This is a genomic window from Amantichitinum ursilacus (assembly GCF_001294205.1).
Classification (GTDB): domain Bacteria; phylum Pseudomonadota; class Gammaproteobacteria; order Burkholderiales; family Chitinibacteraceae; genus Amantichitinum; species Amantichitinum ursilacus.
The window spans coordinates 344,249-539,560 of record NZ_LAQT01000002.1; the positions used below are offsets into that span (position 1 = coordinate 344,249).

A 195,312-nucleotide genomic window follows, 5' to 3' on the forward strand; every position below is an offset into this window, starting at 1 on the left:
TGCTATTGGCCGGACGCTGGCCAATGCGCAAGGCCAGCCAGCTAAAACCCAGCGCGGCCGAATCGGACACCATGTGCGCGGCGTCGGCCAGCAAAGCCAGCGAACCGGACCATAAACCGCCAATCACTTCAATCACCATAAACGCGACGATGATCCAGAACGCCCAGGCAATACGGCGCGCGTCGGTGACACCATGTGCGTGGTTATGCAGGCCGCCGTGGTGATGGTGATCGTGGCCGCCATGGCTATGGCCGGCATGGCTATGCGCTGCGCCCGCATGGTTATGATCATCGTGGGCGTGGTCCGCGTGATCATGCCCCTCAGCATGGTCGTGATCGCAGCCGGGGCCATGATCCTGGGCGACATCTTTGAGAACTGTCCGATAGCGTGGTGGGTTGTTCATAGTGATTCTCACTTACTTTGCAACGGCGGGTGCGCCGCAAAACAGTATGTTAAACCGGTAGCGCAATCCCAGTCGCGCACAGCGCATACCAAAAATAACCATGCAATATATTGCGCCAAGTCAAACTCGGTTTTACAATTTTCAGTAATTACTGAAAGTTCGGGAAATTCAAAATGCAACTTACTCCGTTGGCCGAGCGTTTTGTGCTGCATTTCGGTGAAATGGGCAGCCGCTGGGGCGTTAATCGTACGGTAGGGCAGATCTATGCGCTGCTGTTTATTTCGCCCAATCCGCTTAATGCCGATGAAATTGGCGAGACGCTGGCGTTTTCGCGCTCCAACGTCAGCATGGGTTTGAAAGAACTGCAATCGTGGCGCCTGTGCAAGATGACGCACCAGCCGGGCGATCGGCGTGAGTATTTTGAAGCGCCCAAAGACGTGTGGGAAATCTTCCGCACGCTGGCCGAAGAAAAAAAGAAGCGCGAAATCGACCCCACGCTCAGCATGCTGCGCGACGCGATGCTGGCGTCGCCCGCCAACGCCGACGACAAATACGCGCAAGAGCGCATGCAAGAGATGCACGAGCTGATTGAACTGGCCACCGGCTGGTTTAACGATATCCATCGCCTGAGCCCCGAAACGCTGGAAAACCTGATGCGATTGGGTTCGAAAGTACAAAAAGTGCTGGGCTTTGCCGATCGCCTGCGCGGTGGCGACAAGCCGGACAAGCCCGATGCCGCCTGAATAACCCCCACCCCGCTAAACGCGGAGACGCCGCATAGGGTGGGTCAAGACCCACCACTCAAAGCCATTGATCAGAAGCACGCTCTACGTACTTTTTAATGGCTTTGATGGGTGGGTCTTGACCCACCCTATGAGACACAGCGCCACCGCTGCCGGGATGCAATCCCTTTCCTCTGACTGAACTGGAGATGCGCCATGCGCACGCTCAAGGCCCTCGCTCGTCCGCAAGTTAGCCAATTCCGCTTTGCGCTGGAGCTGACCACCGTCGTCGCCATCAAAGCCGCGCTGCTTTACTGGGCCTGGAGCGCCTGGTTTAGCCACCCGTTGGCGCCGCATATGCGGATGTCGCCCGCGCTGGTGCAACAACAAATCCTCGGTGCGCCCGCAGCAAATTTCGCGTCCGCGCCTTTCGCCGCGTCTGATCTTTCTTCTGGAGAAAACCATGATTCCCGCCGCTGATGTGGTGGAACTGTCACGCCTGCAGTTCGGGCTGACGGCCATGTTTCACTTTCTGTTTGTGCCGCTCACGCTGGGTTTGAGCTGGATTCTGGTGATTTGCGAATCGGTGTATGTAATGACCGGGCAGCAGGTTTACAAAGACATGACCCGTTTCTGGGGCAAGTTGTTCGGCATCAATTTTGCGATGGGCATTACCACCGGCATTACGCTGGAATTCCAGTTCGGCACCAACTGGGCTTATTACTCGCATTACGTGGGCGACATCTTTGGCGTGCCGCTGGCCATCGAAGGGATGATGGCGTTTTTTCTGGAAAGCACCTTTGTCGGGCTGTTTTTCTTTGGCTGGGACAGGCTGTCGCGCAAGCAGCATTTGTTGGTGACGTTTCTGGTGGCGCTGGGCTCCAATCTTTCGGCCTTGTGGATACTGATTGCCAACGGCTGGATGCAGAACCCGGTGGGCGCGGACTTCAATTACGTGACGATGCGCATGGAGCTGACCAGCATCGGCCAGGTGTTCTTTAACCCGGTGGCGCAGGCCAAGTTTGTGCATACGGTGGCCGCCGGTTATGTGGCGGCGTCGATGTTCGTGCTGGGCGTGTCGTCTTGGTATTTGCTCAAGGCACGCGATACCGGCTTTGCCATCCGCTCCTTTGCGGTGGCGGCAGGCTTTGGCCTGGCCTCGGTTTGCTCGGTGATCGTGCTCGGCGATGAGTCGGGCTATACGGCGGGTGAAGTGCAAAAGGTAAAACTGGCCGCCATCGAAGCCGAATGGGATACCGCGCCCGCGCCCGCGCCGTTTACCGCCATCGGCATCCCCAACCAGAAAGAACAGCGCACTGATTACGCGATCAAGATCCCGTATGTGCTGGGCTTGATTTCAACGCGCTCGGTGGACCAGCAAGTGACCGGCATCAAGGATTTGCGCCTGGAACATGAAGCGCGCATCCGTCATGGCATGACTGCCTATGCCGCATTGCTCAAGTTACAAGCGGGGGATACGTCGCCTGCGGTGAAAGCGCAGTTTGAAGCCGCCAAAAAAGACCTCGGCTTTGCACTGCTGCTGAAGAAATACACACCCAATGTGCTGGATGCCAGCGAAACGCAAATCAAGGCGGCGGCAGGCGACACCATTCCGCAGGTGCTGCCGCTGTTCCTGTCGTTCCGGCTAATGGTGGGTCTGGGCTTTTTGTTTCTGTTTATCTTTAGCGCGTCGTTCTACTTTCTGGCGCGGCGCAATCTGGCCCCGCAACGCTGGTTGCTGCGGCTGATTGTGTGGTCGATTCCGCTGCCGTGGGTGGCCATCGAAACCGGTTGGTTTGTGGCCGAATATGGCCGCCAGCCGTGGACCATATCGGGCATCCTGCCCACGCGCCTGTCGGCCTCGGCGTTGGATGCCAGCCAGCTGCACTTCAGCATGTTCGGGCTGCTGGCCATCTATAGCGCGCTGTTTGTGATCGAGATGTTCTTGATGCTCAAGTACATCCGCATTGGCCCGGCTGCGCTGCACACCGGTCGCTATTTTGGCGAAACCACCAACGACACGTCCGCGCTGCCCGCGCAGACCGCCGCCAGCCACTAAGGGAGTCGCAAGCATGCTCGATTACGAAACACTCAAATTAATCTGGTGGGGCCTGGTGGGCGTATTGCTGATCGGCTTTGCGTTGACCGGAGGCTTTGACCTGGGCGTGGGCGCGTTGCTGCCGCTGATGGGTCGCAGCGACGAAGAACGCGGCGCGGTAGTGGAAAGCATTGTGGGCACGTGGGAGGGCAACCAGACCTGGCTGATTACCGCCGGCGGCGCGCTGTTTGCAGCGTGGCCACTGGTGTATGCGGCGGCGTTTTCCACGCTGTATGGCGCGCTGATGCTGATGCTGTTTGCCTTGTTCTTGCGCCCGGTCGGCTTTGATTATCGCGACAAGCTGAAAGACCTGCGTTGGCGTAAAGCGTGGGATATCGGCCTGTGCATCGGTGGCGCAGTTCCGGCGCTGATCATCGGCGTGGCGTTTGGCAATCTGTTTACCGGCGTGGCGTTTGCGCTGGATAACACGGTGCGCGTTAGCTACGGCGGCGTATTTCTGGATTTGCTTAATCCGTTTGCACTGTTCTGCGGCGTGGTCTCGTTGGCGATGTTGTTGATGCATGGTGCGGCGTTTCTGCATCTGCGTACCGAAGGCGCCATCCAGTTGCGCGCACGCCGCGCGGCCATCATCACCGGCGTGACCACCGCCGCGCTGTTTGCTGTGGGCGGCATGTGGCTGGCGCAGCGCAACGGCTTGCAACTGCTGCAGATCGGCGACGTGAACACCGCACTGCGACCGGGTGACAAAACCGTGGGCATGCTGGCGGGTGGCTGGTTGCACAACTACGCGCTGTATCCACGCACGTGGCTATTGCCCTTGCTGGGCATCGCCGCAGCCTTGTTGACCGCGCTGAGCGCATGGCGGCGTTGGGGCTGGGCCACCTTGCTGGCCAGCGGGTCGGCGGTGACGGCGATTATCGTAACCGCCGGATGGTCGTTGTTCCCGTTTGTGCTGCCGTCGTCCATGGACCCAGCCTCCAGCCTGACCTTATGGGACGCGGTTTCCAGCCAGCGCACGCTGGGCATCATGCTGATTGTGGTGATTATCTTTATGCCGCTGATCATGCTGTACACCACATGGGTGTATCGCGTCATGCGCGGGCCGATCCGCGTTAGCCAGCCCGGCGCGGGCTATTAACCTTCAAGGAGCACAACGATGTGGTATTTCACCTGGATTCTGGGATTAGGGCTGGCGCTGGCGTTTGGCATTATCAATGTGATGTGGCTGGAAAGCCATTACGCCTTCGGGACGCGCAATGCCGAGGCCACGCGCGAACGCTTTGAGCGCTACCGCGACCGCAAACGCGACCGCAAACGCGACCACCAGCGCAAAGGGCGTTAAATGCCGACCAGCGTGCGCACCGCCAGCACATAGCGATCAATCTGCTCGGGCGGTTTGCGCGACTGGCGCAGGCTCATGTTCCAGCGGCCAATCACGCGCTTCAGGCTGGCGGCGTCTTTGATGCCTTCGATTTCGAGGATTAACTGGCGCGCCATCAAGCCCAGAAACTGGTTGGCGCTTTCCACCATCAGCACTTGCGCCTGCAGAATCATTTGCGGGTCGATAACGGGTTCGGCCACGGCTTCGGCGACGTCGCGGATTTCAACTTCTTCGATTTCGATCGGGGTGGGCGTGGTGACAGGGGCCGGGGCGGGCGCCGGTACCGCGGTGGCGGGTTGTACTGCGGCAGGGCTGCGGGCGAGGGCGGGTTGGCTGGCGCTGAGCGGCGCCGCAACGGTCGCGGCAGGCTGGGTGGCGCTGGCGCGTTGCTCGATAAAGCCTTGCGCCTGCAGTTCGATCAGCAGGGCGTCGGCATCCAGACCGAGCAGCATGTCGCGCAGGGCCATGGCCGCTTTCTGGCCATCCACCAGGATCAGCGCGCGGCGCAGGCGCGAGGACAGACCAAACGTGCGGTCATTGATCTCTTGCTGGCCCTTGCTTGTTTTGACGAATACGACGTCACCGATATTGACTGACATGTCCACCACCGCGCCCCCCCGGGACTGTGCTTTGCGTGGGAGGCTAGCGGACGCGTGTTACGCCTATATGACTGTATTCTGATAAACCGATACTCGAACAAAAGGCCCTTCCAGAGGGAAGGGCCTTGCTTGACCGGGCGGTCAGTGCTGCAATGCAACACCAAGCCGTGCGGGCGTTCAAATCCGGGGTAAAGCTTAGCCTTCGGCGCGCTTGATACCGGCCAGGATTTCAGCGTGAGCGGCTTCTTTATCCGCCCAGCCTTGCACCTTGACCCATTTGCCTGCTTCCAGATCTTTGTAGTGTTCGAAGAAGTGTTTGATCTGGGCCAGCAGCAGCGCAGGCAGGTCTTCCAGTTTCTGGATGCCCTTGGTCATCTGGCACAGCTTGTCGACCGGTACGGCCACCAGCTTGGCGTCGATGCCCGATTCATCTTCCATCTGCAGCATGCCGATGGCGCGGCAACGCACTACCGACGCCGGCAGCAGCGGGAAAGGGGTGTACACCAGCGCATCCACCGGATCACCATCTTCCGCCAGCGTGTGCGGAATGTAGCCGTAGTTGAGCGGATAGAACATGCAGGTGCCCATAAAACGGTCAACGAACACGGCGCCGGATTCTTTGTCGTGCTCGTATTTGATCGGGGCTGCGTTGGCCGGGATTTCGATGATGACGTTAAAATCGTTCGGCACGTCTTTGCCAACGGCAATCTTGCTGATATCCATGGGGTTAGTCCTGACTGTTCAGTGAAGAATGGCGTGATTATAACGATGCTCACGCCGGTGTCCACGCTGACCACCAGGTGTATAAAGGTGCGTCGCCACGTCAGGGCACGAAATGTGCTTTTCTGTGACGCCGCAAACCGTCGGCATTCCAAGACAAACGCGCACGTGGCCGCATGCCGCATGCAGCAAGGCTCTCATGAAACAACATTATCTGGCCCCGCTGTTCGATCCTGCCTCGATTGCCGTGATCGGTGCGTCTGAGACTGAAGGCTCGGTTGGCAAGACAGTGTTTGGCAATCTGCTGGAAGGCGGTTATGCCGGGCAGTTGTTTGCCGTCAACCTGCGCCACCCCAGCGTGATGGGTCGCCCGGCCGTGCGCCATATCACGCAGATCAGCGCCGCGCTGGACGTCGCCATTATCACCACGCCGTCGCGCACGCTGATCGACGTGGTCACCGAATGTGGCAAGCAGGGCGTAAAGGCCATCGCCGTGATGTCGTGTGATTTTGTCGGCACCGAACAACGCGCAGGCCAGTTGCTGGAGCGGCTGCATGCGCTGTGCAAGCAGTACAACATGCGCTTGCTGGGGCCGACGGTGTTTGGTTTTCAGCGGCCGGTCAGCAAGCTTAATAGCGGCAATTATGTCGGCCCGGTTAAACCCGGCAGCATGGCGCTGATTTCGCAGTCGTCGTCCGTCACCTCAGCCATTCTGGATTGGGCCGAAACCCAGGATATCGGTTTTTCTTCGGTGATTTCGCTGGGCTCGGCGGTCGATGTGGACGTAGGCGAATCGCTGGATTATCTGGTGAGCGATCCCAAAACCCAGAGCATTCTGCTGTATATCGAAGACATTCAGGACGCGCGCATTTTTATGTCCGCCTTGCGCGCGGCCGCACGTTCCAAGCCGGTGATGGTGCTCAAAGTGGGGCGCTACGATGATCCGGTGGCTTTGGCGCGCACGCATTCCGAGCGTTTGATTGGTCGTGACAATGTATTTGACGTGGCCTTGCGCCGCGCCGGGGTTTTGCGCTTGCGCTCGATTAACCAGCTGTTTATCGCCGCGCGCGTGCTGACGGGCAATTACCGCACGCGCGGTCGCCGCCTGGCCGTGATTACCAACGGCATCGGCGCGGGCATGATGGCGGTGGACCGCGCGCGCGATCTGCATATCCAGTTGCCACGGCTGACCGACAGCACCATCGCGCGGCTGGACGCGCTGCTGCCGCCGCAATCCAGCCATGACAATCCGATTGATATTCTCGGCAACGCCAACGCGGGCCGCTTTGCCGATACCACGGCGGCGGTGCTGGCCGATGCCAATGTTGATGGCGTGCTGGTGGTGTTTACCCCGCAAGCAGGCACAGATCATCTGGCGACCGCCGAGGCAATGATTGCGCTGCGCAAGTCCACCGACAAACCGATTTTGCTGGCGTGGATCGGCGGCAAAAAAGTGGAGAGCAGCCGCAAGCTGCTGGCGCGGCACAAGATGGCGCATTTCACCACGCCGGAGCATGCCGTCGAGGTGTTCTATTCGCTGGCCAGTTGGCAGTACGCGCAGCAATTGTTGCTGCAAACCCCGGGGCCGCTGGGGGAATGGGAAGCGCCCGATCTGGAATCGGCCCGCATGATTATCGATAACGCGCTGTCGCATGGCCGCAAGGCGCTGGATGAGCTGGAATCCAAAGCCATCCTGCGCGCGTTCCGGATTCCGGTAACGACCACCGTGCGCGCCACCACGCCTGATGAGGCCGTCAATGCCGCCATGGGCATGGGTTTGCCGGTGGTACTGAAAATCGACGCCGAGGGCGTGACGCACAAGACCGATGTCGATGGCGTAGTGCTGGGGCTAAGTACCTTGATGGCGGTGGCAACGGAGGCCAACCGCATGTTGTCGCGCGCGCGCGAGCGGCTGGGTGACAAGCTGCGTGGCCTGACCGTGCAACCGATGGTGACGCGCAAATACGGGCGCGAGTTGATGGTGGGCGTGGCGCATGACTCGGCGTTTGGCCCGGTCATCAGCTTTGGCGCGGGCGGCATTGCGGTCGAAGTGTTCAACGATCTGGCCGTCGGTTTGCCGCCGTTAAATGAATATCTGGCCGAAAACCTGATCCGCCGCACCCGCGTTAAAAACATGCTGGGCGAATTCCGCAATCAACCGGCGGTGGATATCGAGGCGGTCAAATCGGTGCTGTTGCGCGTGTCCGAAATGGTGTGCGAGCTGCCGCAAATCGAGCAACTGGATATCAACCCGCTGATTGCTGATGAGAATGGCGTGATCGCGCTGGACGCGCGCATTATTCTGGCGCCGCAGCCCGAGAAAGCGGGGCGCTATAGCCATATGGCCATTCACCCGTATCCGGCGCACCTGGTGCAGGAAACGCGGTTGAAGAACGGCATGCCGATGACCATCCGGCCGATACGCCCTGAAGACGCCGAAATGATTACGCAGTTTGTGGAGCGGCTGTCGGAAGAGACGCGTTACAACCGCTATATGAGCACGCTGAAATCGCTGTCGCAGATGCAGCTGGTGCGCTTTACCCAGATTGATTACGCACGCGAAATGGCGCTGGTTTCCACTGTCGTTAGCGGCGCAGGCGAGATCATCGTGGCAGTGGCGCGCTTTGTGGTGAATATCGATTCAGACAGCTGTGAATTTGCCATCGTGATTGATGATCAGTGGCAAGGCAAAGGCCTGGGCGTGCGGCTGATGGAGCGGCTGTTTGCCGCCGCGCGCGATATGGGCTTGTCCGCGGTGGAAGGCGAAGTGCTGGCCAGCAACAGCAATATGCTTGGGTTTATGCGCCGACTGGGCTTCGAAATCAAAACCCACCCCGAAGACGAAGGGCTCAAATGGGGCGTCAAAAAGCTCTGAAGCGCATAGGGTGGGTCTGGACCCACCCCTTAAAGCCGTAGGCCCCAGCGCTGTAGCTCGCTATGCGGTTTTGGAGCGGTACTTAACAACTGAAAAAAGTGGCGTAGCAAAGCGATGCGCCTTGCTATGCCACTTTGAGTGGTGGGTCTAGACCCACCCTATGCCAGTCTCGGCGAGTTCCAGCGTCGTTACTGCAGCGGTTTGCCGGTCAGGTCAAACACCAGCACTTCGGCGTTGTCGCCCGCGCTGACGGTTACTTTGGGTTCGCCAGTCAGCATCGCTGCATCGCCCGCCTGCATTGCTGTGCCGTTGACCGTGACTTTGCCGCGCGCCACGTGGACATAAGCAATCCGGCCCATCTGCAGCGGCAGTTCCGCGGCTTCCGCGCCGTCAAACAAACCGGCATACAAACGCACATCCTGATGCAACTTGACCGAACCTTCCGCGGCGTCGGGGCTGGCTACCAGGCGCAACTTGCCGCGCTTGTCGGCGTCGGTAAACGTCTTTTCCTCATACGAGGCATCGACCGCGGCGTCCGGGATAATCCAGATCTGCAAAAAATGCACCGGGTTGGTCTTTGACGGGTTGTATTCCGAATGGGTGACGCCGTGGCCTGCGCTCATGCGCTGCACGCTGCCTGGCTTGATAATCGAGCCGTTGCCCATGCTGTCTTTGTGTTCCAGTTCGCCTTCCAGCACATAGCTGATGATGTCCATGTGCTGATGCGAATGCTTGCCAAAGCCTTGGCCAGCCGACACGCGATCTTCATTGATCACGCGCAGCGGTCCAAAATGCACGTGCTTCGGGTCGTGGTAATTTGCGAATGAAAAGCTATGCCAGCTATCCAGCCAACCATGGTTGGCGTGACCGCGTTCTGTGGCAGGGCGAATGGTGATCATGCTGCTTCTCCTTCAGTGGATTTCAACGATGAAGCGATTATAGGCTGGCGTTTTGCACGTTGATATTAGAAAATCTGCGTCAAGTCATTCAAAAAAACAGTGGTAGAAAACCGAGAGCAAAATGCTGCGATTAAGCCTGGAAGCGCTGGAAATTCTTGATGCAATCGCCCGTAAGGGCAGCTTTGCCGCAGCGGCCGAAGAGGTACACCGCGTACCGTCGGCGGTGACATACGTGATCAAGAAGATCGAAGACGAGATGGGGGTCAATTTATTTGATCGATCCGGCCATCGCGCAAAACTGACCCCGGCGGGCGAGACCTTGCTGGAAGAAGGCCGCCATTTGCTGCGCGCGGCCGGTGATCTGGAATATCGCGTCAAACGTGTCGCCACCGGCTGGGAGCCCGAACTGCGCATCGCGGTCGACACCATGATTCCGCTAAGCCTGCTGCACCCGTGGATCCATGAATTTGATCAGCTGCAATCGGGCACACGCTTGCGTTTTCTGCACGAGGCGCTGGGCGGCATGTGGGATTCTTTGATCGACCATCGCGCCGATCTGGCCATAGGCGTGCCGATCGAAGGCCCGCACGGTGGCGGGTTTAGTACCGTGCCGCTGGGCGATGTGGACTTTGTGTTTGTGGTGGCACCCAACCATCCGCTGGCCAATGTGCCGGACCCCCTACCCACCTCGCTGATTCAGCAGCATCGCGTGGTGGCGATTGCTGATAGCTCGCGTGCTTCGTTGCCGCGCACTGTGCATATTCTGTATGGCCAGGAAACGCTGACCGTACCCGACGTCAACGCCAAGCTGGCGGCGCAACTGGCTGGCCTCGGTTGTGGCTATATTCCGCGTTGCCTGGCGCGGCCGCATATCGAGGCAGGTTGGCTGGTGGAAAAACAACCGCAAGAGCCACGCAATTCACCACGTTTTTATGCGGCCTGGCGCAATGCCGGTGGCGGCAAGGCGCTGAAGTGGTGGAGTAACAAAGTGGAAAGCGAACGCCGTATTGATGACTGGCTGGCCGGGCGTGTGTTGCTGCCCAGTCGCTAACGCGAGTGGGTTAGAAACAAATCCGGCGCGCCCCGCAGTCTGGGCGAAAAAAAACCCATCCGGAGATGGGTTTTTTATTTGGCAAAGCGCGCAGCAATTATTGCTTGGCGGCTTCAACCGGGATAACCAGATGCACTTCGTCCGAAATCGCCGGGACGAAGGTGGTCATGCCAAAGTCGCTACGCTTGATGGTGCCCGACGCTTCGGCGCCGCACACAAACTTCTTCAGCATCGGGTGGTCGCCGCAACGGAACTGGCTCACCGACAGGGTCAGCGGCTTGGTCACGCCCAGCAGGGTGAAGTTGCCGTCCACCGACGTCAGCTTGTCGCCGTCAAACTTGAACGACGTGGCCTTGAAGGTCATGGTCGGGAATTTTTCGACGTTGAAGAAATCCGGCGACTTCAGATGCTTGTCGCGTGCGGCCCAGTGGGTGTCCAGGCTGTTGGCGTCGATGGTGATGTCGGCGCTGCCGGTTTTCTTGTCGGCGTCGATCACGATGGTGCCGTCCACCTTGGCAAACGTGCCGCGCTGGATGGAGTAACCAAAGTGGCTGACTTCAAAGTACGGTTGCGAGTGAGAGCCATCCACCACCAGCGTGGTCGGGGCAGCAAAAGCGGCGGAGGCGAGGCCAGCCAGCAGGGCGGCAGCAAATTTCAGTTTCATTGATGTTTCTCCTGGAAAAGATATATAGCGCTTATGGGGCGACGCGAACTACGCGGTATCAGCCGGGTTTGCCAGCCAGTACCAGTTTGAACTTGACGGTGACTTCATCAGCCACGGTGCCGGTATCGGCCCAATCGCCGTCACCGATCTTGAATTGCAGACGCTGGATAGGAAAACTGCCTTCCACGTCGGTATTGGCACCATCGGCTTTGGAGGTCAGCGTGGCGGTCACGTCACGCGTAATGCCTTTGATGGTGAGCTTGCCTTTGGCTTCGAACTTGCCGCCGCCCACCGCCTTGACCGAGCTGGCCACAAACGTGGCTTTAGGCGTGGCGCTGGTGTTGAACCAGTCTTTGCCTTGTGTGGTCTTGTTGCCGTCGGCGCTGCCGACGTCAATGCTGGTCAGGTCGACGGTGATGTTGGCCTGGGTTTTTTCGGGCTTGGCCGGGTCGAAATCCACCTTGGCGTCAAAACGCTTGAAGCTGCCTTCCACCGGCACGTTCATTTGCTTGAAGGCAAAGCCGATCTTGCTTTGCGCCGGCACCAGCGTTTGTGCGGCCAGCGCGGGTACTGCGGCGAACATCAGGCCAGCGGTGGCCAGCAGAGCGGCAACATTACGTGTCTTCATAGTCAACTCCAGAGTGAGGCGACGACACGCATTGCGGCGCGTCGGCCTGGATAGCAGAGATTGCGGATTTCAGATAATCAGTGTTTGCCCGGCAGCATGCGGCGCAGGGTTTCATCGCGATCAATCACATGATGTTTAAGCGCGCCCGCCACATGCAGGCCCACCACGGCGGCCAGCACCCAGGCCAGCACCACGTGGGCGGTTTCCAGCGTTTCGCCCAGATCGTGGTTAACCGGCACCCAGTTGGGCAGCGGCAGCACGCCATATAACACCACCGGAATGCCCTTGGCCGAGCTCATCGCCCAACCCACCAGCGGCAGCACAATCATCAACAGATAAAGCGAGTGGTGCACCGCGGCGGCCAGGGCCCGTTGCCAGCGTGGCTGGCTGGCCAGCGGGTCTGGCGTGCCTTTGGCCTTGCGGTAGCCCAGCCGGATACAGGCGAGGATCAGCACGCTGATGCCCAGCCATTTGTGATAGCTGTACAGCTTGAATTTGAGGGGCGACAACGGCAGGTCGTCGAGGTAGAGCGCCAGGATAAATGCAGCGACGATCAGCAAAGCGATCAGCCAATGCAGCGTTTTTTGCATACCGTCGTAACGCAATCGCGCCATCGCAGTATTCCTTGTAATGGGTTGTGTCAATCAGCGAGCACTATAGTCGGCTGTCGGGCAAAGCATCTAGCGAAAAGTTCTGCTTAACTCCTTCAGAAAAATTAAACAAACGCGGCCAAGCCCCGTTTATAAGGCCAAACAGCGCGGTAATCTACTGCCTTATTGCCAAGGCCCACCCCGCATTGCGCTTGCCTTTGCAGCATACGCGACGGTATGTTGCGATTTTTTGCGCAATCTGTAGCGAGTGTTTTGCGACTACTCCGGTACAATCTGCCGCCGTATTCGCGCTGACGCGTTACGTCACTGGACCAGATATCACAGCAAGAACAGGAGATTGCACCTTGGACGAAATGGATAAATTCATCGGCGGTTTTCGTCGTTTCCAGCACAAGTATTTCGGCCGGGAGAGCGACAGCAATCTGTTTGACCAACTCAAGCGCGGCCAAAGCCCCAAGACGCTGGTGATTGGTTGTTCCGATTCGCGGGTTGATCCCGCCATCGTGACCGATTGCGACCCGGGCGATCTGTTTGTAGTGCGCAACGTGGCCAACCTGGTGCCGCCGTATGAAAAAGACGGCACCTTCCACGGTGTGTCTTCGGCCATCGAATTTGCCGTGTGCGACCTCAATGTCGAACAGATTATTGTATTAGGCCATTCCTCCTGTGGCGGCATCGGCGCCTTGATGAAAGGCTATGCACCCAAGACTGACGCCAACTTTGTCGGCCGCTGGATGCGCATTGCCGAAACCGCGCGCGAGAAAGTGCTGGCCGAAATGACCGCCAAGCCGCTGGCGGACCAGTTGCAGGCGGCCGAGATGGGCAGTATTGCGGTGTCGATCGATAACCTGCTGACCTTCCCGTTTATCGAACAAAAAGTGCAATCCGGCGAACTGAAACTGATTGGCTGGTATTTCGATATCGAGAAAGGCGAGCTGCATCAGCTGGACCACGGCAAACGCGAATTCCATTCGTTGGTGGAACCGCTGGAAGAATAAGCCGCCATAAGCGCGCTCAAAAAAACGCTGCAGTGATGCAGCGTTTTTTTTGGCCAACATCTTTGGACGGCGGCCGAGCGGCACGGCGATGCGGTTCATGCCGGGTTGCCGGGCCAGAAATGGCTGTCAGGCAACGCCCGCGCGCCAAAAATGGCCTGGCCGACGCGGACTACGGTCGCGCCTTCTTCCACCGCAATTTCATAATCGCCCGACATGCCCATCGAAAGCTCATCCAGCGACACCGAGGCGGGCACGTGGCGGCGCAACTGGTCGCGCAAGCGGCGCAGCAAGACAAAGCAAGCGCGCACTTGCACGTGATCGGGCGACAACACCGCCAGTGTCATCAAGCCGCGCACGCGCAGCGCGGGGCAACTGTCCAGTTGCTGGATAAACGCGGCGGCATCGTCTGGCGTAACGCCGTATTTGCTGGCCTCGCCCGAGGTATTGACCTGCACAAACACATCGAGCTGGCGGCCCGCCGCTTGTAAATGTCGATCCAGCACCTGCGCCACACGCAAGCTATCCAGTGCCTGAAATTCGGCCGCGTGCTGCGCCACCCAGCGCGCCTTGTTGGTTTGCAGATGGCCGATGATGGACCAGCGCAAATCGGCCAGATCGGCCATCGCAGCCTGTTTGCGCGTGGCCTCTTGCACTTTGTTCTCACCCAGCTCACGACATCCCGCTGCATACGCCATGCGCAGCGCCGCTTCGCTCATGGTTTTGCTGACCGGCAACAAGCGCACGCCGGCGGGATCGCGCCCGACGCGCTGGCAGGCAGCATCAATGCGGGCGCGCACCGCCAACAGGTTGCGCTGGAAATCTTCCACGCTATGCGGATGCGGATAACGCAGATCGAGTTGTGCGGCATGCGGCGTGGGGAGCGGCGAGTCCATGATGTCTTCCTTTGATTGAAAGCAATTGTTTGCCGCGCACAATCAAATTGCGGGCGCGGATGAGTTAGATGTAATATCGTCCCGGTCCAAAGTTTATATTGTCATAGGTCAAAAATGGAACTGACAGGTCGCACCGCCGCCGAAATTTTTGATTGTGTCCGCTTGCAAGCGCAGGCCGGGCAGCTTGCGCCCGGTCAGAGCCTGCCCCCTTTGCGCGAGCTTGCGACGGCGCTCGGGCTGAATCGCAATACGGTGGCTGCGGCGTATCGTCGGTTAACCAGCGCGGGTATTACCGAATCGAATGGCCGGCTGGGCACGGTGATTCGCCCCCAGAACAAGATACGCGAACAAGAGGGCGCGCTGGCGGATACGCCTTTGCTGGATCTGGCCAGCGGCAACCCGGCGCGGCGCTGGTTGCCCAATCTGGCCGAAGTGTTGGCACGGCAAGATGGTCCGCCGCCGCTGTACGGCGCAGCCACCGTGCATGCGGGTCTGGCCGCGACGGCACGGGCGTGGCTGCAGCCTGACTGCCCCAGCGCGCAGCACATTGAAGTCACGCATGGCGCCGTGGACGCGATTGAGCGTTTGCTGGAAGCGCATCTGGTGGCTGATGACAAAGTGGTGGTCGAAGAGCCGTGCTTTATCACCAGCATCAACACCTTGCACGTGGCCGGTTTGCAGGCCGTGGGCGTGCCGGTCGATGCGGAGGGTATGCGCGCCGATGCGCTGGAACAGGCGCTGGCGGCGGGCGCCCGCGCTGTCATCATCACGCCACGTGCGCATAACCCCACCGGCTGCAATCTAAGCCCGAAGCGCGCGCTGGCTTTGCGCCGCGTGCTGGCGCGCTACCCCCATGTGCTGATCATTATCGATGACCATTTTGCGTTGCTGGCGCACGCGCCGTATTACTCCGTGTTGTCCGCCACCTCGGCGCGCTGGGCGCTGGTGCGTTCAGTGTCGAAAGCGCTGGGCCCGGATCTCAGACTGGCCGTGCTGGCGTGTGATGAGCAAACGGCGCAGCGGCTGCAAGCGCGGCTTGCCCCCGGCACGCAGTGGGTTAGCCATTTGCTGCAAGGCATCGCGCACACGTGTCTGGTTGACCCGGCCATCCGTGCGCGGATCGCAGCGGCGGGCGCGGACTATGCGCAGCGGCGCGCCACATTGCTGGCTGCTTTGCGCGCCCAAAAGATCGCCGTGAGCCAGCAGGCCGATGGTCTCAACCTGTGGTTGCCGTTGGCGCAGGACAGCGCGCCGGTGGCCCATGCGCTAGCGCGCTCAGGCTGGCTGGTGCGCAGTGGCGAAGCGTTTTCAGTGCGCCAGTCGATACAAGGTCTACGCATCAGCGTTGCCGATCTGGATGCGGCCGCAGCGCAGAAACTGGCGCTGGACCTGCGCCGTTGCCTGGCCTGATGACGGCCCGCCTGGCGCGCACAACCTGATTCCCGACGCTGGCGCTACCCGCGCCCGTGATCGGACCCCCGAGCGGTCATCGCCGCTCTCATGTTGAAGGAGTAAGTACCATGTCTAGCAAAGCCGTGTTCTATCACGCGGGTTGCCCCGTTTGTGTCGAAGCAGAACAGCAGCTCGCCAGCGCGCTTGATCCAGCGCGCTTTAATGTCGAAATCGTCCATCTGGGCACCCACAAAGAGCGCATCGATGAAGCCGCTAAAGCCGGCGTCAAATCGGTGCCTGCGCTGGTGATCGATGGACTGCCGTTTCATATCAACTATGGCGCGGCGCTGGACGACGTGCGCTAAGCGCGATCGGCTAAACGCCGGATAGCAAAAAGGGCAGCCTTACGGTTGCCCTTTTTTGCGTTGGCGGCCAGAAACTGCTTATTGATCGGCCACGGTCTCAGCCAGCGGCGGCAGTTCAAACAGCTCACGCAGCTTGTGCGCGACTGCGGCTTCTGAATTGCGACCGATGCGCGGTACGTCCGGCAGCGTTTCCATCAAGCGCGGGGCGGCGTTGCCCATCATGAACGGATGGCCTGCGGTCTTCAGCAAGAAGATGTCATTAAGGCCATCGCCAAACGCCACGCAGTCGGCCGCGGGCAATTGCAGCTCGTCCAGCACCACTTGCAGCGCGTGGCCTTTGGATACCGTCGGCGCCATCACTTCCAGGCAATCGGGCATCGAGAAGGTGATGTACAGCGTATCGCCAAATTGTTCGAGCAAACGCGCTTCCAGCTGCAGCAGATGTTCGTGCTCGCCGATGTACAGCACCTTGGCGATGCCTTCGCCGCTATGGTTTTTCAGATCGACCACATCGAAGGTAAAGCCGGAATCCTGATGCAGATCGGCCAGCCAGTCCAGATGGCGGTCGGCCAGCCATTTTTCGTCTTGATACGCGTTAAGGTGGGTGCCTTCGGCAAACTCGGGCTGCATCAGCTGGCGCGCCATGGCCGGGTCGATATCCTCTTTATGCATCAAGCGGTTATCGGGGTCATGCACGCGCGCGCCGTTGGAAGTAACCAACCAGGCGCGCACGCCCAGCACGTCGCGGATGCCCTTCACGTCACAGTAATGGCGGCCAGTGGCCAGCACGATAGGCACGCCGCGCGCTTCCAGCTCGCGCAGGGTGGTGGCGGTGAACTGATCGACGGTGTGATCGGCATCGAGCAGAGTGCCGTCAAGGTCGGACGCGATTACCTGATACATGAAGCCATCCTTCTACGTAAAAGTGGATTCTAAGCCAAACGGGGGCTGCGATCGACCATGACGATTGCCTTGACGGCGTCCAATACGCGACATCGTCGGATAAATATGAGGAAAACGTCATGCTGAGCGACTAGACTGCCCTTTGGGTCTTGTCAGGAACCACCTTGATGCCTTTGTCCAGCGCCGCCGGCGACGTTAACACGCACTATCTGCAGCGCCTGAATGAGGTGGCGGATCAGCGCGAAGTGCGTGCGCGCAATGATATCTACAGTGATTCGGGCATGAAGCTGCTGGCGGCGGGCGCACGCATCGACAGCCGCACCAGCGACCGGCTGCTACTGCACAAACTGCGCGCTCCGCTGGAACAATCGCTGACCATCGGCGATGCAGTCGATGCCTCCACCTTGTCGCGCCTGGCGGATCAGGTGCGCGATGAAACCCCGATGCTGGCGCGCCTGCTGGCCTCTTCCGATCTGGTGGAACGCTTTGCCGCCTTTGGCTTTAGCGACACCGTGCGCGGGGTGTTGACCGTGATGCACGGCACCGATGGCAAGCCATTACAACACGCGATTTTGACGGGGTTGCTCGCCACCGGACTGGCGCAGCGGCTGCAACTGGATAAAGAAACGATTACTGCGCTGGCGTGGGCCGGTTTGCTGCACGATGCCGGCGAATTGTATTTGTCGCCGCAATATCAACAATCAGGCTACGCATTAAAGCTGGCGGATTGGCGCCAGTTATCTGCGCATCCGGTCATTGGCTATCGACTGGCCAAAAGCGTGTGTGGATTTTCCGAAGCGGCCGCGACTGCCATCTTTGTGCATCACGAACGCTTTAACGGCCACGGTTATCCGGGCGGCATTCGCCTGCAAAGCGTGACGGGCGAGGTGCTGGCCGTGGCCGAAGTGATTACCTCGCTCTCTTCGCGCGATCATCCTTTGCAACGCGCCGAAGTGGCGCTGAAGCTGGTGCCCGGCGAATTCAGCCCCGCGCTGATGACCAGCGTGTCGGTGGCGTTGAATGAGGTTAAAGACGATTCGGTGCCGGTGTCGCTGGACCTGACGCTGGCCGATATCGCCACCGTGCAAGCGCGCTTGCGCGAGGCCACTGCGCTGTTCAAAGCCTGCGAGGACGTGCCCGGTCTGCATGCGGGGGATCAAGTGGAAAAGCTGTATGTGCGCAGTCGCTCGCGCTTGCAAAGTCTGGTGCAGGCGATGTCGAGCACGGGCCTGGGCAGCATCGATAGCGACGCGGCCTGGCAAGATACGCCGCCGTGGCTGCGCTTTGAGATGGGGCTGATTCTTAACGAAATCCGCTGGAGATTGCGCGCGCTGGCGAGGGATATCGCCATGCGCGCGCATTTGCTACCCGATCTGGCCGGGGATGCGCTGGCACCCGTGGTGCAAGCGCTGGACCGGCCGTGAACGGGACTGCGTTGTGGCTCGATTACGCGAGTGTGGGGTAGTCGGTGTAACCGTGTTCCGCGCCGCCGTAGAAGGTGGATTGGTCGGGCGTATTCAGCTCGGCGCCCTTGGCAAACCGCTCCACCAGATCCGGGTTGGCGATATACAGACGACCATAACCAATGGCATCGGCCTGGCCGGACTTGATACGCGCATCGCCCTTGGCCGCATCGTAACCACCGGTGGTGATCAACGCGCCGGTAAACGCTTCGCGCAACGCATTGCGGAATTCGTCGGTCATGGCAGTGCCGCCCACCCAGTCCGGTTCGGCGATATGGATAAACGCGACGCCGCGCTTGCTGAATTCACGCGCCAGATACAGCGTGATTTCTTCGGCCTGGCTGTCGACCATATCGTGCGCCGGAAAATTGGGCGACAAACGCACGCCGACCTTGTCTGCGCCAAATACGCCAATTACGCCGTCCACTACTTCCAGCAACAGACGCGCGCGGTTTTCCAGGCTGCCGCCGTAGTTATCGGTGCGCTGATTAACGCCATCGGCCAGGAATTGATGCAGCAGATAGCCGTTGGCCGAGTGCACTTCGAGGAAGTCGAAACCGGCGGCCTTGGCGCGCTGGGCCGCGGCAACATACGACGCCACAATGCCCGGCAGTTCTGCGGTTTCCAGCGCGCGCGGCGGGCTGCACGGGTCATTGCCGGCGCTGCCATCGGGGAACACCACAAAGGTTTGCGACTTGACGGCCTGGATGGCGCTCGGGGCCACCGGCGCGGCACCGTCTTCCTGCAGTAATTTGTTGGAGATACGACCAACGTGCCACATTTGCAGCGCAATTTTGCCGCCTTTGGCATGCACGGCATCGACCACTTTTTTCCAGCCAGCTTGTTGCTCGTCGGTGTAGATACCGGGCGTCCAGGCGTAGCCCTGGCCCTGGCGCGAAATCTGCGTGGCTTCCGAAATAATCAGGCCGGCGCTGGCACGTTGCGCGTAATAGGTGGCGTTGAGCTCGGTGGGGATATCACCGGGTTGGCTGGCGCGCGAGCGGGTCAGCGGGGCCATCACCAAGCGGTTGTTGAGCGTGGTATTGCCGATCTTGAACGGCGTAAGCAGTTTGTCCAGCGACATGCGACATCTCCATCAGGTTGCAAGAATAACGGTTGGATAAGTACTTTTGCTGCGACCGCGCCCGGAGTGCCGAGTGCCATCGCTTGTTAAAAACTGAGCCTGTACGGCTTTGCAAGCCGTTTCAGCAAGATGGGGCGGCACGGGCCAAATACTAGACCAGTCGTCTAATTTTTTCTGGCCTGGCGCGCGTGAGAAGGGCATAAAAGAAAACCGGGCCAGCATATGCAAGGCCCGGTGTGGGGGAGTGCGTTACGGCGTCAGTAGCTGGCGCGTAACGATCATCGCGGTATCCAGCCCTTGCGCATCGCGGCGCAGCTTGGTCATCAGGCTGGCGCCCAGCCAGAATTCGTACAGTGCCAACGCCAGCACGGGCGCGGTTTGCGTGCGGCTGATGGTGCCATCTTGCTGGCCTTGCTCCACCGTGCGGGTGATCGCGCTCACGATGGTTTCCGCGCCACTTTGCAAAGCCGCGCGCATGGTGTCGGACAAGTCGGCCACTTCGGCTGCCAGTTTGACCACCAGACAGGGCACCGATGCCCCGCACGAACGTTGATGCCAGCCGCTGAAAAAGCCGATCACGCGATCATGCGGCGTGCCGTCCACTGCATTTAGCCGCAGCTTCAGTTCTTCGGTGTAATTGGCGAAATACCGCTCAAGCAAAGCCACGCCAAACGCTTCTTTGGAGACAAAGTAGTGATAGAACGAACCCTTGGGCACATCCGCCGCGGCCAGGATTTCAGCGAGGCCAACGGCGGCAAAGCCTTTGCCCAGGATGATCTGTTCGCCGGTGGCCAACAGATGTTCGCGAGTATCTTCAAAGCGCTTTTTAACCATGCGCGGTATGTCCAGTGAGATCCGAAAGACCCTGCGGGCAGGGCGCGTAACGATAGCGGAAACGGCTTGATTATTGCAATTGGCAAATATCCGCCAGCGGGCCGCTAACCGCGCGGCCCGCGCGCGCCCAAGCCCTTATTGTCCGGCCTGCAGCGCTTTGCTGACAATTTCAAAGGTATCGGAAGACAGACCCGGCTCACGCGCGATGCGTTCCAGTTCGGCCTTCATCAACGCGCGGCGGCCCGGTTCCAGGCGCGTCCAGCGGTTAAAGCATGCGGCCATCCGCGCTGCGATTTGCGGGTTCAGCTTGTCCAGTTGCAACACGCGGTCGGCGGCAAAGGCATAGCCATAACCATCGGCGGCGTGGAAGGCCACCAGGTTGGAATGGCAGAACGCACCGATCAACGAACGTACTTTGTTGGGGTTGGTGATGGCGAAGGCCGGATGTTCCATCAGCTTTTGCACACGGCTTAACGTGCCGGGACGGTCGCTCAGCGCTTGCAGCGCAAACCACTTGTCCATCACCAGCGCGTCGTCTTGCCACATGGTGGCGAAGTCGTCCAGCCAGGTTTCAGCGCCGTCGCGCTGGATCAACGCTTTCAGCGCAGCCAGCCGATCAGTCATGTTGTCGGCGCGACGGTACTGATTGCTCAGCAGTTCGGCCATCATCGGCTCGTCCAGCTCGGCCAGATAACTCAGGCACACGTTCTGCAGGCTGCGACGGCCCGCTTCTTCGGCGCTATAACGGTAGGGCACGCCCGTGTGTTGCTTCTGGTATGCGGCAAACAGTTGCGAGCGCAGTTCGCGCGCCAGCGATTGCGTCAGGCCATGGTGCACGGCGTGCAGGCGGGCCGGATCGACATCGTTGATGGCTTCAAACAGATAGTTTTCGCTAGGCAGCTCCAGCATCAGCGCCACCAGCGCGGGGTCGAGCCGGTCTTGCGTCAGCAGGCGGGCAAAGGCGGCCACCAGTTGCTCCGGCGCCTTCGGCGTATCACCGGCGCGATACAACTGCAGCAACAGCCGTACCAGATACGTATTGCCGGCTTCCCAGCGCGCAAACGGATCGGTGTCGTGCGCAATCAGAAACACCAGTTCGTCATCGGTGTACGGGTAATCCAGTTTTACTGGCGCGGAAAAATCACGCAGCAGCGACGGCACGGGCTTGCTGCTGATGCCGGTAAACACAAAAGTTTGCTCGGCTTCGCGCACGTGCAATACGCGGCTGGTTGCGGCCTCGGCGGCGTCTTCGCCTTGCAGCGTCAGCTTGAGCTCGCTGCCGTTCTGGTCCAGCAAGCCCACTGCAAACGGGATGTGATACGGCAGTTTTTCCGGCTGGCCCGGCGTGGCTGGCGCGGATTGGCGCACCGTCAGCGCAAAGGTTTGCGCGGCCTGGTCAAACACGCCTTCCACCGTCAATTGCGGCGTACCGGCCTGGCTATACCAGCGTTTGAACTGGGTCAGATCAAACTGGTTGGCATCCTGCATCGCGTTGGCGAAGTCGTCGCACGTCACGGCCTGGCCATCGTGGCGCTTGAAGTACAGGTCCATGCCTTTGCGAAAGCCTTCGCGGCCCAGCAGCGTCTGGTACATGCGCACCACCTCGGAACCCTTTTCATATACGGTGGCCGTGTAGAAGTTGTTGATTTCGAGGTAAGAATCGGGGCGGATCGGGTGCGCTTGCGGGCCGGCGTCTTCGGGAAACTGGCGTTCACGCAGCACGCGCACATTGGAAATACGTTGCACCGCGCGGCTGCCGATATCGCTGGAGAATTCCTGATCGCGGAATACGGTCAGGCCTTCCTTCAGCGATAACTGGAACCAGTCGCGGCAGGTCACGCGGTTGCCGGTCCAGTTGTGAAAATATTCGTGGCCGACCACGGCTTCGATGCCGTCAAAGTCCACGTCAGTGGCGGTTTCGGGCTTGGCCAACACGTATTTGGTGTTGAAGATGTTCAGGCCCTTGTTCTCCATGGCGCCCATGTTGAAGTCGGAAACGGCCACGATCATGTAGGTATCGAGGTCGTATTCAAGGCCAAAACGTTCTTCGTCCCACTTCATCGCGGCTTTGGCCGAGGCCAGTGCGTGATGGCATTTGTCCTGTTCGCCCGGCTCAACCCAGACTTCGACATTTACGGTTTTGCCGCTGGCCGTGGTGTGGCGATCGGCCAGCACCACCAGCTTGCCCGCCACCAGCGCAAACAGGTACGACGGTTTCTTGAACGGGTCAACCCATTTCACCCAATGGCGGTTCTTGTCCAGATTGCCCTGGCCCACGCGATTGCCGTTGCCCAGCAGCACCGGATAGCGGGTTTTGTCCGCCACGATGGTGGTGGTGAACTTGGCCATTACATCGGGACGATCCAGATAATAAGTAATGCGGCGGAAGCCTTCGGCCTCGCACTGGGTAAAGAAATTGCCGCTGGACACATACAGGCCGCTCAGTGTGGTGTTGCTGAGCGGATTGATGGTGTTGGCAATTTCCAGAATGGCTTCAGCGGGCAGGTTGGGGATGGTGAGCGTCACATCGCCCAGTTCATATTCGCCGGGCGTCAGTTGCCGGCCGTCCACCTTGATGCTTTCCAGCGACAGCTCTTCCCCATTCAGCACCAGCGGTGCGTCGGCGGTGGGGTGCGCCGGATTGCGCTTGAGCACCAGGCGCGACAACACGCGCGTATGCGTTTCTTCAAGCTCGAACGTCAGATCGACGCGATCGATCAGAAAGGCGGGCGGAGTGTAATCAAGGCGCTGAATGGCGGTTCTTTGTTCTGTCATGACATACCTGGATAAGGTTGGGCGCAACGCGGTAGCTGGGCGGGCGGCAAAGCCCGGTCGCACGGGGTAAGTGCTCGTGGCGAATATGTGAGCGGGCCCCCGCAAAATCAAGTCCTTCCCCCTGCTGATGGGGGCGCTGCAGCACGGTCATTTCGCATCCCGGCGGTGCGCGCAATCCTCACGTACAAAACGTACGCTCCGGTTGCTGTGCTCCGGCGGTATGCGAACTGACCGCACTGCAGCGCCCCCGAAACGGCTTTGTTGATGCTGCGAGGCGCTTCGCTGTCGCGGGGCCAGGGCCAGGGCCAGGGCCAGGGCCAGGGCCAGGGCCAGGGCCAGGGCCAGGGCCAAAGCCAAAGCCAAAGCCAAAGCCAAAGCCAAAGCCAAAGCCAAAGCCAAAGCCAAAGCCAAAGCCAAAGCCAAAGCCAAAGCCAAAGCCAAAGCTAGACCACAGGCAGGACCACGGCTGGGGGGGCCGCTGCGTTTGCCGGGGGCGATTTGCGGGGCATTTTACGCGGGGATGGGGGGTAATTGGGTCGGTAATTAACGGGCGGCTAAATCTATTTATCAATTTGATCGATAACGCTTATTTATATTCCAGGCTGCGATTTGATCAGGCTTAAAGAATCTTCAGACATTGATTCGACGCTGGTATCATTCGCGATTACGCAATCATTTGTGGCAGCTGCCTGTATGTACGTTTACGACGACTTTGACCAGAAGATCGTGGATCAGCGCGTAGCGCAGTTCCGTGATCAAACTCGCCGCTATCTGGCCGGTGAACTGACCGAGGACGAATTCCGTCCCTTGCGTTTGCAAAACGGCCTGTATATCCAGCGCTATGCACCGATGCTGCGCGTCGCGGTGCCGTATGGCGAACTCAATAGCAAACAGGTGCGCATGCTGGCGCATATTGCGCGCACTTACGATCGCAATTACGGGCATTTCACAACGCGCCAGAATATCCAGTTTAATTGGCCCGCTTTAGAAAACGTGCCGCAAATCCTGGCGGATTTGTCCACCGTGCAAATGCATGCCATCCAGACTTCGGGCAATTGCATCCGCAATACCACCAGCGATCAATTTGCCGGTGTGGCACACGATGAAATTGTCGATCCGCGGCCGTGGTGCGAAATCATTCGGCAATGGTCTACCTTCCATCCCGAATTTGCGCATTTGCCGCGCAAGTTCAAGATTGCGGTCAATGGCGCCGTCGAAGATCGCGCGGCCATTCGGGTACACGATATTGGTATCAGCATCGTCAAGAACGACGCAGGCGAAACCGGCTTTGCCATTTATGTGGGCGGCGGCCTGGGCCGTACGCCGATTGTGGGTGCGCTGATCAAACCGTGGCTGGAAAAACACCACCTGCTGTCTTATCTCGATGCCGTATTGCGCGTGTATAACCGCTATGGCCGTCGCGATAACAAATACAAAGCGCGGATCAAGATTCTGGTTAAAGCGATGACGCCGGAAGCATTTGGCGCCAAGGTCGAGCAGGAATGGGTGCATCTGAAAGACGGCCCCACCACGCTCACCGACGCAGAAATCGCCCGCGTTTCGAAATTCTTTGTTGATCCGGCCTATGAAACCCTGCCGGGCGACGATGCCGCTTATCTGGCGGCCAAAGCGTCCAATCCCGCATTTGCCCGTTGGGTGCAACGCAATGTGTTTGGCCACAAGCAACCCGGCTATGCCGCGGTGACCTTGTCGCTGAAGAAAACCGGCATTGCGCCGGGCGATGCCACTGACGCGCAACTGGACGCAGTGGCGGATTTGTCCGACCAGTACAGCCTGGGCGAAGTGCGTGTATCGCACGAGCAGAACCTGATTCTGCCGTACGTTAAACAAGCCGATTTGTTTGCCGTCTGGGAAAAAGCCAAAGAAATCGGCTTTGCCACGCCCAATATTGGTTTGCTGACCGACATTGTGTGCTGCCCTGGCGGTGATTTCTGTTCGCTGGCCAATGCCAAATCAATTCCGATTGCCGAAGGCATCCAGCGCAAGTTTGATGATCTCGACTATCTGTTTGACCTGGGCGAACTCGATATCAATATCTCGGGCTGTATGAACTCCTGTGGCCACCACCACGTGGGCCATATCGGCATCCTGGGCGTGGATAAGAATGGCAGCGAGTGGTATCAGATTTCGCTGGGCGGCCGGCAAGGCAAACACGCGGCATTGGCTAAAGTCATTGGTCCGTCGTTTGCGCAAGAAGCGATTCCCGATGTGATCGAGCAGATCATCAACGTGTATGTCGAATCGCGTGAAGACAGCGAGCATTTTGTCGATGTGGTGGATCGGCTGGGCATTGCGCCGTTTAAACAGCGCGTTTATGCCAAGGAGCTGGCCCATGACTGAGATCATCAAACAGCGCCAGATTGTCGAAGACGATGCGCAACTGATCCGTCTTGGTGAAGATGGCAGCTTTGCCGAATTGCCAGCCAGTGGCCGCATTATTGTGCCGTTAAAGCAATGGCAGGCGCAGCGCGATGCCCTGCTGGCGCGCGGTGACTTTGGCGTATGGCTGGCCAGCGATGAAGAGGCGGAAACCATTGCCGCTGATATCGGCCACTTTGCGCTGATCGCACTCGATTTTCCGGCGTTTATAGACGGCCGTAATTATTCGAATGCGCGTTTGCTGCGCGACCGATATGGCTATAAAGGCGAATTGCGCGCGATTGGCGATGTGTTCAAAGACGTGATTTTGCTGATGAAGCGTTGCGGCTTTGACGCCTTTGCGGTGCGCCCGGATAAAGACATTCACGAAGCGCTGAAAGGGCTGGATGACTTTACCGAGTATTACCAGGGCGCCACGGATGAACCCTTGCCGCTATTTCGCCGTCGCGCCTGATTGCTGGCGCGTGTAATCGGCCAAACAAAAACGGGGTAACGCATGATGCGTACCCCGTTTTTTTATCCCGGCAAAGATCAGCGCAAATCATCAGGCCACATCGGCCAAAGCGCTGGCCGCCAGCGCACGCATTACCGTTTGCCAGCCGGCCACCGCTTGTGCGCCCGCAGTATCAAAAACTTCATTCAGCAGCGCATATTGGGGGCCGGATAAAGCCGCTTCCAGTTGCTCGCCCGCGGGCGTAAGCGTCAGGCATTTAACGCGGCGATCTTCTTCATCGGCCATCGATTGCACCAGGCCGGCATCGACCAGGGCTTTGAGCGGGCCATGCACGGCCTGTTTGCTGACGCCCAGTTTTTCCAGCAAACCGTTCACTGAAATGCCGGGGTCGCGATTGATAAAGTGCAATAAACGATGGTGCACGCGATTCCAGCCACGCTCGTCCAGCAAGGCGTCAGGGGCGGCGGTAAACGCGCGATAAGCGTAGAACAACAGTTCTTGCGCTTCATTCAGGTGTTTCGGGTTCATAAATTGAAGGCTCAGTAGCTGATCACGATATAGCCAGCGTGGCGCGGTGCAGATCGTGCGTAAGCGCAAACTGTGCTGCTGAAAAACAAGGGTCAATGATATTGACATCATTCGGCGTAACAAAGAGCATAAGGTCAAATTTATTGACCTTTTTTTGACCCCCGGAGTAAGCCCATGTTTGCCCAGCGCATCGAACGCCTGACGTCCTCGTTGGTCCGCGATATTCTCGCGGCCGCCAGCCGCCCCGGCATGATTTCGTTTGCGGGCGGGCTACCGGCCAGCGAAGCGCTATTCCAGCCCGGCGCCAGCGATTTTGCCGCGCTCAACTGCGCGCAATATGGTCAGACCGAAGGCGAGCCGCAATTACGCGAACTGATCGCCCAGCGTGCCCGCGCCTTGGGCATCGCCTGTACGGCCGGGCAAGTGCTGATCCTGAACGGCTCGCAGCAGGGCATCGATCTGGTCAGCAAGCTGTTTGTGGAAGAGGGCACGCCCCTGGTGGTGGAAGCACCGGCTTATCTGGCCGCGCTGCAATCGTTCAAGTTGTTTGGCGCGCCATTGCGCCCGGTGACGGTGGACGCGCAACAAGGCCCGGTGTGGACTGAGCTGGCCGACGCCTTGCCCGGCGCGCGGCTGTGCTATCTGACGCCGACATTCCAGAATCCGTCTGGCTATTGCTACACCGACGCGGAACGCACCACCACTGCGGAGCTGCTCGACGCCGCCGATGTGCCTTTGTTCGAAGATGACCCCTATCGCGCGCTCAGCTATGACGGCCCCGCACCGGCGCCCATTGTGGGCCGCCTGCACAAGGCACGCTGGGTGTATCAGAGCTCGTTCTCGAAAACGCTGGCGCCCGGTTTACGCCTTGGCTATCTGATTGCGCATCCCGATCTGATCACGCCGCTGACGCGCCTGAAGCAAGCTGCCGATTTGCACAGCAACCGGTTTAGCCAGCATCTGGTGGCCAATCTGCTGGCCAGTAATCGCATCGACCCGCACGTCGCCGCCGCATTGCCGCTGTACCAGAAGCGCCGTGCCGCCATGGATGCCGCTTTGCGCACGCATCTGGCCGACAAGGCCACATGGCAATTGCCGCAGGGCGGGCTGTTTTTCTGGCTCAAGCTCAATCAGCCCACCGACACCTACGCACTGATGCAACAGGCGTTGGAAGCGGGCGTGGCGGTGATGCCCGGTGATGCGTTTTATCAAGGCGTCGCGCCGGGCAGCTATCTGCGGCTTAACTTCAGCCACGCCAACGAAACCGACATTGCCACCGGCGTGGCGCGTCTGGCCGCATTGCTGGGCTGATTGTGACAAAGCCCCGGTGGTCGCCCGCGCACGACGCCGCGTACAATGGCGCGTTTTGCGATCTGCAGAGAACACGTGATGCGCGCTAGCAAGTTTCAGAAAGGCCAGTTGGTATTGCTGGCGGTGGTGATTGTGGTGGGCGTGGGCTCCATGCTGGTGGATGTAACCGGCATCGGTAGCAAGGGCAACAGCGGGGCGCCTCTGGTGGTGGGCGGTCAGGCCATGGCCGCACGCGCCGGTTCATATGCCTGCGCATTTGAGGATACCGCGCGCAAAACGGTGGATCTGATCGCGCAAGGCAATCAGGACAAATTCGAAACGTTTTTTGATAGCAATGAATGCCGTGAGATTGATCGCGACGTGAAGCTGGATGTGGTGGCGCTGGACGGCGGTTTTGCCCAGGTCCGCGGCCCCGGCACCTTCTTTGGCCGCAGCGGCGGCGTGTGGGTGCCGCCCGGTATGCTGCAAGGCATTGCTGCCAAGCCTTGAGCGCGTTCTGCTTGTTGCCGGCCACGCCCTGTGAGCCGTCTCGCACAGCACGCCACTGTAGGAATCCGCTTTCCGCAGGTCGCGCAGCGGCGATGACAGCGCCGCGCCGGGCTGCTCCCTACACTGCAAGCGTCATGAAGGGAACCGGCGAAACAGCCGGAATCGGCCTCGATCGATCCTTCGATCGATCAACAAGGAGAAACAGAATGAAGCGTGCTGCTGTAGTAGCTGGCCTGTTGGCCATGTTGGCATTGAGTGCTTGCAACACGGTTGCTGGCGCAGGGCAAGACGTGCAGTCCGGCGGTCAGAAGCTGGAAAACGCCGCTGACAAGGCCAAGAACAACTAAGCCTTGGGCGTTAACCCGAAAGAACAACGGGCTGGTTGCAGATGCAACCGGCCCGTTTCTATTGGCGCCGCGCCAGAATCGATGCGCTGCGCGCTTAGCGTTGCTGCGCCAGATGCAAAGGCAAGTTGTTTTCCATCAGCCGTTGCACGCTATTGAGCGGTAACAGCGCCCGGGTGAATACGCCTTTACCCGGCGCACTGCGGATTTCCATGCGCCCACCAATGGCAATTACCCGATGGCGCATGCCTTGCAGCCCGTGCGTGCCTTCGGGCAGGGCGGTCATATCCATGCCCACGCCGTTGTCTTCGATTTCCAGCTTTAAATGCTCGGTGTCGACCAGCATGCTCACGCTTACCTGGCTGGCCTGGGCGTATTTGGTGGCGTTGTTCAGCGTCTCTTGCAGAATGCGATAAGCGATCAGGCCCAGCACATCGTCGATGCGCACGCTCTCATCGGGCAGGGTCAGATCCAGCTGCCAGCCGCAGCGTTGCGCTGCGTCCTCCGCCAGCGAGCGCATCGCCGCCACCAGGCCAAACGTGGTCAGCAGCGACGGATGCAGCTCTTGCACCACGCGACGCTTGAACTGGATGCCCTGGTCCAGATTGCTGATGGTTTTTTCCAGCTTGGTGAGGATGCGCGGCGAGCTATCGCCCAACTGGCGCTGCACCCACGAGATATCCATCTTGGTGGCGGTCAGGATCGCGCCCAGTTCATCGTGCAGATCGCGCGCCAGCTTGGAGCGTTCGCGCTCCACATCCACCTGATATTCCAGCGCCAGGCGTTCCAGTAAACCGGTGCGCTCGGCCACGATGCTGTCCAGCTCGGACTGGCGCTGCTGCAAGGCCAGCGCCTCGTCGGTGCGGCTTTCCAGTTCGGCCAGCAAGCGGCGCAGGCTCCAGATCACCAGCGCAATCACCACAATCCAGCCCAGCGCCACCGAGACACGCAGGCCCACCACCATCCAGCGCCGTACATCGCGCTGCGAGGTCAGCGCGCCGGTTTCGGCCGCGACGATATTGTTGATGTGTTCGGTAATCTGCTGGCTGGCCTGCAGGCCGCGGTCGGTGGCGATAATCTCGCGCGCCCGGCCCAGATCGTTTTTGCGGCCGAAGTCGAGCGATAAATCCATCTCGGAAATCTTCTCGCCAATCTGCACGGACAATTGCTGGATTTCGGCGCGATTGCGATCCGGCACGCTCTCGGGCACGTTGCGATAACGCTCGGCCAGATCATCAATCAAACGGCGCGCGCCCTGGATGGCGTCGTTATACGGCGCCAGATATTGCGTGCTGCCGTTAACCAGAAAGCCGCGCTGCGACGATTCAGCCTCCAGCAACTGCGCGCGCAGCCGGAACAGCAACAGGATGCGCTCACGCGTGGCGCCTATGTCGGCGCCTTGTTGTTCGGCAATACGGATCAGGTTTTGCGTGGCCACAATAGCCAGTAACGCGCCAAACGCGCAGGCGGTCAGGGCGAGGGAAACGCGCCAGCCGATGCGGCGTAACGCGGTCTGAAAGCGGACAAACTGGTTCTTCATGTGCGAATACAAATTGGCGATTCTTCTGATTTTGTAGGAATGCGCTTACTTTAGCTTCAGTGCGCATACTCTGTTGACCATTGCCCCGGATGAATACATTAACCGTCAAGCAAGCAGGACGATACAGGGCCAGTAGCGCCTTGATCAAACCGCGTTAAAACGGGCCTGCCGGTGGTCGCATGATGTCGAGCCAGCGACCACTGATATAAATAGCGCAAAAAATGCAATGTAGCCGGTTTTTGTCGTAGAGCGGCAATGACCTTCACTTAGCCACGCTGCCGCGCCGCCTGCGATTGCAGTCTGTACTGACCGCAAAAAACAGCGCCGGTTTCAGGAGCCCAGCCATGAACGCCAACGCCGAATTTACTATGGACGTCGAAGAAATCCGCCGTCGCGCCCGCCAGTCCGTGTTTGATGGCGCACAGACTTCTACTTATGAAGGTGACGTTGAAACCGTCATCAAATTGCTCAACGAAGCACTGGCCACCGAACTGGTCTGTGTGTTGCGCTACAAACTGCATCACTTTGTGGCCACCGGCATTCTGTCTGAACCGATTGCCGCCGAGTTCGCGGTGCATGCTGACGAAGAAATGCAGCATGCCAACAAGATTGCACAACGCATCGTCCAGCTGGGCGGTGCACCGGATTTCAATCCGGAAGGCATGTTGTCACGTTCGCACTCCGATTACGTCGCCGTGGACAAGCTGGATGATATGATCCGCGAAAATCTGGTGGCGGAACGTATCGCCATTGATAGCTATCGCGAGATGATCCGCTATCTGGGCGATAAAGATCCGACCACGCGGCGTATGCTCGAAGAAATTCTGGCAGTAGAAGAAGAACACGCCGACGAGCTGTCTGACTGGCTGGACCGCGGTTGAAAGCAAGCGTTACCCGGGCCGGTGCGAGCAGCGACGTCGCCACTGAACCCGATTTTGATGACCCGGCAATGAAACGGGTCCAGGACATTGAGCGAGGTTAAGCAGCAAATGAAAAAACGCATCTTACTAGTGGATGATCACGGTATTGTCCGCTCGGGTCTGCGCTCGCTGATCGAGCAGGAAGACGACCTGTCGGTGACCGGCGAAGCCGCATCCGGCATGGAAGCGCTGCAGCTGGTGCGCAAGCAGGAATTCGATATCGCGATCTTGGATATCTCGATGCCAGACAAGAATGGCGTGGATACGCTGCGCGATCTGCAGCACATCCGCCCCGAGCTGGCCGTGCTGATCCTGTCAGGCTACGCGCAAGAACAATACGCGCTGAACCTGATCCGCGCCGGTTGCCGTGGTTATCTGTCGAAGGATTCGGCGCCGGAAGAAATCATCAAGGCGATCCGCACCATCTGCAACGGCCGCCGTTATCTGTCGCCCGAACTGGCCGACTTGCTGGCGTCCGAGCTGACTCGCCCGAGTGACAAGCGCATGCACGAAACGCTGTCGGAACGCGAATTCCAGGTGTTCTACAAGCTGGCCAGCGGCAAATCGCCGACCGAAATTGCTTCTGAACTGTTCCTGAGCGTGAAGACGGTCAGCACTTACCGCGCTCGCGTGCTCGAAAAAATGAATCTGCGCACCAATGCCGATCTGACGTATTACGCGATCAAGAACGAACTGATCAGCTAAGCAGGGCAGGCATCACTTGCTCCCGCGCCGCGATAAAAGCGGGGCTGGCGCCAGGACACAAGCAACAACTCGCTACCGGGTGCAACAGTCCGGCAGGCAGGAAAAAAATGGCAGTCAATCTGATTGAAGGGCGCACCGCACGGGCCGACGACGCCACGCCAGAAGGGGTCGTCGATGTCATGCTGGTGGAAGACTCGGCGCTGATCCGCGAAGCGCTGGTTGATGCCTGTGCCGCGTCGGGCAAGGTGGCGTTCTCGGCATTTGCCGCTACTGCGCGCGAAGCCGTGGATATTTTGCGGGACCGTACCTTTCCGCTGATCATCATTGATCTGGAATTGATGGAAGGGACCGGCTTTGATGTGCTGACGTTTCTGGCGCAACCCGAACAAGAGGGCCGCCGCCCGGTGCGCATGGTGCTGACCAACCATGCTTTTGCCTTGTACGAAAAACGCGCCCGCATGTTGGGCGTCGAATACTTTTTTGATAAATCGCTGCACTTCGATGAAGCGGTCTCCACGCTCGAGAAAGAAGCCGCCAGGCTGGCCGCGTTAGGCCGCACCACCCATTAAGCGGCAGCAAGCCGCATCAACGCCGACCCGCCCTGGCGGGTTTTTTTCCGCCTGGCGCCGATCTCATGATCGGGCCATTCCGGTATGCAACTTGCTTTAGTCAAATAAACGCGGCAGCCTGTACATACTCTGCCGCGTACGCAGCCTGCCTGCCAATCCGGCAACGGTTTGCTAGCGCGCTGCGTCTAACAGCGACGGACAATGGCGTCCATATCGATCTTCGCCCCGATGCGAAGGCACCGAGCAGGGAGCGTTCTGATGCAAGCGTATGTCGAGTTTCTCGGTCATTTGCCCCAGTTTCAGTATGACCCTGCCCGCCAGTTGGCCACCCACTTGTTAACCGGCGCCACCATCGCCTGCGTGGATGGCTCGGATGAGCATCATCGGTTGTGCGTGCATTTTCCGGGCGCGTCGCAAGCCGACTGCGAAGTGGATGGCGCCAAGCTCACCTTGTTATATATCCATGAAGCCTCATCCATGGGCATCGCCAGCGCGGCGGAATACTCGGCGACGTTGGTCAATATGCTGCTCAAGGCCAAAGGCAGCGGCGCCGCCAGCACCTGATTCAGCGTCTTTGTGGTGTCCGCGCCGTGTCGCATGATACGGCGCTGCTGTTTTCTGCGCATTTCCGTCTCCGCCCATCCCGCTTGTCCGTCCGCCTGTCTTTTCTGGCCACCTTTCGGTGTTCCCAGGATTCGCCCTGGTGCAATCGAAAACGCTTACGCCCAATCCGATAATGCCTGGCCCAATTCTTATCATTGATGTAATCAATGTTTTGTGTGGCTTTGGTTGACGTGGGCAATCGTGTCAAAAAATACCTAATAAAAACAAAGTTATATATCGATATTTACGCGAGTATTTTTCAGCTTACGCTTAACGGAAATCATTAAACATACGCGATGTGTAATCAAATTTGATGAACTTTGTAATGAAACAGGCACAACTCTTGCGGTGAGGTCAAGGGTTAGTACTTCATGAAATGCTTATTTGGTGGCCTAATTCACTCCGAGCAGCACTGGCATGGGTCCAGTCCACGGTTAAGTCGGCATCGGTGAAGGGGTTTCGAAATGAGCAACGTCAATTACAAAGTTCAGGCAGCGCGCAGCGCATTTGCTTTGGCCATGGTCGCTGCATTGGCAGCGTGCGGTGGTGGCGGCGGCGGTAGCAGCAGCGCCAGCATCAGTAGTGATAATGCCGCCGCAGTCTCCAGCACTTCGGCTAACGCCGCTGCGGTGACCGTCGTGACCGCTGTTACCCCGACCGGCTCGACCAGCTCGACCACCACAGCCAGTGCCACCGCCAGCGCCGCGTTGCCCACCACCAGCACCAGCACTGGCAGCACCGCCACCGTCGGCACCGCAGGCACCACGACTGTTACTACTGTTAACGGCGGCACCATCACCAGCACCGCCCCGGGCAAAACCGTAGCGCCTTCCGTTGCTGGCACGGCCGACGAAACCATCGTGCCAGTAACCCGCCCCGACGCCCAACGCCTGCTGGAACAAGCCGCCTTCGGCCCCACCGAAACCGATATCGCCAGCGTGCAAGCACTGGGCATCCCCGGCTGGATCCGCCAGCAGATGGCCACTTCGACGACCGGTTATCCTGGCTTCTTTTATGTTGATCCGTTCAAAGGCGCCGGATGCTCGACCGAATCGCACATTGTGGCCCAAGCCACCGACGCACTGATGATCAGAAATTGCTCGCGGGATTACTACACGCCCGCGCCGCTGCAACGCAAATTCTTTACCAATGCGCTGAATGCGCCCGACCAGTTGCGCCAGCGCGTGGCCTTTGCGCTGTCGCAAATCTTTGTGACTTCGGGCTACGAAGCGTATGCCCAGGCCGACTATCAAAACATGCTGCTCAACGATGCGTTCGGCAACTTCAAAACCCTGATGACGGATGTCACGCTGCACCCCACCATGGGTGACTGGCTGGATATGGTGGGCAATGACAAACCAAACCCCGCCAAGGGCACTCAGGCCAACGAAAACTACGCGCGTGAATTCATGCAGCTGTTTACCGTCGGCACCAGCATGCTCAACGCCGATGGTTCGCCGCAGCTGGACAGCAACGGCAAGCCGCTGCCGGTTTATACGCAAGCGCAAGTGACCGATCTGGCGCGTGCTTTCACTGGCTGGGCTTATCCGCCTCATGACGGCCAGGCACCGACGTGGAACGCCGGCACCAACCATATGGGCAAGATGGTGGCGTTTGATGTGCACCACGACATGGATGTCAAAACCATTATTGGTGGCGTGGTGCTGCCGGCTGGTCAGACTGCGCAGGCCGATCTGGATGGCGCCATCACCGCGGTGTTCAACCACCCCAATGTGGGCCCGTTTATCAGCAAGCAATTGATCCAGAAACTGGTCACCAGCAACCCGACTCCGGCGTATGTGGCTCGCGTTACCGCAGCGTTTAACGACAACGGCGCAGGTGTGCGTGGCGATATGGCCGCGGTGGTGATGGCCATCCTGACCGACAGCGAAGCGCGTGGCGACGTCAAGACCGACGCCAACTACGGCAAGCTGCGTGAACCGGCTGTGTATATGGCTTCCATCCTGCGCACTCTGGGTGGTAGCACCGATGGCGTCGGCCCGTCGTACTGGTCCACCCAACAAGGCGAACCGCTGTTTATCTCGCCCTCGGTCTTCAACTACTTTTCGCCGGCCTATGTGGCGCCTGGCACCACGCTGTACGGCCCGGAATTTGGTGTGCTTAACACCAGCTCGCAAATCCTGCGCACCAACTTTGTGGCTCAGATGATCTTTTTGGGTGGCGTGTCGGCAGATGCTTCGGTCACTGGTTCGATTGGCACCCACGTCAATATGGCAGGCTTTGGCGCCTTTACCGACCGCGCCGCCGCTGTGGCCAAAATGAACGACGTGCTGCTGCACAACTCGCTCAGCACGGCTGGCACCACCGCCGTAATGCGTTACCTGAACATGCTGACCACCGCGCAAATCGCACCGCGACCCACGCTGCTGACCAACAACAGCGCCTACCTGATGCTGACCGCACCGCAATACGAAATCCAGAAATAACAAGCAGGTAGTCGTAATCCTTGAAACCGGGCGCCGCAAGGCGGCCCGGTTTTTTTTCTGCCCGGCGCAGCGGCTTGCGACGGCGCGGCTTTCATCCGATAGTGCAGGGCATTGCCGTAACCGATCGGACGTCGCCGCACACCATGAGCCACGAACATCCTTTATATCTGGCCGCCGTGCGCAAGCATCTGGCGGGCGATGTCGCCGGGGCCGAGGTCGACTATCGCGCCTTGCTGGCCGAGCAGCCCACGCATGCGCCGGGGCAGCATTATCTGGGTTTTCTGCTGCAACAAGCCGGGCGGCTGGAAGAGGCTGAAGCCTGCCTGCTGCAAGCCCTGCAGCTGGATGCGCGCCACGCCGAATGGCATTTCAACCTGGGCATCGTGCTGGCGCGGCGGCAACGCACCGACGCGGCCATCGATGCGTTCTGCCAGGCGCTGGCGCTGGACCCCGCGCCGTATTTCTACTGGACCAACCTGGGCGCAGCGTTTGAAGCCAACCAGGAATGGCTGCGCGCTGAACAGTGTTATCACAAAGCGGCGCAACTCGACCCCGCTTGCCCCGACGCGTTCTATCTGTTGTCCGCGCTGTTGCTCAAGCTGGAGCGCTATGACGACGCGCGCCATTTCAACCATCGCGGCATTCTGGCCGACCCTGGCAAAGCCGCAGTGCCCATCATGCGCGCGCAAGCCTGGCACGCATTGGGCGATCCGGCCGCCGCCATCGCCGTGCTGCAGCAATGGCAGCGCGACCAACCCGATAACGTCGAAGCCGCGCATTTGCTGGTGGCGTATCAAGGCGAAGCCGCGCCCGAGCAATGCAGCGAGACGTATGTCGAGCACGTGTTTGACGCCTTCGCCGACACCTTCGATTCGATCCTGACCCGGCTGGATTACAGCGGGCCGCGACTGGTGGCCGATTATCTGGGACGCGTGCAGTCGCGTTTTGCCCATGCGCTGGATCTGGGCTGCGGCACTGGCCTGGTGGGGCAAGCCATCCGGCCCTGGGCGGATGAATTGGTGGGCGTGGATTTAAGCCAGCGCATGCTGCAGCACGCGGCGCAACGCGGCATTTATCAAAGCCTGCATCACGCCGAGTTGGGCGCGTTTCTACAGGCCGACACCGCCCCGCACGATTTGATCTGCTGCATGGATACCTTTACGTATATCGGTCAGATCGAGCCCGTGTTGGCGTTGATCCACGCGCGCCTGCAACCGGGCGGATTGTTGTTGTGTAGCACCGAGCGGCTGGATGAAGCGGGCGCGCATTATCGACTGAACACCAGCGGCCGCTATAGCCACAGCCCGGCCTGGATTGCCGCCATCCTGCGCGAGCACGGTTTTGTCATCGCAGAGATTGCCGACACCGTCATCCGCAAAGAAGCGGGCTACCCATTACCCGGCCAGTTTATTGCGGCGCGCCGCCCGGCCTGAACGCGGTCTGCATCAAAATAAAAAACGCCCCGACGATTGCGGGGCGTTTTGCATGGCTTTGCGGCAACGCGGTTTACGGCAGCGTCTTCAAATGCGGCGCCACGGTGTTGGCAAAGTTGTTGTTATTGCTGGCATCCCAGTTGGTCGACCAGTCCATCACACCGCGCAGACCCGGGTATTTGGCAACCGGAATATAGCTGCCGCAATGCGTGCCCTGGGTCAGGCAATCGACGGCGTTGTTGACCACCGACGGATCAACATAACCGCTGCCCGCGCCCGACGGCGAAGCCGGCAAGCCAAGACCTACCTGGCCCGGCTGCAGATACTGCAACACGGTGTCGGCTTGCGCGGTAATAAAGTCCACCGTGCCCTGGTTGTAGTTCTTGCCGTCGCGGCCTGGCATCGAACCCGAGTTGTAGTACTGCGTGTTGACCATGGTGATGATGCTGCCGAGGTCACGCGCCACCTGCAGATAAGCGCCCGCGCCCGGAATGTTGGGCAGCATGTCGATGGTCTGCGGCGCCATGGTGATGATCAGGTTCGGGCCGACCTTGGCGCTGAGCTGACGCAAGGCGCTTTCCAGATTGGCCACGTTGATGGCGTTTTCCAGATCGATATCGATGCCGTCAAAACCATATTGCTGGATCAGGGCATAGGCGCTGTTCACAAAGTTGGTGACGGCCGTGCTGTTGCCCAGGGTGATGCTGCCGTTCTGGCCGCCCACCGACAGGATGACAAAGCGACCCTGGCTGTGCAGCGTTTTGATGTCGTTGGCGAATTGCGCGTTGGTGTAACCGCCAGACACGGCCTTGGACAAGCCTGAATCGATATTGAACAGCAAGCCGCCATCATTGGCCGGATCGGCATCGGCAAAGGCCACTTCGACCACGTTGTAGCTGGTCGGCACTTGCGCCAGCGTTTGCACCGCCGCGCCGTTATCAAAGTTTTGCCAGTAACCCACCAACACATGCTTGGGCAGGCTGCCCGTCGGAGTCGGGGCAGGGGTTGGCGTGGGTGTCGGAGCGGGCGTCGGCGCCGGGGTGGGAGCGGGTGTGGGTGCCGGGGTCGGGGCTGGCGTTGGGGCTGGCGTTGGGGCCGGCGTCGGGGTCGGTGCGGTGCCGCCGCAGGTGCCGACCACGGTCCACGGTTGGCCGCTGCCAACCGGGCCGCTGGCGGTGGACGGATTGTTGCCTTGCGTCCACCAGTTGGCTTTGTAGTTCACGCCGTTGTAGCTCACCGTCGCGCCGCCGTTATAGGCGGTCGTGGCGCTCCACGTGGCATAGCAACCGGCCGACGGGGTCGGTGCGGGCGTCGGCGCCGGCGTGGGCGCAGGCGTTGCAACCGGCGTCGGAGCGGGCGTGGGTTTCGGGGTAGGCGCGGGCGTCGGGGCTGGCGTGGGGGCGGGCGTCGGCGCCGGAGTCGGCGTGGCGCTGGTATCTACGCCCAGATCTTTCCACAGGCTGGGCGTCGCGGCCGGGTTCCAGTTGGCGCCCACATAATCAGTTTGCGTGACCAAGGCCTGGTAATCATGGCCGTTGTAAAACACGACGGTGCCAGCGCTATAGGTGCCGCCGTCTACCCAGGCCGGGTAAGCAAAAGCGGACAGCGCAGCAAAGGCGGCCGGCAAAGCGGCGAGCGCCAGCTTGCCGCGCCCGAACAGGCGAGACTTGGATTTCATGGGTACATCCTCCGGTAGGTTTCTTGTCTTTCTTTAAATGAACTGCGCGCGCGCTCGTGGGCGCGCGTGGGCCGATCATAGTCAACAAGTGGATACACGACTACGCGGCGGCGACCCGTGCCATGGCGTGGTTTCAGCAAACACGCGGGTTGGCGCGGGCTGGCGTGGATACATTGGTTGACCAACGGCGTCAGTATCAAGACAAGCGGATGACGCCTTGAGCGGGCTTGCCCACGCGCGCTTCTGGCAACGCCGTCGGCGCGTACGGTGGCATTTACGCATTCGCTCCCACAGCACATTACGTGCGCGGCATACACCCAAGCCGGGCCGCCTTGCGCACACTGGGCTCACCACGACGATCCCGTCCCCGAGGAGCCCTGCCATGCGCGCCCTGACTTATCACAAAGCCCATCATGTAAGTGTCGATACCCATCCCGATCCCATCCTGCAAGACCCGGACGACATCATCTTGCGCGTCACCGCGACCGCCATTTGCGGTTCGGATCTGCACTTGTTTCGCGGCAAGGTGCCGGGCATGGAGGCAGGCGATATCCTCGGCCATGAATTCATGGGCATCGTCGAGGACGTCGGCCCCGGCGTTACCAAAGTCAAACGCGGCGATCGGGTGGTGGTGCCGTTTACCATTGCCTGCGGCCACTGTTTCTTTTGCGAGAAAGCCATGTACGCCGCCTGCGAAACCACCAACCCGTCGCGTGGCACCATCATGAACAAAAAGTCGATCCGCAGCGGCTCCGGCATGTTTGGCTACACGCATCTGTACGGCGGTTACGCCGGTGGCCAGGCCGAGCTGGTGCGCGTGCCGCGCGCCAATGTGGGCCCGCTGGTGTTGCCGGCCGGGCTGGCCGATGAGCAAGTGCTGTTCTTGTCCGACATCCTGCCCACCGGTTACCAGGCAGTGCTGAATGCCGAAGTGGGGCCGGGCTCGACGGTGGCGATTTTCGGGGCGGGGCCGGTGGGCCTGATGGCGGCAGCCTGCGCGCGCATGCAAGGCGCGGAACGCATCTTCATGATTGACCATCATGCGTACCGGCTAGCTTTTGCCCGCGCTACTTACGGCGTGGAGACCATCAACTTTGATGAGGTAGATGACCCGGCTGCGCTGATGATCGAGGCCACCGATTACCGCGGCGTAGATGCCAGCATCGACGCCATCGGCTTTGAAGCCAAAGGCAGCTTGCTGGAAACCACGCTGACCAACCTGAAGCTGGAAGGCGCCAGCGGCGTGGCATTGCGCCAGGCCATTGCCGCCACGCGCCGCGGCGGCGTAATCAGCGTGCCGGGCGTGTATGCGGGCTTTATCCACGGCTTTATGTTTGGCGATGCGTTCGACAAGGGTTTGACGTTCAAGATGGGCCAGACGCACACGCAGCGTTATATGCCCGAGCTGCTGCAGGCTATTCAGGAAGGCAAGCTGCATCCGGACGTGATCATCTCGCACCGCTTGCCCTTGGCAGAAGCGGCGCGTGGCTATGAGATTTTTAATGAGAAAAAAGAGGATTGCCGCAAGGTGGTGCTGACGCCTTAAGCGTTGACCGAGCGCGCGCGTAAAAAAGGGTGGACCGTGGTCCACCCTTGTCTGGTCAGCGGCTGATCACGTTATGCTTTGACCATCGCGCGGCCGCGGCGCGCCAGCAACCCCACCGCGCCGACGGCCAGCAAGGCCCAGGTTTCCGGCTCGGGCACCGGCCTGACGTCCAGCGCATCCAGCCACACATTGTTGGCAAACTGGCCCTCGCCACGCGAATAGATTTCCAGCGTATCGATCGGCTGATCCGTCACCCCGGCATACCAATGAAACGCAAAGTCGTGCGCGCCGATGGGGACCTCTTGCTGCGCCACGATCACACCATTGCGATACGCCACAAAGCCCACGGCATCCGCCTGCGGCCCGTAACCGCCGGTGACATGTGCGCCGGCAATCTCGGCGCGGTTAAAGATAAAAGGCCCATTGAGGGAACGCAGCACAATGTAGCCCGCCGCATCCAGCCCTTTCAACGCGCGGTTGCCGCTGGGGAAATCCACGGTGTCGCTGTTCTGATCCATGGTGCGCACGGAACCATCGAATTCAAACCCCTGGTACAGCACCGGCACAAAATCGGTGTAGTTAACCGCGGGCGTGCTAAAGGCGTCGAAGGTGATGATATGAGCCATGCTGGTCGCGCTGAGGGCCAGCGTTGCGGCCGGTAACAGAGGGAGGAATTTCATGCTGCGCTCCTTGCCAGATTGCTACGGTTGCGTGCGGCAAAGCGGGCCAGCAGGCCCGCGCCGCCCAGCAACATCAGCCAGACGGTTTCGGGTTCGGGAATGGCAGCGGTGGGGCTCAAGACTGCGGGTGGAATCACCGCCAGTCCAATCTGGTCCAGCAACCAGCGCTGCCCCTGGCCGGCAGAGACAATCACAACGTGATCGAGTGGGCCGGAGTAGGGCGAGGCAAACCAGGTAAAGTGGTCCTCCCACAAATTGACGCTCAACGAGCCCACCTGCACCGTATCGTGATACAGCAGGATGGTCGCAGTGGGGCTGCTGAACCCGGCGCCATAGACGCTGCTAAACGCCGCCATCTCCAGCCCGGTAAAAATAAAATCAGGCTGCGTGAACGTGTCTTGATCAAAGCCCGATTGCACATCGACATACTGGCGCGCATAGGCAAAATTGGTGAGCGCATACGTGCCATGCGCATACACCAGATCACTGCCGTATTGGGCGTCATACGCCTGCTGGCTTACCCGCACGGGCGAGCCATAATCAAGGCCAAACAAAAATTGCGCGGTATTGCCGTTGTCGTCGGCGCCGTACCAGCTATTGATCTGGCCCCAGCCGTTAATAATGCCGTAATCGGCGTCGAAGGTGATGGCGTTTGCCAGGCCGGCTGCCGCCAGCAAGGCAGACCCGGCGAGATAGTTGAATAGTCGTTGCATGGTTACGCTCCAGTGCGGTTGGAAGCGAGCGGGCAACAAGTCATCCGGGCCTGAGGCAGCAACCCTGGACGCGATGGCTATTGTCAGGCATGTAGCCGCACCGGAATGGGGCGACTGCCGAGCGGTGCCGGGCGCGCAGGTTTAGTCCATTGCGCGCCAAAAAAAAACGGCGTTGATCTGCGATTGCTTGAGCAATCCAGCATCAACGCCGTATGTTTATTTCATTTCATCCAGCACAACGACCCTGCAATTTCGCTGCGTAAACGCTGGATATGAAAAAACCCGCCGGAGCGGGTTTTTTCATTAAAACTGTTGGTGCCCAAGAGAAGACTCGAACTTCCACGCCCTTGCGAGCGCTAGGACCTGAACCTAGTGCGTCTACCAATTCCGCCACCTGGGCTTCGCTGGCCGTTGTTGCTTGGCTGCGAGAGAGGCGCATTATGGTCAATGCCCCCGTTAGTGTCAACACTCCACTTCAAATATTTCTTGAAAAGTGGCTAACCCACTGATTTAACGGTCAGCCAATAAAATCACCACGCCCTCATGCGGCTGCAAAGTGAAATCGCCATTGGCTTGTATGCCGATGCGCGGCTTGAGCGTGGACAGCAACACCTGCCCGTGTAGCAAATGGCCGTGCTCCACCGGCTGGGTGTCGGCGCTAAAGTTGAGCAGCACCAGCAAGCGGCGGCCTTCATAGCTACGGGTGTAGCCGAACACTTGTTCCGGCGTGCCAAAGTCATGATAGGAGCCCACCGCCAGCGCCGGTTCCTGGCGGCGCAATGCCAGCAGATGGCGGTAGTAGGTCAGCATCGAATCATCGTTCTGATCTTGCGCGGCCACATTCACCTGCACCGCATCGGGCGGCAGCGGCAACCACGGGCGCGCCGTGCTGAAACCGGCGTTGGTGCTGGCATCCCATTGCATTGGGCTGCGTTCTGGATCGCGGCCCAGGCCCTTGCCGGGTTGTTTTTTCTCGAACGGGTCTTGCACCAGCTCGGGCGGCACCTCGATATCGTGCATGCCGATTTCGTCGCCGTAGTACAACGTCGGCGTGCCGCGCAGCGTCAGCAGCAGCATCGCGGCCACGCGCGCCTGCTCGGCGCCGATGCGTGTTTGCAGACGGTGATTATCGTGATTGCCCAATACCCAATTGGGCCAGCCATGATCGGGCAGGGCGGCTTCATAACTATCGACCGCATTGCGGATAACGCTGGCTTTCCACGGCAAGGTAATCAGCTGGAAATTAAACGGCAAATTAACGCCATCGCCGCCGGTGCCGTAATAGGTGACCAGCTTTTGCACCGGTAGATAAATTTCGCCCACCATCATGCGCTCGTGATATTCATCCAGCAGTTTGCGCATGCGGCCGATTACCTGATGCACCTCGGGTCGATCGGTGGTGTAGGTCGTGAGCAATTTGTTTTGCTCGCCGGTATTGGGGTCGTAATCAGGGTTGGGTGGATTGGCGCGGAAATCTTCGTCCTTGATCAGATGCCAGATCACATCGATGCGGAAACCATCCACCCCGCGATCCAGCCAGAACCGCATCACATCCAGCATGGCATCCTGCACCGCCGGGTTGCGCCAGTTCAGATCGGGCTGTTCTTTTAAAAACGCGTGATAGTAATACTGCTTGCGCACGTCATCGTATTGCCAGCCGCTGCCCCCAAAACTGGATAACCAGTTATTGGGCGGGCCCCCATCGGCCGCCGGGTCTTTCCAGATATACCAGTCGGCTTTGGGATTGGTGCGCGACTGGCGCGATTCTTTAAACCACGCGTGTTCTTCGGACGTGTGGTTGGGCACAAAATCCAGCAACAACTTCATGCCGCGGCCATGGATATCGGCCAGCAAGGCATCGAATTCCGCCAGCGTGCCAAATACCGGGTCGATATCAACGTAATCGGCAATGTCATAGCCAAAGTCTGCCATCGGCGATGGGTAAATCGGCGACAGCCAGATCGCATCCACCCCCAGCGCCTGCAGATAATCCAGTCGCTGCCGAATGCCGTTGAGGTCGCCCACGCCATCGCCATTGCTGTCTTGATAAGAGCGCGGGTAGATCTGGTACACAACGCCTTTTTGCCACCACAGATAAGAATCGGGCATGTCACTTCCTCAATACGGTTTGAATGCAGAAGATGCTGGAATTCGGGGTCGCGTGACCACGCGTCAAGGCCATGCTGCGGCAGTGGCTGCGGCTTGCGTATCCGTGTCTGGCTGACACGCGCCGGACAGCCGTGCGTTATTGGGCGGCAGCGGGCAATGGCTCGCCAGCCGGTTGCCGGATGGGCTGGTCCAGCCGTTGCATCAGCCGCTGCGCGTCAAACGGCGCGCGCACCTTGATGTCATTATCAAAGTAGCAAAAAACTTCGCGTGCGCTGTCGGTTGCGGGCTCGGCCACTCGCGGGCCATCCACGGCTTTATGGCCGGATGTCCACGCCTTGATGCGCGCGGCCCAATCATCGAGCGCCGTGTCGGTGTAGCCGCTGGCGTATAACTTTTCGGCGCCATGCAGTCGCACGTAGACGAAGGGCGCGCTCAGATCTTCCAGGTGCGGCCATTTGCCCGCCGTGTCGGCCACCACCAAAGCCACGTGGTATTTGCGTAATAGCGCGATAAATTCCGGCGTGGCAAAGCTTTGATGGCGGATTTCAATGGCATGCCGCATGCGATGGTTATGCGGCACATCCAGATCGGGCTTGCTGCGTAAATGGCTATCGTGATGTTCGGCGATTGTGCGCGCCGCATTCAGGTCGCGCGGCAATTTGGCCAGAAAGCTTTCAAACAACTCGGCGTCAAACTGAAAAGACGGCGGAAATTGCCATAACAGCGGCCCGAGTTTTTCTTTGAGTTCAAACAAGCCCGAAGCAAAGAAATTGGCCAGAGGCCCATCGATATCGCGCAAGCGGCGAATATGGGTAATAAAGCGCGGCGCTTTTACGCTGAAAATAAAATCGTTGGGTGTGCTGGCATACCAGTCGGCATAGCGATCCGGCGTTTGCAATGCGTAAAACGAACCGTTGATTTCAATGCTGGACAAGGCGCGCGAGGCGTAATGCAATTCATCGGCCTGGCGTAATTCTTCGGGATAAAACACTTTGCGCCATGGTTCATAACGCCAGCCGGAAATACCAATATGCGCGCGCGCCATGGTTACCCTCCGGCCTGGCAGGTGCTGCGATCGAGCGTCTTACCGGCGCGGCCCTGGCCGTCGATGGGCTTGTGCGGCACACAAGCGTATTTCTGCTCGCCGAGGATCAGCGTTGCCGTGCTGCATACGCCATCACTACGCCCACCCACCAGCTTTCGCCCCGCTGCACCGTCCGAAAAAATGAAATGCATTTGCTGCGGCGCCAACGCCTCCGCCACCGTCTTGCCGGGCGCCGCCTTGCCTTGCGCATCCACGCACTGCCACTGATAACGCTGCCCCGCCTGCGCCTGCGCGGCGGCAAGTAAGGCAGCAAGTAATAACCAACGACGTGCCGACATGATCAATCCTGAAAACGGTGACGGTAGTACAGCCTAGAGGGCGCGGCGGGCGGCTGCTGTAGGCGGCTGGCGCGGTGCAAAGGCAGACTATGCATCTACCACGTGCAATCATACCCAAAAAGAGTATGATCATACTCAATATGAGTACGATATCTCTCGGCCTCGGGGCCATTTTATTTAGCGGCGTTCAGCAAAAACTGCTGGCGTTGTGCTTTGGTAATGCGGATCGCAGCTTCTACACCAATGAGCTGATCCGGCTGGCGGGCTGCGGCAATGGACCGGTGCAGCGCGAGCTTAAGCGCATGAGCGCGGCAGGCTTGCTGGTCAGCAAAACCGTGGGCAATCAACGGCACTATCAGGCCAATCGCGACTGCCCGATTTATCCAGAAATGGCTAGCCTGATACGCAAAACTTTCGGAGTTTCGGATATTGTGCGGCAGGCAATTTTGCCTGTAGCGGCACAGATCGAAGTCGCCTTAATCTACGGCTCGATTGCGCGTGGCGAGGAACGCGCGGGCAGTGATATCGATTTGCTGGTGATCTCGGATACGCTGACCTACGCCGACTTGTACACGCTGCTGGAAACCGCCGCCCAGACCTTGGCGCGGCCTGTCAATCCCACCGTTTACAGCAGGGCCGAATGGACACAGCGCATCAGCAGCGGCAACAGTTTTGTCACACGAGTTCTGGCGCAGCCTATGCTGCCGTTGATTGGATCAGAGCATGACGCTCGACAACCTGCTGCGCACGGGCAATCTGAAGGCTGAACCACCGTCGGTGGCCGAGTTTCTCGGTTTGCTGAATTCGGCTGGCCTGCGGCTCAATGATGCGCATAACGCGGGCTTGTCCCTCGAAAGCCGGTTTGATCTGGCGTACAACGCGGCCCATGCATTGTCGCTGGCGGCTTTGCGCTGGCACGGTATGCGCTGTGACAACCGCTATCTGGTGTTTCAATGTCTGCCGCTCACCGTCGGGGCCGAACCTGCGGTCTGGCGAGTGCTTGCGCGCTGCCATCAGCAACGCAATCTAAGCGAATACGAGGGCAGCCTGGATATCGACGCGCGTTTGCTGGCTGATCTATTGGTGGCGGCGGACTGGTTGTTGGCGGCTGTCAAAGCGTTACCGCCCTGCCCGCAACTGCCTTAGCGCCCGATATGCGCCACCAGCGGCAAATGGTCCGAGGCCTGGCGCGCCAGCCGCGTGTTATGCGCCCACACCCGCACCAGTCTTTCGCGCGGGTGTAGCCAGATGCGGTCCAGCGCAAAAACCGGGCGCAAGGACGGGAAGGTGAGCGGGGACGGGGTTTTCTGAAAGCGCGTGGTGAGCCAGCGTAGCGGGCGGCCCCAGACAAACCATTCGTTCAGATCACCCAGCAACACCACCGGCATGGTGTCGGTATCGAAGGTCTCCAGTAGCCGTTTAACCTGGTTGCGCCGTTCGGCCGGGCGCAGGCCCAGATGCGTGGCCACCACCCGCAGCAAATGGCCGTGGCATTCGATGTCGGCATCCAGCGCGCCGCGCGGTTCCGACGAGCCAAACGACAGGTCGACATTGCGCACGGCGCGGATCGGATGGCGCGTTAGCACGGCGTTGCCGTACCTGCGATGTTGATGGTCAATCGTGGGCCCGGCCACGGCCTGGTAGCCGGTCAGGTCGGTGATGGCGCTCAGGATGTCGGGTATGTGTTCGTCACCCATCGGTACTTCTTGCAGCGCCACCACGTCGGCGTCGATCTGGCGTAGCACGGCGGCCACGCGTTGCGCCGAGCGCCGCCGGTCCGAACCCACGGCGCCGTGGATATTGTAGGTGGCGATGGTCAGCGGCCACGGCGAACTGGAGGCGCTGCCTTCTGCCAGATTCATTTCGAGTTGTTCTGCTTTAACGTTCATGCCGGCTCCATGCCGCGATGTTCGCCTGCGCGGCGCAACAGGCGGCTGGCGAAGACCGCCACGCCAATCAACAGGGCGGCAAGCCCGATCAAGGCGCCAAAAGTGCCGGTGCTGGGGTGGCGTACGGCTTCGGCAAAATGGTGCACAAACAATACGGTGATGATGGAGCCGGGCGTCATGCCGATCATGGTGCCGATCATGAAATCGCGCAGGCTGAGATGCGATGCGCCGCAAATCAGATTGACGATGACCACAGGCCCCAGCGGAATCTGCCGTAGCAAAGCCACACTGATAATGCCGCGCCGCGCCAGCTTCATCGAAAGCCGGTTGGCGCGCTGGCCCGCAATGCGGCGCAGTGCGTCGCGCGGCAGCCATGTGCCCATCCAGAAGGTAAACGCAGCCGAGGCGGCGGTGCCGCCAAGCGCGTACGCAATGCCCAATACCGGCCCGAACACGAGCCCGGTGGCGATCACCAGCACCGAATGCGGAAACATCAACACCGTGCCCAACACGTAGGCGAGGATCACGATCAGCGGCGACAGCGGCATATCGCGTATACGTGCAGCCAGTCTGGATAGCGCTTGTGGATCAACGTATTGCGCCAGCGGGGTCCAGCGCCACAGGGCGGCCAGCGCCAGGCAGACCAGCGCGACGCCCGCAATCAGCATCAACCGGCTGCGCAACGGACGTTTGGCCGCATGCGGCACCAGTTGCGACACCAATTGGTCAGTGGGCACGATGCGTTCGGGGTCGAGCACCGACAACGCGGGCACCATGGCTTCGTCTTCGGGCCGCGCTACCGGGTCGAGCGGTTTGAGCGTGCGGCCGTCTTTTTGCAATGCTTCGATGGCTGGAATCAGACGGCCCTGTTCGGCCATCGCCGTTTGCACTTCGTCGGGCTCGCAATCCAGATGTTCGCCCAGCAATTTAGCCCGCACGCGCGCAATGCCGGCGCGGATATCGGCACGGCCGCGCGCTTCGATGGCGATATTGCATTCGGTGTCCATCACCATCGACCGGTTATTGATGTTGGCCGAGCCGATGCTTAAAAAGTCATCGTCGGCGATGACCACTTTGGCGTGCACATTGATGCAGGTTTCATCCAGGTCCGGCATTTCGGGCGAGTACAAACGATAGCGGTTGTGTTGATCGGCCTGCTTCATCAGCGCATGTACGCGGGCGCGCTGCACGCCCATGGTCATGCGTTCCAGCCAGCCGTTGTTGACGCGGCGACTGACCACCACGATATCGGGCGCGGCGTCGGCATTTAAACGCTGCGCCAGTTGTTCGGCGATGGGGCCGGAACTGAAATACTGGTTTTCAAAATACAGGCTGTGCTGGGCCTGTGCGATGACATCATCGTAAAGCTGGCGGATTTCGCGCACGCCAGTGCTTTGGTCGGTGGGCGGCTCGGTGCGCGAGACGGCCAGTTGCACTCGCTCAAAATCGGGTTCGACATCGGCGGGCCATGGGTTGTTGTCCGCCGAGGTTAACGGTGCCGGCCACATCGGTACGCGCACGCCGGTGGCGTTATGCCAACGGTCACGCACCAGTTGTGCGGCAATGCGCGCGGCCGGGCCGTCGAACATCGCTTGCACATCATGGAAAGGTTGATACGGCGAACCATCGGCGTTGCAACGCAGTTCGTGATCGCAATCGTGCGCGGGGGTATCCCACCGGCTGTGGGTCAGATCGATGCCGCCGACAAAAGCCAGCCGATCATCAATGACCACCACTTTTTGATGATGCGAGCCACCCAGTACCGGATGGGCATCCAGCCGGAAATGCAGCCGACGTTGGCCTTGCCAGTTCAGTTTGAGTGAGCTTAGCCATTCGCGGTCCAGCGCAAACAGCAGCGTGTAATCCCAGTTCAGCACATAGATATGCAGCCCACGCTGGCGCGCCAGCACCGCACGCAAAAAATCGCCCAGCGCTTCGGGCAGGCCGTCGTTTGCGCCAGCCGGTTGCAGGCACAGACGGCTATCAATATCCCAGCCGACAATAAACACCGAGTGGCGCGCTTTGGCGATGGCGCTGCGCAGCGCGCTGAAATACGCGTCGCCATCAATCAGGACGGCGACGTGGTCGGCTTGAGCGATCTGCCAGCAATTGCGGCCGGGTTCCAGCAGTGCTTGGGCTTGGTGCGGTTCTTCGGGCTTCATGGCCATTTGTCCGGCCTGACCCGGCGTACCAGGGCGACCAGTTATCCAGTGCGGTTGTCTGGGAGTTGATCATCCGCGTTAGCGCCGCGCTACGGCGTCGGACAGCTGCGGATATGCCTGTGGGAGACGCACGGTTTCTCCGCCGCCGCGCTCGCTGCGCTATACGCCAGCGCAGCGCCGCCGCCATGCCGCACCGGTTCGCTGACCGCCGTAATGCTGCCACCGCCGTTGAACTGCAGCCCATTGGCCGCCCCGATTTCATCAGTGGCCTTCCAGCTGTAGCCATACGCATCCAGCGCTTTTTGCTGCGCGCTGCCGGCAAAGTGCAGCAGCGTTTCCACCTCGGTGACGTCGCCATTGCGCTGGCTAAGTCGCGGCGCAGCCAGCGCATCGGCCAGCGACATCCCCAGATCAAGATGGTTAACGATGGTTTGCAGCACGGTGGTGATAATGGTCGCGCCACCGGGCGAGCCAATCGAAAACGCGGGTTTGCCGTCTTTAAACACCAGTGTCGGGCTCATGCTGGAACGCGGGCGTTTGCCGGCTTCCGGGATGTTGGGCGAGGGGCCGCTAAAGTCGAAATCGGTCATCTCGTTATTCAGCAAAAAACCACGGCCCGGCACCACGATGCCACTGCCGCCCCAGCTTTCGATGGTGAAGGTGTAGGCGACGATATTGCCCTGTGCATCAGCCACCGTCAGATGCGTGGTATGCGCGGGCTCACTCTGGCTGGCGGATGCTGCTACGGGGCGCAATGGATAGGACGCGTCATCCTGAAACGGGTACGGATCGCCTTGCGCCACCTTGCCGTGGTCATGCTGCAGATTGATGGTCGCGGCACGCTGGCGCGCGAAGGCGGGCGACAGCAGTCCGGCTTGCGGCACATCCACATATTCCGGGTCCGCTACATAGGCATTGCGGTCGGCAAAGGCCAGGCGCGAGGCCTGTAGATACAGATGCTCGGCCTGCGCGCGTGGCATATGGGCCAGATCAAACGACTGCAGGATATTGAGCGCCTCGGCAATCGCAATGCCGCCACTGCTGGGCGTGCCCATGCCATAGATGTCGTAGCCGCGATAGCTGGAATGCACCGGCTGGCGCAGACGCGCTTGATAATCCTTAAGGTCGGCCAAGGTCATCTGGCCCGGCGTGACGGTGATGCCGGAGGCAGCGGGCGGGGTGTTCACCGCCTTGATCACATCCTGCGCCAATGCGCCCTGGTAAAACGCGTCGGGGCCGCCGCGCGCCAGCGTGGCATAGGTTTGCGCCAGTGCGGGATTGCGAAACACGCTGCCTTGCGGCAAGGCTTTGCCGTCGCGCAAATACAAACTGGCGCTGCTGCTAAAGCGTGCAAATTTAGCTTCGTTTTCGACGTTGATGCGGTGGAAGTTGGGGCCGATGGTAAAGCCGTTGCGGGCAACCTCTATGGCCGGTTGCAGTACTTGCTTGAAGTTCATCGTGCCATAACGGCGCAAGGCTTCATCCCAACCGCGTACCGTGCCGGGCACGCCGACGGCGATGCCATTGGGCACCGCATCGCTCCATGGCAGCGCTTTGCCGTCACGCATAAAAACCTGCGGGGTAAAGCTGGCGGGGGCGGCTTCGCGATGGTCGATGGAGATTACGCGCCGCTCTTTGGCAGAGTAGATCAGCATAAAGCCGCCGCCACCCACGCCACAGCTAAACGGATCGGTAACGCCCAGCACCGCCGCCGCGGCCACGGCGGCGTCAATGGCGTTGCCGCCACGCTGCAGGATCTGTAGCGCGGCGCGGCTGGCCGGTTGCGAAATCGTCGCCACCGCGCCATGCGTGCCCGTGGCGATGGGCGTCGCCGCACATGCCAATGTGCTGGACAGCAGTGCGTAACAAAGACTGATCAGTTTGAGCGGATGCCAGAAACTCATGGTGCCGTCCTTAGCGAGCCAGTGGAGCAAACGCGTTGATTCTGGCACAGGCCGCGGCGCGCATCGTAGCGGGTGCCAGCCATCTTTTTGCACATGGCCGGGGCCGATGATCAGTGCTGTGGCGTGCTGGCCGGGTGTGCGGTGTTGCGCATGCTGCGCGCGTTGATAGCCACAAACAGCATCAACAAGCCGACACCGCCAAACGCCAGCGGCAACGACGTGGCGCGTGCCGCATAACCCACCAGCGCCGGGCCAGCCAGCATGCCGGTATAGCCCATCATGATGATGGTAGGCAGCGCCGCTGCCGCATCCACGCCGCGCACGCGGCTGGCTGCACCAAACAACACCGGCACCACATTGGATGCGCCCAGGCCCACCAGTACAAAGCCAACCAGGCTAAGCCAAGCCCATGGCGCGGTCACGATCACGCCCATGCCGATGGCTGCGGTCAGGCCGCCTGCCAGCACCACTTTAAACGGGCCCAGCGCGCGCACCACGCGATCACCGGTAAGACGCCCCACCGCCATCGCCACCGAAAATGCGGCATATCCGATACCGGCCGAAGCTTCGCTGACACCGCGCTCAAAATGCAGAAACACTGCGCCCCAATCCAGCATCGCGCCTTCGGTTAAAAACGCGCAAAAACACAGCGCGCCGATCAGCAACACCGCGCCGTTGTTGAAGGCCAGATGCGATTTTTTCTCGCTGGCCGGGCGTTCGGTGTGCTGCACCAGTGCGCCAAATTGCGTCATCGACAACAGTGCGCACAGCACACCCACCACCACCGCGCACAACAACAGCGACAGCCCGGATTTAAGCAAGCCCGCCAGCGCCGCGCCGCCGATCAAACCGCCCACTGAAAACAAACCATGAAATGACGACATCAACGGTCGCGCTGCCATGTTTTCGACCACCACGGCTTGGTCATTGATCGAAACATCCAGCACCCCGATCAACGCGCCAAAGATAAACAGTGTGCCCGCCAGCAACAGCGCGGACGGCGCCAATACCAGGGCGGGAATCACCAGCAGCATGGCCACGCCCGCCACGCGGATCACCTGTGCGCTGCCCCAGTGTTTAAGCAGCATGCTGGTTAACGGCATAGCCAACATCGCGCCGCACCCCAGGGTGAGCAGGATGGAGCCAAGGACGGCGTCATCCAGATTCAGCCGCAATTTGGCGTACGGCACCATCACCGCCCAACTGGCGTTGGCGATGCCGATCACCAGAAATATCAAACGTGTAGCGCGGCAGGCAGGCTGCCAGGCGGCGGGGGAGGACGACATCGAAAACTCCAGCGTGAGGTTGTTCTGTTTTGATGTGGGAAAGCGGGGGCAGTGCGGCTTTAGTGAGCGATGATGACGTCGACGCCTACATCCCGCAGACGCGCAACTTGCTGCGCATCTGCGTCCGCTTCGACGACCAGGTGATTGATATCGGCGATGTCGGCGATGGCAAAAGGTGCGCCGGTGCCCAGTTTTTCATTGGTGGCCACCGCCACCAATGCGCCACAGCTGGCGGCCAACTGACGTTTGAAGGCGGCGTCTTCGGCGTTGCCTGCGCCAATGCCCGCTTGCGCATCGATCGAACAGATGCCGATAAAACACAAATCGGGATGCATGCGTTGCAGTTCGGATGACGCCTGCGTGCCCAGCGTGCCGCCCACCTGCGGATCAAAGCTGCCGCCGATCAACACCACCTTGATATCGTCACGGCCAGTCAGTGCCACGGCCACAGCGGGCGAATTGGTGGCGACCGTCAGACCGATGTCTTCCGGCAATTGCCGCGCGATTTCGACGTTGGTGGTGCCGCTATCCAGAAACACCAACTGCCCCCCTTGCACCAGCCGCGCAGCGGCGCGCGCCAACTGCTGCTTGCGCCCGACATGCTCGCCTGCGCGCTCCTGGATAGGCCGCGTGGATTGCGCCATCGCAATCGCGCCGCCATACACACGCAGACACGCACCGGCTGCCGCCAGCTCGCGTAAATCGCGGCGCACCGAATCCTCGGAGATGCCGAATTCCAAGGCCAGATCAGCCGCAATCACCCGCCCATGCTGGGCCAGCCGGTCACGGATGATTTGATGCCGGTCGGCGGGAAAATTGAAATTGGCGGCGCGGTCCTTGCGGTCGGTGTTCATGCGATTGCACGTTGGTAGGGTAAACGTGTGGAATCGTGCATGAATGTGCAAGAGGCGTCAATGCGGATGAACGATATTCCAAGGCCGTGTTTGCAGCCCGGCTGGGCGGCTGATCAGGCTTTGATCACACTCGCCATTTGTTCGATTTCAAACGAGGGGAGGCCCAACCCCCGCGCCTGGTTGCGCCAGTCGGCGATGACTGTCCCGACCTCGTCGCATATTTTCTGGGCCGCCGGATTGTCCAGGCGGTAGTACTGCGCGGTATTCAACACCGTTTGCATATCTGGGGACGCGTCATGATCATCAAGCGCCAGCGCGTGTTCGGCTTTGCTACGGTTCGGATTGATATCAAATGCAGGCGAAAGCCGCCAACCCGATTCGACGCGAATAAAGCCGTGATTGCGCAAATGGTCATCGCGATTGCCGACCAGCACATTGAATACAACCCGCCGGAATAGTTGTTCAAGGTCTTTGTCGATATGGCCTGCCGCGCCGGAGTCGGCGATGAACTCGGCGATGTCCAGATAGCTTGCGCCGGGTCTGCCATCTTGCCACTGCAAGAGCGTCATCGCCGAGGCATACATCCGGCGGCCCGTTCCAGTCCGGTCAAATCGCGCAGCGCAGAAAGTGGTGTAACGCTCGGTCAGTTTTAATGCTTTGGCGTCGGCCATGTCGATACCCGCTTTTCGCGCGAGCAAATGCGTGATGAACTCCCAGCCTCCCACGTCGTAGCGGTCTTCTTTGGCGGGAAATTTGGCGATCCAAAGCCTGCCTGCTTCGTCGGTAAAGTTGGCCTTGGGACGCGCGCCACCGAGTGAGGAACCCGGCGCAATCAGCATGGCCAGCCAACGCTCGTACTCGGGTAATTGCTCCACGCCGTCGTCTTCCACTTTGGCGCTGATCTGGGCCAGTTCCGCAAGGCTGGACGCGGGTGGTGCAGCATTTTTGCTGTCGTCGATAAAGGGGGCCTCAGCGCCCGGCGTTTTAAAACGTAATGCACCCATCCGGGTGTGGTCATACACCCCAAGCAGAAAATCAATGTCCCTTAATACCCGGATGGGTCTGCCCTCGGCTTTGGCGAGCGCGGCTTCTCGGCGCTCCATCAGAACCCGCCCCCAGCGATCCGGAGCTGAATCCATAAACACGCCAAATGCCGGGTGGTCAGCGCGGGGATATTGCTCGCCGGGGTAAAGGTCGAGATGCGGGTCCAGCATAAAGGCCCGGCCAGAGCGTATCCATGCCTGGTCATATTCGAAGGAAGCCAGAGCCGCTTGTTTGTCGTTGGGATGTAAAAGGCCCACACTTTGAAGGTCGCCAAGTTCTGGCGCATCCAGATAGACCTCGTAGCGAGTGCGTTCTTTGGGTTGTTTCATAGACTTTGTTTTGGAGTTTGCCCAAGTCGCCCGGGCGGCTACATCAAATCGGCATCCTGTAATTTACGGCCGAGAACGTCATCTTTTGCAACGTCATCCACATCCGTTTCAAGGCCCAATATTCGTAAGGCGCGCATATAACTGCCGATGGCGACCGTTTCGTCCCCTTTTTCCAGCCGCCTAAGCGTTTCGCGAGATACCCCCATGCGTTCCGCAAACTGAGCGCTTCCCAATTTGCGCCTCAAACGGGCCAGTCGAATACGTTCGCCGAGCGCGGCAAGCTGCTTGGTGACAGAGCGAAATGGTGGAAGCGATGTTTTAGGCATAATGCCTTATATATTAGGCAAAGCGGCTATTTATGCCAAATATATGTGGCATTCCGGGGCGGCCAGATGAGTCCTGTGGCACGTGTGCAACATAAAATGGTCAAAACCGCCCTGATTGACCAATTTATGTGGCATCGGCCATTCGGGCCTAGCACCCTCAATCCCGATCTAAACAGTAAAACTGTACAGTTAAACTGTATTAATGCTATCGTGCGCCGCATGAGCTTACCCACCCCCAAATCCGCCAATCCAGAACTGGTCTCCCTCGCCGGCGAATTGCGCATTTCGCTGGCTAAGCTGGTTCGCCGTGTCCGCGAGCAAGCGCAGCAGGGCGACTTTACGTCGTCGCAAAAGTCCGTGTTGCTGCGGCTGGAACGTAATGGTGCGAGTACCGTTTCTGCCTTGGCGCGCGCCGAAAGCGTGCGGCCGCAGTCGATGCGGGTGACCGTGGCGGCGCTGGAAGCGCAGGGTGCGGTCAGTGGTCACCCGGACCCCACTGATGCGCGCCAGACCCTGATTACCCTGACCGAAACTTTCCGCGAGAAGGTCAAGCACACGCGCGCGATTAAAGAAGATTGGTTGTTGCGTGCATTGCAGGCGCAATTGTCCGTCGATGAGCAAACCACATTGGCCAGCGCGGTGCAGTTGCTGCAACGGCTGGCCGAATTCGAGCAAAAGGATTAACTGAAATGAACGCTTTGCACGGTTTGATAGCGGCGCATGGTCTGGCGTGTTTTTTTGGCGGCGCGTTTCTGTGCAATGCCATTCCGCACATGGTGGCGGGCGTGATGGGCGAGCCGTTTCAGACGCCGTTTGCCAAACCGTCCGGGGTGGGCTTGTCGTCGGCCACCGTGAATGTGACATGGGGCTTTGCCAATCTCGTCATCGCCTATGTATTGCTGGCGTGCGTGAGTGAATTCAGCCTGAACGCTGGCGGCGATGTGATCGCGGCAGGGCTGGGGATATTTGCGATGGCCTTGTTTGCCGCGCGCACGTTTGGCCGTTTGCATGGTGGCGACCTCAAACCAGCGCGCGGGACGGCCCAGCCAGAGCAGGAGCGTGCATGACGGCGGCGGCCACAGGCATTTTTCGTTCATTAAAAGGCCACAACTATCGCGTGTGGGCCGCAGGCGCATTGGTGTCGAATATCGGCACATGGATGCAGCGCACCGCGCAAGACTGGCTAGTGCTGACGCGTTTGACGCATCACAACGCGTCCGCCGTGGGCATCGTGATGGCCCTGCAGTTTGGTCCGCAGTTGTTGCTGTTGCCCTGGACTGGCTCCGCCGCCGATCACTATAACCAGCGCAAATTGCTGATGGTGACTCAGGCCACGCTGGGTGCGCTGGCGCTGGTGTTAGGCGTGTTGACCATCACCGGCGTGGTGGCGCTGTGGCAGGTGTATCTGTTTGCGTTTGCGTCGGGCTGTGCGGCGGCGTTTGATGCGCCGGTGCGGCAGACTTTTGTGGCGGAGCTGGTGGGTGAAACCGATTTGCCCAATGCAGTGGCGCTCAATTCGACTTCATTTAACGCGGGCCGCATGGTGGGGCCCGCGGTGGCGGGGCTGGTGATTGCGTCAATCGGCACCGGCTGGGCCTTCGTGGTGAATGGGCTCAGCTTTTTTGCGGTGCTGATTTCGCTGGCCAGTCTGCGGGTATCTGCGCTGCGGCCCAATCCGCGCGCTCGGCGCAGCAAAGGCAGTTTTATCGAAGGCTTGCGTTATGTGGCGGCGCGGCCCGATCTGAAAGCCATTCTGGTGATGCTGTTTTTGATTGGCACGTTCGGGCTTAACTTTCAGATCTTTATTTCGACGATGGCGGTCAGCGTGTTTCATGCCGATGCGCGCAGTTATGGCTTGCTGTCTTCGTTTATGGCCGTCGGCACGATTTCGGGGGCGTTGCTGGCGGCGGGCCGCGCCAATACCACCTTCAATGCGTTATTGATTGGCTCGGCGATTTTTGGACTGGGTTGCACACTGGCCGCCATTGCGCCCAGCTATGCCTGGTTTGCCACCGCGCTGGCGGTGATCGGCATTGCGGCAATGACCTTTACCAATGGCAGCAACGCGTTGATGCAACTGTCTACCGAGCCTGCCATGCGCGGCCGGGTGATGGCGCTGCGGCTGAGTATTGCTTTGGGGGGCACGCCCATTGGTGCGCCGATTGTGGGCTGGGTGGCCGACCATGCCGGACCGCGTTGGGCCTTGGGGATTGGCGCTGCGTCGGGTTTTGCAGCCGCGGGCGTGGCGTTGTATGCGCTCAGGCTCCGCGTGCATCGGCCGCCAGCGCCTGCAGGGGGCGCGTAGCAAAGCGCAGTGGTCCGCATGCGGTCGCAAAAAAACCGCGCCGGTCGTACAGACCTGGCGCGGTTTTTTTCGCGTTTGCTTATATCAAACCGGCCGCAGCTTATTGCCCCGGCGAAATCGGATTGCCGGGCACGTGCGGGGACGGCGACAGCGGGGTGACTGGATCAGGCGGCACGGGCAGACCCGGTTGCGGCGGCGTGCCTGGCAGTCCCGGTGCGGGATCGGTTTGCGGCAGATCGCCCGGGGTGGTGACGGGTTCTGGATTGATGATCGGCATGGTGTTGCTCCCTGTATCGGTTGCAGTTGCGATGAAGTCATTGTCCACGCAGCCGATGGAGAAAGCTGTGCGCGGCGCGCGCGATGCGGTGTCGGCGCATACCGCGCAGGCGACCAGGCCAGGCGCGCCAGGCATGCGCTGACGCGCGATCACGGCATTGCCTTGCAGGCGTAAAGCATGGAGCGGCGTACAACAATGCTTTGAGATCGCAACCAGGAGTACGCCATGACCCAGTTCAACCGACCCGATACGCCGCTTTCGCGTGACACGTCGCCGCGCGGCTATGTGCCGAATGCGTCAGCCGAAGACCTCGACGATCCCGAAACCAATAATCTGAACAAGCATCCGATGGAACACACCAACTGGGTGGATCCGGCCAGCGCCGATGCCGCCCGTACCGCGGGAACGGCCAACCCGATCGATACGGCAGTCAGCAATTCGCAAATTGCGGACGAAGCCAATGGCCGTGATACCAACCCGCTGTATGCCGATCGCGATGATCAGCGCGAAGGCCCACGCCAAGGCACCAATACGCCGCTGGACGTCAGCAATCGCAAACAAGTGGGCGGCGTGGATGGCGATATCAATATGCCGGTGCGTGGTGTAGTGCCGGGAAATATCGGTTTGCCCAATCAGACAGATGACAAACGCTAAAGCCAGCGCTATATCTGGATACAGGCAGGAATGAATGCATTGAAATAATGCTGGAAATGAAAAAACCCGCCGAAGCGGGTTTTTTCATTAATACTTTGGTGCCCAAGAGAAGACTCGAACTTCCACGCCCTTGCGAGCGCTAGGACCTGAACCTAGTGCGTCTACCAATTCCGCCACCTGGGCACTGTGCTACGCTAGAATGAACTCGCGTTGCAACGAAGAAGCGCGATTATCAGGAAACCCGAAAACAATGTCAAGAAAGAAAATAGCGATTATCACATCTACTTCTGGCGCTATCGCCACCCCGTCTTTACGTCAACAAGATCCGCATCTGGAGCGCGAAAAGCAGCGCTACGACAATCCACTGCCTTCGCGCGAATTCGTCCTTAAAGTGCTGGCCGATGCCGGCGCGCCGCTGGAAGTGGATGTGTTGGTGCAAATGCTGGATATCACGCCTGCTGAGCGCGCCTTCTTTGAACGCCGTCTGGGCGCCATGAGCCGCGAAGGCGAGCTGATGATTAACCGTAAAGGCGCGGTGTGTCTGCCTGAAAAGATTTCGCTGGTGGCCGGGCGCGTGCAAGGCCATCCGGAAGGCTTTGGTTTTGTAATTACCGATGAGCCGGGCAATGACTTTTATCTGTCGCAACGCGAAATGGAAAAAGTATTCCACGGCGATCGCGTATTGGTGCGCGAATCCGGCGTAGACCGGCGCGGCCGCAAAGAGGCCACGATTGTCGAGGTGACCGAGCGCGCCAATAACACGCTGGTGGGCCGGCTGATTGCCGAGCAAGGCGTATTTATTGTGGCGGCCGAAGATAAACGCATCTCCCGCGATATCCTGGTGCCGCCGCATGAAACCGGTGGCGCCAGGCCGGGGCAGGTTGTGGTGGTGGCGTTAATCCAGCAACCGGAACGCCATGTGCAGCCATTGGGCCGCGTGGTGGAAATCGTCGGTGATTACGGCGACCCTGGCATGGAAATCGAAATTGCATTGCGCAAACATAATTTGCCGCATGTGTTCTCGGATGCCGCTAAAGCGCAAGCCGAAGCCACTTCGCAAAAAGTGGGCAAAAAAGAATTGAAACCGGTGCAGGGCGTGGAACGCGAAGATTTACGCGATCTGCCGCTGGTGACCATCGATGGCGAAACCGCGCGCGATTTCGATGACGCGGTGTTTGCCGAGAAAAAAGGCAAAGGCTGGCGTCTGGTGGTGGCCATTGCGGATGTTAGCCATTACGTAACGCCCGGCGATGCGCTGGATGCCACCGCGATTGAACGTGGCAATTCGGTGTATTTTCCGCGCCGCGTTATTCCGATGCTGCCGGAAGAAATCTCCAATGGCATTTGCTCATTGAACCCGGAAGTCGATCGGCTGTGCATGGTGTGCGATATGAATGTCAGCGCATCGGGCAAGATCAAGAAATACCGGTTTTATCCGGCGGTGATGCATTCCAAAGCGCGCCTGACTTACAACAAGGTCTGGGACATGATTGAAAACCCGAAAGGGGACAATGCGAAGCAATACAAAAAAGTATTGCCGCACATTAACAATCTGTATGACCTGTTTAAAGCCTTTGCCCAAGCGCGCGGCAAACGGGGCGCGATTGATTTTGAAACCACTGAAACCGAAATCCGCTTTGACGAGAACGGCAAGATTCGCGAGATTGTGCCGGTGGTGCGCAATGATGCCCACAAGCTGATTGAAGAATGCATGCTGGCCGCCAACGTGTGCGCCGCCGATATTCTGATCAAGAACAAGCACCCGAGTCTGTTCCGCGTCCACGAAGGCCCGACCCCGGAAAAACTGGATAAATTGCGCGAATATCTGCGCTCATGCGGTTTGACGCTGGAAGGTGGCGAAAGCCCGCAAGCGGCTGATTATTCGGCGGTGATGGCGCAAATCAAACAACGTCCCGATATGCCGCTGCTGCAAACCATGTTGCTGCGTAGTCTGCAACAAGCGGTGTATAGCCCCGATAACAAAGGCCACTTTGGTTTGGGTTACGAGGCATATACGCACTTTACTTCGCCAATCCGGCGTTATCCGGATTTGCTGGTGCATCGCTCGATTAAAGCCATTCTGGCCGGCAAGAAATACAAGCCCGCGCAGAAATGGGATGCGCTGGGCGTGCAATGTTCGGTGACTGAACGCCGTGCCGATGAAGCCAGCCGCGATGTGCTTAACTTCCTCAAGTGTTACTTCATGCAGGATAAAGTGGGCGAAGTGTTTGAAGGCAGCGTGGCTGCCGTCACCGGCTTTGGTTTGTTTGTATTGCTCGACAATCTGTATGTAGAAGGCCTGGTGCATATCTCGGAACTGGGTAGCGATTACTTTCAGTACGACGACCGTCGCCATGAGTTGCGTGGCGATCGCACCGGCCAGGTCTATCGCCTGACCGATCGCATTCGCGTCCGTGTAGCGCGTGTTGATCTGGATACCAGCAAGATTGATTTTGTCCTTGCGCCGCTGGGCGCACCGGCCAGTGCCGAGCCATATACCCCGGCCGCGCGTAACGGTGATCGTCGCGGCAATTCGCGCCAGCGTTTTGCCAGCAATGCCCCGGTAGCCGCAGAAGCGCCGTTGCAGGCCGTCACGCCGCTGGCCACGCCGACAGGTTCAGTGGCAGAGGCCGCAGTCAACAAGGCCATCGCCTCGGCGCAACCCGCAGGCCAGACCGCCAGCGTAGGCGAAGCCGGCAAGAAGCGCCGTAATCGTAATCGTGACCGGAATCGCAATGCCAATCGGGCGGCGCAGGGCAGTGGCAATCCCGCGACGACGGCAATCAACGCGCCCGCCGCCACGACGCCGCCAGCCCAGCGCGCGGGCCGCAATGCCGTCAAGCCGAAGGCTGTGGCGAATCCGGTGGCTGCGCCGGCGCCCAAGCAGAAAGCGACGCGCGCAGAGCGCCGCGCTCGCGCCGCAGCACGCGCTGCTGCCACGGACAATGTCGCGGTAAACCCCGCTGCAGCGGCGCCGGTGGTTGCTGCGAAACCGGCTGCTCCAAAAGCTGCGGTGGCTAAAACCGTGGCACCGAAAGCAGCCGCACCGAAGCCGGTGACCGCCAAGGCGGCATCGACCCAGGCGGCCGTCGCCAAATCGACCGCAGCCAATGCGCCTGCGGCCAAGGCAACGACGTCGCAAGCGCCCGCCAACAAAGCAGCGCCGAAAGCGGTCGTCAACAAGGCGAATACGGTAAATGCGGATACGGCGCAGAACAGCGCGCCTCAAGCCCGCAGCGCCAAAGCGGCAGCGCCCAAGGCAACGACGGCCAAAGCGGCTGGCGCCAAGCCGGTGACGGCGAAAGCGTCAACGGCCAAACCGGCAACCGCCAAGAACGCCGCACCTGAAGCCAGCGCCGCAAAGCCCGCTGCCGCCAAAGCGACGACTGCAAAAGCACCGGCTGCGAAAGCAACGACTGCGAAAGCAACGACGGCGAAGGCAACGACGGCGAAGGCAACGACTGCGAAGGCAACGACGGCAAAAGCACCGGCGGCGAAAGCAGCGACTGCAAAAGCATCGACTGCAAAAGCATCGACGGCCAAGGCGCCGACGGCCAAAGCTACCGCAGCCAAAGCACCTGTCGCCAAAGCGCCCGCTGCCAAAGCCACCAATGCCAAGCCAGCAAGCGCCAAAGCCGCCGCGCCAGCAGCCAGCAAATCCGCCGCACCCACCAGCGCGACGCCTGCAGCTACAGCACGATCGCGCAAAAAGGTGCAAACTGCGGCCGAAGCGAACAACGCAGCGCCGACGTCAGCGCCACGTAGTCGCAAAAAGCCGCCCACTGCGCAATAAGTGGATGCGCGCGGCAAGATGCTGAAGCTTCAGGGTTTCAGTTGTCTTGCCGTACGCAACTGGCGAGAAATTCGCGCTGACTGGCTTCCATGTTCACGATGCGGCAAACCAGGCGAAAGCGGCTGAGTTTGCCCACCAGCGTGGCATTGACAATCTGGCCCCGGAAATCCAGATAGCCGCGGCGGCCTTGGGTATCCAGCACATCCAGACAAATGCGACACTCCACGCCCGCGGGCACGTTGTGTTCGGACAGGATGACAAAAGATTGTTCACTGGCTTCCATGGCGCGGCCAAACACCGGCGTGGAAGCATGGTCGAGGATCAAGGCGGCGCGCCAGCCCACAAGTTTGCGTCTGGTCTGGTCAGGATATCCGGCGGGCAGGTTCATTTTTATTTGATTGATCTTGCAGCGTGGCTGCGGGTCAGTGCAGGTTCTGGTTTTTGATGTTGCGGTTTTATTTGGAACGCGAGTGCGATCTTACTGCACCGCGTCACACAGGAGGAATGTTCCCACATGTTTATCGTTGATCGCTCTGCCGCGCTGATCCGGCCCAAGCAACCGTTTCTGGACTGGCTAAATGCTCTGCCTGGCAACGAAGTCACACTTACGCTCGACGATATCCGCGCGGACTGTACGGTGATTCTGGTGCCTGAAGTCAGTGAACCCGAAGATGGTATTTCTTACATCGATGATATTGCGGATCGCTTGTTCGAGATGGAACTTGCGTCGTGGGCCGAAGACGAAAGCCAGTGGCCGGCCAAACGCAATCTCAAGCTGTTCTGGGAATGGTTTGATGTCGAAATCCATATGGGCGTGATGGACAGTGTCTCGGAAGACATCCACAACACGCCTTCGGACCACGGTTATCACTAAGCCACCCGGCCGAATGTGCCGTTTGATTGACTGATTTGATGTGCAGCGGCTTCGGCCGCTGCAGTTTTATGGAGAGTGACATGCGCCGCTTTACCCTCGTTGCCATTGCCGGTGTGTTGCTGGCGGGCCATGCCCTGGCTGAGCCTTTGAACTACAACGTGGTCAATCTGGAAGCCAGCGCCAGCAAGGACGTCAACAACGACCTGGCCACCGCCAGCCTGTTTGTCGAGCTGACCGATACCGATCCGTCGAAGCTGGCCGAAAAGGTGAACCAGACGCTCAATGCCGCGCTCAAGGTGGTCAAGCAAACCAGCTCGGTACAAGCAGCGGGCACCGGCTATGCCACCTATCCGGTGTACAACAACAAGACCAACAAGCAAGAAGCATGGCGCGGCCGCGGCGAACTGCGCCTGACCAGCCGCGATTTCCCGACCCTGTCGCGCCTGCTGGGGCAGTTGCAGCAACCGTTGGCCAGCGGCCTGCCGTTGCAATTGGCAGGCATTCGCTACGGCGTTTCGGACGAAGCGCGCAGGCAGGCCGAAGACACGCTGATCCAGCAAAGCATGCAGGCCTTCCGCCAACGTGCTGATCTGGTGCGCCAGGGGTTTGCTGGCGCCAGCTGGCGCATGGTTAACGTCAACGTCAATACCAGCGACACCGGCCCACAACCCATGATGATGAGCAAGGTAATGTCGATGCGCGCACCGGCTGCCGATGCCGCGCCCGCGCCGCTGGAAGCGGGGGATAGCAAGCTGTCGGTGATGGTGTCCGGCTCGATCCAGATCCAGTAACGCATACAGCGCAATCCGCTTTCGTGCCCAACAACGCGCCCGCACTGATGCTCACTGTAGTGGCATCACAGCGGGCGCGTTTTTTTGTGCGGATGGCGTTGGGACTGGCGCTGGGGTGCGTGTTGACGTTGCCGTGGTTATGGCTGTGGCCCGCGCTGGCTGGGCTGGCAATATACGGGTGGTTTTGCGTGCGGCTGACACAACGCACGGTGACGGTTGAGGTGCGCGCTGGCGGCTGGACCGTGCAGCAAGGCGCGCAGCCCGCCCGATCATTACGTTGGTTGCCCGGCACTTTGATTACGCCGCAACTGGTCATCCTGCAGGGCCGGGATCGCGCCAATGGTCGCTTTGTGGCGTTGCCCATCTGGCCCGACAGCGTGCCGCCCGATCAGCATCGGCGGCTCCGTGTGTTATTGCGCTGGGGCTGTCGGCCGGACGGGGCGAGCCGGCTTAGTTGATGCGGCTCCAGTTTTGCGTGCGCGAATTAAAAAAGCCCGATTCGCGATAGGCGCGTTCGATGACGCCTTTGGCGCGCAGTTGCGCCAGGCCTTTTTCCAGCGCGGCATAGGTGGCCGCGCCATTGGGCGCAATGCGGCTGACAAAATAATGGCGGCTGCCATCCAGCCCTACTTTAACTTGCGGAATTGGCACCAGCTTGTAGCCCACCAGCGACAACGACATATCCGGCGTGGGCTGGAACGGCGCCAGCAACACATCGGCGCGGCCTTTTTCGACCATGCCCACCATCGAATCCCAGCTTTGCGTTTGCAGCACATTGCGCAATTTCAGGCCGTTGAGCGTGGCCACATCGGGCAACCAGCTTTCCGCCACCACAGCGGTCAGCATCTGCACATCGGCCAGCGTGCGGGCGGACAGCGCATTGCGGTTGTCAGGCGTGGTGTACAGGCCAGCTTCAAACTCGCCCGGGCGGATCATCGGGGCCGAGACAAATACCCGGTCTTTGATCGAGCTTAAATCTACCAGCCATGCGGTGTTGCCCCCCATCGTGGCATTGCCGGACAGGATTTCCTTGAGATAACGCGTGTACGAATCGCTGGTGTTATCCACTTTTACCAGCTTGATCGGCAGACGCAGGCCGCCCAAGGCCAATGCTTGCTGCACCAGCACCAGTTCGACCACGTCGCGGCGCGAGCCCTGGCCATCAAAGTGATTAAGCGTGAGCGGGTCGCGGTTATCGATAAAGCGGACGTAATCGTTGTAGACATCCTGTTGCGTCAGAATGGTGATGGGCTCGACGGCACCAGCGCGGCCCGCCAGCAGCAACGTCAATAGAGCACCTGTCAGCAGGCGAAAAGCGCGGAGCATGGTGTACTTTCCTGGGTTGAATCCGGTTTGCCGCGAGTCTGTTGCCCGTGGCGTGGGGTGTGAGAGCGCGGCATATCATGGCAAGGCCGGCAAAATTCGACAACCTTTGCACTGCGGCGTCGCGCAATTTAATACAGCTGCAGCACGGCGGGAGTACACAGCGGCTACAGCTTTGATGCATGCAGATTAATGCCTCGATAGTTTTCTTAAATTAGCAGGATGAACTTTCCCGATTTGACAGCCTGGCGTGAGCGCCCCTATTGTCACCGGGTTTTCAGCAACCACTCTCAGGAGATCAACATGGCCGTTCTCGTTGGCAAGCAAGCCCCGGATTTCACCGCAGCCGCAGTGCTGGGCTCGGGCGAAATCGTCGATCGCTACAACCTTAAAGAAGCCACCAAGGGCAAGTACGCTGTGGTGTTCTTCTACCCGCTAGACTTCACCTTTGTCTGCCCGTCCGAACTGATCGCGTTTGATCACCGCCTGGCCGAGTTCCAGAAGCGCAACGTTGAAGTGATCGGCGTGTCCATCGACAGCCAGTTCACCCACAACGCATGGCGTAACACTCCGGTGGAAAACGGCGGTATCGGCAAAGTGGGCTACACCCTGGTCGCTGACACCAAGCACGACATCGCTAAAGACTACGACGTTGAATCGGCAGATGGCGTGGCGTTCCGCGGCACCTTCCTGATCGACAAGGACGGCATCGTGCGTCACCAGTACATCAACGATCTGCCGCTGGGCCGTAACGTTGATGAATTCATCCGCCTCGTCGATGCCCTGCAGTTCACTGAAGAACACGGCGAAGTATGCCCGGCCGGCTGGACGCAAGGCCAGAAGGGCATGAAGGCAGACACCGCAGGTGTGGCCGAATATCTGGCCGCCAATGCTGCCGCGCTGTAATTTGTAATAGCCACACTGTTTGCCAGGGCGCCGCTTGACGGCGCCCTTTTTGTTTCCACGGTGCCATGCCCGGGTTCCTTTTGCCTGTGCTTAACCGGCCACCGACACGCGATTGCGGCCCGTGGCTTTGGCCTGATACACCGCGGTATCGGCGCGTTTGACCAGCTCGGCCTGATCATGGCCCAGCAAGGGGTACATGCACGCCGCGCCGATGCTGATCGTAATCTGGCCGTTATCGCTGCTGCCGTGCGGAATGCGCAAATCCAGCACCGCTTTACGGATGCGTTCGGCCACTTCAAAGCAGCCCACGATATCGGTGTCCGGCAGGATCACCGCAAATTCTTCACCGCCATAACGCGCCGCCAGATCTTCGGGCCGCTGTGCAAAGTCTTCGATGGTCTGCGCAATCTGGTACAGCGCCTGGTCGCCCATCGGATGGCCGTACTGATCGTTAAACAGCTTGAAATGATCGACGTCGATAAACAGCAAACCCACCACCCCGCCACTGCGGATGGTGCGCTGCCATTCTTGCGTCAGCTTCAAATCAAAGGTGTGACGGTTAGCCACCCGCGTCAGGCCATCCATGGAGGCCAGCGTAATCAGATGTTTGTTGGCGGCTTCCAGCGCCAGTTGGGCTTCTTTTTGCTGGGTGCCGTCGCGCAAGTTAAGCAGGTAGCGCACCTCAGAGAATTCGCGCCCCTGCATCCGGCGATACAGCGCATCAATCCACTGCCATTCGCCGCTATCCAGCCGTTTGATGCGATAGGTACTGCTGGCGCTTTCGTCGCCGCTATTCAATGCTTCGAAGGCCGCTTCGATGTGCGGCAAGTCATCCGGATGCACATTGCTGAAGGCTTGCAAGCCCAGCAACTGGGCCGGTTCGCAGCCATACAGGGCACGCGCGGCGGGCGAGACGTAGACGCGGGTGCGTTGCTTGTCCAGCAGGACGGTCATGTCATCGCTGGATTCGGTCATCATGCGAAACCGCGTTTCGCGCTGACGCAAACGCGCCTCTAGCCGTTGCCGTTCGGCCAGGGTTGCCGCCACCGGAAAAATCATCAACACGCAGGTCAAAATAAAACCCTGCAGCAGCAACATATGCGAAGTGTTATCGCCCGCCACCAGCATCATCGGGCCATGCCCGGCCAGCGTGAGCCACAGCGCCAGTGCGCCGCCCAGCACCACCGCCAACAGCGCGCCATGCAAGCCCATGCTGAAAACGCAGCCCAATACGGCCGGAATGCACAAAAACAGAATCGGATAACGGTTTTGCGAAAACACCAACGCCGTCACGCCAAGCGTGCCGCTGAGCCATAAAACGCTGGAACGCCATTGCGCCGGGCTAAACAGCCACGCCACCTGGCGCGCGCGCAGCGACACCAGCAACGGGGTCAACACCGCCAGACCCAGCGCATCGGCTGGATACCACACCGAGAAGGTGTCCCACAACGGCTTGCCGACCAGCAGCCACAACATGGTCGACGCCATCATCCCCGACACCGCAGGGCCCAGCAGCATGCCGGACAAGGCAAAGTGCCGCAGAATCTGAAAGCGGGTGAAATCAGGCAAACGCTCGGCGTGGTCGCGCCATGGCATGGCGGCAATCCAGATTTCGATGGCGTTGCAGAACGCCATGCCCAGCGCCAGCAACGGCATATCGCGCAGCACCAGGCTGGCGATTACATTGCCCAACATGGCGCAGAACAAAAACAGCGGCCATTGTTCGCGCGGACGGCCCAGCAGCACGCTCAGCACCACGGCATTGCCCAGCCACACCGGCGAAATGCGCCCGGCGCTGTGGCTGAACCACATCGCCGCCGCCGCCAACACGCCGCTCGCCAATGCAATGGCGAACAAATGCCATTTCGCCGCGCGCGGGCGCGACTGAGCCGAGAGATTGAGGGCGGGTTCCACGAGTTGCATCGCAGCCATTCCGGTGGGTAATGGAGGCGAGTCTACAAACGACGGCAAATATTTACGCCCAGGATCACTCCTCAGGTACGCCGGCGGTCACCGCGGTTTCAGAGGACCTGCGCTTCGGCGTGCAGCCATTGCGCAAAGGCTTGCAGCGGCGCGCTGCTTGTTTCCAGCGCTTGCGGCAGCACCAGGCAAAACGTCTTGGAGACGCTCTTGCCCTGGGGCCAAGGTGCAATCAGCCGGCCTTGCGCCAGCTCGGCTTCGATATACAAACGCGGGATCAGCGCCACACCCAGGCCCGCTAGCGCGGCTTCAATCAGCATTGCATGCAGGTCATAACGCGCGCCCAGCGCCGGGTGGCTGAGCGCAATGCCGCTGTCTTCCGCATAGCGTTGCCATGCATCCGGATTCTGCCGCCGATGCAAACGCGGCAAGGCATCCAGCGCCGTGTTCGGGTCGCGTTGCTGCAGCAGCGCAGGGTGGCACACCGGCACCAGCACTTCGTGCACCAGCGGATACAGCTGCATGCCGGTCCACGCGGGATGCTTAAAATGGAGGGCGGCGTCAAAGCCGCTGCCCGCCAGCACAAACGGCGCCATCTGCTCGGACAAATGCACCGTGATATGCGGATGTTGCTGCTGAAAGCGCGTTAGCCGCGGGATTAACCAACGTATGGCAAAGGTGGGGATCACCGCGATATCCAGACTGGCGCCGTCAACCGCTTGGCCCATCAGATACTGGCTGTCGCGTTCCAGCCGATTGAGCGATTCGCGCACTTGCGCAGCATAGCGTTCGCCATTGGGCAACAGCCGCACCCGATTGCCGATGCGTTCAAACAGGGTGGCCCCAAGGAAGCTTTCCAGTTTGCCGATCTGGCGGCTGATCGCGCCTTCGGTTAAGGCCAGTTCATCCGCTGCCCGCGCAAAGCTGCCGTGGCGGGCGGCGGCTTCAAATGCGATCAGGGCGGCGTTGCTGGGGATTTTGCGGCGCATAAACCGGGGCTCCGGGCATGAAGGCTTGAGTTTTAGTCATGGCAGGATACCGAAAAGTCGTTTTCTGCGCGCCGAAATGCTCAGTACCATGACTCAACGTCAATCAACGCGATGGTTTGATCGCCAAAAGGAAGCCGCCCAGATGATCTACAGCGTGGAATGCAGTTATTCCGATCCCGCCAGCGAAGCCGAATGGAACGACTTTTACAGCCGGCAGAAATTGCCTGCGCTGGTTTCGGTGCGTGGCTTTTTCAGTTCGCAGCGCTTTAAAGCGCTCAGCGCCGGGTGCCCGGTCTATCTGGCGCTGCATTCGATTGGGCACGCCGATGTATTGAACAGCGCGGACTATCGCGAGAAGGGCGGCGGCAATTTTGCCCGCTGGCAGCCGTATATCAGCGATTGGCATCGCAATGTCTATGACGGGACCCCGGCCGCGCCCGCGGTGAGCATGGATCAATACCTGGTGATCAGCGCTGTCGGGCCCGCGCCGCTGCTACAGCTCGGGCTAACGCCCCAGTCGTTGCAGGCGGTGGCGCTGGACCGCTCGCCAGCGCAGCGCTGGCTGGCCACATTGCCCGGCAGTCACGCGCCGAGCCCGGTCGCTTTGCCGCCGGGGGTATATCTGTATGCACCCATGGCCCCGCAATTGACCCCGGCCGCAACGTGAGGAGCGACGTCATGACCGTTCAGCAACTGCCCACCCAGCGCATAGGCGAATTTGAAATCAGCGCGATCAGCGACGGCTATTTGTCCGCGCCGCTGAGCGTGCTGTCGAATATCGAGCCGGACGATGCCGCCGCGTTGCAGCACGACGCGGGCATCCAGGCCGCATCGGCTATTCATATCAATGGCTATCTGGTGCGCGGCCGCGGTCGCACCATACTGATCGATACAGGCGCTGGTGGCTTCAAGCAATGGGGCGGCCAGCTGCGTGCCAATCTGGCGCTGGCGGGGGTGCAGGCGGCAGACGTTGACACCATCCTGCTCACCCACGCGCATCCCGATCATATTGGCGGCCTGGTGGATGCAGCGGGTGCGGCGGCGTTTCCGGCGGCTGAGCTGGTGGTGCAGCAGCAGGAATGGGCGTTCTGGCACGACGACGCCCATTTCGCCCGCGCGCATGAACGCGCCCAGGGCAACTTTCTGTTTGCGCGCCAGGTGTTTGCGCAGTACCACGAGCGCGTGCGCCGGGTGCAGGAAGGCGAAGTGCTGGCCGGGATTAGCGCCCAGTTGTTGCCCGGCCATACGGCGGGCCATTGCGGCTATCGCATCGAATCGGGCGACGCCAGCATGCTGGTGTGGGGCGATGTGGTGCATTTTCCGCATATCCAGATCGCGCGGCCCGAAGTGTCGATTGCGTTTGATCAGGACCCGTTGCTGTCGGCCAGCACCCGCACACGTTTGCTGGACCAGGTGAGCGCCGACCGGCTATTGATTGCCGGGATGCATCTGGGCGAACCCGGCTTTGCGCAGATCCAGCGCGTCGGCAACGCCTACGCCATTGCCTATCAAAATGGAGCGCTTATTTGATGATGCGCTTGGGGCGGAAATACTGGGTATCGGCGTAGAAGGCCTCGTCTTGCTGCGGCCACCAACCGGGAATGCCCAGGTAGGGCAGCGGCGGCAACTGGCGCGGCCGCTGCAGTTCGCCCGCAGCCAGCGCGGCGGCGATGTGCTGATCCAGCTCGGCAATCTGTTGCGCGGGCGAGCGCATAAACCAGGCCGGTTCCACCTGCACGGGCCAGCATTTGGCGGTCAGGCCGGCAAACGGCTCCAGCAGTGATTCCAGCGTGGCGTGGCCGAAGCACAGCGCGCTGATGCGCGTGCCCCAGGCGTTTGCGTGGTCGCGGAACAGGGCGTGCCATTGATGCCCCACCAGCGCGTCCAGCAAGTCAGGATCGCTATACGCAATAACCAGGCCGCACTCGTCAAACAGAGTGGCGGCATCACGCTGCGGGCCGCGCGGGCCATCCGGATTGCGTTGGAGCTCGGTGTAATGCAGCGCGTTGAGCGCCGCTTTGCTGCGCGGCCAGGTGCGCCACATCAAGGCATTGAACAGATCGTGCCAATTGGCCGCGCGCGTGGCCACACGGCCCAGTTCGTAGACTTCGGCCTCGTAATAACGGGTCAGGCTGTCTTGCGGCACAAACTGGACCGGCAGACCGCGCTCGGTGCGGGCAGTCACGTCGGCGCTGAGTTGCGCCAGATCAGGAAAAGTGGCCCAGCTCGCCAGCACAGCGCGCAGCGGCGCGAACGCCGGATGCGCAAACTGTGGATGCGGCCATGCTGGCATCAAGGCAGCTTGCCCATATCCAGACGGCCTTCGGCCTGAACGGCGGCATTGGCGTCCGGCGTGGCCAGCGCTTTGATGCGGATGACGAAATGGCCACCGGGCGTGCAGGGCGCGGTGTATTGCACGCCGCCATCGCCCCCCAGCGCTTTGATGCCGGCAGGCAGACCGCCATTGCTGGCGATGCCGGGGATTTGCGCGCTGTTGGCGCCCTTGGGCAAGGTATAGATAAAGCGGCCCAGATTGGCACCGCTGCGCTCGGAAAACTCCAGCAGCAACGCGCCGCTGCCCGCCGGGATATCAAAGACGTTCAGCCCCGGCGTTGCGCCAGCGCCGCCCAGTTTTGCGCATTGCTGGCCAGCGGGAATGGCGCTGCCATTCCACAGCGGGCTGGTGTAGTGGGCTGTGAGCGTGCCTGCCGCCTGGGCGCTCAACGAAATCAGTGCGCTAACGGCAAAAACGCTCGCCATACGGGCAAGACGGTGGGACGCAAGGGGTAGGTTCATGAGCCGATGTCGGTGAAAACAGTCCGCCAGTTTAACGGATTCATCTGACGCGGCAGCGGGCGGGCTCACCCGGCGGCAGGTAAAAATTACGTATAATGCTGGCTTTGGTCCCGCCAATACGTAACAGCCATGCCAGAACATATGATCGCGCCACCCGCAATGGGCGTCAGCCCGCGGCAGTGGTACGACAGCATCAGCAATGCGCCCGGTTTTGTGGCCGACTCCGCCCAGTCCGCCGCCATCGATAAACTGGAGGCGTTGTATCAGTCGCTGGTCGAATTCAAGCGCAAGCGCCATCGCTTGTTTGGCAAAACCCTACTGCCGCAACCCGATGTGCCCCGGGGTGTGTGGTTCTGGGGCGGGGTGGGGCGCGGCAAGAGTTTTTTGATGGATGCGTTTTACGCGGGCCTGCCGTATTCGCGCAAAAAACGCATTCACTTTCATCAATTCATGCAGAACGTGCAGCGCGAACTGGCCGAGCTGAAAAGCGAGCCCGATCCGCTGGTCAAAGTGGCCGAAAAAATCGCCCGCGGCACGCGCGTGCTGTGCTTCGATGAATTCCACGTTTCTGATATCGCCGATGCCATGATCCTGGGCCGGCTGATGCAAAACCTGTTCGAGCGCGGCGTGGTGCTGGTCACCACCTCCAACTACGCGCCGGACGGGCTGTACCCCAACGGGCTGCAGCGCATCAATTTTCTGCCGACCATTGCACTGCTTAAGCAGCATCTGGATGTGTTTAATCTGGATGGCGGGCAGGATCACCGTTTGCGCGCGTTATCGTCGGCGCATACGTGGATTGTGCCGGCCGATGCCGCGGCCGATAGCGCGCTTGATCAGTTGTTCAGCAAGGTGGCCACCGGGCCGGATCAGGCCAAAGTGATCACCATTGCGGGCCGCAATATCACCTGCCGTCGGCGTGCACCGGGCGCAATCTGGTTCGACTTTATGAAGATTTGCGGCGACCAGCGCGGGCAGGAGGACTATCTGCAACTGGCGCGGCAGTTCCATACCGTGATCGTGTCGGGTATACCCCGGCTGGCAGCGCGCCAGGCCTCTGAAGCGCGGCGGCTGACGTGGCTGGTGGATGTGTTCTATGACCATCGCGTCAAGCTGGTGGTGTCGGCAGAAGCGCAGCCTGAAGACATCTATGTGGAAGGCCAGCAGGCCAGCGAATTTTTTCGCACCGTCAGCCGCCTGACCGAAATGCAGAGCAATGAATATCTTGCGCTGCCGCACCAGGGCGTGTTGGAAAGCTTGTCCGGCATTATCGAAACCTGAGTGCGCCTGCGCCGCACCACGCGCTGCAGCAAAACAAAAGCCCGTCGTGATTGGTCAACGACGGGCTTTGTTTATGCAGCGGGACTTGCGCTCAGGCGGTCTTGCCAGCGCTTTGCTGCAGCAGGCTTAAAAACTGCGCTTGCGCGTGGCTGGTGATATCAAACCATTGGCGCGAAAAACCAGTGAGGTGATCGACCCCGTCTTCCACCAGTTTCTGCCGCAGCACATTGGCGTCGTTCAGATTCTTGACGCTGGCGGCGGCCTTCAGATTGGCGGTTGAGGTTTCGAGGGCGGCGCGGCTGCTGTCCAGCTGCAATTGCACCAGTTTGGCGGCGGTGTCCTGGCTGGCGTGGGCAAAGGCCAGCAAGGTTTCGGTGTGGTTACCAAAAAAGCGCGCAAACGGGTTGGATGCATTTGAACCGGCGGCCTGACCGTTGGGGGCTTGCGACATGATGGGCTCCTGAAACTGCGGTTGGGTGCAGAGGGCAGGGCGCTCGATGTGGGCAATGGCGAACATGGCGCGGTGCGATCAATGAAATGTGGCGTTTCCCGGCCTACAATGGGAAAAATGTTGCTCTGCACAATCGGTAGTCATTTTCTGCGTGCTACGTCTGGCGTGTCAACCGGATTGTGCTGCAGTGCAACATAAGCGGACGAAAGGCGACCTTGTAGGGTGGATCACGCAGTTGGCGTGCGCCTCGCTTCGCTGCATACTGTAACTAATACCACGCAACTACAAACCGCAGCTGTACCAGGAGCACGCATGACTGCCGAAAAAAGGGTGATCAAAAAGTATCCCAACCGTCGCTTGTATGACACGGCCACAAGCTGTTACATCACGCTGGCGGATGTGAAACAACTGGTTCTCGAACAGGTTGATGTGCAGGTGCTGGACGCCAAAAGCGGCGAAGACATCACGCGCAGTGTGTTGTTACAGATCATTCTGGAAGAAGAAGCCGGCGGTATGCCGATGTTCTCGTATGAAGTGCTGACGCAGATCATCCGCTTTTATGGCCACGCCATGCAGGGCCTGATGGGCAATTATCTTGAGAAAAACCTGCAGCTGTTTACCGAGATGCAGGGCCGCCTGCAGGATCAGGCCAAGACCGCGCTCAATGGCGAACAACCGTTGATGAACCCCAATATCTGGGGCGATTTCATGAAGTTCCAAGGCCCGGCACTACAAAACATGATGAGCAACTATCTGGAAAGCAGTACCACGTTGTTTGTCGATATGCAGCAGCAACTACAAGAACGCGCGCGCCATCTGTTTACCGGTTTTGGTATGCCCGGCTACGGCAAGAAAGAGGCCGCCAGCGCGGCGACCGGCGAACCCGAGCCTTCGTCACCGCCCCCCGAGCAACCCGAAGAAGCCGAAGCCGCCTCCCCGAACAGCGCCAGCGCCAGCAAAGGCAAGCGCGCCGCGCATTAAGCGCAGCGCCGCCCGCAACCCGCGTCATTACTCGGCGTTGGCCGGGGCTTTGTCTTTATCCGCAGCCCGCTCTGTCGCATGGATTTGTGCGACGGCCGGGCTGTTTTGCCATCCGCCCCCCAGCGCCATAAACAGATTGATCTGGTCTTGCGCCAGTTGGCTATCCGATGCGGCCAGCGCCGAATCGGCATTGGCCAGCGTGCGAGTGGCGTCCAGACTGGTCAGATAAGGCGAGCGGCCCGCTTTGTACAGCTGCGCATTTTGCTGCGCCACAATATGCGCCTTGTCGCGCGCGCTGCGCAGATCGGCATTGCGCTGCAAATCATGCGTATAGGTGGTCAGCGCCGATTCGGTTTCGCGCAGCGCATTCAACACCACGCTATCGAAATGCGCCAATGCGCCATCGGCGCCCGCTTCGGACGCGCGCAGCCGCGCATGCGCGCCCGCTCCGGGAATATCCCAGCTCAGCAACGGGCCAAAGCCCCAGCGTGCGGTGGGCGAAGAGGGCATGTCGGCAATCACACCGGTCAGGCCCGCGCTCGCACCAATGGCGATGCTGGGGTACAGCTCGGCGGTTGCGATGCCGATTTTGGCCGTGGCGCCAGCCAGTTCGCGCTCAGCCTGGCGGATATCAGGACGGCGCTTGAGCAAAGCGGTGCCATCGCCCACCGGCAGCGCCTGCGCTAGCGCGGGTTCGATCTTGCAATCAAGCGGCGCGAGTTCTTGCGGCGCTTTACCCAGCATCACCGCCAGCCGGAAACGCGCCACATCCTGCTCGGCCTGATATTTGGGCATATTGGCGCGCAGCAAATCGGATTGCGCCTGCGCGCGGATCACGTCGGTATCGCGGCCACGGCCGGCTTTTAACAAGCGCTGGGCGATGCCCACGGTCTGGTCTTGCAGATCAAGTTCGTGCTGCGCCACGGCGTATTCGTGCGCGGCGGAACAACCTTGCACATAGGCGCGCACCGTTTGCACGGCCACATTCACGCGCGCCAGATCTAGCGCCGCCAGGCTGGCTTGCGTGTTGGCGTCGGCGGCTTCTTCGCCGCGCTTGAGTTTGCCAAACAAATCAATCTGATAGGCCAGGCTGATGCCGAAATCGCCTTCGTTGATCACCGGCAGTTTTTCGGTCAGCAAAAACTGTTCGCCCGCTTCCTGCGCGCGCTTGGCGGCCAGGCCGACCTTGGCGTCGATATCGCGCTCGGCATCCACCTGGTTCTGCAAGGCAATCGCTTTGCGCAGATTGGCGTCGGCCACGCGTAGATCGGCGTTATGCACCAGCGCCTCTTGCACCAACTGGTTGAGCGTCGGGTCGTTGTACAACTGCCACCATTGATCCGGCACCGGCGCAATCGACACGGCCGGATCATTGGCACCGGCAAACCCAGCCTGGGCTGCGGGTTTGTTGAGTGCGGCGCTGGCGGGTACATGGTAGTCGGGGCCCACGGTGCTGCAGGCAATCAGCCCTTGCAGCAACGCCAGCGCCAACACACTGCGTACGGCTTTCATGAGCGGACTCCTGCGGTGGCGGGCTGGCTGGCGGTGCGGGTGCGCACAGCCACGGTGGCGGTGCGGCCGGCCACCAGACGCACATCGCTCGGCACTTCATCCAGCGCCACCCGCACCGGAATCCGCTGCGCCAGACGCACCCAGTTAAAGGTGGGGTTTACATTGGGCAGCAGATTGCTGCTGGCGGTGCGGTCCCGGTCTTCGATGCCGGCGGCAATGCTTTGCACATGGCCGTGCAGCGCTTTGTGCTCGCCCATGATGGTGATATCAACCGGGTCGCCGATCTGCACATTACGCAGCTTGGTTTCCTCAAAATAGCCCTCGACGTGGAATGAAGTGGCGTCGACGATCGACAGCACCGGGCGGCCCGTAGCCACATAATCGCCCACACGCGGCGTGCGATCGTTGAGGTAACCGCTGACCGGGCTGACCACCGTAGCGCGTTCCAGATTCAGTCTGGCGGTGTCGACGGCGGTTTGCGCTTGCGCCAGCGTGGCTTCGGTCTGCTCCACCTTCGACTGGCTTTCTTCGGTTACTTCTTTGGACACCAGATCGGTCAGCGCGCGGTTACGCGCGGCCTCGCGTTTAGCCTGGGCCAGCGTGGCGCGTTGTGCCGCCACCACCGCCTGCGCCTGGCGCAGCGCGAGCTCAAAGCGCGCCTTGTCGATGACAAACAGCACCTGGCCGCGTTGCACCAACTGGTTGTCCACCACTTTTACTTCGGTGATCGGGCCGGTGACGTCCGGCGCAATCTGCGCCACATCGGCGCGCACATGGCCGTCTCGCGTCCACGGCGCATCGGTGTAGTAATCCCACAAATGGCGTCCCACGATGATCGCGATAATGACCGCAACCAGGGTGATGGCCACCGGGCCGAGCAAGCGAATGATTTTTTTCATGACTGCAACCCATGCAACAAAGAAAACGTGCCGCCCAACGCGATCACGTACAAAGCCAGATTAAAGAGCGAGCGGTGCCACACCAGCTTGTAAAAGCCGGTTTTCTCCAGCACCCACTTCACAACCACCAACACCAGCCAGGCAATGATCATCATCCCCAGCAAACCGGGCAGAAATACCCCGTAAATATCGAGTTCGGCATTCACCGTTTAACCCTCCTGCAAGGCCACGGTGGCGGCGGGGCCAGTCGCACCGGGGAATAAAGATGTTCTGATTTCAACCAGCGCGTTTTGCGCTTCCAGCGCCGCCGCGCTATCGATATGGCGCGCGCGTTCAATGGCTACATCAATCTGGCCGCGCAGTTGTTCGGAAGCGGTCGTGGTTTCGGCCAGGGCCAGCGCGCGGTCATAGTGCGATGCCACACCGCACAACACATCGTGGATGGCGTCTTGCGCCGGGCCTTGCAGCCGATGCTCGTCGCGCTGCAAATCCAGCGTGCTGAAGCCCACGCGCAATTCGCGGAAACCATCGCTGAAGCTGTCGTCGCCGCTGGCGGCCAGACGCGGCATCAACTGGCCCAGCCGGTCGAGCATGCGCGCGGTCAGGTGGCGATAATCGTCTTCGTGATCGCCCGCCGCGTTGCGCGCCAGATCGCGCCAGCTGGACTGGATTAGCCGGCGCTTGGCCAACTCCACGCCAAACGGCCGCGTCACCAAGGTCCAGATCAGCGCAAACAGAATGCCCGCCAGGCCCGCCAGGTTGCCGTTAAAAAACGAGGTGAAGTTGGCGTCGTACACCCCTTGCACACCCAGGAACGTGGCGGTGTTTACGCCCAGCAACATGCCGATCAGGTTGTAGCGCGGTTGCGTAATCAGCAGGCCAATCAACAAGAAGGGCGGGGCCAGCAATACGGCCAGTGTTTCGAATTCATGCGACAGCGGCAGCACCGCAAACAACCACATTGCCGAGATCACGATACTGACCACGGTCCAGCGAAAGAAGATTTTCAGCATGGGCACAGGTTCATCCAGCGCAGCAAAAAAGCAGCAAGCCACTGCCCCCAGCGTGACGGCCGACGCGCCATCGGCCCAGCCCAGTTCGCGCCACAACACGCAGGCAATAAAGGTAAACAACGACGCTGACCCGGCCGAAAACCACAGCATGCCGTAATCGTAGTGCCGCGCTTTGCTGGTCAGATCCCAACGCGCATAAATCGGCTGCCAGCGTGCATCGCGTTCACCGGCGCGGATTTGCGCCTGCAATTGCATACAGTCTTGCCACAGTGCAATCAACGACAACATGCGGGCGCGGGCATTGGTGGCCAGCAAGGCAATCCAGTGTGGCACTTCGGGGCCGGGCTGATACGCCTGCACTTGCTGGCGCAGCAATTGCGCCTGCATCGCCATATCGGGCGCATACGGTTGTTTGATCCAGCTGGCGATGTGTTGCAGCAGGGTTTGCAAGGTGTCGGGAACGGCGTGGTGCTGGCTGCGGATTTCGCCTAGCGAACCGGTTAGCGATGACAGCACGGGCAACAGCATGCCCATGCGGGCGCGCAGTTCTCGCGTCAGGCCGACTTGCTCGCGGTTCTCGGCGTCATAGGCCATCTGCGTAATAAACAGGTCGAGCGCCAGAATATCGCTGGCCAGCTTGTGCCGATGATGCGCCGGTTTGCTGGCATCGGTAGGCACCAGCACTTCGGCCGCCCAGTCCGCGGCATCGTTCATCCACGCTTGCAGACGGCCATTGAGCGCTTGCGACACACGCGTGGGCAGCACAATCGCCGCCACCAGACTGGCGCAGATAATGCCCAGGATAATTTCTTCGCTGCGCGCCACGGCGATATCAAACACACCCTGCGGATTATTGACGGCGGGCAGCGCAATCAGCGGCAACGAATACGCGGCCAGCATAAAAACATAAGAACGCGGCGTGCGATCAAGCATCGACAAATACAACAGCGTGCCGGTCCACAACGCGACCACGGCCGACAGGATTAACGGCGCATCGATCAGCGCGGGCACAAACCACACCGCCGCGCTGGCCCCGAGCAAGGTACCCAACGTGCGGTACAAGGCCTTGGAACGCGTAGCGCCACTCAGCGGATGTGATACCACATACACGGCGGACATCGCCCAGTACGGCCGCGGCAAGCCCAATGCCAGGGCTATATATAAAGCGAGAATGGCCGCGGCAAAGGTTTTGCCGGAAAACAGCCAGTCACGCCAACTGAAAGCACTCATGGTGGAATTTCGCCTGGCTGCTAGTTATTGATGTTATTGCGGAGCGGCTTGCGCTGCGGCCTCGACAGCGCGAAACAGACGCAACGTGCCTTCCAGTTCTTCGGCGCTGATGTCCGCCAACACGCTGGCACGCAGCGAAACCAGATCGGCCTCGATCTGCTGGCTGACCGCTTTGCCTTCCTCGGTGTACCACAGCGTTTTGGCGCGTCGGTCCGCCGCGTCTTCTTCGCGCCGCACCAGGCCCGCGCTGCACAGCTGGTCCAGCAAGCGCACCAGCGATGGGCCTTCGATACCAATGTAGTCTGCCAACGCCACCTGACGTACGCCTTCGCCCAGACGGCCTATAAACAACAAAGGCGTGGCGCAGGCGGCCGAGACGTTGTACTTGTCGACGGCGTGCTGCGACGCGGTGCGCCAGTGGCGGCCCGCTTGCAGCAAGGAGCTGGTGACGGCCAGACGCAAGAGATCGAGATTTTTTTCCATGGCCCGCAAGTTACCATCGTAATTATTCGTTAGCAAGCTAATTATATTTTGACGATGGCAATGATGGGTTGGGCGCAATACAAATGACGATGGGCGGGGCGGGCCTCGGGCTGGGGCGGGTTGGCAGACGTTAAAAGGGCGGCCAGAGCCGCCTGCATTCCCAAGACGCGTGCACTGATCAGCCGACGTTGCGGCCGGCCCACGTCTGCACATAATCCGGCGCTGCAACCGTGTTGTGCGGCGCGGCCAGCGGGGCTTGTCCCATCAACTGCATGGGCAGCACGCCTGCCCAGACCGGCAAATCCATATCCTCAGCATCATCTTCCGGCCCGCCGTCGCGGATTTTGACCGCCGCTTCGTCCAGGCGCAGCGCCAGCACGCTGGTGGCGGCCAGTTCTTTGTCGTTGCCGGGGCGCGCCTGCAGTTCGCGGCCGGGTAGCAGATGGCGCATAAAGCCATCCAGCAAACGGCGCTTTTCTTGCGCGTCGGCCACAACTTCAAAGCGGCCATAGATAACAGCGGAGCGATAGTTCATCGAATGGTTGAACGCCGATTTGGCCAGCACCAGGCCGTCCATCAAGGTAATCGCCACCGACACCTCGTTGTCCCCGGTTAGCTGTCGCACCAGTCGGCCGCCGTTCGAGCCATGGACATACAAATAATCGCCGTCGCGCCAACAGGCGGTGGGGATGCAATGGCAGCTTGTGCCGTCGTAAAAGGCGATGTGGCACACATACGCCGCGTCGAGTACCGCATACAGCGCGGCTTGTTCATAAACGGCGCGTTCCGCAAGGCGGCGGATGCGGGTGCGGGCGGTGGGGGCGCTGCCAGAGGGCATATCGGAATGTCCTGAAGGTGGGTGGTAAAGCGCGCAGTCTAGGATATGCTTGGCCCTGTACCTAGAACCAATCCAGCCGTTTTATCTGGGGCCATATGGACTTTCAACTGTTGTTGGCGCAATACCGCCAACGCCAGCCCGCGCAATCGCGGCAACATCAATTACACCAATGCCTGCGCGCTGCGATTCTGGATGGCACGCTGGCGGCGCAAACCGCCTTGCCCGCCAGCCGTTATCTGGCCACGGATTTGCAGATTGCGCGCAACACCGTGCTGTACGCCTATGAGCAGCTGGCGGCCGAGGGGCTGGTGTTTACGATGCGCCAGCGCACGCTGGTGGCGGCGGTGGCACAACGCAGTCGCGCGCCCTCGGCGCCCGTAACGCCGCCACCGTTATCGCAACGTAGCCGTCGCCTGAGCGCGCCATTGGATGAAATCAGCGCCGCGCATGCGTTTGCGCCCGGCGTGCCCGATATGCATGCGTTTCCGGTGCAGGAATGGCGGCGCTTGCTGGACCGCGCCTGGGCCGCCGCCACGCCCGCGCAGTTGGGCTATAGCGACCCGCAAGGCGACCCCGAATTACGCGATGCCCTGGCCGAACACCTGCGCGTTACGCGCGCGGTGCAATGCACGGGTGAACAGATTTTTATCACCGACGGCACCCAGCAAAGTCTGGATTTATGTGCCTTTGCGCTGGCCGATGCCGGCGAGGTGGCCTGGCTGGAAGACCCCGGCTATGTCGGCGCGCTGACGGCCTTCGAAGCCGCGCAACTCAAGGTGATCGGCCAACCCGTGGATGCTGAAGGCATCAACCTGAGCGACGCCGACTGGCAGCAAAAACCCCGCCTGATTTACGTAACGCCTTCGCATCAATATCCGACTGGCCACGTGCTGACCTTGCCGCGCCGGTTGGCTTTGCTGGAGCAGGCGCGGCAGCAAGGCACCTGGATCCTTGAAGATGATTACGACAGCGAATTCCGCCACGACGGCCCGCCCTTGCCGGCTATGCAAGGTCTGCGGCCCGACGCGCCCGTGTTGTACCTGGGCACATTCAGCAAGACGCTGATGCCTGCGCTGCGTATCGGCTATCTGGTGGTGCCGCAACATCTGGTGGCCGCGATATTGGCCGTGGCCAGCCGCAGCCTGCCGCGCGGCCGCCAGGTCGAACAACGCGCGCTGGCCGCATTTATGCGCGACGGCCTGTTTATTCGCCATCTGCGCCGCATGCGCCGCCTGTACGCTGCGCGCCGCGATGCCTTGCTGGCCGCGCTGCAGCGCCATCTACCGCAAGTGCCTGTCCACGGCGCCAGCACCGGCATGCATCTGACCATCGCGCTGCCGCCCGACATCGCCGATACCGCCGTGCACGCGCTGGCGATGCAGCAGGGGCTGCTGGTCAAGCCGCTGTCGCGCTTGCAGGTCAGCGCCAGCACGCCGTCGTTAAATGGGCTGGTGTTGGGGTATGCGCAGCTGGAAATCGACGAGATCGAACGCGCGGTCAAATTGCTGGCGCGCTTGATCGCGGCATCGCGCTCGGGCGACAATCAACCGCGCTAAAACGCGTTAGCATCTTCCAACTTCCTCAGCGTGGTTTCCTACATGAGTGCCCAATCTTCTTCCGCCGCCCTCGGTCAGCCGGTTTTTGGCGACCGCAGCTTTGCCGCTTTCCTGTTCGATATGGACGGCACCATTCTCAGTTCGATTGCTGCCGCTGAACGCGTGTGGGGGCGGTGGGCGGAAAAGCACGGGCTGGATGTGGCCGCGTTTATTCCCACCATCCATGGCCAGCGCGGCGTGGATACCATCGCCAAACAAAACTTGCCGGGCATCGATATCACGGAAGAAGCCGACTGGATTACGCGAGAAGAATTGATTGATCTGGATGGCATTGATGCCATCGCCGGGGTGGCTGCGTTTCTGGCGTCCTTGCCCCAGGACAAATGGGCGGTGGTCACCTCGGCCCCGCGTGAGCTGGCGCTCAAGCGCATTGCTGCAGCGGGCCTGCCGGTGCCGCCGATGATCGTGGCGTCGGAAGACGTGCAACGTGGCAAGCCCGCGCCGGATTGTTTTTTGCTGGGTGCGCAAAAGCTGGGCGTCGAGGCCACGCAATGTCTGGTATTTGAAGATGCGCCAGCCGGGATTGCGGGCGCGGAAGCGGCGGGGGCGCACGTCATGGTGGTGACCGCAACGCATGACCACCAGCTGACCACCGCGCACCCCACGCTGGATAGCTATAAGCATCTCAGCGTGCAGCAAACCGCCGATGGCCGTTTGCAGGTGTTTGCGCGCTAAGACTGCGGCTGATTACGCGCGGCGTTGCTGGTTCTGCTCCAGCGCCCGCGCGACAAAGTTGCGATTAACGCGCGCTTTGGGCACGCGCACATCAAACCAGTTGCGCACGTCCTGATCCAGCCCGATGCCATGCATATAGTTGTACAGCGCCTTGTTAAGCGCCGCGCCCATGGCGTCGTGGTCCACGCCGGTGGGGTCGATAAAGCCGACATCATTTTTGGCGAAAGACACCGGTGGCAGCGGTTCCAGCGTAATGCCGTATTCGTCCGGGTTTTGCCCCACCGGCGAATGCACGGTACAGGCAAAGCGATGGAAAAAGCCCGACTGGATACAGCCTGCTTCAAACAGTTGGCGCACGTATTCCAGTGCATCGACGGTGTCTTGTTCAGTCTGGGTGGGAAAGCCGTACATCAGGTATGCATGCACCAATACGCCTGCCTCGGCAAAGCCATAGGTAACGCGTGCCACCTGGTCCACCGAGACGCCTTTTTTCATCAGCTGCAATAGCCGGTCGGAGGCCACTTCCAGCCCGCCCGAAATCGCAATACAGCCGCTATCAGCCAGCAACTGGCACAAATCAGGCGTAAACGATTTCTCGAAGCGCACATTGCCCCACCAGGAAATCGCCACATTGCGCCGCAGCAGTTCTTGCGCCAGCGCCTTCAACACCTTGGGCGGCGCGGCTTCGTCCACAAAGTGAAAGCCGGTCTGGCCGGTTTCGGCGATGATGGCTTCGATGCGATCAACCAGCACGCTGGCCGAGGCCGCTTCGTAGCGCGAGATGTAATCCAGGCTGACATCGCAAAACGAGCATTTTTTCCAGTAACAGCCGTGGGCGATGGTCAACTTGTTCCAGCGCCCGTCCGACCACATACGATGCATCGGGTTAAGCATGTCCAGCAGCGAGAGGTAGCGGTCCAGCGGCAAACCATCCCAGGTGGGCGTGCCGACGTCTTCAAACGGCACATCGGGCTCGACCATATTGATGTAACGCACGCCGCCGCTATCGATATCGCGCACAAAGGTCCGCACCAGTCGTTGCTGCGAACGCTTGCCGGCAAGATGTTCCAGCAGCGCCAGCAATGGCCGCTCGCCGGCATCGAGCGTCACGTAATCAAAGTAATCAAACACGCGCGGCTCGGTCAGCTCGCGTAATTCGGTATTCACAAAGCCGCCGCCCAAGCCCAGTTTGATGGCGGGATAGTTGGCCTTGATGCTTTGTGCCATGCGAAAGGCGGCATACACCGCGCCGGGGAAGGGCACTGAAATCAATACCAGTTCGGGCTGATGTTTTTCGATGGCGGCCAGCGTCAGCGCATGCAGCGTCTGGTCGACCAGCGTGTACGGCGCAGCCAGCGCTTGCGCCAGCGGCTCAAAGGTAGGCTGGCTTTGTGCCAGCGATTCGGCATAGCGCACAAACTCAAAACGCGGATCGATCGCATCGCGGATCACGTCGCTGATGTCGTTCAGATACAGCGTGGCCAGATGCCGCGCGCGGTCTTGCAAACCCAGCGCGCCAAACGCCCACGCCAGCGGATCGCCACCCTCGTCATCCACATACACGTCCAGCGATTCAAAGCGCGCGCCTTCCGGCAAAAAATTGCGGCTGCAAATGCGATGGCCCACGGTGGAATCGCGCCCCTGCAAAAACGCGATGGTTGGCGCGATGGTGCGGACGTACTGCTCAAACTGATCGTAAAACGCATTGATTTGCCAGCTGCGGTTTTGCATGGGCATCAGGTCGATGGCAGCGCGAATCTCGTGCAGGCCTTGCACCGAGAACAGCCGCAATACCAGCGCCAGCGCCAGATCTTCTTGCGTGGCCTGCACCTGGCGCGAGCGCAAAAAGCCCGTCAGATACGCCGTCGACGGATAGGGCGTGTTGAGCTGCGTCATCGGCGGAATCAACGCCAACACCCGCAGACTGGAAACGGCCGCCGTGGCGTTGCTGCTGGATATTACGGAAGTACTCACGAGGGCCGGTCCTTTGCTTGCGGGGTCTTGTAAACAACAAACGCCGCATTCGCGCGGCGCGGGATGCATTTTGCCAGAGGATGCCCCTGCGCTGGGATTGGGCAGACGGACAACCGGGGCACGCGCGCGCTGACTATCTACAAATTGGAGGGGAAACTTTTGTGGATCGTTGCGATTATCAATTTTTGAGAAACAGAGTTTTCACAGTTATGTAGTTTTTCTACGTAATTTTGGCGACTAGGATGAGCACCAATGTCACACGACAGCCATATCAATAACTGGAGAACCACCATGAACAAGTTTGCTACCTCGATTGCTTTTGCCCTTGTTGCCGCCACCGCCGCGCTGTCGGCCCAGGCTGCTGAACAATCTCAATCCGTGTTCGACCGCGCTCAACGCGTGGAACAACCGGCCTGGCAACGTGCCGCTGCCGCGGATCAAAACTACGCCGCCCAACCGGATAGCCAGCCGGGCCGTCGCGTTTATGCCTTCCGCGCCGTGCAACCTTCGACCGTAACGCCGGCGGTGGCCAATAACCGCATCCAGCGCGCCGTTAGCGCACCGCAAAACTATGCTGCGCAGATCAATACGCAACCCGGTCGCGTGGTGAGCAACTAAACGCGCTTAAGTTTGCTTTAAGAACCATCAAGCAATAAAACCAATCCGGCGCCTCATAACGAGGCGCCGGATTTTTTATTTGCAACGTACTGGTGTCATTATTTTGTCGCGCATTATCAGATGCTTGCCGCCGGTTCAGGCGGTTTTCCGGATTGGCATGGGCCGGTCTGGTGCAGTTTCAAGAGTCTGAATTATCAATTTTCAGGAAACAGTGTTCTAACGGCTGTGTAGTTTTTCTACGTAATTTTTGCGCCTAAGATTGCCTCCAATGTCACACGACAGCCAAATCAATAACTGGAGAACGATCATGAACAAGTTTGCTACCACGCTCGCTTTTGCCCTTGTTGCTGCAACCGCCGCGGTTTCGGCCCAAGCTGCTGACCAATCGCAATCGGTATTCGACCGCGCTCAACGCGTGGAACAACCGGCCTGGCAACGCGCTGTAGCCGCTGACCAGAACTTTGCGGCGCAGCCGGACGCACAACCGGGCCGTCGCGCTTATGCTTTCCGCGCCGTGCAACCGGTGGCCGATACCCAGGCCGCTGACACAAACCGTGTCGTGCGCGCAGTCAATGCCCCGCAAAACTACGCCGCCCAGATCAATACCCAACCGGGTCGCGTAGTCAGCAACTAAGCACTATTTGCAGTTGCCAGGCTTTACCCGAAAATCCGGCGCCTTGAACAGGGGCCGGATTTTTTTTTGCGCCGGAACGACGCGACTGTCATATGGATGCGACGGCCGCTATGCTGGACCAATAAGCTAAAACAACGACAAAGGAGTACACGCCATGCAGCGACTCCGCATTTTTTGCGCCTGCTTCAGCCTGGCCGCGTTGGCACATGCCGCCGAGCCCTTGCCGTTGGCGATATTCAATTTTCCACCCATGTATCTGTTAGATGCCGCCGATCCCGGCAATGGCACGGGCAATGGCGACATGCTGCTGAAGGCGCTGGCCCCGCATTTGCCCGATTGGCAGATCAAACCGGTGCCGATGGCGTTGCGGCGTGTGTTTAGCGAGATCAAGGCGGGCAAGCCCTTGTGCTTTGCCACTGCCGTCGAAGCGCCCGAACGCTTTACCTATAGCTATGCCACGCTTAGTTTTGTGACGCCGTCGGTGCAGGTCATTACCTTGCGCAGCAAAGCGGCCGGATTGGTGGGGCCGGATGGCAAAGTGGATCTGGCCCGACTGGCCGCCAACGCCGCGCATCCTGGTTCTTATACCGCCGACCGTGCGTTTGGTCTGGCCGTGGACAGCATCATCCACGCGCCGGGCAACGTGGGGCTGAAGCTCAACGCCAGCGCCGACCCCGTGGCGCAACTACGCATGCTGAGCGCAGGGCGCGTTGATTACGTGCTGGAATATCCCACCATGCTGGGTTATCTGGTACAGCGCGGCCAATTGCCGGACACGATGGTGGCGCTGCCGATCAAGCAGCAGTCCTCCTGGATTACGGTATGGGCGTTGTGTCCGCGTACGCCGTGGGGCAAACGCGCCATCACCGACATCGATGCCGGTCTGCAACAGGTGGCGCGCAGCGGTGCTTACCAAAGCATCCTGCAACGCTGGCTACCCGCCAGCGCCAGCGGCCAGCATCCGGTGGAAATCGAACAATTTATCCAGCGACGCGCACACGGCAGCATGGTTACGCCTTAACGCCGGTTGGTACGGCGGTTAGACGACGGTGGCGCGGCGGGCGGGCGTGGGTCATAACGGATCACAGTCAACCGTCTTCTTCTCGTCGCTTTTAGCCTGGAGCCACCTTTATGAAGCCGTCTTATCTTGTATTCGCCGTCGCCTTGCTGGGCAGCGCGGGCCTGGCCGTTGCGGACGCATCCAGCGTGCAAACCAGCCGCAGTCTGTATCAACAGGCCAGCAGCGCCATTGATGCGGGCCAGTGCTCGCAAGCCGTGGCCGCGCTGGAACAATTCAAGGATTTGCGCCGCAACGAATTACGCGCCGATCGAGATCTGGCCAGCCGCATTGATCAGCAACTGCAACTATGCCAAACCGCCGGCGCTGACAAAGTAGCCAATGTGCTGGCGCTGGCGGACCTGTCCGAAGGCGGGCTGGCCATGGTGCCATCGCAGACGGTGGCGGGCGCGCAGTTGGGCAATCTAACGCTGCAGCCCGTGCGCCTGAATATGGATTTCTCCGACCGCGCGGCATTTGTGCCGCAGCAAAACTAATCCCGGCCGGCCACGCCGCCCCTTGGCGCGTGGCCCTTGCTGGCGCTGGCTTGCTCGGGCCTAAATGCGTGCCGCAAACGCGGCCTGTTTTTCGGGCTATTTTCAAAATTCGGCGCGCGAGCTTTATCAAATCGAAATTGCTATACGCCGCGCGCCTTTAGATACAAAAAATCAAAGGTAAATACGACTATTTACCTCGTGACGGCCATTTTTATTGACTAGCCTGCAAGCCGTGCCTGTGGCCTTCCTCACAGGATTACCCCGCAGGTCATTGCTATGAGAATGTTGGCAATTGTTTTAATGGCGCTGATGGTTTTCGTTTTCGGCGGCATTCTTCTTATCCATTATTTTTCCGAAAAAAATGACAAGCCGAAGCTAGCGGCCGTCCCGTCTACAAAAATAAATGGTCATTTTACGAATGCTGAACTGCGGGCGGGGCTGCCGGATTACTACGATATATCTGTTGCCAGTTCGGTGAAAAAGACGAAGGTCAATTCGCATATACTGGATCAAATTCTTGCAGCGCTTGCGCTCCCGGATCAGGGGCGCGATATTGCAATGCAAATATTCATGTTCGATCAATCCATTCCACGCCGAAAAAAAGCGTCGGCTTTATTGCAAGCATCCAGACACGGCCTGATCGAACAACAAGGGTATGCACTCGATTTGCTTTCCGCGTTGGCACCGATTGAATTACGTCTCGAATTGATGGAGGCCTATAAGGCGGCCCAGCCGGGGATAAAAGAAAAGCTGGTCACTGTGCTGGAGCGGGCATGGCTTATCGATGCCTTCCCGGCCGCCCCGAATCTGGGAACCGTGGGCCAGGCCAGGATAGACCTGTTTGGCGACCGGCTGCCGGAAATTGATCGCGCCAAATTGGAAATTGCAAATTTTCTTTCCGCAACAGTATTAACTGAGCCAGATACCGAAGTATTGCAGATGGCATTGGCTGCCGTATTAAGGATGCTACCGCAGGATTCGGCCTATGCCATGCTGCATTCGGTCGAAGTTAGACAGATATTAAGCCCCGATTTTATTGCTCAGTCCGGTTTCCGGATTGCGCTATCCAGCCTATCCGCAGATCAGGCGCCGCATCTGCAAGCCATTTTTAATCGATCGGATTCAATTGAGCTTAAACAGCAGTTGGTGCTTGATACCACTACATTATTTGGTCAGGTGGACGAAGAGGTCGAGCGGAATGCTGCATCTGATTTAGTGTTCCGTTTTCTTATGGAAAATGAACCGATTCCGGAAAGCGTCGATCCATATTCTTCGTCTGATTATGCAAGTTGGCTCACTGCGGTTGGCAATTTGCACGCCGGAAGTCAAAAAGATCGAGATGCATTTCGCGCCAAGCATATAACAGAGGCAAAAGATCCGGTAAGGACGGCGATCTATATATTAGCCCTGGATAAAACCGCCACGGACTTGATACGCAATTCGCCCCAGGCAGATATTTACTTAACCTGGCTTTATCCGGCGCTATCGAATCCGGATCAAGGAATTCGTGACGGCGCGGCTGCCGCCATCGCCATATTGAATGTCACCCGCAAAAAATAAAATCGTTCGTGGATATCGAAGCGTGGGATGTAATCGTTGGGCCGTAAGGGCCCTTTGTTCGGCAGAGCCATTTACCGCCAGTGGCTTGATCCTCACGCGGCCGGTGCTGCAGACTCATGGGCCTTCATGCAATTTGCCGATCCTTATGTCCTATACCGTCCTGCTGGAAACACCGTCGCCCGAAGCCTATCGCTCATTGCGCGAACAATGCGGCCTGAGCGCCAAATCGGCACAGGCGGCCGCGCGCGGATTGCCGAATGGTTTATTCGCCGTGCAGATTCTGCATCATGGCGCGCCGGTGGGCATGGGCCGGGTGATTGGCGATGGCGGCTGCTTTTACCAGGTGGTCGATATTTGCGTGTTGCCGCAGCATCAGGGTCGCGGGCTGGGCAAGGTGATCATGGCGCAGATCATGCACTATCTGCGCGACCACGCCCCGGTCAGCGCCTATGTCAGCCTGCTGGCCGACGGAGAGGCGCATCGTTTGTACGCGCAATTCGGCTTTGCGCCCACCGCGCCGCGTTCGGTGGGCATGTTCTGGAAACCGCCCGCAGCCTGAGGCTGTTCCCGTAAACCCTCGTTAGTCTTTGCCCCGGATACCGCAAATGCCGCACGCCCAACTGATCACTCATATTGCTTTTGAAGACGCCGGCACGCTGGCACCGGTATTGACGCAAGCCGGTTACACGCTGCAAACGCTGGATGCCTGCAGCATCGATTTCAGCCAGCTGGATCCTGCCGCCGCCGATTTGCTGATTGTGGCCGGCGGCCCGATCGGCGTTTATGAAGGCGATACGTTTCCGTTTCTGGATAGCGAAATCGCCTTTATCCGGGCGCGTTTGCAGCAACAAAAGCCGGTGCTTGGCATATGCCTGGGCGCGCAGTTAATGGCCACGGCATTAGGGGCCAAGGTTTATCCGGGCCGCAATGGCAAAGAAATTGGCTGGGGCCCGTTAATGGCCGGGCCCGATATTGCGCAATTGCCGGGACTGGATGCGCTGATCAAAGCCGATTTCCCATTGTTCCATTGGCATGGCGATACCTTTGATTTGCCTGCAGGCGCGGCGCTATTGGCGTCGACCGCGGCTTATCCGCATCAGGCTTACAGCCTGGGCCATTACGCATTGGGATTGCAGTTTCATCCCGAGGTCATCACGCCCTATCTGGAACGTTGGTATGTGGCCAATGCCGGTGAATTGGCGCATGCGGGCATCGATATCCCGACCTTGCGCGCCGCGGGGTGGGCAAATGGTCCGGCTTTGGAGCAGGCTGCCACCGCGTTCTGGCACAGCGTGCTGGCCTGGATGCAATTGCCTTTGCCGCGATAAGCGCTCGCAGACGTTAATGCTGCTGCAACAGGCTGGCAAATTTCTGCAATTCCGGCGTATTCAAATCCGAAACCGCCCAGCAATTCATGCCTTCTTGTTGCCACGCCACCATTTGATAGCCCTGTTGCTGCAGCAAGCGCGGCGCGGGCTGATGCGTAGTGCTGGCGGGCCAGACAAACACGTTAATCACATGCAACTGGTGGCGATACACCAAGGCCGCCACCGGGCGCTGCTGCAGATAGTCCAGCCGTCCGCCAATCAACGGAAAACCCTCCGCCGCCAGATCATGCACCGGTGGTGAGAAATCCAGCTTGCCAGCGAACCATGGCTTGACCGTGTGCTGATCGGTGCTGACCACATCCGACAAATGCCCCGCCTGCAACGCGCGGATATGGCTGGCGAATACTTCCTGCGCAATTTGCGTTTGCGCTTCGGGCGCGCGCGGCAACAGCAATAGCGTCAGCAATCCGCCCGCCAACACGCCGCCCAATCCGGCAAAACCTGGCCATAACCACAACGGACGAGTACGCGTTGGTTTTTCCGATACCGTCGCGGGTGCGGGCGCCGCAATCAGCACGGGCGCGGCGGTTTGTTGCGCCAGATGTTGCGACAGCTGCTGCACCAGGCCAGCGGGTACGGCCTGCACGGCATCACGCTTGATCCATGTTTGCAGCGCTTGTTGTGCCGCCCACGCGTGCTGGCACTCGGCGCACGTCGCCAGATGCAGCGTTATTTCTGCCGCCTCGGCGGCGGGCAAAGCATGGTCGAGCATCGCGGACAAACGCGCTTGCACCTGATCGTGATTCATCGCGTTGTTCCTTGCAGAATTTGCGCCAGCTGCGCGCGGGCCCGAGCCAGTCGCGACATGACTGTGCCGGGTGGCAGGCCCGTCATATTGGCGATCTCTTCGTAGCTACAGCCCGCGAGTTCGCGCAGCACCAGCATTTCTCGATACGCCACCGGCAGAAGGCGCAAAGCCGCTTCCAGCATGCGTTTGGCATCGGCGCGCTCGGCCAGTTGTTCCGGGTTGAACGTCCAGTCGATGGCCTCGCTGCCTTCTTCGTCCAGCACATCGTTGGGCCGTTGCGCCGCCAGACTGTCGTAAAAGGCATTGCGCACGATTGCTAGCAACCAGGCGCGCGCGTCTTCCACCGTGCCGCTAAAACCGCCGAAATAACGCCAGGCGCGCAACCACGCTTCTTGCACCACTTCTTGCGCTTGCGCGTCATTGCGCGCCAGCCAGCGCGCCAGTTGCCACGCACTGTGCAAATGCGGCAGCGCCAGCTGTTCAAAGCGGGCGGTTTGTTCGGCGGCATTAAACGGCGCGGACGGGGGCATAAAGGGCTTCATGCTGTGTAAACCGCGGCGGCTGCGTTTTTATTTCGGCAGCCGAGGAATATTTTTTGCGCGGCACGGTTATCACATCAGGGCAACCGGCTCTGCTACTGCAAAGGTGATGATCATGCAAAACGCAATCAATCGGCGCTTGTTTCTACAATTGGCAGGGGCAGGCGGCGTGGTCTGGGTGACCGGCTGTGCCAGCACACCGGGGAATACAGCCAGCGCGGATTTTTATTTTGTGCAGTTATCCGATACGCATTGGGGCTTTAAAGGCGCGGCCATTAATCCCGATTCGGCCGGCACTTTTCCTAAAACCATTGCCGCTGTTAACGCACTTAATCCGCCGCCCGATTTTGTGGTGTTTACCGGCGATTTAACCCATATCAGCGATGACCCCGCAGAGCGGCGCCAACGGCTAAAACAATTCAAGGCAATGGCCGCCACATTGACCGTGCCCGTGGTGCATTACATGCCCGGAGAACACGATGCCTCGCTCGACAACGGTGCGGCGTATCAGGAATTTTTTGGCGCCACGCATTACAGCTTTGACCACAAAGGCGTGCATTTTATTGCGCTGGATAATGTCAGCGATCCGCATGCCAGCATCGGCGCCGCGCAATTGCAATGGCTGCAAGCCGATCTGGCCACGCAAGCCAAAGACGCCCGCATCATCGTGTTTACCCATCGCCCATTGTTTGATCTTTATCCCAGCTGGGATTGGGCCACTGCCGATGGCGCACAGGCATTGGCGCTGCTGGAGCCGTATTCCGACGTCACCGTGTTTTACGGCCACATCCATCAGGAACATCACCAGATGACCGGCCACATTGCGCATCACGCCGCGCACGGGTTGATGTTTGCGCTGCCCGCGCCGGGCTCGCAGCCCAAACGCACGCCGATCGCCTGGGACGCCACCGCGCCCTACAAAGGCCTGGGATATCGCCGCGTGGCCGAAGCCAAAGGCAGCGCCGCGACGCTGACCGAATTGCCGCTGCAAGGGGCGTAATCATGCTTACCCGCCGCCAATTGCTGACCCGTGCCGCGGGCCTGGTGCTGATCGGTTACGGCTTTAACGGCGCGTGGGCCGAAACGCCCGCGCCCAAGGTCTACCGCATCGCTGCCCGCCGCTTTACCTATACGCCCGAGACACTGGAAATCGCCGCCAACCAGCCCGCCATTATCGAACTGACTGTCACCGATGTTTTGATGGGCTTCGCCTTACCTAGCCTGCACCTGCGCACCGATATCATCCCCGGCCAGATCGCACGCCTGAAACTACCCGCGCTGCCAGCGGGGGAGGTGCCGTTTTTATGCGATGTGTTTTGTGGCAGCGGGCATGAGCAGATGGGAGGGAGTCTGCATGTGGTGTGATTGGGAGAGGGCGGGCAGTTATCAGAAGCCCACATGGATTTGAAAGGACTCAGCCCCTGAGCGAGCTTCAGGCTGCTGACGCTGCGGCCATTTTGTAAATTCCATATGGCCCGATCGCAACACCAATGGCAAACAGGATGAATGCCTGAATGAACTATGGATTTGGCTGGTTCGTGGCTTGGCTTAGCCGAAGGAACGCACACTGCAATCGATAAGCAGTTAATCAGGCAGAGGCGTGGTATATGCGCAAGAATGGCCCAAATAAAATAGGTGCGCATGCCGCTGCAGACAAATTACGTCGCGATATTGAAGGGAAGGAGAAAATGCAATTTATTAATGAAGCGCCACTTTACAAGATAGTGAGGATCGTTGGGCCCAAGCACAATCTGCTTGGCTTGGAGCTTTCCGATTATCCATTAGCGACGCCGGCAACCATTGACGCGTTGAATGGTGACGAAAATCCTGATATCCGATTAAACCCGGAAGAAATAGCATTCAACGTTAGAAAGGGCGTAGAGCTAGCGGCTGAAAAAGCCGGAAGAGCATATTATATTAAGAGGATTCAATACGTTTCCTCTGATAGCGAACCGGCTAGCATATATGAATATTTAGCGTTTGAAATTATCAAAAGAGTTTGTGCGCTGTGATCATCAGGATGCCCATTTTTTGCTTTGCTTTTGGGTGCGCCCATTTCGAAGCGAGAAACTGAATTCGCCATGAAGAATGGTTCTGCAAAGTTGGAAGGAATCTTTGCTGAGCGCGATATCAATATCCCCAAATTGCATCCATGCGTCGGTGAGCAATACAGGCAGAAGCGTGGGGCGACGCTAGCGCTGCTGCAGAGTTGATCAACCGGGCGGCCGAGCTGGAGCAGGCTGGTTTGCTCCCAAGGATTGATTACCCGGTGGACATTGGAGGCGGCAAGCCGCGTTATGTTGACTCGGTTGGCCTGGATGCAACCACGAGGCAGCCGATACAGTTCTTCCAATTACGAAAAGGTAGCAGCCGTGCAGGCCCTTCTCCAGCCCATGCTCCCGCCAGCTCTATCTCCAGCGCCCGGCGTAATCAACCAGACGCGCGGCGCAGCCACCGGCAGCCCGCCGAGGGTCGAAGAAACGTAAATACCTGTATACTCGCGCGTTTTGTTTTGCGAATTCGGGTCGTGGCCTCCAGCTACAGCCCTGCTGGAGAGTATTCATGAACGCCCCAAAAGTTGGTTTTGTCTCGCTAGGCTGCCCCAAGGCATTGGTTGATTCCGAACAGATTCTGACCCAGCTGCGCGCAGAGGGTTATCTGATCTCGGCCTCGTATGACGATGCCGACATGGTTGTGGTCAACACCTGTGGTTTTATCGATTCGGCGGTGCAGGAATCGCTGGATGCGATTGGCGAGGCGCTGGCGGAAAACGGCAAGGTTATCGTTACGGGCTGTCTGGGCGCGAAGGGTGATGGCGATCTGATTCGTGGCGTGCATCCCAAAGTGCTGGCCGTGACCGGTCCGCATGCCAAAGACGAAGTGATGACGCAAATCCACACGCATCTGCCCAAGCCGCATGATCCGTTTGTGGATCTGGTGCCTGCCGCCGGTATCAAACTGACCCCCAAGCATTACGCCTACGTCAAGATTTCGGAAGGCTGTAATCATCGCTGCACGTTCTGCATCATCCCGTCGATGCGTGGTGATCTGGTCAGCCGTCCGGTGCACGAAGTGCTGCGCGAGGCGGAAAACCTGGTCAAGTCGGGCGTTAAAGAATTGCTGGTGATTTCGCAAGACACCAGCGCCTATGGCGTTGACGTCAAATACAAGACCGGTTTCCACGAAGGCCGTCCGGTTAAAACCCGCATGACCGAGCTGGCGGTGGAGCTGGGCAAGCTGGGTGTGTGGACGCGTCTGCATTACGTTTATCCGTATCCGCACGTTGATGAAATCATCCCGCTGATGGCCGAAGGCAAGGTGTTGCCGTATCTGGATATTCCGTTCCAGCACGCCAGCCAACGCATTCTTAAATTGATGAAGCGTCCGGCCAGCTCGGCCAATGTGCTGGCGCGCATCAAGGCCTGGCGCGAGATTTGCCCGGATCTGGTGATTCGCTCGACGTTTATTGTTGGTTTCCCCGGTGAGACCGAAGCCGAATTCCAGGAATTGCTCGATTTCCTCGACGAAGCGCAACTCGATCGCGTGGGCTGTTTTACCTATTCGCCGGTGGAAGGCGCCACCGCCAACGATCTGCCGGACCATGTGCCGGCGGACGTGGCGGAAGAGCGCAAGCAGCGCTTTATGGAAAAGCAGGCGGCGATTTCGGCAGCGCGCTTGCAAGCGCGTGTGGGTCGCGAAATGACGGTGCTGGTTGATGAGATCGACGAAGAAGGCGCTGTGGCGCGTTCGTACGCCGATGCGCCCGAGATTGACGGCCTTGTTTATTTCGATCCCAGCGCCGATGTGAAAGTGGGTGATTTCGTGAAAGTCCGCATCACCGATGCCGACGAACACGATCTGTGGGCTGAACAGATCTAAGCTGCGCCCGCCACCGCGCGGTGTGCTGCGGCGCACCGCCATTTCCTGCTAACCCCGGAATCGACCGCTATGGATACCAGTTACGATCGCCGTTTTGGCGGCATTGCGCGTTTGTATGGCACGGCGGCATTGGCGCGGTTTGGCCAGGCGCATGTGTGCGTGATCGGGATTGGTGGCGTCGGTTCGTGGGTGGCGGAGGCGTTGGCGCGTTCAGGTATCGGCCAGATTACTTTGATTGATCTGGACGATATCTGCGTGTCCAACACCAACCGCCAGTTGCCGGCTTTGGCGGGCCAGTTTGGCCGTATGAAGGTCGAGGCGACCGCCGAGCGCATTCTGGCCATCAACCCGGAATGCGTGGTTCATCAGATTGAAGACTTTGTCACCACCGACAATCTGGAAGAGATGTTGGGCCGCGGTTATGACTATGTGGTCGATGCGATTGATAGCGTGAAGACCAAGGCGGCCATCATCAACTGGTGCCGTCGTCGCAAGATTCCGCTGATTACCACGGGCGGCGCGGGCGGCCAGACCGATCCGACGCAGATCAAGGTGGATGATTTGTCGCGCACCACGCAAGACCCGCTGGCGGCCAAAGTGCGCAATATCCTGCGCAAGGATTATGGCTTTGCCAAACCGGGCAAGAAGTTTGGCGTGGAATGCGTGTATTCGACCGAGCCGCTGGCGTATCCGCAAACCGATGGCAGCGTGTGCGCCACCAAACCGGCGGTGGGCGATAGCCCGGTGCGACTGGATTGCGAAGGTGGCTTTGGCGCGGTCACCGTGGTGACCGGCACCTTTGGTTTTGTGGCGGCATCGCGCGTTTTGCGCAAACTGGCGGACAGCGCTACTCAATAAGGGCACCGGGTGGGCCCGCACGGTGCCGTCGAGCCCCACCCGATGGCTGCTCAGTGGCGACGGGGTTGCGGCGCCAGCGCCAGTACCAGGCCCAGCAAGCACAGCGCGCCGACATAATGCGCGGGCGCTTGCGCGTCTTGCTTCATCCACCACGTCAGTGCCACCGGCGTCAGGCCGCCAAAAATCGCATAAGCGACGTTATAGCTAAACGACACGCCGCTAAAGCGGATCGCAGCCGGGTAGGCACGCACGATCAGGTACGGCACCACGCCGACCACGCCCACAAAGAAACCCGCCAGCGCGTAATTAACCATCAGCGTGGCTGGCGCGGCGGGCAGGCTGAAATAGAACATATAGCTGGTCATCAGCAGCCCCAGGCTACCCACTGCCAGTGTGATGCGGCCGCCAAATTTGTCCGCCGCCATGCCAAACACGACGCAGCCCACGGTCAGGCACAAAGTGGCCAGGCTGTTGGCTTGCAGCGACAGTGCGGGCGCGATGCCATGCACTTTTTGCAGCCACGTGGGCGTAAACAGAATCACCACCACAATCGCCGCCGACAATACCCAGGTCAGCAACATGGCCTGGATAGTGCCCCCAACGTGTTTTTTAACGATCTGGCCCAGCGGCAGATCACGCGACAGTTCTTTGCGCTGATGCAGTTCTTTAAAGATCGGCGTTTCTTCCAGAAAGCGGCGCAGATACACCGCCACAAGGCCAAATACGCCGCCGAGAATAAACGGGATACGCCACGCGTAATCGGCGATATCGGCTTTGGAGAAATGCGTGTTGATCACGGTGGCAATCAGCGCGCCCAGCAAAATGCCAAAGGTCAGCCCCGCGGTCAGCGATCCCACCGCCAGGCCGGTGCGCGTCGGCGGCACGTGCTCAGAGACAAACACCCAGGCGCCCGGTACTTCGCCACCGATCGCCGCGCCCTGCAGCACGCGCAAAATCAGCAGCAAAATCGGCGCCATCACGCCCAGCGTGGCGTAGGTGGGCAGCAGACCCATAAACAACGTGGGCAGCGCCATCATGAAAATCGACAGCGTAAACATGCGCTTGCGGCCCAGCTTGTCGCCAAAGTGGGCAATGATGATGCCGCCCAGCGGGCGCGCCAGATAGCCTGCGGCAAAGATGCCGAAGGTTTGCAGCAGCTTCAGCCAGTCGGGCATGGCGGCCGGAAAAAATAGCCCGCCAATCACGGCCGCAAAAAAGACAAATACAACAAAGTCGTAAAATTCGAGTGCGCCGCCCAATGCGGACAGCGTCAGGGTCTGGATATCGCGGCGGTTAAGCGGGCGATGCGCGGCCGACCAGGGCAGCGCGGTAGAGGCAGTAGTCGTCGTAGTCATGGGGGCAGCTTGCTTGCAGTCCGGCCCGCTATCAAAAAAGGGGGGGCGCAGACGTGGATATCAAAAAGGTTGCGCAACAAGCGCAACGCGGCGCTGCCAGCCGGGTGAGGACAGCCTGGCCGCAAAGACAGGATTGTGTCTTGGTGGCCGTCGCCCCGGTATGCGAAGGGTGGATCGCGGGATGGGCCATGCGGGCGGATCGCGCCAGCAGGGCCGGGCAGGGCGAACACGTGTTGTATCAGCTTCTACGGCCGTCCGGCAAGTGCTGCCTTACGCTTAACCGCCTGGCGTCAAGGTACAATGCGCTGATGTAAGCTCAACCCATTAATATCAATAAGAGAACGTGCCGTCCCATGACTGTTGTGTCCACTTTGCGCGCGCGCGCGCCGGGGTCCTGACCATGTCGGGCAAACGCGCGTTGTGCGCGCTGTTGCTGTGGTTGCCGTTGCCGTCGGCGCAGGCCAAAGAACGCATTACCTGGGCCGTGTTTGACTGGGCGCCGGTCTACATCCTGCAAAACCCCGATGCTGTTCAGGTGGCGCAGCTCAACGACGGCACCGGCGACCGGCTGGTTAAACTGCTGCAGCACTCGTTGCCGCAATACGAACATCGCATGGTGAACATGGTGCCCGGCCGCATCTTTGCCGAACTGCGCAATGGCACGCACCTTTGCTATGCCTCGTCGCTGGCCAATGCCGACCGCCTGGCCTATAGCGTGATGACGGCCGCGGGCATCGCACCGCCGGTACAGGTGGTATTGCGCCAGGACACCTTGCGCGCGCATCCGCAATGGCGCGATGGCGTTGATCTGGCGCAGCTGTTTCAGGATCGCAGCTTGCTGGGCAATTATCCGGCCGCGCGCTCGTTTGGCGACGAGATCGACACGCTGCTGCGCAGCCCGTCCAACCGCAATATGAAGCCGATGGCGGTGGTGAGCCAATCCAGCAATCTGTTTCGCATGATGCAGATGGGGCGGCTTGATTACACGCTGGAATACCCGCAAGTACTGGTCTACCAACAAAGCAAGGGCCAGGCCCCGGCCGATCTGGTGTCGGTGCCCATCAAGAACGCGCCGCCGTTTTTAGGCTCGCATGTGGCGTGCAGCAAAAATGATTGGGGCCGCAAGGTAATTGTCGATATCGATGCGGCCATGCAGAAAATCGCAGCACAGCCCAGTTATCTGCAGGCGCTGGAAGCCTGGGTGCCGCCCAACGAAATGGCGTTGCGGCACAAGGATTATGAAAATTTTGTGCGGCAACGCTCATCGCGCTCGATGATCTTGTCGCAGTAACAACCCGGACGGAAACCACGCAATGAAGCAGGCCGCATATTCGCAAGATGATCACAAAGTGCGTATCGATAAATGGCTGTGGGCGGCGCGCTTTTTTAAAACGCGCTCGCTGGCCAGCGATGCCGTGGTGGCGGGCCATGTGGATCTGAACGGCGCGCGGCCCAAGCCAGCGCGCGATGTAAAAACGGGCGACATGCTTAAAATCCGCACCGATCACGGCTTGTTTGAAGTCGAAGTGCTGGGCGTATCGGACAAGCGCGGCCCGGCCGAAGTGGCGCGCGCTTTGTATGCCGAAACCGCCGATAGCGTGGCCAAGCGCGAAGAAGCCGCGCTACAGAAATCAATGGAACCCACCTTCGACCATCCCCAAATCAAAGGTCGCCCCACCAAAAAATGGCGCCGCCAATTGCATCTGCAAGAACGTTGAACCTGCGCGCCTGCCCACTGACTGATGATGGATTGCTGCTTTGATCTGATCTGACAACCCGAACACGGAGACCGGCATGACCGCAACGCGACAAGAAACCGATTCGATGGGCGCGATTGCCGTCGCGTCGGATCGCTACTGGGGCGCGCAAACGCAGCGCTCGGTGGGCAATTTTCCGATTGGGGTAACGCGCTTTCGCTGGCAACGGCCAGTGATCCGCGCTTTGGGCGTACTGAAGAAAGCGGCGGCGCAAGCCAATGCCGAGTTGGGCGAACTGGCCGCCGAAGTTGCGCAATGGGTGGTGCAGGCGGCGGATGAAGTGATTGATGGCCAACTGGACGAGCATTTTCCGTTGGTGGTGTTTCAGACGGGCTCGGGCACGCAATCCAACATGAACGCCAATGAGGTGATCTCCAACCGCGGCATTGAACTGGCCGGTGGCACGCTCGGCAGCAAAACCCCGGTGCACCCCAATGACCATGTCAATCGGGGCCAGTCTTCCAACGATACGTTTCCAACGGCGATGCATATTGCGGTGGTGGAAGAAATCCATCGCCGCTTGTTGCCCGCCATCGCCACCTTGCGCGGCACGCTGGCCGATAAATCCGCGGCTTACGCGCATATCGTCAAAACCGGGCGCACGCATTTGCAAGACGCTACGCCCGTCACCTTGGGGCAGGAAATTGGCGCGTGGGTGGCGCAACTGGATTTCAATCTACATGGCGTGAAAACCGCATTGCCCGGTCTTTATGATCTGGCCATTGGTGGCACGGCGGTGGGCACCGGTCTTAACGCGCACCCGCAGTTTGGCGACACCGCTGCAAGCCACATTGCCGAGCTGACCGGCCACCCGTTCCGTGCCGCGCCCGACAAGTTTTTTGCGCTGTCAGCGCACGATGCGCTGGTGCAAACCTCAGCGGCGCTGCGCACATTGGCGGGGGGACTGATGAAGCTGGCCAACGACGTGCGCTGGCTGGCCAGCGGCCCGCGCTGCGGCATCGGCGAATTGCGTATACCCGAAAACGAACCAGGCTCATCCATCATGCCGGGCAAGGTGAATCCCACCCAGTGCGAAGCGCTGACCATGGTGTGCGTGCAGGTGTTTGGCAACGATGCGGCGGTGGCGTTTGCGGGCAGCCAGGGCAATTTCCAGCTGAATGTGTACAAGCCGGTGATGGTGCACAACGTGCTGGAGAGTATCGAGTTGCTAAGCGATGCGATGCTGGCGTTTAACGACCACTGCGCCGTGGGCATCGAGCCGGATCTGGACGTCATTGCCGCCAATCTGGACAAGAACCTGATGCTGGTGACCGCGCTCAACCGCCATATCGGTTATGACAAAGCGGCCCAGATTGCCAAGAAGGCGCACCACGAAGGCCTGACGCTGAAGCAATCAGCGCTGGCGCTGGGGCACCTCACCGAAGCGCAGTTTGATGAATGGGTCGTCCCCATCGACATGACGCATCCGTAATCCACAAACGCATAGGGTGGGTCTAGACCCACCATCCAAAGGCGTGGAGAAGAACGCATATGTTTGCGTTTTTGTCACTGGCCTTGGATGGTGGGTCTCGACCCACCCTATGCGCGGCGGTGGCGGATCAACCGTAGGGTGCGTTACCCGGAGGGCAACGCACAGTTTGGGGCCCAAAGCCCCGGCCCCATTCGGGGCCTTCCCACATCATCCGCGCACCGTACGCCTTAATGCACCCCAATCTGGCTACGCAAATAACCAATGGTGGAATAGATATCCGCCACGGCCACCGCATCGCCCGGGTCTTTTAGATTCGGCGGCGACAGCTGGTCTTCCGGCGCGGGTTGCGGCTGGCCGCCACGCACTTGCAGCGTGTCGCGCTTCTGTTCCAGTTCATCAATCCAGATTGCAATCTGCGGGCCGTGACGGCGGCGCATTTCTTGCTGGAACTCGTCCGGGGACGGGTCGTGCAACTGGCGATTGATTTCGATTTCCCACGCGTCGAGTTGATTGCGGATGCGGTCAAAATCGATGTTCGGTGTCGTCATATCCAGCTCCTTGGTGGTTGGCAGTCAGTTCAGCCGATGCGGCTGTCCGGGCTACCCGTGGGCGCCCCGGCCAGTGCGGCTGAGATTTCGTTGCGTTCTTCCAGACTAGCCGTCTGTGCATAAGCCGCCAGTTCCTCGCGTTGAGCGGCAGTCAGCCCGCCGCGCTCGGCCTGGTAGCGTAACGATTCAAACCGGCGCAAGGCCGTATCGTGCGCAGACAACATCTGGACTTCATCTTTAAGCGTGCCCGGCATGAACACATCGCGCAGACGGCGCACGATGTCGTCCAGCCGCAAGCCATCGGCCAGCAGCTCGACGGCCAGATCAGTTTGCGCCCAGCGGCGCGGCAGCTCTTGCTCCTGCAACGCCACATCCAGCGGTGTTAACTGGCCAAACTGACCGCGGTCAGGTCGTAGATCCTTGTCCATGATGGCGCTCCCGCCGCAAACAATGGCTACCACCATAACGCCAGACAGCCCGCCCTCTGAGGCGGTAGCCACCGGATAAGCACGTAGGAATCCGCCCCCAGCATCCGTAAGGCGCAGCGATGTGTACGCGCTGAAACTTTTGCTTCTTACAAACACGTAGGGATTGAACCTGCATGTTGCGGCGCGTTTGTGAGACCACGGCATGGCGGCTGGCTGATAGCGGTTGCTGCGGCAGCGCGGCACGCTAAGCGTTCAATGGCAGGAGACCCACCATGGCACGCGCACTGTGGTCAGGCGCGATCAGCTTCGGGCTGATCTTTATTCCCGTTTCTCTCAATTCGGCCGAATCGCCGGATGAGCTCGATCTTACGTTGCTGGACAAACGCGACTTCTCCAAAGTGGGCTACAAGCGCGTCAATAAAACGACCGGCAAAGAAGTGACCTGGGCCGACATCATCAAAGGCTACGAATATCAGCCGGGTGAATACGTGGCGCTGGGCGACGAAGACTTTAAACACGCCAACGTCAAAGCTACGCAGACGATCGATCTGCTGGCGTTTGTCGATCAGGACGAAATTGATCCGGTTTATTTTGAAAAGCCGTATTACCTGTCGCCCGGCAAACGTGGCGAAAAGGTGTACGGCTTGTTGCGCGAAGCGCTGAAAAAATCCGGCAAGGTGGGCGTGGCGCAGATTGTGATCCGCGTAAAGCAACATCTGGCCGTGGTTGCGGCCGTGGGCGATGCGCTGGTGCTCAATACGTTGCGTTATCCCGAAGAAATCAAGGATGTGGACGAATTGGGCCTGCCGCAAACCGCGGTGAAGCCGGGCTTGAGCAGCAAGGAAGTCGATATGGCGGTGCAACTGGTGGAAGGGATGTCGGATGACTGGCACCCGGACCAGTACCACGACCAGTATCGCGAAGACCTGCTCAAACTGATCGATCGCAAAATCAAGGCGCGGCAAACGCACACCGTTAACGCGCCGATGGAAGACGAAGACCAGCCGGTGCCGGGTTCAGCCAATGTGCTGGATCTGATGGCCTTGCTGAAAAAGAGTCTGCCCGCCGCCAAAGGCAAAGCCGGCAAGCTCAAGCGCGCTGAAGCCGATGTGGCTGATAACGACGATGCAGATGAAGACCAGGCCGAGCAGGCCGCACCGCAACGCAAAGCCACGCGCACTGCCAAAGCGCCCGCCAAAGCCAGCGCGACGGCGGCTAAAACCGGCGCCAAGGCGGCCACACGCGTCAGCGCCGCCCGCCCGGCCAGCAAAAAGATAGCCACCGCGACGGCCAAACCGGCGGCGAAACCTGCCGCCAAGCCCGCGGCCAAGCCAGCGGCCAAACCGGCTGCCAAGCCCGCGGTTAAACCCGCCGCCACGGCAGCACGCGCAGCCAGTAAACCTAAAGCCACCGCCCAACCAGCCACCCAGCGCAAAACCGCCACTGCCAGCACTAAACGCAAAGCGGCCTAAGCGCGCAGGAGACTGCCATGAGCCTCACTCGCTATCGCGCCAAACGCGATTTCAACATAACGTCCGAGCCCGGCGGCAAAGCCGGTCGCTCGGGCGCGGTTTTGCATTACGTAATCCAGAAACACGATGCCACGCGCCTGCACTATGACTTCCGCCTGGAACTCGATGGCGTGTTCAAAAGCTGGGCCGTGCCCAAGGGCCCGAGCCTTGATCCCACCGTTAAACGCCTGGCCGTGCATGTGGAAGACCATCCGCTGGCCTATGGCGACTTTGAAGGCATTATCCCGCCGCATCAGTACGGCGCGGGCAAGGTGATGGTGTGGGATCGCGGCGTGTGGCAACCGCTGGACGATCCGCAACGCGGTTATCAGAAAGGTCATTTGCGCTTCAAGCTCGAAGGCGAAAAGCTGCAAGGCGAATGGGCGCTGGTGCGCATGCATCATCGCCCGGATGAGCCCGAAGACGCGGACAACTGGCTGCTGGTAAAAGGCCACGATGCCACCGCTGCGGCGGGCAAAACCGCCGAAGTGACCGCCAAGCTCACGCAAAGCGTAATCAGCGGCCGCCAGATTGATGAGATTGACGGCCCACCGCCCAAGCGCTCGCAGCTCACCAAAACCAATCAGCCCAAAGCGCGCGTGGTCTCGCCCGAAGACGACGCAGCGCCCGCCGCAAAGGCCAAGCCGACCGCGCGCAAAGCTAAGCGCAAATCCACGCTGCCCGAATTACTGGAACCGCAACTGGCCACGCTGGTGAACAGCGTGCCGGGTGATACCGAAGCCTGGCTGGCCGAAATCAAGTTTGATGGCTACCGCATGCTGACCCACATCGAAGACGGCCAGGTGCAGATGTTCAGCCGCAATGGCAAAGACTGGACCCAGCGCATGGGCAATCTGCCCGCGCAACTGGCGGCGCTGAATCTGCAGAATGGCTGGCTGGATGGCGAAGTGGTGGCGGTGCAGGCCGATGGCAGCATGAGCTTTCAGGCGCTGCAGAATGCCTTTGCTGATCCGCCCCCGAAAACGGCAGCGCGATTGGTGTATTACCTGTTTGATATCCCGTTTTTAAATAATGCCGACTTGCGTTTGCAGCCTTTGGTGCAGCGGAAAAAGAAACTGGCCAGGCTGCTGAAAGACTTGCCCGAAAGCTCGGATTTGCGCTTTAGCGACCATCTGCAAACGGATCTCGGCGACGCGTTTACCCACGCTTGCCACCACGGGTTGGAAGGCTTGATGTTCAAGCGCGTGGATTCGGTTTATCAGGAAAAGCGCAACCGCGACTGGCTGAAACTGAAATGCCAGCAACGCCAGGAATTCGTGATTGGCGGCTATACCAATCCGGCCGGCAGCCGGCTGGGCTTTGGTGCGCTGTTGCTGGGCACCTATGGCGATGACGGCAAGCTGCACTACGCCGGCCGCGTTGGTACTGGCTTTGATGACGCCACGCTGCAAAGCCTGGGCAAGACGCTGGCCGAGGCGGAGCAGAAAACCTCGCCATTTGTAGAAGACGTGCCGCCGCGCGAACGCGCGCATGTGCACTGGGTGCGGCCGGAGCAAGTGGCCGAAATCCGCTTTGCCGAATGGACCGAGGAAAAGCGGCTGCGGCAGGCGGCTTTCCTTGGGCTGCGCAAAGACAAGCCGGCGCAGCAGGTGGTGCCGGAAGTGGCCATTGCCGCCGATGCGCCAGTTGCGAAACCGGGCAAGACCCGCAGTCGCAACGCCGAAGCCAAAGCCGAGACCACCGCGCCCAAGCCCAAACGCAGCACCGAAGACGCCGAAGTAGGCGGCGTGCGCATCAGCCATCCCACGCGCATTGTGTTTCCGGGCACCGGCGACACCAAGGTGGATCTGGCACGTTATTACGAACAAGTGGCCGACTGGTTGGTGCCACAACTGAAAGACCGGCCGCTCACGCTGGTGCGTTGCCCGCAAGGCGCGGCGCATGCGTGCTTTTTCCAGAAGCATTTAACCGACACCATGCCCGAGGGCGTGCAGCCGGTGGAAATCAAGGACGAAAGCGGTAGCGCCACCTATATGCTGGCCAACGACGTGCGCGCGGTTATCCAGCTGGTGCAGTCGGGCGTGCTGGAGCTACATACCTGGGGCGCGACGCAACGTGCGCTGGAACAGCCAGACCGCATGATCTTTGATCTGGACCCGGCGCCCGATGTGAGCTGGCAGCAGGTGGTGGAGGCGGCACAGTTGCTGCGCGGTTTGTTGCAGGAAGCGGGCTTGGGCGTATTCCTTAAAACCACCGGCGGCAAAGGCTTGCATGTGGAAGTGCCGCTTAAACCGGGCGCTGATTGGGATACCGTCAAGGCATTCAGCAAAGCAGTGGCGACGCATCTGGCGCAGCAATTGCCGGACCGGTTTATCGCCACCATGAGCAAAGCCAAACGCAACGGCAAAATCTTTATCGACTATCTGCGCAATGCCCGCGGCGCAACGGCGGTGGCCGCGTATTCCACCCGCGCGCGCGATCAGGCCGGGGTGGCTACGCCGATTGCGTGGGACGAACTGCCCACACTGGCCAGCGCCAGTTTCTGGACCATCCACAACGTGCCGGAACGGTTGGCCGCAATGAAACACAACCCATGGGCGGATTACGACAAAGCGCGCGTCAAACTCGGGCCGAAAATAGTGCAGAAGTTCGGGATATAGGGTGGGTCAAGGCCCACCGCCCAAAGTGGTATGCCAAGCTCGGCGCAATGGCATGCGGCTCTGTGTGGTGGGTCTTGACCCACCCTATGACAAAGCTTCACGCCAGCGTGTCGTATTCGGCTTTTAGGTCGTTCAGCAGCGCGTGCACGCTGCCGATGGCGTCGGTCCATGCTTCCGCCACCGCACGGGTATCGCCCGCGCGGGCGGCCATTTCCAGCGCGCGCAAGTGTCCGACGGTGACCGTGGCCGCCAGCGTGCCGCATTCGCCTTTCAGCGCATGCGCCTGATGCGCCACCGTGGCCAGGTCGCCCGCTTCGGCGGCGGCTTGCAGCGTTGCCACGCGCATCGGCACATCGGCCAGAAACACACCGATCAGTTCGACCAGCAAGGCCTGATCATCGGCCAGCGCGGCCAGGGCGACGGCGCGTTGATAATCGCTGCTCATGCCAGATCCTCCCGCAATGCCTTGCCGGGCTTGCCGCCATGCAAAGCGCGCAAAACGCGAGTCGCGGCCATTTCGGCATCGGCCAACGCTGCAGCGCGCTGGCTTTGCCAATAGCCATTCAGCGCCGCGGAAAACGACGCGCCATAGTGCTGTTGCAGTACATCCAGATCATGCAGATAACCCAACGCGTCCTGCGCCGGTTTGGCCTGTTTGCTCAGACCTTGCCAGCGGCGCGGCAACCAGTCGCCCAACGCTTCATGCAGATAGCGGACTTTCTTGAGCGTGATGCGCGTGCGATGCCATAACTCGGGCGCACAGTGCGGCGCCAGCGCGTGCAATTCAGCGCGCGCCTGACGGCGGTACTTGCGCGCGGTCTGGCGGATTTTGCGTTGTAGCGCCGCACCGGGCGGCACCTCGTGGCGCAATACCTGCGGCAACGTACCCATCTGGGCGGCCCAACCGGACGGCAACAGCGCTGTGCGCGCCGTGCGTAAATCGGGCGCGCGGCCTTCAATCAGCTGCCGCGCTTCTTGCGCATACGGCGCGGGCCAGTCCGCCACCAGCTCCAGCATCACGTCGCGATCACGCAATACATTGCTGGCATCGCTCATCAGCGATAACGCCGCGCGCGCGGCATGCAGCTTGCCGTGTCGGGCCACCGGTAATAACTGGATCCGCACACTGCGCAATTGCACGCGCAGCTGATGCAGCTCTTCGACGCCTTCACTGTGCCGCGCGCGCTGTTGTGCGGCATCGATCTGTTCGATCTGCTGCTGCAAATGTCTGATCCAGCGTTTGCGGGTGGTCATCGCGTCTCCGGTGATGATTTTATCTGGCGTAATCCGCCAGCCATTGCTGCACATGCGCTTGCGCCTGCGTCAGCGATTGCAGAATCGGAATCTCCAGCGCCAGCGTGGCGGCGTCTGGCGTGCTCATATCGGGCACCATGATCACGCGGCAACCGGCGCTGTGGGCGGCGCGCACGCCAACGATGGAGTCTTCAAACACCACGCATTCGGCGGCTTGCAGGCCCAACTGGCCTACGGCCTTCAGATAGATATCGGGTGCGGGCTTGGGGTGTTCGATATCGTCACCGCACACGGCAAAGGCAAAGAAGTCCCACAAGCCAGCCAGTTGTAGGTGGTGCTCGGCCAACTGGCGTTTGGTGGAGGTGGCCACCGCGCAGGGCAGACCTTGCTGGCGCAGCCACTGCAGCAATTCCAGCACACCGGGGCGATGCGGAATGGCTGATTGGGTGCGCTGCAGGTAATGTTCGTGGGTGGCGGCAATCAGGGCGTCAATGGGCGCATCGTCGGCCAGTTGCGTCTGCAGATAGGCTTTGACCTTGCTCATATGCATGCCCACCATGCCGTACGGCACGTGTTGTTCCAGCGGCAAATGCAGTTGCGCTGCGGCCTTGGTCCAGCATTCGATGGCAATGCGCTCGGTGTCGAGCATCAAACCGTCCATATCAAAGATGGCGGCGCGGGGCAGGGGAAAGGGCATGACGTAAGCGGTTGATTTAACTAAGCTGCGAGTCTACCTGAAGCGAAAGCCGTGTGACAGGCGGCGCATGTGCAGCCCGCATTGCGCCGAAATTATCTAGCGAACCATTACGGAAACAGAAGTAGATGTCCAAAGCCAGTTCGGCCCCGCTTAAATGCCCCTGTGGCAGCAATCTTGCTTATACCGCGTGCTGCGCGATCTTCCATGGCGGCGTGCCCGCGCCCACGGCCGAAGCACTGATGCGCTCGCGCTATACCGCCTATGTGCTGAAGCTGGAAGATTATCTGTTGGCCACCTGGCACCCGCAAACGCGGCCCAGCTCGCTGGATCTGGCGGCCGACGGCAACGTCAACTGGCAATCGCTGGAAGTGTGCAACGCTTCGGAAGATGGCGATCTGGCGTCGGTGGAGTTTGTGGCGCGCTACAAGATCAACGGCCGCGCCTGGAAACTGCATGAGACCAGTTCGTTTAGCCGCAATGCCGATGGGCGCTGGCTGTATGTGGATGGCGACCTTAAAGAGAACTAGAGCGAGATGCGCGATGGGCGCCCATCCGGCCGCCACAGGGCTGACGCGGATTACGTTGTCGCCATTGTTGTACTACGCAATTATTGCAATCCACATCGTGCTACCGCTGCCCCGCGCCGCGCGTGGTGTTTAAAACGCTGCCCGGATTTGCGCCGCCGCAGACCCGCAAATCCGGAATCCCCCGATGGCGCGGTCGATCATGCACCGTCACAGTGCCAGCCCGCATTCCTGCTGGGCTTTGTCTCTTTCCTGCCACTGCGCGCCGCCCGCCCGCAAGCCGCATGGCCGTGTCGCTGCACGTTAATGCTGCGGTGGCGCGGGTACGGGAAAGCCCTCACCCCCTTTTTCTTGTTGTAAATATTGACAAGCGTCAAAGGACTCGCTAATTTTCAAACACTCGTTTGAAATATCGAACACGACGCTACACCACTGGAGCACGTATGGGAGAGTCCGCCAAGGCGGTCGAAACCTCGACCCGCATTCTGGATGCCGCCGAACTGTTGTTCGTTGAGCACGGCTTTGATGCCACCTCGATGCGCCTGATTACCCAAGCCGCCGGCGTTAACATCGCCGCCGTCAATTATTACTTCGGCTCGAAAGACGGGTTGTTCAAAGCCGTCTTCGAACGCCGGGCTGAGCCGTTTGCGCGTTTGTTTCTGGGCCATCTGGACCAGTTGGAACGCCAGTACGCCAATCCCAGCGCCAAACAGGTGGTGGAAGCCTTTGTGGCCGCCGCCATCGAACTGGGCCAGGAAGCCAGTCTGGGCGGGCTGATCTTTGTGCGCTTGCTGGCGCGGACGTTTGTCGAGCCGCACCCGGTGCTGAAAGAAAGCATGCCGCGCCGTTATAGCGAACTGACCCGGCGTTACATCAGCGCGCTGGTCAAATCGCTGCCGCATTTGTCCGAAGCCGAAGTGCACTGGCGCTTTCACTTTCTGGCCAACGCCATGTTCAACGCGTTTGCCGGCACCAATGTACTGCGGCTGTTTATGGCGCACCCCATCGTCAATGCCCGCGATCCGCAAATGGTGGCGCGCATGCTGGTGCCGTTTGTTGTGGCTGGCCTGGACGCGCAAGCCGCGATGCCAGAGCTGGTTGATCAGAATTCGTAAAGGAGTCTACAAAAATGACAGCGCTCATCAGTGTGGCCATTGTGCTGGTCGCCTTCCTGGCGGTGGCGTATGTACGCGCCCCGTTGTGGTTCAGTTCGTTGCTGGTGTTGTTGGGTACGGCGTTTGCAGTGCTTGCGCGCGGTGCCAGCCCGGTGTGGCTGGGTGTGGTGGTGGTCGTGCTGGCGGTGCTTAACCTGAAGCCGCTGCGTCGCGCCCTGATTACCAATCCGCTGTTTGGCGTATTCAAGAAGATCACCCCGCCGATGTCGCAGACCGAGCAAGAAGCGGTGGATGCCGGCACGGTGTGGTGGGATCGCGATCTGTTCTCGGGCAAGCCCGATTACGCGCGCCTGCATAACTTTCCGGCCCCGCAACTGACGGCCGAAGAACAGGCGTTTATTGATGGCCCCACCGAACAGCTGTGCAAGATGCTGGACGACTGGAAAATCACCCACGAAACCAAAGACCTGGAACAGCACGTGTGGCAGTTCATCAAGGATCAGGGTTTCCTGGGGATGATCATCAAGAAAGAGTATGGCGGTAAGGAATTCTCCAACTACGCCCATGCTCGCGTCGTCACCAAGATTGCTACTCGCAGCGGCTCGGCCGCGGTGACGGTGATGGTGCCCAACTCGCTTGGACCGGGCGAATTGCTGCAGCACTACGGCACTGAACAACAAAAGAACTACTACCTGCCGCGTCTGGCCAAGGGCGTGGAGATTCCCTGCTTTGCGCTGACCAGCCCGGAAGCGGGTTCGGATGCCGGTGGTATCCCTGACTACGGCGTGGTGACGCGCGGTTCGTATACTGATCCGCGCACCGGCGAGCGGCACGAAAACGTGCTGGGTATCCGCGTCAGCTGGGAAAAGCGTTACATCACGCTGGGCCCGATCGCGACCATCCTCGGTCTGGCATTCAAGCTGTATGACCCGGACGGTTTGCTCGGTGGCAAAAAAGACATCGGCATTACCTGCGCGCTGATCCCGACCGAACACGAAGGCGTGGAAATCGGCCGTCGTCATTACCCGGCCACTTCGGTGTTCCAGAATGGTCCGAACTGGGGTAACAACGTGTTTATCCCGATGGAATGGGTGATTGGCGGTAAAGACTACGTGGGCCAGGGCTGGCGCATGCTGGTGGAATGTCTGTCGGTGGGCCGTTGCATCTCGTTGCCAGCCATGTCGGTGGCGTCGGGCAAACTGGCCGCCTTTACCACGGGCGCTTATGCCCGCATCCGCAACCAGTTTGGTCTGGCCATCGGCAAGTTCGAAGGCGTGGATGAAGCGATTGCGCGCATCGGTGGCTATGCCTATCAGATGGACGCGGCACAACGCCTGGCGCTGACTGGCCTTGATATAGGCGAAAAGCCGTCGGTGCTGTCGGGCATTCTCAAATATCACAACACCGAACGCATGCGTAAGGTGCTGAACGACGCCATGGACGTGCACGCCGGCAAAGCCGTGTGTATTGGCCCCAACAACTATCTGGCACACGGTTATCAAGCGATTCCGGTGGCAATTACGGTGGAAGGCGCCAACATCCTCACGCGTTCGATGATCATCTTTGGTCAGGGCGCAATCCGTTGCCATCCGTATGTGCTGACCGAAATGCGTTCGGCTATGAACAACGACGGCGCGGCGTTTGATAGCGCAGTGATTGGTCATATCGGCTTTACCGTCTCCAACGCCGTGCGTGCACTGGTGATGGGCCTGACCGGCGCGGCCTTTGTCGGCAGCCCCAAATCGGGCAAGACCGCGGTGTATTACAAGCAAGTCACGCGCATGTCTTCGGCCTTTGCCTTTGCTGCGGATATGGGCATGGCCAGCCTGGGCGGCAGCCTCAAATTCAAGGAAAAGCTGTCGGCGCGCCTGGGTGATGCGCTGTCCAATCTGTATATCGCCACCGCCGTGCTGAAGAAATATCACGACGATGGCATGCCGGAAGAAGATCTGCCGCTGCTGCAATGGTCGGTGCAAACCGCGCTGTACGACTGCCAGATGGCGCTGGATGGCTTCCTCAGCAATCACCCGAGCCCGCTGCTGGGTTGGCTGATGCGTCGATTGGTGTTCCCGCTGGGCATGTCGCTGCGCGCACCGGCGGATTATGTGGGCACCAAGGTGGCCAAGCTGCTGATGGAACCGACCGCAACCCGAGATCGCCTGGTTGAATACATGTATCGCTCCACCGACGAAAGCGATCCGATTGGCGTGCTGGACCATGCGCTGAAGGCCGTCATCGCTACCGAAGGGTTGGAACACAAGCTGCGTAAAGCCCAGCGCGATGGCAAGAATGTGGGTCTGACCGCGATGGATCGTCTCGACGACGCCGTGGCCAAGGGCTTGATCAGCAAAGAAGAACACGCCGCCGTTACCCGCGCTCGCCAACTGAAACGCCAGGTGATCATGGTCGACGATTTCGACGGCAATCTGGAAAACCCCGATCTGGGCGTAACCACCCGCGTCATCCTGGGCCACAGCGCCCCGGCGGCCCCGGTGGCGCCAAAACCGAGCACGCCGGAAGCCGTACTGGCCGAAGTGCCGGGCGCGCCGGTCTGATCGCAAGCAAGAATACGTATTACCGGAATCAGCAGTTGCAGTGGTAGTAGCGGGCCGCTTCAAAATCTTCATCTACTCTGCATGAAGCGGTGCCAACAGATATCGACTGCGTTGCTAAAACGCGGCGGGATTTGTGAAAGTGGAAGACCGCGCCTACGTGCTTTAACGGGTGTTGGCGCTGTCAAGCAAGCGTTGTATTTGTGCCGGGTGGCTTGCCGCCCGGTCGATCGGCATAAAAAATCCAGCTGACGTGTGTACCTGGGTGTAAACCTGCTACGCGTTCTACGGAAAAACTGAGGGCCACAAAGGCCCCCGATGAAAGCCCGCTTCCCACGGCGGGCATCCAAAAAAGCTGCGGCAAAAGCCGCGTTTGAAGGAGAGTACGATGAAGAAAATCGCCAGCGCACTGCGCTTGGTCGGTGCAAGCACTCTGGTGTTTGTATCTGGCCATGCTCTGGCTTCCGGTTATTCGTTTGGCGTGCAAAGCGTCAGCTCGCAATCTGTTGCCAACTCCAACGGCGCAGAAGCCAAAGACGCGTCGGTGTTGTTCTACAACCCGGCCGGCATGACCCACCTGAAAGGGGACAACTTTTCGGGCGCACTGGTTATTCTTGACCCGAGCGTCAGCCCGTCCAACATCAGCGCCACCACCGCAGGCGGCGCATCCGTCAGCGGCAACGACGGTGGCCGCGCCACCTCGATCGTCGAAGTGCCGCAGCTGTATTACACCCATCAGTTCAACGACCAGGTGTACGGCGGTATCGGCTTCTTTATTCCGTTTGGCGATGCGGTGAGCTACGACGAAGGCTGGATCGGGCGTTACAACTCGACCAAGCTGGACATGCGCACCTACGCGTTCAACCCGGCGTTTGCGTACAAGGTCAACGATCATCTATCGATCGGTTTCGGCATCACCGCGCAATACATGGACGCCAAGTTCAACAAGAAAGCGGACTTTGGCTCGCTGGCGGCGCAAGAGCTGCAAACCGAGTTGTCCAGCACCGCCGGCCAGGCTGCGCTGACCAATCTGGTGACGCAACTGGTGGTTAATGGCCAGCTGACCACGGCGCAAGCGGCGCAGCTGCAGGCGTCGTTGCCGTCGGCCATCGCGTCGATGCAAGGCAACCCCGCTGACGACAGCGAAATGAAATATCAAGGCACCGATTGGGGCTTTGGCTGGAACGTGGGCGTGATGTACGACGTGGACGAAACCCTGCGCTTTGGCGCGGCCTATCGCAGCCACATCAAGCACAACCTGTCGGGCGACGCCAACTGGTACAACCCCAACAGCATCACCATTCCGGGCCTGAGCAATCTGGGCACCGCCGGCACCATCCTGAACCAGGCGTTGCAGAACCAGTTGTCTGGCGCGTTCTCGGCGTTTACCAACAGCTCCGGCACGGTGGCTGTGGATACGCCCGATACCGCGTCGATCAACTTCTTCAAGCAAGTAACGCCGCAATGGGCGGTGATGGCCGACTGGACGCACACCTGGCACAGCAAGTTTGACGAGCTGCAACTGGATTTCTCCAACAGCCTGCCCAACGCCGTGATCGTGCAGAACTGGAAGAACACCAACCGCTTCTCGGTGGGGACCACTTACCAGTACAGCCAGCCGCTGCAACTGCGCGCCGGTATTGCGTACGACCAAAGCCCGGTGCCGAGCTCGGAATACCGCCTGGCCGCCTTGCCGGACAACAACCGCACGTGGTTCTCGCTGGGCCTGAACTACATGTTTACGCCGCAGCTGTCGCTCGATCTGGCCTACACCTACGTGAAGATCCAGGACGCGCACATGAACAACAACGAAGGTTGTCTGTTGCCGGCATGTACGGGCAGCGGCACCACCACCGTGGCTGACTTTGACAGCAACGCCAACATCCTTGGCATGCAGGTCAACTACAAGTTCTAAGCGTTTTTTGCCGTACACGGTGCGCTCCCACGGGGGCGCACCTTCTCAACCATAACAACACGGGCTACCAGGCCTGGATGCCGTTGTAGTGAGTTTCCGGATTGCTGTCCGCAAGGCATGCCGCCGCAGTCCTGAAACCAACGTCAACAGCCTTAACACTGGGGATATCCAATGTTCCAGAAAGCCAACATACGTCGCGTTGCCGTGCTGGGCGCCGGGGTGATGGGCGCGCAGATTGCCGCTCACCTGGTCAATGCCGGGATCGACACCGTTCTGTTCGACCTGCCTGCCAAAGAAGGCGACGCCAACGGCATCGTCAAGAAGGCCGTCGACAACCTGAAGAAGATGAAACCCGCTCCGTTCTCCAGCGCCGCGCGCGCTGACTATATCGCCATGGCCAACTATGGCAGCGATCTGGAAAAACTGGCCGACTGTGATTTGATCATCGAAGCCATCGCAGAACGCCTGGACTGGAAGCTGGACCTGTACGCGAAGATTGCGCCGCACGTGGCCGAACACGCCATCCTGGCCACCAATACCTCCGGCCTGTCGATCGGCAAGCTGGCCGACGGCGTGCCCGAAGCGCTGCGGGGCCGCTTTTGCGGTATCCACTTCTTTAATCCGCCGCGCTACATGTACCTGGTCGAACTGATTCCGACCCGGTACACCGAAGGCGCTGAGCTGGATGCGCTGGAAACCTTTTTGACCACGCGTCTGGGTAAAGGCGTGGTGCGCGCCAAAGACACGCCCAACTTTATCGCCAACCGCATTGGCGTGTTCAGCATGCTGGCCACTATCCACCATGCCGAACGCCTCGGTATCCGCTTTGATGTGGTGGATGATCTGACTGGCCCGCGCCTGGGTCGCCCCAAGTCGGCCACGTTCCGCACCGCCGATGTGGTGGGTCTGGACACGTTTGCGCATGTCGTCAAAACCATGACCGACAATCTGCCCGATGATCCGTGGCACGCGTTTTACACCGTGCCGGCGTGGATGCAGGCGCTGATCGAGAAGGGCGCGCTGGGCCAGAAGACCAAGGGCGGCATTTATCGCAAAGAGGGCCGCGATATCTTCGTGCTGGACCCCAAGACTGGCGAATACGTGCAATCGGGCCAGAAGGGCGATGACGAAGTCAAAGCCATCCTGAAAATTGAAAACCCGGCCGAGAAGTTCAAGGCGCTGCGCGAATCGCAAAATCCGCAAGCGCAGTTCTTGTGGGCCTGCATGCGCGATGTGTGGCAATACATTGCCTACTGGCTGGGCGATATCGCGGGCAATGCGCGCGATGTGGACTTTGCCATTCGCTGGGGCTTTGGCTGGAAGCAAGGTCCGTTCGAGATGTGGCAAGCCGCGGGCTGGAAAGCCATCGCTGAAGCCATCTCGGGTGAAATCGCCGCGGGCCAGACCATGTCGAGCGCCGCATTGCCCGCCTGGGTCAACAGCGTGGACGGCGTGCATACGCCGCAAGGCAGCTATAGCGCCGCCGACAACAGCTACAAAGCACGTTCGACGCTGCCGGTGTACGAGCGCCAGATTTACCCGCCGACCGTGTTTGGTGAAGCCGAACCGCAATATGGCGAGACCATCTACGAAAACGACGGCGTGCGCATGTGGTTGCGCGCGGGCGACGATGTGCCGGTGGTGACCTTCAAGAGCAAAGCGCACAGCGTGGGCGCGCCGGTGCTGGAAGGCTTGCAGGCTTCGGTGCGTATCGCCGAAGCGCGCTACCCCGGCCTGGTGATCTGGCATCCGGAAGCGCCGTTTTCGGTGGGTGCCGATCTGGCCAGCATGGGCCCGGCCTTTATGACCGGTGATTTCGACGCCATCGAAAAGATGGTGGCCGAATTCCAGAAAACCTCGATGACCATCAAGTACGCGCAAGTACCGGTGGTGGCTGCGGCGCAAGGTTATGCCTTTGGCGGTGGTTGCGAGTTCCTGATGCATTCCGCCCGCGTGGTGGCTGCGCTGGAAAGCTATATCGGCCTGGTGGAAGTGGGTGTGGGCCTGTTGCCTGCGGGGGGCGGTTGCAAGGAATTTGCGCTGCGCGCCGCCCGTGAAGCCAAGGGTGGCGACATCCTGGCCGTGCTGAAGGACTACTACATGGCGATGGCCATGGCCAAAGTGGCCACTTCGGCCGAAGAAGGCAAAGAGATCGGCTATCTGCGTGAATCGGACATCGTGGTGTTTAACGCCAACGAAATCCTGCACGTGGCGCAATCGCAAGTGCGTGCGCTGGCGGATGCCGGCTACAAGGCCCCGATCAAGCCCAAGGGCTTTCCGGTGGCGGGCCGCACCGGCGCGGCGACCATCCGTGGCCAACTGATCAACATGCTGGAAGGCGGTTTTATCAGCAAATACGACTACCACATTGGCGTGCAGATTGCCGAAGTGGTGTGCGGCGGTGATGTGGACGCGGGCACCCTGGTGAATGAGGAATGGATCCTCACGCTGGAGCGCCAACGCTTTATGGGCTTGCTGAAGAAGGGCAAAACCCAGGAACGCATCATGTACATGCTGGAAAACAACAAACCGCTACGGAACTGATCGTCGCCCTGGCGCAGATGACTTTTCCGTTGCTGGCCGGTGGCAGCAAAACCCCGGCCAGCCTGATTGTTTGAATGAATATTCAGGAGCTCACCATGAGCAAACAGATTCAAGAAGCTTATATCGTCGCCGCCACGCGCACGCCGGTGGGCAAGGCCCCGCGCGGCATGATGAAGAACGTGCGTCCGGACGACATGCTGGCGCACGTGCTGAAAGGCGCGCTGGCGCAAGTGCCGGGCCTCGACCCCGCGCGTATTGAAGACGTGATCGTGGGCTGCGCCATGCCCGAAGCCGAGCAAGGCATGAACGTGGCGCGCATCGGCCTGCTGCTGGCCGGCCTGCCCGAAACCGTGGGTGGTGTCACCATCAACCGTTTCTGCTCGTCCGGCGTTAACGCGGTCGCAATGGCCGCTGACCGCATCCGTGTGGGCGAAGCCGACGTGATGATTGCCGCCGGCACCGAGAGCATGTCGATGGTGCCGATGATGGGCAACAAGGTGGCCCTTAACCCGGAAATCTTTGCCAAAGACGAAAACCTGGGCATTGCTTTCGGCATGGGTTTGACCGCCGAAAAAGTCGCCGAGCAATGGAAGGTCAGCCGCGAAGATCAGGATGCCTTTGCCGTTGAATCGCATCGCCGCGCGTTGGCTGCGATTGAAGGCGGCAAGTTCGCCGACGAAATCACGCCGCTGGAAGCCACTTACCGCGTGCCCAACCTGGCCACCGGCGAAGTCGAATACATCAAGAAAACGCTGACCACCGATGAAGGTCCGCGTCGCGATACCAGCATGGAAGGCCTGGCCAAGCTGAAGACCGTATTCGCCGCCAAGGGCTCGGTGACCGCCGGTAACAGCTCGCAGATGTCGGATGGCGCGGGCGCGGTGATTCTGGTGTCCGAACGGATTCTGAAGGAATACAACCTGACCCCGCTGGCGAAGTTTGTGAGCTTTGCGGTGAAAGGCGTGCCGCCGTCGATCATGGGCATCGGCCCGAAAGAAGCCATCCCGGCCGCATTGCGCGTCGCTGGCCTTAATCAGGATGATCTGGCCTGGATCGAGCTGAACGAAGCTTTTGCCGCGCAATCGCTGGCGGTGATTCGTGATCTGAACCTGGATACCAGCAAGATCAACCCCCAAGGTGGCGCCATTGCCTTGGGCCACCCGCTGGGCGCCACTGGCGCTATCCGTGCCGCCACGCTGGTGCACGGCATGCGCCGCGAAGGCATGGCGGGCAAGTACGGCATGATCACCATGTGTATCGGTACCGGTATGGGCGCCGCCGGGATCATCCAGTCGCTGTAATCGCCAGTTGCCCGGGCCGCGCAGGCCTGGGCGATGGGCTGTGCCGATGACCGATCCGCGTTTGCAGACTCCGCCGCTTGTGGGCGCTGGCTACGGCCAGTGCGGGTGGCTTGTGTCTGCAATTCGCGCCAAGGATCGGAAAATCGGTGGCCGCGACGCTGTCGCCGTGGCCGTGGTTTTTTCTTCTAGCTCTGCCTTTGCGCCCGCGGCTTGCCCCGCGGGCTTTTTTTGTTGAGGAATACATCATGCAAAAACGCACTCTGCTCAAACAATCGCTGGCCATTGCCGCGCTGGGCCTCAGTCTGACCACCGCCGCGCATGCGCTTGAAGTGGAAGGCCAACAAGTGCCGGAGCACGCCGAAGTCAGCGGCCAGAGCCTGCTGCTGGATGGCGCGGGCTTGCGCAAGAAAGTGATTTTTGATGTGTACGTGGCCGCGCTGTACACCAGCGCCAAAACCGCCGATGGCGCTGCAGTCATCAACGCCACCAGCCCGCGCCGCATGGAACTGAAAATGTTGCGCGGCGTGGGCGCCAGCACCATGCACGAGTCGTTTGTCGAAGGTCTGGAAGCCAACACCACTGACGCGCAACTGGCCGCGATCAAACCGCGCGTATCGCAACTGGAAAAAATCTTTGCCGACGTGAAGAAGGTGGAGAAGGGCGATCTGATCACGCTGGATTTCATCCCCGGCACCGGCACCAAGGTAAGCGTGCGCGGCAAAGCCTATCCGGTGATCCCGGGCGACGACTTTGCCTCGGCCATGCTGTCGATCTGGCTGGGCCAGAAACCGGTGCAGAATGATTTGAAGGCGGCGCTGCTGAGTAAGCCTTCTTGATCTTGCGCTAATCGGCCAACGCCTACCGTGATGAATAGGGTGGGTCAAGACCCACCATTCCAGGATGCATATTCGAGCGCCTTCGCTTGGGGTATGCCACTTTGGGTGGTGGGTCTTGACCCACCCTATTGCATTGGGGCGCCTTCTCTGCGCCGTCCTTGTTTTCTCCCGCAAAACCTCGCTTTACAGCACCAACATCGCCATTTTCCAGGCCGTTTTTATGCGTGGGCGACCAGCGGCAATCTGGCCAGATGGTCGGGATTTGCGTAAAGCTGTGTATCCGCGATGATCCTTGTAGTTTTGCCAAAAAAGTGGCGCACCGGGCGGGTGCAAGTAGACGCAAAGCGTGCGCCGTCGCGGGGCGCACGGGGATAGCAGGGGTAGTATTGCTACACCTACTGATTTGTATGTTGCAGTGCGAGCTACGTGAAGAAACGTAACGAACATCAGGGTTTGCCCGTACATTGTTGTAGTTATATGACGGCAAGCAATGAAAATATAACGTAGTTTATCTACAGAAGTGCTTGCACCATTTTTGTAGTTGTCGTACATTACAGCCCATGGATCGGCGTTTGAAACGCAAGTGGAAAACACCGGTAGCGCTGAGCGCGCAACCTCTTTTTAAGCTCTCCTAGGCTTAGAAATACGGCGCAAGCCGTAAGCTTTATCGACTCCTCCATCCTCTAATGCCCGTGGCTAGTACGCGAAAGCGAGACTGACCAACGGGCTATTTTTTTGCCTGTCGTTTTGCACCGGTTTTGCCGCAAGCTTTTGCTCGTTGCAATGCCGCCTTCGTGCCCGCCTGCAGCGCGCTTTCGCCACGCTGAATACACCATCGCATCACTGCCTTGCACAAATATCCCGTCAGCATTGTTCACCACACGCATGCACTTCGGTACAGTAGCGGCTTGACTGATGCCGTCCCGGATTATTGCCTTTGCCTGCGTACTTCTGCCGCTGCCTGTTGGTTCTTGCTTTGTCCGCGCCGATATGGGCGCTGGCCGACGACGTAGCGCGTGTGGATAGCTACGACGTCAAGATCGACGCGCCCAAAAATGTCAGCGATTTGCTGGAGTCGTATCTGGACGTTTATCGCTGGCGCAAACAAAAAGACCTGGCCGTCGACGACTTGCAGGCGGCCGTGGACCGCACGCCGCAAGACGCCACCAATCTGCTGAATACGGAAGGCTATTTTTCGCCACTGGTGAAAGCGACGCTCAACCACGCGGGTGATCGTTACAGCGTGGATGTGCACGTCGAGACGGGCCCGGTGACCACAGTGCGCAAAGTCGATTTCCGCCTGACCGGCACCGTGAACGATGACGTACCGTATCGCGACAATCTGTTGCAGCGGCTTAAAACCGATCCCGCATTAAAAGAAGGCAGCGTGTTTACCCAGTCGCAATGGGATGCCTATAAACGCCGCGCGCTGACCGCCTTGCAAAACCGCCGTTATGCCGCCGCCTTTATCAGCGAAAGCCAGGCCTTGGTCGACCCTAAAGCCAATGCGGTGGATCTGACCATGGTGCTGGATAGCGGACCGTTTTATCGCTATGGCGAAGCCAGCATCAGCGGCATGCAGCGGTATCCCGAGCAGATCGTGCGCGACCAGATCCATCTGAACCCCGGTGACGAATATCGCCGCTATCAGTTGCTGCAATTGCAGAGCGATCTGCAAGACATTCCGCAAGTAGCCACCGCCATCGTCGATACGCAACTGAGCGCCGAGCCGCCGTATACCGCGCCGATTGATATCACCATCCAGGAAGCACCGTTGCAAAAACTCGGTTTGGCGGCCGGTTACAGCACCAACACGCGCTATCGCGGGCAGATTGATTATCGCTATAACAATGTGGCCAACCGCGGCTGGGTCTGGACCACCAAAGCCACCTATGAAGGCCTGGAACAGTCGCTGATTACCGAGCTGGCTTTTCCCAAACAGGAAGACGGTTATAACAACAAGCTGTACGTCAATGCCGACCACAGCGATGTGCAGGGCCTGGTGACCACCACTTACAAAGGTGGCTTTAGCAAATCGCGCACTGATCGCGATATTGATCGCACCATCACCATCGAATACCAGGCCGAACGCCGGGACGTGGGCGATGGCCAGATTGATACGCCGCATGCGCTGACAGCCAATTACAAATGGGTGCGGCGCGATCTGGATAGCCAGCGTGATCCGCACCGCGGCAACGTGCTGCAGCTGGAAGGCGGCGGCGCGTCGGGCCAGTTGCTGTCGACGCAAACCTTTGTGCGTTTGTATGGCAAAGGCTCGGTGTATTACCCGGTGGGCGAGACCGGCATTTTTCTGGGCCGGCTGGAGCTTGGGCAGAACTTTGCACGTAACCCGGACGGGGTGCCGACGGACTGGCTGTTCCGGGCCGGTGGCAGCGGCAGCGTACGTGGTTATGACTATCAAGCTCTGGGCGTGAAAGCCGATGACGGCACCATCGTGCCGGGCCGCGTGCTGGCCACCAGCAGCGCGGAATACCAACACCCCGTGTACAAGGACTGGCGCGGCGCGGTGTTTGTCGATTATGGCGATGCCGCCGATAGCTGGCAGAGCTGGGAAGGCCGCACCGGCGTGGGCGTGGGCGCACGCTGGATCAGCCCGGTGGGTTCCATTGGCGCGGATCTGGCTTATGGCGTGCAGGATCGTAAAATCCGCTTTCACTTTGCCTTGGGCATGGCGTTCTGATGCTCGACGACGACCTGATCCCCGCCGAACCCGCACCCGTACCCAAACGGCGACATCCGCTGCGCAACACCTTTGTGGTGCTCGGCGCGTTGGTCGTTATGGTGTTGCTGGCGCTGGTGGGCGGGGCATGGTGGATAGATACCGCCTCCGGCCACGCGTGGCTGCTACGCCAAGCCGCAGCCAGCAAGGTGGTCAGCATCGGCAAGCTGGAGGGCTCTTTATATAGCCAGCTCAACGTGGCCGATGTGGTGGTCGATACGCCCGAAGTGCATGTCACCATCGACCAGGCCAGTCTGCGCTGGAAGCCGCTGGAATTGCTGGAACGTCGTATCGGCATTGATGCGCTCGACGTCGGCTCGGTGCACGTCACCACCAAGCCGCAACCGCCCAACAAACCGACTTCGCCCCCACCCACGTCATTGCGTTTGCCGATTGCGATCCGTGCCAATGATCTGCAACTGGCGCGGCTGGACATCGTCGGCACGCCGCTGGTGTTTACCGCGCTGCAGGCGTCGCTGCAGAGCGATGGCGAAACTCACAAACTGACGATCAAACAACTGCTGACGCCACGTGGTCGCTTTGAAGCCGATCTGCAACTGGATGGCGATGCGCCGTTCAAGAGCGTGGGCCAATTGCAGTTCCGTGGTGTGCTGGATGGCAAGGCGATGCAGGCGGGCGTGCAGCTGGACGGCGCGCTGCGCGATCTGAATGTGCAGGCGCGGCTGCAAAGCGAAGTGGCGCAAGCCAGTGCATCCTTGCGTGCCGACGTGTTCGCCGAATACAGCTACGCGATGCTGAAGCAAGCGCGCATCAGTGCTGAGCGCGTTAACCCGCAGCAATTGCTGGCCACGCTGCCGCAAGCGTCGCTGTCGGCCAATATCACGCTCACCCCGCGCGGCAAGGACCATGCCGATGGCGACGTGCAGATCAGCAATGCCGCCGCCGCCACGTGGGACCAGGAAGCAGTGCCGGTTACGCAAATCAGCTCGCATTTTGTGGTGTCGAATAACCGGCTGGATTTGACCAATTTGCAGGCGCTGTTGCTGGGCGGCGGTGTGTTAAGCGGCGATGGCCAGTTTGCGCAAGACCGGCTGGATGCCAAATTCAAACTGAAAGACCTGAACGTGGCTGCGCTGATCAAAAACCAGCCGCCTACCAAACTCAGTGGCGATATCGCGCTGAAGGGCCCTTACAAAGCGCCCGATGTGCTGGCCAGGCTGAGCGACCAACGCTACAAAACCAATGCCGAAGCCGATCTGGGTTGGATCCGACCCGAGACCGAACGCCGTCTGGCCATTCGCAAATTGAACGTGCAGCGCGGCCGCGCCACCGTGGCGCTGACCGGCGAATTTGCGCTGGACGGCAAGCAGGATTTCAAGGCCAAGGGCAAGCTGGGCAACTTTAATCCGGCTGAATATGTCAGCACGCCGGTCGGCAATATCAGCGGTGATTTCACCGCGGAAGGCGCATTGCAGCCGCACTGGCAAGGCAAGCTGCAATACACGCTGGCGCAAAGCAGCTTTAACGGCCAGAGCCTGGCCGGGCAGGGCGTGGCGCAGCTGGATGCTACGCGTCTGGTTACGCCGGGTTTGTGGCTGCAGCTGGGTGCCAACCGTGTCGATGCCAAGGGCGCGCTGGGCAAGGCGGCCGACCGGCTGCAATTGCATATCGCGGCCAACCGTCTTGCCGATATCGGCGCGGGGTTTGCTGGCGAAGTGATGGGCGATGTGGCCCTGCAAGGCGGCTTTAAACGCCCGGAAATCCAGGGCCAGCTGCAAGCCCACAATCTGCGTACACCGTATGGCGTGCAGGTGGCCAGCGCCAAGGTCGATGCGCGTTTGTTCCCCGACCTCAACAGTCCGATCCATGCCGATATCCAACTGGCCGATGCGCAAGGCTTTAACGCCAATATCAAGGCGCTGCATTTCAATCTGCAAGGCACGCGCGGCGCGCACAAGCTGGCCTTGCAGATGAATGGCCAATATCAGGCGCAACCGCTGAATGCCAGCCTGGCCGCGGCCGGTGGGCTGGATGAGCAATGGCGCTGGAGCGGGCGGGTGGAAGAGCTGCAAGCGCAGAGTCTGCTCAATATCAAATTGCTGGCCCCCACCAATCTGACCGCTGGCGCGGATGTGGTGGGCCTGGGCGATACGCGTATTGCCGTGGGTGCAGGGCTGATCCATATCGCGCGGCTGAAAATGACGGGCGCGCAGCTGGATACCGCAGGCGAAATCAGCCAGGTGCCGGTGGCGGAATACCTGGCGCTGGCGGGCATCAAAACCATCAGCAGCGACATGATCCTCAGCGGCCGCTGGCAATTGCACGGCAGTGATACGCTGGATGGCACGCTGGATGTACAGCGCGATAGCGGTGATCTGAAGCTGGTGGGTGGCACGCCGCAACCGTTCTATCTGACGGCGTTGGCGTTGCATGCCCAGGCGCAGCAATCGCGCGTGGCGCTGAATGGGCAGATCGTCAGCGACCGTTTTGGTACCGTCAAAATCGACGGCAATACGCAGATCGACTGGCGCGACAAAGCCATTTCGCCCAGCGCGCCGCTGGTGGTCAACGCTGCGGGCAATGTGGAGAAGCTGGACAAGATCGCTCCGCTGATCAGCAACACGCTGCAACTAGCGGGCAATCTGGCGTTTGACGTGCATCGCACCGGCACGCTGGACCGGCCCGTGGTCAGCGGCGCCATCAACGGCAACAAGTTGGCGATCCGCGACAGCGCGAGCGGTTTGGCCTTGACCGATGGCGCGTTGCAGATGGTGATGCAGGACAACCGCGTCACGCTTAAACAGTTTCTGTTCCACGGTGGCAACGGCACGCTGATGGCCGATGGCACGCTCGATATCGGCAAGGAAGGCCCCAACGCCAAGGCCAACGTGGTGGCCGACAAACTGACGCTGATCAACAAGCCGGATATGCAGATGATCGTGTCGGGCAAGGGTCTACTCGGCTATGACAAAGACGGCATCTCGATCAAGGGCAATATGCGCGCCGACCACGGCATGGTGCGCTACCAGGCCAGCGGCGAGCCGCATCTGTCGGACGATGTGGTGATTGCCGGCGCGCAAAAAGAAACCAAGTCGAATGTGGCGCTGACTGCGCTGCAGTTTGATGTCGACCTGGGCGATGACTTTACCTTCAAGGGTTACGGCATCGACGCCAAATTGATCGGCGCATTGCGTTTGCGCGCCAGTCCCAACCAGTCGCTGTCGGGCCACGGCACGGTGAGCGTGGAAAGCGGCAAGTACGCGGCCTATGGCCAGAATCTGACCATTGAGCGCGGCATTCTCAGCTTTGCCGGTCCGCTGGATAATCCGGGCCTCGATATCCTGGCCATGCGCCGCGGCGGTAGCGTGGAAGTCGGCGTGGCCGTCAAAGGCACCGCCAACGCGCCGCGCGTCAGCCTGTATTCCGAGACGGCGTTATCGGATAACGAAAAGTTGTCGTGGTTGTTGTTTGGGCACGGCACCGATTCGATGGATAAAGGCGATGCCGCAGTGATGGTGCAAGCCATCAACGGCTTGCTGGCGGGCAATGGCGGCGGCGATGGCATCGGCCAGCAAGTGCTGGGCGAAATCGGCATCGATGAAATTGGCGTCAGCACCGACAAGCACGCCGACGGCACTACGTCGCAGGTGGTGTCGGTGGGCAAGCGGCTGACCGACAAGGTGTCGATTGCGTTCGAGAAGAGCCTGGATGGGCTGGAAGACGCCATCAAACTGACCTTGCGACTCTCGCGCAAATGGTCGCTGATCACGCGCTTTGGCGCTTACGAGAGCACGCTGGACGCCAGCTACAACATCAATTTCGATACATTGCCGTGGTAAATGCCGCTACGCGTCGACACAGAGTGTGTAGTTAGAGAAACAAACATTCGTTTTAGCGTGACCAGATATCGCAAATTAAAGTAGATTACCGGCTAGCCACAGCGCCGATCGTCTGCAACAAAGCCAGCCCCAGCGCGGCTTGCAGCCTGAAACGGCGCGGTTGGTGAAACTGCTTATTGTTGCACCCGGTACGTGCTGATTACGCTGCATTGCGTAGTGCGCTACGGGTGATTACAAAAACGGTACAACTCTGCGGTGCGCAATGACGCATCTGGCAACACCACAAACAGAACACGAATCTGAAATCAGGAGAGGCATATGCGCATCAACGGTATCGGCACGCTCAGCGCTGTAGTTTCGGCCCTGTTGCTGGCAGCTTGTGGCGGCGACGATGGCAGCGGCAATGCGGGCGTCGCGACGCCTGTGACGTCCACTGCAAATATCCAGGAAGTGGTTTCGTTTGGCGACAGCCTGAGCGATATCGGCACGTATAACCCCACGCTGCTGGATACGGACAAGACCAACGACAATTACGCGGGTTTGCCGTTTACGACCAAGCCGGGCACCACCTGGGCGTCGTACCTGGCGCTGCAATATGGCTTCTTCCTGCAACCGTACGAACGCGTGGATTGGGGCGTGGTTGGCGTGGCGGGTCAGGGTCGCATCGTTAAACTGGGCGGCACCAGCTATGCCCAGGGCGGCGCCACGGTACAAACCGAAGCCGTTAACGGCGGCAAGGTGGATGGTTCGGCGCTGGGCTTGCCCGCCGGCACCACCGTGCAGCTGGCCACCGCGCTGTCGGTCAAGGCGCAGATTGATGAATACCTGACCACGCATACCGCGTTTAACAGCCACCAACTGGTCCTGATTGATGGCGGCGCTAACGATCTGATCAACTTTGCACAAAAAGTCGCGGCAGATCCGACCCAGGCGGCCAACGCCACTGCGGTGGTCGGCGCGGCCGTTACCGGCATGGTTACTCAACTGGGCCGTCTGCAAGCGTTGGGCGCCACCAATATCGTCTACGCCAACGTGCCTAACCTGGCGCTGACCCCGGCGTTCTCGGTGGCGGCAGTGGGCGCGCAAGGCAATGGTCTGGCCGCGCAACTGACCAGCAACTACAACAATGCCGTGGCTGCTGCGATCAAGTCCAACAACCTGAACGTGCAAGTATTTGATGTGTCGGCGATGCTGACCAATGTGGTGGCTGCGCCCGCTTCGTTTGGCCTGAGCAACGTCACCACGCCAGCGTGTAACAGCACGCTGAACGGTAGCCTGAGCGCCTTGCCGTGCTCTTCCGCCACGCTGGTTGCTGCCAATGCAGACAGCACTTATCTGTTTGCTGATGGTCTGCACCCGACCAATGCAGCACACAAGATCTGGGCCGGTCTGGCCGCCAGCCAGGTGATGGCCGTTATTCCCAAATAAAAAGCAGCAGGATGGAGCAGGCAAAAAGGCGACCGCGAGGTCGCCTTTTTTATGCGCGCAATCCGGTATTACAAGGTGCGCGCCAAGACCCACGCGTCGACACGCGCCGCTCCGGCCTGACGCAAGCAGCGCGCGGCTGCGTGCAGCGTGCTGCCCGTGGTCATCACATCATCCACCAGCACTATATGCAGACCTGCCACATCGCCATGGGCGCGAAACGCCTGGCGCAGATTGCGACGTCGGGTTTGCCGCCGCGCGCCGGTTTGATGTGGCGTATCGCGCGCGCGTTGCAACAGTTCCGCGCGCACCGGCACGGCCAGCGCCTGGCCCCACACGCGCGCAATCTCGGCGCTCTGGTTGTAGCCGCGTTCGCGCAAACGCGCCGCATGGAGCGGAATCGGCACCAGGCACGCCGGTCGCGCTTCAAGGCGTAGCCGTGGCACCGCGCAATGCGCCAGCGCGACACACACGCTCCAGCGGCCATTTTTGGCAGCCAGCACCAACGCGCTGATCCAGCCGCCATAGCTGAAGGCGGCGGCAACGTGGACGAAGGCGGGCGGATGCGCTTTGCAATCATCGCAACGCTGGCCTTGCGCTTGCGGCATGGCGCAGCGCGGACACAGCGCTTGCGTCAGCCAGGGCAGTTCGGCATGGCAGGGCGGGCAGATGCGCTCGGCGCAGGCGGCGCCACATAGCAGACATTGATCCGGCGGACGCAGCGCGCTTATCTGTCGCCACTTGTTCAAAAACACGCGTTTGAAATTTGACAATTGCTTTTGCGCTCACCCAGAATGGTCTGACTGTTGTTCATTACCCAGGAAATAAAAAGATGAATCATCCTGCTGCGCAAACCATCGAATTCCAACGCGCTACCCCGCATCCCGAATCGGGCCTGTGGTCGGTCGAGGCCGTAGAGGCACTGTTCAATCTGCCCTTTAACGATTTGTTGTTCCGCGCGCAGCAAGTGCATCGTGAACACTTTGACGCCAACCGTGTACAGCTCTCGACGCTGCTGTCGGTTAAAACCGGCGGCTGTAGCGAGGACTGCGGTTACTGCCCGCAAGCCGCGCGCTACCACACGGGCGTGGACAACGAAAAACTGATGAGCGCCGACGAAGTCATCGACGTGGCCCGCATCGCACGCGAAAACGGCGCCAGCCGCTTCTGTATGGGCGCCGCATGGCGCGGCCCCAAGCAGCGGGATCTGGACGAAGTAAAGAAGATGATCGCGGGCGTGAAAGCGCTGGGCCTGGAAACCTGCGCCACGCTGGGCATGCTCAAGCCCGGCCAGGCCGAGCAACTGCGTGATAGCGGTCTGGATTACTACAACCACAATCTGGATACCGCACCGGAAAAATACGGCGATATCGTCTCAACGCGCGAATACAGCGATCGTCTGGATACGCTGGGCAAAGTGCGCCAGGCCGGCATCAACGTGTGCGCGGGCGGCATTGTCGGTATGGGTGAAACGCGTGCCGAACGCGCAGGCCTGGTGGCGCAACTGGCCAATCTGGAGCCGCAACCCGAATCCGTGCCGATCAATAACCTGGTACAAGTGGAAGGCACGCCCTTGCACGGCACCGAGCCGGTGGACTGGACCGAGTTTGTGCGTTGCATTGCCGTGGCGCGCATTACGCTGCCCAAGAGCTATGTGCGCTTGTCGGCCGGTCGCCAGCAAATGCCTGAAGCCATGCAGGCGCTGTGTTTTATGGCAGGCGCCAATTCGATTTTCTACGGCGACAAATTGCTGACCACCGGCAACCCGGATGTAACGCGTGATCGCGCGCTGATGCAAAAGCTGGATATCCAGCCGCTGTAACGGTCGTGCCCGGTTTGCCGGGCGGCCGAGCAGGGTCACAAGGAGCGCGTTGCCCCCGACGCGCTCCTTGTGTTTATCCAGATTTATATATTAATAAATAATATCAAGGCGATTTAATATTCTTAAATAGAATGTAAAAGCAATGCTAGCCTGCTTCTTGTCGTCCACTGCGGCATGGAGCACGCATGAAGGCCTATCTCGTCGGCGCTGATCGCCTTGGCAATATCCCTGACTATCTCGCCAGTCAGGGCATCCGTATCAACGGCCATTTAAGCGGCCGGGATGCCTCGCACCAACGCAAGCCCGTGAGCGTGCACGGGGCGGATCTGATCATCCTGTTTACCGACTTTATGGGCCACAACGTGATGCGCAACTACCGGCAGCTGGCGCAGCAAAACAATATCCGCTTTATTGCCTGCCGCCGTTCGGTGTGTGATCTGCAATTGTCACTCGGTTCGATCCGGCGCAACGCCAACTAAGCCTGGCGCGGGGTGACTGGGCGGGCGGCGGCGACTACACTACGCGCTCCGCCGCCGTTGCCAGAACCCCGCCCCCATGTCTGATCTGCCGTCCCTCTCGCCCGAACAATCCGCCATTGTGGCCGCCGTGATCAAACGGCAAAGCTACGCCGCGCACTGGCTGGTGGAAGCGGGCGCGGGCACCGGCAAAACCACCGTGGCTGTGCATGCGCGCGCGGCGCTGGGCGGGCAGGGCACGCTGGCGCTGACGTTCTCCAACGCCGGGCAATTGCGCTTTCGCCAGGTGCATGAACGTTATTTTCCCGACGCGGCGCTGGCGCGCGATGCGGTCTACACCTTCGACCGGCTGGCCTATGAAGTGCTGTGCGGGCACGACCAGGGCGTCAGTTACTCCAGCGATGGTTATTTCACGCCCGAAGAAGTGCGCCGCGGCGTGGTCAATCGCACCGGCCATATGCTGGAACTGCTGGCCGAGCTGGTGGATGAACTCAACGATCCGTGGGAAGGCGATATCCCGGCGCGCGAAGACGATCTGATCCGCCATCTGGAGCTGATTGCCAATGTGCGGGTGGCCAATGTGTTCCGCCATCCCAGCATGCAGGCCGAAGAAGAATTTCTGGATGAAGACGATCTGGAGCAGCGCCAGGATTATCTGGCCAGCCTCGATCTGCCGCCGTGGTTCTACGATTTATTCACCCGCTTTGAACAACGACGCAAAGCCGCCTACCACCTGGTGGGCGTGGAGGGCGCGGCGTACGACCTGGCGGGCGACCCGAAAGCGCTGGTGCGCTATTTAAAGGCGCGGCAAATCCACACCATCCTGGTGGACGAATTCCACGATACCAAAGCGTTGCATTTTGATTTGCTGCGCGTAATGGCAGGCGCGGGCTGCCGTTTGTTATTGATTGGCGATCGGCATCAAGACATCTTTGCCTGGCGCGGTCTGAAGCCGTTTTCCGCGTTTGAGGCCGCCAGCGCCTTGCCGGGGCTGGAAGTGCTGACGCTGACACGCTCCTGGCGTTACGGCCATCGCATTGCGCGTATTGCCGGGCGCATTGTGCAGCAGTTGCAGCCGGGTGCAGCGGTCACCAGCGGCGCACGCACGCAACAGGCGCAAACGCGCAATACCTCTGATCTGATCGCGTGGCTGGGCGATTGCCGCGCCCAGGGCGTGCCGCTGGACACCCATTGCGCCATCCTGCCCACTGCCGCCGATTGCATGGCGCTGCAGCTGCGCTTGCTGGATGCCAACGTGCCGTTCAAGCCGGTGGAGCGCGTGCCGTATGTTTTTCATGGTCACGAATTCCGTTTATTGCGTGGACTGGCGCTGTTGTACGGCCAGTTGTTCGGACGCTTGCCGGCGTTTCACGTCAACCATGTGTATGCGTTTGATTTGCTGCTGGATGTGCCCGCGCTTTATCTCGACCCCGACCTGCGCGACACCTTGCGCCACGGCCTGGGTTTAAATAGCGCGCGCGTGGATGGGCAACGGTTGGTGACCGGCGATGGCGCGATCTTCGGCTTTGCCGTGGCCGAGCTGGCCAAGGTGTTGCCGGCTGAATTGCTGCAACCGCAAGCGTGGCCCAACTGGTTGGGCGCGGCGATCAAGCATCTGCAGTTGCATGCGCTGCTGCATCAGCGCGCGCAGCATCCGGCGGCGGGGCGGCAGTCGGGCTTTCTGCTGGATGCGATCGCCGAGCGGTTTGGCCAGACCGAACCCGCCGCATTGCTGGAACATTGGGATGAGCGCATCACGCGCTTTATGAAGCAACGCCACGCTGGCGCGCTGGTGTTGACGTCGGTCCTGCACGCCAAAGGCCACGAGTACGAACAAGTGTTGCTACCGTGCGGCCAGGCCGGGTGGCGCGCGCATTTGCTACAACCCACCGCGCCGCGCTGGCGCGAACTGTATGTGGCGGTAACGCGCGCCAAAGCGGGCGTGATGCTGGAGATTCCCACGCCTGAGGTGGCGGAAAAGGCGATTGCCATTTTCGGCCATTGACAGCGTTAAAAATAAATGCGGCAACAGGGTTGACATGCTGGCGTATGCCAGGGCATCATCCGACCCTTATTGCGCTTAAACCGATGTAGTTCCTCAGTTGTACACAAAGTTGTTTTCTCTCCAGCCTTTTCTGGCTGCTCAGTTCAAACACCACACCTGACGCACTCCCGACCGCGCAATCTTCCGCCGTTAGCGTAGCTGGCTTTATGCCGGCAAACGGCTGGATCTGCAGCTGCATGGCGAGCCGCTCCTCCGACGGAGCGCCCTCTGTAGCGCGGCAATGAAGTTTGCTGATGTTCCCGGTCTGATCTCTCACTCTTTCCGTGTACCCCCGCTGACGGGCATTGCCCTCTGCTCCGGCCGCTTGCCGGTTTGCCTTGTGCTACCTGACGGAATAACGATTCCGAAGGGGTAAACCATGGAAAATCTCAAGCATTACGACGTCAATATCGAAGTACGCCCTGTCGACGTGGGCGCTGGCCTTGATGGCTGGTATCAACTGGTCCGTTTTGACGGCCAACATCGTGTGCCGGTGACCGACTGGCAACGCGTGAACACAGAGCCGATGACCATCGTGCATCAAGCTGTTCGCGCCGCGCAGGACACCGCGCTGGCCCAGTTGGCGCGTATTGCGCGTCAACCGCAACGCCGTCGCGCCCACGCTTGAAGGGCGGCTGCAGGGTGCGCTAACGCAGCCCGCGCCGCTTTCTCCGGCGCGTGACACGCGGCCACGCCGTAGCAACGATACAAAGCACAACGCCGGCAATTGCCGGCGTTGTTGTTTGTTCGGGGTTTACATCAGATATTCTTCGCGGTGTTCAGCCATGCTTTCCAGCATTTCGCGCCGCTCTTGCAACGCGCGCCGCGCCGATCCCTGGCGCTTGAGCTTTTCTTGCAATCCAAGCGCTACGCCGCGGTCCTCATCCCGTTGATTACGTTCACGAACCATCTCGGCGCATTTGCTAAGTTGCAACTTCATGGAGTTCTCCACGGTGGTTGAAGTGGATTCAATGTAGCGCAAACATATTACAACGCCCAGGTGGTAGACACGCATTGTGGTGTAAGCGCTTCACTTCATCGCAACGTCAGATAAATCGCGCCCTGGCGGGGTGCAACGTGGCGCTGGCGCAACGCCAGCCGCACCAATCGCGTACATGAAGCGTTAATTACACGCTGATGCTTTCGTCATGGCAGCGAGCTGCGGCAGAATGCCCGGACCCCGGTTTCAAGCTGCGCGGGTCATATCCCTGCACCGCGCGTTTTGACCACCCCGCGACCCTTACCGAGAGTCCTGCCCCGATGAAACGCACTGCCTTAGCTTCTGCCGTAGCCATTGCTCTTGCCTTTGCCAGCGTGCCCGCCGCGCAAGCCGCCACGCCGGTCGCCGCTCCCACCGTGTTCTCGCCCGCCAACCCGCCCGCCGTATGGGATCTGACGCCGCTGTACCCGTCCGATGCCGCGTGGGACAGCGCCCGCGCCAGTTTGCTGGCCGATTTGCCCAAGCTGTCCGCGCTGCAAGGCACGCTGGGCACCAGCCCGGCCAGTCTGCTAAAGGCGATGACGGCAATTTCGGACGCGCGCCGCGCGCTGTACCGGCTGGATACCTATGCCAGCCTGAAGGCCGATGAAAACACCAAGATCGACGCCAACCAGGCGCGCCGCCAACTGAGCGATTCGGCCGGCAACCAGTTTGAACAAGCCACCGCGTTTGTCCCCGCCGAGATTTCGGCCATGGGCAAAGACAAGGTGGAAGGCTATCTGGCCGCGGAACCGGCGCTGGGCAAATTCCGCTATCAACTCGAAACCATGCTGCGCCTGGCCGAGCACACGCTGAAGCCCGAGCAGGAAACCCTGCTGGCCGCCGCCGCTGACCCGCTGGACCAGCCGCAAGCCATTTACAGTCTGCTGACCAACGCTGATCTGCCGTGGCCGCAAATTACCGTGCGCGGCAAGAAGTACACGCTGGATCAGGAAACCTATGTGCATCTGCGCGCCGACCGCGATCCACAAGTGCGTGCGCAAGTGTTCAAGGCGTTCTGGCCGGTCTACAAGGCGTACGAGCGCACGATCGGCGCGGTGTATGTCGCGCATCTGCGTGGCACCGTGTTTAACGCGCGCGCCCGCAAGTTTGATAATTCGCTCGATATGTTCCTGTCCAAAGGCAATACACCCGAGGCGGTATATCGCACGCTGGTGGCCGAAACCAACAAGGGCCTGCCCACGCTGCATCGTTACTTCAAGCTGCGCGCGGGCCTGCTGGGCCTGAAGCAGTCGCAGTATTCCGATATTTATGTACCGCTGGCCACGCCGCCCAAAACCTACACGCTGGCCGAAGCCGAACAGCTAACGTTGAAAGCGGTCGCGCCGCTGGGCCCGGATTATGTGGATACGCTGGGCAAGAATTTCCTCGGCAGCTGGATGCATGCAGTGCCGCAAGTGGGCAAGCGTTCGGGCGCATATATGAGCGGCGTGGCGTATGACGTGCATCCGTATGTGCTGACCAGCTTTAACGGTGATTACGAAAGCGTGAGCACGGTGGCGCATGAGTGGGGCCACGCCATGCATTCCGTGTTGGCCAATGGCGCGCAGCCGTTCGAGACCGCTGATTACGCCATCTTTATCGCCGAGATTCCGTCGACCACCAACGAAATGCTGTTGGCCGATTATGTGGCGGCGCACGCCAAAACCAAGGCCGAGAAGGTGTATGCGCTTAGCCAGCAACTGGAATTGCTGCGTGGCACGTTCTTCCGCCAGGCCATGTTTGCCGAGTTTGAACTCAAGTCGCACGAAGCGATCGAGAAAGACCAGTCGCTGACCGGTGCGGACTTGACCAAAATCTACCTGGATTTGCTCAAGCGTTATCACGGTGATGCCGAAGGCGTGATGCATATTGATGATCTGTATGGCGCGGAGTGGGAATACATCCCGCACTTCTATACCGATTACTACGTGTATCAGTACGCCACTTCGATCAGTGCGGCGGCTTATTTTGCCGAAGGCATCGAGAAGGGCGACACCAAACTGCGCGATCAGTATTTCAATATGCTGAAGGCGGGCGGTTCGGATGATCCGTATCAGATCGTCAAACGCGCCGGTCTGGATATGGCCAGCCCCGCGCCGTACCAGGCCATCATCGCGCGCATGAACAAAGTGATGGACGAACTGGATGCGCTGACAAAATAAGTGGCTGGATGTCGCGATCCGCAGCGAGGCGGGTCGCGACCACCGGTGTGCGGCGACTTATATATATAGAAATGAAAAAACCCGGCCGAGGTCGGGTTTTGTATTTACAACTTGCCAGCGGCTAATCAAGCACGCTTTTTCTTGCGAGCAGCAACCAGAGCAACCAGGCCCAGACCCATCAGGGCGTAGGTTTCGGGTTCCGGTACCGGAGCGGTAACGTTGGAAGCGAAAGCGTTGGTGGTCAGGGTGTACAGGCCACCGCTCTTGCCAGTTGCAGTGCCGGTCACTTCGTAGAAGTAGTCGCCAGCAGCCAGGCCGTTGAACCAGTTGGTGTTGTCGCCGGTGGTGCCGTCGAAGGAGTAAGAACCGATGGCGGTGGTGCTGCCAGCCTTGAACAGGCTAACGGTAGCGTCAACGATGTTGTAGCTGAAGCCGACCTTGGCCTTCAGGTTGGTGGAGCTGGCCGAGGAGCCAACATCGCTCAGGGTTTCCGACAGGCTGAAGTTCAGGATGTCGTCGAACGCGCCGGTCACGCTAACTTGTTTGAAGGACGCATCGGAATCACCGAGCGTACCCAGATCATAGTTAGCAGCTTGAGCGGACAGGGCTACGAAAGCGGAGGCTGCGGCAACAGCCAGAAATTTGATAGAACGCATTGTGAAAACTCCTTGTGACAGACTGATATGTTGGTTTTATGAAAGCCGCCTGCTGACGACGGACTGATAGTAAACATGAAAGACTTTGTAAGCAAACGGTTTTAAGCCCTGTTTAAGGGTCAAAACCGACCGTTCGTCGGCATCTGACAGTAAGTGTAGTGCCAGTTCTTACATTTAATAAGTAAGTGCTAATGCAGTTTGCTGTCGGTTGCTTGCAAGTTGTGCAATGTGCCAAGGCATGGCACGGTGCCATTCATCCGTGGCGCTTACGTGCTTGCGCCGCACAAATACTGGGCTTGGCAATGGAAATTCTGTTTACGGTGCTGGTTTTGTTACTGGCAGTGGCGTTCTCCGGGGTGGCGCGCAAGTGGCTGCCGTTTGCGGTGCCGTTGCCGCTGCTGCAGATCGCGCTAGGCGCGGCGCTGGCCTGGCCGGTGCTTGATCTGCACGTCACCTTTGACCCCGAACTGTTTTTGCTGCTGTTTATTCCGCCGCTGCTGTTTCTGGATGGCGCACGCACACCGCGGCGCGAGTTTGTGCAAAACAAACGCCCGATCCTGGCGCTGGCCTTGGGGCTGGTGTTCTTTACCGTGGCCGGGGTTGGCTATTTTGTGCACTGGCTCATTCCCGCGATTCCGCTGCCGGTGGCGTTTGCGCTGGCGGCGGTGTTGTCACCGACGGACGCGGTGGCGCTGGGTGGCATCGTCGGCAAGGGCCGCATCCCCGATACGCTGCTACAGATTCTGGAAGGCGAGGCCTTGATGAACGACGCCTCGGGCCTGGTGGCGCTTAAATTTGCCGTGGTGGCGGCAATGACCGGCACGTTTTCATTACTGAATGCCTCGGCCAGCTTTGTGCTGATCGCGCTGGGCGGACTGGCGTGCGGCGCGTTGCTGGGCGTGGCGTTTGCGTGGGGCCGCAATCTGCTGGTGTCGTTTAGCGGCGATGAACCCGGTCCGCAAGTGGTGTTGATGCTGTTGTTGCCGTTTGCGGCCTACCTGGTGGCGGAGCGACTGGGCGTGTCCGGCATTTTGTCGGCGGTAGCGGCGGGCATGGCGGTGAATGCGTCCGATCTGTTCAAAAGCACCAGCCTGGCCACGCGGCTGCAAGCCAATAGCACGTGGGCCATGATCGAGTTCGTTTTCAACGGTCTGGTATTTATCTTGTTGGGTCTGCAACTGCCACACATCATCGGCAGCGCGCTGGTGGAAGCGCATCACGACAGCGCCACCGCCGCGTGGCAACTGGTGGGCTATGTGGCGGCGGTGATGCTGGCGCTGCATGTGTTGCGCTTTGTCTGGGTGTGGGCGCTGCGTTATACCGCGCGGGCCGCCATGCGCAAGCAAGGCATGCTGCATGTCAAGGCAGGCTGGCGCACGCTAAGTTTGATGACCCTGGGCGGCGTGCGCGGCGCGGTTACGCTGGCCGGTGTGCTGGCGTTGCCGCTCACCCTGCCAGGCGGCGCACCGTTTCCCGCGCGCGATCTGGTGGTTTTTATCGCCGCGTCCATCATTCTGCTGTCGTTATTACTGGGCGCGATCGGCTTGCCGCTACTGTTGCGCAATATCGCGCCGCCCACCGACACCCGCCATCATCGCGAAGAGAACCGCGCGCGTTCATTGATTGCGCATGCCGCCATCAGCGCGCTGGAGCGCGAACGCGATGCGCTGAGCGTGGATATGAGCGAAGCCGACGCGGCCAGCATTACCACGCTGACAGCGCAGCTGATGGAAATCTACCGTCGCCGTGTGGCCGTGCTGGAAACCGAAGCTGAGCAACGCGAGCACGTGGTGCGCGAAGAACGCTTGATGCGCAATCTGCGTGGCGTGGCGATGCGAGCCGAACGTGACGAAGCGTATCGCCTGCATAAGGCCGATGAAATCAACGATGAAGCGCTGGCTAAATTGATCCGCGAGATTGATCTGGCCGAGGCGGCTTTTTCCGAACGCCCACGTTTCGATAAATAACGCGCGCGCGTGACGCTGCGTGGCCACGCTAACCGGATGATCAGAATCCGCGATGTCATCGGCATGAACGCCGAACGGCTAATATAATCTCATTCCAGCATTCACCCGTCTTACCAAGGCGCGCCACGCGCCACTGCCAGGAGTTGTCCCATGATTAAATCCCGTGCCGCTGTTGCCTGGGCCGCCCGTCAACCGCTCGATATCGTCGAAGTCGACGTCGCGCCGCCCAAAGCGGGTGAAGTGCTGGTGCGCATCGTCGCCACCGGCGTTTGTCACACCGACGCCTATACGCTGTCGGGTGCGGACCCGGAAGGTATCTTTCCGGCCATCCTGGGCCATGAAGGCGGCGGCATCGTGATGGAAGTCGGCGCGGGCGTGACCTCGGTGGCGGTGGGCGACCATGTCATTCCGCTGTACACGCCGGAATGCGGTCAGTGCAAATTCTGCCGCTCGGGCAAAACCAATCTGTGCCAGGCCATCCGCAGCACCCAGGGCAAAGGCCTGATGCCCGATGGCACCTCGCGCTTTTCGCTGGATGGCAAGCCGATCTTCCATTACATGGGTACATCGACATTTAGCGAATACACCGTTCTGCCCGAAATTGCGGTGGCCAAAATCAACAAAGCCGCGCCGCTGGAAAAAGTGTGTCTGCTGGGGTGCGGCGTCACCACCGGCATGGGCGCGGTCATGAATACTGCCAAGGTGACACCGGGCAGCACCGTGGCTATTTTTGGTCTGGGCGGCATTGGCTTGTCCGCGATTATTGGCGCGGTGATGGCCGGGGCGGAGCGCATTATTGGCGTGGATATCAATCCGTCCAAATTTGAAATTGCCAAACAACTGGGCGCGACTGAATGTATTAATCCGGCCGACTACGACAAGCCGATCCAGGAAGTGATTGTCGAATTGACCGATGGCGGGGTGGATTATTCGTTTGAATGTATCGGCAATACCAAAGTGATGCGTTCGGCGCTGGAGTGCTGCCACAAAGGCTGGGGCGAATCGATCATTATCGGCGTGGCTGGCGCGGGCGAAGAAATCAGCACGCGGCCATTCCAGTTGGTGACGGGTCGCGTATGGAAGGGCAGCGCCTTTGGCGGGGTTCGTGGCCGCAGCGAATTGCCAGGCTATGTTGATCGCTATATGAAAGGCGAATTCGAACTGGATACCTTTATTACGCACACCATGGGCCTGCAGGACATCAACAAGGCTTTTGATTTGATGCATGAAGGCAAAAGCATCCGCAGCGTTATTCATTACGATCTGTAAACCGAGAACCCCATGCCCGAATTGTTGACGCCGCTCTCCGCAAACCGCGCCGCGGGAGGATGGCAACATCGTTTTGCCCATCGCTCTGCAGTGCTGGATTGCGATATGAAGTTTGCGGTGTATCTACCGCCGCAAGCGACCGCGCATCACAAGGTGCCCGTGCTGTACTGGCTGTCTGGCCTGACCTGCACTGAGGAAAACTTTATCCAGAAAGCCGGCGCGCAACGGATGGCGGCGCAACTGGGGCTGGCGATTGTATGCCCCGATACCAGCCCACGCGGCGACGATGTCGCCAATGACCCCGGCTACGATCTGGGGCAGGGTGCGGGGTTTTATCTGAATGCCACGCAAGCGCCGTGGGCTGCGCATTACCGTATGCATGATTACGTGGTGCATGAGCTGCCGGCGCTGGTGGAGGCCGAGTTGCCAATTCTGCCGGTGCGCGGCATTGCCGGGCATTCCATGGGTGGCCATGGCGCGCTGACGCTGGCGTTGCGTAATCCGGGCCGGTATCAATCGATCTCGGCCTTTGCGCCGATCTGCCACCCCAGCGCGACGCCATGGGGCCAAAAGGCGTTTCGCGCTTATCTGGGCGATCACCCCGATGCCTGGCGCGAATGGGATGCCAGTCTGCTGCTGGCGCAAGCGCGTGACCCGGTGCCAACGCTGGTGGACCAGGGCGACGCCGATGAATTTCTGGCGCGTGAGCTTCAACCCGAGGCGCTGGAAAACGCGGCGCGCAGTGCGGGTTATCCGCTGACGCTACGCCGCCACGCTGGCTATGATCATAGCTATTACTTTATTGCCAGCTTGATCGACGAGCACCTGCAACACCATGCGCGCGCGTTGATTAAATAAACCCTCATGCAGAGCATTCTTTCCCGGCGCGGCGCCTTGCTGCGGCTACGACGCACCTTTCAGAAAAACCCACAGCTCGCGGTGATCGTGATGCTGTGTGTGGTGCTGGGGGCGAGTACCGGGCATTCGGTGTACCGCGACTACCAGGAAACCGTGCGCCAGCAGCGCGCCATTGTGCGCGATCTGTCGCGCGTGGCCGCCGCGCATGCGCGCAATACGCTGCAAGAGGCCGACAACGCCTTGCAGCAAACGCTGGGGCTGGTGTCGGCGGCGGGAGGCATTGATCAGATCAATTCGCTGGATTATTGGTGGCGCATCAAAAGCTACGCCTTTAATGTTGGCGATTGCCAGGGCGTGTGGATTTTTGATCGCTCGGGCAAACCGGTTTTGGAATCGTCGACGTTTCCAGCGCCCGCCAACGTCAATTCGTCTGATCGCGATTTCTTTAAAGCGGCGTTGGCCGGGCAGCGCTTTTATGTGTCCACGGCGTTCAAATCGCGCGTATCGGGCAAGCTGGTTTATGGCGTGTCGCGGCCCATCCACGCGCGGGACGGTCATATTGAAGGCGTGGCGCTGGTGGCGTTGCGCATCGACAATCTCAACGATTTTTATGCGCTGATGTCGTTTGATTCGCGCTTTATCTTTGGCATTTACAGCAACGACGGCCGCATCGTGGCGCGCACGCCCGATATGGACGCGGTGCTGGGCCGCTCGGTGAAAGACGAAGCGCTGTATCAGGATCGCGACGGCCAGAGTGGCATGTACGATCTGCCGTCGCCGCTGGACCATGTGCAGCGCATTACCGGCTGGCAACGCGTGCCGGAGTTTGGCGTGATCGGCTATGCCGCTTTATCGCACGATCTGGCGCTGCGGCCGTGGCGCGTGCGCACGCTGACCACGGCGCTGGAAGCCGCCATTACGCTGGCGGTGCTGGTGGCGGCGGTGCTGTGGGGCTTTCGGGCCACCGTGCGCGAGAGCCAGGCGCAGCGCTTGCTGCGCGAGGCCGCATTGAATCAGGTGCGCATTATCGATGAGCTGGAAACCGCGCAACAGGATGCGTTAACCGGTTTGTATGGCCGCAAATTGATGATGGAGCAGGCCGAGCGCAAACGGCAGCAAGCGGCCGAGCGCAACGATTGCCTGGTGTTTATGCTGCTCGATCTGGATGGTTTCAAGGCGGTGAATGATCAGTACGGTCATGACACGGGCGACCAGGTATTGATTGCCACCGCCGCCGCCTTGCGTGCCTGCCTGCGGCCCGACGATCTGGCCGGGCGCTGGGGCGGCGATGAGTTTGTGGTGGCGGTCAGCGTCAGCCCGCATACCGCGCGCGCACAGGTGGACGCCATCGCGCGCCGCATCGTGCAACGCGTGGGCGAAATCGGCTACGGCATCAGCGGCAGCCTGGGCATCGCCATCTTTGACGCCCACATCAGCATCGACCTGGCCACCCGCCGCGCCGATGCCGCGATGTACGAAGCCAAACATCGCGGTAAGAACGGGTTTGTGATCTGGGACGAATCGATCGGGCTGGTTGCCGCTGCATAGGGTGGGTCTGGACCCACCAGCCAAAGTGGCATGCCGAGCTCACCCCGTGTGGCAAACGGCTTTGAAAGGTGGGTCTCGACCCACCCTATGCCCATGGGGCTGTCTGGCTGGCACGGTGTTTGCTCAGTATGGGTATCTACCGTGTTCGATGCCCATCATGCTCAGCCCTTCCGCAGCCCGCAGTACCGGTCAGGATTTCGTGATTGACCCCAACAACGTGGGGCAGTTGCGCACGCTGGCGGCCAAGTCGCCGCAGCAGGGCGTGAAGGCGGTGGCACAGCAGTTTGAGGCGCTGTTGATGCAACAGATGCTCAAGTCCATGCGCGACGCTACCCCGCAGTACGACACGCTCAATACCTCGAATGTGAAGATGTTTCAGAGCATGTTTGACCAGCAGATGAGCAGCTCGCTGAGCAAGCATGGGGGGCTGGGCCTGGCCGACGCCATCGTGCGGCAAATCCAGATTCAGCAAGACCCGTCGCTGCTGCAGCATGCCTGGCATACGCCGCCCAATCCACTGACGCCGGCCAATCAGAGCACCAACCCCGATGCGGCAAGTACCTCGGGCAAGGCGGCAAAAGATGCCGCTGGGGGCGGCAAAAGCGGATCTTTCGTATTGCGTATTGCCGGTGCCGCCAAGAGGGCCAGCGAAACCCTGGGCGTGTCGCCGCATGTATTAATGGCGCAGGCGGCGCTGGAAACCGGGTGGGGCCGCAAGCCGCTCACCGACGCGTCCGGCAACGACACGCACAACCTGTTCGGCATCAAGGCCGGGCGGGACTGGCAGGGCAAAACCGCCACCGTCACCACCACCGAATATGTGAACGGCGTGGCGCAAAAGAAGGTCGATACCTTCCGTGCCTATGATTCTTATACCGATGCCTTTGCCGACTACGCCACGTTGATCAAAAAGCGGTTTGGCGATGCGGTAGGTGCTGGCGATAACGCGCGTAGCTATGGCCAGGCGTTGCAAGCCGGCGGTTACGCCACTGATCCGACCTATGCCAGCAAGCTGGCGCTGGTGGCCGCGCGGGTGCAAAAGCATCTACAGGCCGAGTCCGAAGGCGCCGCTGCGTAACGCGCCCCAAGAGATGAGCGGCGACGTCCGGCTTCAAGTCCGGGCGCTTTACGCCGATACAAAGGAATGACCGCGCAAGCTCAAGTGACCGGGCTGGCCGTAACGGAGCAATAGAATGAGTGTATTCAGCATTGGTGTCTCGGCGCTTAACGCCGCCAACCTGGGTTTGACCACCACAGGCCACAACATCGCCAACGAAGCGACGCCGGGTTATTCGCGCCAGTCGATCAAGCAAAGCGCGCCGTACCCGCAATTAACCGGCAGCGGTTTTGTGGGCATGGGCGTGCGCGTGGATACCATCCAGCGCGCTTATGACCAGTTTCTGACCAAGCAGCAGCAGGGCGCGCAAACGCAAGACAGCTATCTGAATACCTATCTGACCCATCTGAACGATATCGACAATATCGTGGCCGACCCCACCGCAGGCGTGTCGCCCGCGATGCAGGATTTTTTCTCGTCGGTGCAAAACGTGGCCACGTCGCCAGCCGATACGCCGTCGCGCACCGCCATGCTGACCAGCGCCGGTACGCTGGTGTCGCGGTTTCAGTCGTTTAACGACCAACTGAACGAAAATGCGCAAACGTTGAATGGCGAAATCAGCACCACCGTCGACAGCATCAATTCGATTACAAAACAGATTGCCACGCTGAATGGCCAGATCGCCACGCAATCGGCCTCGGGCCAGCCGCCCAACGATTTGCTGGACCAACGCGATCAACTGGTGCTGGACCTGAACAAATATGTGAAAGCCACCACGCTGACGCAAAGCGACGGCAGCATGAACGTGTTTATCGGCAGCGGCCAGAACGTGGTGGTGGGCGGCAATTCGTTTAACCTGGCCGCTGTGGCGTCGCGCGATGATCCGACCAAAACGCAGATTGCCTATCAGCAAAACAATGTGACGGTGTATTTGCCTGATTCGCAAATTACCGGCGGCTCGCTGCAGGGGCTGCTGACGTATCGCAATGACTCGCTATCGCTGGCGCAAAACACGCTGAACCTGACCGCATTGGGCCTGGCGCAGACCTTTAACGCGCAACATCGCGCCGGGATTGATCTGAATGGCGATCAGGGGCAGAACCTGTTTGATTATCCGCGCGCCGATAACGTCGATATGTCGTTGAATGGCCAGAAAGTGACGCTGACTGCGCCGGACAATGCGATTCCGCAATCTGATTACGCGCTCAGTTATAACGTCACCAGCGGCAATTACACGCTGACACGCTCCACCGATGGCCAGACCGCCTCGATTACCGCCGCGCAACTGGCGTCCGGCTTTACCGCGCTGGGCGTGACCGCCACCATGACCGGCGCCGATGCCACCGCCACCGGTACCAGCGCCACGGCGTCTTTTCCGCCCGCGTTGGGCAACGTATTCAGCAATACCGGCAATACAGGCAATGCGGCGTTAACCGGCTATATCAGCGATACCACCAAGCTGACCTCCAGCAACTACAAGTTTTCTTATGACGGTACGCAATATGTGATGACGCGCCTGAGCGACAACACGCAAACCGTATTTACCCCGGCGCAAGTGGCGGCCGGTGCGGTGGGCGCGGATGGCATCGCCCTCAAGATCAAATCGGGCACGATGAACGCGGGCGACAGCTTTGAAATCCAGCCGGTAAGCAGCGTGATTCAGGGCATGTCGGTGGCGATTTCCGATCCGACCGAAGTGGCGGCGTCGTCGCCGATTACCGCGGCGGTGGGCAAGGGCGCGGCCAATACGGTGACGTTTTATGGCGCGCCCAGCAATACCGGCACGGCCTTGTTGTCGGGCACCGTGAGCGACAAAACCAAACTGACCGGCAGCGATTACAAGGTGTCGTATGACGGCACCAACTATTCGCTGACGCGGATTTCGGATGGCGTATCGACCACGGCGGCGGGCTTTCCGCTGGCCATGGACGGTTTTACCGTCAACCTGAACAGCGGCTCGTTTGCCACCGGCGACAGCTTTACCGTGGTGCCACCGGGCAATAACAGCGGCACGCTGACCATTACCCAACCCACCGTCGACGCACCGCCCACCAGCACCACGCAAGGCGCGGTGAGCACGGCGCTCAAGAACCCGGTCACCATCAATTTCAATACGGCCAACAGCTTTACCATTACCGATGCCGTCACCGGCGTGACCACGGCGGCGCAGAACTATACCAAGGGCATGACGGTCAGCTTTAATGGCTGGTCGATGAAACTGGATGGCACGCCCGCGGCAGGTGATTCGATTGGCGTGGCGCCCAATACGTCGGGCAATGCCGACGGCCGCAATGCGCTGGCGCTGGAATCGTTGCAGACCACCAAGTTGCTGGATAACGGCAAGTCGACCTACGCTGATGTGTATGGCCAGATGGTGTCGAAGATCGGTACCCAGACGGCGCAAGCCAAGATCATGGCCACGGCGCAAGACACGGTGCTGACCCAGGCCACCACCGCGCGTGATTCGCTGGCGGGCGTTAACCTGGATGAGGAAGCGGCCAATCTGCTGCGCTATCAGCAAGCGTATACGGCGGCCAGTAAAGTCATCCAGATCGCCCAGCAAACGTTTCAGGCCATCGAGAACATCATCAGTTAAGACCGATGCAAGCGTCTGGCGGCATTCAAGTTTTTGCCGCAGCCGCCGATGTATCGGTCAAGAAGTAACCGGAGCAGATCATGCGCGTCGCCAGCAGTACGCTATACAACCTGGGCACCAGCAGCCTGAACGACTTGTACTACCAGCAGACCCAGTTGCAGCAACAGCTGTCCACCGGTCGCAAAATGCTGAGCCCGTCGGATGACCCGATTGCGGCATCGCGCGCGCTGTATATCACGCAGTCGGCCAGTATCGTCACGCAGTTCACCACCAACAGCAACAGCGCCAATACGTCGTTGCAGAACCAGACCTCGGCCTTGGCCTCGGTGGCGAGCACGATTCAGGATATCCAGTCGCTGGCGGTGCAGGCGGGCAACCCGACGCTGACTTCGGCTGAAAAACAGATCATTAATACGTCGCTCAACAGCTCGTACCAGCAGCTGATGGGGCTGGCCAATACCACCGATGGCAGCGGGCTGTATCTGTTCTCCGGCTTTGCGGGCGGCACCAAGCCGTTTACTGAAACCGGCTTTGGTAACGTCACCTACAACGGTGACCAGGGGCAACGCCAGATCCAGATTTCGGCGTCGCGTAATCTGCCGGTGTCGAGCGATGGCTCGTCGGTATTCCAGAACATCAAGGACGGCAACGGCACGTTTTCGACCGCGGCCGCCGCCACCAATAGCGGCACCGGCCTGGTCAGCGCGGGTGAAGTGCTGGACAAGGCCAAGTGGAATACGGCCGCCAACGTCAAAAACTTTTCGGTCAAGTTCAATTCGATTACCAACACGGCTGATCCGAGCGGCAAGCCCATCGTTAATTACGACATTGTGGATAATCGCCAGACGCTGACCGATGGCACCACCAACCCCAATTACAACCATTCGATGATCGATGGTTACGATTACACCGCCGGTGATCGCACTGCGGCCGCGGGCGTAAACCCGTATCCGCGTAGCTATACCGATGGCGGCGATATTGTGTTCTCCGCTCAAAGCACCGATCCGGCGCCGGCGGCAGGCGCAACCCTGCCCGTGCCGGGTTGGGATTTTGGCGTGAAGATGAGCATTACCGGCACACCTGCGGATGGAGACACCTTTAATGTGGATGCCAGCCAGAATCAGGATATTTTCAGCACCATCGCCCAGTTTTCTTCGGCGCTGAATTCGTACACCACCAGCACTTCGGGCGCGGACCAGACCAAGTTCCAGAATGCGCTCAATGGCGTGATGTCAAACCTGAACAACGCGCTGCAGAATGTGCTGAGCGCTAACGCCAGCACCGGCGCATGGCAGAACGAAATCACCGCCGTGCAAACCATCAATTCGAGCGTCAGCCTGAATTACAGCCAGACTTTGTCGGGGCTGCAGGATCTGGATTATGCGTCTGCCATCAGCGGCTTTTCGCAAAACCAGACGCTGCTGGAAGCGGCACGCCAGACTTATTCCAAGATTCAGGGCAATAGCCTGTTCCAGTACATCTCTTAAGCCCGGTACTTTACATAGGGTGGGACTGAGACGCTCCGTCTGGAACCATCTGCCGAAGCCGTAACCAGGTGCTGCGCGTTGGGCCTGCGGCTTTGAGTGGTGGGTCCAGACCCACCCTATACCTGCCGGATCGGTCGAGCGTAGGGTGCGTTACCCTGCAGGGGCAACGCACAATCGAGGCGCTAGTCTCGGCCCCGTGGGGCCATCGCATATCCCGGCATAAGCGCATCCAGCATGGCGTCGAGATTCCAGAGCGCGGTGCACAGATAACCCGCACGCTTGTGGTCTAATACGGCCTATGAGCAAAGCCAAGATCATGTACACCTGCACCTCTTGCGGCGGCACCTCGCCCAAGTGGCAGGGCCAGTGCCCGCATTGCGCGGACTGGAATACCCTCGTTGAAGCCGTGGCCGAACCCAAGGCCCCCGCGCGCTTTCAGTCGCTGGCCGCCGATGGCGCGGTGCGGCAGTTGTCCGATGTCGAAACCGAAGAAATCCCGCGCACACCCACCGGCATGGACGAACTCGACCGCGTGTTGGGCGGCGGTCTGGTGCCCGGCGGCGTGGTGCTGATTGGCGGCGACCCGGGCATCGGTAAATCCACGCTGTTGTTGCAGGCGCTGACCGCAATGGCGGCGCGCTCACGCGTGTTGTACGTCAGTGGCGAAGAGTCGGCGCAGCAAATTGCGCTGCGCGCCAAACGCCTGCAACTGGGCGATGCCGCCATCGGCTTGCTGCCGGAAATCAATCTCGAAAAAATCCTCGGCACGCTGTCGAAAGAACAGCCGCAAGTGGCGGTGATCGATTCGATCCAGACCTTGTATTCCGAAGCGCTGACGTCCGCGCCGGGCAGTGTGGCGCAAGTGCGCGAATGCGCCGCGCAACTGACCCGCTTTGCCAAGCGCAATGGCACCACCATTTTGCTGGTGGGGCACGTGACCAAAGAGGGCGCATTGGCCGGGCCGCGCGTGCTGGAACATATCGTCGATGCGGTGCTGTATTTTGAGGGCGATACGCACTCCAGTTTCCGGCTGATCCGTGCCATCAAGAATCGTTTTGGCGCGGTGAATGAGCTGGGCGTGTTTGCCATGACCGATCGTGGCCTGAAGGAAGTGGCCAACCCGTCGGCGTTGTTCTTGTCGCAACACCGCGAACCGGTGCCGGGCTCGTGCGTACTGGTGACGCAAGAAGGCTCGCGGCCGATGCTGGTAGAAGTGCAAGCGCTGGTGGACGACGCGCATACACCGCAACCGCGGCGGCTGGCCGTCGGCGTTGAACAAAACCGGCTGGCGCTGTTGCTGGCCGTGCTGCATCGCCATGCGGGCGTGGCTGTGTTTGATCAGGATGTATTTATCAACGCGGTGGGCGGCGTGCGCATCAGCGAACCGGCGGCCGATCTGGCGGTGCTGATCGCGATTGTATCGTCGCTTAAAAACAGACCGTTGCCGGACAAGCTGGTGGTGTTTGGCGAAGTGGGGCTGGCCGGGGAGGTGCGCCCGGTGCAACGTGGCCAGGAACGCCTGCGCGAAGCGGCCAAGCTGGGCTTTACCCACGCCATCGTGCCGCACGCCAATCGCCCGCGGCAGCCCATCGAGGGCATGCAGGTCACCGCTGTAGAGCGACTGGCCGACGCAGTGGCTGCCGCCCTATAATGCCAACTGATTGAAGCTTGAAATAGCCGGATTGGCCCTCATAGTCTTTTTGTATGGCGGCCACGGCTAAATTTGATTGGGATTACTTATTCCTATCCGTTAGCATAATCACCGCTACGCTTTTATGCGATTAACGCACCACCGTTACTGAAATCTGGAGACTCTGATGAGCGAACATATCACTTACGTTACCGACGCCACCTTCGACACCGAAGTGCTGCAATCCCAAACCCCCGTACTGGTGGATTATTGGGCTGAGTGGTGTGGCCCGTGCAAGATGATCGCTCCGATCCTTGACGAAGTAGCTGGCGAATACACCGGCAAACTCAAAGTGGCCAAGCTCAACATTGATGACAACCAGGGCACGCCGCCGAAGTATGGCATCCGTGGCATCCCCACCCTGATGTTGTTCCAGGGCGGTGAAGTCAAGGCGACCAAAGTGGGCGCATTGTCCAAGTCGCAACTGACTGCATTCCTGGATAGCAACCTGTAATCAATGTGTCAGAGCCGGTCTGGCGGTGCTTTCTGCTACTGCCACGGCAAGAATACAACACCCGCGGCTGACGACAGCTGCGGGTGGCTTGACAGTCTGTTTTGCCTCCCTATAATCTGACGCCATTCCTGCTTGCTCCGGAGTCCTTCCGCAGCAGCTGATATCAAAAGCATTCCTCTCCCTTTTCCCAGATATATCTCTCAATTCCAAGAGCAGCCACGGCCCAATCGTATGCATCTGTCTGACCTGAAACATCTACCTATCTCAGAACTTGTCGAGATGGCCATCGCCAATGAAATCGACGGTGCCAGTCGTCTTCGCAAGCAAGATCTGATTTTTGCGATGCTTAAAAACCAGGCCAAGAAAGGGGAGAGCATTTTCGGCGACGGTACGCTGGAAGTCCTGCCCGATGGCTTTGGCTTTCTGCGCAGCCCGGATACCTCGTATCTGGCCGGCCCTGACGATATCTACGTCAGCCCCTCGCAAATCCGCCGCTTCAACCTGCATACCGGCGACACCATTGATGGCGAAATCCGTACGCCTAAAGACGGCGAACGTTATTTTGCGCTGGTGAAAGTCGACAAGGTTAATGACGAGCCGCCCGAGAATTCCAAACACAAGATCCTGTTCGAAAACCTGACGCCGCTGTTTCCCACGCGCCGCTTGCAACTCGAACGCGATATCCGCGGCGAAGAAAACCGCACCGGCCGTATCGTTGACATGATCGCGCCGATTGGCCGCGGCCAACGTGGTTTGCTGGTGGCGCCGCCCAAATCCGGCAAGACCGTGATGCTGCAGAATATTGCGCACGCCATCACCAACAACCATCCCGACGTCACCCTGATTGTGCTGCTGATTGACGAGCGCCCTGAAGAAGTGACCGAAATGCAACGCTCGGTGAAGGGCGAAGTGGTGTCGTCAACGTTTGACGAACCCGCAACCCGTCACGTGCAAGTGGCCGAAATGGTCATCGAAAAGGCCAAACGGCTGGTCGAGCACAAGAAAGACGTGGTTATCCTGCTGGATTCGATTACCCGTCTGGCACGCGCCTACAACACCGTGGTGCCGGCGTCCGGCAAGGTGCTGACCGGCGGTGTGGACGCCAACGCGTTGCAACGCCCCAAGCGTTTCTTCGGTGCTGCCCGTAACATCGAAGAAGGTGGCAGCCTGACCATCATCGCCACCGCGCTGATCGACACCGGTTCGCGCATGGACGATGTGATCTACGAAGAATTCAAGGGTACCGGCAACATGGAAATCCACCTTGACCGTCGCATGGCGGAAAAGCGGACTTTCCCGGCCATCAACATCAACCGCTCCGGCACGCGCCGTGAAGAGCTGTTGATCCCGCAAGACCAGTTGCAGAAAATCTGGGTGCTGCGCAAGTTGCTGTATCCGATGGATGATCTGGAAGCGATGGAATTCCTGCAAGACAAGATCAAGGCGACGAAAAACAACGCGGATTTCTTTGATTCGATGCGTCGCTAACCAGCCACAGCGGCTGGTTTGACGGCGGTTATCCTTGCGGGATGCCGCCGCTTCTGAAATAATGCGCGTTTTGCGTCGGCACAACCCCGGCGCGCTCATAGTAAAAAGGAAAGTAACATGCGTGAAGGTATCCACCCCGAATACAACGACATCATCTTTTTTGATGCCAGCGTTGACTTCAAATTTCTGACCAAATCCACCATGAAAGCCCGCGGCGGCGAAACCATGAAGTGGACCGATGGCAAAGAATATCCGGTCGTACGTCTGGACGTGTCTTCCGAATCCCACCCGTTCTACACCGGCAAGCAAAAAGTGCTGGATACCGCGGGTCGCGTGGAAAAATTCCGTCAGAAATACTCCATGTACAGCAGCAACAAGGGCTAATTGCTCTCCGTTGTTCTGTACCGCAAAAAGGCAGCTCAATGAGGCTGCCTTTTTTGTCTTTGCGCGATCCGTGCATCGCCGTCTCAAAAAGATAAAATCGCTGCCATGCTCACTTATGTTCCCGATGCTGATCGTGAAGCGCCGCTTCCCCCAAACCAACAACCCTGGCTATTGCTGCTGCTTTGCCTGGTATGGCTGATTCCCGGCCTGATCGGGCACGATCCGTGGAAGCCGGCCGAGCTGGAAACCGCCGCGGTCATCAAGCACTTTATGCAGGGCCAACACTGGACGCTGCCGTGGTACGGCGATAGCGCCTATCTGATCCACGGCCCGCTGTATTACTGGTCGGCGGCGCTGGTGGCGTGGCCGTTGCACAAGCTGGGCATGGAAATTCATGATGCCGCGCGCGTGGTCACCGGTTTGTGGATGGCGCTGGCCATGTGGGGCGTAGGCCTGGCCGGGCGCGAGCTCTATGGCCGGCGCCAGGGTCGTGTCGGCGTGATGGCGTTGATTGGATCGATTGGGCTGATTATCTGGGGTCACCATCTGGCGCCCGATTTGTTGTTGCTGGTCAGCTTTGCCTGGCAGCTGTACGCATTGGCGTGGGCGTTGCGCCAGCCGGTGCAGGGCGGCCTGTTGTTGGGTCTGTCGTGGTTGGTGCTGCTGCTGGGCGCGTCCTGGGGCGAGTTTATCCTGAGTGTGCTGACGGCCCTGGCCTTGCTGCTGTTTGCGCCGTGGCGCAAGGGCTGGTACGCCGCTACGCTGATCACCGCGCTGGTGGTGGCGGTGCCGTTGGGCATGATCTGGCCGGTGGATCTGTACCACTTCAGCCCACCTGCCTTCCAGACCTGGTACAACTATTACGCGTTGGGCCCTTTAGGCGGCATGGCGGGGTGGCAGATCTTCCATAGCTTCGGTTACTTCTTTTCGATTGTGCTGTGGTTTGCCTGGCCGGTTCTGCCGCTGGCGGCATGGGGCGCATGGTCCAACCGCGCGCAATGGCAATCGCCCAAGGTGGTGTTGCCGCTAACCATTATCGTATTCAACGCGGTCTGGCTGTCTGGCGCGGGCGATACCATTAATGAATCCGCGCTGCTGATCATCCTGCCGGTGCTATCGGTGCTGTCGATTGGCGGCATTGATCGGCTGCAACGTGGTGCAGCGGCCGCGCTCAACTGGTTTGGCATTATGACGTTTGGCTTGGGTACCTTGTTGCTCTGGGCCGCCTGGCTGGTGGTGCAGACCGGCGCACCCACCAGTTGGGCTAAATCTCTGGCACAAGCCAGCCCGGCCTGGCATCCGCATATCGGTGGCCTGGGCACGGTGTTTACGCTGTTGATCTCGATTGCGTGGTGCCTGATCTTGCTCCGCAAACGCCCGCTAGGACGCTTGGCGGTCACTAACTGGGCTGTGGGCGTCACCTTGCTATGGGGCGCGCTGATGGGGCTGTGGCAGCCGTGGCTGGATGCCTCCAAAAGCTATCGGCCGGTGGTGCATAGCCTGGCGGCGGAAGTGGCACGCCAGCCCGCAGGCTGCGTGGATGGCTCGCTGGTGTCCGACTCGATGGCGGCCTCAGTTGATTATTTCTCGACCATGGCGTTGCGCCGACGTGACGTAGACGGCTGCCACCTGCAATTGCTGCAGGGCGATGCACAGCCTGGCACGATGGTGTTGTGGGAAGGCGCACGGCCGGGCGAGCGTCACGAGCATTTCTACTTGATCAAGCGCTAGCGCGCCGGTTGAGCCTTGAGCAATAAAAAAAAGACCGCATGATTGCGGTCTTTTTTTCGGGCGAAGGCAGCGGCTGCTTAATGATGGGCTGCTTCTTTCGCCACCGGATGCGCTTGTTCCGCTTCTGCGTTCAGTACGTTTTTGCGCACGAACATAAAAATATACACGGCCATCACACAGATAAAGCCGATGGTGAACAGGCTAAGCAGGCCGATATCCGAGGTAAACAGGGTTTCCCAAGGGGTGTTTTCCATGATGCATCTCCAGTGATCTTGATCAACTGGCGTCATATTCGGCCCTATGGTTCGGGCCAATATTGATCTGCATCAATCGGTCTGGAAAACGTCGCGTTAACTCAGAATTGCGCTACACCCCTTACACAGGCCCGCCTTAATCGCGGAAATTCTGGAACTGTACCGGGTAATCGGTAACCGATTTACGGATCAGTGCAATGGCTTCCTGCAACGTATCGCGCTTGGCGCCGGTTACGCGCACTTCATCACCCTGAATGGCCGCCTGCACCTTCATTTTGGAATCCTTGATCAGGCGCACAATCTTTTTGGCCTCGTCACCATTGATGCCGGTGCGCACGGTAATCGCCTGCTTGACCTTGTTGCCGCTCACTTTTTCGATATTGCCTTCATCCAGGCAGCGGATATCCACGCCGCGTTTGGATAATTTGCCGGTCAATACTTCTTTGACTTGTTCCAGCTGAAAATCATTATCGGCAAACAGCGTCAGTACTTTCTCGGCATGCTCAACGCGCGCGTCCGAGCCTTTAAAGTCAAAGCGATTGCCGACTTCTTTATTGGTTTGTTCTAGCGCATTGCGCACTTCGACGTCATTGACTTCCGACACGATGTCAAACGAAGGCATAACGGGCTCCTGGAAAATTAAAAAAACATCAAACTGGATCGATGCATTAAAGCAAACAACCGCTGGGCGAACCAGCGGTTGTGATCGGTCGGGCTGACTGCGCGGCGTGTTAGCCGAAATGGCACACGTAGTGCAGCGTTTCCAGCGCTTCGATATCAAAGCTGGAATCGCCGGGCACATTAAACGACTCACCCGCGCCATATACGCGCGCTTCGGTTTCGCCCTTGAGCTTGACCGAACATTTGCCCGCGATGATTTCCATGATTTCGGGTGCGCCGGTGTTAAACACCAGGGCGGACGGCAGAATCACGCCCACGCTTTTGCGCGTGCCATCTTGCAAAATAACGGTGTGCGAAACGCATTTGCCATCGAAGTAAACGTTGGCTTGCTTCAGAACCGAAACATTTTCAAATTGCTGGCTCATAAAATTCTCGACAGGTTATTTGTTATTTGAGTACTTCGGTCAGGATGGTCTTGATAATGAAGCCCAGCATGCCAAAGCCCAGTACGAAAAACAGAATGATCGTGCCAAATTTACCGGCCTTCGAATCCTTGGCCATGCGGTAAATAATAAAGCCCATATAAATAATCAGCCCGGTCACCAGAATCGAAACCGACAACGAATCGAAAGTGTCTTCGGGCATGTTCAAAAACGAATCAACAATATTCATGGCACGACCATCTAAGCGCTCGCCGGGGCAGGGCGCGATGGCCTTGTCCCGGCGAGCCCGCTTGCGCGGGTTACTGGAATATCAATATCGCGTCGGGCGCGCCGCTTAGCGGCCCTTACGGCCTGCAATACGCATGCGCAGCGCATTCAGCTTGATAAAGCCGCCTGCGTCCGCCTGATTGTAGGCGCCGCCGTCATCATCAAAGGTGGCGATGGTCTGGTCGAACAGCGTGTCTTTCGAATCACGCGACACCACCGACACCGAGCCCTTGTACAACTTGACGCGCACCCAGCCGTTAACGCGCTCTTGCGTGTGATCAATCAGCACTTGCAGCGCCTTGCGCTCCGGGCTCCACCAGTAGCCGTTGTAGACCAGGCTGGCGTAACGCGGCATCAGGTCGTCTTTCAGATGCGCCACTTCGCGGTCGAGCGTAATCGATTCGATGCCACGGTGTGCCTTCAGCAGAATGGTGCCGCCCGGGGTTTCGTAGCAGCCGCGGCTTTTCATGCCCACGTAGCGGTTTTCCACCAGATCGAGACGCCCGATGCCGTGCTTGCCGCCGAGCTCGTTGAGCTTGGTCAGCACTTGCGCCGGGCTGAGCGCCACGCCATTGATGGCCACGACATCGCCTTTGTCGAATTCGAGATCGACATATTCAGGCGCGTCCGGCGCCGCTTCGGGGCTGACGGTCCAGCGCCACATGCTTTCTTCGGCTTCGGCTTTCGGGTCTTCCAGATGGCGACCTTCAAACGAGATATGCAGCAGGTTGGCGTCCATGGAATAAGGTGCGCCACCGTTCTTGTGCTTCATATCCACGGGAATCTTGTTGGCTTCGGCATAAGCCAGCAGTTTTTCACGGCTGAGCAGATCCCATTCGCGCCATGGGGCAATGACTTTAACGCCCGGCTTGAGCGCGTAATAGCCCATCTCAAAACGCACCTGATCATTGCCCTTGCCGGTGGCGCCATGGCTGACGGCATCGGCGTTTGTGGCGTTGGCGATTTCGATCTGACGCTTGGCAATCAGCGGGCGGGCAATCGACGTGCCCAGCAGATATTCGCCTTCGTACAGCGCGTTGGCGCGGAACATCGGGAAGACGAAATCGCGCGTGAATTCTTCACGCAGGTCGTCGATAAAGATGTGTTCGGGTTTGATGCCAAATTGAATGGCTTTTTGTCGTGCGGGCTCCAGCTCTTCGCCCTGACCGAGGTCGGCGGTAAAGGTCACCACTTCACATTGGTAGGTGTCTTGCAGCCATTTAAGAATGACCGAGGTATCAAGACCGCCGGAATAAGCCAGCACCACTTTCTTTACGTCAGACATGGGTATCCCCGATGAGGCAAGGTTGTGTCGATTTGATAAACCGGATCACGACCGGGCATTTTAACGCGACTGAACGGCAGACAACATCATCGGCTAAGGGCTAAACGCGCACCAAAACTGATGAACAACACACCGGTCAGCTTGCGCAACAGCGTAGCGATCCACGCGCGGCCCGATAATTTTCGGGCGATGTTGGCGCCGGCCAGAATCAGAAAACTGAGGTACGACATACTCAGGATTTGCACAGTGATGCCAAGGGCACCGAAGGTCAGCCAGATGTGCGAATACGATGGATCGACAAACTGCGGGAAGAACGCCATAAAAAACAGGATGGCCTTTACATTCACCACAGATATCGACACCGCCTGGCGATAAATATGACCTGCCGGCACGTCGGGTTGAGACGACGTTTCAGCAGGCTTGTTGCCTCTGGCCAGCAAGAGCTTGACGCCCAGCCAGGCCAGATATGCAGCACCCGCGTAGCGCACAACATCAAACGCCACGGGGTAAGCACGCATTAATGATGCCACGCCCAAAGAGGCAGCGAGCATCAGGATCAGATCACCGGTGAAAATCCCGGCCGCAGCGGCAAATCCGGCTTTAACGCCGCGCCGCGCCGCCACTGACAAGGCAAACAGCGAGTTGGGGCCGGGCAACAAAATGATCGCCACGGCGCCGGCAACGTAGGTCAGTGGGTCGGTAATGCCTAACACCTTAGTTGTCCACCTTGCCCAGCAGCAGATATTCGAGCACCGCTTTTTGCGTGTGCATGCGGTTTTCCGCTTCTTCCCACACTACCGATTGCGGGCCATCGATGACTTCGGGGTCGACTTCTTCGCCACGATGCGCGGGCAGGCAATGCATGAACAGCGCATTGGCCTTGGCTTGCAGCATGGTTTTTTCAGATACCCGATAGTTAAGGAAGTCGCGTTTGCGTTGCAGCGTTTCGCGCTCGTAACCCATTGACACGCTCACGTCAGTGGTGACGATATCGGCGTCGCGCGCGGCTTGGAACGGATCGTAGAACTGTTCAAAATAGCGCGAACCATAGGTCTGGCCATCCAGCACAGTCATTTCATAACCACGCGGACAAGCCAGGTTCAGCTTGAAATCAAACACTTTGGCCGCTTGCAGCCAGGTGCGCGAGACATTGTTGGAGTCACCAATCCAGGCCACGGTCTTGCCCTGGATGGGGCCGTTGCGTTCCACCCAGGTAAAGATGTCGGCCATGATCTGGCACGGGTGGTATTCGTTGGTCAGGCCGTTGATGACGGGCACCAGGCTGTTTTCGGCAAAGCGTTCGATGATGCTTTGTTCGTAAGTGCGCACCATGACGATATTGGTCATGCGGCTGATGACTTGTGCGACGTCTTCGATCGGCTCGCCACGGCCCAGTTGCGTATCTTTGGAATGCATGAACATGGCATGGCCGCCCAGTTGCGACATGCCGGCTTCAAAAGAAACGCGAGTACGGGTGGACGATTTTTCGAAGATCATGGCCAGCACTTTGCCAACCAGCGGTTGATACAGTTCACCCGCGCGATGGCGCTGCTTGAGAATGGCGGCACGCTTGAACAGGTGCTCGTATTCTTCGAGGGTAAAGTCAGAAAATTGCAGGAAGTGTCGCATAGGGCACGCTTTGCTACGGCAGTCGCAGCAACGTAGGTGAAAAAGGGACCATTATTGGTTGCCGAGCCGACAACTGGCAAGCCCGAACGTTGATTTTGTTCAAGTTTGGGCCGTAGGCAGGGCCGCTCCGTGCCGACCAGGGGTATGCCACAATTGCGCGTTCAGTACTTTGTTTTACGACAAATTCATGCGCTGCAGCACGTGCTCGGCTATAATCGCGTTTTAAACGTGTACCACTACTGCTCCCGACTCCCATGATCTGTAATCCGTACGAAATCGTAATCCAGGGGATCACCAGCGACGGCCGCCAGTTCCGGCCGAGCGATTGGGCAGAGCGTTTGTCCGGCATTCTTTCCACGTTCGGTTTCGACCAGAAACTGTCCTATGCACCGTATGTCCGCCCCATGTTTCTGGACAACGTGCGTTGCGTGGCGGTGGACAAGCAGCTCGAAAAGCTCGATCCGCGCGTGTTCGAATTCATCATGGCATTTGCCCGCGACAATGACTTGCGCGTGGTCGATTGCCGAACGCTCGTCGAACAGTATAACCAGCCGGGTGCCGACGCCGCCTGATTCAGGCGTGCCGCTCTAACCTGTCTAGCCCTGACGCCGCGTTGTTGCGACGCACAATGCACGCTATGCTGAACACCAGCATTGCGCTGCATTGACGCAGCCACGCAGCCAGTCGCCACCTGGGTGACTGGCGTTTCCCGCGTCAGGAGTCATATCCCCATGAAACTCAAGAACAAGGTCGCCATTATTACCGGCGCCGCCAGTGGCATTGGCCATGCAACCGCACGCAAATTTGTGACTGAGGGTGCACGCGTGGTGGTTTGCGACGTCAATCGCGCCGGGGTTGATGCCGTGGTGTCCGAGCTGATCGCGCAGGGCGGCCAGGCGCTTGGCTTCGAGGTCGACGTTACCAACAAGGCGCAGATTGCCGCCATGGTGGCGGGCACGCAGCAACAGTTTGGCCGCATCGATATTCTGGTCAACAACGCCGGCATCGTCGCCGACGCGCAGCTCAGCAAAATGACCGAAGACCAGTTTGACCGTGTGATCGATATCAATCTGAAAGGCGTCTACAACTGCACGCGCGCGGTGGTCGACATCATGATCGAGCAGCAATCGGGCGTTATTTTGAATGCGTCTTCGGTGGTCGGCTTGTATGGCAATTTTGGCCAGACCAATTACGCGGCGGCCAAATTTGGCGTGATCGGCATGGTCAAAACCTGGGCGCGCGAACTGGGCAAGAAAGGCATCCGCGCCAACGCCGTCTGCCCGGGCTTTGTGGCCACGCCCATTCTGAAAGACATGCCGGACAAGGTCATTCAGGGTATGGAAGAACGTGTGCCGCTGCGGCGCATGGCGCAGCCCGAGGAAATTGCCAATGTGTATGCATTTCTGGCCAGCGATGAAGCCAGCTATATCAGCGGCGCTGCGATTGAAGTCACCGGGGGTTTGACGCTGTAAGCGCCGCCGTGCATTTCGATCCAGATAATCAATAAAAAATGGCCCGCAAAGTTTGTCTGCGGGCCATTTGCTTTATGCGAATCGAAAGCGCCATGCCGGCGCGGGTGAGGCGATCAGCCGTTGCTGGCCGTGCCTTCCCACACAATCTTGTAATTGCCGCCGTCATTACGCCAGTACAGTCGCTTGCGCATGCGGTTTTCCAGATTGTTGCTGCGATAGTCCTGATCAAACGTGGCCACCAGCGTGTCGTCTTTGCCGCCTACAAACAGGCTCATATCGGTAACGTCAATTCTGGCCCACTGCTTGCTGACGTTAACCGACGATTTCTGCTGCGCCCAGCGGGTCAGATTCTGGCCGCTGTCGCTGGTGAAATCCTTGCTGTACTGGTTGAGGTACGCCTGCGTATCCAGCTTTTGCCACGCATTACGCCAGTTTTCGACCAGCGTTTGCATCTGGTCCCGCCGTTGTTGCCATTGCGGTAATGACAGCCAGTGCATTTGCGGCACGATGACCACGGGCGTGGCGCCTATCTGCAAATGATCAGCCAGTTGCAGCATATCCGGGTTGGTCAGCACCACACAGCCGTTCGAGGCTTGCGGCGGACGGGCATAGGTGTCCGAAGGGCTGCCGTGCAGCCAGATACCATGGCCGGTGCGGCCTTCACGCCGGTCCATCTCGTTGGGATACGAAATCGGCCAGGCGCCCACGCCATACAAATCGGCCTGCGCACCAAAGGTTTTATCCAGTTGCGGCCGCGTCATGTGGTTGTAGACAAAGTACACACCCAGCGGCGTGCGTTGATCGCCTTCGCGCAGTTTTTCGGTGCCCAGCTTGCCCACCGTCACGTAGCTATCCGACACATAGCGCGGCACGCCATTGTTGTTCTCAAACAGAAACAGCCGCGAAGCCGACGCGTCGACCACGATCGCAAATTTCTGGTTTTTTGAGAATGCCAGCACTTCAGCGGGTACTTGCGAAGCGGGCGGTGGGTTGTCCTGCCGCTTTAGCCGCGCCAGCGCCTCACGCCGCAGGTCATCCAGCCGGTCTGCAGGTGCATGCGCCACACCGCCACCGATGTTATCGAGTGGAATGCTGCGCATGGCGTACAGATCGGCCGACAGCAGCCAGGCCAGGCGATAGTTGGGTTCTTTGGCGATCAGCGCATCGACCGTGGCGCGGGCGTCACCCATACGGCCCGCGCGGATGGCGTCAATGGCGGCGACGATCATGCGCTCGGGTGATCCGTCCGTGGCTTTGCCCACCGGATCAAGCAGAGGATGTTGTTGGTACAGCGGAGTAACCGACATACGTGGTTGTGCCGACGGTGCCAGTAATAGCAACGCCAGCAGACTCACAGCCAGTTTCCCCCAGTGGAGGGTGCGCGTCATTCAGGTAAAAACTCAGGTCCGCTCTTCGACGATTAACCAGCGGTTGCCGGCCTTTTCCAGGATCAGAGTCTTGCCGGTCGTCGAGCTCAACCGGTCAGACTTGTAACTCTGGCGGAATTTTACCTTAGCCGTGCTGCTATCAGTGAAATCAATCTTCAGATCACTGACTTTTACGTCAATTGATTTGGGCGCGGTAATGCGGTCGCGCCGTTCGCGCGCCCAGTCGGCAAACTTCTCACCCTTCGGTGTTTTGAAATTACGCGAATAGGCGGCCAGATAGCCCGAGACATCGCGCCCGGCCCAGGCATGCGCCCAGACATCCACGGCATTCGCCACTTCCGCTTGTTCCAGATCGTTGGAAGGCGCTTGCTTGACCGGCGCGGGCGTCGGAGCGGGTGTCGGCGCAGGGGTGGCCACGGGGGTCGGAACCGGCGTAGGGCTCGGCTTGGCCGCGGCAATCACGGCCGGGGCGGGCGTGGCAGGTACCGCAGTCGGACGTGTGGTTGGCGTCACACGGGGTGTGGGCGCAACGGTGGGAATCGGCTGCGCCTTGGCGCTGGCGACCTTGCTGCCACCCTTGGCGGGCAACATCGCCGGATTATTGCTGAACAGTTCGCGCACCAGCGTCAGCTTGGTTTGCACCACCTGGTTGCCGCTTTCCAGTTGCAGCGCCTTGTCGTAGGCCTGCGACGCCAGGCGCGCATACAGATCACCCAGGTTTTCGTGCGCAATGGCGTACGACGGATTGGTCTGGATCGCCATCATCAGCGCAGTACGTGCTTTATCCAGCTGGTTTTGCTGCGCATACAGCACAGCCAGGTTGTTGTATGGCTCAGGCAACTGCGGGTATTCAGTCGACAGCGCATTGAACGCCTTGATGGCGTCATCAGTCCGGCCCAGCTCCACCAGCGCCAGCGCGCGCGTAAACATCACCTGTGCGTCTTTCGGATTTTTGGCCAGATACGCGTCGGAGCGTTCGAGGACGGCGGGGTACTGTTTCGCCTTCAGCAATTGCTGGATGTCTTCGACATCGCCGGCAAACACCTGGGCGGCGGCAAAAGCATAGGGGATCAGTGCGAGGGCGACGCGTCGCAGGCTCATGATATGTGTTCCGGGGTAGACGACTGGGAAAATCAAGCTGCCGGATTCTAACAAACCTGTTACGTCATCACCACGCTTAAGCCAGCGTGGCCGCGCCGGACAGGGCTTTTCAGAATAGTCTGGAGGGCGACGTTTATCGCGATATTTTGCCATGTAGAACATTCGTTCTATATGATGAGGTCTGTTTCGTATCGACCCGCAGGCATCTTATGGCAGCCCCAGAACTGGCCGATGTATTGCGCCATCCGGCCATCTGGCGCGGCGATGGGCGCATGCAACATCGCTTTGAAGTAATCAAGACCGGCTACGCCGCGTTGGACCACGCCTTGCCCGATGGCGGCTGGCAGCCCGCCAGCATGGCCGAAATCCTGGTGGCCAAAGGTGCGGCCAGTGGCGAACTCAGCCTGCTGTGGCCCGCCTTGCAAGATATCGGCCGCCAGCGTGAGCTGGTGTTGGTGGCGCCGCCCTGTGTGCCGTATGCGCCCGCGTGGCAACAGGCCGGCATTGATCTGGCGCGGCTGGTATGGGTGCGCCCGGCCAGCGCAGGCGACACCTTGTGGGCCATGGAGCAAGCCTTGCGCGAACCCGCCTGTGGCGCGGTGCTGGGCTGGGTGGCGGGGGTGCTGGATGATCGCTCCTGCCGTCGTTTGCAACTGGCGGCCAAGGCGGGCGGGGGGCTGGGCTTTCTACTGCGACCGCCGCAGCGCGAAAGCAGCTCGCCTTTGCCCTTGCGCATCGAAGTGGAAGCCGCGCAACAAGGCTGGTGCGTGCATGTGCGCAAACGGCGCGGCTTGCCGCTCACCGAGCCATTATTTGTAACCCGTGCCGAGGTACACCATGCTCTGGCTGGCCATCGCCATCCCGACGCTGCCACTGCTCGTTTGTCCGCGCCGCGTCGCTGAACCCGGCGCAGGCCCGGCGCGGCCGCGGCTGGTGGTCGAATCGCATGGCAAAGGCCAGCGCGCGATGCTGGTCGATGAGCTGGCGGCGTCGCTCGGGCTGAAAGCCGGCATGAAACTGTCGGCCGCGCTGGCCCTGGTCAACGAACTGGATGTGCAGCCGCGTCAACCCGCAGCCGAAGCGCAACGCTTGACGCTGCTGGCCAGCTGGGCGCTGCAATTCACCCCCACTGTGGTCATTGATGGCGAACACGGTTTGTTGCTGGAAATTGGCGGTTGCCTGCGCTATTTCGGGGGCCTGACCACACTGCAGCACAAAGTAGCCGATGGTTTGGTAGCGCAAGGCATCGTCGCGCATATTGCCTGCGCGCCCACGCCACTGGCCGCCAGTTGGCGTGCCGCCTGCGGCCTTAAAAAACCGGTGGCCGATATCGCGCAACTGGCGTTTGCGCTGGCGGGCTTGCCGCTGGATGTGCTGCCGGTGCCTACCGCCACGCTGGATGGGCTGGAACAACTGGGCCTTAAAAATCTGGGCCAGGTGTACGGTTTGCCGCGCAAAGGCCTGGCCAAGCGCTTTGGCCCACAACTACCGCAAGTGCTGGACCAGGCGGCGGGCATTCTGGCCGATCCGCGCGAAAGCTTTGTCGCGCCCGATCGCTTTGAGCACAGCATTGATCTGGATTATCCCGTTGAAACCGTGCCGGTGTTTATCCATGTGGCGCAATGGTTGTTCGACGAGCTGGAACTGTTTTTAAGCGGCCGCGGCCTGGGCGTGCAGCAAGTCACCTTCCGTTTACGCCACGAAGACATCCCGCCGACCGAATTGCAGGTGCGCTTTGGCCGACCGGGGCGGCGCGCCAAAGAATTCATGCTGGTTTTACAAGAAAAGGTGGAGCGCTACGAACTGGCCGCCGCCGCGCCCGGCATTACGCTGATCGCCGAGCAATTGCATGCGCTGCACGGCATGCCGCTGGGTTTGTTTGGCCACGAAGCGGGTGACGCCAATTTTCAGTTATTGCTGGCGCGCTTACGTGCCCGCCTGGGTGACGATGCCGTACAGGGCGTGCGCACCGTGCCCGAGCATCGGCCCGAGCGTGCCTGGGTTGCCTGCGAACCGGGCGAGGCCAGCAAGCCGTCTCCACCCTCCGCAAGACCCCAGGGCCCGCGCCCCGGCTGGTTATTGCCGCAGCCGCATGCGCTGGCCTGGCGCAACGAACAGCTGTGGCATGGCGAAGCTTTGCAGTGCGAAGGCCGCCCCGAGCGCATCGAAACCGGTTGGTGGGATGGCGAAAGCGTGGCGCGCGATTATTACATTGCCCGTGGCGTATCCGGCCGCCATTACTGGGTGTTTCAGGACCGCAGCACGCAAGCGTGGTGGCTGCACGGATTATTCGCATGATTGACGCCACCGCCTTACAAACCGAAGCCCCGGACTATGCCGAGCTGCATTGCCTGAGCAGTTTTTCGTTTCAGCGTGGCGCATCGCATGCCGAAGAACTGGTGCGGCGCGCGCAAGAGCTGGGTTATCACGCGCTGGCCGTCACTGATGAATGCTCGCTGGCGGGGATTGTGCGCGCGCACGTCGCCGCTAAAGCCGCGCATTTCAAGCTGATCGTCGGGGCCGAATTTGCCTTGGTCGATGGCTTTCGACTATTGCTGCTGGCGCCAGAACGAAATGCCTATGGCGATTTATGCGAGCTGATCAGCCGCGGCCGGCGCAATGCCGACAAAGGCGAATACCGGCTGACGCGCGACGATATCGCCGAATTCGCCAGCCATTTGCTGGCCATCTGGCTACCGCCCACTCAGCCCGAATTGCACGATGCCGACTGGCTGCGCGCCCAGTTTGGCGACCGCGCCTGGCTGGCCGTGGAATTGCTGCACGGCCCCGGCGACGCGCAACGGTTGGCGCAATTGCAATGGCTGGCGCAAGTCAGTGGTTTACCGGCATTGGCGGCAGGCGATGTGCATATGCACGCCCGATCGCGCCGCGCACTACAAGATGTGATGACCAGCATCCGCCTTAATAAACCGGTGGCCGAATGCGGGCTGGAATTGCATGGCAATGGCGAGCGCCATCTACGCAGCCGTCCGCGCATCGCCAGCCTGTATCCGCCCGAAATGCTGGCCGAAACGGTACGCGTGGCCAATCTGTGCGATCTGGATCTGGACAAGCTACGTTATGAATACCCGGCCGAACTGGTGCCCGATGGCAAAACGCCCGGCGAATGGCTGCGCGAACTGGTCGACCGTGGCCTTAAAAGCTATTACCGCGATGGTATTCCGCTCAAAGTGCGCGAGCAGGTTGAGCACGAACTGACACTGATCATCGATCTGGCCTACGAGCCGTATTTTTTAACGGTATGGGACGTGGTCACGTTTGCGCGCAGCCAGAACATTCTGTGTCAGGGCCGCGGCTCGGCCGCCAATTCCGCCGTCTGTTTTGCCTTGGGCATCACCTCGGTGGACCCGGCGCGCTCCGAATTATTGTTTGAGCGCTTTATCTCGCGAGAGCGCGGCGAGCCGCCCGATATCGACGTGGATTTCGAGCACGACCGGCGCGAAATCGTTATCCAGTATCTGTATCAAAAATACACGCGCGATCGCGCCGCACTGGCCGCCACCGTCATCACCTATCGGCCCAAATCGGCGGTGCGCGATGTCGGCCGCGCGCTGGGCCTGGCGGAAGATCAGCTTGATCGGCTTTCGCGCACTTTGTCGTGGTGGGACAAGCGCGCTGAACTTCCGCTGCGGCTGATCGAAGCAGGCCTCGACCCTGACGGCCGCACCGTTAAATTGCTGCTGTCGCTGGTGGAGCAATTGCTGGGCTTTCCCCGCCATTTATCGCAACACGTGGGCGGCTTTGTGATTTCGCGCGGACCGCTTAACCGGCTGGTGCCGATCGAAAACGCCGCCATGGTCGACCGCACTATCATCCAGTGGGACAAGGACGATCTGGATGCGATGAAGCTTTTAAAGGTGGATGTACTGGCGCTGGGCATGTTGTCCGCCATTCGCCGCACCTTTGATCTGGTGCATGGCTGGCGCGGCAAATTATGGACCTTGGCCAGCCTGCCCAAAGAAGACAGCCGCGTGTACGACATGATCTGCAAGGCCGATACCATCGGCGTGTTCCAGATCGAATCGCGCGCGCAGATGTCGATGCTGCCGCGCATGAAACCGCGCACCTTTTACGATCTGGTGATTGAAGTGGCCATCGTGCGACCGGGGCCGATCCAGGGCGGCATGGTGCACCCGTATCTGCAGCGGCGGCAGGGAAAAGAAAAGCTCGAAGAGCATACGCCGGAGGTCCATCGGGTGCTGGAGCGCACCTTGGGGATACCCATTTTCCAGGAACAGGTAATGAAGCTGGCCGAAGTCGCCGCCGGTTTTTCCCCGGGCGAGGCTGACGAGCTGCGCCGCGCGATGGCGGCATGGAAGCGCTCGGGCAAGCTGGCTTTATACAAACAGAAGCTGTTCGACGGCATGCTGGAGCGCGGTTATACCGAGGAATTTGCCAATCGTATCTATAAGCAGATCGAAGGGTTTTCGGAATACGGCTTCCCTGAATCGCACGCGGCCAGCTTCGCTTCGCTGGTGTATGTGTCGGCCTGGCTTAAATGCTTTGAGCCCGCCGCGTTTTTGTGCGGCATGCTCAACTCGCTGCCGATGGGCTTTTACAGTGCCTCGCAACTGATCCAGGACGCGCGCCGCCACGGCATCGAAGTGCGCCCGGCCGATGTGCAACACAGCCATTGGGACAGCACGCTCGAAATCGCGCGCGACGGCACGGCGGAACAACCGGCGGTGCGGCTGGGATTGCGCCAGCTGGATGGCGTTAGCCAGCTACCGGTGATCGAACTGGTGAACGCCCGGCCGCGCAATGGCTTTGAATCAGTGGCGCATTTGCAGCGGCTGGTACGGCTGGACCAACGCATGTTGCGTGCATTGACTGAAGGCGGCGCGATGGAATCGCTGGCGGGTACGCGGCGCCAGGTGTGGTGGCATGTCAGCGGGCTCGATGCCACGCATGATCTGGGGTATCAAGAAGGCGATCAGCAGACGCCGGAGCTACCCGCCTCAACGCTGGGCGAAGAAGTGGTGGCGGATTATCAAAGCCAGCAACTGTCCTTACGCGCGCACCCGTTGGCCTTGTTACGCAGCCGTTTGCGCAAAGAACGACTGATGTCGGCGGCGGACATCAACGCGCTGGAAAACGGCCGACCCGCGCGCCCGGTCGGCATTGTTACCGTGCGGCAACGGCCGGGCACCGCCAAAGGCGTGGTGTTTGTAACGCTGGAAGACGAGACCGGCAACGTCAACGTCATCATCTGGCCCAAGCTGGGCGAGCTGCAGCGCAAAGTGATGTTGACCGCGCGCCTGTTGGCCGTCTACGGCGTGGTGCAATATGCCGAAGGCGTCCGCCACGTGGTGGCGCATCGACTGGAAGACCGTAGCGAATTGCTGGGCGAACTCTCCACCCGCAGCCGCGATTTTCATTAAGGCAGACATTAAAAAGCGGACCACCAGGGTCCGCTTTTTATTTGCGCCAGCAAGCCAACGCTGCTGCAATCAACCGCCCAGGCCCGCGCCCTTGATCGGCTCACCTTTTTTGGCGCAAGACGCCGGATTGGTCATGCCCATGGTCAGCAGGTTGCCGCCATTGATAATGCAGTTGAATTCTTTCTTGTCCTTGGCCTTGACAGCCACATAGGTATTGGTGCCATCGGTGCGACGGCTGACGATGGTCAGATCCGCCGGGGCATAACCGAGTGCGCCACCGGTGGAGGAGCGGATTTTTTCATCGGTCAGCATATTGGTGCTGCCCGCAATCGAATTACAACCAGCCATGCCCAGCGAGGCGACGGCGGTAAGGGCGAGCGTAATCTGGCGGAGCGTCATATCAATTCCTGATTGGCAATGTTAAGAAAATCAATGTGCGGAAGATCGTGGGACGGCTGTTTTTATGAGGCCTTCTTCGCATATGCCAAGTGACTATACAAGATTCTTTACACCTGTAAATAATCCGATACAAACCTGGCGTGGCCCAGGCGCGACACGCACCGTTAGTCCCGGATGCGCGGTCCGGGCGAGGCCTTGCCGCGTGCGCCGGGCCACAAAAGTTGCAGCCTAATCAAGGATGGCGCGCGCAGGCTGCGCCATAATCCGCTAGCCCAATCCTGCCCAGCGTGCCCCACCATGATTTATTTTTTGATCCTGCCCCTGATCGTCTTTGGCGTCGTTGGCGACCACACCACGCTGTTAAACGGCGCCCTGTGGGGTCTGGCGCTGTTAGCGCTGGAAATCGCAGTGGCGGCGGCGCTGCTGCGCTTCAAAAAAACGCCGCCGCCTTCCACTGCGCCGGATGCGGGTACCGCTGCGGTCGCAGCCAATCCGCGTGCCCGAGCTGGCCTGCAGTTTGAACCCAGCGTGTGCGAAATGAGCGGCATTGAACTGGTCGCCGACATCACCATCGCGTCAGCGCAGACCGGCTTGCTGGCCGCCGCAACATCCAACCACGCGCTGATCGCGGGTTATCTGCGCAATGACGAGGCCGTGGCCAATCTGTTCCGGCTGCCGCTTGATGCGCTATTACCGGCGTTTCCCGCAGGTCTGCACGCGCTGCCGCTATCGGTCAGTTTGCGTTACGGCGACGGCGCGACGCTGGTGTCCGCCTATGGCTGTTATGCCGAGATCGAACGCACACTGCTGTCACTGCTACATGCCACGGCTAACCAACTGGTGCAGGAGCGCGGCGAGTTTATTGATGGCAAGTTTTTTACGTCCGATACCGTGCTGCATATTGTTCGTGATCAGATGGAAGACCGCGGTCTGACGATAGCGGCGATTTCCCGCGCCGGTCTGACGGCGGCCATCCAGCGCGAACTGAGCCGGCTGCGCGCGCATCTGGCGCTGGATGGGCCACGCGCCGATATCGCAAGTTAAAACCGCCGAGGCGCCAGCGTAGAATCCAGCCCATCGCCTCGACTTGCAGCAAGGACACGCATCTTGAACACGCAGCTTTTGATCATCGATCCGCAAAACGACTTTATCGACCAGCCGCGCGCCGCATTGCCGGTGGCGGGGGCCGCGCAAGATATGCAACGGCTGGCGGGTTTTGTAACCAAACACAACGATGCGCTGACGGGCGTTACCGTGACGCTGGATACGCACGCCGCTTATGACATCGCACATCCCACCTGGTGGCGCGACGCGGACGGCGCGCATCCCGCACCGATGTCGCCGATCACCTTGCAAGACGTGCAAAGCGGACGCTGGACGCCGGTGGACCCGTCGCGTCGCCAGCATGCGCTGGACTATCTGGCGCAATGCGGGCTGTGGATCTGGCCGGAACATTGTCTGAAAGACACGTGGGGCGGGGCGGTGTACCCGGCGCTGGCCGAGGCATTGACGGCGGTGGCCACCAAAACGATCTGGCTGCGCAAAGGCGAGAATCCGGACACCGAGCATTTCTCCGCGTTCGAGGCCGATGTGCCGCTGGCCTCTGACCCCGAATACACCGCGTTCAATCCGCGCAATGTGGCGCAACTGATCGACGCCGATCGCATTCTGGTGGCGGGCGAAGCGCTGTCGCATTGCGTGGCCAGTTCGGTGCGCTCGCTGGTGCGTCATCTGGGGCCTGAATTCGCCCCGCGCCTGGTATTGCTGACGGATTGCATGAGTCCGGTGCCCGGTTTTGAAGCGCAAGGCGAGGCGTTTATTGCGGAAATGGCGGCGCTCGGCGTGGGCCTGGCCACCACGCAAACCGCACTAGTGGCGGCGGGATGATGCAGTAAGGTAATGCGGGCGACGGTCAGTCTGGTGCGCCTGGGGCCAGGCAGTGGCGGGTCAGGGCAAGTGGCGCTCGCCTTGACCACCTCTCGATTACAGCAATGTGCGACTTGCGCCGAAACCCTTACAATACGCAGCAATCCCCCAAGACATCCCCGGAGCGCCTTCATGCAACTCACCGTCGTCGACCATCCGCTGGTGCAGCACAAACTGGCGCTGCTGCGCGAAGAAGACGTCAGCACCAACAAATTCCGCCTGCTGACCGAAGAACTGGCGCGTTTGCTGGCGTATGAAGCCACGCGCGATCTTCAACTGGAACATCGCACCATCAAAGGCTGGTGTGGCGATGTCAAAGTGCAAAAAATCAAAGGCAAAAAACTGACCGTGGTGCCGATTTTGCGCGCCGGTCTGGGCATGCTCAACGGCGTGCTGGACCTGGTGCCGTCGGCCAAGATCAGCGTAGTTGGTCTGGCGCGTAATGAAGAAACACTGCAGCCCGAGCCGTATTTCGAGAAATTTGTCGGCAGCCTGGATGATCGGCTGGCGCTAATCATCGATCCGATGCTGGCCACGGGCGGATCGATGGTCGCCACCATCGACATGCTCAAGCGCAACGGCTGCAAGCAGATCAAGGCCATCGTGATGGTGGCCGCGCCGGAAGGCGTCAAGCTGGTTAATGAAGCGCACCCGGATGTGCAGATCTACAGCGCTGCGCTCGATAGCCATCTGAATGAGCAGGGCTACATCATTCCGGGCCTGGGCGATGCCGGCGACAAGATTTTCGGGACGGTCGCCAAGCGCTGACCGTTTTGATTATCACCACGCCGGGCGCTGTCCCGGCGTTGTTTTATCCACGGTGTTGATGGCCATACACCTCCAAACCCAACATCAATAAAAGGCGACGCAATGTTTTCAGGCCTCAAACAATTTATTTCGGGCGCGCAGATTCTGTTTGTCGCGTTCGGCGCACTGGTGCTGGTGCCGCTGCTCACCGGTTTGAATCCGGCGATGGCGCTGCTGGGCGCGGGCGTGGGCACACTGATGTTCCAGTTGTGTACGGATCGCAAAGTGCCGCTGTTTCTCGGCTCTTCATTTGCCTTTATCGGGCCGATCATTTTTTCGATGCATACCTGGGGCCAGGCCGCTACGCAGTTCGGATTGTTCTGCGCGGGCGTCATGTATTTTGTGGTGGCCGCGCTGATCCGCTGGCGCGGCATGAGCATCATCAACCGCCTGCTGCCGCCGGTGGTGATCGGGCCGGTGATTATGGTGATTGGTCTGTCGGTAGCGGTCACTGCCTCGGGCATGGCGATGGGGCAGGGTGGCGGCAAACAGCTGGTGGCGTATTGGCCGTCGCTGATTCTGGCCACCATCTCGCTGGCTACCACCATCATCGTGTCGGTGTTTGCCGGGGGTTTGCTGCGGCTGGTGCCGATTCTGTCGGGCGTGATTGTCGGCTATATCGTTGCGTCGTTTATGGGCATGGTGGATTACGGCCGCATCGCCGCCGCGCCGTGGTTTGCGCTGCCCACGCTGGTGTCGCCCATCGTGAACTGGAGCGCCGCGCTGTTCATGTTGCCGGTAGCGATTGCCCCGGCGATCGAGCACGTGGGCGCAGTGATGGCCATAGGCAAGGTGACCGGCAAAGACTATACGCAGCGCCCCGGCTTGCATCGCACCTTGACCGGTGATGGCCTGGGCGTGTGTTTCGCCGGCCTGATTGGCGGGCCGCCGATTACCACCTATGCCGAAGTCACCGGCGCGCTGATGATTACGCGCAACTTCAATCCGGTGATCATGACCTGGGCCGCCTGCCTGGCCGTCATCCTGGCGTTCTTTGGCAAGTTCAACGCCATTCTGCAGTCGATTCCGTTGCCGGTGATGGGCGGGGTAATGGTCTTGCTGTTTGGCACTATCGCCAGCCTGGGCGTCAAAACCATGATTGATGGCAAGGTCGATCTGATGGCGCCGCGCAATCTGGTGATTGCCTCGGTGATCCTGACCTGCGGCATCGGCGGCTTTACCTTGAAGCTGGGCGATCACGAACTGGCCGGTGTCGGCCTGGTCAGCATTGTGGCCATCGTGCTCAATCTGGTGCTGCCGCGCGAACGGCGTGAAGACATCGACGCCGCCGCGGAAACCCCGCCGCTTTAAGCGCTTACCTTGCGCGGCTGCCGGAGCGGCGGCCGCGCAAGTTCCACCGTTCTTGCACATTTCTTCCTTTTTGCTTCCTCACAATCGACACCGCTATCGCTGGGTCGATGCATTTTCTGTGAGGTCGCCATGTCGTTGTTCCGAGTTTACTGCCCGCTGCTGACGGCCCTGACCGCGTTGACGCTGGCGGGGTGTGCCGCTCCGCAACAGTCCATGATCACCATCCCTACGCATGCGCGTGCGCCGGTGGAGCAACCCGCTTATGAAAACCAGGGCTCGATCTTTCAGGCCGCTTCGGCGCAGATGCTGTTTGAGGAATCGGTGGCCTCGCATGTGGGCGACACGCTGACCATCACCATTGCCGAGACGCTGACCGGCAGCAACAAATCCAATACCAGCGCCAGTAAATCGGGCACCGTCGGCTTTAAAGGCCCCGGCTCCACCGCCAATATGGGCGGCCTGATCAAGACGCTGTTTGACCTTAACGTCACGTCCACCGGCAACGACACCTTTACCGGCAAGGGCAGCACCGACAACGCCAACAGCATGACCGGCACACTGACCGTGACCGTGATCGACGTGCTGGCCAACGGCAATCTGGAAGTCGCGGGCGACAAACGCATTGCGTTGAACGGCGACGTCAATACGCTGCGCTTTTCCGGCATTGTTAAAAAACGCGATATCCGCGCCGGTAACAGTATTCCGTCCAATAAGGTGGCGGATGTGCGGCTGGAGCAAGTGGGCCATGGCGTGGTGGCGGATGCCAATACCGTGGGCTGGCTGCAACAAACCTTTATGAGCGTGCTGGGCTTTGACTGAGCACCTGATTTGCGCGGCGCGCTGGCTGCCGGCGCTGGTGCTGCTGACCGGGCTGACTGGCTGCGTGGTGGTGCCGGTGGACGGCATTATTTCGGCCACCGCCGACGGCATCGCCACCATTACCGCCGCCGCCGCCAATTCCAGCCAGAACGCCAATACCTTCCAGTACGTGCGCCCCTATCTGTCGCTGAAGGAAGTGTGTATCGAATGGAATGAGCGCGTGACGGTGCCGGATTTCGTGCCGTCATTGCAGGTGGGCCTCAAGCATTACGGTATCGAAAGCCGCGTGTATTCGCCTGGCACCGAACCGCCCGGTTGCGCCACGCTGTATTACAGCGCCTCGCGCAAATGGGAAAAGAAATGGGGCCAGGATGAAGACGTGTCTTATCTGGGCGAAGCCGCCTTGTCTTTGCGCCGCAATGGCCAGTTGCTGGGTAGCGCCAGCTACGAGGCCTCCAATTACGGTTTTGATAAATGGAAAAACACCGGGGCCAAGTTGGGCCCGGTAATCGATTCGATGCTGGCCGGCAACTGACCGCGCCGCCCGAACGCACAAGATTTAACCGCCCGACCCACTACTCTGGAGCAACACCATGGCCATCAGCCCTCTGTCTTCCACCACCGTTGCTGCGCCCAGCAAACCCGTCAACACTGCGCGCGTTAACAGCCCCACGCCCGCGCCGTCACCGGCTCCTGCCGCCACCACCACGCCGCCGGGCCGCGTCGATACGCACGCTTGAACGATAACGGGCATGCACGATTTGCAGCGGGCCGCGCCGCGTCAGCGGACGTCGCTGCGCTGCAAATCTGCCCGCGCAAAGTCCGCTTTCAGCAACGCGTATTGCAGCAGGTCTTGATACTGGCCATTCCAGTGACCCGCCTGGCGTAGCAAGCCTTCGCGCACAAAACCGAGCTTTTCCACCAGCCGGATTGATGCCGCATTGTCGGGATGAATTTGCGCTTCGACCCGATTCAGCGCCATCCGCGCCCAGCCCCAGCCTAGCGCCGCGCCCAACGCTTCGGCCATATAGCCGTGGCCCCATGCATCACGCGCCAGTTCGTAGCCGGTGACCGCGCTATGCCAACTGCGATTCCAGCGCCCCAGGCCGCACGTACCCAACAACACACCATCGCTGCGCCGCTGAATGGCCCAACGTACGCCCGGCACCGGATCGGACCAGCGTGCGTTGAACATATCGATCAGCGTGATCGCTTCTTCTGGTTGTCGGATCGGGTCGGCGCCAAACCAGCGCATTACCTCGGGGTCGCTATGGATGGTCAGCAGGCGCGGCGCATCTGCGTGCGTAAGCTGCCGTAACACCACACGGTGGGCATGGACGAGCGGAAAAGTGTCGGTCATGGTGATATCGGAGGGCGTTTAAAGGCGGCGCAAACGGCGTGCAACGGGGCGGCCAGTATGCCATGCACGTCAGCGAGAGCCGGGCTTGTCTCACGGGGGATTCGTGCTTTGTCTGACTTTGGTGACACCGCCAAACGCGCATGATACCTGCACCAGATTGCCGCAACGGCGCACGACGCCGGGCCAGCGCCACGGATACCGTGTACCGCCCCGCGCTGAGCAATGCGGCCCAAGCAGGAGTGCACCATGAATCCCGGCACCACCCCATCCAATACCCCAAGCCGCGCGCCCGAAACTATGCCGCGAATTGTTGCCCTGCCACCGAGTGTGCCGGGCGAGCCGCCTGATCATTTGCCGGGGCCACCGACCACGCCGCAGCCGATCCAGCCGGATGAGCCGTTTCCGCACAACCCGGAACAGGACCCGCCGTTTTCGGACCCACCCGGCCCGATCAAGGAGCCGCCACGCAGTCCGGATGAACCCGGCACCAACACGCCGTATTTTGATCAGCGCGATCGCGGCGCGGTCTCGCTGAACCCCTCGACACCAGGCGCGTTGCTCGCCGGTCTGGTGGGCCAGGGCGCTCCGGCGCGGCGCTGGCGCATCGGCGGCTGGGTCATCAGCCACTAAATAATCGCTACCCAGACACGGTGCCCGGCGTAGCAACGGCGGGCACCGCGAGAACCAAAAAAAACCAACAATCGCTACATCGGAGAATCGCTATGCGTACTTTGCAATCACGTCGTTTGTTACCTGCCTTGCTGGCCGGTCTGTTGCTGGCCGCTGGCGTTAGCCATGCTGCGGATACCCAGTCGTCCACCGGTAACACCGCCGCCAAACCCGCGGCGGATGTGCAGCCGTCCAAGCTGTCGCAAGACGACGCTGACTTTGTCGACAAAGCCGGCCATGCGGGCGCAGCGGAAATCCAGTCCAGCCGACTGGCGCTAAAGCATTCCAAATCCAAAGACATCAAGGCCTTCGCCAACATGATGATCGAGGACCACACCAAAGCCGCGCAGAACCTCGAAACCGTGGCCGCACTAAAAGCCAAACCGGTGCCGCATGACCCGGATTCGGCGCAGCAAGGCGAAATTGCCAAGCTGGAGCAGCTGCACGACAAGGCCTTTGACCAGGCTTATGTGCAATTCCAGGTCAAAGCGCACGAAGAAGCCGTGGCGTTGTTCCAGAAAGAAGCTAGCGGTGGCAGCGATGCCGACGTAAAAGGCTTTGCGGCAAAAACCGAACCGACGCTACAAGGCCATCTGGACCACGCCAAGAAACTGGCGACCAAGTACAAGGTCAGCGGCGGTTAAGTCCGCCTGGTTTGATCGGCAGAAGGCCCGCACGTGTTGCGGGCTTTTTGTTGCGTTTCACGAAGCGGTTGGCTGATCGTGGCAATGCCTGCGGTGACTTGCCTGGCATGCGTCAGCGTCTGGTCCATGTCGTCCCGGCTAAACGCACGGACCAGCTCGTAATCCGCGTGGACCCGCAGTGGTCGCAAAACCCGTTGGCAGCGGTAAGCCAGAGCGCGCACTCGCTCGGGATGTGCGCAGTGATGAGCGCGGCAGGCTTCCATCGCCTTGTATTCTCTGGCGTGCGAGCCCCCTGAGACTTCAGCGAAATACGGCAACTGCAGGCGATGCACCGCATCGCGGCAGGCATGGTACGCGCCGTAATAGGCCCGGTTGGCCACAGTGCGGCGCACGGTTTCGTCATCAGCGCCGTGTGCCGCCAAAAGCTGTTCAGCGCATTGCAGCAGTGCGTTGCTATCAGTCATCGCGCCTCCGACGGGTGATGTCGGCGGCGATGTGCTCGGCCGGAAAATCGGGAATCAAGGTATACATCTCGATAGCGAATTCAATACCGAGCATGGCAGCCTCGTCGTGGCTCACGTCCACGGGCAAGGTCATATAAATCTCGCCCGTACACTGGATACCGTATTCGGGCGCGTAGGGGCAGGGCACGCCATGCCTGGCTGCTACTTGCAGGGCGATGGCGAGCATGCGATCAAGCCATTCCGGATCCACGTTGCGAGTGCTTAACTCAGCAGCCACTTCGGCCCCGTAGGGTGGGGGCTTCATTGTTTCATCCCTGCTGGCACCCCGCGCGCGCAGCGCGCGCACACCCGCGTCCGGGGATTTTTTAACCACCCTCTGCGCATTCAAACACGTCATTTTCAGCCGCCATGAGTTAACCAAAGCCGCCATGCTACGCCGCGAAAAACATCGCTGCTAAGGACTATCTGAACCCACTTTTACCACGCGGATTTGCGATTTTACTTATTGCGCAGGTACAGCTGGTCATCAAACGTCACCACCCATTGCGGAGCATAAATCACCAGCATGGTCATCACCATGCCTGTGGTAAAAGCCTCGGGAAAACCAAACAGCAAGTAGTACGGCAATTGTTCTTCCAGCAAAAAATCCGGGGCGTACACGCCGGTGGCCCACAGCAGCGCACAGGTGCTGATGCCCACCAGCCACATCGACAACGCGCCAGCGGCAAAGCTGTTAAGGAAGATATAAACAAAGTAGTTATGCGGCAGCCGTTTTTGCGCCAGTTGCAGCAAACGCCAGGTCAGCGTGGTGGGGATGCCTGCGGTCAGTAGCCACGACACCCCGATGCCGGTCCAGTCGCCATGGCCATCCAGAATATCGGCCACCAGCGCCACCGCCACGCCGATGCGCGCGCGATCTGGCCCGGCCACCAGGGTTAATCCGGCCGCGCCCAGCAGATGAAATGCCAGGCCGGGCTGAATATTGGCCTTCATCTGCCACAGCACCAGCATCACCACGGTGCCGCCAAACCAGCAGGTCAGCTCGGATTGCGGTACGGTCAGCCAGTTGGTTTTATAGATAGAGCGCGCCAGCAGCAGCGCGGCCATCACACACGCGCTTATCCATAACCAGGCGGGAAACAGGCCGGCGGTCAGGTTCATGCGCGCATCCGGCTACGCCATTCGCGGTCAACCAGATCAGCCAGTTGGGTCAAGCGGCCATGAAAGAAGTGGCCCACGCCCGGCACCACCAGCACGGGCAGTTGCTGCGGGCGCGCCCAGTCAAACACCGATTGCAGCGGCACCACTTCGTCTTGCTCGCCGTGAATGACCAGCGTGTCGGCCGGTACATCGGGGAACTGATGGCGGATGGTGGCGGGGCCGATCAGAATCATGCCCTCGACTTCGTCGTCGGTCAGGCGCAGGCGAAATTGCGACTGCACGAATGTGCCAAACGAGAAGCCTGACAGCACCAGCTTGCCCACACCCGGAAAATCCTGCCGCGCTTGCGCCAGCACGGCCGCCATATCGTCGGGCTCGTGCACGCCACCGCTATGTTCGCCTGCAGACTGGCCCACGCCGCGCAGATTGGGGCAGTACGCCACATAGCCCAGCCGCGACAAGGTCTTGGCCAGCGTGTGCACAATCTTGTTGGTATTGGTGCCGCCTTCCAGTGGATTGGGGTGCGCTACCAGCGCAATGCCGCGCGTTTCGGGCAGGGCGGATTCCAGCCGCAATACTTCGAGCTGGCCAACGGGGCCGGCAATCATCAGGGGTTCAAAAACGGGGGCTTTGCGGGGCAGATTCATGGCGAGGCGGGCGGCAAAAAGTCAGCCGCCATTCTAGCAATCAAACGCTTAAACGCGCCGCACCGATTCGCGCACCACCAATTCAAATTGCGGATGCGTCACCGTCTGCGCCTGGTTGGTCAGCATGTTCAACAAGGTCTCGGTGGCGGTCTTGCCCATATCGAAAGTGGGCTGGCGGATGGTGGTTAGCGGCGGCAGCATGTAATTGGAGACGGCCAGATCATCAAAGCCGATCATCGACACCTCTTCCGGTACGCGAATCCCGCGCCGGTACAAGGCCAGCCGCGCGCCTAATGCGCTCTGGTCGTTGGCCACAAACAGCGCGCTGAATGGCGCACGCGATTCCAGCAATTGCGTCATCGCCATCACGCCACCGGCTTCGGTAAAGTCACCCACTGCCACCAGACGCGGATCGGGTTCCAGGCCGGCATCCAGCAGCGCGCGACGATAGCCCTGCAAACGTGCTTCGGAATCGGGCTGCGCCAGCCGCCCGGCAATATGCGCGATGCGCTTGTGGCCCTGGCTGATCAGATATTGCGTCGCTTGATACGCCGCCGCTTCGTTATCCACCGCCAGGCCAATGGCGCGCGGCGACTCCATGCGGCGGCCGGTAAACACCACCGGCACCTGGCGCGCGATTGATTGCAATTGTTTATCGGTACTGGTGGCCATAAAGATGATGATGCCGTCCACGCGCCGCGCAATCAGCAGTTCCACATGGTCTTGCTCTTCGCGCTCTTGCCAATGGCCGCTGACGATCAGCAGGGCATAGCCGGTGCCGGAAATCGCATGCTCAACGCCCTTGAGTTCTTCGCCAAAAAACGGCGAGCTGATGTCCTGCGTGACGATGCCGATCGTCTTGGTGCTGCCGGTTTTGAGGCTTTGCGCCAACACATTCGGTTTGAAGTTCAGTTTTTCGATGGCCCGCGTGATCGCTTCCTGCTTGGTGGTCGAAACCGCCGTCACGCCAGTTAAATAGCGCGATACGGTGCTGGCCGACACGCCAGCCTCGCGGGCCACATCCTGTACCGTTACGTTGTAATTGTCGGGTTGCTCAAGCGTCATATTGCGTTGTTTACCGTTGTTTCTACAGGGATTGGTGCACCGCAACAGTGCACTTGAAAGCATCTTGCAAGATGTAGTGAAAAATTTGCACCTACATGGAACAACTTATTGCCGCTGTATGCGTCCAGGGCTAAAACTGAAAACGATTTCAACGATAACGGCAAAAAAGCCGTTTTTCCACAGTAACTGCGAAATCGATTTCATATTACTACAACCTCATGTCGTTGGAGAGAGTCATGAATAAAGTTGTACGACTGGCAGTAGCGTCCGCGCTCTGCGCTGCTGCATTGCCATCCTGGGCTGCTGTAACCCTTACCGTTGCCAGCTTTCCGGATCTGGATCGCGACGTAAAAACGGCCATTCCACTGTATAAAAAACTGCATCCGGACGTCGAAATCAAACTGGTTAGCCGCGAACGTGTTGACCACGTCAACGCGCTGACCACGCAACTGGCATCCAGCTCTGGCCTGCCTGATGTGATGGGTCTTGAAATCGGTTTTGTGGGTCGGTTTATCGCTTCGGGCGGTCTGGAAGACCTGTCCAAAGCCCCGTACAACGCAGGCCAGCTGCAAAGCCAGATCACCGGTTATTCCTGGGCGCAAGCCAAGGGCGCCAACGGTGACGTCTATGCGCTGCCGGTCGATATCGGCCCGGGCACGATGTTTTATCGTAAAGACTTGCTGGACAAGGCGGGCGTAACCGAAGCCGATCTGACCAAGTCCTGGGAAACCTATATCGCCGCGGGCAAAAAGATCAAAGCCGCTACCGGCGCGTATCTGGTGGCCAGCCCGGTGGATCTGAAAGACATCTATATCCGTTCCAACCTCAAGAACGGCGAAGGCATCTACTTTGACAAGAGCGGCAAGCCGATCATTGCTGGCAACCCGCGCTTTGAAAACGCCTTCAAGTACGCCAAAGAAGCGCAAGACGCAGGCATCGCCGGCAACATCAAGCAGTGGAGCAACGAATGGGCGGCTGGCTTCCAGCACGACCAGATCGCCACGCAAGCAATGGGCGCATGGCTCAACGGCCATCTGGCGCACTGGCTGGCGCCGGATCAAGGCGGCAAATGGCGTTCGTGCAACCTGCCCGCAGGCGCATTTGCGTCGTGGGGCGGTTCTTTCTACGCGATTCCGGCCAAGTCCACGCACAAGGCCGAGGCTTATGAATTTGTGAAATTCCTGGCCGCCAACCGCGAACAACAGATCGCGGCGTTCAAGACGCTCGATGCCTTCCCGTCGCTGAAGGCCGCGCAGGATGACCCGAGCATGTCCGAGCCGCTGCCGTACCTGGGTGGCCAGAAAGCGCGCGAAATGTGGCGCGATGCGGCCAAGCATGTGCCGGAAATCCCGATCAACAAGAACGACGGCGTTGCTGAAGACATCATCAACGACCAGCTTGATCAGGTTGTGCATCAAGGCAAGGACATCAAGGCCGCACTGGCCGATGCCCAGGCCGACGTCGAACGCCGCGCCCGTCGTTAAGCCGGGCAGGGTGCGCGTCTGACCCTTACGTTTGATTGTTGTTAAAGCATCAGCGGGCGTTTTGCCTGATGCAGGCAGTCGGGCGGCAAGAACCGCGCGAGCAGGCATGCAATGTAACCAGCTGCCACTGGTTATGCTGCATACACCGCTTGCAACGCATTGCCGCCTGCTACCGATGATGGCGCCCGACTCCAGGGCCGGCGTGTTCCCCGGCCGATTTTTTACCGGAACACCGGAGTTTTTTGCATGGAATCCGTGTTGTCCCCAGCCGCCAGTTCTACTGCCCCGCGGCGACGCAAACGTTTTCAATCATGGAAATGGGCGCCCTATATTTTTATCAGCCCGTTCGTGATCATCTTCGCCATCTTCGGCGCGTTTCCTTTGATTTTTTCGGCCACGCTGTCTTTTGCGCAGTGGGACCCGGCCGCCGGTTTTGGCGCGATCAAATGGATTCAGCTCGACAACTACAAGTTTGTGTTAACCGACCGCTGGTTCTGGAAGAGCCTGGGTAACACGGTCTATATCGCGCTGGCCTCGGGCCTGCCGCAGCATCTGGTGGCGATTCCGTTCGCCGCGTTCCTCAGCACCTTGCTGCGTGGACGCAACATCGTGCTGGGCGCGTATTTTCTGCCGTTTATTACTTCGAGCGTGGCGATTTCGCTGATTTTCAGCTCGTTGTTCTCCAAGGATTTCGGCGCCATCAACGCCATCCTGATGAGCCTGCACGACCACCTGCCGCTGATCGGCCAACTGCTGCCCGACCACAAAGTGGACTGGCTGCAGAACACCGAGATGGTCAAGCCGACGGTCAGCTTTGTGGTGTTCTGGCGATATGTGGGCTGGAATACGGTGCTGTACCTGGCCGCAATGCAGACCATTCCGGAAGATCTGTATGAAGCCGCCACGCTGGATGGCGCCAGCATTACGCGTCAGTTCTGGCATATCACGCTGCCGATGATTCGCCCGATGATGTTCTTTGCGGTGTCGCTGACGCTGATCAACAACCTGCAGTTGTTTGAAGAGCCGTTCATTCTGCTGGGCGACAACGGCGGCACCGGCCAGGCGGCCATGACCACGGCCATGTATATGTACCGCACCGCATTCTATTTCAGCGACTTTGGTACGGCATGTGCGATTTCGTGGGTGATGTTCGTGATTATCGCGGTGCTGTCATACGGCAATAACCGTTTGTTCAAACTGGCTGGCGGGGAGGATTGAACATGGCCGTCACCAAGAAAAACACCACCGGTAAAAGCGTAGCCTGGGTGATCGTGTTTCTGGGCGCAGTGCTGATGCTGGCGCCGTTCTACTTCACCTTTGTGTTGGCCACGCAACCGCGTGAGGCGATTTATCACATCCCGCCACCGATGTGGTTTGGCGAAGCACTGGCGCACAACATCAGCGCCATCAACGCGCTGATCCCGTTCTGGCATAACCTGGGCATGAGCTTTTACGTGGCCGCGATGACCACCGTGCTGGCGTTGTTCTTTTGCTCGATGGCCGGCTACGCGTTTGCGATGTATGAATTCCGCTTCAAGAAATTCTTCTTCGCCATCGTGCTGGGCAGCATGTTATTGCCGCCGTTCCTGGGTTTGATCCCGACCTTTATGTTGATGAACGCGCTGGGTTGGCTGGATCAACCGCGGGCTTTGTATCTGCCCGCTGCAGCCGGCGCATTTGGCATCTTTTTGATGCGCCAGTACATCGGCTCGGCCGTGCCCAAAGAACTGATGGAAGCAGCGCGCATCGATGGTTGCGGCGAATTCCGTATCTACTGGAATGTGGTGCTGCCGCTGATCGGACCCGCCTTGGGCACGCTGGGGTTGGTGACCTTTATTACCAGCTGGAACAGCTTCTTGCAGCCGCTGGTAATCATGCATACCCCCGAGAACTTTACCTTGCCGGTGGCGCTGCGCAGCGTGCAGAGCACCACCAATACAGACTGGGGCGCGGTGATGGCAGGCTCGGCGATTGCGGTGCTGCCGCTGCTGATTCTGTTTGTATTGTTCTCGCGCCGCCTGATTGCCGGGCTGACCGCAGGGGCCGTCAAAGGCTAAGTCAGCTCATCCCCTGAAAACAAAAACGTAACCCGCAGCCGGCTGTGTTTTTACACGGCCGGGCAGGGCGGGCTACGTCCGCGATTTGACTATCGCACCGAATTGTTAACTTGAATCTGGCTGTCCGGTCACGTTGGCAGGCGTACCGGCGCGGTCTTCCAAACCACCGTCGCTCTACATTTGAAACTGGAGTTACTCATGTCTTCCCTCGTTTTTCCGCGTGACTTTGTCTGGGGCGTTGCCACCAGCTCTTTCCAGATTGAAGGCGCTACTACCGAAGGCGGCCGCGGCGCGTCGATCTGGGATACGTTCTGCGCTACCCCAGGCAAAATCATCGACGGCACCGATGGCACCGTGGTGTGCGACCACTACCATCGCTACAAAGAAGACGTGGCGATCATGGCCGACCTGGGGCTGGACGCTTATCGCTTCTCGATTGCCTGGCCGCGCGTGCAACCGGCGGGCTCGGGCGCATGGAATGAAGAAGGCTTCAAGTTTTACGAAAACCTGCTGGACGAGCTGGACGCCAAGGGCCTGAAAGCCCACGTCACGCTGTACCACTGGGATCTGCCGCAAGCGCTGCAGGATCTGGGCGGCTGGGGCAACCGCGAAACGGCTTACCGTTTTGCCGAATACGCCGCCGAAGTCGGCCGCCGTTTTGGCAACCGCGTTGCCAGCATCGCCACCCACAACGAACCGTGGTGCACCGCCTATCTCGGCAACTTTCATGGCCGCTTTGCGCCGGGCTTTACCGATATCGCGCTGGCCAACCAGGTGTCCCACCATCTGCTGCTGTCGCACGGCCTGGGTATCAAGGCGCTGCGTGAACTCGGTATCTCGGCCCAACTGGGTATCGTACTGAACCAGTCCGATGCCGATCCGGCCACCGACAGCGCCGCCGACAAGCGCCAGGCACAGCTGGAATATGAAAACTTTACCGGTTGGTTTATGGACCCGATCTTCAAGGGCCACTACCCGCCGCTGGCGCTGGAAGTGTATGGCGACGCCGCCCCGAAGGTAGAGCCGGGTGACTTTGAAATCATTGGCCAGAAAATCGACTTCCTCGGCGTTAATTACTACTTCCGCGCCTGGTGCAGCACGCAAAACCCGCCGATCGAGCCGCCGCGCGCGCTGGGCATTACCGATATGGGCTGGGAAATCTACCCGAAGGGCTTGACCGATCTGCTGGTGCGCATCAACCGCGAATACCCGAACCTGCCCCCGATCCTGATCACCGAAAACGGCATGGCCAACCCGGATCGCGTGGAAGACGGCGCGGTGCATGACCCGCAACGCAGCCAGTTTCTGCAACAACACTTGTCCGCGCTGAAAGACGCGATGGACCAGGGCGTGGATGTGCGCGGCTACTTTGAATGGAGCTTGCTGGATAACTTTGAATGGGATTCCGGCTTGTCCAAACGTTTTGGCATCGTGCACGTCGATTACGACACGCAAAAACGTACGCTGAAAGACAGCGCGCACTGGTATCGCGAATTTGTCAGCCAACAAAAGCGGGGCAACCATGGCTAGTCTGTCGCTACGCAATATCAAAAAGGCGTATGGCAATAACGCGCCGGTGATCGAAGGGCTGAACCTGGAAGTGGGCAAGGGCGAGTTCGTGGTGTTTGTCGGGCCGTCGGGCTGCGGCAAATCCACGCTGCTGCGCATGATTGCCGGCCTGGAGGACATCACCGGCGGCGACTTGCTGATCGAGGGCGAACGCGCCAACGAACTGCATCCGTCCGAGCGCGGTATTGCCATGGTGTTCCAGAGCTATGCGCTGTACCCGCACATGACCGTGGGCGAGAACATGGGCTTTGCGTTGCGTCTGTCCGGCATGGACAAGCGCGCGATCAAGGAAGCCGTGGGCCGCGCCGCCGAAGTGCTGCGCATTACGCATTTGCTGGATCGCAAGCCCGCCGCGTTGTCGGGCGGCCAGCGCCAGCGTGTGGCCATCGGGCGCGCCATCGTGCGTCAGCCCAAGGTGTTCTTGTTTGACGAACCCCTGTCGAACCTGGACGCTTCGCTGCGAGTGCAAATGCGCATCGAGCTGGCGCGGCTGCATCGTGAACTGGGCACCACCATGGTTTACGTGACGCACGATCAGGTCGAAGCCATGACGCTGGGCGATCGCATCGCGGTGTTTAACGCGGGCAAGCTGGAACAAGTCGGCCCGCCGATCCAGCTGTACCGCGAGCCGCGCAGCACGTTTGTCGCCGGCTTCCTCGGTTCGCCCAAGATGAACTTTCTTGATGTCGAAACCGCAGGCGCGGTGGCGGGCAACCTGCAACTGAAGCTGGGCGGCAATCAATCGCTCGACTTCGGTCGCACGCCGGTCGGCACGCTGCCCAGCCAACTGACGCTCGGCATCCGCCCCGAACACGTGCGCGTGGTGCCCGCCGCCGCTGGCCTGCAAGCGCGCGTGGACATGGTGGAAAACCTGGGTGACACCCAGCTGGTGCACACCGCACTGGCTGGCAGTGAGGCTTCGTTCTCGATTCGCATGGCCCCCGACGCGATCAGCCCGCGCGTGGGCGATGTGGTCGGCATCCATATCGACAGCGCCAACGCGCTGCTGTTTGATCGCACCGGCCGTGCGCTCGAACTGGCATGACGCGAGGATTGGACTAAGCTGAAATTCTCCTGGTTTGCTGGTTGCGGCAGCGATCTGCAAGCACGTTCGGCCCCGCGGTTTATGCCGTGGGGCTTTTTTTATGTGGCTGTTGGGCGACTGCAGCACGGTCATCTTGCAGTCCGGCGCTACTCGGAATGCGATGGGCACCAAGCCCACTCCGCTTCCTCCATTGCGGAGCTGTTGGGCGACTGCAGCACGGTCATCGTGCAGTCCGGTGCTACTCGGAATGCGCATGGGCACCAAGCCCACTCCGCTTCCTCCATTGCGGAGCTGTTGGGCGACTGCAGCACGGTCATCTTGCAGTCCGGCGCTACTCGGAATGCTCATGGGCGTTAAGCCCACTCCGCTTCCTCCGTTGCGGAGCTGTTGGGCGACTGCAGCACGGTCATCTTGCAGTCCGGCGCTACTCGGAATGCGCATGGGCGTTAAGCCCACTCCGCTTCCTCCGTTGCGGCGGCCTGCAACCTGACCGCACTGCAGCCGCCCCGACGCGCTGTGGGGTGCGGCAATGCGCTGCGCTGTTGCCTGGGATCCATAGTCAAGGCAATGGCAGCGTGCGGGCGGCCGGGCACTCTGCAACAGTCAGGACAGTAGGGTTACAACAGCGCGCCGGCGTCCGGCAGGGGCCCGCGTTTACTGTGCGCCTGCGGCAAGTGATGTTGCTCGCGGCCGATCGAGACGGGATCGGTACGCGAGCCGCGTTCTGGCGGTTTTAGCAGGCTTTCTGATCAGCGCCCTTGTCGGCGGTCGCTGTGGTGGCTGCAGCCTGGCCCGGCGTGCAGCTAGTGGCCGTCTTTTCGGGCGGATTGGTGCCATCCCACCAGCGTTGCACGGCGTCGCGGTCGAATGCCGTTACCGAGCTGTCGATGGGCGTGGCGCCCAGTACTGGATAGTTGCTGCGGAACAGCGCGATATCGCTGCTCGACAGATCATCAATGACGATATCCCACCCACCGAAGGCGGCGGGGCAACTTCAAGCAGCGCGCACGGCAATCCTGCGCAGGGTGGCGCTTTGCAACACGTTGGCCAGCGGCAAGTGAAACTCCACTGCTTTGGCGTTTTCGCGTGTGATGGTAAAGCCGAGCCTGTGATGGAAAGCCAGCGAGAGCGCGTTAGTTTTGTAGACGTGACTGCGCAGCGTCGACACGCCTGCTCTGCGCGCAAGTTTGAACACGCCGCTGACTAACGCCTGCGTCACCGATGCATTGCGCCAGTCGGGGTGGATGCAAAAGCCGGATACGAACGCGCAATCGGCTGTATCAGGCAGCAGCAGGGCATAAGCCACCACTTGGCCATTGCGCTCCACGGTGACTACCTGCGCGCTGGCCAGTGCGGCGGCCAGGCTGGCGCGATGTTGGGCGACATCAAATACGTCGCCCGCCTGTTCGGTGTGGGTGGGTAGAGTCAGTAAATCCAGCGCGAGGATGGCGCCGAGCAGCGCAGCGTTGTCAGGCCGTGGCGTCAACGCTTAATCCACCCGCACAATCCGCCCTTGCGGTTGCGCCCAGCCGGCCGGTTTGCCGCGGTCGGCCGAGGCTTTCAGATAGTCCGCCAGCGCGTCGCTGTCCAGCACGCCCGGGGCCAGGCGGTTGGTGCCTTCTTTCAGTACGACAAAGCCGTCGCCGCCTTCGGCGAGGAAGTTGTTCACCGCGATGCGGTAGGCGCCATCGGCACGTACCGGTTTGCCTTCAAATTTCATATCCAGCACACGATTGCCGACCGGCGCGCTGGCTTTCCAGCGGTAGCTGAAGCCGTTGGAAATCTGCAGCACAAATTGCGCGTTGGTGTGGCGCAGCCATTGTTGTTCCAGCAGCGTTCTAAGCTGCGCGCCGCTTAGCGTCATCACTTGCAGGGTGTTATTGAATGGCTGGCTGGCGGTCACGTCGCCCCAGCTCACGCTGTTATCGATGGCGGGTACGTGGTCGGGCAACGGGGCGCGCAGGCCGCCACGGTTGGTGATGGCAATTTGCGCGCCGTAGATGCGGGTGGCGGCCAGTTGGGCGTCCGCGACCACATCGCCCAAGGTGGATTCGCCCGAGCCTTTGTCGTTGCCGCCCGGCGTATCCAGCGTCAGTTGCGGCACGGCCAATTGCGCCACCGGCTGTTTGATCACCGGTTCGGTAATTTCGCGCGCGCGGTCGAGGATTTTCTGCATGGCGGGGTCGGGCGCGAGCGCCGTGGCATCGACCACCAGGTTGTTGGCTTTAACGCCTACCACGCTGGCGCTGGCTTTATCGACCGACAGCGTCAAACGCGTGGCCAGATGGCCGTACGCGTCGGCTTGCGTGACCACCGTGTTGTTAACGCGGCAGTTGTAGCCCTGGTGGGTGTGGCCACTCAGCACGGCCACCACGGCGGGGTCGAGCCGGCGCGTTATGCCGACGATATCGCCGCGCAAGGTACTGCAATCCTGCACCGCAAAGTGGTCGGGCGTTTCGCCGCCCTGGTGGATCAGCGCCACCACGCTGTTGACGCCCATGCCTTTCAGGCGGGTGACGATGCGGTTGATGGAATCCGCTTCGTCTTCAAAGCGCAGCCCGACCACGCCGGACGGCACCACCACGCGCGGGGTGTCTTCCAGCACAGCGGCGACAAAGCCGATTTTTACACCCTGGAATTCGCGGATGGCATAGGCGGGCAGCAGCGGTTTATCGGTGCGATCTTCGATAACGTTGGCGGCCAGCCACGTGTATTTGGCCCCGGCGTAACGGCGCGCAAATTTGCAGGCCTTTTGCGGGCGATTGGAGCCGCAGCCGCCGCGTTGCATGCGTTGCAGTTCGTCTTTGCCCTGATCGAATTCGTGATTGCCCACGCTGCTGAAAGCCATGCCCATGCCGTTCATGGCGTCCACGGTCGGCTCGTCACGCCACAAGGCGGATAACAGCGGGCTGGCGCCGATCAGATCGCCCACGCCGACAAACACAAAGTCGGGCGTGCGCGCGCGTTCCTGCGCCACCAGCGTGCCCAGTGCGGGAATGCCGCCCGCCATGATGGTGCGCATCTGGCCGGGGTGGTCGGGGTCCGGAATCCGGAACGGGGTGGGTTCGAGATGGCCGTGCAGGTCATTGATGGCCAACACTTCCACTTCAAACGGCGGTGCGCTGGCCTTGGGTTTGCTGTCGCCAAATGGATTAAGCGAGCTCATCGATGGCAACGACATGCTCGGCATCGATGGCATATGCATCGAGCCGCAGCCAGACAGCGTGGCTAACAGCGCCGACGTGGTGGCGTAGTAAGCAAAATGGCGTTGCAATTGCATAAAGCGTTTAATCCGATAGGGGGCGCGGCTAAGTTAGCCGTCAGCAGTGTATTTGCGCAACATTTCTGCGGTACTTGTACGTACAGCGTTGTATTCAAATCAGCAGTTAATAATGCAACACGGCGGCGTGGCTGCAACAGCCGCCAGTTGTCGCTTGCCGACCGCCGTTGGTTTGCCGGTAGAATACAGCGCCCCCTTTGTCTGTTATGGAAAACCCCTATGCCAACAGCTGCAACCGCTTCTGCTGTGACTGCCGCGCGCACGAACCCAGTGGCGGCTTTACTGGAAAGTGCCGAAGACGTCTTCGCCACGCGCGGCCTGGAAGGCGCCACCACCGGCCTGATCGCCGAACGTGCGGGCGTGCCCAAGGCCACCTTGCATTACCATTTCCGTACCAAAGAAGTGCTGTACAAACACGTGTTGCAAGACGTGTTCAAAGAATGGCTGCAAGCTTCCGAGAGCTTTAACCAGACTGATGATCCGGCAGAAGCCATTGCTGGCTATGTGCGGACCAAGATGGAACTGGCGCGTCGTCGTCCCAAGGGTTCCAAGATCTGGGCGCTGGAGATGATTGCGGGTGCCCCGCATTTGCGCGAAATGATGCTGCAGGAAGTCAAACCGTGGTTTCAGGATCGCGTTGCCCGCATCGAACACTGGGTGGCCGCAGGCCGAATTGCCCCGGTGCATGGCGAGACGCTGATGTTTCTGATCTGGGCCACTACGCAGCATTACGCGGATTTTGAAACGCAGATCCGCATGGTTACCGATACCTCGCGCCTGACCAAAGCCTGGTTTGAACGCGCCACCGAAGAAGTCACCGCGCTGGTATTGCGCGCCGTCGGCCTGGAAGCCGCCGCCGTCTCTGACGCCGCCTGACGCGCCGCCCCGGGGTCACCCCTCAGTGCGGGCCGCGGTAGCGGGTTGGTTGATCCTGACCTGCCATCGCCGTCTTGCCGATCAATGTTAACGCAATCTTTTTCCCGATCTGATCGCGCCACGGGCGCAGTGGGCCATGCAGGGTGTGACTACACCGCCGTCTGCAAGGTGGCGCCGCCCGCCGCCAGCGCCACGGCCAGATGCGGATCAATAATCTGAAAACGCCCGGCGCTGTCTTGCGCCAGTACGCGATTGCGGATCAGTTTTTTAAGGCTGCTCTGGATTTGCGAGGTGGACACTAGCGCGCTGCCGGTTTGCTCGGCCAGATGCGCGCGCATTTCGCTACCGTAAAAGCCCGTTAAGCCCTGCGCGATCTGCGCCAGTAACAACCGGTCCAGTCGGCTCATTTCTTCCCACGACAACACCGACACGCGATGCCGCTGCAGCCGCGCCAGTTGCGTTTGCAACGCCTCGGCGGGCGAGCGCTCCGGGTTCAGCACCAGGTCTTCCACCAAAGCGCGAAAGTAATACGGAATGCGCTGCAAGCGCTGAAACGCATCCAGCAGAATGCCCTCATCGGCCTGGCCCCAGGTAATGCCTTGATACGGGCTGCCCAGCTTGCCAAACAGCGTGTCGTTTTGCCGTTTGCTTTGCGTGAGCTGCTGATATTGCTGTGCCAGATGCAGCACAAAGCCGTCGCCAATATCGGGCAGCGCCACAATCATGCTGTGCTGTTGCAGCAACGCGGGCAGGCCTTGCTGGCCGCTTTGCGTGGTGGCGCTCAGGATCAGCCGCGCCTGGCCGTTGGTGCTGGCAAACGCCGACAAAATCTCGCGCAGGAATGCATCGCCTTGCGGCAGTTGCAGCACGCGATCAACGTCATCAAGCAACAACAACGAACGTTTCTTTTCGCCGCGCAATTGCGCCAGTTCGCCCACTAACCGCGCCGCCAGGCCGGGGCGCGCTTCGGCCTTCTGGCCACTCAAGCGCGCAAATTGCCGCATCAACCATTTCTCGCCGGCGGCGAAGTCCGAAATGGCTTCTTCCAGCCGCCGTTGCAGCACGCGCGGCGACACCGAGGCGCAACTGAAATAGCGCACGCGCCAGCCATTTTGTTCGGCATACGGCAGCACATCTTGTTGCAGGAATTCGGATTTACCCATCTGGCGCGGGGCGATCACGGTGACGGCTTGTGCCAGCCCGGTGTGCAAGGCGGCAAGGGGGATGCTGGCGAGTTCGGCACGGCCGAAATGCCAACTGATGGGCGAGGGCATGAAGCAATCTTTATTATGCAGGCGTGCATAATTATGCGCCGAAACAATACTAGCAATAAAGCGGCATAACGCAGACGGCCTTGGCCCGGTTTTGCTACATGACGACCCGATAAATAATGTGAAATCAGTGATTTAAAAACGCAAAAGTTGTTGTGGCGCACTGTGATTAATTTTTATGCCCGTGCCCGCATTTTTTGCCAATTATGGGTATTTTTCCGATTTATGCATTTTCTGACGGGGTGGAACATGCAATCCACGCCATCCCACAAGGAAAACGCAATGCTTACCGAAATCCTGCCCGCCTACAGCATCCGCTTTGCCGACGGCTTTGCAGACTGGCGCGACGCGGTGCGCGTCTCGTGCCAGCCGCTGCTGGAACGCGGCGCCATCGAAGCCGGCTATATCGACGCCATCATTGAAAACGTCGAAAAAATCGGCCCGTATCTTGTGATCTCGCCCGATGTGGCAATTCCGCATGCCCGCCCCGAAGCAGGCGCCCGCGCCATCGCCATGGCGCTGCTCAAGACCACCACCCCGGTCAGGTTCAGCGACGACCCCGACCATCACGCGCGCTTGCTGTTTGCCTTTTCGGCCACCGACAACCATAGCCACCAGCGCGCTTTGCGCCAGTTGGCGCGGCTGATCATGGACGAAGCGCGCTTTGCGCAATTGCAGGCCGCCACCACCGCCGAAGCGATCCTCGAACTGATCGCATCCCAACCCGAATAACCCTTCGCAGGAAGAAACACCATGAAAATCATGATCGTATGTGGCAATGGTCTGGGCAGCAGTCTGATGCTGGAAATGGCCGTCAAGGATGTGTTGAAAGAACTGAAAAGCGATGCGCAAGTCAGCCACGCCGACTTGTTTACCGCCAAGAGCGAAAGCGCCGATCTGTTTCTGGGCGCGCGCGAAATCATCGATAACCTGGACGACGGCAGCCGCAAGGTGGCGTCGGTAAAAAACATCATGGACAAGGTTGAGATCAAGGCCGTGCTGGAGCCTTTTCTCAAATAAACCTGCTTGATGACGGTCCGTAGTACGGCTGCTGCATGGCGGCGCGCCCTGGCGTATCAGCCACCCCGCACCGCCACCTCAAGCTTTATCGGAGTTAAACCAAAATGATCAAATTCATACTCGATATTCTTTCCGATCCGGCCATCCTGATCGGGATTTTTGCGCTGCTGGGCTTGTTGCTACAAAAAGCCAAAGTGGCCGACGTGGTGGCGGGCACCATCAAAACCATTCTCGGTTTTGTGATTCTGGGCGCGGGCGCGCAAATTCTGGTGGGGTCGCTCGATATCTTTCGCCAGGTGTTTGACCACGCCTTCGGCCTGAAAGGCACTATCCCCAACAACGAAGCCATCGTCGCCTTGTCGATGAAGCAATTTGGCTCGCAAACCGCCTATGTAATGATCCTGGGCATGCTGGTCAACCTGCTGCTGGCGCGCCTGACGCCGCTGAAATACATCTTCCTGACCGGCCATCACACGCTGTTTATGGCGTGCCTGCTGGTGGCGGTGATGAGCGCCGGTGGCATGACCGGTGTGCCGCTGGTGTTGGTGGGTGGCGCCATGCTGGGTTTGCTGATGGTGATCATGCCGGCGCTGACGCAGCCATTTACCCGCAAGGTCACGGGTAGCGACAGCTTTGCGCTGGGACATTTTGGTTCGTTTGGTTATATCGCCGCGGCCCTGGTCGGCAAAGTGATCGGCAAAAAAGGCCGCAGCACCGAAGACATCAAAGTGCCCGAATCGCTGCGCTTTTTGCGCGATACCTCGATCTCGATGGCGCTGACCATGGGCATCCTGTTTATCGTGGTGTCGCTGGTGGCGGGCCCGACCTTTATCGAAACCAGTCTGTCGGGCGGCGTTAACTTCCTGGTGTTCTCGATCAAACAGGCGCTGGTGTTCTCGGCTGGCGTGTACATTATTCTGGCGGGCGTACGTTTGCTGATCGCCGAAATCGTGCCGGCGTTCAAAGGCATCTCGGACAAGCTGATCCCCAACGCCAAGCCGGCGCTGGATTGCCCGGCGGTGTTTCCGTTCGCGCCTAATGCCGTGGTCATTGGCTTTATGTCCAGCTTTGTCGGCGGGCTGGTGGCGATGTTCATTACCCCGGCGTTGGGCCTGGCGGTGATTGTGCCGGGCTTGATTCCGCACTTCTTTACCGGCGCCACGGCGGGCGTCTATGGCAATGCCACCGGTGGTTTGCGCGGTGCGGTGTTTGGTGCCTTTGTAAACGGCGTGCTGATCAGCTTTTTGCCCGCCGTATTGCTGACCTGCCTTGGCGCCATCGGCTTTGCTGGCACCACCTTTGGCGACACCGATTTCAGTGTGGTGGGCATCTTGTTGTCTTTTGTGATGCGCGCGCACTAATCCGGGCAATCCGTAGTAGCCCTCTACAGCCGACCCGCGGGTCGGCTTTTTTTTCGCGTGGCCGCCGGGCGGGGCTACATGGCTGACTCACGTCGTCTTACGCCGCAAACACTGGCCCGCCGATAATTTGCCGGGGGCGCTGGCACTAGCATGAGCAACGTCCAACCCTGTCTGTCGACACAACCGGAGGCAATCATGGCCCAGCTCCCCCAAGCCGTACCCGAAGCACGTACCGGCCCGGCCGCGCGCGCACTGGCGGTGCGCAAAGACGCCGCCACCAGTTTGTTGCTGGAAGACCATCTCAGAATCAAGAAGCTGTTCAAACAATTTGCCCAGGCCCGCATGGCGGGCAGCACCGCGCTTAAAAAACAACTGGCGCAGCAAACCTGCGCCGAGTTGCGCATCCATACCCAAATCGAAGAAGAGATTTTTTATCCGGCTGTGCGGCGTGCTTCGGGCGACCCCGACATGGTGTTCGAGGCCGTGGTGGAACATGCCAGCGCCAGTGCGCTGATCAACCAGCTGGAGGGCATGCGCGCCGACGATCCGATGTTTGATGCGCGCGTCAGCGTGCTCAGCGAATACGTGCTGCACCATATCAAGCAGGAAGAAGCCGAGATGTTCCCCGCCGCGCGCAAGGCGCTGGGCGCGGAACTGGACGCCATCGGCCAGCAACTGGCCGCGCGCAAGGCAGAGCTGATGCAGCAAGCCGGCATCGCGCTCGAACCGCACGTGCATCACCGCACGCATTAATCGCATGCCACCGACGGCAACCCGCCCGATTATTTGTTCTCCATTCCAATCAAAATTCATCAACCAAGGAGTTTCAAGATGACTGCAGCCGCATCGTTGCAAGGCGTTAAAGTGGCCATTCTGGTGGCCGATCTGTTTGAGCAAGCCGAACTGGCCGAGCCGCGCAAGGCGCTGGAAGCCGCTGGCGCGCAGACCGTGGTGGTCTCGCCCAAGGCGGGCGAAGTGCAGGGGCTGAATCATGTGCAGCCTGGCGACACCTTCAAAGTGGATTTGAGTCTGGCCGACGCCAATGCCGCCGATTTTGACGCGTTGCTGCTGCCGGGTGGCGTGGTCAACGCAGACGCGCTGCGCACTGATCCCAAGGCGCAAGAATTTGCGCGGCAGATTGATCGTAACGGCAAACCGATTGCGGTGATTTGCCATGGCGGCTGGCTACTGGTGTCGGCGGGCCTGGCGTCGGGCCACACGCTGACCAGTTGGCCGTCCTTGCAGGACGACATCAAAAACGCCGGCGGCACGTGGGTGGACCGCGAAGTGGTGGAAGACGGCAACTGGATCAGCAGCCGCAAACCGGATGATATTCCGGCGTTTAACCGTGTGCTGGTCGAGCGGCTGGCCCGCGTGCATTAAGCCCCGCCACCGCATAGGGTGGGTCAAGACCCACCACGCAAAGCCAATGAGAAGAACGCCAAAGTTTGCGATTTTGTCGCTTGTCTTCCGCGACCTTCGGCGGCTACGAATCAAAGCAGATTTGATGACGAACAGGGCCGCGCTCTTCTCTGCTCACTTTGGGTGGTGGGTCCAGACCCACCCTATGGCTCACACGCCGGCTTCAAATGACCAGCGCGCCAGCGAGCCGTCTTTTTTCAGCGTTTCCAGTCCCTGGTTAAACGCGTTCACCAGTTCATCGTGGTTTTTGGCATTGCGGGAAAATGCCACGTACAGCGGCATCACGTTCACCGCCGGCTCCATCCACACCACCTGGTTTTTAAGCTGCGGCGCCACGCTGTTCAGCAAGCCTTGCGCCACGCCTTTCTCGATCAGCACAAACTGCACGCGTTTGCCGGCCAGTTTGCGCAGATTGGTTTCGTCGTCGCTGGCTTCTTCGGTGCGCAAATGCGCGTCGTCAAACACCGGCGGATTGGCATAACCGCGCACCACGCCGATGGTGTACGGCTTGAGTTCAGCCAGGTTGGAAAAGGTAATCGGGTTATCCACGCGCTTGAACAAACCCAGACGGGTAGAGCTGACCGGATTGGCGTATTGCAGATACGACGTGCGCTCCGCTGAATACCACACGCCCACAATGCCATCGACCGCGCCCGCTTTGGTCATATCCAGCGCGCGCGCCCAAGGCAGAAAGCTGATCTTTACCTCATAGCCGCTGCGGTTTAGCGCCGCCGTCGCGACGCGGATTACCAAGCCTTGGCCGGGCGCTTTCTCGCTCATATAAGGCGGATATTCGGTGGTGACCAGCTGCACGGTTTTATTGGCCACGCCACTGGCTGTGGCCGCGTGGCCAAGCGGGGTGCTACAGGCCAGAGCCAGCCCTAGCGTGGCGCTCCATCGCGTCGCCCCCATTAAATAGCCAGTGGAATTTGGCTTGATCATCGGTCTTCTCCCAGGCGCTGCGTGACCGTATTGTCTGTTTCAATCATATGGCATAAAAATCCCGTTGCGCGCAATTCATGCACGCGGGTGTGGCGCTGACGCTGAAACCCGCCGCCGCGGTCCGACCGACGCGGGCAATCCACCATGCATAAATTGCCCTAACGCGGGATAATCGCGGCTGCCCCCGCGCTTTAAGGACTATGAATGGCTATCACGATCAAGACGCCCGAGCAGATTGCCGCCATGCGCGTCGCCGGCCAGATGGCGGCCGAAGTGCTCGAGATGATCTCGGAATACGTGCAACCCGGTGTGTCGACCGAAGAACTCGATCGCCGTTGTTTTGAATACATCACCAAAACCCAGAAAGCCACGCCCGCCAATGTGGGCTACCACGGCTTTCCCAAAACCCTGTGCACGTCGATCAATAGCGTGGTGTGCCACGGCATTCCCAGCCCGCGTGAAATCTTGCGCGAGGGCGATATTGTTAATATCGACGTCACCGTCATCAAAAACGGGTGGCATGGCGATACCAGCCGCATGTTTTACGCTGGCACACCGTCGCCCGAAGCGCAGCGCCTGAGCGATGTGACGTTTGAAGCCATGATGGCCGGCATCGAAGTGGTTAAACCGGGCGCTACGCTGGGCGACGTCGGCCATGCCATCCAGACGCTGGCCGAAGCGGCGGGCTACTCGGTGGTGCGCGACTATTGCGGCCACGGCATCGGCCGCGTGTATCACGAAGAACCGCAAGTGCTGCATTACGGCCGCCCCGGCGCCGGTTTGCGCTTGCGCGCCGGCATGACGTTTACCGTCGAGCCCATGATCAACGCCGGTGGTTCCAGCGTGCGCGGCCTGCCGGATGGCTGGACTGTGGTCACGCGCGACGGCTCGCTGAGCGCGCAATGGGAACACATGATTGCCGTCACCGAAGACGGCTTCGAAATTCTGACCCCCTGGCCGTCCGCGGCCTGATATCGAGTATCAAGTTGAACGCTAAAACCGCATTTTCCTCGTTGCCGCTCGACCCGGCCCAGCTGTCCAATCTGGAGAGCCTGGAATATCACGAGATGACGCCGATCCAGGCCAAAGCCCTGCCGCTGATCCTGGAACGCAAAGACGTGATCGCGCAGGCCAAAACCGGCAGTGGCAAAACCGCCGCCTTTGGCCTGGGCATTCTGCATAACCTGAACCCCAAGCTGTTCGCCATCCAGGCCATGGTGCTGTGCCCCACGCGTGAGCTGGCCGATCAGGTGGCCAAATCGCTGCGCCAACTGGCGCGCCATCTGGACAATATCAAGATCATCACACTGTGTGGCGGCACGCCGATGGGGCCACAGATTGGCTCGCTGGAGCATGGCGCGCACATCATCGTCGGCACGCCGGGCCGTCTGCATGACCATCTGTATCGCGAGACGCTGGACCTGCGTCGCCTGAATACGCTGGTGCTGGATGAAGCCGATCGCATGATCGATATGGGCTTTTACGATGAAGTGATCAATATCGTGCAGCAATGCCCGGAGCGGCGGCAGACGCTGCTGTTTTCGGCCACCTATACCGAAGACGTGCGCAAGCAAAGCTCGGCGTTTTTGCGCAATCCGGTCGAAGTTAAAGTTGAAGCGCAGCACGACAACAGCCGCATCGAGCAACGTTTTTACGAAGTGGAACACACCGCGCGCAACGCGGCCGCCGCGCAGCTGATCAAGCATTTCCGGCCCGAATCGACGTTGGCGTTCTGCAATACCAAAATTCATTGCCGCGAACTGGCCGAGCAATTACGTGACGCCGGTTTATCGGCCGAAGCGCTGTATGGCGATATGGAACAGCGCGATCGTGACGAGATTCTGGTGCGCTTTGCCAATCGCAGTATTTCGGTGCTGGTGGCCACGGATGTTGCCGCACGCGGGCTGGATATTGCATCGCTGGATATGGTGCTGAACGTTGATGTGTCGAAAGACAGCGAAATCCACGTACACCGCATTGGCCGTACCGGCCGTGGCAACGCGCGTGGCCTGGCCGTTACGCTGGCCGCGCCGAACGAGCAGAAGTGGGTAAAGCTGATCGAGGACTATCAGCACGGGCTGAAGGCGCAATGGTTCAAGCTAAGCGAAGCCACCATCGCCAACGACGGCCCGCTGTTGCCGCCGATGGCCACATTGGTGGTAGCCGCCGGCCGCAAAGACAAAATCCGCCCCGGCGACATTCTGGGTGCACTGACCGGCGAGGCGGGCTTTAAAGGCGAGCAGATCGGCAAGATCAATGTGTTTGATTTCTCGACCTACGTGGCCGTCGACCGCCGCATCGCGCACCAGGCCGAAACCCGTCTGGCCAATACCAACATCAAGGGCCGTAAATACAAACTGCGGCTGATCTGATCCCGCCCCGCGCATGGAGTGGGTCTTGACCCACCCGATGACCGATGCGTAGCGACACGGTTGATGCATCCAATGCTGATAGGGTGGGTCTCGACCCACCGCTCAAAGCCGCTGGCAAATGCTGCGATT

Annotated in this window: 184 protein-coding genes, 2 tRNA genes and 2 pseudogenes (1 of these 188 running past the window's edge); 110 read left to right on the forward strand and 78 right to left on the reverse strand. The window is 59.9% G+C overall.

Features of this window, described 5'->3' with window-relative positions; genetic code table 11:
- Window positions 1-403, reverse strand: partial view of a cation diffusion facilitator family transporter gene (locus WG78_RS03835; RefSeq protein WP_083458755.1) — the 5' portion only. The gene continues 737 nt to the left of window position 1, outside the view; 403 of the gene's 1,140 nt are visible here — the first part of the coding sequence; it begins with the start codon at window positions 401-403; its stop codon lies beyond the left edge, outside the window.
- 173 nt (window positions 404-576) lie between these two features.
- Here WG78_RS03835 and WG78_RS03840 point away from each other — a divergent pair, with 173 nt between their 5' ends.
- The 5 genes from WG78_RS03840 (at window position 577) to cydX (ending at window position 4,526) form a co-directional block, all read left to right on the forward strand.
- Window positions 577-1,146, forward strand: coding sequence for a GbsR/MarR family transcriptional regulator (locus WG78_RS03840; RefSeq protein WP_053936460.1), 570 nt, complete (start codon window positions 577-579; stop codon window positions 1,144-1,146).
- Window positions 1,147-1,341: 195 nt separating this feature from the next.
- A complete protein-coding gene (gene cydP, locus WG78_RS03845) occupies window positions 1,342-1,605 on the forward strand; it encodes a cytochrome oxidase putative small subunit CydP (RefSeq protein ID WP_053936461.1) in 264 nt (87 codons plus the stop codon).
- The gene (locus tag WG78_RS03850; RefSeq protein ID WP_053936462.1) at window positions 1,589-3,184 is read left to right on the forward strand and encodes a cytochrome ubiquinol oxidase subunit I; all 1,596 of its coding nucleotides are present in this window, start codon (window positions 1,589-1,591) and stop codon (window positions 3,182-3,184) included. The genes cydP and WG78_RS03850 overlap by 17 nt, the downstream gene beginning before the upstream one ends.
- Before the next feature lie 13 nt (window positions 3,185-3,197).
- A complete protein-coding gene (gene cydB / locus WG78_RS03855; RefSeq protein ID WP_053936463.1) occupies window positions 3,198-4,322 on the forward strand; it encodes a cytochrome d ubiquinol oxidase subunit II in 1,125 nt (374 codons plus the stop codon).
- A gap of 18 nt (window positions 4,323-4,340) precedes the next feature.
- Complete coding sequence (gene cydX, locus WG78_RS23355) at window positions 4,341-4,526, forward strand: cytochrome bd-I oxidase subunit CydX (RefSeq protein ID WP_053936464.1); 186 nt, start codon at window positions 4,341-4,343, stop codon at window positions 4,524-4,526.
- On the opposite strand, the gene WG78_RS03865 is transcribed toward cydX, so the two are convergent.
- Complete coding sequence (locus WG78_RS03865) at window positions 4,523-5,164, reverse strand: hypothetical protein (RefSeq protein WP_053936465.1); 642 nt, start codon at window positions 5,162-5,164, stop codon at window positions 4,523-4,525. The genes cydX and WG78_RS03865 overlap by 4 nt on opposite strands.
- Before the next feature lie 195 nt (window positions 5,165-5,359).
- Window positions 5,360-5,887 carry an inorganic diphosphatase gene (ppa, locus tag WG78_RS03870; RefSeq protein ID WP_053936466.1) on the reverse strand — a complete coding sequence of 176 codons (528 nt, stop codon included), beginning with the start codon at window positions 5,885-5,887 and terminating at the stop codon, window positions 5,360-5,362.
- Window positions 5,888-6,083: 196 nt separating this feature from the next.
- Between ppa and WG78_RS03875 the strand changes: the two genes are divergently transcribed.
- Entirely contained in the window at window positions 6,084-8,759 is a 2,676-nt protein-coding gene (locus WG78_RS03875; RefSeq protein ID WP_053936467.1) for a bifunctional acetate--CoA ligase family protein/GNAT family N-acetyltransferase, read from the forward strand.
- Between the two features lie 188 nt (window positions 8,760-8,947).
- Here the strand turns inward: WG78_RS03875 and WG78_RS03880 are convergent, their stop codons facing one another.
- Window positions 8,948-9,658, reverse strand: coding sequence for a pirin family protein (locus WG78_RS03880; protein WP_053936468.1), 711 nt, complete (start codon window positions 9,656-9,658; stop codon window positions 8,948-8,950).
- A gap of 121 nt (window positions 9,659-9,779) precedes the next feature.
- On the opposite strand from WG78_RS03880, the gene WG78_RS03885 reads away from it, so the two are divergent.
- Window positions 9,780-10,709, forward strand: coding sequence for a LysR family transcriptional regulator (locus WG78_RS03885; protein WP_053936469.1), 930 nt, complete (start codon window positions 9,780-9,782; stop codon window positions 10,707-10,709).
- Between the two features lie 97 nt (window positions 10,710-10,806).
- Here WG78_RS03885 and WG78_RS03890 read toward each other — a convergent pair whose 3' ends face one another.
- From WG78_RS03890 to WG78_RS03900, 3 genes are all read right to left on the reverse strand, one after another.
- Window positions 10,807-11,373, reverse strand: coding sequence for a YceI family protein (locus tag WG78_RS03890; RefSeq protein WP_053936470.1), 567 nt, complete (start codon window positions 11,371-11,373; stop codon window positions 10,807-10,809).
- Window positions 11,374-11,431: 58 nt separating this feature from the next.
- Window positions 11,432-12,001 (reverse strand): YceI family protein, encoded by a 570-nt coding sequence (locus WG78_RS03895; RefSeq protein WP_053936471.1) that lies wholly within the window; start codon window positions 11,999-12,001, stop codon window positions 11,432-11,434.
- A gap of 77 nt (window positions 12,002-12,078) precedes the next feature.
- Window positions 12,079-12,615: a cytochrome b gene (locus WG78_RS03900; RefSeq protein WP_053936472.1), complete on the reverse strand. Its 537-nt coding sequence runs from the start codon at window positions 12,613-12,615 to the stop codon at window positions 12,079-12,081.
- A gap of 350 nt (window positions 12,616-12,965) precedes the next feature.
- On the opposite strand from WG78_RS03900, the gene WG78_RS03905 reads away from it, so the two are divergent.
- Window positions 12,966-13,610 (forward strand): carbonic anhydrase, encoded by a 645-nt coding sequence (locus WG78_RS03905; protein ID WP_236691978.1) that lies wholly within the window; start codon window positions 12,966-12,968, stop codon window positions 13,608-13,610.
- Between the two features lie 95 nt (window positions 13,611-13,705).
- On the opposite strand, the gene WG78_RS03910 is transcribed toward WG78_RS03905, so the two are convergent.
- On the reverse strand, window positions 13,706-14,503 hold the full coding sequence (locus WG78_RS03910; protein WP_053936474.1) for a YggS family pyridoxal phosphate-dependent enzyme: 798 nt from the start codon (window positions 14,501-14,503) through the stop codon (window positions 13,706-13,708).
- Between the two features lie 114 nt (window positions 14,504-14,617).
- Between WG78_RS03910 and ptsJ the strand changes: the two genes are divergently transcribed.
- On the forward strand, window positions 14,618-15,913 hold the full coding sequence (ptsJ, locus tag WG78_RS03915; protein WP_053936475.1) for a MocR-like B6 salvage transcription factor PtsJ: 1,296 nt from the start codon (window positions 14,618-14,620) through the stop codon (window positions 15,911-15,913).
- Between the two features lie 110 nt (window positions 15,914-16,023).
- A complete protein-coding gene (locus tag WG78_RS03920) occupies window positions 16,024-16,260 on the forward strand; it encodes a thioredoxin family protein (protein ID WP_053936476.1) in 237 nt (78 codons plus the stop codon).
- Window positions 16,261-16,338: 78 nt separating this feature from the next.
- On the opposite strand, the gene WG78_RS03925 is transcribed toward WG78_RS03920, so the two are convergent.
- Window positions 16,339-17,163 (reverse strand): Cof-type HAD-IIB family hydrolase, encoded by an 825-nt coding sequence (locus WG78_RS03925; RefSeq protein WP_053936477.1) that lies wholly within the window; start codon window positions 17,161-17,163, stop codon window positions 16,339-16,341.
- Between the two features lie 167 nt (window positions 17,164-17,330).
- On the opposite strand from WG78_RS03925, the gene WG78_RS03930 reads away from it, so the two are divergent.
- On the forward strand, window positions 17,331-18,587 hold the full coding sequence (locus tag WG78_RS03930; protein ID WP_053936478.1) for an HD-GYP domain-containing protein: 1,257 nt from the start codon (window positions 17,331-17,333) through the stop codon (window positions 18,585-18,587).
- A gap of 22 nt (window positions 18,588-18,609) precedes the next feature.
- Here the strand turns inward: WG78_RS03930 and WG78_RS03935 are convergent, their stop codons facing one another.
- From WG78_RS03935 to WG78_RS22635, 4 genes are all read right to left on the reverse strand, one after another.
- On the reverse strand, window positions 18,610-19,710 hold the full coding sequence (locus WG78_RS03935) for an alkene reductase (RefSeq protein WP_053936479.1): 1,101 nt from the start codon (window positions 19,708-19,710) through the stop codon (window positions 18,610-18,612).
- Between the two features lie 249 nt (window positions 19,711-19,959).
- Complete coding sequence (locus tag WG78_RS03940) at window positions 19,960-20,544, reverse strand: TetR/AcrR family transcriptional regulator (RefSeq protein WP_053936480.1); 585 nt, start codon at window positions 20,542-20,544, stop codon at window positions 19,960-19,962.
- 135 nt (window positions 20,545-20,679) lie between these two features.
- Window positions 20,680-23,319, reverse strand: a complete 2,640-nt coding sequence (gene pepN / locus WG78_RS03945) for an aminopeptidase N (protein WP_053936481.1) — start codon at window positions 23,317-23,319, stop codon at window positions 20,680-20,682.
- Window positions 23,320-23,466: 147 nt separating this feature from the next.
- Entirely contained in the window at window positions 23,467-23,760 is a 294-nt protein-coding gene (locus WG78_RS22635) for a hypothetical protein (protein WP_161805061.1), read from the reverse strand.
- Window positions 23,761-24,012: 252 nt separating this feature from the next.
- Here WG78_RS22635 and WG78_RS03955 point away from each other — a divergent pair, with 252 nt between their 5' ends.
- Together WG78_RS03955 and WG78_RS03960 are read left to right on the forward strand one after the other, a co-directional pair.
- Window positions 24,013-25,680: a nitrite/sulfite reductase gene (locus tag WG78_RS03955; protein ID WP_053936482.1), complete on the forward strand. Its 1,668-nt coding sequence runs from the start codon at window positions 24,013-24,015 to the stop codon at window positions 25,678-25,680.
- Window positions 25,673-26,173, forward strand: a complete 501-nt coding sequence (locus WG78_RS03960) for a DUF934 domain-containing protein (RefSeq protein WP_053936483.1) — start codon at window positions 25,673-25,675, stop codon at window positions 26,171-26,173. The genes WG78_RS03955 and WG78_RS03960 overlap by 8 nt, the downstream gene beginning before the upstream one ends.
- Window positions 26,174-26,263: 90 nt before the next feature.
- On the opposite strand, the gene WG78_RS03965 is transcribed toward WG78_RS03960, so the two are convergent.
- Window positions 26,264-26,701: a MarR family winged helix-turn-helix transcriptional regulator gene (locus WG78_RS03965; protein ID WP_053936484.1), complete on the reverse strand. Its 438-nt coding sequence runs from the start codon at window positions 26,699-26,701 to the stop codon at window positions 26,264-26,266.
- Window positions 26,702-26,875: 174 nt separating this feature from the next.
- Here WG78_RS03965 and WG78_RS03970 point away from each other — a divergent pair, with 174 nt between their 5' ends.
- From WG78_RS03970 to WG78_RS21990, 3 genes are all read left to right on the forward strand, one after another.
- Window positions 26,876-28,012, forward strand: a complete 1,137-nt coding sequence (locus WG78_RS03970; protein ID WP_053936485.1) for an aminotransferase-like domain-containing protein — start codon at window positions 26,876-26,878, stop codon at window positions 28,010-28,012.
- A gap of 78 nt (window positions 28,013-28,090) precedes the next feature.
- Complete coding sequence (locus WG78_RS03975; RefSeq protein WP_053936486.1) at window positions 28,091-28,501, forward strand: hypothetical protein; 411 nt, start codon at window positions 28,091-28,093, stop codon at window positions 28,499-28,501.
- Window positions 28,502-28,707: 206 nt separating this feature from the next.
- Window positions 28,708-28,848 (forward strand): entericidin A/B family lipoprotein, encoded by a 141-nt coding sequence (locus WG78_RS21990; RefSeq protein WP_083458775.1) that lies wholly within the window; start codon window positions 28,708-28,710, stop codon window positions 28,846-28,848.
- 94 nt (window positions 28,849-28,942) lie between these two features.
- On the opposite strand, the gene WG78_RS03985 is transcribed toward WG78_RS21990, so the two are convergent.
- Window positions 28,943-30,385, reverse strand: a complete 1,443-nt coding sequence (locus WG78_RS03985; protein ID WP_053936488.1) for a CHASE3 domain-containing protein — start codon at window positions 30,383-30,385, stop codon at window positions 28,943-28,945.
- Between the two features lie 344 nt (window positions 30,386-30,729).
- On the opposite strand from WG78_RS03985, the gene WG78_RS03990 reads away from it, so the two are divergent.
- The 6 genes from WG78_RS03990 (at window position 30,730) to WG78_RS04015 (ending at window position 37,062) form a co-directional block, all read left to right on the forward strand.
- Complete coding sequence (locus WG78_RS03990; protein ID WP_053936489.1) at window positions 30,730-31,266, forward strand: ferritin-like domain-containing protein; 537 nt, start codon at window positions 30,730-30,732, stop codon at window positions 31,264-31,266.
- Between the two features lie 108 nt (window positions 31,267-31,374).
- Window positions 31,375-32,010 carry a response regulator gene (locus WG78_RS03995; protein WP_053936651.1) on the forward strand — a complete coding sequence of 212 codons (636 nt, stop codon included), beginning with the start codon at window positions 31,375-31,377 and terminating at the stop codon, window positions 32,008-32,010.
- A gap of 107 nt (window positions 32,011-32,117) precedes the next feature.
- Window positions 32,118-32,579, forward strand: a complete 462-nt coding sequence (locus tag WG78_RS04000; protein WP_053936490.1) for a response regulator — start codon at window positions 32,118-32,120, stop codon at window positions 32,577-32,579.
- A gap of 258 nt (window positions 32,580-32,837) precedes the next feature.
- Window positions 32,838-33,143, forward strand: coding sequence for a hypothetical protein (locus WG78_RS04005; RefSeq protein WP_053936491.1), 306 nt, complete (start codon window positions 32,838-32,840; stop codon window positions 33,141-33,143).
- A 503-nt stretch (window positions 33,144-33,646) separates the two neighbouring features.
- Window positions 33,647-35,629: a DUF1800 domain-containing protein gene (locus WG78_RS04010; RefSeq protein ID WP_053936492.1), complete on the forward strand. Its 1,983-nt coding sequence runs from the start codon at window positions 33,647-33,649 to the stop codon at window positions 35,627-35,629.
- A 143-nt stretch (window positions 35,630-35,772) separates the two neighbouring features.
- Complete coding sequence (locus WG78_RS04015; protein WP_152969049.1) at window positions 35,773-37,062, forward strand: tetratricopeptide repeat protein; 1,290 nt, start codon at window positions 35,773-35,775, stop codon at window positions 37,060-37,062.
- Between the two features lie 73 nt (window positions 37,063-37,135).
- On the opposite strand, the gene WG78_RS04020 is transcribed toward WG78_RS04015, so the two are convergent.
- Window positions 37,136-38,740, reverse strand: a complete 1,605-nt coding sequence (locus WG78_RS04020; protein WP_053936494.1) for a chitinase — start codon at window positions 38,738-38,740, stop codon at window positions 37,136-37,138.
- Window positions 38,741-39,122: 382 nt separating this feature from the next.
- On the opposite strand from WG78_RS04020, the gene WG78_RS04025 reads away from it, so the two are divergent.
- Window positions 39,123-40,286: a zinc-dependent alcohol dehydrogenase gene (locus WG78_RS04025; protein WP_053936495.1), complete on the forward strand. Its 1,164-nt coding sequence runs from the start codon at window positions 39,123-39,125 to the stop codon at window positions 40,284-40,286.
- Between the two features lie 71 nt (window positions 40,287-40,357).
- Here the strand turns inward: WG78_RS04025 and WG78_RS04030 are convergent, their stop codons facing one another.
- The 6 genes from WG78_RS04030 to WG78_RS04055 form a co-directional block, all read right to left on the reverse strand.
- On the reverse strand, window positions 40,358-40,966 hold the full coding sequence (locus WG78_RS04030; protein ID WP_053936496.1) for a PEP-CTERM sorting domain-containing protein: 609 nt from the start codon (window positions 40,964-40,966) through the stop codon (window positions 40,358-40,360).
- The gene (locus WG78_RS04035; RefSeq protein ID WP_053936497.1) at window positions 40,963-41,679 is read right to left on the reverse strand and encodes a PEP-CTERM sorting domain-containing protein; all 717 of its coding nucleotides are present in this window, start codon (window positions 41,677-41,679) and stop codon (window positions 40,963-40,965) included. Before WG78_RS04035 ends, WG78_RS04030 begins: the two co-directional genes overlap by 4 nt.
- Window positions 41,680-41,992: 313 nt before the next feature.
- A tRNA-Leu gene (locus WG78_RS04040) sits at window positions 41,993-42,079 on the reverse strand.
- Window positions 42,080-42,189: 110 nt separating this feature from the next.
- On the reverse strand, window positions 42,190-43,788 hold the full coding sequence (locus WG78_RS04045) for an alpha-amylase family glycosyl hydrolase (protein WP_053936498.1): 1,599 nt from the start codon (window positions 43,786-43,788) through the stop codon (window positions 42,190-42,192).
- A gap of 136 nt (window positions 43,789-43,924) precedes the next feature.
- Window positions 43,925-44,833 carry a DUF72 domain-containing protein gene (locus WG78_RS04050; protein WP_053936499.1) on the reverse strand — a complete coding sequence of 303 codons (909 nt, stop codon included), beginning with the start codon at window positions 44,831-44,833 and terminating at the stop codon, window positions 43,925-43,927.
- Between the two features lie 2 nt (window positions 44,834-44,835).
- Window positions 44,836-45,171: a hypothetical protein gene (locus WG78_RS04055; protein ID WP_053936500.1), complete on the reverse strand. Its 336-nt coding sequence runs from the start codon at window positions 45,169-45,171 to the stop codon at window positions 44,836-44,838.
- 89 nt (window positions 45,172-45,260) lie between these two features.
- Between WG78_RS04055 and WG78_RS04060 the strand changes: the two genes are divergently transcribed.
- Window positions 45,261-45,938: a nucleotidyltransferase domain-containing protein gene (locus WG78_RS04060; RefSeq protein WP_201782355.1), complete on the forward strand. Its 678-nt coding sequence runs from the start codon at window positions 45,261-45,263 to the stop codon at window positions 45,936-45,938.
- Window positions 45,895-46,317 (forward strand): hypothetical protein, encoded by a 423-nt coding sequence (locus WG78_RS04065; protein ID WP_053936501.1) that lies wholly within the window; start codon window positions 45,895-45,897, stop codon window positions 46,315-46,317. Before WG78_RS04060 ends, WG78_RS04065 begins: the two co-directional genes overlap by 44 nt.
- Here the strand turns inward: WG78_RS04065 and WG78_RS04070 are convergent.
- The 7 genes from WG78_RS04070 to WG78_RS04100 all read right to left on the reverse strand — a co-directional run bounded on the left by WG78_RS04070 (window position 46,314) and on the right by WG78_RS04100 (window position 54,965).
- Window positions 46,314-47,060 (reverse strand): endonuclease/exonuclease/phosphatase family protein, encoded by a 747-nt coding sequence (locus WG78_RS04070; RefSeq protein ID WP_053936502.1) that lies wholly within the window; start codon window positions 47,058-47,060, stop codon window positions 46,314-46,316. The genes WG78_RS04065 and WG78_RS04070 overlap by 4 nt on opposite strands.
- Window positions 47,057-49,222, reverse strand: coding sequence for a VTT domain-containing protein (locus tag WG78_RS04075; RefSeq protein WP_053936653.1), 2,166 nt, complete (start codon window positions 49,220-49,222; stop codon window positions 47,057-47,059). The genes WG78_RS04070 and WG78_RS04075 overlap by 4 nt, the downstream gene beginning before the upstream one ends.
- Window positions 49,223-49,311: 89 nt before the next feature.
- Entirely contained in the window at window positions 49,312-51,126 is a 1,815-nt protein-coding gene (gene ggt / locus WG78_RS04080) for a gamma-glutamyltransferase (RefSeq protein WP_083458756.1), read from the reverse strand.
- A gap of 110 nt (window positions 51,127-51,236) precedes the next feature.
- Entirely contained in the window at window positions 51,237-52,412 is a 1,176-nt protein-coding gene (locus tag WG78_RS04085; RefSeq protein WP_053936503.1) for an MFS transporter, read from the reverse strand.
- Between the two features lie 59 nt (window positions 52,413-52,471).
- Window positions 52,472-53,266: a DeoR/GlpR family DNA-binding transcription regulator gene (locus WG78_RS04090; RefSeq protein ID WP_053936504.1), complete on the reverse strand. Its 795-nt coding sequence runs from the start codon at window positions 53,264-53,266 to the stop codon at window positions 52,472-52,474.
- Window positions 53,267-53,379: 113 nt separating this feature from the next.
- Window positions 53,380-54,639, reverse strand: a complete 1,260-nt coding sequence (locus WG78_RS04095; RefSeq protein ID WP_053936505.1) for a type II toxin-antitoxin system HipA family toxin — start codon at window positions 54,637-54,639, stop codon at window positions 53,380-53,382.
- A 38-nt stretch (window positions 54,640-54,677) separates the two neighbouring features.
- Window positions 54,678-54,965 carry a helix-turn-helix transcriptional regulator gene (locus WG78_RS04100; protein ID WP_053936506.1) on the reverse strand — a complete coding sequence of 96 codons (288 nt, stop codon included), beginning with the start codon at window positions 54,963-54,965 and terminating at the stop codon, window positions 54,678-54,680.
- A 219-nt stretch (window positions 54,966-55,184) separates the two neighbouring features.
- On the opposite strand from WG78_RS04100, the gene WG78_RS04105 reads away from it, so the two are divergent.
- Genes WG78_RS04105 through WG78_RS04115 form a run of 3 tightly spaced genes read left to right on the forward strand, consistent with a single transcriptional unit; the run spans window position 55,185 to window position 57,270 of the window.
- Window positions 55,185-55,649, forward strand: coding sequence for a MarR family winged helix-turn-helix transcriptional regulator (locus tag WG78_RS04105; RefSeq protein WP_053936654.1), 465 nt, complete (start codon window positions 55,185-55,187; stop codon window positions 55,647-55,649).
- A gap of 5 nt (window positions 55,650-55,654) precedes the next feature.
- A complete protein-coding gene (locus tag WG78_RS04110; protein WP_053936507.1) occupies window positions 55,655-56,032 on the forward strand; it encodes a hypothetical protein in 378 nt (125 codons plus the stop codon).
- Window positions 56,029-57,270, forward strand: a complete 1,242-nt coding sequence (locus WG78_RS04115) for an MFS transporter (RefSeq protein ID WP_053936508.1) — start codon at window positions 56,029-56,031, stop codon at window positions 57,268-57,270. The genes WG78_RS04110 and WG78_RS04115 overlap by 4 nt, the downstream gene beginning before the upstream one ends.
- Window positions 57,271-57,370: 100 nt before the next feature.
- Here WG78_RS04115 and WG78_RS22640 read toward each other — a convergent pair whose 3' ends face one another.
- The gene (locus WG78_RS22640; protein ID WP_161805062.1) at window positions 57,371-57,547 is read right to left on the reverse strand and encodes a hypothetical protein; all 177 of its coding nucleotides are present in this window, start codon (window positions 57,545-57,547) and stop codon (window positions 57,371-57,373) included.
- Window positions 57,548-57,772: 225 nt separating this feature from the next.
- On the opposite strand from WG78_RS22640, the gene WG78_RS04125 reads away from it, so the two are divergent.
- On the forward strand, window positions 57,773-58,201 hold the full coding sequence (locus WG78_RS04125; protein ID WP_053936510.1) for a hypothetical protein: 429 nt from the start codon (window positions 57,773-57,775) through the stop codon (window positions 58,199-58,201).
- A gap of 96 nt (window positions 58,202-58,297) precedes the next feature.
- On the opposite strand, the gene WG78_RS04130 is transcribed toward WG78_RS04125, so the two are convergent.
- Window positions 58,298-58,384 (reverse strand) — tRNA-Leu (locus WG78_RS04130).
- A 67-nt stretch (window positions 58,385-58,451) separates the two neighbouring features.
- Here WG78_RS04130 and rnr point away from each other — a divergent pair.
- Window positions 58,452-60,956 (forward strand): annotated as a pseudogene (rnr, locus tag WG78_RS04135) (ribonuclease R); the annotation flags it as partial.
- Between the two features lie 1,075 nt (window positions 60,957-62,031).
- Here the strand turns inward: rnr and WG78_RS04140 are convergent.
- Window positions 62,032-62,382 (reverse strand): hypothetical protein, encoded by a 351-nt coding sequence (locus tag WG78_RS04140; RefSeq protein ID WP_053936511.1) that lies wholly within the window; start codon window positions 62,380-62,382, stop codon window positions 62,032-62,034.
- A gap of 126 nt (window positions 62,383-62,508) precedes the next feature.
- Here WG78_RS04140 and WG78_RS04145 point away from each other — a divergent pair, with 126 nt between their 5' ends.
- The 3 genes from WG78_RS04145 (at window position 62,509) to WG78_RS22320 (ending at window position 64,117) form a co-directional block, all read left to right on the forward strand.
- A complete protein-coding gene (locus WG78_RS04145; protein ID WP_053936512.1) occupies window positions 62,509-62,868 on the forward strand; it encodes a hypothetical protein in 360 nt (119 codons plus the stop codon).
- A gap of 80 nt (window positions 62,869-62,948) precedes the next feature.
- A complete protein-coding gene (locus tag WG78_RS04150) occupies window positions 62,949-63,659 on the forward strand; it encodes an SIMPL domain-containing protein (RefSeq protein WP_161805063.1) in 711 nt (236 codons plus the stop codon).
- A 47-nt stretch (window positions 63,660-63,706) separates the two neighbouring features.
- Window positions 63,707-64,117 carry a protein YgfX gene (locus WG78_RS22320; RefSeq protein ID WP_308417189.1) on the forward strand — a complete coding sequence of 137 codons (411 nt, stop codon included), beginning with the start codon at window positions 63,707-63,709 and terminating at the stop codon, window positions 64,115-64,117.
- Here the strand turns inward: WG78_RS22320 and WG78_RS04160 are convergent.
- Window positions 64,110-64,985, reverse strand: coding sequence for a hypothetical protein (locus WG78_RS04160; protein WP_152969052.1), 876 nt, complete (start codon window positions 64,983-64,985; stop codon window positions 64,110-64,112). The genes WG78_RS22320 and WG78_RS04160 overlap by 8 nt on opposite strands.
- 300 nt (window positions 64,986-65,285) lie before the next feature.
- Here WG78_RS04160 and WG78_RS04165 point away from each other — a divergent pair, with 300 nt between their 5' ends.
- On the forward strand, window positions 65,286-65,888 hold the full coding sequence (locus WG78_RS04165) for a peroxiredoxin (protein ID WP_053936516.1): 603 nt from the start codon (window positions 65,286-65,288) through the stop codon (window positions 65,886-65,888).
- A 90-nt stretch (window positions 65,889-65,978) separates the two neighbouring features.
- On the opposite strand, the gene WG78_RS04170 is transcribed toward WG78_RS04165, so the two are convergent.
- Window positions 65,979-67,811 carry a sensor domain-containing diguanylate cyclase gene (locus WG78_RS04170; protein ID WP_161805064.1) on the reverse strand — a complete coding sequence of 611 codons (1,833 nt, stop codon included), beginning with the start codon at window positions 67,809-67,811 and terminating at the stop codon, window positions 65,979-65,981.
- Window positions 67,812-67,909: 98 nt separating this feature from the next.
- The gene (locus WG78_RS04175; RefSeq protein WP_053936518.1) at window positions 67,910-68,797 is read right to left on the reverse strand and encodes a LysR substrate-binding domain-containing protein; all 888 of its coding nucleotides are present in this window, start codon (window positions 68,795-68,797) and stop codon (window positions 67,910-67,912) included.
- A gap of 142 nt (window positions 68,798-68,939) precedes the next feature.
- On the opposite strand from WG78_RS04175, the gene WG78_RS04180 reads away from it, so the two are divergent.
- Together WG78_RS04180 and WG78_RS04185 are read left to right on the forward strand one after the other, a co-directional pair.
- Entirely contained in the window at window positions 68,940-69,464 is a 525-nt protein-coding gene (locus tag WG78_RS04180) for a hypothetical protein (RefSeq protein ID WP_053936655.1), read from the forward strand.
- An 11-nt stretch (window positions 69,465-69,475) separates the two neighbouring features.
- Window positions 69,476-70,327, forward strand: a complete 852-nt coding sequence (locus WG78_RS04185) for an MBL fold metallo-hydrolase (protein ID WP_053936519.1) — start codon at window positions 69,476-69,478, stop codon at window positions 70,325-70,327.
- Here the strand turns inward: WG78_RS04185 and WG78_RS04190 are convergent.
- Window positions 70,320-71,090: a DUF3025 domain-containing protein gene (locus WG78_RS04190; RefSeq protein WP_053936520.1), complete on the reverse strand. Its 771-nt coding sequence runs from the start codon at window positions 71,088-71,090 to the stop codon at window positions 70,320-70,322. The two genes, WG78_RS04185 and WG78_RS04190, sit on opposite strands and share 8 nt — an antisense overlap.
- Window positions 71,090-71,557, reverse strand: coding sequence for a hypothetical protein (locus WG78_RS04195; RefSeq protein ID WP_053936521.1), 468 nt, complete (start codon window positions 71,555-71,557; stop codon window positions 71,090-71,092). Before WG78_RS04195 ends, WG78_RS04190 begins: the two co-directional genes overlap by 1 nt.
- A 165-nt stretch (window positions 71,558-71,722) precedes the next feature.
- Here WG78_RS04195 and zapE point away from each other — a divergent pair, with 165 nt between their 5' ends.
- The gene (gene zapE / locus WG78_RS04200) at window positions 71,723-72,874 is read left to right on the forward strand and encodes a cell division protein ZapE (protein WP_053936522.1); all 1,152 of its coding nucleotides are present in this window, start codon (window positions 71,723-71,725) and stop codon (window positions 72,872-72,874) included.
- Window positions 72,875-72,965: 91 nt separating this feature from the next.
- On the opposite strand, the gene WG78_RS04205 is transcribed toward zapE, so the two are convergent.
- Window positions 72,966-73,325, reverse strand: a complete 360-nt coding sequence (locus WG78_RS04205) for a phasin family protein (RefSeq protein ID WP_161805065.1) — start codon at window positions 73,323-73,325, stop codon at window positions 72,966-72,968.
- 312 nt (window positions 73,326-73,637) lie between these two features.
- On the opposite strand from WG78_RS04205, the gene phaR reads away from it, so the two are divergent.
- Complete coding sequence (phaR, locus tag WG78_RS04210; protein WP_053936524.1) at window positions 73,638-74,306, forward strand: polyhydroxyalkanoate synthesis repressor PhaR; 669 nt, start codon at window positions 73,638-73,640, stop codon at window positions 74,304-74,306.
- Window positions 74,307-74,333: 27 nt separating this feature from the next.
- On the opposite strand, the gene WG78_RS04215 is transcribed toward phaR, so the two are convergent.
- From WG78_RS04215 to WG78_RS04240, 6 genes are all read right to left on the reverse strand, one after another.
- Window positions 74,334-75,818, reverse strand: a complete 1,485-nt coding sequence (locus tag WG78_RS04215) for an efflux transporter outer membrane subunit (RefSeq protein WP_053936525.1) — start codon at window positions 75,816-75,818, stop codon at window positions 74,334-74,336.
- Window positions 75,815-76,717: an efflux RND transporter periplasmic adaptor subunit gene (locus tag WG78_RS04220; protein WP_053936526.1), complete on the reverse strand. Its 903-nt coding sequence runs from the start codon at window positions 76,715-76,717 to the stop codon at window positions 75,815-75,817. The genes WG78_RS04215 and WG78_RS04220 overlap by 4 nt, the downstream gene beginning before the upstream one ends.
- A complete protein-coding gene (locus tag WG78_RS04225; RefSeq protein WP_053936527.1) occupies window positions 76,714-76,923 on the reverse strand; it encodes a DUF1656 domain-containing protein in 210 nt (69 codons plus the stop codon). The genes WG78_RS04220 and WG78_RS04225 overlap by 4 nt, the downstream gene beginning before the upstream one ends.
- A 3-nt stretch (window positions 76,924-76,926) precedes the next feature.
- A complete protein-coding gene (locus WG78_RS04230) occupies window positions 76,927-78,960 on the reverse strand; it encodes an FUSC family protein (RefSeq protein ID WP_053936528.1) in 2,034 nt (677 codons plus the stop codon).
- 33 nt (window positions 78,961-78,993) lie between these two features.
- Complete coding sequence (locus WG78_RS04235; RefSeq protein WP_053936529.1) at window positions 78,994-79,443, reverse strand: MarR family winged helix-turn-helix transcriptional regulator; 450 nt, start codon at window positions 79,441-79,443, stop codon at window positions 78,994-78,996.
- Between the two features lie 178 nt (window positions 79,444-79,621).
- The gene (locus WG78_RS04240) at window positions 79,622-80,281 is read right to left on the reverse strand and encodes a pyridoxamine 5'-phosphate oxidase family protein (RefSeq protein WP_053936530.1); all 660 of its coding nucleotides are present in this window, start codon (window positions 80,279-80,281) and stop codon (window positions 79,622-79,624) included.
- Window positions 80,282-80,376: 95 nt separating this feature from the next.
- On the opposite strand from WG78_RS04240, the gene pdxR reads away from it, so the two are divergent.
- Window positions 80,377-81,837: a MocR-like pyridoxine biosynthesis transcription factor PdxR gene (pdxR, locus tag WG78_RS04245; RefSeq protein ID WP_053936531.1), complete on the forward strand. Its 1,461-nt coding sequence runs from the start codon at window positions 80,377-80,379 to the stop codon at window positions 81,835-81,837.
- Window positions 81,838-81,879: 42 nt separating this feature from the next.
- Window positions 81,880-82,572: an HAD-IA family hydrolase gene (locus tag WG78_RS04250; RefSeq protein WP_053936532.1), complete on the forward strand. Its 693-nt coding sequence runs from the start codon at window positions 81,880-81,882 to the stop codon at window positions 82,570-82,572.
- Between the two features lie 12 nt (window positions 82,573-82,584).
- Here WG78_RS04250 and WG78_RS04255 read toward each other — a convergent pair whose 3' ends face one another.
- Window positions 82,585-84,468 (reverse strand): B12-binding domain-containing radical SAM protein, encoded by a 1,884-nt coding sequence (locus tag WG78_RS04255; protein ID WP_053936533.1) that lies wholly within the window; start codon window positions 84,466-84,468, stop codon window positions 82,585-82,587.
- A gap of 369 nt (window positions 84,469-84,837) precedes the next feature.
- Between WG78_RS04255 and WG78_RS04260 the strand changes: the two genes are divergently transcribed.
- From WG78_RS04260 to WG78_RS04290, 7 genes are all read left to right on the forward strand, one after another.
- Complete coding sequence (locus WG78_RS04260; protein ID WP_152969053.1) at window positions 84,838-85,164, forward strand: hypothetical protein; 327 nt, start codon at window positions 84,838-84,840, stop codon at window positions 85,162-85,164.
- A 307-nt stretch (window positions 85,165-85,471) separates the two neighbouring features.
- On the forward strand, window positions 85,472-85,798 hold the full coding sequence (locus tag WG78_RS04265; RefSeq protein ID WP_152969054.1) for a hypothetical protein: 327 nt from the start codon (window positions 85,472-85,474) through the stop codon (window positions 85,796-85,798).
- 154 nt (window positions 85,799-85,952) lie between these two features.
- Window positions 85,953-86,819, forward strand: a complete 867-nt coding sequence (locus WG78_RS04270; RefSeq protein ID WP_152969055.1) for a transporter substrate-binding domain-containing protein — start codon at window positions 85,953-85,955, stop codon at window positions 86,817-86,819.
- 110 nt (window positions 86,820-86,929) lie between these two features.
- Window positions 86,930-87,352: a hypothetical protein gene (locus tag WG78_RS04275; protein ID WP_053936537.1), complete on the forward strand. Its 423-nt coding sequence runs from the start codon at window positions 86,930-86,932 to the stop codon at window positions 87,350-87,352.
- Between the two features lie 276 nt (window positions 87,353-87,628).
- Window positions 87,629-88,912 (forward strand): hypothetical protein, encoded by a 1,284-nt coding sequence (locus WG78_RS04280; RefSeq protein ID WP_053936538.1) that lies wholly within the window; start codon window positions 87,629-87,631, stop codon window positions 88,910-88,912.
- A gap of 145 nt (window positions 88,913-89,057) precedes the next feature.
- Entirely contained in the window at window positions 89,058-89,471 is a 414-nt protein-coding gene (locus tag WG78_RS04285) for a GNAT family N-acetyltransferase (RefSeq protein ID WP_053936539.1), read from the forward strand.
- 46 nt (window positions 89,472-89,517) lie between these two features.
- Window positions 89,518-90,240 carry a glutamine amidotransferase gene (locus tag WG78_RS04290; protein WP_053936540.1) on the forward strand — a complete coding sequence of 241 codons (723 nt, stop codon included), beginning with the start codon at window positions 89,518-89,520 and terminating at the stop codon, window positions 90,238-90,240.
- A gap of 13 nt (window positions 90,241-90,253) precedes the next feature.
- On the opposite strand, the gene WG78_RS04295 is transcribed toward WG78_RS04290, so the two are convergent.
- Window positions 90,254-91,048 (reverse strand): anti-sigma factor family protein, encoded by a 795-nt coding sequence (locus WG78_RS04295; protein ID WP_161805066.1) that lies wholly within the window; start codon window positions 91,046-91,048, stop codon window positions 90,254-90,256.
- Entirely contained in the window at window positions 91,045-91,578 is a 534-nt protein-coding gene (locus tag WG78_RS04300) for a sigma-70 family RNA polymerase sigma factor (RefSeq protein ID WP_083458776.1), read from the reverse strand. The genes WG78_RS04295 and WG78_RS04300 overlap by 4 nt, the downstream gene beginning before the upstream one ends.
- Window positions 91,579-91,702: 124 nt before the next feature.
- On the opposite strand from WG78_RS04300, the gene WG78_RS04305 reads away from it, so the two are divergent.
- From WG78_RS04305 to tcdA, 5 genes are all read left to right on the forward strand, one after another.
- Window positions 91,703-92,587 carry a metallophosphoesterase family protein gene (locus WG78_RS04305; protein ID WP_053936657.1) on the forward strand — a complete coding sequence of 295 codons (885 nt, stop codon included), beginning with the start codon at window positions 91,703-91,705 and terminating at the stop codon, window positions 92,585-92,587.
- 2 nt (window positions 92,588-92,589) lie between these two features.
- On the forward strand, window positions 92,590-92,952 hold the full coding sequence (locus WG78_RS04310) for a cupredoxin domain-containing protein (protein ID WP_053936542.1): 363 nt from the start codon (window positions 92,590-92,592) through the stop codon (window positions 92,950-92,952).
- A 242-nt stretch (window positions 92,953-93,194) separates the two neighbouring features.
- Entirely contained in the window at window positions 93,195-93,599 is a 405-nt protein-coding gene (locus tag WG78_RS04315) for a hypothetical protein (RefSeq protein ID WP_053936543.1), read from the forward strand.
- A gap of 550 nt (window positions 93,600-94,149) precedes the next feature.
- On the forward strand, window positions 94,150-95,466 hold the full coding sequence (rimO, locus tag WG78_RS04320; RefSeq protein WP_053936544.1) for a 30S ribosomal protein S12 methylthiotransferase RimO: 1,317 nt from the start codon (window positions 94,150-94,152) through the stop codon (window positions 95,464-95,466).
- Window positions 95,467-95,535: 69 nt separating this feature from the next.
- Entirely contained in the window at window positions 95,536-96,324 is a 789-nt protein-coding gene (gene tcdA / locus WG78_RS04325) for a tRNA cyclic N6-threonylcarbamoyladenosine(37) synthase TcdA (protein WP_053936545.1), read from the forward strand.
- Between the two features lie 50 nt (window positions 96,325-96,374).
- On the opposite strand, the gene WG78_RS04330 is transcribed toward tcdA, so the two are convergent.
- On the reverse strand, window positions 96,375-97,679 hold the full coding sequence (locus WG78_RS04330; RefSeq protein ID WP_053936546.1) for an MFS transporter: 1,305 nt from the start codon (window positions 97,677-97,679) through the stop codon (window positions 96,375-96,377).
- Window positions 97,680-98,079: 400 nt separating this feature from the next.
- Here WG78_RS04330 and WG78_RS04335 point away from each other — a divergent pair, with 400 nt between their 5' ends.
- The 3 genes from WG78_RS04335 to fumC all read left to right on the forward strand — a co-directional run bounded on the left by WG78_RS04335 (window position 98,080) and on the right by fumC (window position 100,868).
- Window positions 98,080-98,970, forward strand: coding sequence for a TIGR02285 family protein (locus WG78_RS04335; protein ID WP_053936547.1), 891 nt, complete (start codon window positions 98,080-98,082; stop codon window positions 98,968-98,970).
- Window positions 98,971-98,992: 22 nt separating this feature from the next.
- Window positions 98,993-99,397 (forward strand): RNA-binding S4 domain-containing protein, encoded by a 405-nt coding sequence (locus WG78_RS04340; protein WP_053936548.1) that lies wholly within the window; start codon window positions 98,993-98,995, stop codon window positions 99,395-99,397.
- A 76-nt stretch (window positions 99,398-99,473) separates the two neighbouring features.
- Entirely contained in the window at window positions 99,474-100,868 is a 1,395-nt protein-coding gene (gene fumC, locus WG78_RS04345) for a class II fumarate hydratase (protein ID WP_053936549.1), read from the forward strand.
- A gap of 227 nt (window positions 100,869-101,095) precedes the next feature.
- Here fumC and WG78_RS04350 read toward each other — a convergent pair whose 3' ends face one another.
- Window positions 101,096-101,416, reverse strand: a complete 321-nt coding sequence (locus WG78_RS04350) for a hypothetical protein (protein ID WP_053936550.1) — start codon at window positions 101,414-101,416, stop codon at window positions 101,096-101,098.
- Window positions 101,417-101,445: 29 nt separating this feature from the next.
- Window positions 101,446-101,844 (reverse strand): hypothetical protein, encoded by a 399-nt coding sequence (locus WG78_RS04355; RefSeq protein ID WP_053936551.1) that lies wholly within the window; start codon window positions 101,842-101,844, stop codon window positions 101,446-101,448.
- 272 nt (window positions 101,845-102,116) lie between these two features.
- Between WG78_RS04355 and ku the strand changes: the two genes are divergently transcribed.
- Entirely contained in the window at window positions 102,117-103,316 is a 1,200-nt protein-coding gene (ku, locus tag WG78_RS04360) for a non-homologous end joining protein Ku (RefSeq protein WP_083458758.1), read from the forward strand.
- A 17-nt stretch (window positions 103,317-103,333) separates the two neighbouring features.
- Window positions 103,334-105,976, forward strand: coding sequence for a DNA ligase D (gene ligD / locus WG78_RS04365; protein WP_053936552.1), 2,643 nt, complete (start codon window positions 103,334-103,336; stop codon window positions 105,974-105,976).
- 97 nt (window positions 105,977-106,073) lie between these two features.
- Here ligD and WG78_RS04370 read toward each other — a convergent pair whose 3' ends face one another.
- The 3 genes from WG78_RS04370 to WG78_RS04380 are packed head-to-tail and all read right to left on the reverse strand — an operon-like array spanning window position 106,074 to window position 107,927.
- Window positions 106,074-106,421, reverse strand: coding sequence for an Hpt domain-containing protein (locus WG78_RS04370; RefSeq protein ID WP_053936553.1), 348 nt, complete (start codon window positions 106,419-106,421; stop codon window positions 106,074-106,076).
- A complete protein-coding gene (locus WG78_RS04375; protein WP_161805067.1) occupies window positions 106,418-107,230 on the reverse strand; it encodes a CHAD domain-containing protein in 813 nt (270 codons plus the stop codon). Before WG78_RS04375 ends, WG78_RS04370 begins: the two co-directional genes overlap by 4 nt.
- A 19-nt stretch (window positions 107,231-107,249) precedes the next feature.
- Window positions 107,250-107,927 (reverse strand): HAD family hydrolase, encoded by a 678-nt coding sequence (locus WG78_RS04380; RefSeq protein ID WP_053936555.1) that lies wholly within the window; start codon window positions 107,925-107,927, stop codon window positions 107,250-107,252.
- A gap of 125 nt (window positions 107,928-108,052) precedes the next feature.
- Here WG78_RS04380 and WG78_RS04385 point away from each other — a divergent pair, with 125 nt between their 5' ends.
- The 10 genes from WG78_RS04385 (at window position 108,053) to WG78_RS04430 (ending at window position 126,682) form a co-directional block, all read left to right on the forward strand.
- On the forward strand, window positions 108,053-108,454 hold the full coding sequence (locus WG78_RS04385) for a YchJ family protein (RefSeq protein WP_053936556.1): 402 nt from the start codon (window positions 108,053-108,055) through the stop codon (window positions 108,452-108,454).
- 440 nt (window positions 108,455-108,894) lie between these two features.
- Window positions 108,895-109,566, forward strand: a complete 672-nt coding sequence (locus tag WG78_RS04390; protein WP_053936557.1) for a TetR/AcrR family transcriptional regulator — start codon at window positions 108,895-108,897, stop codon at window positions 109,564-109,566.
- A 14-nt stretch (window positions 109,567-109,580) separates the two neighbouring features.
- Entirely contained in the window at window positions 109,581-112,121 is a 2,541-nt protein-coding gene (locus tag WG78_RS04395; RefSeq protein WP_083458759.1) for an acyl-CoA dehydrogenase, read from the forward strand.
- A 385-nt stretch (window positions 112,122-112,506) separates the two neighbouring features.
- Window positions 112,507-114,033: an OmpP1/FadL family transporter gene (locus WG78_RS04400; protein ID WP_053936558.1), complete on the forward strand. Its 1,527-nt coding sequence runs from the start codon at window positions 112,507-112,509 to the stop codon at window positions 114,031-114,033.
- A 171-nt stretch (window positions 114,034-114,204) separates the two neighbouring features.
- Window positions 114,205-116,577, forward strand: a complete 2,373-nt coding sequence (locus WG78_RS04405) for a 3-hydroxyacyl-CoA dehydrogenase/enoyl-CoA hydratase family protein (protein WP_053936559.1) — start codon at window positions 114,205-114,207, stop codon at window positions 116,575-116,577.
- 95 nt (window positions 116,578-116,672) lie between these two features.
- Window positions 116,673-117,878 (forward strand): acetyl-CoA C-acyltransferase, encoded by a 1,206-nt coding sequence (locus WG78_RS04410; RefSeq protein WP_053936560.1) that lies wholly within the window; start codon window positions 116,673-116,675, stop codon window positions 117,876-117,878.
- 245 nt (window positions 117,879-118,123) lie between these two features.
- Entirely contained in the window at window positions 118,124-118,714 is a 591-nt protein-coding gene (locus tag WG78_RS04415) for a chalcone isomerase family protein (RefSeq protein WP_053936561.1), read from the forward strand.
- A 976-nt stretch (window positions 118,715-119,690) separates the two neighbouring features.
- Complete coding sequence (locus WG78_RS04420; protein WP_053936562.1) at window positions 119,691-121,415, forward strand: autotransporter assembly complex protein TamA; 1,725 nt, start codon at window positions 119,691-119,693, stop codon at window positions 121,413-121,415.
- Entirely contained in the window at window positions 121,415-125,254 is a 3,840-nt protein-coding gene (locus WG78_RS04425) for a translocation/assembly module TamB domain-containing protein (protein ID WP_053936563.1), read from the forward strand. Before WG78_RS04420 ends, WG78_RS04425 begins: the two co-directional genes overlap by 1 nt.
- Before the next feature lie 318 nt (window positions 125,255-125,572).
- Window positions 125,573-126,682: an SGNH/GDSL hydrolase family protein gene (locus WG78_RS04430; protein ID WP_053936564.1), complete on the forward strand. Its 1,110-nt coding sequence runs from the start codon at window positions 125,573-125,575 to the stop codon at window positions 126,680-126,682.
- 68 nt (window positions 126,683-126,750) lie between these two features.
- Here the strand turns inward: WG78_RS04430 and WG78_RS04435 are convergent, their stop codons facing one another.
- Entirely contained in the window at window positions 126,751-127,428 is a 678-nt protein-coding gene (locus WG78_RS04435; protein WP_152969056.1) for a ComF family protein, read from the reverse strand.
- Window positions 127,429-127,511: 83 nt separating this feature from the next.
- Here WG78_RS04435 and bioB point away from each other — a divergent pair, with 83 nt between their 5' ends.
- The 3 genes from bioB (at window position 127,512) to WG78_RS04450 (ending at window position 130,982) form a co-directional block, all read left to right on the forward strand.
- On the forward strand, window positions 127,512-128,501 hold the full coding sequence (gene bioB, locus WG78_RS04440; RefSeq protein WP_053936565.1) for a biotin synthase BioB: 990 nt from the start codon (window positions 127,512-127,514) through the stop codon (window positions 128,499-128,501).
- 185 nt (window positions 128,502-128,686) lie between these two features.
- Window positions 128,687-128,980, forward strand: a complete 294-nt coding sequence (locus WG78_RS04445) for a DUF2325 domain-containing protein (protein WP_053936566.1) — start codon at window positions 128,687-128,689, stop codon at window positions 128,978-128,980.
- A 76-nt stretch (window positions 128,981-129,056) separates the two neighbouring features.
- Window positions 129,057-130,982, forward strand: a complete 1,926-nt coding sequence (locus tag WG78_RS04450; protein ID WP_053936567.1) for a UvrD-helicase domain-containing protein — start codon at window positions 129,057-129,059, stop codon at window positions 130,980-130,982.
- A gap of 55 nt (window positions 130,983-131,037) precedes the next feature.
- On the opposite strand, the gene WG78_RS04455 is transcribed toward WG78_RS04450, so the two are convergent.
- Window positions 131,038-131,220 (reverse strand): hypothetical protein, encoded by a 183-nt coding sequence (locus tag WG78_RS04455; protein WP_152969057.1) that lies wholly within the window; start codon window positions 131,218-131,220, stop codon window positions 131,038-131,040.
- Window positions 131,221-131,400: 180 nt separating this feature from the next.
- On the opposite strand from WG78_RS04455, the gene WG78_RS04460 reads away from it, so the two are divergent.
- Window positions 131,401-131,649 (forward strand): hypothetical protein, encoded by a 249-nt coding sequence (locus tag WG78_RS04460; RefSeq protein ID WP_053936569.1) that lies wholly within the window; start codon window positions 131,401-131,403, stop codon window positions 131,647-131,649.
- A 126-nt stretch (window positions 131,650-131,775) separates the two neighbouring features.
- On the opposite strand, the gene WG78_RS04465 is transcribed toward WG78_RS04460, so the two are convergent.
- On the reverse strand, window positions 131,776-131,961 hold the full coding sequence (locus WG78_RS04465) for a hypothetical protein (protein WP_053936570.1): 186 nt from the start codon (window positions 131,959-131,961) through the stop codon (window positions 131,776-131,778).
- Between the two features lie 320 nt (window positions 131,962-132,281).
- Between WG78_RS04465 and pepF the strand changes: the two genes are divergently transcribed.
- Complete coding sequence (gene pepF, locus WG78_RS04470) at window positions 132,282-134,165, forward strand: oligoendopeptidase F (protein ID WP_053936571.1); 1,884 nt, start codon at window positions 132,282-132,284, stop codon at window positions 134,163-134,165.
- 125 nt (window positions 134,166-134,290) lie between these two features.
- On the opposite strand, the gene WG78_RS04475 is transcribed toward pepF, so the two are convergent.
- Entirely contained in the window at window positions 134,291-134,821 is a 531-nt protein-coding gene (locus WG78_RS04475) for an FxDxF family PEP-CTERM protein (protein WP_053936572.1), read from the reverse strand.
- Window positions 134,822-135,123: 302 nt separating this feature from the next.
- On the opposite strand from WG78_RS04475, the gene WG78_RS04480 reads away from it, so the two are divergent.
- From WG78_RS04480 to WG78_RS04535, 12 genes are all read left to right on the forward strand, one after another.
- Entirely contained in the window at window positions 135,124-136,788 is a 1,665-nt protein-coding gene (locus WG78_RS04480; protein ID WP_053936659.1) for a Na+/H+ antiporter, read from the forward strand.
- A gap of 150 nt (window positions 136,789-136,938) precedes the next feature.
- Entirely contained in the window at window positions 136,939-138,057 is a 1,119-nt protein-coding gene (locus WG78_RS04485) for an S-(hydroxymethyl)glutathione dehydrogenase/class III alcohol dehydrogenase (RefSeq protein ID WP_053936573.1), read from the forward strand.
- Window positions 138,058-138,069: 12 nt separating this feature from the next.
- The gene (fghA, locus tag WG78_RS04490; RefSeq protein WP_053936574.1) at window positions 138,070-138,915 is read left to right on the forward strand and encodes an S-formylglutathione hydrolase; all 846 of its coding nucleotides are present in this window, start codon (window positions 138,070-138,072) and stop codon (window positions 138,913-138,915) included.
- Between the two features lie 6 nt (window positions 138,916-138,921).
- Entirely contained in the window at window positions 138,922-140,463 is a 1,542-nt protein-coding gene (locus WG78_RS04495) for a GGDEF domain-containing protein (RefSeq protein ID WP_053936575.1), read from the forward strand.
- 157 nt (window positions 140,464-140,620) lie between these two features.
- Window positions 140,621-141,541 (forward strand): flagellar assembly peptidoglycan hydrolase FlgJ, encoded by a 921-nt coding sequence (gene flgJ, locus WG78_RS04500; protein WP_161805068.1) that lies wholly within the window; start codon window positions 140,621-140,623, stop codon window positions 141,539-141,541.
- A gap of 115 nt (window positions 141,542-141,656) precedes the next feature.
- On the forward strand, window positions 141,657-144,116 hold the full coding sequence (gene flgK / locus WG78_RS04505; RefSeq protein WP_053936577.1) for a flagellar hook-associated protein FlgK: 2,460 nt from the start codon (window positions 141,657-141,659) through the stop codon (window positions 144,114-144,116).
- 80 nt (window positions 144,117-144,196) lie between these two features.
- On the forward strand, window positions 144,197-145,603 hold the full coding sequence (gene flgL / locus WG78_RS04510; protein WP_053936578.1) for a flagellar hook-associated protein FlgL: 1,407 nt from the start codon (window positions 144,197-144,199) through the stop codon (window positions 145,601-145,603).
- A 298-nt stretch (window positions 145,604-145,901) separates the two neighbouring features.
- Entirely contained in the window at window positions 145,902-147,254 is a 1,353-nt protein-coding gene (gene radA, locus WG78_RS04515) for a DNA repair protein RadA (protein ID WP_053936579.1), read from the forward strand.
- Between the two features lie 166 nt (window positions 147,255-147,420).
- Window positions 147,421-147,747, forward strand: a complete 327-nt coding sequence (gene trxA, locus WG78_RS04520) for a thioredoxin TrxA (RefSeq protein ID WP_053936580.1) — start codon at window positions 147,421-147,423, stop codon at window positions 147,745-147,747.
- 231 nt (window positions 147,748-147,978) lie between these two features.
- The gene (gene rho / locus WG78_RS04525) at window positions 147,979-149,235 is read left to right on the forward strand and encodes a transcription termination factor Rho (protein WP_053936581.1); all 1,257 of its coding nucleotides are present in this window, start codon (window positions 147,979-147,981) and stop codon (window positions 149,233-149,235) included.
- Between the two features lie 117 nt (window positions 149,236-149,352).
- Window positions 149,353-149,619: a type B 50S ribosomal protein L31 gene (locus tag WG78_RS04530; RefSeq protein ID WP_053936582.1), complete on the forward strand. Its 267-nt coding sequence runs from the start codon at window positions 149,353-149,355 to the stop codon at window positions 149,617-149,619.
- A gap of 105 nt (window positions 149,620-149,724) precedes the next feature.
- Window positions 149,725-151,350 carry an ArnT family glycosyltransferase gene (locus WG78_RS04535; protein ID WP_083458761.1) on the forward strand — a complete coding sequence of 542 codons (1,626 nt, stop codon included), beginning with the start codon at window positions 149,725-149,727 and terminating at the stop codon, window positions 151,348-151,350.
- Between the two features lie 77 nt (window positions 151,351-151,427).
- Here the strand turns inward: WG78_RS04535 and WG78_RS21995 are convergent, their stop codons facing one another.
- From WG78_RS21995 to argF, 7 genes are all read right to left on the reverse strand, one after another.
- The gene (locus WG78_RS21995; RefSeq protein ID WP_083458762.1) at window positions 151,428-151,604 is read right to left on the reverse strand and encodes a DUF3149 domain-containing protein; all 177 of its coding nucleotides are present in this window, start codon (window positions 151,602-151,604) and stop codon (window positions 151,428-151,430) included.
- A gap of 136 nt (window positions 151,605-151,740) precedes the next feature.
- Entirely contained in the window at window positions 151,741-152,226 is a 486-nt protein-coding gene (locus WG78_RS04540; protein ID WP_053936584.1) for a YajQ family cyclic di-GMP-binding protein, read from the reverse strand.
- A 109-nt stretch (window positions 152,227-152,335) separates the two neighbouring features.
- The gene (gene ppnP, locus WG78_RS04545) at window positions 152,336-152,650 is read right to left on the reverse strand and encodes a pyrimidine/purine nucleoside phosphorylase (protein ID WP_053936585.1); all 315 of its coding nucleotides are present in this window, start codon (window positions 152,648-152,650) and stop codon (window positions 152,336-152,338) included.
- A gap of 22 nt (window positions 152,651-152,672) precedes the next feature.
- Entirely contained in the window at window positions 152,673-152,897 is a 225-nt protein-coding gene (locus tag WG78_RS04550; protein WP_236691975.1) for a DUF2788 domain-containing protein, read from the reverse strand.
- Between the two features lie 105 nt (window positions 152,898-153,002).
- Window positions 153,003-154,220: an argininosuccinate synthase gene (locus WG78_RS04555; RefSeq protein WP_053936586.1), complete on the reverse strand. Its 1,218-nt coding sequence runs from the start codon at window positions 154,218-154,220 to the stop codon at window positions 153,003-153,005.
- An 86-nt stretch (window positions 154,221-154,306) separates the two neighbouring features.
- Window positions 154,307-154,933 (reverse strand): leucine efflux protein LeuE, encoded by a 627-nt coding sequence (gene leuE, locus WG78_RS04560; protein WP_053936587.1) that lies wholly within the window; start codon window positions 154,931-154,933, stop codon window positions 154,307-154,309.
- 1 nt (window position 154,934) lies between these two features.
- Window positions 154,935-155,849 carry an ornithine carbamoyltransferase gene (argF, locus tag WG78_RS04565; protein WP_053936588.1) on the reverse strand — a complete coding sequence of 305 codons (915 nt, stop codon included), beginning with the start codon at window positions 155,847-155,849 and terminating at the stop codon, window positions 154,935-154,937.
- Window positions 155,850-156,103: 254 nt separating this feature from the next.
- Between argF and WG78_RS04570 the strand changes: the two are divergent.
- Window positions 156,104-156,406, forward strand: a pseudogene (locus WG78_RS04570) (DUF3579 domain-containing protein); the annotation flags it as partial.
- Between the two features lie 174 nt (window positions 156,407-156,580).
- On the forward strand, window positions 156,581-157,321 hold the full coding sequence (gene fabG, locus WG78_RS04575) for a 3-oxoacyl-ACP reductase FabG (protein ID WP_053936590.1): 741 nt from the start codon (window positions 156,581-156,583) through the stop codon (window positions 157,319-157,321).
- A 113-nt stretch (window positions 157,322-157,434) separates the two neighbouring features.
- Here fabG and WG78_RS04580 read toward each other — a convergent pair whose 3' ends face one another.
- Entirely contained in the window at window positions 157,435-158,709 is a 1,275-nt protein-coding gene (locus tag WG78_RS04580; RefSeq protein WP_083458763.1) for a L,D-transpeptidase family protein, read from the reverse strand.
- Window positions 158,710-158,721: 12 nt separating this feature from the next.
- Window positions 158,722-159,810, reverse strand: a complete 1,089-nt coding sequence (locus WG78_RS23235) for a L,D-transpeptidase Cds6 family protein (RefSeq protein WP_053936592.1) — start codon at window positions 159,808-159,810, stop codon at window positions 158,722-158,724.
- A gap of 209 nt (window positions 159,811-160,019) precedes the next feature.
- Between WG78_RS23235 and imuA the strand changes: the two genes are divergently transcribed.
- From imuA to WG78_RS04600, 3 genes are read left to right on the forward strand one after another with little or no spacing between them, the layout of a single operon-like run.
- A complete protein-coding gene (gene imuA / locus WG78_RS04590) occupies window positions 160,020-160,712 on the forward strand; it encodes a translesion DNA synthesis-associated protein ImuA (RefSeq protein ID WP_053936593.1) in 693 nt (230 codons plus the stop codon).
- Complete coding sequence (locus WG78_RS04595) at window positions 160,648-162,108, forward strand: Y-family DNA polymerase (RefSeq protein WP_053936594.1); 1,461 nt, start codon at window positions 160,648-160,650, stop codon at window positions 162,106-162,108. The genes imuA and WG78_RS04595 overlap by 65 nt, the downstream gene beginning before the upstream one ends.
- Window positions 162,105-165,212 carry an error-prone DNA polymerase gene (locus WG78_RS04600; RefSeq protein ID WP_053936595.1) on the forward strand — a complete coding sequence of 1,036 codons (3,108 nt, stop codon included), beginning with the start codon at window positions 162,105-162,107 and terminating at the stop codon, window positions 165,210-165,212. The genes WG78_RS04595 and WG78_RS04600 overlap by 4 nt, the downstream gene beginning before the upstream one ends.
- 69 nt (window positions 165,213-165,281) lie before the next feature.
- Here WG78_RS04600 and WG78_RS04605 read toward each other — a convergent pair whose 3' ends face one another.
- Entirely contained in the window at window positions 165,282-165,611 is a 330-nt protein-coding gene (locus WG78_RS04605) for a hypothetical protein (RefSeq protein WP_053936596.1), read from the reverse strand.
- 297 nt (window positions 165,612-165,908) lie between these two features.
- On the opposite strand from WG78_RS04605, the gene WG78_RS04610 reads away from it, so the two are divergent.
- From WG78_RS04610 to WG78_RS04635, 6 genes are all read left to right on the forward strand, one after another.
- Window positions 165,909-166,655: a hypothetical protein gene (locus tag WG78_RS04610; RefSeq protein WP_053936597.1), complete on the forward strand. Its 747-nt coding sequence runs from the start codon at window positions 165,909-165,911 to the stop codon at window positions 166,653-166,655.
- 63 nt (window positions 166,656-166,718) lie between these two features.
- Entirely contained in the window at window positions 166,719-167,498 is a 780-nt protein-coding gene (locus WG78_RS04615) for a cysteine hydrolase family protein (protein WP_053936598.1), read from the forward strand.
- A 171-nt stretch (window positions 167,499-167,669) separates the two neighbouring features.
- Window positions 167,670-168,305, forward strand: a complete 636-nt coding sequence (gene upp, locus WG78_RS04620) for a uracil phosphoribosyltransferase (RefSeq protein WP_053936599.1) — start codon at window positions 167,670-167,672, stop codon at window positions 168,303-168,305.
- A 102-nt stretch (window positions 168,306-168,407) separates the two neighbouring features.
- Window positions 168,408-169,655, forward strand: coding sequence for a uracil-xanthine permease family protein (locus tag WG78_RS04625; protein ID WP_053936600.1), 1,248 nt, complete (start codon window positions 168,408-168,410; stop codon window positions 169,653-169,655).
- Between the two features lie 129 nt (window positions 169,656-169,784).
- A complete protein-coding gene (locus WG78_RS04630; protein ID WP_053936601.1) occupies window positions 169,785-170,474 on the forward strand; it encodes a flagellar basal body L-ring protein FlgH in 690 nt (229 codons plus the stop codon).
- The gene (locus WG78_RS04635) at window positions 170,467-171,009 is read left to right on the forward strand and encodes a hypothetical protein (protein ID WP_083458765.1); all 543 of its coding nucleotides are present in this window, start codon (window positions 170,467-170,469) and stop codon (window positions 171,007-171,009) included. The genes WG78_RS04630 and WG78_RS04635 overlap by 8 nt, the downstream gene beginning before the upstream one ends.
- A 24-nt stretch (window positions 171,010-171,033) precedes the next feature.
- Here the strand turns inward: WG78_RS04635 and WG78_RS04640 are convergent, their stop codons facing one another.
- Together WG78_RS04640 and WG78_RS04645 are read right to left on the reverse strand one after the other, a co-directional pair.
- Entirely contained in the window at window positions 171,034-171,228 is a 195-nt protein-coding gene (locus tag WG78_RS04640; RefSeq protein ID WP_053936602.1) for a hypothetical protein, read from the reverse strand.
- 27 nt (window positions 171,229-171,255) lie between these two features.
- Window positions 171,256-171,834, reverse strand: a complete 579-nt coding sequence (locus WG78_RS04645) for a GNAT family N-acetyltransferase (RefSeq protein WP_053936603.1) — start codon at window positions 171,832-171,834, stop codon at window positions 171,256-171,258.
- Between the two features lie 246 nt (window positions 171,835-172,080).
- Between WG78_RS04645 and WG78_RS04650 the strand changes: the two genes are divergently transcribed.
- Both WG78_RS04650 and WG78_RS04655 read left to right on the forward strand, forming a co-directional pair.
- Window positions 172,081-172,464: a hypothetical protein gene (locus tag WG78_RS04650; RefSeq protein WP_152969059.1), complete on the forward strand. Its 384-nt coding sequence runs from the start codon at window positions 172,081-172,083 to the stop codon at window positions 172,462-172,464.
- Window positions 172,465-172,556: 92 nt separating this feature from the next.
- Window positions 172,557-173,147: a DUF4142 domain-containing protein gene (locus WG78_RS04655; RefSeq protein WP_083458766.1), complete on the forward strand. Its 591-nt coding sequence runs from the start codon at window positions 172,557-172,559 to the stop codon at window positions 173,145-173,147.
- Here WG78_RS04655 and WG78_RS04660 read toward each other — a convergent pair.
- The 5 genes from WG78_RS04660 to WG78_RS04680 all read right to left on the reverse strand — a co-directional run bounded on the left by WG78_RS04660 (window position 173,144) and on the right by WG78_RS04680 (window position 176,484).
- On the reverse strand, window positions 173,144-173,611 hold the full coding sequence (locus WG78_RS04660; protein ID WP_053936606.1) for a hypothetical protein: 468 nt from the start codon (window positions 173,609-173,611) through the stop codon (window positions 173,144-173,146). The genes WG78_RS04655 and WG78_RS04660 overlap by 4 nt on opposite strands.
- The gene (locus WG78_RS04665) at window positions 173,604-173,915 is read right to left on the reverse strand and encodes a hypothetical protein (protein WP_152969060.1); all 312 of its coding nucleotides are present in this window, start codon (window positions 173,913-173,915) and stop codon (window positions 173,604-173,606) included. Before WG78_RS04665 ends, WG78_RS04660 begins: the two co-directional genes overlap by 8 nt.
- Before the next feature lie 194 nt (window positions 173,916-174,109).
- The gene (locus tag WG78_RS04670; protein ID WP_053936608.1) at window positions 174,110-174,772 is read right to left on the reverse strand and encodes an energy-coupling factor ABC transporter permease; all 663 of its coding nucleotides are present in this window, start codon (window positions 174,770-174,772) and stop codon (window positions 174,110-174,112) included.
- Entirely contained in the window at window positions 174,769-175,380 is a 612-nt protein-coding gene (locus WG78_RS04675) for an alpha/beta hydrolase (protein ID WP_236691976.1), read from the reverse strand. The genes WG78_RS04670 and WG78_RS04675 overlap by 4 nt, the downstream gene beginning before the upstream one ends.
- Window positions 175,381-175,467: 87 nt before the next feature.
- Window positions 175,468-176,484 (reverse strand): LacI family DNA-binding transcriptional regulator, encoded by a 1,017-nt coding sequence (locus WG78_RS04680; RefSeq protein WP_053936610.1) that lies wholly within the window; start codon window positions 176,482-176,484, stop codon window positions 175,468-175,470.
- Window positions 176,485-176,720: 236 nt separating this feature from the next.
- Between WG78_RS04680 and WG78_RS04685 the strand changes: the two genes are divergently transcribed.
- From WG78_RS04685 to WG78_RS04705, 5 genes are all read left to right on the forward strand, one after another.
- Entirely contained in the window at window positions 176,721-177,968 is a 1,248-nt protein-coding gene (locus tag WG78_RS04685) for an extracellular solute-binding protein (protein WP_053936611.1), read from the forward strand.
- 246 nt (window positions 177,969-178,214) lie between these two features.
- Entirely contained in the window at window positions 178,215-179,186 is a 972-nt protein-coding gene (locus tag WG78_RS04690; RefSeq protein ID WP_053936612.1) for a carbohydrate ABC transporter permease, read from the forward strand.
- A 2-nt stretch (window positions 179,187-179,188) separates the two neighbouring features.
- The gene (locus WG78_RS04695) at window positions 179,189-180,025 is read left to right on the forward strand and encodes a carbohydrate ABC transporter permease (RefSeq protein ID WP_053936613.1); all 837 of its coding nucleotides are present in this window, start codon (window positions 179,189-179,191) and stop codon (window positions 180,023-180,025) included.
- Between the two features lie 198 nt (window positions 180,026-180,223).
- Window positions 180,224-181,555 (forward strand): GH1 family beta-glucosidase, encoded by a 1,332-nt coding sequence (locus tag WG78_RS04700; RefSeq protein ID WP_053936614.1) that lies wholly within the window; start codon window positions 180,224-180,226, stop codon window positions 181,553-181,555.
- Window positions 181,548-182,639, forward strand: coding sequence for an ABC transporter ATP-binding protein (locus WG78_RS04705; protein WP_053936615.1), 1,092 nt, complete (start codon window positions 181,548-181,550; stop codon window positions 182,637-182,639). Before WG78_RS04700 ends, WG78_RS04705 begins: the two co-directional genes overlap by 8 nt.
- A gap of 994 nt (window positions 182,640-183,633) precedes the next feature.
- Here the strand turns inward: WG78_RS04705 and WG78_RS04710 are convergent.
- Window positions 183,634-184,125, reverse strand: a complete 492-nt coding sequence (locus WG78_RS04710) for a GNAT family N-acetyltransferase (protein ID WP_053936616.1) — start codon at window positions 184,123-184,125, stop codon at window positions 183,634-183,636.
- A 3-nt stretch (window positions 184,126-184,128) separates the two neighbouring features.
- Window positions 184,129-185,919, reverse strand: coding sequence for a bifunctional metallophosphatase/5'-nucleotidase (locus WG78_RS04715; RefSeq protein ID WP_053936617.1), 1,791 nt, complete (start codon window positions 185,917-185,919; stop codon window positions 184,129-184,131).
- Window positions 185,920-186,138: 219 nt separating this feature from the next.
- On the opposite strand from WG78_RS04715, the gene WG78_RS04720 reads away from it, so the two are divergent.
- Window positions 186,139-186,795 (forward strand): TetR/AcrR family transcriptional regulator, encoded by a 657-nt coding sequence (locus tag WG78_RS04720; RefSeq protein WP_053936618.1) that lies wholly within the window; start codon window positions 186,139-186,141, stop codon window positions 186,793-186,795.
- A gap of 149 nt (window positions 186,796-186,944) precedes the next feature.
- On the opposite strand, the gene WG78_RS04725 is transcribed toward WG78_RS04720, so the two are convergent.
- On the reverse strand, window positions 186,945-188,069 hold the full coding sequence (locus tag WG78_RS04725) for a hypothetical protein (RefSeq protein WP_053936619.1): 1,125 nt from the start codon (window positions 188,067-188,069) through the stop codon (window positions 186,945-186,947).
- A 279-nt stretch (window positions 188,070-188,348) separates the two neighbouring features.
- Here WG78_RS04725 and WG78_RS04730 point away from each other — a divergent pair, with 279 nt between their 5' ends.
- The 5 genes from WG78_RS04730 to WG78_RS04750 all read left to right on the forward strand — a co-directional run bounded on the left by WG78_RS04730 (window position 188,349) and on the right by WG78_RS04750 (window position 191,830).
- Window positions 188,349-188,798: a PTS sugar transporter subunit IIA gene (locus WG78_RS04730; RefSeq protein ID WP_161805069.1), complete on the forward strand. Its 450-nt coding sequence runs from the start codon at window positions 188,349-188,351 to the stop codon at window positions 188,796-188,798.
- Window positions 188,799-188,819: 21 nt separating this feature from the next.
- A complete protein-coding gene (locus WG78_RS04735; RefSeq protein WP_053936621.1) occupies window positions 188,820-189,086 on the forward strand; it encodes a PTS sugar transporter subunit IIB in 267 nt (88 codons plus the stop codon).
- Window positions 189,087-189,190: 104 nt separating this feature from the next.
- Window positions 189,191-190,447, forward strand: coding sequence for a PTS ascorbate transporter subunit IIC (ulaA, locus tag WG78_RS04740; protein WP_053936622.1), 1,257 nt, complete (start codon window positions 189,191-189,193; stop codon window positions 190,445-190,447).
- A 195-nt stretch (window positions 190,448-190,642) separates the two neighbouring features.
- Complete coding sequence (locus WG78_RS04745) at window positions 190,643-191,200, forward strand: hemerythrin domain-containing protein (protein WP_083458767.1); 558 nt, start codon at window positions 190,643-190,645, stop codon at window positions 191,198-191,200.
- A gap of 78 nt (window positions 191,201-191,278) precedes the next feature.
- Window positions 191,279-191,830, forward strand: coding sequence for a type 1 glutamine amidotransferase domain-containing protein (locus WG78_RS04750; protein ID WP_053936623.1), 552 nt, complete (start codon window positions 191,279-191,281; stop codon window positions 191,828-191,830).
- 189 nt (window positions 191,831-192,019) lie between these two features.
- Here WG78_RS04750 and WG78_RS04755 read toward each other — a convergent pair whose 3' ends face one another.
- Window positions 192,020-192,811, reverse strand: coding sequence for a substrate-binding periplasmic protein (locus WG78_RS04755; RefSeq protein ID WP_083458768.1), 792 nt, complete (start codon window positions 192,809-192,811; stop codon window positions 192,020-192,022).
- A 204-nt stretch (window positions 192,812-193,015) separates the two neighbouring features.
- Between WG78_RS04755 and map the strand changes: the two genes are divergently transcribed.
- Window positions 193,016-193,783, forward strand: coding sequence for a type I methionyl aminopeptidase (gene map / locus WG78_RS04760; protein WP_053936625.1), 768 nt, complete (start codon window positions 193,016-193,018; stop codon window positions 193,781-193,783).
- A gap of 14 nt (window positions 193,784-193,797) precedes the next feature.
- Entirely contained in the window at window positions 193,798-195,183 is a 1,386-nt protein-coding gene (dbpA, locus tag WG78_RS04765) for an ATP-dependent RNA helicase DbpA (RefSeq protein WP_053936626.1), read from the forward strand.
- The last annotated feature ends 129 nt before the right edge of the window (window positions 195,184-195,312 follow it).

Excerpts from the sequence above, each read along its gene's own strand:
- WG78_RS04430 (WP_053936564.1), top strand. The coding sequence starts at position 125,573 with ATGCGCATCAACGGTATCGGCACGCTCAGCGCTGTAGTTTCGGCCCTG.
- WG78_RS04645 (WP_053936603.1), bottom strand. The coding sequence starts at position 171,834 with ATGACCGACACTTTTCCGCTCGTCCATGCCCACCGTGTGGTGTTACGG.
- WG78_RS04285 (WP_053936539.1), top strand. The coding sequence starts at position 89,058 with ATGTCCTATACCGTCCTGCTGGAAACACCGTCGCCCGAAGCCTATCGC.
- WG78_RS22640 (WP_161805062.1), bottom strand. The coding sequence starts at position 57,547 with ATGCCGATCATCAATCCAGAACCCGTCACCACCCCGGGCGATCTGCCG.
- WG78_RS04175 (WP_053936518.1), bottom strand. The coding sequence starts at position 68,797 with ATGCGCCGCAAAATCCCCAGCAACGCCGCCCTGATCGCATTTGAAGCC.
- WG78_RS04375 (WP_161805067.1), bottom strand. The coding sequence starts at position 107,230 with ATGACCACCCGCAAACGCTGGATCAGACATTTGCAGCAGCAGATCGAA.
- WG78_RS04580 (WP_083458763.1), bottom strand. The coding sequence starts at position 158,709 with ATGACGCGCACCCTCCACTGGGGGAAACTGGCTGTGAGTCTGCTGGCG.
- flgL (WP_053936578.1), top strand. The coding sequence starts at position 144,197 with ATGCGCGTCGCCAGCAGTACGCTATACAACCTGGGCACCAGCAGCCTG.
- WG78_RS04045 (WP_053936498.1), bottom strand. The coding sequence starts at position 43,788 with ATGCCCGATTCTTATCTGTGGTGGCAAAAAGGCGTTGTGTACCAGATC.
- WG78_RS03965 (WP_053936484.1), bottom strand. The coding sequence starts at position 26,701 with ATGAACCCGAAACACCTGAATGAAGCGCAAGAACTGTTGTTCTACGCT.
- WG78_RS04005 (WP_053936491.1), top strand. The coding sequence starts at position 32,838 with ATGCAAGCGTATGTCGAGTTTCTCGGTCATTTGCCCCAGTTTCAGTAT.
- WG78_RS04035 (WP_053936497.1), bottom strand. The coding sequence starts at position 41,679 with ATGCAACGACTATTCAACTATCTCGCCGGGTCTGCCTTGCTGGCGGCA.
- WG78_RS04720 (WP_053936618.1), top strand. The coding sequence starts at position 186,139 with ATGCCAACAGCTGCAACCGCTTCTGCTGTGACTGCCGCGCGCACGAAC.
- WG78_RS04395 (WP_083458759.1), top strand. The coding sequence starts at position 109,581 with ATGACAGCGCTCATCAGTGTGGCCATTGTGCTGGTCGCCTTCCTGGCG.
- WG78_RS04230 (WP_053936528.1), bottom strand. The coding sequence starts at position 78,960 with ATGAGTGCTTTCAGTTGGCGTGACTGGCTGTTTTCCGGCAAAACCTTT.
- WG78_RS04670 (WP_053936608.1), bottom strand. The coding sequence starts at position 174,772 with ATGAACCTGACCGCCGGCCTGTTTCCCGCCTGGTTATGGATAAGCGCG.
- WG78_RS04750 (WP_053936623.1), top strand. The coding sequence starts at position 191,279 with ATGACTGCAGCCGCATCGTTGCAAGGCGTTAAAGTGGCCATTCTGGTG.
- WG78_RS04315 (WP_053936543.1), top strand. The coding sequence starts at position 93,195 with ATGCGCAAGAATGGCCCAAATAAAATAGGTGCGCATGCCGCTGCAGAC.
- WG78_RS04630 (WP_053936601.1), top strand. The coding sequence starts at position 169,785 with ATGTCGTTGTTCCGAGTTTACTGCCCGCTGCTGACGGCCCTGACCGCG.
- rimO (WP_053936544.1), top strand. The coding sequence starts at position 94,150 with ATGAACGCCCCAAAAGTTGGTTTTGTCTCGCTAGGCTGCCCCAAGGCA.
- WG78_RS04305 (WP_053936657.1), top strand. The coding sequence starts at position 91,703 with ATGCAAAACGCAATCAATCGGCGCTTGTTTCTACAATTGGCAGGGGCA.
- WG78_RS03955 (WP_053936482.1), top strand. The coding sequence starts at position 24,013 with ATGTACGTTTACGACGACTTTGACCAGAAGATCGTGGATCAGCGCGTA.
- WG78_RS04475 (WP_053936572.1), bottom strand. The coding sequence starts at position 134,821 with ATGCGTTCTATCAAATTTCTGGCTGTTGCCGCAGCCTCCGCTTTCGTA.
- WG78_RS04075 (WP_053936653.1), bottom strand. The coding sequence starts at position 49,222 with ATGAAGCCCGAAGAACCGCACCAAGCCCAAGCACTGCTGGAACCCGGC.
- WG78_RS04280 (WP_053936538.1), top strand. The coding sequence starts at position 87,629 with ATGAGAATGTTGGCAATTGTTTTAATGGCGCTGATGGTTTTCGTTTTC.
- WG78_RS04205 (WP_161805065.1), bottom strand. The coding sequence starts at position 73,325 with ATGTCGCAAGCCCCCAACGGTCAGGCCGCCGGTTCAAATGCATCCAAC.
- WG78_RS03990 (WP_053936489.1), top strand. The coding sequence starts at position 30,730 with ATGAACGCCAACGCCGAATTTACTATGGACGTCGAAGAAATCCGCCGT.
- WG78_RS04450 (WP_053936567.1), top strand. The coding sequence starts at position 129,057 with ATGTCTGATCTGCCGTCCCTCTCGCCCGAACAATCCGCCATTGTGGCC.
- radA (WP_053936579.1), top strand. The coding sequence starts at position 145,902 with ATGAGCAAAGCCAAGATCATGTACACCTGCACCTCTTGCGGCGGCACC.
- WG78_RS03880 (WP_053936468.1), bottom strand. The coding sequence starts at position 9,658 with ATGATCACCATTCGCCCTGCCACAGAACGCGGTCACGCCAACCATGGT.
- WG78_RS04030 (WP_053936496.1), bottom strand. The coding sequence starts at position 40,966 with ATGAAATTCCTCCCTCTGTTACCGGCCGCAACGCTGGCCCTCAGCGCG.
- fumC (WP_053936549.1), top strand. The coding sequence starts at position 99,474 with ATGACCGCAACGCGACAAGAAACCGATTCGATGGGCGCGATTGCCGTC.
- WG78_RS03935 (WP_053936479.1), bottom strand. The coding sequence starts at position 19,710 with ATGTCGCTGGACAAACTGCTTACGCCGTTCAAGATCGGCAATACCACG.
- WG78_RS04185 (WP_053936519.1), top strand. The coding sequence starts at position 69,476 with ATGACCGTTCAGCAACTGCCCACCCAGCGCATAGGCGAATTTGAAATC.
- pepF (WP_053936571.1), top strand. The coding sequence starts at position 132,282 with ATGAAACGCACTGCCTTAGCTTCTGCCGTAGCCATTGCTCTTGCCTTT.
- WG78_RS04485 (WP_053936573.1), top strand. The coding sequence starts at position 136,939 with ATGATTAAATCCCGTGCCGCTGTTGCCTGGGCCGCCCGTCAACCGCTC.
- WG78_RS04605 (WP_053936596.1), bottom strand. The coding sequence starts at position 165,611 with ATGACGCTCCGCCAGATTACGCTCGCCCTTACCGCCGTCGCCTCGCTG.
- WG78_RS03925 (WP_053936477.1), bottom strand. The coding sequence starts at position 17,163 with ATGTATCAGGTAATCGCGTCCGACCTTGACGGCACTCTGCTCGATGCC.
- WG78_RS04350 (WP_053936550.1), bottom strand. The coding sequence starts at position 101,416 with ATGACGACACCGAACATCGATTTTGACCGCATCCGCAATCAACTCGAC.
- WG78_RS04235 (WP_053936529.1), bottom strand. The coding sequence starts at position 79,443 with ATGGAAAAAAATCTCGATCTCTTGCGTCTGGCCGTCACCAGCTCCTTG.
- WG78_RS04680 (WP_053936610.1), bottom strand. The coding sequence starts at position 176,484 with ATGACGCTTGAGCAACCCGACAATTACAACGTAACGGTACAGGATGTG.
- ku (WP_083458758.1), top strand. The coding sequence starts at position 102,117 with ATGGCACGCGCACTGTGGTCAGGCGCGATCAGCTTCGGGCTGATCTTT.
- WG78_RS04335 (WP_053936547.1), top strand. The coding sequence starts at position 98,080 with ATGTCGGGCAAACGCGCGTTGTGCGCGCTGTTGCTGTGGTTGCCGTTG.
- WG78_RS04695 (WP_053936613.1), top strand. The coding sequence starts at position 179,189 with ATGGCCGTCACCAAGAAAAACACCACCGGTAAAAGCGTAGCCTGGGTG.
- WG78_RS03910 (WP_053936474.1), bottom strand. The coding sequence starts at position 14,503 with ATGGACTCGCCGCTCCCCACGCCGCATGCCGCACAACTCGATCTGCGT.
- WG78_RS04595 (WP_053936594.1), top strand. The coding sequence starts at position 160,648 with ATGCTCTGGCTGGCCATCGCCATCCCGACGCTGCCACTGCTCGTTTGT.
- WG78_RS04730 (WP_161805069.1), top strand. The coding sequence starts at position 188,349 with ATGCTTACCGAAATCCTGCCCGCCTACAGCATCCGCTTTGCCGACGGC.
- WG78_RS03960 (WP_053936483.1), top strand. The coding sequence starts at position 25,673 with ATGACTGAGATCATCAAACAGCGCCAGATTGTCGAAGACGATGCGCAA.
- WG78_RS04170 (WP_161805064.1), bottom strand. The coding sequence starts at position 67,811 with ATGCAACTCGTGGAACCCGCCCTCAATCTCTCGGCTCAGTCGCGCCCG.
- WG78_RS04010 (WP_053936492.1), top strand. The coding sequence starts at position 33,647 with ATGAGCAACGTCAATTACAAAGTTCAGGCAGCGCGCAGCGCATTTGCT.
- WG78_RS04410 (WP_053936560.1), top strand. The coding sequence starts at position 116,673 with ATGAGCAAACAGATTCAAGAAGCTTATATCGTCGCCGCCACGCGCACG.
- argF (WP_053936588.1), bottom strand. The coding sequence starts at position 155,849 with ATGCGACACTTCCTGCAATTTTCTGACTTTACCCTCGAAGAATACGAG.
- WG78_RS04380 (WP_053936555.1), bottom strand. The coding sequence starts at position 107,927 with ATGCCCTTTCCCCTGCCCCGCGCCGCCATCTTTGATATGGACGGTTTG.
- WG78_RS04015 (WP_152969049.1), top strand. The coding sequence starts at position 35,773 with ATGAGCCACGAACATCCTTTATATCTGGCCGCCGTGCGCAAGCATCTG.
- WG78_RS03940 (WP_053936480.1), bottom strand. The coding sequence starts at position 20,544 with ATGGTTAAAAAGCGCTTTGAAGATACTCGCGAACATCTGTTGGCCACC.
- ulaA (WP_053936622.1), top strand. The coding sequence starts at position 189,191 with ATGATCAAATTCATACTCGATATTCTTTCCGATCCGGCCATCCTGATC.
- WG78_RS04715 (WP_053936617.1), bottom strand. The coding sequence starts at position 185,919 with ATGCAATTGCAACGCCATTTTGCTTACTACGCCACCACGTCGGCGCTG.
- WG78_RS04105 (WP_053936654.1), top strand. The coding sequence starts at position 55,185 with ATGAGCTTACCCACCCCCAAATCCGCCAATCCAGAACTGGTCTCCCTC.
- WG78_RS04125 (WP_053936510.1), top strand. The coding sequence starts at position 57,773 with ATGACCCAGTTCAACCGACCCGATACGCCGCTTTCGCGTGACACGTCG.
- WG78_RS04070 (WP_053936502.1), bottom strand. The coding sequence starts at position 47,060 with ATGAACGTTAAAGCAGAACAACTCGAAATGAATCTGGCAGAAGGCAGC.
- WG78_RS04755 (WP_083458768.1), bottom strand. The coding sequence starts at position 192,811 with ATGATCAAGCCAAATTCCACTGGCTATTTAATGGGGGCGACGCGATGG.
- fabG (WP_053936590.1), top strand. The coding sequence starts at position 156,581 with ATGAAACTCAAGAACAAGGTCGCCATTATTACCGGCGCCGCCAGTGGC.
- WG78_RS03875 (WP_053936467.1), top strand. The coding sequence starts at position 6,084 with ATGAAACAACATTATCTGGCCCCGCTGTTCGATCCTGCCTCGATTGCC.
- WG78_RS04495 (WP_053936575.1), top strand. The coding sequence starts at position 138,922 with ATGCAGAGCATTCTTTCCCGGCGCGGCGCCTTGCTGCGGCTACGACGC.
- WG78_RS04025 (WP_053936495.1), top strand. The coding sequence starts at position 39,123 with ATGCGCGCCCTGACTTATCACAAAGCCCATCATGTAAGTGTCGATACC.
- WG78_RS21995 (WP_083458762.1), bottom strand. The coding sequence starts at position 151,604 with ATGGAAAACACCCCTTGGGAAACCCTGTTTACCTCGGATATCGGCCTG.
- WG78_RS04240 (WP_053936530.1), bottom strand. The coding sequence starts at position 80,281 with ATGCCCTCTGGCAGCGCCCCCACCGCCCGCACCCGCATCCGCCGCCTT.
- map (WP_053936625.1), top strand. The coding sequence starts at position 193,016 with ATGGCTATCACGATCAAGACGCCCGAGCAGATTGCCGCCATGCGCGTC.
- WG78_RS04115 (WP_053936508.1), top strand. The coding sequence starts at position 56,029 with ATGACGGCGGCGGCCACAGGCATTTTTCGTTCATTAAAAGGCCACAAC.
- WG78_RS03850 (WP_053936462.1), top strand. The coding sequence starts at position 1,589 with ATGATTCCCGCCGCTGATGTGGTGGAACTGTCACGCCTGCAGTTCGGG.
- WG78_RS04445 (WP_053936566.1), top strand. The coding sequence starts at position 128,687 with ATGAAGGCCTATCTCGTCGGCGCTGATCGCCTTGGCAATATCCCTGAC.
- WG78_RS04055 (WP_053936500.1), bottom strand. The coding sequence starts at position 45,171 with ATGTCGGCACGTCGTTGGTTATTACTTGCTGCCTTACTTGCCGCCGCG.
- WG78_RS04255 (WP_053936533.1), bottom strand. The coding sequence starts at position 84,468 with ATGACGCAGCTCAACACGCCCTATCCGTCGACGGCGTATCTGACGGGC.
- WG78_RS04165 (WP_053936516.1), top strand. The coding sequence starts at position 65,286 with ATGGCCGTTCTCGTTGGCAAGCAAGCCCCGGATTTCACCGCAGCCGCA.
- cydB (WP_053936463.1), top strand. The coding sequence starts at position 3,198 with ATGCTCGATTACGAAACACTCAAATTAATCTGGTGGGGCCTGGTGGGC.
- cydP (WP_053936461.1), top strand. The coding sequence starts at position 1,342 with ATGCGCACGCTCAAGGCCCTCGCTCGTCCGCAAGTTAGCCAATTCCGC.
- rho (WP_053936581.1), top strand. The coding sequence starts at position 147,979 with ATGCATCTGTCTGACCTGAAACATCTACCTATCTCAGAACTTGTCGAG.
- WG78_RS04405 (WP_053936559.1), top strand. The coding sequence starts at position 114,205 with ATGTTCCAGAAAGCCAACATACGTCGCGTTGCCGTGCTGGGCGCCGGG.
- WG78_RS04535 (WP_083458761.1), top strand. The coding sequence starts at position 149,725 with ATGCTCACTTATGTTCCCGATGCTGATCGTGAAGCGCCGCTTCCCCCA.
- WG78_RS03895 (WP_053936471.1), bottom strand. The coding sequence starts at position 12,001 with ATGAAGACACGTAATGTTGCCGCTCTGCTGGCCACCGCTGGCCTGATG.
- WG78_RS23235 (WP_053936592.1), bottom strand. The coding sequence starts at position 159,810 with ATGAGCCTGCGACGCGTCGCCCTCGCACTGATCCCCTATGCTTTTGCC.
- WG78_RS04675 (WP_236691976.1), bottom strand. The coding sequence starts at position 175,380 with ATGATTGCCGGCCCCGTTGGCCAGCTCGAAGTATTGCGGCTGGAATCC.
- WG78_RS03885 (WP_053936469.1), top strand. The coding sequence starts at position 9,780 with ATGCTGCGATTAAGCCTGGAAGCGCTGGAAATTCTTGATGCAATCGCC.
- WG78_RS21990 (WP_083458775.1), top strand. The coding sequence starts at position 28,708 with ATGAAGCGTGCTGCTGTAGTAGCTGGCCTGTTGGCCATGTTGGCATTG.
- ptsJ (WP_053936475.1), top strand. The coding sequence starts at position 14,618 with ATGGAACTGACAGGTCGCACCGCCGCCGAAATTTTTGATTGTGTCCGC.
- WG78_RS04385 (WP_053936556.1), top strand. The coding sequence starts at position 108,053 with ATGTCCAAAGCCAGTTCGGCCCCGCTTAAATGCCCCTGTGGCAGCAAT.
- WG78_RS04340 (WP_053936548.1), top strand. The coding sequence starts at position 98,993 with ATGAAGCAGGCCGCATATTCGCAAGATGATCACAAAGTGCGTATCGAT.
- WG78_RS04725 (WP_053936619.1), bottom strand. The coding sequence starts at position 188,069 with ATGCCCTCGCCCATCAGTTGGCATTTCGGCCGTGCCGAACTCGCCAGC.
- WG78_RS04215 (WP_053936525.1), bottom strand. The coding sequence starts at position 75,818 with ATGAAAGCCGTACGCAGTGTGTTGGCGCTGGCGTTGCTGCAAGGGCTG.
- WG78_RS04400 (WP_053936558.1), top strand. The coding sequence starts at position 112,507 with ATGAAGAAAATCGCCAGCGCACTGCGCTTGGTCGGTGCAAGCACTCTG.
- WG78_RS04290 (WP_053936540.1), top strand. The coding sequence starts at position 89,518 with ATGCCGCACGCCCAACTGATCACTCATATTGCTTTTGAAGACGCCGGC.
- WG78_RS04295 (WP_161805066.1), bottom strand. The coding sequence starts at position 91,048 with ATGAATCACGATCAGGTGCAAGCGCGTTTGTCCGCGATGCTCGACCAT.
- bioB (WP_053936565.1), top strand. The coding sequence starts at position 127,512 with ATGAATCATCCTGCTGCGCAAACCATCGAATTCCAACGCGCTACCCCG.
- WG78_RS22320 (WP_308417189.1), top strand. The coding sequence starts at position 63,707 with ATGCTCACTGTAGTGGCATCACAGCGGGCGCGTTTTTTTGTGCGGATG.
- WG78_RS04640 (WP_053936602.1), bottom strand. The coding sequence starts at position 171,228 with ATGCCCGTTATCGTTCAAGCGTGCGTATCGACGCGGCCCGGCGGCGTG.
- cydX (WP_053936464.1), top strand. The coding sequence starts at position 4,341 with ATGTGGTATTTCACCTGGATTCTGGGATTAGGGCTGGCGCTGGCGTTT.
- WG78_RS03920 (WP_053936476.1), top strand. The coding sequence starts at position 16,024 with ATGTCTAGCAAAGCCGTGTTCTATCACGCGGGTTGCCCCGTTTGTGTC.
- WG78_RS04455 (WP_152969057.1), bottom strand. The coding sequence starts at position 131,220 with ATGCAGCTGCAGATCCAGCCGTTTGCCGGCATAAAGCCAGCTACGCTA.
- pdxR (WP_053936531.1), top strand. The coding sequence starts at position 80,377 with ATGGACTTTCAACTGTTGTTGGCGCAATACCGCCAACGCCAGCCCGCG.
- WG78_RS04625 (WP_053936600.1), top strand. The coding sequence starts at position 168,408 with ATGTTTTCAGGCCTCAAACAATTTATTTCGGGCGCGCAGATTCTGTTT.
- flgJ (WP_161805068.1), top strand. The coding sequence starts at position 140,621 with ATGCTCAGCCCTTCCGCAGCCCGCAGTACCGGTCAGGATTTCGTGATT.
- WG78_RS04390 (WP_053936557.1), top strand. The coding sequence starts at position 108,895 with ATGGGAGAGTCCGCCAAGGCGGTCGAAACCTCGACCCGCATTCTGGAT.
- imuA (WP_053936593.1), top strand. The coding sequence starts at position 160,020 with ATGGCAGCCCCAGAACTGGCCGATGTATTGCGCCATCCGGCCATCTGG.
- WG78_RS04180 (WP_053936655.1), top strand. The coding sequence starts at position 68,940 with ATGATCTACAGCGTGGAATGCAGTTATTCCGATCCCGCCAGCGAAGCC.
- WG78_RS04705 (WP_053936615.1), top strand. The coding sequence starts at position 181,548 with ATGGCTAGTCTGTCGCTACGCAATATCAAAAAGGCGTATGGCAATAAC.
- WG78_RS04065 (WP_053936501.1), top strand. The coding sequence starts at position 45,895 with ATGACGCTCGACAACCTGCTGCGCACGGGCAATCTGAAGGCTGAACCA.
- WG78_RS04050 (WP_053936499.1), bottom strand. The coding sequence starts at position 44,833 with ATGGCGCGCGCGCATATTGGTATTTCCGGCTGGCGTTATGAACCATGG.
- WG78_RS04220 (WP_053936526.1), bottom strand. The coding sequence starts at position 76,717 with ATGAAAAAAATCATTCGCTTGCTCGGCCCGGTGGCCATCACCCTGGTT.
- ggt (WP_083458756.1), bottom strand. The coding sequence starts at position 51,126 with ATGAGTTTCTGGCATCCGCTCAAACTGATCAGTCTTTGTTACGCACTG.
- WG78_RS04300 (WP_083458776.1), bottom strand. The coding sequence starts at position 91,578 with ATGCCCCCGTCCGCGCCGTTTAATGCCGCCGAACAAACCGCCCGCTTT.
- WG78_RS03900 (WP_053936472.1), bottom strand. The coding sequence starts at position 12,615 with ATGGCGCGATTGCGTTACGACGGTATGCAAAAAACGCTGCATTGGCTG.
- WG78_RS04460 (WP_053936569.1), top strand. The coding sequence starts at position 131,401 with ATGGAAAATCTCAAGCATTACGACGTCAATATCGAAGTACGCCCTGTC.
- WG78_RS04020 (WP_053936494.1), bottom strand. The coding sequence starts at position 38,740 with ATGAAATCCAAGTCTCGCCTGTTCGGGCGCGGCAAGCTGGCGCTCGCC.
- WG78_RS04690 (WP_053936612.1), top strand. The coding sequence starts at position 178,215 with ATGGAATCCGTGTTGTCCCCAGCCGCCAGTTCTACTGCCCCGCGGCGA.
- WG78_RS04600 (WP_053936595.1), top strand. The coding sequence starts at position 162,105 with ATGATTGACGCCACCGCCTTACAAACCGAAGCCCCGGACTATGCCGAG.
- WG78_RS04160 (WP_152969052.1), bottom strand. The coding sequence starts at position 64,985 with ATGCTCCGCGCTTTTCGCCTGCTGACAGGTGCTCTATTGACGTTGCTG.
- ppnP (WP_053936585.1), bottom strand. The coding sequence starts at position 152,650 with ATGAGCCAGCAATTTGAAAATGTTTCGGTTCTGAAGCAAGCCAACGTT.
- WG78_RS03905 (WP_236691978.1), top strand. The coding sequence starts at position 12,966 with ATGGATAAATTCATCGGCGGTTTTCGTCGTTTCCAGCACAAGTATTTC.
- WG78_RS04685 (WP_053936611.1), top strand. The coding sequence starts at position 176,721 with ATGAATAAAGTTGTACGACTGGCAGTAGCGTCCGCGCTCTGCGCTGCT.
- WG78_RS04265 (WP_152969054.1), top strand. The coding sequence starts at position 85,472 with ATGAACAAGTTTGCTACCACGCTCGCTTTTGCCCTTGTTGCTGCAACC.
- WG78_RS04370 (WP_053936553.1), bottom strand. The coding sequence starts at position 106,421 with ATGAGCAGCGATTATCAACGCGCCGTCGCCCTGGCCGCGCTGGCCGAT.
- WG78_RS04355 (WP_053936551.1), bottom strand. The coding sequence starts at position 101,844 with ATGGACAAGGATCTACGACCTGACCGCGGTCAGTTTGGCCAGTTAACA.
- WG78_RS04270 (WP_152969055.1), top strand. The coding sequence starts at position 85,953 with ATGCAGCGACTCCGCATTTTTTGCGCCTGCTTCAGCCTGGCCGCGTTG.
- WG78_RS04095 (WP_053936505.1), bottom strand. The coding sequence starts at position 54,639 with ATGAAACAACCCAAAGAACGCACTCGCTACGAGGTCTATCTGGATGCG.
- WG78_RS04540 (WP_053936584.1), bottom strand. The coding sequence starts at position 152,226 with ATGCCTTCGTTTGACATCGTGTCGGAAGTCAATGACGTCGAAGTGCGC.
- WG78_RS04665 (WP_152969060.1), bottom strand. The coding sequence starts at position 173,915 with ATGAAGCCCCCACCCTACGGGGCCGAAGTGGCTGCTGAGTTAAGCACT.
- WG78_RS04000 (WP_053936490.1), top strand. The coding sequence starts at position 32,118 with ATGGCAGTCAATCTGATTGAAGGGCGCACCGCACGGGCCGACGACGCC.
- WG78_RS04190 (WP_053936520.1), bottom strand. The coding sequence starts at position 71,090 with ATGCCAGCATGGCCGCATCCACAGTTTGCGCATCCGGCGTTCGCGCCG.
- WG78_RS03975 (WP_053936486.1), top strand. The coding sequence starts at position 28,091 with ATGCGCGCTAGCAAGTTTCAGAAAGGCCAGTTGGTATTGCTGGCGGTG.
- WG78_RS04610 (WP_053936597.1), top strand. The coding sequence starts at position 165,909 with ATGATTTATTTTTTGATCCTGCCCCTGATCGTCTTTGGCGTCGTTGGC.
- WG78_RS04140 (WP_053936511.1), bottom strand. The coding sequence starts at position 62,382 with ATGAACCTGCCCGCCGGATATCCTGACCAGACCAGACGCAAACTTGTG.
- ligD (WP_053936552.1), top strand. The coding sequence starts at position 103,334 with ATGAGCCTCACTCGCTATCGCGCCAAACGCGATTTCAACATAACGTCC.
- WG78_RS04110 (WP_053936507.1), top strand. The coding sequence starts at position 55,655 with ATGAACGCTTTGCACGGTTTGATAGCGGCGCATGGTCTGGCGTGTTTT.
- WG78_RS03890 (WP_053936470.1), bottom strand. The coding sequence starts at position 11,373 with ATGAAACTGAAATTTGCTGCCGCCCTGCTGGCTGGCCTCGCCTCCGCC.
- WG78_RS04310 (WP_053936542.1), top strand. The coding sequence starts at position 92,590 with ATGCTTACCCGCCGCCAATTGCTGACCCGTGCCGCGGGCCTGGTGCTG.
- flgK (WP_053936577.1), top strand. The coding sequence starts at position 141,657 with ATGAGTGTATTCAGCATTGGTGTCTCGGCGCTTAACGCCGCCAACCTG.
- WG78_RS03995 (WP_053936651.1), top strand. The coding sequence starts at position 31,375 with ATGAAAAAACGCATCTTACTAGTGGATGATCACGGTATTGTCCGCTCG.
- WG78_RS04555 (WP_053936586.1), bottom strand. The coding sequence starts at position 154,220 with ATGTCTGACGTAAAGAAAGTGGTGCTGGCTTATTCCGGCGGTCTTGAT.
- WG78_RS04060 (WP_201782355.1), top strand. The coding sequence starts at position 45,261 with ATGCATCTACCACGTGCAATCATACCCAAAAAGAGTATGATCATACTC.
- WG78_RS04145 (WP_053936512.1), top strand. The coding sequence starts at position 62,509 with ATGTTTATCGTTGATCGCTCTGCCGCGCTGATCCGGCCCAAGCAACCG.
- WG78_RS04090 (WP_053936504.1), bottom strand. The coding sequence starts at position 53,266 with ATGAACACCGACCGCAAGGACCGCGCCGCCAATTTCAATTTTCCCGCC.
- WG78_RS04415 (WP_053936561.1), top strand. The coding sequence starts at position 118,124 with ATGCAAAAACGCACTCTGCTCAAACAATCGCTGGCCATTGCCGCGCTG.
- WG78_RS04465 (WP_053936570.1), bottom strand. The coding sequence starts at position 131,961 with ATGAAGTTGCAACTTAGCAAATGCGCCGAGATGGTTCGTGAACGTAAT.
- WG78_RS04480 (WP_053936659.1), top strand. The coding sequence starts at position 135,124 with ATGGAAATTCTGTTTACGGTGCTGGTTTTGTTACTGGCAGTGGCGTTC.
- WG78_RS04550 (WP_236691975.1), bottom strand. The coding sequence starts at position 152,897 with ATGAATATTGTTGATTCGTTTTTGAACATGCCCGAAGACACTTTCGAT.
- WG78_RS03985 (WP_053936488.1), bottom strand. The coding sequence starts at position 30,385 with ATGAAGAACCAGTTTGTCCGCTTTCAGACCGCGTTACGCCGCATCGGC.
- WG78_RS04260 (WP_152969053.1), top strand. The coding sequence starts at position 84,838 with ATGAACAAGTTTGCTACCTCGATTGCTTTTGCCCTTGTTGCCGCCACC.
- WG78_RS04655 (WP_083458766.1), top strand. The coding sequence starts at position 172,557 with ATGCGTACTTTGCAATCACGTCGTTTGTTACCTGCCTTGCTGGCCGGT.
- WG78_RS03970 (WP_053936485.1), top strand. The coding sequence starts at position 26,876 with ATGTTTGCCCAGCGCATCGAACGCCTGACGTCCTCGTTGGTCCGCGAT.
- fghA (WP_053936574.1), top strand. The coding sequence starts at position 138,070 with ATGCCCGAATTGTTGACGCCGCTCTCCGCAAACCGCGCCGCGGGAGGA.
- WG78_RS04660 (WP_053936606.1), bottom strand. The coding sequence starts at position 173,611 with ATGACTGATAGCAACGCACTGCTGCAATGCGCTGAACAGCTTTTGGCG.
- WG78_RS04650 (WP_152969059.1), top strand. The coding sequence starts at position 172,081 with ATGAATCCCGGCACCACCCCATCCAATACCCCAAGCCGCGCGCCCGAA.
- WG78_RS03930 (WP_053936478.1), top strand. The coding sequence starts at position 17,331 with ATGCCTTTGTCCAGCGCCGCCGGCGACGTTAACACGCACTATCTGCAG.
- trxA (WP_053936580.1), top strand. The coding sequence starts at position 147,421 with ATGAGCGAACATATCACTTACGTTACCGACGCCACCTTCGACACCGAA.
- WG78_RS04275 (WP_053936537.1), top strand. The coding sequence starts at position 86,930 with ATGAAGCCGTCTTATCTTGTATTCGCCGTCGCCTTGCTGGGCAGCGCG.
- WG78_RS03865 (WP_053936465.1), bottom strand. The coding sequence starts at position 5,164 with ATGTCAGTCAATATCGGTGACGTCGTATTCGTCAAAACAAGCAAGGGC.
- upp (WP_053936599.1), top strand. The coding sequence starts at position 167,670 with ATGCAACTCACCGTCGTCGACCATCCGCTGGTGCAGCACAAACTGGCG.
- WG78_RS04425 (WP_053936563.1), top strand. The coding sequence starts at position 121,415 with ATGCTCGACGACGACCTGATCCCCGCCGAACCCGCACCCGTACCCAAA.
- WG78_RS04330 (WP_053936546.1), bottom strand. The coding sequence starts at position 97,679 with ATGACTACGACGACTACTGCCTCTACCGCGCTGCCCTGGTCGGCCGCG.
- WG78_RS04735 (WP_053936621.1), top strand. The coding sequence starts at position 188,820 with ATGAAAATCATGATCGTATGTGGCAATGGTCTGGGCAGCAGTCTGATG.
- WG78_RS04530 (WP_053936582.1), top strand. The coding sequence starts at position 149,353 with ATGCGTGAAGGTATCCACCCCGAATACAACGACATCATCTTTTTTGAT.
- WG78_RS04250 (WP_053936532.1), top strand. The coding sequence starts at position 81,880 with ATGAGTGCCCAATCTTCTTCCGCCGCCCTCGGTCAGCCGGTTTTTGGC.
- ppa (WP_053936466.1), bottom strand. The coding sequence starts at position 5,887 with ATGGATATCAGCAAGATTGCCGTTGGCAAAGACGTGCCGAACGATTTT.
- phaR (WP_053936524.1), top strand. The coding sequence starts at position 73,638 with ATGACTGCCGAAAAAAGGGTGATCAAAAAGTATCCCAACCGTCGCTTG.
- WG78_RS04085 (WP_053936503.1), bottom strand. The coding sequence starts at position 52,412 with ATGTCGTCCTCCCCCGCCGCCTGGCAGCCTGCCTGCCGCGCTACACGT.
- WG78_RS04100 (WP_053936506.1), bottom strand. The coding sequence starts at position 54,965 with ATGCCTAAAACATCGCTTCCACCATTTCGCTCTGTCACCAAGCAGCTT.
- tcdA (WP_053936545.1), top strand. The coding sequence starts at position 95,536 with ATGGATACCAGTTACGATCGCCGTTTTGGCGGCATTGCGCGTTTGTAT.
- pepN (WP_053936481.1), bottom strand. The coding sequence starts at position 23,319 with ATGACAGAACAAAGAACCGCCATTCAGCGCCTTGATTACACTCCGCCC.
- WG78_RS04745 (WP_083458767.1), top strand. The coding sequence starts at position 190,643 with ATGGCCCAGCTCCCCCAAGCCGTACCCGAAGCACGTACCGGCCCGGCC.
- WG78_RS03840 (WP_053936460.1), top strand. The coding sequence starts at position 577 with ATGCAACTTACTCCGTTGGCCGAGCGTTTTGTGCTGCATTTCGGTGAA.
- zapE (WP_053936522.1), top strand. The coding sequence starts at position 71,723 with ATGCCAGAACATATGATCGCGCCACCCGCAATGGGCGTCAGCCCGCGG.
- WG78_RS04150 (WP_161805063.1), top strand. The coding sequence starts at position 62,949 with ATGCGCCGCTTTACCCTCGTTGCCATTGCCGGTGTGTTGCTGGCGGGC.
- WG78_RS04700 (WP_053936614.1), top strand. The coding sequence starts at position 180,224 with ATGTCTTCCCTCGTTTTTCCGCGTGACTTTGTCTGGGGCGTTGCCACC.
- WG78_RS04195 (WP_053936521.1), bottom strand. The coding sequence starts at position 71,557 with ATGGCGAGCGTTTTTGCCGTTAGCGCACTGATTTCGTTGAGCGCCCAG.